Annotated in this window: 169 protein-coding genes and 2 pseudogenes (1 of these 171 cut by a window edge); 71 read left to right on the forward strand and 100 right to left on the reverse strand. The window is 59.9% G+C overall.

Annotated elements, in window-relative coordinates; translation table 11 throughout:
- Together IPK32_21485 and IPK32_21490 are read right to left on the reverse strand one after the other, a co-directional pair.
- Positions 1 to 408: transposase (locus IPK32_21485; GenBank protein MBK8094459.1), on the reverse strand; the 408-nt coding region annotated here is incomplete at its 3' end.
- Entirely contained in the window at positions 408 to 671 is a 264-nt protein-coding gene (locus IPK32_21490; GenBank protein ID MBK8094460.1) for a transposase, read from the reverse strand. The genes IPK32_21490 and IPK32_21485, both read right to left, overlap by 1 nt.
- A 94-nt stretch (positions 672 to 765) precedes the next feature.
- Between IPK32_21490 and IPK32_21495 the strand changes: the two genes are divergently transcribed.
- Positions 766 to 936 carry a transposase gene (locus IPK32_21495; protein MBK8094461.1) on the forward strand — a complete coding sequence of 57 codons (171 nt, stop codon included), beginning with the start codon at positions 766 to 768 and terminating at the stop codon, positions 934 to 936.
- A 389-nt stretch (positions 937 to 1325) separates the two neighbouring features.
- Here the strand turns inward: IPK32_21495 and IPK32_21500 are convergent, their stop codons facing one another.
- From IPK32_21500 to IPK32_21515, 4 genes are all read right to left on the reverse strand, one after another.
- Complete coding sequence (locus tag IPK32_21500) at positions 1326 to 1718, reverse strand: hypothetical protein (protein MBK8094462.1); 393 nt, start codon at positions 1716 to 1718, stop codon at positions 1326 to 1328.
- A 221-nt stretch (positions 1719 to 1939) separates the two neighbouring features.
- Complete coding sequence (locus IPK32_21505; GenBank protein MBK8094463.1) at positions 1940 to 4660, reverse strand: immunoglobulin domain-containing protein; 2721 nt, start codon at positions 4658 to 4660, stop codon at positions 1940 to 1942.
- Between the two features lie 437 nt (positions 4661 to 5097).
- The gene (locus IPK32_21510) at positions 5098 to 5418 is read right to left on the reverse strand and encodes a hypothetical protein (GenBank protein MBK8094464.1); all 321 of its coding nucleotides are present in this window, start codon (positions 5416 to 5418) and stop codon (positions 5098 to 5100) included.
- A gap of 960 nt (positions 5419 to 6378) precedes the next feature.
- Positions 6379 to 7923 carry a hypothetical protein gene (locus IPK32_21515; protein ID MBK8094465.1) on the reverse strand — a complete coding sequence of 515 codons (1545 nt, stop codon included), beginning with the start codon at positions 7921 to 7923 and terminating at the stop codon, positions 6379 to 6381.
- Between the two features lie 105 nt (positions 7924 to 8028).
- On the opposite strand from IPK32_21515, the gene IPK32_21520 reads away from it, so the two are divergent.
- On the forward strand, positions 8029 to 9435 hold the full coding sequence (locus IPK32_21520) for a sigma-54-dependent Fis family transcriptional regulator (GenBank protein ID MBK8094466.1): 1407 nt from the start codon (positions 8029 to 8031) through the stop codon (positions 9433 to 9435).
- A gap of 225 nt (positions 9436 to 9660) precedes the next feature.
- On the opposite strand, the gene IPK32_21525 is transcribed toward IPK32_21520, so the two are convergent.
- The 4 genes and pseudogenes from IPK32_21525 to IPK32_21540 all read right to left on the reverse strand — a co-directional run bounded on the left by IPK32_21525 (position 9661) and on the right by IPK32_21540 (position 13525).
- The gene (locus tag IPK32_21525; GenBank protein MBK8094467.1) at positions 9661 to 10848 is read right to left on the reverse strand and encodes a hypothetical protein; all 1188 of its coding nucleotides are present in this window, start codon (positions 10846 to 10848) and stop codon (positions 9661 to 9663) included.
- A complete protein-coding gene (locus IPK32_21530; protein MBK8094468.1) occupies positions 10748 to 11167 on the reverse strand; it encodes a hypothetical protein in 420 nt (139 codons plus the stop codon). The genes IPK32_21525 and IPK32_21530 overlap by 101 nt, the downstream gene beginning before the upstream one ends.
- A gap of 72 nt (positions 11168 to 11239) precedes the next feature.
- Positions 11240 to 11937, reverse strand: a pseudogene (locus IPK32_21535) (glycosyltransferase family 2 protein).
- Positions 11938 to 12130: 193 nt separating this feature from the next.
- Positions 12131 to 13525 (reverse strand): glycosyltransferase family 39 protein, encoded by a 1395-nt coding sequence (locus IPK32_21540; GenBank protein ID MBK8094469.1) that lies wholly within the window; start codon positions 13523 to 13525, stop codon positions 12131 to 12133.
- A gap of 29 nt (positions 13526 to 13554) precedes the next feature.
- Here IPK32_21540 and IPK32_21545 point away from each other — a divergent pair, with 29 nt between their 5' ends.
- The gene (locus tag IPK32_21545) at positions 13555 to 14295 is read left to right on the forward strand and encodes an outer membrane lipoprotein-sorting protein (protein ID MBK8094470.1); all 741 of its coding nucleotides are present in this window, start codon (positions 13555 to 13557) and stop codon (positions 14293 to 14295) included.
- Here IPK32_21545 and IPK32_21550 read toward each other — a convergent pair.
- The 4 genes from IPK32_21550 to ispG all read right to left on the reverse strand — a co-directional run bounded on the left by IPK32_21550 (position 14262) and on the right by ispG (position 18061).
- Entirely contained in the window at positions 14262 to 14855 is a 594-nt protein-coding gene (locus tag IPK32_21550) for an STAS domain-containing protein (GenBank protein MBK8094471.1), read from the reverse strand. The genes IPK32_21545 and IPK32_21550 overlap by 34 nt on opposite strands.
- Before the next feature lie 32 nt (positions 14856 to 14887).
- The gene (locus IPK32_21555; GenBank protein ID MBK8094472.1) at positions 14888 to 15241 is read right to left on the reverse strand and encodes a hypothetical protein; all 354 of its coding nucleotides are present in this window, start codon (positions 15239 to 15241) and stop codon (positions 14888 to 14890) included.
- Between the two features lie 249 nt (positions 15242 to 15490).
- The gene (locus tag IPK32_21560) at positions 15491 to 16243 is read right to left on the reverse strand and encodes a hypothetical protein (protein MBK8094473.1); all 753 of its coding nucleotides are present in this window, start codon (positions 16241 to 16243) and stop codon (positions 15491 to 15493) included.
- A 45-nt stretch (positions 16244 to 16288) separates the two neighbouring features.
- The gene (ispG, locus tag IPK32_21565) at positions 16289 to 18061 is read right to left on the reverse strand and encodes a (E)-4-hydroxy-3-methylbut-2-enyl-diphosphate synthase (GenBank protein ID MBK8094474.1); all 1773 of its coding nucleotides are present in this window, start codon (positions 18059 to 18061) and stop codon (positions 16289 to 16291) included.
- 115 nt (positions 18062 to 18176) lie between these two features.
- Between ispG and IPK32_21570 the strand changes: the two genes are divergently transcribed.
- Positions 18177 to 19427, forward strand: coding sequence for a trypsin-like peptidase domain-containing protein (locus IPK32_21570; GenBank protein MBK8094475.1), 1251 nt, complete (start codon positions 18177 to 18179; stop codon positions 19425 to 19427).
- Between the two features lie 8 nt (positions 19428 to 19435).
- On the opposite strand, the gene IPK32_21575 is transcribed toward IPK32_21570, so the two are convergent.
- Positions 19436 to 20605: an anthranilate synthase component I family protein gene (locus IPK32_21575; GenBank protein MBK8094476.1), complete on the reverse strand. Its 1170-nt coding sequence runs from the start codon at positions 20603 to 20605 to the stop codon at positions 19436 to 19438.
- Between the two features lie 405 nt (positions 20606 to 21010).
- Here IPK32_21575 and IPK32_21580 point away from each other — a divergent pair, with 405 nt between their 5' ends.
- The gene (locus tag IPK32_21580) at positions 21011 to 21973 is read left to right on the forward strand and encodes a hypothetical protein (protein ID MBK8094477.1); all 963 of its coding nucleotides are present in this window, start codon (positions 21011 to 21013) and stop codon (positions 21971 to 21973) included.
- Here IPK32_21580 and IPK32_21585 read toward each other — a convergent pair.
- Positions 21963 to 23648 carry a HAMP domain-containing protein gene (locus IPK32_21585; GenBank protein ID MBK8094478.1) on the reverse strand — a complete coding sequence of 562 codons (1686 nt, stop codon included), beginning with the start codon at positions 23646 to 23648 and terminating at the stop codon, positions 21963 to 21965. The two genes, IPK32_21580 and IPK32_21585, sit on opposite strands and share 11 nt — an antisense overlap.
- A gap of 59 nt (positions 23649 to 23707) precedes the next feature.
- Between IPK32_21585 and IPK32_21590 the strand changes: the two genes are divergently transcribed.
- The 3 genes from IPK32_21590 (at position 23708) to IPK32_21600 (ending at position 28079) form a co-directional block, all read left to right on the forward strand.
- Positions 23708 to 24349, forward strand: a complete 642-nt coding sequence (locus tag IPK32_21590) for a sigma-70 family RNA polymerase sigma factor (GenBank protein MBK8094479.1) — start codon at positions 23708 to 23710, stop codon at positions 24347 to 24349.
- 89 nt (positions 24350 to 24438) lie between these two features.
- On the forward strand, positions 24439 to 27219 hold the full coding sequence (locus tag IPK32_21595; protein ID MBK8094480.1) for a hypothetical protein: 2781 nt from the start codon (positions 24439 to 24441) through the stop codon (positions 27217 to 27219).
- A 68-nt stretch (positions 27220 to 27287) separates the two neighbouring features.
- On the forward strand, positions 27288 to 28079 hold the full coding sequence (locus IPK32_21600; protein ID MBK8094481.1) for an SDR family oxidoreductase: 792 nt from the start codon (positions 27288 to 27290) through the stop codon (positions 28077 to 28079).
- A 3-nt stretch (positions 28080 to 28082) separates the two neighbouring features.
- Here the strand turns inward: IPK32_21600 and IPK32_21605 are convergent, their stop codons facing one another.
- The 4 genes from IPK32_21605 to IPK32_21620 form a co-directional block, all read right to left on the reverse strand.
- The gene (locus IPK32_21605; GenBank protein MBK8094482.1) at positions 28083 to 29435 is read right to left on the reverse strand and encodes a Gfo/Idh/MocA family oxidoreductase; all 1353 of its coding nucleotides are present in this window, start codon (positions 29433 to 29435) and stop codon (positions 28083 to 28085) included.
- Positions 29436 to 29558: 123 nt separating this feature from the next.
- Positions 29559 to 31115, reverse strand: coding sequence for a sulfatase-like hydrolase/transferase (locus IPK32_21610; protein ID MBK8094483.1), 1557 nt, complete (start codon positions 31113 to 31115; stop codon positions 29559 to 29561).
- 128 nt (positions 31116 to 31243) lie between these two features.
- A complete protein-coding gene (locus tag IPK32_21615) occupies positions 31244 to 32659 on the reverse strand; it encodes a DUF1501 domain-containing protein (GenBank protein MBK8094484.1) in 1416 nt (471 codons plus the stop codon).
- A 1-nt stretch (position 32660) separates the two neighbouring features.
- Entirely contained in the window at positions 32661 to 34823 is a 2163-nt protein-coding gene (locus tag IPK32_21620) for a PSD1 domain-containing protein (GenBank protein MBK8094485.1), read from the reverse strand.
- A gap of 55 nt (positions 34824 to 34878) precedes the next feature.
- On the opposite strand from IPK32_21620, the gene IPK32_21625 reads away from it, so the two are divergent.
- The gene (locus tag IPK32_21625) at positions 34879 to 35712 is read left to right on the forward strand and encodes a helix-turn-helix transcriptional regulator (GenBank protein ID MBK8094486.1); all 834 of its coding nucleotides are present in this window, start codon (positions 34879 to 34881) and stop codon (positions 35710 to 35712) included.
- Positions 35713 to 35826: 114 nt separating this feature from the next.
- Here IPK32_21625 and IPK32_21630 read toward each other — a convergent pair whose 3' ends face one another.
- The 6 genes from IPK32_21630 to IPK32_21655 form a co-directional block, all read right to left on the reverse strand.
- A complete protein-coding gene (locus IPK32_21630; protein MBK8094487.1) occupies positions 35827 to 39030 on the reverse strand; it encodes an exo-alpha-sialidase in 3204 nt (1067 codons plus the stop codon).
- A gap of 354 nt (positions 39031 to 39384) precedes the next feature.
- Positions 39385 to 40677 carry an IS4 family transposase gene (locus tag IPK32_21635; GenBank protein MBK8094488.1) on the reverse strand — a complete coding sequence of 431 codons (1293 nt, stop codon included), beginning with the start codon at positions 40675 to 40677 and terminating at the stop codon, positions 39385 to 39387.
- A gap of 103 nt (positions 40678 to 40780) precedes the next feature.
- On the reverse strand, positions 40781 to 43168 hold the full coding sequence (locus IPK32_21640) for a HEAT repeat domain-containing protein (GenBank protein ID MBK8094489.1): 2388 nt from the start codon (positions 43166 to 43168) through the stop codon (positions 40781 to 40783).
- Positions 43169 to 43225: 57 nt separating this feature from the next.
- Complete coding sequence (locus tag IPK32_21645; protein ID MBK8094490.1) at positions 43226 to 44722, reverse strand: endo-polygalacturonase; 1497 nt, start codon at positions 44720 to 44722, stop codon at positions 43226 to 43228.
- 94 nt (positions 44723 to 44816) lie between these two features.
- Positions 44817 to 45797 (reverse strand): DUF1080 domain-containing protein, encoded by a 981-nt coding sequence (locus IPK32_21650; protein ID MBK8094491.1) that lies wholly within the window; start codon positions 45795 to 45797, stop codon positions 44817 to 44819.
- Positions 45798 to 45966: 169 nt separating this feature from the next.
- Positions 45967 to 46377 carry a hypothetical protein gene (locus tag IPK32_21655; GenBank protein ID MBK8094492.1) on the reverse strand — a complete coding sequence of 137 codons (411 nt, stop codon included), beginning with the start codon at positions 46375 to 46377 and terminating at the stop codon, positions 45967 to 45969.
- A 135-nt stretch (positions 46378 to 46512) separates the two neighbouring features.
- Here IPK32_21655 and IPK32_21660 point away from each other — a divergent pair, with 135 nt between their 5' ends.
- The 4 genes from IPK32_21660 (at position 46513) to IPK32_21675 (ending at position 50455) form a co-directional block, all read left to right on the forward strand.
- The gene (locus IPK32_21660) at positions 46513 to 47247 is read left to right on the forward strand and encodes a trypsin-like peptidase domain-containing protein (GenBank protein ID MBK8094493.1); all 735 of its coding nucleotides are present in this window, start codon (positions 46513 to 46515) and stop codon (positions 47245 to 47247) included.
- A 226-nt stretch (positions 47248 to 47473) separates the two neighbouring features.
- Positions 47474 to 47659, forward strand: coding sequence for a hypothetical protein (locus IPK32_21665; protein MBK8094494.1), 186 nt, complete (start codon positions 47474 to 47476; stop codon positions 47657 to 47659).
- Between the two features lie 70 nt (positions 47660 to 47729).
- Positions 47730 to 49838 carry a sensor histidine kinase gene (locus tag IPK32_21670; GenBank protein ID MBK8094495.1) on the forward strand — a complete coding sequence of 703 codons (2109 nt, stop codon included), beginning with the start codon at positions 47730 to 47732 and terminating at the stop codon, positions 49836 to 49838.
- Entirely contained in the window at positions 49835 to 50455 is a 621-nt protein-coding gene (locus tag IPK32_21675) for a response regulator transcription factor (GenBank protein MBK8094496.1), read from the forward strand. Before IPK32_21670 ends, IPK32_21675 begins: the two co-directional genes overlap by 4 nt.
- Positions 50456 to 50977: 522 nt before the next feature.
- Here the strand turns inward: IPK32_21675 and IPK32_21680 are convergent.
- Positions 50978 to 51253, reverse strand: a complete 276-nt coding sequence (locus IPK32_21680; protein MBK8094497.1) for a helix-turn-helix transcriptional regulator — start codon at positions 51251 to 51253, stop codon at positions 50978 to 50980.
- A gap of 201 nt (positions 51254 to 51454) precedes the next feature.
- On the opposite strand from IPK32_21680, the gene IPK32_21685 reads away from it, so the two are divergent.
- From IPK32_21685 to IPK32_21695, 3 genes are read left to right on the forward strand one after another with little or no spacing between them, the layout of a single operon-like run.
- Positions 51455 to 53206 (forward strand): hypothetical protein, encoded by a 1752-nt coding sequence (locus IPK32_21685; protein MBK8094498.1) that lies wholly within the window; start codon positions 51455 to 51457, stop codon positions 53204 to 53206.
- A complete protein-coding gene (locus IPK32_21690) occupies positions 53203 to 54294 on the forward strand; it encodes a hypothetical protein (protein MBK8094499.1) in 1092 nt (363 codons plus the stop codon). The genes IPK32_21685 and IPK32_21690 overlap by 4 nt, the downstream gene beginning before the upstream one ends.
- Before the next feature lie 35 nt (positions 54295 to 54329).
- The gene (locus tag IPK32_21695; GenBank protein MBK8094500.1) at positions 54330 to 54668 is read left to right on the forward strand and encodes a hypothetical protein; all 339 of its coding nucleotides are present in this window, start codon (positions 54330 to 54332) and stop codon (positions 54666 to 54668) included.
- Between the two features lie 93 nt (positions 54669 to 54761).
- Here the strand turns inward: IPK32_21695 and IPK32_21700 are convergent, their stop codons facing one another.
- Positions 54762 to 55118 carry a hypothetical protein gene (locus tag IPK32_21700; GenBank protein ID MBK8094501.1) on the reverse strand — a complete coding sequence of 119 codons (357 nt, stop codon included), beginning with the start codon at positions 55116 to 55118 and terminating at the stop codon, positions 54762 to 54764.
- Positions 55119 to 55162: 44 nt separating this feature from the next.
- Between IPK32_21700 and IPK32_21705 the strand changes: the two genes are divergently transcribed.
- The 3 genes from IPK32_21705 (at position 55163) to IPK32_21715 (ending at position 58639) form a co-directional block, all read left to right on the forward strand.
- Complete coding sequence (locus IPK32_21705; protein MBK8094502.1) at positions 55163 to 55354, forward strand: response regulator transcription factor; 192 nt, start codon at positions 55163 to 55165, stop codon at positions 55352 to 55354.
- Positions 55355 to 55514: 160 nt separating this feature from the next.
- The gene (locus IPK32_21710) at positions 55515 to 58316 is read left to right on the forward strand and encodes a cadherin-like domain-containing protein (GenBank protein ID MBK8094503.1); all 2802 of its coding nucleotides are present in this window, start codon (positions 55515 to 55517) and stop codon (positions 58314 to 58316) included.
- Positions 58317 to 58444: 128 nt separating this feature from the next.
- Positions 58445 to 58639, forward strand: a complete 195-nt coding sequence (locus IPK32_21715) for a hypothetical protein (protein MBK8094504.1) — start codon at positions 58445 to 58447, stop codon at positions 58637 to 58639.
- Positions 58640 to 58667: 28 nt separating this feature from the next.
- On the opposite strand, the gene IPK32_21720 is transcribed toward IPK32_21715, so the two are convergent.
- The 3 genes from IPK32_21720 to IPK32_21730 are packed head-to-tail and all read right to left on the reverse strand — an operon-like array spanning position 58668 to position 62774.
- Positions 58668 to 61046 (reverse strand): hypothetical protein, encoded by a 2379-nt coding sequence (locus tag IPK32_21720; GenBank protein ID MBK8094505.1) that lies wholly within the window; start codon positions 61044 to 61046, stop codon positions 58668 to 58670.
- 15 nt (positions 61047 to 61061) lie between these two features.
- Positions 61062 to 61892: a hypothetical protein gene (locus tag IPK32_21725; GenBank protein MBK8094506.1), complete on the reverse strand. Its 831-nt coding sequence runs from the start codon at positions 61890 to 61892 to the stop codon at positions 61062 to 61064.
- Positions 61893 to 61904: 12 nt separating this feature from the next.
- A complete protein-coding gene (locus tag IPK32_21730; protein ID MBK8094507.1) occupies positions 61905 to 62774 on the reverse strand; it encodes a VWA domain-containing protein in 870 nt (289 codons plus the stop codon).
- 198 nt (positions 62775 to 62972) lie between these two features.
- On the opposite strand from IPK32_21730, the gene IPK32_21735 reads away from it, so the two are divergent.
- The 4 genes from IPK32_21735 (at position 62973) to IPK32_21750 (ending at position 65681) form a co-directional block, all read left to right on the forward strand.
- Complete coding sequence (locus IPK32_21735; protein MBK8094508.1) at positions 62973 to 63149, forward strand: response regulator transcription factor; 177 nt, start codon at positions 62973 to 62975, stop codon at positions 63147 to 63149.
- Between the two features lie 62 nt (positions 63150 to 63211).
- Positions 63212 to 64156: a hypothetical protein gene (locus tag IPK32_21740; protein MBK8094509.1), complete on the forward strand. Its 945-nt coding sequence runs from the start codon at positions 63212 to 63214 to the stop codon at positions 64154 to 64156.
- Positions 64156 to 65469 carry a glycoside hydrolase family 28 protein gene (locus IPK32_21745; GenBank protein MBK8094510.1) on the forward strand — a complete coding sequence of 438 codons (1314 nt, stop codon included), beginning with the start codon at positions 64156 to 64158 and terminating at the stop codon, positions 65467 to 65469. The genes IPK32_21740 and IPK32_21745 overlap by 1 nt, the downstream gene beginning before the upstream one ends.
- Positions 65466 to 65681, forward strand: coding sequence for a hypothetical protein (locus IPK32_21750; protein ID MBK8094511.1), 216 nt, complete (start codon positions 65466 to 65468; stop codon positions 65679 to 65681). The genes IPK32_21745 and IPK32_21750 overlap by 4 nt, the downstream gene beginning before the upstream one ends.
- A 102-nt stretch (positions 65682 to 65783) precedes the next feature.
- On the opposite strand, the gene IPK32_21755 is transcribed toward IPK32_21750, so the two are convergent.
- The 4 genes from IPK32_21755 to IPK32_21770 form a co-directional block, all read right to left on the reverse strand.
- A complete protein-coding gene (locus tag IPK32_21755; GenBank protein ID MBK8094512.1) occupies positions 65784 to 66293 on the reverse strand; it encodes a hypothetical protein in 510 nt (169 codons plus the stop codon).
- Complete coding sequence (locus IPK32_21760) at positions 66290 to 67000, reverse strand: DUF3800 domain-containing protein (GenBank protein ID MBK8094513.1); 711 nt, start codon at positions 66998 to 67000, stop codon at positions 66290 to 66292. The genes IPK32_21755 and IPK32_21760 overlap by 4 nt, the downstream gene beginning before the upstream one ends.
- Positions 67001 to 67188: 188 nt before the next feature.
- Complete coding sequence (locus IPK32_21765) at positions 67189 to 68952, reverse strand: AAA family ATPase (protein MBK8094514.1); 1764 nt, start codon at positions 68950 to 68952, stop codon at positions 67189 to 67191.
- 82 nt (positions 68953 to 69034) lie between these two features.
- On the reverse strand, positions 69035 to 69625 hold the full coding sequence (locus IPK32_21770; protein ID MBK8094515.1) for a hypothetical protein: 591 nt from the start codon (positions 69623 to 69625) through the stop codon (positions 69035 to 69037).
- Between the two features lie 507 nt (positions 69626 to 70132).
- Between IPK32_21770 and IPK32_21775 the strand changes: the two genes are divergently transcribed.
- The 3 genes from IPK32_21775 (at position 70133) to IPK32_21785 (ending at position 77873) form a co-directional block, all read left to right on the forward strand.
- Complete coding sequence (locus IPK32_21775) at positions 70133 to 76189, forward strand: immunoglobulin domain-containing protein (protein MBK8094516.1); 6057 nt, start codon at positions 70133 to 70135, stop codon at positions 76187 to 76189.
- Complete coding sequence (locus IPK32_21780) at positions 76152 to 76337, forward strand: hypothetical protein (protein ID MBK8094517.1); 186 nt, start codon at positions 76152 to 76154, stop codon at positions 76335 to 76337. The genes IPK32_21775 and IPK32_21780 overlap by 38 nt, the downstream gene beginning before the upstream one ends.
- 300 nt (positions 76338 to 76637) lie before the next feature.
- Entirely contained in the window at positions 76638 to 77873 is a 1236-nt protein-coding gene (locus IPK32_21785; protein MBK8094518.1) for an IS1380 family transposase, read from the forward strand.
- A 69-nt stretch (positions 77874 to 77942) separates the two neighbouring features.
- Here the strand turns inward: IPK32_21785 and IPK32_21790 are convergent, their stop codons facing one another.
- Together IPK32_21790 and IPK32_21795 are read right to left on the reverse strand one after the other, a co-directional pair.
- A complete protein-coding gene (locus tag IPK32_21790) occupies positions 77943 to 79052 on the reverse strand; it encodes a glycoside hydrolase family 99-like domain-containing protein (protein MBK8094519.1) in 1110 nt (369 codons plus the stop codon).
- A 31-nt stretch (positions 79053 to 79083) separates the two neighbouring features.
- Positions 79084 to 80313: a hypothetical protein gene (locus tag IPK32_21795; GenBank protein ID MBK8094520.1), complete on the reverse strand. Its 1230-nt coding sequence runs from the start codon at positions 80311 to 80313 to the stop codon at positions 79084 to 79086.
- Between the two features lie 66 nt (positions 80314 to 80379).
- Between IPK32_21795 and IPK32_21800 the strand changes: the two genes are divergently transcribed.
- Together IPK32_21800 and IPK32_21805 are read left to right on the forward strand one after the other, a co-directional pair.
- A complete protein-coding gene (locus IPK32_21800) occupies positions 80380 to 80640 on the forward strand; it encodes a prevent-host-death protein (GenBank protein ID MBK8094521.1) in 261 nt (86 codons plus the stop codon).
- On the forward strand, positions 80640 to 81089 hold the full coding sequence (locus IPK32_21805) for a type II toxin-antitoxin system VapC family toxin (protein ID MBK8094522.1): 450 nt from the start codon (positions 80640 to 80642) through the stop codon (positions 81087 to 81089). Before IPK32_21800 ends, IPK32_21805 begins: the two co-directional genes overlap by 1 nt.
- Positions 81090 to 81097: 8 nt before the next feature.
- Here IPK32_21805 and IPK32_21810 read toward each other — a convergent pair whose 3' ends face one another.
- From IPK32_21810 to IPK32_21820, 3 genes are read right to left on the reverse strand one after another with little or no spacing between them, the layout of a single operon-like run.
- A complete protein-coding gene (locus IPK32_21810) occupies positions 81098 to 84361 on the reverse strand; it encodes a c-type cytochrome (GenBank protein MBK8094523.1) in 3264 nt (1087 codons plus the stop codon).
- 12 nt (positions 84362 to 84373) lie between these two features.
- Positions 84374 to 85951 carry an L-serine ammonia-lyase, iron-sulfur-dependent, subunit alpha gene (locus tag IPK32_21815; protein MBK8094524.1) on the reverse strand — a complete coding sequence of 526 codons (1578 nt, stop codon included), beginning with the start codon at positions 85949 to 85951 and terminating at the stop codon, positions 84374 to 84376.
- 26 nt (positions 85952 to 85977) lie between these two features.
- The gene (locus IPK32_21820; protein MBK8094525.1) at positions 85978 to 87240 is read right to left on the reverse strand and encodes an SEL1-like repeat protein; all 1263 of its coding nucleotides are present in this window, start codon (positions 87238 to 87240) and stop codon (positions 85978 to 85980) included.
- A 134-nt stretch (positions 87241 to 87374) separates the two neighbouring features.
- Here IPK32_21820 and IPK32_21825 point away from each other — a divergent pair, with 134 nt between their 5' ends.
- The 5 genes from IPK32_21825 (at position 87375) to IPK32_21845 (ending at position 93053) form a co-directional block, all read left to right on the forward strand.
- Positions 87375 to 88130, forward strand: coding sequence for an AraC family transcriptional regulator (locus IPK32_21825; GenBank protein ID MBK8094526.1), 756 nt, complete (start codon positions 87375 to 87377; stop codon positions 88128 to 88130).
- Between the two features lie 45 nt (positions 88131 to 88175).
- Positions 88176 to 89423 (forward strand): PKD domain-containing protein, encoded by a 1248-nt coding sequence (locus IPK32_21830; protein ID MBK8094527.1) that lies wholly within the window; start codon positions 88176 to 88178, stop codon positions 89421 to 89423.
- A gap of 84 nt (positions 89424 to 89507) precedes the next feature.
- Positions 89508 to 90761, forward strand: coding sequence for a polysaccharide pyruvyl transferase family protein (locus IPK32_21835; GenBank protein MBK8094528.1), 1254 nt, complete (start codon positions 89508 to 89510; stop codon positions 90759 to 90761).
- 4 nt (positions 90762 to 90765) lie between these two features.
- Complete coding sequence (locus tag IPK32_21840) at positions 90766 to 91632, forward strand: metallophosphoesterase (protein ID MBK8094529.1); 867 nt, start codon at positions 90766 to 90768, stop codon at positions 91630 to 91632.
- A complete protein-coding gene (locus IPK32_21845; GenBank protein ID MBK8094530.1) occupies positions 91629 to 93053 on the forward strand; it encodes a DUF1080 domain-containing protein in 1425 nt (474 codons plus the stop codon). Before IPK32_21840 ends, IPK32_21845 begins: the two co-directional genes overlap by 4 nt.
- Before the next feature lie 44 nt (positions 93054 to 93097).
- Here IPK32_21845 and IPK32_21850 read toward each other — a convergent pair whose 3' ends face one another.
- From IPK32_21850 to IPK32_21885, 8 genes are all read right to left on the reverse strand, one after another.
- A complete protein-coding gene (locus IPK32_21850) occupies positions 93098 to 94000 on the reverse strand; it encodes an esterase family protein (GenBank protein MBK8094531.1) in 903 nt (300 codons plus the stop codon).
- Between the two features lie 12 nt (positions 94001 to 94012).
- The gene (locus IPK32_21855) at positions 94013 to 95548 is read right to left on the reverse strand and encodes an exo-alpha-sialidase (protein MBK8094532.1); all 1536 of its coding nucleotides are present in this window, start codon (positions 95546 to 95548) and stop codon (positions 94013 to 94015) included.
- Positions 95549 to 95612: 64 nt separating this feature from the next.
- The gene (locus tag IPK32_21860; protein ID MBK8094533.1) at positions 95613 to 96908 is read right to left on the reverse strand and encodes an adenylosuccinate synthetase; all 1296 of its coding nucleotides are present in this window, start codon (positions 96906 to 96908) and stop codon (positions 95613 to 95615) included.
- 12 nt (positions 96909 to 96920) lie between these two features.
- Positions 96921 to 97886, reverse strand: coding sequence for a VWA domain-containing protein (locus tag IPK32_21865; protein MBK8094534.1), 966 nt, complete (start codon positions 97884 to 97886; stop codon positions 96921 to 96923).
- A gap of 36 nt (positions 97887 to 97922) precedes the next feature.
- Positions 97923 to 98798 (reverse strand): serine/threonine protein kinase, encoded by an 876-nt coding sequence (locus IPK32_21870; GenBank protein ID MBK8094535.1) that lies wholly within the window; start codon positions 98796 to 98798, stop codon positions 97923 to 97925.
- 191 nt (positions 98799 to 98989) lie between these two features.
- Complete coding sequence (locus IPK32_21875; protein MBK8094536.1) at positions 98990 to 100861, reverse strand: acetylxylan esterase; 1872 nt, start codon at positions 100859 to 100861, stop codon at positions 98990 to 98992.
- Positions 100858 to 101910, reverse strand: a complete 1053-nt coding sequence (locus IPK32_21880) for an alpha/beta fold hydrolase (protein ID MBK8094537.1) — start codon at positions 101908 to 101910, stop codon at positions 100858 to 100860. Before IPK32_21880 ends, IPK32_21875 begins: the two co-directional genes overlap by 4 nt.
- Positions 101911 to 101922: 12 nt before the next feature.
- Positions 101923 to 103206, reverse strand: a complete 1284-nt coding sequence (locus IPK32_21885) for a DUF1552 domain-containing protein (protein ID MBK8094538.1) — start codon at positions 103204 to 103206, stop codon at positions 101923 to 101925.
- 48 nt (positions 103207 to 103254) lie between these two features.
- Between IPK32_21885 and IPK32_21890 the strand changes: the two genes are divergently transcribed.
- The gene (locus IPK32_21890; protein MBK8094539.1) at positions 103255 to 103488 is read left to right on the forward strand and encodes a hypothetical protein; all 234 of its coding nucleotides are present in this window, start codon (positions 103255 to 103257) and stop codon (positions 103486 to 103488) included.
- On the forward strand, positions 103488 to 103907 hold the full coding sequence (locus IPK32_21895; protein ID MBK8094540.1) for a PIN domain-containing protein: 420 nt from the start codon (positions 103488 to 103490) through the stop codon (positions 103905 to 103907). The genes IPK32_21890 and IPK32_21895 overlap by 1 nt, the downstream gene beginning before the upstream one ends.
- A 17-nt stretch (positions 103908 to 103924) precedes the next feature.
- On the opposite strand, the gene IPK32_21900 is transcribed toward IPK32_21895, so the two are convergent.
- From IPK32_21900 to IPK32_21945, 10 genes are all read right to left on the reverse strand, one after another.
- Positions 103925 to 106435 (reverse strand): DUF1592 domain-containing protein, encoded by a 2511-nt coding sequence (locus tag IPK32_21900; GenBank protein ID MBK8094541.1) that lies wholly within the window; start codon positions 106433 to 106435, stop codon positions 103925 to 103927.
- Complete coding sequence (locus tag IPK32_21905; GenBank protein MBK8094542.1) at positions 106432 to 107391, reverse strand: alpha/beta hydrolase; 960 nt, start codon at positions 107389 to 107391, stop codon at positions 106432 to 106434. The genes IPK32_21900 and IPK32_21905 overlap by 4 nt, the downstream gene beginning before the upstream one ends.
- 87 nt (positions 107392 to 107478) lie before the next feature.
- A complete protein-coding gene (locus IPK32_21910; protein MBK8094543.1) occupies positions 107479 to 108177 on the reverse strand; it encodes an SGNH/GDSL hydrolase family protein in 699 nt (232 codons plus the stop codon).
- 29 nt (positions 108178 to 108206) lie between these two features.
- The gene (locus tag IPK32_21915) at positions 108207 to 109901 is read right to left on the reverse strand and encodes a hypothetical protein (GenBank protein MBK8094544.1); all 1695 of its coding nucleotides are present in this window, start codon (positions 109899 to 109901) and stop codon (positions 108207 to 108209) included.
- Positions 109902 to 109923: 22 nt separating this feature from the next.
- Positions 109924 to 110367 carry a hypothetical protein gene (locus IPK32_21920; protein ID MBK8094545.1) on the reverse strand — a complete coding sequence of 148 codons (444 nt, stop codon included), beginning with the start codon at positions 110365 to 110367 and terminating at the stop codon, positions 109924 to 109926.
- Between the two features lie 132 nt (positions 110368 to 110499).
- A complete protein-coding gene (locus tag IPK32_21925; protein ID MBK8094546.1) occupies positions 110500 to 110772 on the reverse strand; it encodes a hypothetical protein in 273 nt (90 codons plus the stop codon).
- Between the two features lie 265 nt (positions 110773 to 111037).
- The gene (locus IPK32_21930) at positions 111038 to 113359 is read right to left on the reverse strand and encodes an autotransporter-associated beta strand repeat-containing protein (GenBank protein ID MBK8094547.1); all 2322 of its coding nucleotides are present in this window, start codon (positions 113357 to 113359) and stop codon (positions 111038 to 111040) included.
- A 125-nt stretch (positions 113360 to 113484) separates the two neighbouring features.
- Entirely contained in the window at positions 113485 to 115203 is a 1719-nt protein-coding gene (locus IPK32_21935) for a hypothetical protein (protein ID MBK8094548.1), read from the reverse strand.
- An 8-nt stretch (positions 115204 to 115211) separates the two neighbouring features.
- A complete protein-coding gene (locus IPK32_21940; GenBank protein MBK8094549.1) occupies positions 115212 to 115682 on the reverse strand; it encodes a hypothetical protein in 471 nt (156 codons plus the stop codon).
- A complete protein-coding gene (locus tag IPK32_21945; protein ID MBK8094550.1) occupies positions 115603 to 117387 on the reverse strand; it encodes a cellulase family glycosylhydrolase in 1785 nt (594 codons plus the stop codon). Before IPK32_21945 ends, IPK32_21940 begins: the two co-directional genes overlap by 80 nt.
- 172 nt (positions 117388 to 117559) lie before the next feature.
- Here IPK32_21945 and IPK32_21950 point away from each other — a divergent pair, with 172 nt between their 5' ends.
- Both IPK32_21950 and IPK32_21955 read left to right on the forward strand, forming a co-directional pair.
- Entirely contained in the window at positions 117560 to 119605 is a 2046-nt protein-coding gene (locus IPK32_21950; GenBank protein ID MBK8094551.1) for a sensor histidine kinase, read from the forward strand.
- Positions 119602 to 120231 carry a response regulator transcription factor gene (locus IPK32_21955; GenBank protein ID MBK8094552.1) on the forward strand — a complete coding sequence of 210 codons (630 nt, stop codon included), beginning with the start codon at positions 119602 to 119604 and terminating at the stop codon, positions 120229 to 120231. Before IPK32_21950 ends, IPK32_21955 begins: the two co-directional genes overlap by 4 nt.
- A gap of 7 nt (positions 120232 to 120238) precedes the next feature.
- Here IPK32_21955 and IPK32_21960 read toward each other — a convergent pair whose 3' ends face one another.
- The 5 genes from IPK32_21960 to IPK32_21980 form a co-directional block, all read right to left on the reverse strand.
- A complete protein-coding gene (locus IPK32_21960) occupies positions 120239 to 120418 on the reverse strand; it encodes a hypothetical protein (protein MBK8094553.1) in 180 nt (59 codons plus the stop codon).
- Between the two features lie 273 nt (positions 120419 to 120691).
- Complete coding sequence (locus IPK32_21965) at positions 120692 to 122137, reverse strand: DUF1501 domain-containing protein (protein MBK8094554.1); 1446 nt, start codon at positions 122135 to 122137, stop codon at positions 120692 to 120694.
- Positions 122134 to 124908 carry a PSD1 domain-containing protein gene (locus IPK32_21970; GenBank protein MBK8094555.1) on the reverse strand — a complete coding sequence of 925 codons (2775 nt, stop codon included), beginning with the start codon at positions 124906 to 124908 and terminating at the stop codon, positions 122134 to 122136. The genes IPK32_21965 and IPK32_21970 overlap by 4 nt, the downstream gene beginning before the upstream one ends.
- Before the next feature lie 9 nt (positions 124909 to 124917).
- Positions 124918 to 126378, reverse strand: coding sequence for a FecR domain-containing protein (locus IPK32_21975; GenBank protein MBK8094556.1), 1461 nt, complete (start codon positions 126376 to 126378; stop codon positions 124918 to 124920).
- Positions 126375 to 126902 (reverse strand): sigma-70 family RNA polymerase sigma factor, encoded by a 528-nt coding sequence (locus IPK32_21980; protein MBK8094557.1) that lies wholly within the window; start codon positions 126900 to 126902, stop codon positions 126375 to 126377. Before IPK32_21980 ends, IPK32_21975 begins: the two co-directional genes overlap by 4 nt.
- 172 nt (positions 126903 to 127074) lie before the next feature.
- On the opposite strand from IPK32_21980, the gene IPK32_21985 reads away from it, so the two are divergent.
- Entirely contained in the window at positions 127075 to 129162 is a 2088-nt protein-coding gene (locus IPK32_21985; protein ID MBK8094558.1) for an agarase, read from the forward strand.
- A 27-nt stretch (positions 129163 to 129189) separates the two neighbouring features.
- Here IPK32_21985 and IPK32_21990 read toward each other — a convergent pair whose 3' ends face one another.
- The 4 genes from IPK32_21990 to IPK32_22005 form a co-directional block, all read right to left on the reverse strand.
- Positions 129190 to 131706 carry a tetratricopeptide repeat protein gene (locus IPK32_21990; protein ID MBK8094559.1) on the reverse strand — a complete coding sequence of 839 codons (2517 nt, stop codon included), beginning with the start codon at positions 131704 to 131706 and terminating at the stop codon, positions 129190 to 129192.
- A 7-nt stretch (positions 131707 to 131713) separates the two neighbouring features.
- Entirely contained in the window at positions 131714 to 132169 is a 456-nt protein-coding gene (locus IPK32_21995; protein ID MBK8094560.1) for a biopolymer transporter ExbD, read from the reverse strand.
- Between the two features lie 14 nt (positions 132170 to 132183).
- Positions 132184 to 133020, reverse strand: a complete 837-nt coding sequence (locus IPK32_22000) for a MotA/TolQ/ExbB proton channel family protein (protein ID MBK8094561.1) — start codon at positions 133018 to 133020, stop codon at positions 132184 to 132186.
- 83 nt (positions 133021 to 133103) lie between these two features.
- A complete protein-coding gene (locus tag IPK32_22005; protein MBK8094562.1) occupies positions 133104 to 134915 on the reverse strand; it encodes a CocE/NonD family hydrolase in 1812 nt (603 codons plus the stop codon).
- Between the two features lie 155 nt (positions 134916 to 135070).
- On the opposite strand from IPK32_22005, the gene trmB reads away from it, so the two are divergent.
- The 3 genes from trmB to IPK32_22020 all read left to right on the forward strand — a co-directional run bounded on the left by trmB (position 135071) and on the right by IPK32_22020 (position 143116).
- The gene (trmB, locus tag IPK32_22010; GenBank protein ID MBK8094563.1) at positions 135071 to 135667 is read left to right on the forward strand and encodes a tRNA (guanosine(46)-N7)-methyltransferase TrmB; all 597 of its coding nucleotides are present in this window, start codon (positions 135071 to 135073) and stop codon (positions 135665 to 135667) included.
- Between the two features lie 26 nt (positions 135668 to 135693).
- On the forward strand, positions 135694 to 141813 hold the full coding sequence (locus IPK32_22015; protein MBK8094564.1) for a tetratricopeptide repeat protein: 6120 nt from the start codon (positions 135694 to 135696) through the stop codon (positions 141811 to 141813).
- 136 nt (positions 141814 to 141949) lie between these two features.
- The gene (locus IPK32_22020) at positions 141950 to 143116 is read left to right on the forward strand and encodes a Fic family protein (GenBank protein ID MBK8094565.1); all 1167 of its coding nucleotides are present in this window, start codon (positions 141950 to 141952) and stop codon (positions 143114 to 143116) included.
- Positions 143117 to 143323: 207 nt separating this feature from the next.
- On the opposite strand, the gene rpsA is transcribed toward IPK32_22020, so the two are convergent.
- A complete protein-coding gene (gene rpsA / locus IPK32_22025; protein ID MBK8094566.1) occupies positions 143324 to 145003 on the reverse strand; it encodes a 30S ribosomal protein S1 in 1680 nt (559 codons plus the stop codon).
- 285 nt (positions 145004 to 145288) lie between these two features.
- Here rpsA and IPK32_22030 point away from each other — a divergent pair, with 285 nt between their 5' ends.
- The 3 genes from IPK32_22030 (at position 145289) to IPK32_22040 (ending at position 149658) form a co-directional block, all read left to right on the forward strand.
- Positions 145289 to 146722: a hypothetical protein gene (locus tag IPK32_22030; GenBank protein MBK8094567.1), complete on the forward strand. Its 1434-nt coding sequence runs from the start codon at positions 145289 to 145291 to the stop codon at positions 146720 to 146722.
- Between the two features lie 34 nt (positions 146723 to 146756).
- The gene (locus IPK32_22035) at positions 146757 to 148730 is read left to right on the forward strand and encodes an SUMF1/EgtB/PvdO family nonheme iron enzyme (GenBank protein MBK8094568.1); all 1974 of its coding nucleotides are present in this window, start codon (positions 146757 to 146759) and stop codon (positions 148728 to 148730) included.
- Positions 148731 to 148803: 73 nt separating this feature from the next.
- Positions 148804 to 149658, forward strand: coding sequence for a hypothetical protein (locus IPK32_22040; protein MBK8094569.1), 855 nt, complete (start codon positions 148804 to 148806; stop codon positions 149656 to 149658).
- Positions 149659 to 149731: 73 nt separating this feature from the next.
- Here the strand turns inward: IPK32_22040 and IPK32_22045 are convergent, their stop codons facing one another.
- Entirely contained in the window at positions 149732 to 151138 is a 1407-nt protein-coding gene (locus tag IPK32_22045; protein MBK8094570.1) for a Gfo/Idh/MocA family oxidoreductase, read from the reverse strand.
- Between the two features lie 55 nt (positions 151139 to 151193).
- Complete coding sequence (locus IPK32_22050) at positions 151194 to 152048, reverse strand: sugar phosphate isomerase/epimerase (protein ID MBK8094571.1); 855 nt, start codon at positions 152046 to 152048, stop codon at positions 151194 to 151196.
- 113 nt (positions 152049 to 152161) lie between these two features.
- On the opposite strand from IPK32_22050, the gene IPK32_22055 reads away from it, so the two are divergent.
- From IPK32_22055 to IPK32_22065, 3 genes are read left to right on the forward strand one after another with little or no spacing between them, the layout of a single operon-like run.
- The gene (locus tag IPK32_22055; GenBank protein ID MBK8094572.1) at positions 152162 to 153016 is read left to right on the forward strand and encodes a hypothetical protein; all 855 of its coding nucleotides are present in this window, start codon (positions 152162 to 152164) and stop codon (positions 153014 to 153016) included.
- A gap of 26 nt (positions 153017 to 153042) precedes the next feature.
- Positions 153043 to 153729 carry a protein kinase gene (locus IPK32_22060; protein ID MBK8094573.1) on the forward strand — a complete coding sequence of 229 codons (687 nt, stop codon included), beginning with the start codon at positions 153043 to 153045 and terminating at the stop codon, positions 153727 to 153729.
- Complete coding sequence (locus tag IPK32_22065; GenBank protein ID MBK8094574.1) at positions 153668 to 156499, forward strand: protein kinase; 2832 nt, start codon at positions 153668 to 153670, stop codon at positions 156497 to 156499. Before IPK32_22060 ends, IPK32_22065 begins: the two co-directional genes overlap by 62 nt.
- A gap of 212 nt (positions 156500 to 156711) precedes the next feature.
- On the opposite strand, the gene IPK32_22070 is transcribed toward IPK32_22065, so the two are convergent.
- Positions 156712 to 157149 carry a hypothetical protein gene (locus IPK32_22070; protein MBK8094575.1) on the reverse strand — a complete coding sequence of 146 codons (438 nt, stop codon included), beginning with the start codon at positions 157147 to 157149 and terminating at the stop codon, positions 156712 to 156714.
- A gap of 462 nt (positions 157150 to 157611) precedes the next feature.
- On the opposite strand from IPK32_22070, the gene IPK32_22075 reads away from it, so the two are divergent.
- The 3 genes from IPK32_22075 to IPK32_22085 all read left to right on the forward strand — a co-directional run bounded on the left by IPK32_22075 (position 157612) and on the right by IPK32_22085 (position 159970).
- A complete protein-coding gene (locus IPK32_22075; GenBank protein ID MBK8094576.1) occupies positions 157612 to 157923 on the forward strand; it encodes a hypothetical protein in 312 nt (103 codons plus the stop codon).
- Positions 157924 to 157932: 9 nt separating this feature from the next.
- Positions 157933 to 159276, forward strand: coding sequence for a radical SAM protein (locus IPK32_22080; protein MBK8094577.1), 1344 nt, complete (start codon positions 157933 to 157935; stop codon positions 159274 to 159276).
- A gap of 244 nt (positions 159277 to 159520) precedes the next feature.
- Positions 159521 to 159970 (forward strand): prolipoprotein diacylglyceryl transferase, encoded by a 450-nt coding sequence (locus IPK32_22085; protein MBK8094578.1) that lies wholly within the window; start codon positions 159521 to 159523, stop codon positions 159968 to 159970.
- 348 nt (positions 159971 to 160318) lie between these two features.
- Here the strand turns inward: IPK32_22085 and IPK32_22090 are convergent, their stop codons facing one another.
- On the reverse strand, positions 160319 to 162055 hold the full coding sequence (locus IPK32_22090; GenBank protein ID MBK8094579.1) for a molybdopterin-dependent oxidoreductase: 1737 nt from the start codon (positions 162053 to 162055) through the stop codon (positions 160319 to 160321).
- Positions 162056 to 162419: 364 nt separating this feature from the next.
- Here IPK32_22090 and IPK32_22095 point away from each other — a divergent pair, with 364 nt between their 5' ends.
- The 3 genes from IPK32_22095 (at position 162420) to IPK32_22105 (ending at position 168732) form a co-directional block, all read left to right on the forward strand.
- Positions 162420 to 163079: an ATP-dependent Clp protease proteolytic subunit gene (locus IPK32_22095; protein MBK8094580.1), complete on the forward strand. Its 660-nt coding sequence runs from the start codon at positions 162420 to 162422 to the stop codon at positions 163077 to 163079.
- Positions 163080 to 163349: 270 nt separating this feature from the next.
- Complete coding sequence (locus IPK32_22100) at positions 163350 to 168449, forward strand: DUF1553 domain-containing protein (GenBank protein MBK8094581.1); 5100 nt, start codon at positions 163350 to 163352, stop codon at positions 168447 to 168449.
- A gap of 13 nt (positions 168450 to 168462) precedes the next feature.
- Positions 168463 to 168732 carry a hypothetical protein gene (locus IPK32_22105; protein ID MBK8094582.1) on the forward strand — a complete coding sequence of 90 codons (270 nt, stop codon included), beginning with the start codon at positions 168463 to 168465 and terminating at the stop codon, positions 168730 to 168732.
- A 182-nt stretch (positions 168733 to 168914) separates the two neighbouring features.
- Here the strand turns inward: IPK32_22105 and IPK32_22110 are convergent, their stop codons facing one another.
- Complete coding sequence (locus tag IPK32_22110) at positions 168915 to 169625, reverse strand: hypothetical protein (GenBank protein MBK8094583.1); 711 nt, start codon at positions 169623 to 169625, stop codon at positions 168915 to 168917.
- Positions 169626 to 170029: 404 nt separating this feature from the next.
- Between IPK32_22110 and IPK32_22115 the strand changes: the two genes are divergently transcribed.
- Positions 170030 to 170722: a hypothetical protein gene (locus tag IPK32_22115; protein MBK8094584.1), complete on the forward strand. Its 693-nt coding sequence runs from the start codon at positions 170030 to 170032 to the stop codon at positions 170720 to 170722.
- Between the two features lie 375 nt (positions 170723 to 171097).
- Here IPK32_22115 and IPK32_22120 read toward each other — a convergent pair whose 3' ends face one another.
- From IPK32_22120 to IPK32_22165, 10 genes and pseudogenes are all read right to left on the reverse strand, one after another.
- Positions 171098 to 171412 (reverse strand): transposase, encoded by a 315-nt coding sequence (locus IPK32_22120; GenBank protein ID MBK8094585.1) that lies wholly within the window; start codon positions 171410 to 171412, stop codon positions 171098 to 171100.
- 133 nt (positions 171413 to 171545) lie between these two features.
- The gene (locus IPK32_22125) at positions 171546 to 171731 is read right to left on the reverse strand and encodes a winged helix-turn-helix domain-containing protein (protein ID MBK8094586.1); all 186 of its coding nucleotides are present in this window, start codon (positions 171729 to 171731) and stop codon (positions 171546 to 171548) included.
- A 64-nt stretch (positions 171732 to 171795) separates the two neighbouring features.
- Positions 171796 to 172119: a helix-turn-helix domain-containing protein gene (locus tag IPK32_22130; GenBank protein ID MBK8094587.1), complete on the reverse strand. Its 324-nt coding sequence runs from the start codon at positions 172117 to 172119 to the stop codon at positions 171796 to 171798.
- Positions 172120 to 172258: 139 nt separating this feature from the next.
- Positions 172259 to 177997: an excinuclease ABC subunit UvrA gene (gene uvrA / locus IPK32_22135; protein MBK8094588.1), complete on the reverse strand. Its 5739-nt coding sequence runs from the start codon at positions 177995 to 177997 to the stop codon at positions 172259 to 172261.
- 63 nt (positions 177998 to 178060) lie between these two features.
- The gene (locus IPK32_22140; protein MBK8094589.1) at positions 178061 to 178960 is read right to left on the reverse strand and encodes a hypothetical protein; all 900 of its coding nucleotides are present in this window, start codon (positions 178958 to 178960) and stop codon (positions 178061 to 178063) included.
- A 16-nt stretch (positions 178961 to 178976) separates the two neighbouring features.
- Complete coding sequence (locus IPK32_22145; protein MBK8094590.1) at positions 178977 to 180755, reverse strand: tetratricopeptide repeat protein; 1779 nt, start codon at positions 180753 to 180755, stop codon at positions 178977 to 178979.
- A 71-nt stretch (positions 180756 to 180826) separates the two neighbouring features.
- Positions 180827 to 180931, reverse strand: a complete 105-nt coding sequence (locus IPK32_22150) for an AURKAIP1/COX24 domain-containing protein (GenBank protein MBK8094591.1) — start codon at positions 180929 to 180931, stop codon at positions 180827 to 180829.
- Between the two features lie 39 nt (positions 180932 to 180970).
- Positions 180971 to 181855, reverse strand: a complete 885-nt coding sequence (locus IPK32_22155; protein ID MBK8094592.1) for an ATP phosphoribosyltransferase — start codon at positions 181853 to 181855, stop codon at positions 180971 to 180973.
- Positions 181856 to 182011: 156 nt separating this feature from the next.
- The gene (locus IPK32_22160) at positions 182012 to 183313 is read right to left on the reverse strand and encodes a Gfo/Idh/MocA family oxidoreductase (GenBank protein ID MBK8094593.1); all 1302 of its coding nucleotides are present in this window, start codon (positions 183311 to 183313) and stop codon (positions 182012 to 182014) included.
- Between the two features lie 170 nt (positions 183314 to 183483).
- Positions 183484 to 184645 (reverse strand): annotated as a pseudogene (locus tag IPK32_22165) (tRNA-specific 2-thiouridylase).
- Between the two features lie 55 nt (positions 184646 to 184700).
- Here IPK32_22165 and IPK32_22170 point away from each other — a divergent pair.
- From IPK32_22170 to IPK32_22185, 4 genes are all read left to right on the forward strand, one after another.
- Entirely contained in the window at positions 184701 to 185363 is a 663-nt protein-coding gene (locus IPK32_22170) for an alpha/beta hydrolase (GenBank protein MBK8094594.1), read from the forward strand.
- A gap of 397 nt (positions 185364 to 185760) precedes the next feature.
- Positions 185761 to 186843, forward strand: a complete 1083-nt coding sequence (locus IPK32_22175) for a ribonucleotide-diphosphate reductase subunit beta (GenBank protein MBK8094595.1) — start codon at positions 185761 to 185763, stop codon at positions 186841 to 186843.
- Between the two features lie 107 nt (positions 186844 to 186950).
- Positions 186951 to 190259 carry a ribonucleoside-diphosphate reductase subunit alpha gene (locus IPK32_22180; GenBank protein MBK8094596.1) on the forward strand — a complete coding sequence of 1103 codons (3309 nt, stop codon included), beginning with the start codon at positions 186951 to 186953 and terminating at the stop codon, positions 190257 to 190259.
- A gap of 603 nt (positions 190260 to 190862) precedes the next feature.
- Entirely contained in the window at positions 190863 to 191801 is a 939-nt protein-coding gene (locus IPK32_22185; protein ID MBK8094597.1) for a putative 2-dehydropantoate 2-reductase, read from the forward strand.
- A 16-nt stretch (positions 191802 to 191817) separates the two neighbouring features.
- Here the strand turns inward: IPK32_22185 and IPK32_22190 are convergent, their stop codons facing one another.
- Positions 191818 to 192510: a M23 family metallopeptidase gene (locus IPK32_22190; protein ID MBK8094598.1), complete on the reverse strand. Its 693-nt coding sequence runs from the start codon at positions 192508 to 192510 to the stop codon at positions 191818 to 191820.
- 9 nt (positions 192511 to 192519) lie between these two features.
- Between IPK32_22190 and IPK32_22195 the strand changes: the two genes are divergently transcribed.
- Genes IPK32_22195 through IPK32_22210 form a run of 4 tightly spaced genes read left to right on the forward strand, consistent with a single transcriptional unit; the run spans position 192520 to position 196180 of the window.
- The gene (locus IPK32_22195; GenBank protein ID MBK8094599.1) at positions 192520 to 192840 is read left to right on the forward strand and encodes a hypothetical protein; all 321 of its coding nucleotides are present in this window, start codon (positions 192520 to 192522) and stop codon (positions 192838 to 192840) included.
- 11 nt (positions 192841 to 192851) lie between these two features.
- Positions 192852 to 194342: a DUF1501 domain-containing protein gene (locus IPK32_22200; protein MBK8094600.1), complete on the forward strand. Its 1491-nt coding sequence runs from the start codon at positions 192852 to 192854 to the stop codon at positions 194340 to 194342.
- 1 nt (position 194343) lies between these two features.
- Entirely contained in the window at positions 194344 to 194640 is a 297-nt protein-coding gene (locus IPK32_22205; GenBank protein ID MBK8094601.1) for a hypothetical protein, read from the forward strand.
- Between the two features lie 55 nt (positions 194641 to 194695).
- The gene (locus IPK32_22210) at positions 194696 to 196180 is read left to right on the forward strand and encodes an amidase (GenBank protein ID MBK8094602.1); all 1485 of its coding nucleotides are present in this window, start codon (positions 194696 to 194698) and stop codon (positions 196178 to 196180) included.
- On the opposite strand, the gene IPK32_22215 is transcribed toward IPK32_22210, so the two are convergent.
- The 4 genes from IPK32_22215 to IPK32_22230 form a co-directional block, all read right to left on the reverse strand.
- Complete coding sequence (locus tag IPK32_22215) at positions 196140 to 199049, reverse strand: hypothetical protein (protein MBK8094603.1); 2910 nt, start codon at positions 199047 to 199049, stop codon at positions 196140 to 196142. The genes IPK32_22210 and IPK32_22215 overlap by 41 nt on opposite strands.
- A gap of 44 nt (positions 199050 to 199093) precedes the next feature.
- On the reverse strand, positions 199094 to 201490 hold the full coding sequence (locus IPK32_22220) for a DUF1592 domain-containing protein (protein MBK8094604.1): 2397 nt from the start codon (positions 201488 to 201490) through the stop codon (positions 199094 to 199096).
- A 91-nt stretch (positions 201491 to 201581) separates the two neighbouring features.
- Entirely contained in the window at positions 201582 to 202145 is a 564-nt protein-coding gene (locus IPK32_22225) for a hypothetical protein (protein ID MBK8094605.1), read from the reverse strand.
- Positions 202129 to 203469, reverse strand: coding sequence for a coproporphyrinogen III oxidase family protein (locus IPK32_22230; protein MBK8094606.1), 1341 nt, complete (start codon positions 203467 to 203469; stop codon positions 202129 to 202131). The genes IPK32_22225 and IPK32_22230 overlap by 17 nt, the downstream gene beginning before the upstream one ends.
- A gap of 279 nt (positions 203470 to 203748) precedes the next feature.
- Between IPK32_22230 and IPK32_22235 the strand changes: the two genes are divergently transcribed.
- A complete protein-coding gene (locus IPK32_22235) occupies positions 203749 to 205062 on the forward strand; it encodes an ATP-binding protein (protein MBK8094607.1) in 1314 nt (437 codons plus the stop codon).
- A 39-nt stretch (positions 205063 to 205101) separates the two neighbouring features.
- On the opposite strand, the gene IPK32_22240 is transcribed toward IPK32_22235, so the two are convergent.
- Entirely contained in the window at positions 205102 to 205575 is a 474-nt protein-coding gene (locus tag IPK32_22240; protein MBK8094608.1) for a hypothetical protein, read from the reverse strand.
- A gap of 44 nt (positions 205576 to 205619) precedes the next feature.
- Positions 205620 to 206492, reverse strand: a complete 873-nt coding sequence (locus tag IPK32_22245; protein MBK8094609.1) for a hypothetical protein — start codon at positions 206490 to 206492, stop codon at positions 205620 to 205622.
- 109 nt (positions 206493 to 206601) lie between these two features.
- Between IPK32_22245 and IPK32_22250 the strand changes: the two genes are divergently transcribed.
- Together IPK32_22250 and IPK32_22255 are read left to right on the forward strand one after the other, a co-directional pair.
- On the forward strand, positions 206602 to 207282 hold the full coding sequence (locus IPK32_22250) for a class I SAM-dependent methyltransferase (GenBank protein MBK8094610.1): 681 nt from the start codon (positions 206602 to 206604) through the stop codon (positions 207280 to 207282).
- 189 nt (positions 207283 to 207471) lie between these two features.
- A complete protein-coding gene (locus tag IPK32_22255; protein ID MBK8094611.1) occupies positions 207472 to 208509 on the forward strand; it encodes a transposase in 1038 nt (345 codons plus the stop codon).
- Positions 208510 to 208514: 5 nt separating this feature from the next.
- On the opposite strand, the gene IPK32_22260 is transcribed toward IPK32_22255, so the two are convergent.
- A complete protein-coding gene (locus tag IPK32_22260; protein ID MBK8094612.1) occupies positions 208515 to 212471 on the reverse strand; it encodes a heme-binding domain-containing protein in 3957 nt (1318 codons plus the stop codon).
- Positions 212472 to 212555: 84 nt separating this feature from the next.
- Positions 212556 to 215726, reverse strand: a complete 3171-nt coding sequence (locus IPK32_22265) for a hypothetical protein (protein MBK8094613.1) — start codon at positions 215724 to 215726, stop codon at positions 212556 to 212558.
- 148 nt (positions 215727 to 215874) lie between these two features.
- Between IPK32_22265 and IPK32_22270 the strand changes: the two genes are divergently transcribed.
- Both IPK32_22270 and IPK32_22275 read left to right on the forward strand, forming a co-directional pair.
- Positions 215875 to 216504 carry a DUF47 family protein gene (locus tag IPK32_22270; protein ID MBK8094614.1) on the forward strand — a complete coding sequence of 210 codons (630 nt, stop codon included), beginning with the start codon at positions 215875 to 215877 and terminating at the stop codon, positions 216502 to 216504.
- A 23-nt stretch (positions 216505 to 216527) separates the two neighbouring features.
- Positions 216528 to 217631 carry an inorganic phosphate transporter gene (locus IPK32_22275; GenBank protein ID MBK8094615.1) on the forward strand — a complete coding sequence of 368 codons (1104 nt, stop codon included), beginning with the start codon at positions 216528 to 216530 and terminating at the stop codon, positions 217629 to 217631.
- 1 nt (position 217632) lies between these two features.
- On the opposite strand, the gene IPK32_22280 is transcribed toward IPK32_22275, so the two are convergent.
- Positions 217633 to 218151, reverse strand: coding sequence for an N-acetyltransferase (locus IPK32_22280; protein ID MBK8094616.1), 519 nt, complete (start codon positions 218149 to 218151; stop codon positions 217633 to 217635).
- A 126-nt stretch (positions 218152 to 218277) separates the two neighbouring features.
- On the opposite strand from IPK32_22280, the gene IPK32_22285 reads away from it, so the two are divergent.
- From IPK32_22285 to IPK32_22295, 3 genes are all read left to right on the forward strand, one after another.
- Positions 218278 to 219213 carry a ThuA domain-containing protein gene (locus tag IPK32_22285; GenBank protein ID MBK8094617.1) on the forward strand — a complete coding sequence of 312 codons (936 nt, stop codon included), beginning with the start codon at positions 218278 to 218280 and terminating at the stop codon, positions 219211 to 219213.
- Between the two features lie 131 nt (positions 219214 to 219344).
- Complete coding sequence (locus IPK32_22290; protein ID MBK8094618.1) at positions 219345 to 220748, forward strand: adenosylhomocysteinase; 1404 nt, start codon at positions 219345 to 219347, stop codon at positions 220746 to 220748.
- A gap of 163 nt (positions 220749 to 220911) precedes the next feature.
- Positions 220912 to 221721, forward strand: a complete 810-nt coding sequence (locus IPK32_22295) for a Fic family protein (protein MBK8094619.1) — start codon at positions 220912 to 220914, stop codon at positions 221719 to 221721.
- Positions 221722 to 221790: 69 nt separating this feature from the next.
- On the opposite strand, the gene IPK32_22300 is transcribed toward IPK32_22295, so the two are convergent.
- Complete coding sequence (locus tag IPK32_22300) at positions 221791 to 222729, reverse strand: ROK family protein (GenBank protein ID MBK8094620.1); 939 nt, start codon at positions 222727 to 222729, stop codon at positions 221791 to 221793.
- A gap of 136 nt (positions 222730 to 222865) precedes the next feature.
- Here IPK32_22300 and IPK32_22305 point away from each other — a divergent pair, with 136 nt between their 5' ends.
- Entirely contained in the window at positions 222866 to 224170 is a 1305-nt protein-coding gene (locus IPK32_22305; GenBank protein ID MBK8094621.1) for a PQQ-binding-like beta-propeller repeat protein, read from the forward strand.
- Between the two features lie 13 nt (positions 224171 to 224183).
- Here IPK32_22305 and IPK32_22310 read toward each other — a convergent pair whose 3' ends face one another.
- The 6 genes from IPK32_22310 to IPK32_22335 all read right to left on the reverse strand — a co-directional run.
- Complete coding sequence (locus tag IPK32_22310; protein MBK8094622.1) at positions 224184 to 224879, reverse strand: response regulator transcription factor; 696 nt, start codon at positions 224877 to 224879, stop codon at positions 224184 to 224186.
- Positions 224876 to 226588: a HAMP domain-containing histidine kinase gene (locus IPK32_22315; protein ID MBK8094623.1), complete on the reverse strand. Its 1713-nt coding sequence runs from the start codon at positions 226586 to 226588 to the stop codon at positions 224876 to 224878. The genes IPK32_22310 and IPK32_22315 overlap by 4 nt, the downstream gene beginning before the upstream one ends.
- A 221-nt stretch (positions 226589 to 226809) precedes the next feature.
- The gene (locus IPK32_22320) at positions 226810 to 228255 is read right to left on the reverse strand and encodes a DUF1501 domain-containing protein (protein ID MBK8094624.1); all 1446 of its coding nucleotides are present in this window, start codon (positions 228253 to 228255) and stop codon (positions 226810 to 226812) included.
- 64 nt (positions 228256 to 228319) lie between these two features.
- A complete protein-coding gene (locus IPK32_22325) occupies positions 228320 to 229570 on the reverse strand; it encodes an NAD(P)/FAD-dependent oxidoreductase (GenBank protein ID MBK8094625.1) in 1251 nt (416 codons plus the stop codon).
- Complete coding sequence (locus tag IPK32_22330; protein MBK8094626.1) at positions 229567 to 230634, reverse strand: COX15/CtaA family protein; 1068 nt, start codon at positions 230632 to 230634, stop codon at positions 229567 to 229569. The genes IPK32_22325 and IPK32_22330 overlap by 4 nt, the downstream gene beginning before the upstream one ends.
- 29 nt (positions 230635 to 230663) lie before the next feature.
- A protein-coding gene (locus IPK32_22335) for a hypothetical protein (GenBank protein MBK8094627.1) crosses the window boundary here: on the reverse strand, positions 230664 to 230686 show its end. It continues 448 nt past the right edge of the window; only the last 23 of its 471 coding nucleotides appear in the window; the start codon falls outside the window, past its right edge; the stop codon is at positions 230664 to 230666.

Below are 230686 nucleotides of genomic sequence, written 5' to 3' on the forward strand. Positions count from 1 at the left end.
GTGGGACAGGTCAGCAAATGTAGTTCCTGCGTCTCTCTGGGTTGATCTTTGATGTTGGTTGGTCTTCCTCACGTTGTCAAACGCAGCGAAGGTCTCGTCGAGCATAGCGAGACGAGGCCGCAGCGGAGTTTGACAGCGTGCCGCCGTCTGTGCCGGGGTACCGTAGTCCAGCGAGCTGTGCGGACGGTATTCGTTGTATTCACGCCGCCATTGCTCGATGACGACCCGGGCCTCCGCCAGGCTGCCGAACACTTCGCGGTTGAGGCATTCGTCGCGCAGCTTGTCGTGGAACGATTCGATGTATGCGTTCTCCCAAGGTGATCCCGGCTTGATGTAGCTCATCTTGATTTGCCGATGCTGCATCCAGTCCTGGATCGCATACGCGATTTCACGCGTGTGCTCGTTCATCAAGGTGAGGATGCGAAAGGCGCTGCCGCCTCCACCCGGTCGCCTGCAAAGTCCCAGCTCCACACGTGATTGCGATGCGCCGCAGCCTGCCGCCCTGCTGCCCAGGCCTCACTCCGCATCCGCCGCTGGCGTTTGCGCACCTGCAGTCCTTCCTCCCTGCGCACCCTCGCCACGCACTTCACGTTGATCCGCTCGCCCTCGCGTCGCAGCAACGCCGTGATCCGGCGGTAGCCGTAGCGCGGATGCTTACGGCTCAACCGCACGATGCGAACTCTTCGATGCCTCGCCTCCGCGCTGACTTTCGCCACCCGGTAGTAGCCCGACCGTGCAAGCTCCAGGGCACGACATACCTGCGCGATCCTGCCCAGACCGTTTTACAACCGTCCTACTTTCAGGGAGCAGGCCAACAAGACCAAGAGCCTCAACTGGCATCACTTCGAGCCGGAGTATCTGCCGCCACGCTCGCCAGACCTCAACGCCATTGAGCGCTTGTGGCTGCGCATGAAGGCCGACTGGTTCAACGGCTGATCGCCAAGACTTCCGAGCAACTTCAGGACCGTATCATCGAGTCCCCTGCGCCTTGGTCGACCAGCCCTCCATCCTTCAGTCCCAGAGCGCCCAAAGACGCGTTTATGACATTCTTTTTGAGAATCGGTCTATATTACCATGAAGAAGGAATGAATTAGCCTTCAATAAGTGATAAGATACGTAGCCAGGTTTAAAGTTCAGGATATCGGCGAGCCTCCAAATGTAGAATAGAGCCTGTCCCATCGGACCAGAGGCCTTGAATTACCAGGGCTGTGCGCACCAAAACAAAGAATAAGTAACCAGGCTAAATCTCCAGGAAAGGAACCACCGATATAACTTTTAACCTGGCTACTTATTGGAGGTAAAAGCCATCCCGAACGTGGCCATCACTACTGCTCCATGATGCGGTAGAATGCGCCTGGGATTGCGTTGCTGTAGGGAAAAGAGATGCTTTGTGACGACCCACTACCGACGATGGTCTGTACGGTAATCCAAGAGCCTGGAGCTAATGTGGAGCTAGTCTGCACAAGATAGGTACTGCCGCTGGTGAGTACGGGCGTGGTGAAGGAGAAGTTTCCACCGCTGATGGTGAGCTCGGTGATGGCGAAAGAGGGGGGCACCGTACTAAAAGCGGAGACATTGACTAGGCGACTCGTCGTACTACCATAGGCGTTGGTGATGGTGAGCTGATAAACCCGGCGTCTACGGCGGTGGTAGTTCCAGTGCCCATGGAGAGAGCTGCACTGGCAGTGGTGCGGAACGGAAGGCCATTTTTCGTCCACGAGTAGGTGGCGACAGATGAGCCAGGGTCAGCTACTAACTGGATCAAGATGGCTTTACCTGGAATGAACTGCTGATCGGCCGGTTGCAGGATGATCTGCGGAGGATGTCCGTAGGCGTTTTCTAGTGTGAGGACGGCAGGATTGCTAGTGGCGCTGCCGAGCGAGTTCGTGGCTGTGGCTGTATAGCTGGCACCATCAGCGGAGGAAATGCCGGAGAAAAGCTAAGACGTTTTGAGTTTCTCCTGGTATGGGTGAACCATTCTGTTCCACTGCCATGAGATACCTTCTCCACTGGCGAGAGCGGTGAAACTGACGGGGGAGCCTGCCTCAAGGGTGCGGGATAGAGGTTGGTAAGTGATCACTGGGATCGCCGCGGCTGCTGTATCGAGTGCAAGTAGCACACTGGAGTTGGTGGCATTGGTAGCCAGGAAGGCGGCTTCACTCCCGTGAGCTTCTGCGATCACTGTGGTGGGCGAGAAGCCGTCGATCGTTTGGAGGCTGTCCACGACCGCGATAGAGAGACTATCTTTGATGTATGTGACAGACCGCCCGGTGTAGCGGAGATAGGCCTCGGTGTCGCAAGCCGTGACCGAAAATGCCCCCTGGCGTCCGCTGCGTGGTGTGCCATCGGCATTAAAAACCACCTCATATGCAACGGGTGAGCCAGCGAAAAAGCGGCCACCCTCCACATCGGCAGCTCCGATATTAGTCATAGGACTGGTGGTGCCTGGGATGAGGGTGTTAATGTCGAAGAGCTTTGAAAGCGAGCCGTTGGCAGCGCGGCGGAGCATCATGCTGTACGTACTGGCCGTCACGGGATTGCTGTCATAGACGGTCATCAGGAGTGTGCTGCCGTCGAAGTTTGCCAGTCCCACGCTACGCGCCAAGGTGCCACCGGGCAGAGTTGTGGCGGGTGTCAGGAATACACTGACGGAACCGTCTGCCGCTCGCTGAAAAACACGCACCTCAGTGGTTGTGTCCGGCAGTGTGACACTACTGCTGAAAAACAACACATCGTCGCGGCTAGCCAAAACACTGAGTGTGCCAAAAGTGCCGTCATTAGGGGCTGCCTCTCCCTGTTTAGCGATTGCTGTCAATGTCCCATTGCTCCAGCGGTACAGCACATTGGCCACGGTGGTAGAGACGCTGTGGTAGCCGACAAAGAAAAAGCTGCCGCCGGACGGCTCGGTGTAGGGACGGGCGACTCCCGTGAAGGCAAGCCCCGCGTCACCAATGATGGTGGGCGTGGCGATGGCACTGAGCGTTCCACCATTCCAGCGGAATAGATACTCCTTACCTGTCGTCGAGTTGAGTCCAGTGAAGAGTGCTGTGTCCTCTCGAAACCTCACAGAGGTGATCGTTCCGACCGCATTTGCGGGGAGGTCTGGGCGGCTACTGGTTTTGTCAGCGATTTTCACCAACTCCTTGCCGAGAAGATTGTGTGCAGGAGACGCGGCGACCGTGACGGTGATCGGCGGGCCTAATAGCGATGCACCTGTGGACGAGGTGACGAGGCAGCGGAATACGCCTGCTTGGGCTGGGTTGGTATTGAGATTGGCCGTTGTCGCACCACTGACTAGATTCGGAGCAGGCGCATTGGCAATAGGAGCGCCATCCTTCTGCCATATGTATGACAGAGTTCCCGGCCCGGTCACATTGGCCTGTAAGAATGCCGAAACACCCGGAGTCACGACTCGGTAAGCAGCACCTGCGGTATTCACCAGTCCTGTAACAGGGATGAAGTTAATTTGGGCAGGTGGATGATAGAGGACACCGCCACTCCAGGTGATGACACAGTCAAAACTGCCACTATCTGCGACTGTAGTACCTGGGAAAGTATAAAAAGCCGTCGTCGCAGCCGGAATATTCACCCCGTTCTTCCGCCATTGATAGGTGAAGGTTCCTGCGGTGCCTGTGACGGTAACGGAAAGCCCAAAGGCGTTGCCGCCATTACCTTCCATGACGTTTTGGGAAAAGGGAGACGCAGTGATAGCCGGCGGCACCACTGCTGTGAAAGTGACCGTCGCAGCGCGTGTAGTGGTGGTGCCGTAGCCGTTGGTAACTTCCAGCGTATAGGTTCCGCTGTCCGTAGTGGTCGGTGAACTCCATGTGAGGATGGGCTGGGTTTTACCCGCTAGAATCGTGGTGCCTTTTTTCCACTGATAAGTCACTGGCAGACCGCTGCCCATCGCCTCCACAACCAAGCTAGATACGGTTCCCGCAGTGTTGTTGATGTCCTTGGGCTCTTTGACAATCCACGGCAAAGCTACCTGCGGAAGTCCTTGTCCAGAGTCCGGGCCAACGGACAAAATCGTTCGTGTGGCTGTGCCGTCGAGCTGCGCGAGCACGATCCAGCGGTTACTTACATTCAGCAGATTTCCGATTACGAACATTTGTCGTCCCACAGGCACCCGAGCCACGCGATCCCAATAACTACCATTTGAACTGCGCAATAAATCAGCCGTGCGCTTCAAATTCGCGGTCGATGGATCGCCAACTGCATAAAAATGACTGCTATCAGACCTCACCAAACGAAAAGGAGAAGAGTAGAAATTTGGACTCTCAAATACCGCAGGGCCAGGACTCACCTGGGTCCAGGAGAGCCCGTCCGTAGAGGTAAAGAAGCCCGTTTGTAGCCCATTGTTCACCAACTGCCGCACCGCGCCAAAAGTACTCGGACCATAAGTCACGAGCCACGGACCACTTTCATTTTGGGCTGGTGGCACAGCAGACCACGGACCAGTGGCTGAAGTTGTCGAGTAGTAGTTCTGCCGCTGATTAATAGAAACCAACACGCGGGAAGAACTGGCCGCAAAATCCACCGGGTTCTCATCCACACCGGTAGCCAGCAGCGTACGGGTCCAGTTGATCGTATCCGTATTGACAATCGCCTCCAGTCCGACGGCGGGAAAACTTTCCCAGCAGACCAAAGTAAGTACCACCGAAATAGCCCCATTTTCGAATACTGATCCCCGCAGGCAATGCATACGGACCGGACCAGGTCAGCGCATCGGAGGAAGTGTAGAGACCATTGGAGGTCGTCAGAAAAAGCGGTCATTCACCCACTGATGGAAGCCGCACCCGCAGGTTGTGACACCAGCGGTGTGTGACTAGTCCAGGTATCCCCATCTGCGCTGCGGATGATGACCGGCGTATCTGTATTGTTTTGATGCTTAATGACTCACAAAACTGGGTCGGACTCGCTGTGAGGCTGACACCATAAAATGGATCCGCTGGAATAAAACCGCTGCCTGAACTGGACACCTGCCACTCTGGCAGCAGCCCGTAAATTTTCTGAGCGAAGACATATTGCGTTATTCCCGAACTATGACCTGAAGCAGGCGGCAAGGAAATCTGCACCGTAAAAGTGCCATTGCTATTATTGAAGGTGCCGGACACCAGACTCGTGCCTTGCAGTGAAAGTACCCACACCGCCACTGTTCACTGTGCCGTAGATGGTGCCACTGGTCGTAGTCACAGCGTTGGTGACATTGGTCACCGTGCCACCCGTTTCCACGGTGAACTCCAGCGGATTGCTTTGATAAGGCACACCCGTCGCCGTTGCGCCGTCATAGAAGGAGTATCGCCCCTTCCAAGTGCCCGCAAAAGGACTCTGTGCCAGCGACGAGACAGCGGTGAATAATACAAGGGCAGCCGTAAAAGCTCTGCCTGACCACTTTGACATTGGGTTTACATTCATAGTTTGTGAGGAACTGTTTTTGAAACCAACTGTTGCCAAGTTAAGTGGTCGAAACCACACCCTGAACCTAGTTAAAGTCTTCTCCATAGGCAAGATCAAGCAAGGCCTTTGATTGAGAAAATACCACTCGGCAAGATATAAGAAATATCATCCAAAATAATTTTTATTTATGTTATCCTGATTCCGAATAAGTAGCCAGGTATAATGTTTTAGTTTTCAGCTCCATGAGCACCGGCACTGCCATCGGCCTCCAAACGGCAAATGAGGAGCTAGGCAGGGCTGAACTCTCACCCGTGTTTCCAGAGTTCAATAAACCAACTTTGGCGGAGCTTTTTGATGTGATCGCACTGCAAACCTAGTCGAAGTGGAGCTACGAAAAAAAGGATCAACGTGCCAATTCCAGTTCGCCGAACACTGACAAGCTTGCTGCAAATCTCATCATCACATTCCAGACGAGTCCGATCATCCTAATGAAGAATCAGCCTTACTCGATCTCACTCGCCAAAGAATGGAATAGCAAGGATCGTGGACACTGGGAAATGTATGCACTGTTGGAGATCGTTGCTTCATCATTGTCAGGACTTTGTTCCCCGAACAGGAGCAGTGTTTACTGCCAGATGTTCAAGCGATGTTGGACTCGTTCAAGGTAGAGAAGCCTTGATGGCATCACGTGATGCCTCATTGAAGTAGGATACCAAGGAGGATTTCAGGAAGCGGCTCGATGCCCTCACGATGGGGGACGCCGGGATGGAATAATTTTGTGCATGCCATGGTGTCCAAAATTGGATTGTCAGTTCACGGAGGGGGCGATGATTGGGAGCAAAGAGTTCGTGAACGAGTTTTTTACTCAAAATCGAGGGTTGTTTGGACCTGCACGTCGAAGTGGGGCACGGAGAATCCGAGAGGTGGAGGGCGACATTCATGCGCTGCGGGATTTGCAGGGTGAATGAGGCGGGTGGCTTATTTGCTGAAGTATTTATCACCACGCATAACGGTGCCGTCTTTGAGGACGACGCTGAAGGTGCCGCCGTTGGAGCGGGCGAGGCGGTCCATGTCGGCAGCGGCATCGGTTTCCATCATGACGCTGGTGTGGATGATGGTTCCTGTGCCCATGCGGTGGTTTTCCTGGGTGATGATGTCGATCCAGCCCATTTCGTCGATGCGCTGGCCGTCGGTCATGAAGAAGATGATGTCGGGGCGGGGATTGGCTTTGAGGGCCATGAGGAGGCCGGAGCCCCAGTTGGTGCCGCCGTTGGTGGACATTTGGGCGATGTTTTTGCGGCTGTCGTTGATGTTGAAGACCGTGGCTTGGAGAAAGGGGAAGCTGGGGATGCGGGCGCTTTTCCAGTCTTCTGGTGCGATGGGCCAACGGTATTTTTCGAAGGCGGCACTTTTGGAGGGATCGACGATGTTGTGGGGCCAGGCGAAGTCTGAGAAGCAGAGGATTTGGTAAAAGGTGCCGGCGGGGATTTTGGCGAGGCTTTTGTCGAGCTCGCGTTTGAGTGCTTGGATGCGGCTGGTTCCGCCTTCGCCGACGGCCTCCATGGAGCCGGAGACATCGACGACAAAGACGACGCGTTTGCCGAAGGCGGTCTGACCGAGGAAGTTGAAGGCGCCGCCGCGACCGATGCCTGCTCCGAAGCCGCCGCCCGCACCGCCGAGTCCGCCGCCGCCGAGGCCTGCGGTGATGGCTCCGACGTTGCCGAGGGCGAGTTTGTCGGTCATGTCAGAGAGGTCGATGTTGTCCATCTGCATCTCTGGGAGCTGGATGTCTGAGGCGATGGATTGGACGCTGATGCGGCGGAGCGGGGGTTGTTTCCGGGTCCAGGTTTGGCGCTTTTGTTTGACGCGTTGTTCGAGGGCGTTGCTGGCGGCGGCTCCGGCGGCGTTGCCTCCGGGGAGGAAGTCCACTTGCTTGTTCATCACATGGCGGACGGTGATGAAGGCTTCGATGGCGACGAGGGGGAGGTGGATGATGATGCTGGCGGCGAGGGAGTTGGCGCCGATTTTTTCTTTCCAGGTGAGCCAGAAGACGTGTTTTTTTTGTTCTTCGCTGAGTTCGGGCTCGGGCGGTGGTTTGGGGACGTCGATTGGGTGGCTGTCTTCGTGGGGCGGTTCGTCGGCTTGGGGCTCTTCGGGAGGGGATTGGGCCTCTGGGGGCTCGATTTGAGGCTCTGAGTGGGCTGGGGCGACGACTGGCGGGATTTCGTCGATTTGGACGATTTCGGGCTCTAGGGCGGATTCTGCTGGGTTTTCGAGCGGGGTCTCTTGGGGCTCGTTTTCGGCTTCGGGCTCAAAGTAGGGCTCTGGAGCGATTTCGGGCTGGGGCTCGGGATGAGCGGTGGGCTGCTCGTGGGGGGTGGGGACGGCTGCGGTGGCTTTCTCCTGTTCTTTTTGGCGCTGGTGCTCGTGCCAGCGGTCGTCGCGGTCGATGAGGTCGTCATCGTCATGATCCGCCACTGTGGGGAGGGCGTGGAGGTCGATGTCCTGATGGTGGCGGCTCATGGGGCGGCGGATTGTCGGGGAAAAGTGCGACTGTTCAAGGCGGATGATGTGGTTGAGTGGGGAGATCGTTGCGACGTGGTGATTCGACGATAAGGGTGGGCGCTCATGACAGACCCCATCCAGACTGATAGCCATCTCCTGATTCTCGATTCCGACGCGGACTTTCTCGCGTGGGCGGCTGGGCATTTGAAGGCTCCGGGGGTGAGTATCACGACGCATGAGCGTGCGGAGGAGACTCTGGCTTCTTATCAAAAGAGGAGGCCGGACTTGGTTTTGGCGGAGATTCGCCTTTCGGGCGGGGTGAGCGGGGTGGAGCTGCTGAAGCGACTGCGGCAGACTGATCCGCATGCGATGGTGATTTTGTTTAGCAATGCGGCGGCGACGTCACAGGTGATCGAGGCGATGCGGCATGGGGCGTATGATGTGCTGCCAAAGGAGCGCTTGCCTTATGAGTTGCGTGCGGTGGTGGAGAGTGCGCTGAGTGCGATCGAGACACGGCGGGTGACGCGTGAGCAACTGCCAGGTGCGGCGACGGAGTCGATCCAGGAGACGATTATTGGCCGCTCGGCGGCGATGCAGGAGGTGTTTAAGCTGATTGGCCGTGTGTCTCGCTCGGATGCGCCGGTGATGATTACGGCGGAGAGCGGTTGTGGGAAGGAGCTGGTGGCGCGGGCGATTCATAAGTTTAGCCCGCGGGTGCAGAAGGAGTTTGTGGCGATTAATGTGACGGCGATTCCGGATAATTTGCTGGAGAGTGAGATTTTCGGTCACGAGAAGGGTAGTTTTACGGGTGCGACGAATTTACGCGTGGGCCGTTTTGAGCAGTGTGATGGGGGGACGCTTTTTCTCGATGAGATCGGTGATATGCCGCTGGCGGTGCAGAGTAAGCTGCTGCGAGTGCTGCAGGAGGGTGAGTATAGCCGTGTGGGCGGTAATCAGACGCTGAAGACGGATGTGCGGGTGCTGGCTGCGACGAATAAGAACCTGGAGGCTGAGGTGGCGAAGGGCACTTTCCGTGAGGATTTGTTTTATCGTCTGAATGTGGTGCGCATCCACATCCCGCCGCTACGGGAGCGGCGTGAGGATGTGCGTCTGATGGCGGAGTTTTTCCTGCAAAAGCTCTCTGCGCGGCGGCGTGGGCCGCAGATGCGCTTTACGGATGATGCGCTGGATATGCTGGAGGCTTATGATTGGCCGGGGAATGTGCGTGAGCTGGAGAATACGATCCAGCGTGCCTGTGCGCTGTGTAATAGTGACATTTTGCTCCCTTCGGATATTCCACTGGGTAGTAAGGGCAGCCGCCACCACGGGACAGCTAGCCATCTGACTCGTATGCGGGATGCGCTGACGACGCTGGTGCATCTGGCGGGCCAGTCTCCTGATCTGGAGCTGATGCCATGGATCGCGCATGAGGTGGAGCGAATGGCCCGCAAGCATGCTGAGGAGCCGGTGGTGGCACCGCCTGCGCCGCAGGCGGCTGCGCCGGTGAAAAAGGGCCGCAAATCAATCTAGGCGCGGGCAGCGCCAAGAGAGGGTGGTGTTTTGTTGGTTCATTTTCAACGAAATGCTGCTCACGAGTGACTGAAGGTGCCGCCAACCAAAAAGTGGCTCCTCCATCATGAAATTTTTCTTCCTCGCTCTCGCCTCCATGTTCCTTCTGCAATGCGCTCCAAGCAAGGTGGCTCCGAATGAACCGCTGACGAATAAATCCATCGGTAAGGTGCACCATTAGCGCTACTACGAGGTGAATGGTGTGCGCAAAGTGGAGCGCCATATCATCGTTACGGCAACACCGAAGCTGGAGACAAAGGTGGTCACGGAAATCCTGCCTTGAGGGCTGGATGACGCAGTTGCGTGAGTGATCATTTTTTGGCTCGGAAGCTCGGCGCTGTGATGCCGTGCACGGCTTTGGCGATGAGTGCCTCCACTCCGGAGGCAAAGCGTGTGGGGCGGGCGTAATAGATCATGGCACCGCCGCCTTCGTAGCCACCTTCTTGCCAGACACGCTGGGAGGGGATGTAGCATGGCACATCGTTCGTGTAGGCATTCACCCAGGTGCGTGCAGGGGTCGAACTCGCGTTTAAAGCGTAGGCTGTAGTCCACGACGACTTCGCCGGGCAGATTGATGACGAGTAGATCCTGGCCATAGTGCCATGTCTGGACGGTGTAGGGCAGAGCGGAGGGGATTTGATCGCCTTTGGCTAAGATGGCGAGGTGCATGCGTGCGTGGCGTGCGATCCATTTGTTTTTATCGGTGGTGAGGGTTTCCCATTCTTGCTGAGTGGGTGCTTTGTCATAGGGCAGATGGATTTCACGCGTGGCGCAGGTGAGTGGGCCGCTGACGGTCTGCATGGGCTGGTGAACGAGGGTGGCGAGCTCGCGGGCGATGCTGGTGCCGTGCTGCTCGGCACGGCCGGGCTGACTACGGGGATAGGGATTCTGGTCTGCGCCACAGCCGATGGCCATGAGGCAGACGCTGCCGGGGAAGCGTGCCTGCATTTCTACGCGGGCGCTGCCAGCCCAGTCGCCGTGGATCGTGTTTGTGCTGTAAGTGGTGCAGTGGCAGGCGTAGCTGGCATGGGTGGCGAGGAGGCGCTTTCCATCGACACTTTTCACGCGGAGCAGCGGGAGGGAGCGGTCTGTGGGGCCGTTGAAATTGGGGGCGTTTTGTAGAGTGCCTTCTTTGGAGCGCAGGCGGCGATTGAGGCCGAAGTAGGCTTTGCCTTCGCTGCGGTCGAGCCGTGCGGGCCTCGAGTTTTCCCATGCATTTGTCACGGCTTGGACGATCCAGGTCGTGAGGTCTTCGGTGTAGCGATGGACGTTCTCACTGTGCTCGGGGCTGAGATCGGTGCCAAAGAGATTGGTGAGCACGCCTTCGAGCATGGGGGCACAATGCGTGTGAGGAGTGTAGCGCGAGGCGCTCATCTGCGATGGTTTTACCCGCAGCGGCGAGTCGGCGCAGCACCTCGGCTCGGAGGGTGGCGGGGACGCCGCAGTTATCGACGGTGATGATGACGGCAGGTGGCTCATCTTTCCACTGGAGCACCAGCGCGGCAGCCTGGATGCGCTGGGTGATTTTTTCATACTCGGTGGTACGGCTGCCGTAGCCACTGAGGCGGACGGGGTAGGCTGGTGTGATGTCCACAGCGGCAGCGCCTGCTCGCCAGTGAGTGTTTTCTTGCCCAGGGAGTGTGGTGCTGATGAAGCTAAAAAGCAGCAGGAGCGGGAGGAGGTGTCTGCGCATAAGAACGCCATTTTGCCTGAAATGGAGCATTTCTGGCAAGCATGAAATACGGCTTCTGCACAAAGGCGGGCCTCAGGCCTGGATGGTGTAACGGGTGCGGCGGCTATTGAGCCAGCGCACGCCGAACATGTCCATGGTGGCCCTTAGGGCACGATTCCCGAAGCCGTATTTGCTGACGCCGCTGACGCGGGGGCGGTGGTTCACAGGCATCTCGGTGACGCGCCAGCCCATGTTGCGAATGAGGGCGGGGATGAAGCGGTGCATGCCATTGAAGAGCAGCAGCGCCTCACGGCAGTCACGGCGCATGATTTTGAGAGTGCAGCCGGTGTCACGCACGCCGTCTCCGACGAAGCGGCCACGCACGGCATTGGCGATGCGGCTTTGCAGGCGCTTGAAGGCGGTGTCCTTCCGCCGTGCGCGGTAGCCGCAGACGAGGTCCCAGCCCTGCTGGAGCATGGTGAGCATGGCGGGGATGTCTGCGGGGTCGTTTTGTAGATCGCCATCGAGCGTGGCGATGATTTCGCCGCGTGCTTGGTGGATGCCGGCGTGCATGGCGGCACTCTGGCCGCTGTTTTTTTCCAGGCGCAGCACCCGCACGCGGGGACCGCCGGGGATGTTCTTGAGCGTGGCGTCCGTGCTGCCATCATCGACGAAGACGATTTCATCTCACGCCCGGTTAGAGCTGCGTCGATCTGGCGCTGGAGCTCTGCCACATTGCCCTCCTCATTATAAAGAGGGACGACGATGGAGATGGCGGGATTTTCGGGCATGCGGGGGCGCTACAAATCGGGCGGTCGATAGTCGTGGCAAGAAAAGATTTTCAGCCATCGCACCTCATTTCCCGCATGCATCACGCGGGCCACGGATAGCAGTTCCCAGCCAGCAAAATGCCTCGCCAGAGCGGTGGGCGGGGCCGCCGCCGCTGGATCATCGGTGATGAAGATGGCATCCTGGCTGCGGAAGTCACTTTTCCCGTCCTGGCGGCATCGTAGCGAGGCAAAAGGCATACGGGTGCCCCCAGGAGCCATCTTGGAGGGCATGGACGCGTGGAGAGGCCAAAGTGGGCTGGAGCACGCCGGGACCGGCTTTTTGGTAAAACTCTAGTGCAGCGGCGAGTTGGCCATTTTCCGCGATAATGAAGCTCGGCGTGCCTTGGCGGCTCTGGGCCACTTTTTCCACCGCTGTGTCCAAAAGCCGCGCGGACTCACGCCAGCCGTACATGGCCGCATTCGGGTCTGAGCTGAAAAACCGCGCCCAATCCGTCTGCGCCGCCATGCGTGGGGCCAAATCCCAGCCCAGGCCGAGTGTGCGCGGCAGATCACTTCGGATGAGGAGCACACTTTGTAACCCGGCGAGCACGAGCGCGGTCGTGCGGAGGCTGATTTTTTGCTCCACTGGCAGCGCCCCAAAGACTGCCGCCTGATGCGCCAGCACCACTGCCGCAGGCACTAGCCACGCCGCACTACCCGTATCCGGCCAGGCCAAGCGTGGGCCATAGAGTAGATCCAGCAGCGCCATCGGCAGCAGACAGCCCAGGGGCAGAGCCCGCATACCTGCCAGCACGAGCTGGGGTGCCACCTGCCGCGTGAGCAGCACGAGCAGCATCAGGATCAGCGGTGATGCCATCACCACCCAGCGTAGGAAATTCGGCGCTACAGCCACGACTGGCCACAGGGCCGCGTTTTCCAGCACTGGCCAGCCATTGCGCCACTGTGCAAGGAACCAGAATGTCACCGCCGCACTCCAAAACGCCGTGATGATCCAAAATCCAGGGAACCGCAGGTGATGCCGCAGCCGCTTGGGCCATGCCAGTGCGCAGACGATGCCGAGCAGCAGTCCCAAGCCAGGCGGCGCTGTCAGTGCCGCGCCCGCTGCGCATGCTCCCACGGCCCACCAGCCCCAATGCAGCGGATGCGCATGCAGCAGGGCCATCCGCAGGCATAGCAGCGCCATGGCAGTGAAGAAAAACATCAATGTGCCCGGCGTCAGCGTCAGCGCGGCCAGATTAAAAGCGGGCAGCACATTCAGCGCCACGACAGCCCAGCCCGCCACCATCGGATCAAAGAGGCCACGGGCGAAACGCCACACCGCCAGGGATGCCAGCAGCGCCAGCAACGGCGCCGCACAGCGCACGCCGAACTCATTCATGCCGAAGACCGCCGCGCCAGCCCGCGCTAGCAGTGGCACGAGCACCCCACCGCCATCCGTCCACGCAGGCCAGCCGCGCCCCGCACTGAGCGCCGCAAAGGCCTCCTGCGGCGAGAGTTCCACCGTCGGCAACAGCGCCCAGCGCCAGAGCGTGAGCAGACCGAGTCCGATGAATAGAAAGCGCTGGCGCTGCATGGTGTGTATGCCCATTGAATAGAGTCTCCACGTCGCCTGTCAAAGTGCCGCTCTCATCTTGCCACTCTCATGAAACGCCCTCCTTCTCCTCACCCTGCTCGCCCGTCATCATCCCTGCTTCCATCCATGCCGAGGATGCCAAACCGAAGACCGCGCAGGAAATCCTCGAAATCGTCCAGCTCAGCTACGCCCTGCAAAATCATAGAATGACCGGCGCCCTGCGTGATGATGCCACAGGCCGACAAGAATCGATGGAACTCACCATGGAGAAGCGCGTGATGCGCTTCCGCTTTGCCAATCCAGGCCAGATCATCCACCTGGATATGAATCCCCGCCCCGCCGTGCTCTATGAAGTGAAATCTGGCGGTAGCCAAGTCGTCCCGGCCTCCAAGCATGCGGACTACATCCGTGGCATGACTCTAAACTATCTCGATCTCTCGCTGAAATTCCTCTATTGGCCGAAACCGCAGCTCCTCGGTGAAAAACGTGTCAGTTTGCAGAAATGCTGGCTCGTCCGAGTCTCCAATCCCATCGTGGAAGGCCCCTATCACACCGTGGACATCTACGTCCACCAGGGCAGTGGCGGTGCCGCCAAAATGGAAGCCTACGACCGCAATGGAAAGCTCGTGAAGCGATTTGAAGTCACCAAGGTCCAGAAAATCAAAGGCCCGGATGGCCGTGAGGCCACTGCGCTGAAGGAAATGAAGATCGAGACTTACAATCCATTCAATGGAGAGCGCAAAGGCCGCACTTACATGACCATGGATACCCCGCAGCAGAAGTGATCCTGCGGGCTGAGCTTCATCAGCTCCTGTGGGCCTGCCGCCGCCAGTTCCTTCTCCAAAAAGTCGATCACGTCGCGGAAGCGACACTCATTTTCCGTGCTCAGGCTAGAGAGCGTCTGATGCGCATCCAGGATGTGCTGTGCCTGCTCCTCTTTGCAGCCGCTGGCTTCAGCCTCTTCGCACAGTTTTAGCGCAGTGCCTGCCTGCTCGCGCTCGGCCAACCAGAGCTTCCCTTCGGTATCGAGCTCCAGGATGTGATTGAGCCCTAGACTGGTGAGCAGTTGGACATTCCGCTGGTTCGCGTTCAGCACGCTGAAGGTGCCCTCTGCGCCAGTTTGTTTCACTTTCAGGGATACCTGCGTCAGCACACCTAGAAAGGTGCTGTCCATCATCGGGCAGCGCTCCAGATCGACGACGAAGTCACGCACACCTCGTGCCAGCATGCTCAGCAGCGCACTTTTTGCCTGCACGCTGTTTTGGAAGGTGCCTTTGCCATCCACTCGCACCCAGAAGACCTTACCGATCATTCCGACGAGGATACGTGAGGCGGCAGCGGGCATAGTGGGGGTGGGGTGATCGGAGAGGACAGGGATTAATTCCAGAGAAAAGATTTTTGACTCACGAGTTCTTCTTTGCCGCGCAGAATGGAGACCTTCCACATCGTCACGCGGCCATTTTTTTGGTATTCCGCACCATTTACCGCTAACTCAGTGATGTTCGCACGGCGCACATCTTCGACGACGACTTCTTTGGAGAAGATTTTCAGCCCAGCGTCCGCCAAGCGGTAGTCAAAGCGCACTCTCACCGGGCCAGTGCGGTCTGTGAGCTTCCAGAAGATGGTGTAGTAGTGGCCGAAGCGGTTCTTGATCTGCTCCGCCGTCACCGCGCCGTAGAGGAAGTGCTCCCGCTCGAAATTCACTGCCTGCACCTGGGTCGCTGCGGGCACTCCTGCTTGGAGGTGGTAATCTTCACCTTGGTGATCTTCCCGCCAGGACCTGTGACCGAGGAGGAGCAGGCACCGAGTACGAGCATCGCCAGCAGCAGTGCTACAGAGCGGAAAAGAGCGGTAAAAGAGACGGGAGACATCGCACTCACCTATTGCGGGAGGCAACTCGCTGTCAACGGAGCCCTTCAGCAGAGAATCGAATTCGCACTACGAGTTGTCTAGGACTAGACCCGTGATTGCGTCAGCAACTCACTTTTTCTTGGCCGATTCTGCGTTCCACACCTTCAGATCGTCAAAGCTGCCTGTTTTGCCTGCCACGCCGAGTTCGATCTTCGATTTGGTGGCGTGGGCGATGCCAGAGGACTGCAAATAGGCCATGGACTTGCCGTCGATGCTCACCCGCATCGCATCACCGATGGTTTCGACGAGCAGGGTGTACCATTTACCCGTTTCCAGCTTTGCGGGGAAGGTGGCTTGGCGTCCGATGAGGAGTTTGGCCACTTCTGCTTTCTTGGCGGGGTCTTTTTTCATCTCGTAGATGTCATTGCGCATGTTGCCATCTTTTTCGTCAATGATGGTGATGCCATTGAGGCGGACCTGTGCACGGCAGATGTGGCCGTAGTGGCAGCCAGTGAATTTCCGGTCATCGAACTCCACGTCGATCATCGTCGCTCCATCGAATTTGATGCGGCATTCGACGATGCTGTCTTGGGTGGGGATTTCTAGGCCGTGGACGGCGGCATGGGCTTTGATGACTTTGCCATCCGGTGCAGTGCTGTCCACCACCCGCGTCTGGTTGCCTTTGAGCTCGCCGTTTTCAAAGGTGAAGGTGTCCACGACGCGGTGCCAGGGCTTGGCCGGTGTGGAGGCGGAAAAATCATCCTCGAAGAGCAGTTCTTTCTTCACCGCGATGGGCTTGGAGGGCACTCTGGGCAGGCGTGGTGTGTCTGCGGCAACGGCGGCAGTGGTGAGGAGCAAGAGGGTGATGATGGTGCGGCGCATGGGGTGTGTGGTGGTGAGTGGATTCAGGGTGTGGGCGGACAGGGATCAGGCGGCGGGGGCATCAAACCAGCGGCCGTGTTCTTGGATAAGGTCGATGAGGCGCTCGACGGCTTCTTCCTCAGGGATATTGAATTTCACGGCGGTCTTGCCGACGTAGAGATTGATCTTGCCGGGAGCTCCGCCGACGTAGCCGAAGTCTGCATCGGCCATTTCACCAGGGCCATTGACGATGCAGCCCATGACGGCGATGCGTACGCCTTTGAGGTGGCCCGTGGAGGCGCGGATTTTTTGCGTGGTGGTTTGCAGATTGAAAAGCGTGCGCCCACAACTGGGGCAGGCGACGTAGTCAGTCTTGAAGATGCGGACGCCGGCGGCTTGGAGGATGTTGTAGCTGATGCGGAAGCTCTGACCGGGTGCTTCCTCACCATTGACGATCACGGCATCGCCGATGCCGTCACAAAGAAGGGCTCCGATGTTGGTGGCGGCAAAAAGGAGATTCTCCGTGAAGTCGCCGCTGCCGCCGGAAAAGGTGTCTTTGAGCAAAATGGGGTGTTTTTCGTCGATTCGGGCCGCGAGGAGGCGAAAAGCGTGAATGGGGTGCAAATCGCAGTTTTCCGCCACGGTGACGAGTTTGGCCTCTGGGGCCGATTGGAGCTCTGAAATGGCTTTTTCGTCGCGGGGGTCGATTTCGAGCACGCTGGCTGTTTCGAGCACGATTTCCGGCTTGTAGTCACCGAGCTTGTCGAGCTTATGCGCGACGGCGTCCCACTTTTTCTGCGTGGTGAAGACGGGCACGGTGGCTCCCGCGCCGATGTCGATGCCATCCACGCTGATGCGCTGGCTGGCACGGCGGCTGTAACTGAAGGCATCATAGCTGGCAGCGGTTGAGCTGCCTGCGAGGCCTGTTTTTTCGATGCGGCGGGCACATTCGGTGAGCTGCTGAGCGACAGGGATCTCAAAGATGGCATCCTCCGTCAAAGAGACGCGGATGGTGTCACCGATGCCGTCTGCGAGCAGCGATCCGATGCCGATGGCGCTTTTGATGCGGCCATCTTCGCCGTCGCCGGCCTCCGTGACGCCGAGGTGGATGGGATAGTTCCAGTCGGAGCCAAGTTGGTTCAAATGAGCGACGAGCAAGCGATAGGCCTCGATCATGACCTTCGGATTGCTGGCCTTCATGGAGAAGAGAAAATTATGGTAGCCCTGCGAGCGGGCGATGCGGGCGAATTCGAGAGCGCTCTCCACCATGCCGAGCGGCGTATCGCCCCAGCGGTTCATGATGCGGTCGCTGAGGCTGCCGTGATTGGTGCCGATGCGCATGGCGCGGCCCAGGCGGAGGCACTCCTTCACCAGCGGGATGAATTGCTCCTCCATGTAGGCCACCTCGGCGGCGTATTCTTCATCCGTGTATTCTTTGACGGCGAATTTCTTTTTGTCGGCGTAATTGCCGGGGTTCACGCGGACTTTTTCGACCCACTTCACGGCCTCCATGGCCGCATCGGGCTTGAAATGGATGTCGGCGACCAGCGGAACGCCACACCCGGCAGCGCGGATGCCATCGCGGATGTGCTGTAAATTTTCTGCGATGAGGCGTGTCTGCGCGGTGACACGGACGATCTGACAGCCTGCCTCTGCGAGAGCGAGCGCTTCTTTGACACAGGCTGCAGCATCACGCGTGTCGCTGGTGAGCATGCTCTGCACCACCACCGGGGCACCGCCCCCGATCTGGACGGGGCCGACGCTGACAGGGCGCGTTTCACGGCGCTGGTAGTGGTAGAGATCGGGGCAGTAGCGGAGCTGGGAGGCGGTCGAGGACATGCAGAGGTGCGAAGAATGGCGGCGATGGGCGAATTGGCAAGCACGGCGGGCTATGCCTTGTGGCTTGAAGATGGCCGGTGGCGACGCACCATGCCCGGACTCACACACAATCTGAATGGAACTCGTCCGCCGCCTTTTCGTCGCCGCAGCCATCCTCGCCATCAGCGCGGGGCTGTATCTCATGTCACGCGGCACCGGGGAGCCCTATGGTCTGCCGCACCTCGTCGATGGGCGGCGTCCGCCGGAGTCTGGTAAACTGGCACCGAAGCTCGATGTGACCAATCTGGACCTGATGCGGCGGATGAGTGATGACTTCGCCACCCTGGCAGAAAAGATCATGCCCTGCGTGGTCAGCATCAATACGCAGACAGAGCGGCCCCGCGTGATGCTGGACCCGCTCTACGGCTTCGTCGCCGGTGCAGAGGTGATGCCTGGGCAGGGCTCGGGCGTGATCATCAGCAATGACGGGCTGATCATTACCAATTACCATGTGGTGCAAAATGTGGCCCTCCGTTCCGTCATTACCCAGGACCGGACACGGTATGACACAGTGCGGATCGTCAACTTTGATGCGGAGCGTGATGTCGCCTTGCTGAAGATCGACAGCACCAAGCATGACTTCCCCGCCCTGCGCTTTGCGAACTCGGATCAGGCCCGTGTCGGGCAGATCGTCTTCGCGGCGGGCAATCCCTTTGGTCTCGGCGGCAGCCTCACACAGGGCATCATCAACGCCCGCGACCGCCAGCTCAGTGAGAGCACGCTCGACTTCTTCCAGACAGATGCAGTCATCAATCCCGGCAACAGCGGCGGCCCCCTCGTCGATCTGAATGGTGAGGTCGTCGGCATCAATACGCTCATCTTTTACCGTGGAGATGAGAAAGTCCGTGCCTGGCAGGGCATCGGCCTCGCGATCCCCTCCAATGATGTGAAAAACTGGGTCGATGCCGTGCTAGCAAAGCAGCGCAGCCAAGCGCAAGCAGATGCCGCCGCCGGACTCGCCGTGCTGGGACGCGGCTACCTCGGCATCGAGGTGCGCAGCGAGCCCATCCCCATCAATCCCCTAGCCTGGGATGGTGCCAACATCGGTGCCTACGTGACCGACATTGATCCGAACTCGCCCGCCGCCGTCGCCGGCCTTCAGGCAGGCGATGTCATCACCCGATTCCAGGGCATGGCATTCCGCTCCCCGCGCGATCTACTCCTCGTCATACGCACGCAGCCCGTAGGCAGTCAGGTAAAGCTCGACTTCATCCGTGGACAAAAAGTCATGGAGGTGAATGCCAAGCTCCAGTCCCGGCCAGACATGCAGATGCCCGAAAGCAGCCCATCCCCTGCCCCGACGAGCCCCGCGCCTACACAGAAGTAAGCCTCCCCTCAGCCCTTAGCTGCCGCCAGTAGCCCGGCGGCCTTATGCAGCGTCTCCTCATGCTCCAAAGCAGGGACCGAATCTGCCACGATACCGCCCCCAGTGTGAAAACGAATCTCCTCGCCACACTGCACCGCCGTACGGATCGCCACACTCCACTGACTACGCCCATCAAAACCGAACCAACCGATCGCCCCCGTGTAAAGACCACGCGGATAGCGCTCTAGCTCGGCGATGATCTCACAAGCACGCTTTTTCGGAGCCCCGGTGATCGATCCACCAGGGAAGCACGCCCGGAAAGCTCCCGCATGATCGATATGCTCCCGCAACTGTCCCGTCACCGTAGAGACCAGGTGAAACACCTGCGCAAAACTCTCCACCCGCCACAACTCCGGCACCTGCACACTGCCGAACTCGCACACTTGGCCGAGATCATTGCGCTCCAAATCCGTGATCATCAAAAGCTCAGCCCGCTCCTTCTCCGAGGCTCGCAGCTCATTCTGAGACGCCACATCACGCTGCGAATCCCCCGTAAAGCGCGGCCGCGTCCCCTTGATCGGCCGCGTCTTCACATCCCGACCATCCAGATGCAAAAACGTCTCCATCGAAGCCGATAACACCGTCGTGCCCTCCAATTGCAAAAACGCCGCATGCGGCGCGGGCGAGACCTTTCGCAGCCTCAGATACAGAGCCAATGCATCAGCCCCGGACGGCCACGCCGACACCCAAGGGTAAGAAAGATTCACCTGATAAATATCCCCCGCCGCGATGTACTCCTGCGCCCGCTGGACCATGCCAATAAACTCCTCCCTCGACACAAGAGGGTGAAAATCCAGCTCACCCGCCACAACTGGCAGCTCAAAGCCCCCATCCGGCACCTTAAAATCGCCAAAAGGAGTCCACCGCCCCGAATCATGCTCATAAACCAAGCCATGTGGATAAATCCCCAACACGAACTCCCCATCGTAGCCCACCCAGCCATAGAGGCCCCCATGAGTCGCCCGAGGCACACTTAAAGCAGCACGCACACGCCGCCAGTCCCGCTCCAAATGCCCCCGCAGCACCTCCACCGGCTCCGCCGTAAGAACGCTCATCGCCCCCGGCCCCGCTAGAGCCGAATCCATCCACACCAACCCCTCACGCCCACGCAGTGCCGCCGCCATCTGCGCAGGCGACACAGAAGCGGGCAATACAACATTCCCAGGCGAATGAAATGCAACCACCCCCGCCTTTCGCACCCTCTCCCCCCCTCAGCAATCGACATTCCCACAAGCTAAGCGAGGCCGCCGACACACTTATAATGAATGGCATTATATTGTTGCAACTCATCGCTTTATCGTGATCATTCATCCCCCATGCCCTCTTCAGCTCTTCTCGACGAACGCGCTCTCAATTCCGCTTCGCGATCTATCGCGGACTTGGATTCAGGTCTTGCCACACATTATGTGCCTTCTGTAGAGGGGGAGAAATCTCTCGCTCCCATAAATGCAAAAACCTCACTCTATCCCTATGATCGCCGGTGGAAGGGGCGACGGCGCAGGATTCTTGGCGGACGTGAAGACCGCTCGCATTGCTACCATGTGATGTCTCGGACATGCGGGGGCGCAGTGCATTTCGATGCGGTGGAAAAGGAGGCGCTTCGGCGCATTCTGTGGCGTTTGGCCGAGTTTTCTGGCGTGCGCATTCTCACCTACTGCATCATGAAAAACCACTTTCATGTGCTCGCTGAGGTGCCCGAGCGAAATGCATGGCTCCAGGAGCGATTCGATGGACCAGATGGGGAGTTTCACCTCATGCGCCACCTCCGCATTCTGTATAGCAAAAGCTATGTCGAGCAGCTCCAGGCAGAGCTGGCAGAATGGCGCCGTCTGCGCTGCCACGATCTCGCGGAAAAGCAGCTCGCCGCCATCAAGCGCCGTTTCTGCGACATCTCGGCCTTCATCAAGGAAGTCAAGGAACGCTTCAGCCGATGGTACAATAAACGCCATGCTCGAAAGGGTACTCTGTGGATGGACCGCTTCAAATCGGTGCTGGTCGAGGGTAAAGGCGATCCCCTACGCGTGATGGCCGCTTATATTGACCTGAATCCTCTGCGTGCCGGCATTGTGAGCGACCCAAAGGACTACCGCTGGAGCGGCTACGCGGAGGCTCTCGCGGGCAATGCTGCGTGCCAGCGTGGCATCTGCCGAGCGATGGCCTATGCGGAGGATGGCTGGTGGCACCTCCAGGTGGCCGAGGCTTACCGACGCACTCTTTTTGACCGCGGTGTCGAGGTGCGGGATGATGAGCAGCGCATCATTCGGCGCGGTGTGAGCCGTACAGAGGAGAACCAAGTCTTGGCAAAGGGTGGAAAACTGACCCTCTCGGAGCTGATCGCTCACCGGGTGAGATACTTTAGTGATGGGGCCGCTCTGGGGAGTCGCGAGTTCGTCGAGGAGGTTTTTGCAAAGCAGCGCCATCTTTTTAGCCCACGGCGCCAGAGCGGTGCACGGCGTATCCCGCGCACGGAGACAGCTCTTTTTACCCTACGCTCGCTCAGTGATTGAGTGATGTCTCGTCTGCCAGCGGTATGCGCACTTCAAACACCGTCTCGTCCTCGCGTGAGCTGACGAGGCGTAGCGACGCTCCGTTCGCCCGTGCGAGCTCATGTGCGATGTTGAGACCGAGGCCAAAGCCGTCCGTCTCACGATTGCGGGCTTTGTCACCGCGAAAGAACCTCTCGAAGAGCCTCGACCGTGCCTCCTCGGGGATAGCGGCACCAGTATTTGTGATCCGAAAGATGGCCTCTTCATCCATGTGGCTCAGAGACATGTTCACAGAGCCACCGGGGCGGTTGTACTTGATCGCATTGCCCAGTAGATTCTGGAACACTTGGCGCAGCAGCGCTTTGTCCGCGTGAATGCGGATGCCAGAGTCTAGGTGATGTGTGAGGGTCAATTCAGCGCCATCGCACAGGATTTCGCCATCTTCGACGAGCCGTGCCAGATCGGCACCGAGATCGTAAGTGGACGGCTGCGTCGGTAGGCGGCCGGCATCCGCTTGCGAGAGTAGCAGCAGACTCTGGGTGATCGTTTTCAGCCGTGTCGCCTCTTCAAAAAGGCTCGCATAACGCTCATGCTCCACGCTGCCGGGCTCTGCCTGGCGTAGCGCATCATCGAGCGTGGCCAGCATCACGGCGAGGGGCGTTTTCAGCTCGTGTGAGGCATCTGCGGTGAAGCGCACGGCCTGCTGAAAGCTCATCTCCAGGCGCTGCATCATGCCATTGAGCACGGCGATGAGTTGGGCGAATTCTCGATCATCATCTCGGCGCAAAGGGATGCGCTCTGCCAGATCGCTCGCGGTGAGGCGCTGCGCAGTCGTGACCACGCGCTCTAGGGGGCGCATGGCACGCTTGGATGTCCACAGCGCTGCTAGGCCCGCCAGGAGCAGTCCAGCTACACCGGTGCCTGCATACCACCAGGCCATGCGATTCACCTCGGAGTAAAAATCACGCAACGAGAGGCCCACGAACATGGTGTAATGCGGGTTGCTAAAGGCTCCCCAGCGCCAATCTGCACCACCCGAGTGGACCGTGAAGCTCACGGGGTCTCGCACCATCGGCATTTGCGGACGAAAGCGCGGCCCTCGACCACCGGCACCCGCACCTGCACCATGCGGTGGACGCCGCCCTCCCAGTGGCGCGACACCCAGCAGCTCGCTGAATTCATCGTCCAACGGTCGCTCTTGGCGCGGCGGCATGGGTTCTGGGCTCGGCGGTGCATTGGCGATCTCTTCCTGCGTCGGAAAATGCGCAATGAATAGGTCATCGAGCTCTGCCGGGGCTGCCACCGTAGCAAAGATCGTGCCCCCCTGCTCATGCTCCTTCACCACCATCACCATCGGCGTCTCATCCGCCACGGGTGGAAAGACCGTATCACTCACGGTTTGGAATTCCTCCACCGTCGTGCGCGGATCGATGCGGTTCCACACTCGCTGTGCCTGGGCACTGATCCGTGAATCCACGGTGTGCTCCAGCGTGCGGCTCGCATACCACCACGCCGCCGCTCCGAATGCGGCCACCAGCGCACCTGCCACCAGCGTCGTCTGGAGTGCCAGCCGGTGCCGGAAGCTACGATTCGAGGAAGTGAGGGTGGATGGAGCGCTGCTGCCCATGTGGATGCGTGAATCATCACGCCACTGGCACCGCCACGCACCTAGATAAATGCGTTTTAATCTTTTCACGCCCCCTGCCGTCATGCGCTGCGGCTCAGATAGCTGCGTAACCACCGCACCTCCTCACCATGAACACGGACACCACCCCCGCATCGACCACCTTCACCACCTGCACCAGCGCCGTAGCCTGCGACAGCCTCTACCGCAGGCATTACGCCAGCCTCTGTGCCTTTGCTCGCTCACATGGGTGCGAATCCCATGATGCAGAAGACGCAGCGCAGGACCTATTCGCCAAGCTGCATGCTCAGGGCCAGCTAGACCGTGCTGCCGCCATCGTCGATGAGAGCGGGCAGTCCGCCTTCCTCCTCGCACGCATGCGCACACTGCTCATCAAGCGCTGGCGTCACCGCACGCGTCTGCGCCGTGGTGGTGGTGCCACCTGCCTCTCTCTCCATGATGAAGAGGGCATCCCCATCGACATCGCTGACACCAGTCATCTACCAGATCATGAGCTCGATCGTGACTGGGCCCGCGCCGTGCTAGATCGTGCCCTCCAGCGCATCAGTGATGAACTCACCACCACTGGCCGTGGCGACATGTGGCAGCAGCTCGACCGTGACCTCTCAGGAGAGTCCCAGCCCCAGCACACGCCACGCAGCGGTGCCCTCCGCATCGCCCTCCACCGTGCACGCCGCCGACTACGCAGCCTCATCCAGGAGCAGCTCACCGCTCAAGACGACACGCTCGCACTCGGAGCCGCATTGGCCTAGGCAGCGACCGGCATGAGATAAAAGCGCCAGCGGATGGACATCCTCCCCGCCGCTCTATCTTCTCTCCCTGCCCTACGCTACCTCCCTCGATGCGCATCCTCTCCATCCGCCTACAAAACCTCAACTCCCTCAGCGGAGCGGCGGAGCACATCGCACTCGATCAGCCGCCGCTCTCACAGGCCGGCGTCTTCCTCATCAGCGGCCCCACTGGCGCGGGGAAGTCCACCCTGCTCGATGCCATCACTCTCGCACTCTACGGCCGTGCCGCACGCTACGGCAATGACAAGGCCGATGAGATGCTGAGTCGCCACAGCAGCGAATGCTTTGCGGAAGTCGAGTTCGAGACGCGTGGTCGCCGCCTCCGCGCCTCCTGGAGGCTCGCCAAGACCAAAACTGGCAATCTGAAGCCCGTGCAGCGCAGCCTCGCCGATGCCACCACGGGCGAAATTCTCGCCGATAAAGGACGCGACGTCGATCCACTCATCGAGCAGCTCACCGGCCTCGATGCACCACGCTTCCTGCGCTCCGTTTTGCTCGCGCAGGGCCAGTTCGCCGCCTTTTTAAAAGCACGGCCGAATGAGCGTGCCGAGCTGCTCGAAAAAATCACCGGCACTGAAATCTACTCCGAGCTCTCCGCCCTCGCGCACAGCACTCATCGCGACAAAGACGAGCAAGCACGCCTCCTCGCCGCCAGCCTCGGCAGCCTCATCGTCCTCAGTGAGGAAGACCGAGCTGCTTTGGAAAAAAAGCTCTCCGAAGGCCAACTTCACGCCTCCCAGCTCACTCAGCAGCACCGCGCTCTCTCAGCCTCACTCAGCGAAAAACGCCAGCAGCATCATTGGCAGCGTGAGTTGGCCGAAACGCTCGAAAAAGCCGCCCAGCAGGCCGCTTTGGCCACTCAGCACGAAAAAAATCGCCAAATCGCCGCACAGTCCATCACCGAGGCTCAGGCCACCTCAGATCGCACACGGCAGCAATACACCGCACGCGAGCCGATTTGGGAAAAAGCCGCTCAGCTCGATGCACAGAGCAAATTGCTCGAACAACAGCTCCTCGATAGCCGCTCCACCTTCAAGCGCCTACTCGCCAATAAACAAGACGCAGCCACACGCCGCGAAAACGCCGAAAAAGAGCTCCAGCAGCAACAAGCCGCCGCCGGCCAGCTCGAAGCCTGGCTCCAAGAAAACGCCGCAGACGCACACCTCGCGGAAACGCTCCCCTCACGCCGCCACGCCGTCCGCCAGTGGAGAGACGCCGCCCAACAGCTCGATGAAGCGCTGGCCCTCCATCAAAAACTCCTCGCCGCAGAAGAAAGCACCGCCCAGCTCGCCACCCAGGCCAGCCAAAACCGCGAAAAAACCACCCAGCAGCGCGAGCTCGCAGATACCGCCGCCCAGCGTGCAGCCGCTCAGTCCCGCATCGTCACCGACTCTCAGCGGCTCGCCGGTTTCGATGACCATCGCCATGATTTGTGTGAGGGAGAGCCCTGCCCGCTCTGCGGCTCCTCCGTGCATCCTTGGGCAGAGACACACGCCACTTTCGAGTCCCAGCTACACACCGCACGCCAGCTCCTCATCACACTCGAAAAAGAGCACACCCAAGCACAAAAAGCCCTCACCCAGCTCGAACAACAAACCGCCCGGGCAGAAGAACGCCACCGCGCCGAGCAAACTCGGGCAGAGGACATTCGTGAGCAGTTGCAGCAGCGCGGCGGGCTCGATCACGCCCGCGCTCAGAGTGAAGCAAAGCGCCTCCCTGACGCCTCCACACCCGCAGAGGCAGAAAAACAGCTCTCCGAGGCCGAAAAACGCGCCATCACCTTTGCCAAGCGGCGCGATGAAGCCAACAGCCATCAGCGCCAGCGGCAAGATGTCGAAAACCGCCTCGCCCTCGCCACCCACGAGTTCCAGACCTTTTCGCAGCAGCTCACCCAGCTCGAAGCAGACGGCAAAAAGCTCCGCAGCGACTCCGAGGCGCTCAAAGCCAGCATGCGCCAGCTTTTAGGCGAGCGAGACTTGGCCGCAGATCGCGCCTGGCATGCCACCGCGCTCACTTCGGCCGAAAAAGCGCATCAGACCGCCCTCACACGCCTCAACGAGCTCCACACCCAAATCGCCGCCACGCAGGCCAATCTCGATCAGCTCCAACAGCGCCGCACCACACTCGAAACGCAGCTCGCAGAGGCACCCATCCTCCGCGCGGAGGACCTCTCCGCACTCGAGCAGCAGGTCGTCCAGCTCAGCGCCTCACTCAGCACCGCGCAGAAAGCGCTCGGAGCCCTCGAGCAGCAGCGCACGCATGATGACGACGCACGCCAGCGCAAAATCGCGGGCGGTGCCGCGCTCGAGACCGCTGAGGCAGAAAAACTCCGCTGGAGCAAACTCAGCGCCCTCATCGGCTCCGCAGAGGGCACCAAGTTCGCCCGCTTCGCACAGACGCTCACCCTGCGGCAGCTCATCGGCCTGGCGAACACGCATTTGAAGCTCCTCGCTCCTCGTTACCGCCTCATCGCCGCCGCAGGCGATGAGCTAGACCTACGCATCGTCGATCTCTTCCAAGCCAATGTCGATCGACCGATGGAGAGCCTCAGTGGCGGAGAGAGCTTCCTCGCCAGTCTCTCTCTCGCTCTCGGACTCAGTGAGCTCGCCAGTCGGAAGCACCCCATCGACAGCCTCTTCATTGATGAGGGCTTCGGCACGCTCGATTCCGAGACGCTGGAGACAGCCCTCGCCGCGCTGGAAAATCTCCGATCACTCGGCAAAACCATCGGCCTCATCAGCCACGTCGATCTGCTCAAAGAGCGCCTCCACGCCCAAGTCCAAGTCCGTCGGCAGCCCGGTGGCCGCAGCACGCTCCATGTCGTGTCCTGATGCTCCCTGATGCTATTTCGTCCTGTCACAGGCTGGACGCATCGCCTGGGCTCGTTAAATGAATCTGCATGGATCAAAACTGGACGGATAAAATCGTCATCGTCACCGGTGGTGGCGGCGGCATGGGACAAGCAGCGGCCAAGCGTTTCGCAGAGGCCGGAGCAAAGACGTTTGTCTTTGGACGCACGCTGGAGTCACTCCAGGAAAGTGCCGCACTCTCCAAAAACATCCTCCCCATCATCTGCGACGTCGCAGACCGCGCCAGCGTCGCCGCAGCCATGAGTGAGGTGCTGAAGCACGGCACACCGCATGCACTCATCCATACCGCAGGCATCAATACACCTGACCGCTTCATGGCCCATGCGGACCCTGCACGCATCGCCAGTGAGGAAAGCTGGCGCAGAGTCATGGAAATCAATGTCATCGGCGTGGCGAACATGATCCAGGCCGTCGCACAGCCCATGGCAGCGCATGGCGGCGGCAAGATCGTCGTCGTCTCCTCCACCGCAGGTCATGGCTACGACTCCTTTGCGGGTGTGCCCTACACTGCCAGCAAATGGGCTGTCCATGGCATGCTCTTCACTGCACGCATGCAGCTCAATGCCCATGGCATCGTGCTCTCTGAATACGCCCCCGGAGAGGCCAATACGCCCCTCGTCGCGAAGCGTCCCGTGCAGCCCTCCGCGAAGCACAAAGAGGCCATGATCACCTGCTCCGACTGCGCCGATGTCATGTTCTTCATCGCTAGCCAGCCACACAGCATGAGCATCGTACAGCTCCCCGCCTACCAGCCCTTCGGCGGCATGCCTCCGCAGATCCCCCTGCCCTGGTTGGATGCGCTGGAGATCAAGCCAGCGTGAGGATCACAGACTCCATCCCTCTCGATACTCGGGTGTGAGCAGTGCCGTGGCCTCGGCGTCGTTGGTGAATTTCATCGCGGCATTGTCCCACTCCAGGCGGGTGCCACTGCGGCGCACGGCGATCATGCCCAGCAGCCCGATCTCGCTCAAAGAGCCGCCGTATTCAAAGCTGGAGCCTGCGGGGCGGTTTTCGCGGATCGCATTGAGCCAGTCATGCTGGTGATTGCCCTTCGGCACTCGTGGGATCGTCTTCTCCGGCACTTTGAAGCCCTTCATGCTCGCTTCTGGGATCAGACGCACGCCACCAGCACCGTGCGAGCCGTGCATGATCTTGCCTTTGTCGCCGATGACCACCGCGCCGATGCCGACGACTTTGCGGTTGTCCTGCTTCAGCTCCTCGGGCGCAGGGATGCTGATCTCGCCATCATGCCAGATCAGCTTCACCGGACCACGGCTCCCCTTCGCCGGGAACTCGAATGTGATGCGTGTGCCTTTGGGGTAAAACTCCGCGTGTTTCACGGGATCATAGTCCCGCGTCTCTGCGGTGATCACCGTGGGCATGCCCAGATCCAGCGCCCAAAAGGACGGATCGACGACGTGGCAAATCCAGTCGCCGATGCAGCCGCTGCCGTAGGCCGAATAGCCACGCCAGCTAAACGGTACGTATGCAGGATGAAACGCCCGCGTCTTCAGCGGTCCCTGCCACAGGTCCCAGTCGAGCTCCTTTGGCACCTCGTGCTTCTCGGACTGCATGGCCTGCTGCTTGCCGATCTGGCAATACACGTCACGGAAGGCATCGCAGCCCGCGTGGATCTCTGACACGTTACCGATGGCCCCGGACTGCACCATCTCGACAAAAACCCGGATGCTCTCCGAGGAGTGGCCCTGATTGCCCACCTGCGTGATCACCTTCTTCTCCAGCGCCGCCTTCCGCATCGCCCGCACCTCTGCTACCGTGTGTGCCAGCGGCTTTTCACAATACACATGCTTCCCATGCCCGATGGCAGCGAGCACGGCGACCGCATGCGTGTGATCCGGCGTCGCCACCAGCACCGCGTCGATGTCATTGTTCATCACATCGAGCATGTTGCGGAAATCGGTGAAGCGCCGCGCCTTTGGGAACTTCTCAAAACTCCCCGCTGCACGCCGCTCATCGACATCACACAGCGCCACGATGTCCTCCCCAGCCATGTCGCCCAGATCGGCAGCGCCGCGTCCACCGACACCTATCGCAGCGATGCGTAGCTTGTTCGATGGTGTTTGAGCACCACTTTGAGCACGCACGACATGCGCAGGGACAAACTGGAAACCAAAGGCTGTGGCGGCGGAGGTGGAGAGAAAGGAGCGGCGTTTCATGCGGCACTAAAAGGCAGGCCAGCGAGCCATTCTTTCGCTCACCTCATGGTCAAATTTCGCCTCCCACACCATTTTGACCTCTGCGTCACCTCCATTCGGCTGAGGTGTGTGTGCGTGTCATATTTATCGAACCACGGTTTTACCATGCGTGACGCTGCGGCCTTCTGTGACCGACCTATCGAGCAAGGCCTTCAATTCAGCGGCGATCTCTGGATGCTTGGAAAAGAGATTCCGAGCCTCGCCGGGATCGGTTTCGAGATCGTAGAGCTGGGCCGGCGCATCAGGTGCGGTGTCAGGCAGTGCAAAGGGCTTCAGCTCGCCTTGATCATAGTTGTTCCCGCCAGAGCCACGGTGGTCGATGTATTTCCACCGGCCACGGCGGATGGACAGCGTGCGTTTTCCACCAAAGGCCTGTGTGAGCAGATACGGACGAATCGGAGCGGTGGCCTTGCCTTGCAGCGCTGGCATCATATCGAAGCTATCCTCAGCCGCATCGCGTGGCAGCTCGGCACCGGTGATCGCCGCGAGGGTAGCCATGACATCGGTGAGGCAGACGATTTGATCGCTCGTGCTGCCAGCTTTCACCTTTCCAGGCCAGCGGACGATGAACGGCACGCGGTGGCCACCTTCCCATGCATCACGCTTCATGCCGCGCCACGGCTTGGCGGCATCGTGGGCATGATCGGAGCGCATGTGGACGACACTGGTGGTCTCCGGGCCATTATCGCTGCTGAGGATGACGAGCGTGTTTTCGGCGATACCGAGCTCTGCGAGCTGCTGCATCAAATCTCCGACAATGTGATCGAATTCAGCGATAAAGTCGCCATGCGGCCCGGCTTGCGATTTTCCTTTGAACTCCGCCGCAGCAAAGGACGGCAAATGCACGGCCTGTGTGGCGTGGAAAAGAAAGAAGGGTTTCTCCGGTGAGCTGCGTCGATGCTCAGCGATGAATTCGCGGCTCTTTTTGAGGAAAACCATGTCCACCTCCTCCATCGGGAAATCTGGCGCGATGATGCCGAGGCGGCAATCGTTCGCGTAGGGGTGCTGCGGCAGCTTGGATCGGTCCAGCCGCGTCGTGGGCGGCACAGGGATGTGATCGCCGTCGATGAAGGCGTAGATCCAATCCGTCGTGGGACAGCACGCGGTGCCGAAAAAGCGATCAAAGCCGTGATCCAGCGGCCCACCCTCGATGCGGCTAGAAAAGTCGATGCGCTGCACCTCTTCAAACCGACCGCTGTGGATCGCCTCGCCCGCCTTTGAGCGGAAAGTGAGTCCAATATGCCACTTCCCGACTGCGGCAGTGGCGTAGCCTTGCCGCCGCAGCATCGCCGGAAGCGTGAGACGCCCCTGCGTGATCAATGACGGCCCACCCGCACCCTGAAACACCGTGCCTCCATTCGGCACTCGAAAAGCCATCTGCCCTGTCATGAGGCTGTAGCGCGATGGCGTGCACACCGTGGCCGGACTATGCGCATCGGTGAAGCGTACTCCCTCCGCCGCGAGGTGGTCGATATTCGGCGTGGCGACTTTGGACTCCGCATTGTAGCAGCGCACATCGCCATAACCGAGATCATCTGCCAGGATGAGCACGATGTTGGGCAAAGTGCTCGCGGCTTTGGCCAAAGTCGGATCAACAAAGACAACCAAGGCAAAGAGGAGAGTGAAAAACGATTTCAGCATGGCAAAGGCGCAAGTCTCGTGCGCAGCAAATGCTAACGCGAGCAACGCTGCGAAACATTCCCAGATGCGTCCAGGGCTATATCCTCTCAATCCAGCCAGCGATCATCCCACATCGCACGGCAGGACCATCACGCGAACACCGCCTTCACCACCTTCGGATTCTCCACACCCGTCAGACGCTGATCGAGGCCCTGGAACTTAAAAGTGAGCCGCTCGTGATCCAGTCCCGCCGCCGCGAGGATCGTGGCATGCAGATCATGAACGCTCACTTTGTCGATGGCCGCTTTGAAGCCGATTTCATCGGTCTCGCCGTGGTGGTAGCCGCCTTTCACGCCGCCGCCGCACATCCAGACGGTGAAGGCATGCGGATTGTGATCGCGGCCCGGCTGTGCGCCTTTTTGCGCGATGGGCAGACGGCCAAACTCTCCGCCCCAGACGATGAGCGTCTGATCCAGCAGCCCGCGCTGCTCCAGATCACTGATCAGCGCCGCCACCGGCTGGTCGCTCTCATTGGCGAAGCCTCGGTGATTGCCCAGGATGTCCTTGTGCCCATCCCAGCTCTGCTGGTTCTCCATGCCACCGCTGTAGAGCTGGATGAAGCGCACACCGCGCTCCACCATGCGCCGCGCCGTGAGGCACTGCTTCGCAAAGTGACCGCAATGCTTCTCATTCACGCCGTAGAGCTTCTGGATGTGCTCCGGCTCACCTTGGACATCAAAAGCCTCCGGTGCGGAGGTCTGCATGCGGTAAGCCAGCTCAAAGCTTTCGATGCGGGCATTCAGCTCACTTTCGATGGCCGATCCGCCGAGCGATTGACGGTTCAGCCGCGCCAGCAGATCGAGCTGCGCTCTTTGACGCTGCGGCGTGAGCGACGCAGGCACCGCGAGGTTGTCGATCGGCGCTCCAGATGGCTTCAGCCACGTTCCCTGAAACACACTCGGCAAAAAGCCCGCGCCCCAGTTCGCCGCGCTACCCTTTGGCAGGCCGCGATTCAGCGGATCACTCATCACCACAAAGCTCGGCAGCGAATCACTCTCGCTACCGAGGCCGTAATTCACCCACGAGCCCACACACGGATAGCCCATCCGCGTGGTGCCCGTGTTCATCATGAAAAGTGCGGGCGAGTGGTTGTTCGACCCCGTCCAGCAACTGTGGATGAAGCACATCTTGTCCACATGCATCGCCGTTTTCGGAAACAGATCGCTCACCCACGTCCCGCTCTGCCCGTGTTGCTTGAACTCAAACGGAGACTTCATCAACCCGCCCACCGAACCCGGAAAAAAGCCCGTCTTCGGATCAAATCCCTCCAGCGTCTGCCCATCCCGCTTCGCCAGCTCCGGCTTGTAGTCCCACGTATCCACCTGCGACGGCCCACCATTGGTAAAGATCCAAATGATCGACTTCGCCTTCCCACCGACCTGCATCGGCACCTTCGGCGCGAAAGGATTCCTCGCCGCCTCCAGCATCGAAGCAAACGCCAGCATGCCAAAACCACCGCCCGCACGAGCGAGCATTTCACGACGCGTATAAAAAGGTGTCTTCATATCAGTTCACGTAAACGAATTCATTCAAGCTCAGCACCACCTGGCAGTAATCCGCCAGCGAAGCGCCGGATTTCAAAAATTCGGCACCCGCAGCCAGTTCGTCGGCTTTTGGGGCACGGTTGAAGCAGAGGCGGTAAATCATGGCGATCTCCTTTGAGACATCACCAGCGGTGGAGACGCGTTTGGCGAGTCCATCGGCCCATTGACGAGCTTGCGGGCTGTTCATGAGAACGAGGGCCTGCGGAGCCACCGTCGTCGTGGGGCGTGCGCCTTGGCTCACCAGCGGCTCCGGCTGATCAAAGGCCACCATGCTGCCGATGAGCTGGCTGCGTTTGATGTTGAAGTAGATGCTGCGGCGCTTGCTGTTCTCATCGCGAGTGCCGGGGCCATACATCGTCTTGTCCAGCACGCCGCTCACGGCCAGCATCGAGTCGCGGATCGCCTCGGCTTCGAGTCGTTGCGGCACGAAGCGCATGAAGAGACCGTTCGACGGATCGGCAGCCTCCTTTTTCGCATCGCGTGCGCTGCTTTGCTGCCAGGCACGACTCATGAGGATCAATTTGTGCATCGGCTTCAGCTTCCAGCCGTTTTCGATGAGCTTCGCCGCCAACCAGTCGAGCAACTCCGGCTGCGTGCAGGCCGTGCCCGTTTTGCCAAAGTCATTCGGCGTCGGAACCAGACCGGTGCCGAAATGATGCTGCCATAGACGGTTCACGATCACGCGTGCCAGCAGTGCCCCCGCGCCCTGATCGACATCAGTGATCCAGTTCGACAGCGAGCGACGGCGACCACTGTATTTCGCATCCTTCGGCGGCTGCCATTGCCAGCGTTTTGCGTCGCCGGGCTTGCTCAGCACTTGCAGGAAGGCCTGCGTGGCCTCGCCGTCCTTCATGAGTGGGTTGCCGCGCTTCAGCACATGCGTTTTGTCAAAAAACGGCCCGCCCTGCGTGTGCATGACGATGGGATCGTAGCCCTCGGCGCAGATCATCATGCGCGTGGCACCCGGGACGGCTTCGGTGTTCTTTTTGGCGTTCATCGTCGTCACTGCGGAGGTCACCTTGCCATCGGGATGCACGTCCACGTTCATGCGCGTGGTTGTCGTGAAGGTGCTCAGCATCGCGTAGTAGTCGCGGGTGGGCAGTGGGTCGAATTTGTGATCGTGACAGCGGGCGCAGCTCAGCGTGAGGCCCAACATCGCACCCGCCGTGGTGCCCAGCATGTCGTCCATCGCATCGTAGCGGGAGCTTTCGACCTCGTTCGCCGTGATTTGTGAAGGAAACACACCCGCGCCGAGAAATCCCGTCGCTGCGAGAGCTAGCGGGTTCTGCGGCTCATATTCATCCCCCGCGAGCTGCCACTTCACGAACTGGTCATACGGCATATCCGAATTCAGCGCCTTGATGACGAAGTCCCGGTAATGAAACGCAAAAGGTCGGTCATAGTCCTGCTCAAAGCCCGTGCTCTCGGCGTAGCGGGCCACATCCAGCCAGTGGCGTCCCCAGCGCTCGCCATAAGCTGGCGAAGCCAGCAACTCGTCAATCAAGTCACTCAGGTCATCGTTGTCAGCCCCGTCCGCAGGCGGCAGCCCCGTGAGATCCAGATGCAGCCGTCGCACCAGCACATTGCTTTCCGCTTTGGGAGCAAAGCTCATGCCTTTCGCGTTCTTCAAAAGCAGCTCGTCGATGCTCTTCGCCTGTACCTTCTTCAGCGGCTGAAAGGCCCACCACTGCCGATCCTCATCCGTCACCACGCTGCTATCCTTCTTGGGCTTCTTGCCCGCGATCAGAGGCGCGGAATACGGCGCACCATCATCAATCCAGGCCGTGATCTTCGAAATAGCCTCGGCAGACAGTTTCGCGCTGTTGTCTGGCATGTGCGGCTCTTTGGCGTGGTTGATCTGCGCCACCAGTGCGCTGCTCTTGGAGTCAAACAGCACCACGGCGCTGCCATGTGAGCCCCCACGCAGCAAATCCTCTCGCGTGGCCATGTCGAAATCACTCTTCACCTTCTCCCCGCCGTGGCACTTCAGGCAGTTCTTTTTCAAGATCGCCGCCACTTCATGGTCGAAGAGCTTCAGGCCGCGCTCCATGCGCACCGCGTGATCAGGCGGCGGATTGGCTGCGAGTGCAGAGCTGGCGGCGAGGGTGAATAGAAGTAGTCGCATGTTCAAAACCTACGTTGATGAAGCATACCCTTTTCTGTCGTAGTTGTGTCCGATCATGGCAACTCAGCGCAAATACCTCAACTACACCACCCCATGGGGCGTGGATCTAGCCCGCGTCGCCACAGCGGGCTGGACCCCCTTTCTGATCCATGAAAGCGGCTATCAGCCCAAACTGGATGGCTGGAATCACAGCGGGGTCGATTCTCCCTTCTGGCGCTTTTACTACAATCCAAAGCCTGGATGCCATCTCCGCTTCCAGGGCCAAAAAATTCCGCTCGAGCCGAAAACCGCCATCTTGATCCCCGCAGACACCGTTTTCGACTGCGTGGGCCCCGTGCCCGCATGCCACTACTGGCTGCACTTCACCACCAGTCGTCCTGGTGTATCCTTTCCTGCTGCGCCGATGCCTTTTCCAGTCGATGACACCATGCGCTGCCTTCTTGCGCAGCTCATCGAGACTCATCAAAGCCACGCCGATGGGCACCGCCTGCTCCACCTCGCCTCCGCGCTGCTGCACGTCGTCTTTGCAAAGCTCAATGTGCCCTCTCAAACGCTCCCTGAGCGCCTTTCGGAGGTACTCGCCCTCATCGCTCGCTCACCACAAATGAAGCTCTCAAATCACTTCCTCGCCGAGCGAGCTGGAATGAGCATCGAGCGCTTCATCCGCAGCTTCCGTGAGCACACCGGGCACACCCCCGCCGCCTACATCCTCCTCACACGCATCCGTCTTGCTGGCGAGGCCTTAGCACTCACGGATAAGACCATTGATCAAATCGCCATCGAAACCGGCTTCCCGAACCGCCATTACCTCAGCCGCATGTTCGCAAGAAACGTCGGCTGCGGCCCCGCCGAATACCGCGCCCGCCAACGCGAGCGAAAGGGTCTCTAAGCCTGTTTCATGTTCCAAGCTGCTTGCCCTCTCCGCCAACAATTCAAGGAGTCGGCATCACAGGCAATGCGATGCGTCTTTGCCCTTTCTGAGCCGCGGACTGGCCCACAGACATCATTTGGAGGTGTCACGCACGCCATCGAAAGCCGGACCACCCGCGCCGACGTAGCCGCCGCTGGCTCCATTTTCATCCGAGGTGACCCAAAAGGCATACAACGAGCCCTTCGTCTGATGGAAGCGGAATCGCACCGGCTTTCCATTCAGGGCACTCAGGTCAATACCGTCAGCCCATTCGATCTTTCGCTTCGTTTCATCCCCGGCAGCTATTTTGGAGCTTTTCAGCGCCTTTCCAGCCTCATCGAGCACCTCCACACGCACCTCGCCGTTCACGTTCACGAAGAGATGCTTGCCTTGGAACTTCACCGGACGCGTCGTCAGCTCTCCAGAGCCATCCATCGAGGCAAAACCATCTCTGCGCAGAGTGGCGAGGCCGATGCTGCCGCCGGTATACATTCCGCGATGACCGCTCGGCGCGATGCCGCTGGTGCCCATGTAAGGAAAGACGAGCTGGTCATCGAGCACGACAAACACACCCGCCGCACCATGCAGATAAGCCCGATCCCATGAGCCCTCCGTGCGTGAGCCAACGATGAATCCACGGCGATCCGGTCGATCCCAGTGAAAGCCGTCGCGACTGAAGCCGAGTTCGAGATCGACCAGCTTCGGGAACTTGCCCTTCTCGCAAATGCCGTTGTTCGGGCCGCGATGAATGTAATGCATGCCGACCATGAGGCTCTCATACGCCACCGCATTCAGGCTGTAGAGCTGCGCAGCCTCGCCTCCACTGGGATAACGATCCGCGGGCTCAGGGAGGTCGAGTTTGTCCGTGCAGGTCCAAAACACGCTCTTCTTCCAGTCGGCTCCGGCGAGGAAATCATCGCTCTCATAGTAGTAGCGACTGCGACCGCGTGACGTGCCCATCTTGATGCTGAAGACCCATTTCTCGCGGAAGGGATTGTAGAAGAAGGAGCAGTAATCATCCGCTGCGATGCTCGTCGTCACAGCATCGGAGAATGTTTTGCCATCCGAGACATGCAGCGAGTGCATGAAGCCCTGCGGGCGCTGCTCCTTCGGTACATGCAGCCAGCAGGTGAGGTATTTGATCCGCTCGGCATCGTTCTTCGCATTCAAATCGAGCCACACGCAGTTATCGGAGCCACCCGTGACGAGCTTCGGTCCCGTCCAGCGCAGGCCTTCCGGCAAAAGCTGGCCTCGTCGCGTCCACGTCTTCATGTCCGGGCTCGTCGCGAGCGACAAAGGCCCGCGCCAACCGGCGACGTAGAACATCTTGAAGAGTTTCTCCGCCGGATCGTAAAACACACCGCCCTGTCCCGTGAAGGTGGTCGCTTCCTCACCCTTCTCGCCTTGCGTGGCTGGGCTGAGTTCGCGCTCCGTTTCGGCTTTGAAGACCGGATTGCCCTCAAACTTCTTCGCCTGATGGAAAGAGCGCTTCAGCGTGGTTTTCTCGATGAGGAAGTCATCCACGAAGAGCTGGCGGCCCACATCTATCGGGATCGTCTTCGGCGGATGCTGCGCATACGGCACAGGCATCGGCTCAGCAGAACCGGGCACCAAATGCTGCGGCGGCCAAACCTCTGGCAGGACGATGCCATTGTAGAGCTTCTCACCACTGTTCGTGCTCCACGGCTTCGGCGGTTCGGGAACATGTTCCTTCACTTCGGCTCCCGCGCTGATCAGCAGCACCATCTTCTTGAACTGAAGCCGCTCACCCGCCTTCACCTCTTTGCGATACAGGCTCACGCGATTGATCTCGCCGGGGAAGAGTTGGGTCTCAGGCACATCGACCTTGGTGAAACCGGCTTTTTGCAGCGCTTCCTCTTGGCTGGCAGCTTTCGGGCGAATGGTTGGCGTGAGAGCGAAAAGGGTGCCGGGCTTGGTAATGGTCACGTCGAGCTTTTCGATGCTGGTGCGGAGGAACAGCTGGCCGCGCACGGGCTCAGGCAGTTCGTCGATCACATACTCGCGATCGGTGAAGAGCTTCTCGCCTGGAATCAGCTTCGCCAGTTCCCTAGGCAATGGAGGCGGCCATGCGATGCGCTTCTGGCCTGCTTGCTGTTCGAACTGGCCCGCGTCTTCCAGCTTGCCGAACATGATGCGGTCCTTTTGCGTGCCCTGGGTGACGCTGATCCAGATCACGCCCTGATGCTCATGCAGCGTCGGATATTGGAATGAATACGGTGTCACAAAGCGGTATTTGCGCTCCCAGGTTTTGCCATCGCGCGAGATGTCGATGTTGAAGATGGTGCGGCGGTCGCCGTTGATCACCTCAGCGTCCTGCCAGCCGAGGTAATAGACATCGTCAAACTTGTCGAACGTGGGCTTCGAGTTTGATCCCTTCACGAAGGGCATCTCCGCGCCGACGGTCCATTTTTTGCCATCAGCGCTGGTGGTGAAGTGATAGTTGCCCTTGTCGTTGCGCACGATGGCCATCCAGGTGCCGTCGGGCAGCCGGTTCACGGCGGATTCACTGAGTTGCTGGGTCTGAGGCTCGTTGTAGTGGCCGATCACTTCAAAGGTAACGAGGTCATCGTGCAGCAGCGAGAGCGCATTCTGACCGACGGGAAAGTTGTTCAGCGCAACGTAGGTCTTGCCGTCGAACTGCTTGAACGAATCGAAGATGAACAGACCCGCATCCCTGGCAGGACGGCGGAAACCCTGCTTCGCCGCATCATCGTAGAAAGGCTGCGGCTGCATGTCGAAGGTGCCCGCCGCCGTTTTGAGCTTCGCACGGTAAATGCGGTTCTCGAACGCCACGCGTCCCAGATCGAAGTCGATATACCACATCTGAGCCTGTCGCTTGCCGGGATCTTGGCTGGTGAAATAGCAGCGCAGCGTCTTTGCGTCCTTCTGAAGAATGCGCGGCACGAAGCACTGCCCGAATGGCAGCACCTCGTTTTCATAGACCTGCCCACTGCGGGCGAAGTCGATGACCTTCTCCACCTCCAGCGTTTTCAGGTTCACAATCGACATCGTGACGTAGATGAATGGCCACGCGGAGCTTTCTCCGGCGCGTTCGTCATTCGCCTCCGTGACCACAAAAACACGATCGCCGACGCAGACGAACTCCGCATCATGCGTACCTTTGACCTTCGGCGCAGTGACTTTGACGAGCCGCTGCATGACGATGTCCCCCGCGAGTGCAGGGTCCCAATTGGTGGGAAGAAAGCTCTGGGCATGGATTTGGGCGCAAAAGATGGCAGAGAGCGCAAAGAGTCGGAAAAGGGTTCGGAACAGCATGATCGGTAGATAGATGGATGAAATGACGGTTTCGCGGGAAGCGGCATGTCGCGCACGCCATTCGCATCAAGGCTGCCGCCGCCGAGGTAGCCGAAGCTAGCACCATTCGGATCGGGCGTAACCCAGAAGGCATAAAGCTGGCCGTTCGTGAGATGAAAGCGAAAGCGCACGAGCTTGCCGCTGAGTTTGGCGAGTGACGTTGAGCCCAAAAACGGTTTCAAGTTTCATGTTCACAGCCATCCCATAGCCCTCGGAAACTGACGGGCAAGCGAGTGGTTTGCGAAGGGAGGGCGGCTTAAAAGCGGAGCAGGGCGAGTTGAGTTTTACGGCCTAAAGCGCGGTTATGCAGGCATATCACGCGGGTGCTGTCCCATGAGATTGCGTGCCCGCAGGCTCAAACCCTGGCAACCACGAGGTATGCGGACTGCCCAGTATTTTGAAACTGCCACCTGCTGTCCCATAGCTTTGTAAAACGCCAAGCAGATCGAGCCGTTCCCACATCGACGCGCGGGCCACAGCAAAGAGCCGCGTGAAGCTGTGGCCCCACTGGCTCATGTGTGCGGCGAAGCGCAGCAGCACATACACCAGCAGCGCCGTCCACACCTGCCAGCGGATCGCGTTGGCGTTGTGCCCCAAAAAGTCGCCGAGCTTGAGTGTTTGCTTCACCTGTTTGAAGAACACCTCAATGTCCCAGCGGGCGCGGTAGAGGTCGCAGACGCTGCGAGGACTCCAATGGGTGTTGTTGGTGATGAAGACCATCAGGCGCTTCTCGCCATCGACCTCCACCCATGCCTCGACCCGCCGCACGGTCCAACCGGAGAGCGACTTCCACTTCGTCCCGGTGAGCTTGACGATCTGATCCTTCACAATGCCGCTGCCTTTGACCACCGGCAGGTTGCGAAGGGCGCGGTAGCGGAGGTTGTCCTTGGCGCGGGTGACCCACTGCACGCCGCGCAAATCGAGATCATGCAGGTGGGCGAAGTCCACATACGCCTTGTCAAAGACGACCACTTCGCCCTCTTTCAATCCGGCGCAAAGCTCACGGGCGCGCTTGTTGTCATGCTCGCCGGCGCTGCCCACGATGGCGAAGGTGGGCAGGAAGCTGTTCAAGCTCAGGCGCAGGTGCATCTTGGCGGCGGCCTTGCGGCGGCGGTGCCTGGCCCAGCCCATGCAGTTGGCCACCAGTTCCATCACAGTGGAGTCAACCGCGTGAATCCTCACTTTGAAACGGTGAAGCGGAGCGCGTGAACTGCGGCCGGGCCGCTGAGAGCAAAAGCTCGCATCGCAATGATGCAGATGTTCGAGCGTGCGCCAGAAGACCAGCTCGGTGAAGCGAGCGTCGCGCTCCTTGTTGGCGTGGGAGAGGTTGTTGCGCGAGGGCGGGGTGAGGCCAAAGGCGGCGATGGCGCGGGTCTTGAGCCGCAGCCAGTCGCAGATGTCGTTGAGGCTCAGGGCGTGGGCGAGCTGGGCGAAGATCATCGTGCCGAGGTGGCTCATGACACTAAAGGTCCGCGCCTTGGCGTCCACGCCGGTCTCCCTGGCAGCGGTGCTGATGATGCTGCGCGGTATGAGCTTGAGAATCTGGCCGAGAACGTTGATGTGATGGCGTGCTGGCTGGGTGGCTTGGGTGTGTTTTGGTTTTGACATCGCAATCCAAATCAAACCACTTCTCGCCCTCAGTCAGCACACTTCACACCCCTCTGCCTAGCCGCCTTATGGGATGGCTGTGTTTCATGTTCAAAGTTTCACACTACTGAATGTGAACGAGCGCTGGCGTTTCAGTGCTGGATTCGATGGCTTTGATGGTGTCGCGCACGGTGGTGGCTTTCATGATCATGAGGTTCTTGGGGAAGTCTTTTTCGTCTTTCTCAAAGTACTCCGCTAGGCGGGTGAGATCGGGGATGACGGCTTTGGCATGGGTGCCGTAGCTGAGGAGGGTCTGCATCAGCTCTGGAGTGCGTTTTTGGCTGGCCCAGGGGTTCTGCTCACGAGCGTATTTCACGCAGGCGGCCATGCCTTCGGCGATGTGATGCTTCGAAAGGAGCTTCAGGCCTTCGACGCAGATGGTGTCGGCAAACATCTCGCCACTGGGGGCGCGTTCGTTGATGGCAGCGAGGATGGCGGGCAGCAGTGGCTTGATTTCATCGAGCGTGAGATTGCGATACACTGAACCGATGCTGCCACGGGCGCGGCCATCTTGGTTTTGCAATCCGGCACGCACAGCTTTGTAAAGCGCCTCGCGATCCACGCCCTGCAAGGAGCGGCTGAGTAGGCCATCGCGATTCTCAAAGAGGGCAAAGGTGAAGTAACGCTGCTGCATGCCGCGAGGGTCGTTTTGGGTGTCCACTTGCGCGAGCAGCTCGAGCATTCGCGGCACTGTCTTCATCGCCGGAGCACCGATGGTGGCGAGCGCATCAGCGGCTTTGATGCGGAGCCAGAGGTCTTTGGACTCCAACGTCTTGGCGAGTAGATCTACCGCTGGCGCAACACGTCCGCGCAGGGCGCCAAGCGCCTGACAGGCACCGTATTGGGCATGCAGATTCTTGGACTCTAAAAGCGGCAACAAAGCCGAGACGGGCGCATCTTTGCGGCGAGCAAAAGCCAGCGCTGCACGCTCACGAACGATGGGTGACCAGCTCGCCAGACGCTGGAGCAATTCGTCGTTACTGAGTGCATCGTAGAAGCTATGGCGGTCTTTATTGTCCCAGCCGCGTCCATCCAGGATGAACGCATGTGCAGCAGCGGCATCGAGTGTTGATGCAGTGATGCGCTTGCCCGTGAGCATGATTTTTTTCAAAGGCATGGCATAGGCGAGCAGATAGGCCCCGGTGCAGTCCCAGCCCGCGTAGCTATCGCGATTGTTCTCTGGCGGTCCTTGATGCGGAAAGCGGCCATCGTGCTGCCGCGCGAGATCGAAATACCACGCACCGAATTCCTGCATCCATGCGCCGGTGGTTTGTGGGCCGGAGAGAGCCACGCCGGGCATGGCCCAGAGCATGTTGAAGAAATTCCCCGTGTGGCCAGTATCACGCTCTGAGCCATGTGAGGCCACGCTCATGTGTGAGAAGAAGTCCGCGCCTGAGGGCTCATCCAGCAGATTGAAGAGCACCGCAGCCATGCCGCACTTGCCATTGTCGTCATGGTTTTCGATCCATGGATGATGATCACCATATGGGACCGCGCCTTTGCCAATGTAGAAGCGCAGCAGCCTAGCACTGCGCTCGATAGCGAGATCCACTGCCGATTCCTTCACTCCTGCCGAGCGTGCCAAAACAAGGCCGATGGTCAAAGGAAGCCCGGGCGAGTTCATCATGCCATAGCCGCGCAAGCGGCCATCTGGCCTAGCAAAACCATGTCCCCAAGAGCCCACGGCGCTCTGCCCCTGCGCCGACTCCAGCGCGAGCCGCTTCAGGCCCGGCATCACAGACGAATCGCCCGTAGCAATCACATACTCGGCTAGCAGCATCATCACATAGCCGTAGCGCCAGGTCTGCATGTCTTTGGCAGAGAAATCGGCAGCCCACTGCGCTTCCTTTTTGATCAGAGGCAAATAGCTGGCATCGCCGCTGGCCAGGAGTGCCAGGGCATTGAGCGAGCGAGTGATGGGCTCGCCGCCTGCGCGATCCATGCGGGCGACGAGTGCCTTGCAGCCTTGATCGAGGATGCGCTTTGATTTGGGGCAATCAAAGGGCGCTGTGGCACTGTAGTTACCGAGCACAGCGAGTTGCAGCGTGACCTCTTCGGTCTTGCCAGCACGCCAGCGAGTGAGTGTGAGTTTGCCGCCGCCAGCATCAGATTCAGCAAGGGTGAGTGCCTTGCCCAATTCAGTGCGAGGATCGTGTGAAAAAGCCTTCCCCGCGACACCGAGCAGCACATCACCCACCGCAAGAATGCCATCCGATGCTGAGCCATTTTCGACCTGCGTGATGGCGATCTGCCGCGCATCGGTGGTGACCATCTGAGTGCAATACATCCAACCGCGAGCACCAGTGGCCCCGAGATTCCAATCATGCTTGGCATTGGCCGGAACGGCGTCGCCCTGCGTGAGATCGGGCATCTTCGCGGGTGGATTTTTGCCTGCCGCCATGACGAAGCAGGGCACAGCGAGAAGTGTGAGGATGAGTCGATGCGATTTCATGCGAGAGGGATTACAAGGAGCTGAACGGCGACTGGTTTGGTGAGTATGATGCAATGTTTACCGCCGGAAGATCAGGTCTCCGACAAACTCGTTCGTTTTGAAGAAGCCTGGTTCTGTGATGAGCTTGCCGCCGAGCGTGAGGTTTTCAAAGGTCAGATTGCGGAGGCGTGCATCGCTCTGGCCCCAGAGGATCTGCGGCTCACCGAAGACGCTGGGCGCGGCGATGGAAATGTTTTGAAAGTGGATGCCGGAGATGTCTCCTGCGCCTGATTTTTCGCCCTTCTTGGAGTATGGAGGTGGCATCGTCATGCAGAGGAAAAACTGCTGAAGCGTGGGGCGCGAGTCTTCGATGCGGATGTTGCGGAAGATCACGCCACTGCCGCCTGGGCCGTCATTCTCACCACGGATATTGAAGACGCGGCCACCACTCCACTGATGCCACTTGGCCCGCGAATAGATCACATCGCAATCCTCCACGATGAGCTTCCGCTCACCAACACTCGACACACTGGAGAGCACGAAGGAGGAGCCATTGGCATCATTCCACAACACACAGCGGCGGATGCCGAGGCCGTTGACATAGAGCGAGTCATCCTGCGTGCGGATGAAGCAGTCTTCGATGAGTGTGTTGCCAAAGGGATTGATGCCATCGCCATTCACACGCCAAGTGAAGATCTTGGTCCACTGCACCGCGTTGGGATGCTCGGGCGCATAAGGATGCACCAGCATGAGTGAGTGCGTGGCGGAGTCGGCAATGGTGATGCCCTCCACGCGTGCGTCCATGGCTCCGACGATCTCGATGGGGCGATACTTGCCATGGTCTTTGCCAGCGACTTTGGGAATCGCATATTCGGGATGTTTTAAACGAGCACCGGACAGTGTGCCGTGACCAAAGATACGGATGTTTTTGCCCTTGGCCCACTCTCGACTCGACAGCGTGCCATACACGATGGCATCGCCTGGGATGTAATAATTGCAGCCCGTCCGCAGTGGATAAGCCAGCCCGATGTCATGCACTCCCGGCAGAAAGTAGAGTGTGGTCCATGAGCCATCGGTGGGCGGTTTCTCGCCCGGCTTCACCGTCATCACAGCGGGGTCGCTGGGCTTCGGTTTGACACTCAAGACCGGATTGGCAAAAAGCGAGATCGTGTGAATGGGCGGGCCTTTGTAGCCCTTGCCAGTGTCTTGTCCGTCCATCTGCCCGTCGATGTCCACCGCGACGAGGCATGGCTTGTCGAGCGTGACGAATGTCTTGCCGTCTTTCACCAAACACGCGGAGGCTTTGCGCTGCGGATGCACGGCAGCGCTGCGGATCGGCTGGCCATCGACGCGGGTGATCTCGACCTCCACCGCAGCATCCATTTCAAAGTTCACATAAGCATGGGACCAGCCCGCGAGGGTGTCGAAGTAAGCGTCCGTCTTCTTCTCAATCGTCTTGCACGCTGTCTCAAACGCGAAGGCACTCTGCCACTCAGCGCCATCGCCAGCAGAGCGCAGCCGCACTTGATAATGCCCTGAAGCCGCAAGCCCCGGCACAGGCGGATAGACATGCAGGCCCTCGGCTGCTTTTGTGACAAATGGATGCGCCAACAGCAAAGCGGCGAGAAATCGGTGAATGGCTTTCATGTAGGTGGTGCCGCGCTTTGTCTCACTTCCCTGGCACGATCCAAATGTTGCGGAAGACCACGGGATTGCCGTGATTTTGGAGGTAAATTGGGCCTTCGGGGCCATCGAGTGGTTTCGACAGCGGCGCTGATGTGGTGAAGTCTTTGGTCAGCTCCAAATTTTCATGCACCAGCACACCATTGAGCTTCACCGTGATACGAGGCCAAGCGATGCGTTTGCCTGCGGCATCGAATTTCGCGGCGGTGAAGTCCACATCATAGGTCTGCCACGCCAGCGGCGGCAGCGCCATGTTTAGCCGAGGCTTAGAGATGGAATAGATGCCGCCACATTCGTTGTCGCGGCCTTCGAGCCCAAAGGAATCCAGGATCTGCGTCTCCCAGCGCCCGCTGTGGTAGATGCCACTGTTCCCGCGCTGCTGACCGCGTGCCGTCGGCATGTAGGGCGTGCGGAACTCCACATGCAGCTTGTAATTGCCGAAGCGCTGCTTGCTGGTGCAACCCGTGGCTAGCAGATGGCCATTCTCCGCTTTGCCATTCTCCCACGCATCGGCGGATGTCCCATCAAACAGCACCACCGCTCCTTCCGGTGGTTTTGCACCCTGAGTCGGGCTGCTGCGTTGCGTGCGCGTGAGGCCGTGTTTCACACCATCTGCCAAGGTCAGCGAAAGCTGCCCTTTTGCGAGAATTGCCACCGTTTTACCAGATGCATCGGCACATTCGATGACATCGTTTTTCCGCTCACCTTTGAGCAGCGTGCGAGCCTTTCCAGCCTCCCAGCCCGCGCCAGGAAGCCCGCCCGTCAGCAGCCACACATCAAATTTCCCTGCTCCTAGAGCCACAAGCTGCACGCCCATGCCATCTCCAGCATACTCGCCTTGCTCCGCAAAATCCGCATCCTCGCGCAGCGCGGTTTCAGGGTCCGTCCACGCTGGATGTTGAGCCTTTGACTGCGCATGAGCAGCGGCAGCCGCCAAGAATGTGTAGATAAGAAGAAGGAGTTTCATGGAAAAGCGCGGCTCTATGCCATGCTTGGATCATTTCCTCAACGCCACCCCGTTGTCTTGACTGCAATAACCGTCAAAGCCGTCAAAAAATCCCCATGGACCTCAGAGCGACCATCTCCAGTGCCCTACCTAGCGGTGAGAAAACGTAGCGCCAGCACCTCGCCCAGCTTCAACACGCCGGCCGTATCGAGCACGAGCTTCTCCCGCTGCGGTGGTAAGTCGAAGGCCTTGATGTGAACGAAGCCAACTTGATGATGGCGATGGGTGCCTCGATGCTCTGCGATACCTTCCTCGCAAAAATCAGCTCCGACCTGAAGAAATCGCGAGTCGGCTGCATGGGAATCCAACCACTCGAGGTCTCCATGTTCTCTCGCCCGAGCTTGTAGGAGAACAAGACGTTTGCCTGCGGCTTATCGACTCCCGCAAAAGGATGGAAACGCTGGATGTCCACCACCTTCGAGTCCGTGCCCACCATGTTCGACTGCCCCGCGTAAATGAAGACGCGGAGTGTTGTAGTATCGGCACCGCGAGCAGAAAATGCAGTGAGTATCAGAGTGGTGAGCCAAAGGAGATGCTTCATGATTTGGTGTGCTTCGGATATGGATGACCAAAGCAGGCACGACAATCAATGCGAAGACCTTCGTCGATTCCAAAGACTCAAAAGCTGCTCTCGATTACCCCATCTTTTGGCGGTAGGTCTCACTTCTAACACACCATGAAACTTTCCATTTTCACCCTTCTTCTGCTCGGTTCTCCGCTCATCGCAGCAGATGAAGGCGCGGAGGCTGCGGCCGAGAAGGCGACTGAGTCCTTCCCGTATGTCGGCTCATGGCAGGGGAGGAAGGTGGATAGCAAAGACGGTGTCGGCATTGGCACCTGCGTGCTCATCTCGCCAAATTGGATTCTGACAGCGGCACACGTCGCGAGCCCCTTGTCCAAAGATCCAGCCTCACGCATCGTCACCATTGAGTTCCCCGGAGCCAAACGCCGCGCTATCGAAGCTCATCTCGCAGACGGCGCAGACATCGCTCTGGCACGACTGGACAAACCCATCACCGAAATCAAACCAGCCAGCATTTTGAGCATGGCCCTGGAGAAGGACCGCGACGGCGAAGTCACCTTCACCATCGTAGGCACCAGCGGCGGGAGACACGCCTTCCCCGCTGCCAAGGGCTATGGCGAGGGCGTGAAAGCCTTCCGGCCCAAAGACTCATCGTCTAGCGTAGCCTTCGGCAAGGCAGGCGACAGCGGCGGCGCATGGATGCTCCAAACGGCCGAGGTGCCGTTGTTGTTCGGCATCATTCACGGCGGCATCAAACAAGGCGACAAGGCCTTCGGAGTCGCCGTGCAGCCCGCCGCATTTCAGCCATGGATCATCAAGACTCTGGCCAAGACCGGAGACGTGGCGTCATGGTGCCCAATGAAAGAGCCCGCAAAGGACAAGAAGTAACTATGGCGGCGGTGTAGCGGCAGATGCGCTCGTCGTTAGATTTGCAAAAGTAAGCCGTGTCACGCTTGAGATCACGGAGTGCCTGTCGCCTTGCCAAGGATTGCCACCGCAAACGACTTGCCCATCAGTGCGAAGGTCTTCGCGCAGCCAAGGTAGTGATTGCCTGCATTCGAGGCACTAGGCAGCTCCATTCCTCACCACACGCTGGACGCGCGTTTGCCTTGCAATGTCGGACACAGATGATGGTAGCAAGGCATTGGTGGACCTGTGTGATGCGTATGATGAGCCGGTCGTCTCTTACCTTCGCAGCGTGTTTAGGGACCCTGATGCCGCGCGGGAGATGAGCCGTGCGTTCTTTGCAGAGATGCGTGGTGCGGCTCTCGTCGCGATGTGGAAGGCACTCGCCCCATGACCCAGCTTTGCCGACCGCAGCTTTTGACAAATAGTTGGAGGAAAGGCACTTCCGGCCTTTGGTGACTTTGATGATCCCCACCAGAAGTTTTGCTCTTCTCCTCTGGCTGACTCTGATGCTTCCGGTCAGCGGCCAGGAGGTGCTTACCCGTTGCGCGGACATCCGGGCGCTGTCCCGGGAACAGGCTGCGGAGGGGCGGGCGGTGCGGTTGAGCGGTGTGATCACCTCCGGGCAGAAGGCGCGGGGGGCATTTGTTTTGAGCGATGATACGGCGGGCATCTATGTGACGCCGGGGCAACGTGATCCGACCTCTCAGGTGGAGATCGAGTGGATGAATGTGTCTTCGCTGGAGCCGGGAGGAAGGGTGGAGGTGCAGGGCTTCACCGGGGCGGGCGGGTTTGCGCCCTTGGTGGTGGCTCAGCGGGTGGTGTATCTCGGTCGTGGCGAGTTGCCGCCTGCCCGTGCTGTGACGCTGACGGAGCTGCGAACCGGAGCATTTGATTGCCAGCAGGCGGAGCTGCGTGGCGTGGTGCGGCGCTGGCACCGGGATGAGGATTCTGGGCAGCTCTGGCTGCAAGTGGCGGAGCAGGGCGGGACGTTCAGTGCGATTGTTGACGATGCGGCGGAACTCGATGGCATGGCCTTCGTGGATGCAGAGGTGCGGCTCAATGGGACATGCTTTTCGTTTTTCAACACGCGTGGCGAGATCGTGGGCGCACGTCTGCGGGTGGCAAGCCCGGCGGACATTGCGGTGACCGCGCCTGCTCTGACGGACCCGTTTGCCGCGCCGGAGGTTTCAGCGCTCGCATTGCGTCCCTTTCGCAGCGGTCCGTCGATGCTGCACCGGCAGCGACTCGCGGGTGTGGTGACGCTATGCCGTCCTGGCGAGCTGGTGTATGTGCAGACCAGGCAGCGCGGCTTCCGTGTGAACACGCGTGGCAGCGAGGTTTTCACCCCCGGTGATGTGGTGGAGGCGGCTGGGTTTGTGGAAGAGACGGGGCACTTCGCCGCCATGGACGAGGCGCTGGTGCGCAAGACAGGGCGGGCTGAGATGCCGAATGCGGTGCCTGTTTCCTGCGCGGAGATCCTTCTTCCCAAAGTCAATCAGGGGCGTGATCTACGCGTGGAGGATTACGATGGCGCTCTGGTGGCGCTGCGCGGGCGGCTGGTGCGTCTGGAGGCGCTGCCGGGGCACAAACCGCGTCTGTATTTGGATTGTGAAGGCACGCTGATCCTCGCGGAGCTGGGACTGGATGCCGATGCGGCGTTGCTGGCTCATTTACCAATGGAAAGCGAGGTCGAGGTCACCGGGGTGTGCTCCGTGACGCTCGATCAGGGATGGCCTGCGGATGTGATGCCCGCGCCTGCCAGCTTTTCCCTGTTGCTCCGGGATGTGAATGATCTGCGTGTCGTGCGCGCACCGTCGTGGTGGACACGGCAGCGCGTGCTGGGGCTGCTGGCGGTCGTTGCGGCCTTGGCGGCAGTCATTGGGTCGTGGGCCATCGCGCTACGGCGGCGGGTGCAGGCCCAGACAGAGATCATTCGGAATAAGATCGAGCGAGAGAGCGTGCTGGGTGAGCGCGAGCGGATCGCCCGCGAGCTGCATGACACGGTGGAGCAGGAACTCATGGGCGTGAACATGCTGCTGGAGGAGACGAAGACGCACCTCCCCGGCAATGCGGACCGCGCGGTGGAGACGCTGGCGCTGGCGCACCGGATGCTGCGGCACTGCCGTGAGGAATCACGCTCATCCATCCGCGATCTGCGCTCGGTGGCGCTGGAGAATCTGGGACTGCCAGCCGCTCTGGAAGAACTGCTGCGGCCGGTGGCGGTGATGAACGGGGCTCAGTTCACCGTGATGACGGAGGGACAGCACGCGCGGCTTTCCACGAGCAAGGAGACGGCCCTGCTACGACTCTGTCATGAAGCCGTGGCAAATGCAGCCCGGCACTCCGGCGCGGCAAACATCTCGCTTCGGCTGTGCTATGCGCCGGGTGAAGTGAGCGCGGTCATTCAAGACGATGGGAAGGGATTTAATCCGCAGGCACCTCGTCCCACGGGTGGTCATTTCGGCCTGCTGGGCATGGAGGAGCGGGCGGATAAGATCGGTGCCCGCCTCAAAATCGAAAGCACTCCAGGGCAAGGCACCCAGATCCGCATCACGCTTCCACTCCGATGAAAAAAATCCGCGTTCTCATTGTCGATGATCATTTCATGGCCCGCATGGGCCTCTCCGTGCCGATCAATGGCGAGCACGACATGATGGTGATCGCGGAGGCGCGTAACGGGGCTCAGGCGCTGGAGCTTTACCGCCACCATCAGCCGGATGTGGTCACGATGGACTGCATGATGACGGACAAGAGCGGCATCGAGACTACCCGAGAGATACTGGCAGAGTTTCCCGAGGCGCGGATTCTGATGCTCTCGGGGCTGGAGGGCGAGGAGGACATCTTCCGCGCGGTGGATGCCGGTGCCTGCGGCTATCTCACCAAAGCCGCCGAGCGTGACGTGGTGCTCTCAGCCATCCGGCAGGTGGATGCGGGGCAGACCGCCTTTCCGGCTGCGGTGGCGGTGAAGCTAGCCGCACGCCAGCAGCGCGAGCCTCTGACGGAGCGTGAGTTGAACATCCTGGGCCTCATCGTGCAGGGTCGGAGCAACAAGGAGATCGTCACGGAGCTGCACATGAGCGGAGGTCTGGTGAAGAAGGAGATTTCCAGCCTGCTGGCAAAGCTGGGTGCCGCCGACCGCACGCGTGCTGCCACGCTGGCGATTGAGCGCGGGATCGTGCATTTGTGATTTGTGGACATCTGGCTTGGGGGGGCATGGCCCGCGTCGCTTCCAATCTGCTACGATCACCCCGTGCTTATGCCACTTCATCTCATGACCCCGGAAGAAAAAGCCGAACTCGTGCACCGCATGGAGGCCAAGGGCTACTACGACGTGGTGCCGATGCCGCGCTGGGGGCGGTCAAGTCACTGCAAGGCAGCGAGGTGCAGGTGCGGGCTTTGCAGGAGTATCACCAATAGCAGTCATCGACGCGCCGCGTTGATGAACTCATCCAGCTTGTTCAACACATCCTGCATCTGACTCTGGTTGTAATTGAAATCCGCGCTCTGGCCCAGCGTGCCCACGCCATTGGTGTTGTTGCTGGTGCCGCTGATGGCGTTGGAGATCGCGTTGTTTTCCGGGGGAAAAGCCCCGTTTCAGGCCCAAATGCGGTCCCCAGAGGCGAAAACGAGGCAGTTTGAGCAAAAATCGGCTTCATAGCAGCAGTCGTGAGGTTCGCCGACTATCTCACCACATCCCCCGGCAGAGCCGTTAGTCGGACATCTCCGACGGCCCCGCCTCCAGCCTCTCCACGAACTCCGTCAGCGTCAGCCCCATCCCGTAGACCATCCGCGCCGCCCAGAACAGCGTCGGCACCGTCTCCCCGTTTTCGATGTCCCCGATGGTATCCCGCGACACCCCGCAGCACTTCTGCAAGCCATAGCGGCTCAGATGCGCACACTCCCGGCACTCCTGCACACAACGCGGCAACCGGCCGCACACGCGTGTGGCATACTCGAAAGCTTCACGCTCCCGATTGGAGGGCATGGCGACTTCATGAGCAGGCTTCCCGCCGTTGATTCGTCCCCCGAAAGCCCCACCCGGAACTCAGGAGAAAATGCCGCAGCGATCAGGACGGATTGTGCCGGATCGGTGGCGGGTTTGGCAAGCCCCATCTGCTCGAGATCCATCGCCACAAAGGACGTTTCCCAGTTGCAGATTATGAAGCAATCGGGCACGCTAGAATCCATGAACACCACGCCTGAGACTTTGGAAGGTTACAAGTTGGCCTTGGTATCACTTGCAGCATTTGCGCCCTTCGTTCTCTCGTTTATTTCCTCGCTCAAAGGCAAGGGGCCGACGAATGTTTCGGACTTTTTCCTTTTTGAGCGGAACCTGGACACAGGGTCATACGCTACAGGCAGTGTCGGGTATTCGATGCAGGTGGCATCAATCTATCTGTTCCTCTACTGGTTCAGTCTTTATGGATGGTTGTCATTGATTGTCCCAATTGCCTGGTTCGGTGGTTACTTGATCCAAGCATACATGGTGAAGAAGGGGAAATTGGATGGCTTTTTGAGCCAAGATGCCAATGCAGGCACCATCCATGGTTACATCGTTCCAGAAAAAAGTGGTCTCGGGCGGGTTGCAGTTTGTTTGCTTGCTGTCGCTTCCCTTGTGGGATTTGCGGGGACAATGCTCGCCGAGATCGACTACGCACTAGCCTACTTCGTGTTGCCGGGGATGGAACTGAGCATAACTGACTTTTCGGCAAAGATGGTTCTCTACATGGTAGTGCTCACTACTGCAGGCGCATACATTATGTGGGGGGGCTATCGAGCAGCGATTGAAACTGATACATTTCAGGTGAAGTGGGCTTTTGCCCTATTTGCCGCAATCATCGTAGCCATAGGATGGGTCGCAGTAACCAAAGGAACTTGGGTTTCACCTGCATCCTGTGGTTTTGGGCTACTAGCCTTTTCGATTTTGGCCATTTGGCTACGAAAACGACTCAAACGCCTTGATCTAAACTACCAGACATTAAATGCAGATCGAGTGATGTTTGCCATTATCGGCATTCTCGGAGGCATTTTGTTAATTGGTGCCATTAGCCATAGAAACAGCGGTGTGCCCACCTCGTCATTCGCCGACTATTTGCATCCCACACAGAGCTTCGGGTGGCTTGGCATTTTATCACTTTTTGCGACTAACGCGCTCTGGCAGTTTATTGATGTTTCTTCGCTGCAACGCCTTCAGTCTTTAAATTTCGTTTTAAAGAAATCCGAGGCCAAAGCTGATTTAGAGGCGAATCAGCACGTTAGAGATCGTGTGTTCAGGGGAATTATATCCGCAGGGGTGGAGGGAACAGGCTCGTGGTTCATGGTGATTGCCTTGGCTTTAGTTATATCAGCGTGCAACATTGATCCCAACAAGCCGCACGAGGCTATTGGCAATGTTCTTCCAATGTGGCTGTGCATGCCCGCTTTTCTCTATGTCGTTGTAGCGTTCATGCTTTCGACACTCGACACGCTAGTCGCAGCAAGCGCTTTCGTGATCTTTCACGATATTATCCCAGAATCGAGAACCAACAGTTCTATTCCGGAAGAGCGTCGGATGTCAGCAGCGCGACGATACACGCTTGCAGGCATTATTGTCACCGGATGCGTGTATGTTGCCCTCAAGCTCATCACACAGTCAGATGAGACGAAACAGTCTCAACTTGTGTATGCTATCTATGCCATTCAGGCGGCGATTTGCGGGCCAGTCATCTTTGCAATCATCGGCAAGCCTCTTCGCCCTCTCGGATCAATTCTAGCAACTATTCTTGGTGCGTCTGTCGCACTGGTCATCGCCGCTGGATGGAATGCCCCAGAAGCGACTTGGCCTTATTGGCTTCAAGAAAGTTGGTATGTGTTACCGCCCTTTGCTTCGCTTGCTGTGTCCGGGATGACTGCACTGATTTTTAGCCTAACGGCTCGAAGTGAACGAAAAAGGACATGAACTTCCCGAATTCTCTACTCGAAGGTGTCGACTTCAATTCGCCAAAGGTTTTTCTGTTCTTTGTCGGGTTGCTTGTCCTCCTTCCATACTGGTGGTGGAATGAAGAGACTGAGGTAAATCGGGAGTTTGGTCGACTGTTGCGTGAAGTAGCGAAAGAACCTTCCCTTAAAGGACTCTACCGAGATAAGAATTCTGATTGGCGAAATCGGCTCGCGGTCCCTGTCCTTTTTAATCTCAATCGATGGGTTGTTATGGCTTTTGGTTTCTTATTAGCCCTGTTCTGTGGAATGATTTACTTCCATGGTGCGCAAGACCAGAGCGTAAATCGCGTGCTAGTTTTCGCCGCAAGTTTCCCTCCAGAAAAAGTAGAGCGTATCAAAATGAGCTTACCAGAGGGGACTATGAGTCGTGTTGTTGTCTGTGGTTCTACATCCGATGTTAGTGCGTTCTTTGCCAAAGAATCTGGGAGAGTCCCCATGCTGACTCTCCATCTTCCATTGGATGAATGCTGCACTAAACGCTTCCTCGAGGCCTCCAAATCGCTCAAGGATGCAGCAGAAGGGATCAACCCAATCTGGGGAATGGGTTACCATGAGGACCCAGCGATACCTGAGCGAGACAAACCCCACTCATTCAAACATGCTGATATGATACTTGAGTGGGGAGGCGACATTTGGAAACACGAACGAGTCGCGGTGTTGTTACCGCACGAGGTTCCAGAGGCCACAGTGAAACGTGCCGTGAACTGCTTGAAGTCGGGAGATGCCCGAAGAGAGGCTCAGCAAGCCTGTGGAACGGTGTTTCTTGGATTGCTCGTCTGCTTTGTCGTGTGGGTAAAGTCGATGAAATCCGCGATTTTCAAAACCGCTCTCAACTTCAGTTCAGAAGCCGCACGTATTGCCTCTGATAGCGAGCAAGGAAACAGTCGCACCCCGGCCAGCACCCCGGCCAGCACCCCGGCCAGCACCCCGGCCAGCACCCCGGCCAGCACCCCGGCCAGCACCCCGGCCAGCACCCCGGCCAGCACCCCGGCCAGCACCAAATCAAAGAAGCGAGGCCGGAGGCGCGGGAAGCACAAACGCGCTTGAAGGCAAGGCTTTAGTTGGCTACACTCTCACCAGTCATGCCCCCTTCTGGTTACAATTACGCTCAATCGTCGGCCATTTGCGAGTTCCTTAGATCTTGTGTCGAGGCGCTCGTGATGGAAAATCGTGGACTCCGAACTGCGCCAAAATCCGTGCAAAAGGAGATTGCTTCAATCGAACGCGACAACTTGACTGTGGAACGTCCGCTTTTCGAGAAGCATCTGCTTGGAATAACGTTGGCATTTTATCGTGCTCTTCTTGAAAACTGCCCTGAAGACTTGGACGAGATCCTCGACCATGCTGATTCGATCCTCGGCGAATTTAGTCAACGCGTGCTCGATATTCACGTTGATGATCGGGTGATTGAGCAAGCTTGAGATCGTCATTGAACTTTGAGCCAGTGACGTGCGTCGTCACCGAGAGCACTAGGAGGACAAGGCTGAGGAGTCGAGTCGTCAGAGGCATGGGATTCACTTCGCGTTATGGGCCACGGCCCAGGCGTGGGCATTGCCAGTTAGACGGGCTTCGACTTGATCGACGTAGTGTCCGGGGAACTCGGACACGGTTTGCGCCGACTGCGGGGTTTTGGAGACTACGGCGGCTTCGATCACGAGGAAGTCGGCATCCATTGGCTCCACCAGCGGCATGGAGATGCCGCGCGAGAAGTCACCACTCCAAGTCCCCGGCTGAGCCGGAATGCCGCGCGCTGGAACTTGCGAGCCTGACTCAAAGTCGGCATCCGCATCACGGAACACGCTGCGCAGATAGGCGACCACCGGCTCATGCGGCTTGCACGTCCGCAACGCATCGCCAGCATGGGGCGGCACCGATTTGACCCCATGCGCTCGCCGCACGCCAGCAGCGTGAGCCTCTGACGGAGCGTGAGTTGAACATCCTGCGCCTCATCGTGCAGGGCCGGAGCAACAAGGAAATCGTCACGGAGCTGCACATGAGCGGAGGTCTCGTGAAAAAGGAGATTTCCAGCCTGCTGGCAAAGCTGGGTGCCGCCGACCGCACGCGTGCTGCCACGCTGGCGATTGAGCGCGGGATCGTGCATCTGTGATTTGTGGACATTCGGCTACGCGACAGCCGCTGGCGAAGCGGGCAGACATGCGGGCATGTATCCCTCTTCACGCTGGCGCGTCATCGTTCGGACCGACATGGAATGGCGCTGAATGCACCGTGAAGACTGACTTGCCGGGCACAAGCCACACCATCATCCCATGAATCATCCAGTTCATCTCGCACTCATCGCCACCTTGCTCGCATGGGTTGCGACGGCTCAGGCGGAACTGAAGGTCGATATCAACCGCGACACGAAAAACTCTGCCACGGAAACGGAAGCTGGCTATACCAAGTGGAGTCAGGACGGGACGGGCGGAGCGAGCAGTGGGCTGACTCCGGTGACGAAGACCTTCACCAGCAAGAACGCGGAGACGGTGGTGGTGAGCTTTGCGCAGACGGCGCAGTCACAGGCGAATGGCGGCACGGGTTTGCTGAGCAATTGGTATCAGACCGGGGCGCAGGGCACGGCGAAATTGGTGTCCGACGGCCTCACCGTCGCGCCTGCGAATCTGGGCACGGGCGGCCAGATGCAGATGACCATCAGCGGACTCGCGGCCGGGCATCACACCTTGCTCACCTATCACAATGCGTGGGATGCGCTGACCGCAGGCTCGCTGGGGCCGATGGACATCTTCGTGAACGGGACGCAGGTCATTGACAACCTTCAGCCCACGATCCGTGCGGCGACCAACAGCGCAGCGCAGCTGGCTTACCTGGAGTTTGATGTCGCGGGCCCTTCGACGGTGACGACGATCCTGTTCGCCGCCGAGACCAGCACGGGCGGCTCGGTGACGATCAAGAACGTGATGATCAACGCCTTTGAAATCGACACGCCGAACTCCACCCGCATCGCGCAATCGCCCGTGCCTGCGGATGGCGATGAGCATGTGGATGCGGATGCTGGCGGCAGCACGCTGTCATGGTCCGCGCCCACAGCGGCGAATGCGGTGTCGTATGATGTGTATGCGGGCACGAGCAGCACGGTGGTAAAGAACGCGACGCACGCCTCGGCGGAGTATCGCGGGAATCAGACGGCGCTGAGTCATGCGATGAGCGGGCTGCTCAGCCATCTCACCTATTACTGGCGCGTCGATGCGGTGGACTCGGTGGGCAATGTGACGAAGGGCACGGTGTGGATGTTTCGTCCCAGGCACATCGCCTTCCCAGCAGCGGAGGGTTACGGGCGCTTCGCTCGCGGCGGTCGCGGTGGCGTGGTCGTGGAGGTGACATCACTGGCCGACTACATCACGGGCGAGACGCCCATTCCCGGCACTCTGCGTCATGCCATCCAGCAGCTCACCGGCCCACGCACCATCGTTTTCACCGTGTCCGGCCTCATCACCTTGCGGGAGCGCCTCACGCTTGCCTCGCCTTATGTCACGGTCGCTGGACAAACGGCACCGGGAAAAGGCATCTGCCTCGCGCAGTGGCCGCTCGGGCTGAGCGGGGCCAAGGATGCCATCGTGCGCTTCATCCGCAACCGGCCCGGCAATCTGAGTGGCGCCACCGTGGATGGCGGCGGACTCGCGGGCTGCGACCACAGCATCATGGATCATTGCTCGATCAGTTGGGGCATCGATGAAGGCTTCAGCTCGCGCTCGGGCAAGAACATCACGCTGCAACGCACTCTCATCTCCGAGGCGCTCAATGTCGCGGGCCACCAGAACTACCCACCAGGCACCGCGCATGGGTATGCGGCCAGCATCGGCGGCGACATCGGCAGCTTTCATCACAACTTGCTCGCGCATTGCGAAGGCCGGAACTGGTCGCTCGCGGGCGGGCTCGATGCGGCGGGCTTCTTCGCCGGGCGGATCGATATCCGCAACAACGTGGTCTATAACTGGAACCATCGCACGACGGATGGCGGCGCGATGGAGGTGAACTTCGTGAACAACTACTACAAGCCCGGCGCGGCCACGTCCTACTTCTTCGCGCTCAACGCGCAATACGACAACTTCCCCGGCACGCAGCGCTACTACATCGCTGGCAACGTGATGCCCGGACGCTTCACGGAATCGCAGAACACGCTCGGCGTCGCCTACACGCAGACCGCATCGAATGGCGGCAGCCTCCCGGCTTACCAGAACTTCATGAGCACGCCGTTCTTCGCCAGCAGCTATGTGACCACCGAGACAGCCCTCGCCGCCTACAAGCGCGTGCTCTCCGACACGGGCTGTAATCAACCCTGGCTGGATGACCACGACGCTCGTGTCATCAGCGAGACCCGCGATGGCACCTACACCTACAGCGGCAGCGTGTCCGGCCTCCCCGGCCTGCCCGATTCGCAAAACGATGTCGGCGGCTATGAAAACTATCCCGCCCTCACCCGCGCCGCGAACTGGGACAGCGATCACGATGGCCTGCCTGATTGGTGGGAAGCCATGCTCGGTCTCAACCTCAACTCCACCGACTTCAGCGACACCAATGCCGATCCCGATGGCGATGGCTACAACCGGCTCGAAGACTACCTGGCATGGATCGCCGCACCGCACGTCGAGTGCATCGCCAGTGGCAAGGTGGATGTGGATCTCACTCGGCTCACCACAGGCTACCCCGCAGCGCCCATCTTCACCGTCGCCGCTGCCAGCACCGGCACGATCCAACTGCTGCCCGACGGCCACACCGCCCGGTTCACGCCGCCCGCCAACTTCACCGGCCCGGCCACTTACAACTTCACCGTCACCGACAGCGCGGGCGACTCCATGACGCAGACCATCCGCATCGCCGTCCTCGCCACCAATAGCAGCGCACCGGCGCTCGCTGGCAACATCGTGTCGCCCACCAACGGAACGCTCGTCTTCACCGGCAGCGCCGGCACCATCTACCGCATCCGCTACTCCGACGACCTCGTCACCTGGAGCGACTGGCAGCCCATCACCGCGACGGGTTACGAGCAGTGGATCACCATTCCGCCAGCTTTGCTCACCGGGCCGCGTCGGTTCTTCCGCATGGAGCAGTGAAGCCGTCGCGATTGGCACCCAAGGCATCGTCCATTTGCATGAGGGGTAGCGCGGTGAGGCCGCGCATTTGTGGACATTTGGCTTGGGGGGCAGTGCCCGCGTCGCTTCCAATCTGCACCGATCATCCCATGCTCAAGCCCCTCCATCTCATGACCCCGGAAGAGAAAACCGAACTCATGCACCGCATGAAGGCCAAGGGCTACGACGACGATGATTTCGTCGGCTTCCTCGGCAACGTGAACCATCTCCTCTGGGCCATTCCAGACCGCCCCCTTCGCCGCAGGAAGCCTGTGGCACGGAAAAAGGTGAAGGTCGCGGCCTGAACCTGTTTGGGACGGTTCTGCCAATTGATCACGAGAAGATGTGTTTGATCAATCCGGCGTGGGTGATCGCAGCATAGCGCGCGACTTCATGCTTGGCGGCTTCGAGTTTTTCCCGTGTCTTGGCCGCTTGACGACTCAATTCGAGGGACTCTGCCTGCATCTTTATCCGCTCGCCTTTGATGAGGTGCCGCGCTGGGTTCACGACACTTTGCAACGACCACAGTTCTCGCGTGAGTGGTTCAGACTCGGCAGCTTCCTCTGAAGCGACTTTGGCTTTGAAGGTTCCATGTTCTGCTGAAAGTGATTCAAACATCACCTTTGCTCGCTGTTTTGCTTCGTTCTCAGCTCGCATTGCCTCGGCTACTGTTCTGTCATGCTCGGCCTTCGCGTTGAGTTTGGCATTGTCTGTTTTTGCACGAACCTGATCACGGATGGACTCAAGTCTCTGACGTTCGTTCCGAGTCTCAGCATCGATGGCTTGGTTGATGGCGTCACGTTCAGCGGCTGGAATTTTCAACCGTATCTTCTCAATCATTCTCTTCCGCAAGACTTCCATTTGCTGCGCCCGCACATACCCAATACCCCGAATTTTGTAGCTCTTGCCATCTCTGTGTTTTAGACACTCGTATCCTACGCCAATAAAATCTGCCAATGTATGAAAGCCGAACTTCGCTAACTCATACGAGCTGGCTCCTGAAACCGTGACCTTCCACATTTCTACCTTCGCCATCTCTGCCTGAATGAACGCATCAAACTTGGCCGCAAATTTAGCCTCGCGATCCTGCTCGGCCTGGCTCGACAACAAATTGGCCTGAGTTGTGAAGCGCGCTTCTGCTGAGGACCGATCCTGTTCGATTTGGCGGAGCTGCGAATCGTAGCTTGTCTTTGCGGAGGCTCTTTTCGCGCTCGCTTGCGATATCGCCTCTCGTTCAGTTTTCTCAGCACGGCTGCGTTTCTCAGATTGGTCATGTGCAAAAGACTGGAGCCGGTCTGCCATTCGCTTCTTGATGGCATCAAGGGCCTCTTCAAGCTTCTTCATTTTGGCCTCAGAATCCGCAATTTTTCGCTCGTGATCTGTGATGGTCATCAAGTGTGGTGCCTGCTTTGCCCGAAGTGCAACAGCAGCCTGACGCTCATCGGCCAACGCTTCGGATAATCTTTTCCCTGCATTGCCTCGTGAAGCGACCTCGGGACGCATTACAAACGCAACATGCAGGACTACTCCGTAAATCGAGAGAGTCGAAAATACCCACGTAAGCGCTACAGGTGTAGCGAGGGCACCTCCGAATCCGAGAAGGCCCGCAATCAAAACCACTCCCATTGATATGGCTGAGTAGAAGCTGATAATTGGGGTTCCACCTCTGAATACGACGGGTTGCGGCGGCACCGTGGTTGATGACGCGATCCATGCTGGGAGTGGTTTTGGTTCATCATGCCTTTGGGGAATGGACTGCCCGGAGACTATTACCGCAGGCTGCCACCATGGCGTGGTGTCGAGGCTTGCTACGCCTGTCACTACCTCGACCAGATGGGGCACTTGCTCAAGCCTGGTTGCTGCTGCCGCTTTGATAATCGCTTCAACAGCGGAACTCATCTTGGGGTCACGAAACGATAGCAACTCGCGAATCAGCGCCGAATCGTCGGGTCGTGTGAAATCTTCTCGACAAAAAAGCAGGCGCTCGTCGTCTCTGACCCACCGCCTCCAGAGTGTAGGATCAATCGTGAGAGCATGAAGGCTCGTCCAGATCACCAGAGTTGAAAAATGATCCATGGACGATTGCAGCGTGCCGCCATGTCGCCGCGGATGCTGGTAGTCTGGCAGGCCGTCTTCCTCTGATTTCAGTCCGGCTGTCTTTGGGACGCACATTCCGTCGTAGTCGATCAGGAGGAGCTTTCCGTCACTGATGATCAGATTAGCGTGTTGAAGGTCTCCGTGCGCGATGGAGTGCTTCCTCAGATCGGATGACATCCGATAGAATTGATCACAGACTGAATCGAGGGGTTGTTTCGCACTGACTGCATCATTGACGTGAGAAAGGAGCGTTTTCGCGTTCTCAATCCATTCCATCTTCACAATCGGGTAGGTCTTGCCCTTCACTCGAATGCCTTCTTTGATGAAATTGAAGTCAATTGTCCACGGCAGTTTTTGAGTCGCCAAATGTTCGTGGATCAACTCGTAGCGCGTCTGCTGGTCAGTCTTCTCGCGGGTGAAGCACTTGACGGCCAGTCGCCTTGTTCCGGTGCGGAAACGATACACGATGGCAAAATTTCCGCTGGCAACTGGACCTCCTGGAACGCCCATGAATAGCGGTCCATCATTGGTGGCGCTTCTTAACTCCGGGTCGATGAATGCTGATCGCGAGTTCTGAATCGCTTCATCGTATTCCGCTGATTGTGGGAGTGACACGGCGATATCCCCACTTCATTGGGATTTTGGAATGAATGTCACGCGAACCAGTGTGGTGTCGTCGTTCCGAATCTCCCCTGATTCGCGGAGAAACTCCACGAATGCCGAGAACTCATCAGGGGCAGCGATTGCGTCGAAGCTCGCCAGTTTGGTCCAAGGTGAAGCATGATTTTCATGCTGCTTCAGTATCCAGCAAGCAAGGGCATCGGTGGCAAAGTAAAAACGATCCTCACGTTCCCACTGGCTGCGGCAGGTCTTGATGTGCTTGGCGAGATCAACGTTGCAAGCAGCCTCTGAACTGACGAGGTAGGGGCTGTTATTGAACTCGATGGAGTTAGAAAGTGGCCATGCCTCAATCAGTTCATCTTGGCGCAGATGGAACACACATGAATCCCCGATAGCAGCACCAATCCATTCGCCGTTGTCGCTAAACCATACCACACAAGCTGTGGCAAACGCACCTCTGGCAACAGCCTCATCTTCCAACCATGCAGGAAGCGCGGTTAGAGGCCTGGTGCCGTTCACAGTGCGAAGCCGTTTGAATCGCTCCCAAGTCTGCACAGCTTCATTAAGCTGCGGCGTCACATCATCAACTGTGCGGATGTCCCCAACTGTTTTGCTGAGCGATTTGAGCGTAATGTTTGCCCACTCGCCCGCGAGCACGCCCTCTGTTGCGCCATCCGCAACTCCCACGAACACACGGCCCTGCTTCGATGCTACTTCGGCCCGGCCTGCACTCGGCTCATCATTTTTGGCACGAACCAGCCGAGGCCATACGGCATCCTGATTTTCGGACGCCTTGGCATCGCGTTTGGGCACTGAGAACGCAGATACCAAAAAGGGCATGAGTGGATTGAGTTACCGCAAATTTGAAGCGCGTGTTCCGATATCAAGAGCCTGCACCACGATGGTCAAATCGCCGTTCAGCGTGAATGCCTTTGCTCCTGGAGCGAGGCCAAGGCCATGTTCGTCATTCGCGACACGGTGCATGGTGTCGGTCAGTGGACTGGCTCCCGCAAAGAGCATCTTCGAATATTCGTCAGGTAGATTTGAATCATCAGACGGGAATGCGATGGGCTTCACATTTGCCTTGCTGGATACATGAACATTGAAAAGGAGCGTCGCGCCGTCTTCCGACATTATGGAAGTAAGTCCAGCCATCATGTCCCCAACCATCCGGTTCGCTTCTGCGGGGTCTGCTGAGTCAGTGGATTCTCCATCAGTGATGTGAATGACTGTGGGAGGGAAGGAAGATGGATGCAGGTTCACCCATGTTTCGATCCATTTTCGTGCCAAGCCAAGCGCCTGACACATTGGCGTTCCACCGCTCGCTTTCGGTTCAAACCACACTGGGAACTTTACCTTCTGGTCAATCAAACCACCGGCTCCATCATCAGTTTTCTTGGTTCGCTCCTCGACCTTGGCAGGCGAGTTGGCCAATGCACTCAATGGGACAAGCTCCTGTCCTGAGAGGCTGCCGCCATACGCTGAGCCGATTGTTGCTCCGTAGCCGATCACGCCCACATAAAAATAATCACGAACACCGTCGGGACGTGCGCATCTGAGACTCAAGTTCCGAAGAAGATTGTTCACACTGTCTGCCACAGCGTCACACTTCTTCTTCGGCGGATCTGAGCCAGGCATTGCGTCTGCCATCGAACCCGACTGGTCGATGACGAATATGAAAGCTGTCGGACTCGAACGATTGATCTCGGCTGTGTAGGGCATGGGATGAGTCTGTGGTTTAGAATTGGGAGAACGTGGGTTCAGGTGTCGAGGTGTCAACACCTAAGACCTGTGTTGATGCGCTGCAATTGCCTATTGGCAGCTTGCGCGTCCGCAGCGCATCGCCGGCATGGGGCGGCACCGATTTGACCCCATGCGCTGGCCGCACGCAAGCAGCGCGAGCCTCTGACGGAGCGTGAGTTGAACATCCTGGGCCTCATCGTTCAGGGTCGGAGCAATAAGGAAATCGTCACGGAGCTGCACATGAGCGGAGGTCTGGTGAAGAAGGAGATCTCCAGCCTGCTGGCAAAGCTGGGTGCCGCCGACCGCACGCGTGCTGCCACGCTGGCGATTGAGCGCGGGATCGTGCATCTGTGATTTGTGGACATTTGGCCACGCGACAAAAATGACGCGATCCTTCAAGATGGAGGGAAATCGTCATGAAGACTTCCTTCCGCCCCCTCCACTCTCTCGTCGCCGTTGCTTTGCTCTGCTGTGTCGGCCCGGCACCGGCTGCGGTGTTGATCCTTGAGTCCTTCAACTACTCGGCAGGCTCGGCGAACGGTGTTGCTACCAACGCCACAGGTCTGACGGGAAACTGGACGGCGGGTGCGCAGGGCGGGACATCCAATGCCACGGCCAACTTTGATGCCACCAGCGTGACGATGGCCGGGCACTTCGCCGCGAGTGGTGGCTCGCTCATCATCACCAACAGCGGGCCGGGTTTCGGAGAAGGAGGGGCGGCGGCGGCAGTGACCTCCACCATCACGGGCACCAGTCTCTACAGCAGCAGCCTCATGAGCTTCGGGTCCTCCAACGGGAGTTACTTCAACGACTGGTCGGTGGAGCAGCGGTTCAACACGAGTGCTTCGGGTGGTTACACGACCAGCAGTGGGCGCAACGAAGTTCGGGCTTTCGGTTCCGGTAGCAGTTCCACTGGCAAAGGCGCGGTCAGCGCGGACGCCAGCGAGGTGGCCCAGAGCACAGGCACCAGTGCCGCAAACACCAACTATCTCCTGGTCACCCGCTACATCTTGTCAGGCAGCGACATCACCTCCGCCCAGCTCTTTGCTTTCGATGCCACTTCTTATGCCAGTTATCTGGCCAACGCGACGACGGGCAATGCGGACTCCATCCTCGGCACCTATGCCAACTACTCTCTCACGGACACGGCGACACGCAGCCTGAATGACTTCGACTTTCTCCAGTTCACCACCAATGGCGGTCCGATCGGCCGCTACGACGATTTCCGCATGGGCACGTCCATTTTGGATGTGGTCAATGTTGGATCTGTGCCGGAGCCATCGCGTGCGATGCTTGGCTTGGTCGGCATGGTGGGTGTCATGATGCGGCGCAGGAGGCGCTGCGAGACTCAGAGCATCTGATGAAGCGGCTCTCTCTCCTCCTTGTCGCATTCGGCGCATTGCTGCCAGTCTGGAGCACGGTCGCGGCTCCCGTCACGGTGAGCACGCCGGTCATTCCAGGGCAGCGTTTCATCGTCACTGACTACGGAGCCGTGGGAGATGGCAGGACGATGTGCACGGCAGCCATTCGCTCGGCATTCGCAGCGTGTGCGCAGGCAGGCGGCGGACAGGTCGTGCTGCCGAAGGGCGATTTTTTGTGCGGCCCCATCGAGCTTCCCGCACGCACAGACTTTCATCTCGTGAAAGGTGCGACGTTGCGCATGAGCCACAACCGCCAGGATTTCGCACTGCCAGAGGGCCGGACGGCGAACTTGATCTACGCCCGTGAAGTCACCGATGTGCAAATCAGCGGCGAGGGCACCATCGACGGACAGGGAAAGCCCTGGTGGGATCGTGTGCGTGAGCTAGCGAAGCATCCTGATGAGGCGAAAAAAGAGCCGCAGCGCCCGCAACTCATCGTGTTCGACCGCTGCGAACGCGTGAGGCTTGCTGGCGTCACCACGCTGAATCCACCGAACACACACTGCTCCGTCCGGCGGTGTGTGGATGTCACCGTGGAGGATGTGACGATGACGGCGCCGGATGAATCAGCGAACACGGACGGCATCAATCTCAGCGGACGGAATGTCATCATCCGGCGCTGCCACATCGCCACGGGCGATGACAACATCGTTTTTCTCTCCAGCTATCCAGCGAAGGATGAAGGACCGGGCACGGCGAATGTGCTGGTGTCGGATTGCACGCTTGGGGTGGGGCACGGCATGTCCATCGGCAGCTACACGGGCGGTGGCTTGCGGGACATCACGGTGGAAAACGTCACCTTCGACGGCACCACTTCAGGCATTCGCATGAAGGCTGCCCGCGACCGTGGCGGTCTCGTCGAGAACATCACCTTTAGAAATGTAACCATGCGAAAGGTGCGCACGCCGATCTTTCTTTCCAGCTACTATCCCAAGGAGCCCAAGCGACCTGATGATGACCGAGGTGAGGGCGTAACGCCGAGAACACCCGTTTGGCGGAACATTCAGATCGAAGGCGGCACGATTCAGGATTGCGAAAACTCCATCATCATCTGGGGTCTGCCCGAAAGGCCTTTTGAAGACGTGAAACTAAAGAATCTGCAAATCACCGCCGAGCGTGGAGCACAGGTCTATCACGCCAAAGGCATACGATTTGAAGGTGTGAGCCTCAACGTCAAGAAAGGACCGCCCCTGACTGTGCATCAGGCCGAGGTGACAGGCATGGAAGGCACCCCGCTTCTACCACGGAAGTGACCTTGGTCCCTGCATTTGTGGACATGGTGCCCGAGGTGCAGCTATTCCCTGGCGAGATCAATCGCGTGAGCCTTTACCGCAAGGAGGTCAAGGTTGGCGAGCGGCTGCAATTCAAGAAGATGGTGCTCTTGATGACCGATGGAGTGGCTGAGTTGCAGGAACTCGGCGTGGAGCCCCTGCCGTTCGAAACGATTGGGGGTATGCTCAGCTAGGATAAAGATGTTTTGACATTCGGATGCCGGGTGTGTCTATTCCCAGTGTTTCATTCACCATGTGTGAAAGGAGATTTCGAGGCCGTCCCGCAAGGGGCGGCCTCAGCCATTTCCAGGCTGAAACGCCTTCCAGTCACGTTCAAGCTCCTCCTTCTTGCGTTTGTAGATGGGGTAAAAGGCGGTCTTGAGCAGGTAGTAGTCTCGGCGCTCCCAAAGGATGACCGCGTAATCATGCTCGTAGAGCCAGAGCACCCAGGACGTCTCACCCCAACGCGTGGTCTGCTGGAAAACACGGATGCCAGGATGCGTCCCTGCGTTCGCAATTACCCAGGCGATCCAATCCACCCGGCGGCAACGCTCGGGATCAATCGTCCGGTCATCTTCACTCCGGCCGCCGCTCCCCTCCTGCATCATGTGCCAGAAGGCGAAGTGCTTCCCATGCGTTTCCGGCCGAAACTGGCAGTTCACCAGCTTACCACGGAAAGTAAGCCCGCCTTTCGCAACGGACCGCAGGTAGCGCTGGTAAATGTCCTCCAGATACACCTTCCAACGGCTGCCAAAGTCAGCACCGGGAAAGTCATCCACTTCGACCAAGTCGGGCGGCTCGCTCATACGCCCGCCCCGCCCCCTTTCCAAATCAAGAGGTTCACCTTCCTCTCATTGAGCAGCGTCGTCTGCGTCAGGTGCTTGTTCGTCCGCTTCTTCAGCCGGGCGATGAGCTGCTCCTTGCCTGCATTACCCGAGAGGCCCCGGTTCGCGTAACTCACCGCCCCCACCAGCAGATCTGCCAGTTGCACCAGTTCAGATTCGTGGGAGGCCACCACCTGCACCCGCTCGATGATCTTCCGGTCAAAGTCATAGGCGTTGTTGCACAGCACTTCATGCAGCTTCTTCATCTTCCGGGCGCTGTGCGTGTCTTTCAGGTCGATGTAGATGCGGTGCTTGTTCTCCGGTTTCAGCAGCCCGGAGAGCAACACGAAATACATCTTGTGATACCAGTCATCGTGCGACTGGCCGAAGCCGTCGTGATTGAGCACACTCTTGTCCGGCACCACCACGGCACGGAAGTGCAGGTCATCGTCATCGAGAAAAAAATCCAGCCAGTCCTGGTAAAACAGCGCCTTAGCAGGCGACACCTTGCCCCACTTCACCTCAAAGGCAGGCGGTAGCCCATGCCGTGCTTTGATCTCACGCAACCGCTCGCTGATCTCCCGCCGCCGCTCCATCGGGCACCACACCGTTCCCAGCGTCATCACCTTCTGATGATCATTCAGCAGGTGGCAGCTTTCATCACAGTAAAAGTTCAGCGTCTCACTCATGGGTGTCTCGGGGTTAAAAGGGTTCAGATTCCACCAAACTCAACTCCCGCGCCGCCGACGGTTCTGCGGGCGCGAGATGCGGCCCGTGCCCTAGCTCCAGCGCCTGCGGGACCAGCTCCCCGAACCATTCGAGGGAGGTGTATTCGGCGTTGGATTCGTCAAGGGACATATTCGCTTCTTGAAGAAGGTTAGAGCGCCTCGATGGCTGCGATTAGGCGGCCAAAGTCACTGTGCGCCTTCGGCAGTTCAATGGTCGCGGCGATCTTTCGGTGAACGAAAGGCTTCTTTAACGAAGCTGAGTCATTTTTGCTGTTCGTTAAAAGCTTGCTGCCAATTGCTTTCCGCAACTGGTTAAGGTCATACCCTTTCGTGTAGTCCTTGTCATCGAGACCGCATGTAGTCATTTCTTTTGCCGCAGCATCTTTATTGTCGGCAGTAATAAGTGCGTATTCCAAATCGGACGTGAAAACGAATGTATTTAAGCCAGCGCCCTTCAACTGCTTCTCAGCTTCGCTCGCAGCATTTCTGAAGTGTTGCTCATCCTTGTCGAGCGCTGCATCGATAGCGGAGTGGAGCGTAGCCTCGCCAGCAATTGGATATCCTGCCGCTTTCGCTCCGACCAGTAGCGCCCTCTGCGTGCTGGTTGTAAGGGAGTCAAAATCAGTCACAACAAGATGAGGAATCTTTGCCTCCTTCCATGCCCTGATCATGCGCAAAAACGGGGAGAAGTTAGCGTTGCCCGATGCGGATATGACGGAGATTCGATGTGCAGCGTTCCCAAGTTTCTTCTGCAACAAAACTTTCAGGACCCTAGAATCTGATTCCCCTTCAACCAAAACAACTTTCTCTGCAAAGAACAACTGCGCGTTCACATCGTCGCTGTAAGCGTCAAACATCTCTCGCTCCCTTTGTGAACCGACCGAAGGCACAAAAAGAGATGCATGCTGCCCATCCTTTTTTACTAACCCTAGTTTCGTGAATGGAGTTTCGGAAACGATGTAGGGGCTGTGCGTTGTGACAATGACCCGGAGATTGTTGGACTGTGCAGCCAAAATGTCCTGATAGAGTTCCTTCTGCCTCTGCGGATGCAAGAATGCCTCAGGCTCTTCGACAGCGAGAATGAATTGAGTGTCTGGATTGACAGCGGCTTTTTGCTCAAGGCGATGTAGCGCAAGAAGCACGCCACTTTGAACACCTGAACCCGCCTCCGAGAGGGCAAGCGTTGCATCCTCATTATCTCCAACCTGAAACCCCAATCGAAGGTTGTCGATAATCCACTCTCCAACATTCTGCACATCAACATCAAACTTCAGTCCTAATTTGTGCTGTGTCTTGAATCCGAAGTGCTTCTCGATTTCTGGCAGTAGCGCATCGTTGATGTATGGGCTTATCTCACTTGTAATCTTGTCGCGTATGCCCTTGAGAACTCGATACTCTTTTGGAGTGCCGCCGGCTTTCTGTGGAATCATTTTGGCTAATCCATGTTCTCGAAGCATGCGTCCAAACAATTTACGAAATTCTTCGGATGATGCGTCTCGAAGGGCCGGGATCAGAATAAATTTGTTATATGCACGTATCTTTGCGAGAATCGCAAGACTTTGGGGATTCGTTTTGGCGTTGCGCTCAATTTCCTCCAACACTGTAAAAGTCAAATCTGAGCGGACTGTGATGTGCAGCGCCTTTTCCTTACCTCCTGTTTCGTAATAGACCGTGATTCGGCGCGCTTTCGCATTTACCGGAAACACCGGTAAAAGCCGCTCCGCGAGGTCTGGATGGAGTGTTCCCGCTTCAAGGGCCTCCTGCGGAAGCTGATTCAAAACAATGTCGATTGCCTTCAGGATTGATGACTTGCCATGATCGTTTTGACCAATCAGGACAGAGGTTGATTCCAGGTCAAATTTCAGCGACTTGAATGCTTTGATGTGGGCGAGTTCGAATGATTTAATCTTCATAAGCGGAGTTCTCCTTTGAGCAGCTTCGGCAGCAGCATGTCGCGCAGGGTAGTGATGCTGCGGAATTGGTGGCGGTCGGTGGTCATTTGCTTGGCATCGCGTCTGGATATGGCCCGAGGAAGCGACCTCCGTTAAAGTGGATCATGTGATCGGGGTCTTCGGCGAACCACACCTCGGATTCCCAGGCGATCTCTGAGCCGAAGGTTTGCATGGCGCGGCGGTTCTCGAAGGCGGTGACGAAGACGAGATGCGCATCGGACCCGGCAAACAAATTCTGGAGTTCCTGGCGGCGCTTTTCATCCACTGGTCCGCCTTTGATCACGGGTTCGACGAGTAGAAGTCGGTTCTTGGTCTCGTGGTGGATCATGACACCAGGAAGTTTGGCGGAGGAATCCAAGGTGACGCCGAGCGCGGCCAAGGCGTTTGAATCGAGATTGACCTCACCTTGCTCGCTATCGCAGATGCCGAGGATAGCCGCTCCTGGAGCCCATCGGGCGCAAAACACCTCAATGATAGCTTTGACCAGTAGCCCCCAACGACTCTGTGAAGTGGAGCAAGCAGCAGGCTTGCTTGGCCCAAACATGGAGGCCATGAAGTCCGCCGTCGGCTTCGCCGTGAGGAACTGTCCAAGTTCCTCTTGTCGGGATCTTCCGTTGGTTGTGCTGGCGGTCATGAATGGGTGGCGTGGGTGTAACGTGAAGCACTTCAACCGTGCTGTCACAAGTTTTCCCTAATTCACCTCCGCTCTGCCCAAAAAAGTCTTGCCGGAAGGGCGGTGGTTTTGGCACAATCCGCCCTGATCGCTGCGGCATTTTCTCCTGAGTTCCAGGTGGGGCTTTGGGGAGGCGAGTGAACGGCGGGAAGCCTGCTCATGAAGACGCCATGCCCTCCAACCGGGAGAGCGAAGCTTACGAGTATGCCACACGCGTGTGCGAATGCTCCACATGGACGGCGCTACCATAACACCCGCTTTCCTTGTGGGTAACGCGAGGACGGCCCATAGTGGGCGTTTGTCACCTTATGCCCACCTTTCTCCAGGCCTGCTCCATCGCCCTCATCATCAGGCCGAGGTGACAGGCATGGAAGGCACCCCGCTTCTGCCACGGAAGTGACCCTGGTCCCTGCATTTGTGGACATCTGGCCACGGGACAGAAAACCGCCGGTCTGACAGACTCGGCGTATGGATTGCCCCCTGCCAGCATTTATCTCTGCGTTCGTCCGTCGTCGCATCGTCCGTCCTGCTTTTGTCGGCGGTCTTTTGCTTCTCAGTCTTGCCACGAGTGCTTTCGCTCAGATCGTCACCCAGCCTCCGGCGGCGATCAGCGGGACTGCGACGGGCAGTGTGACGATCTCGGCTTCGGCGCCGGCAGCTTCGGCGTTTCAGTGGGAGAAGAGCACGGATGGCGGCTCGACCTATACGGCGATCTCGGGCAATGCGAGCGCCACCACGGCCTCGCTCACACTGACCAATCTACAGGCATCGGATGCGGGGCATTATCGGGTAGTGACGACGCCTGCGGAGACGAGCACTGCTTGTGTGCTCAAAGTTTTGCCTCGCACAGTCGTGGCGGCAAATGGCGCGATCCGTGCTGCATCACAAAGCGGTGCGCCTGCGGTGACCGGCGCGGGCGCGGTGGGCACGACGGGCAGTGTTTGGAACAATCTGATGCAGGCGGCTCCATCAACGACGGACCTTTCCCAGAATCTCATCAGCAATGCGGCGCTGATTTCGGACTCGGGCACCGTGACGGACATGAAAGTGACGATGAACTCCGCCTCGGCCACGCAGCCGGTGAGCGCCCAGCACCATGCCTGGAGCAACAACTCGAACTTCGCGCCGGTGTCGGCCATCATGGACTACTACACCTACTACTGGTGGGATGCGACGCTCACGCTGACCTTCACCGGCCTCGCTCCTGGCCGCTCGTATGATCTCTACGGCTTCGGCACGGGCGACGGTGCCGGCCAGGGTAGCAAATGGAGTTTCGCTCCGGTGAATGGCGGGGCGACGATGTCCGCGATGGCCGACTTTGGCAGCGGCTTCACGCGGGACGTGACGAATCCGGCGAACCTCGGCCATGCCTATGTGAAGATCACCGGCGCGGCGACCTCCGGCGGCACGCTCACGGTCACGGTGGACAATGCGACGGGGCAAAATGATCCTTTCCTCAATGGCTTCCAACTCGTGCCGGTGGCCTCGACGGCGATCACGGGCCAGCCTGCGAACGCGCTGGCCACGGTGGGAGGGAGCGCATCCTTCACGGTCACGGCACCGGCGGCGGTCTCGTTCCAGTGGCAGTCTAGCAACGATGGTGGCACGACGTTCGACACGATTGACCCGATTGCCACACCGAGCGCCACCACCGCCACGCTGACGCTCACGAATGTGCAGACCACTTCGCCTTCGCTGTATCGCGTGCTGGTGACGGATGGGGGCGGTGCGGTGAGCTACAGCAGCAATGCCTCGCTAGTGGTGCTGACCACCGCGAATACGACTCCAACGCCCCAAGTGAACCTGGCCTTCCGCTCGCCGACTCGCGGCGGCATCACCGTCACAGGTGCGGCGGCGATTGGCAGCAGCGGCAGTGTTTGGAACAATCTCACCGGCGCGGCGCTCTCCACCACACTCCAGTCACAGGACTTGCTCAGCAATGCGGCGCTCGTCTCCGACTCCGGCGCGGCGACAGGCGTGGCGCTGACGCTCAACGCTGCGTCTCCCACGCAGACGATCAACAACGTGGTCAAGGCATGGAACAACGGCACCAACTTCCCCACCGTGACGCCGATCATGGACTACTGGACCTACTACTGGTGGAACGGGACGGTGACGCTCACGCTCACCGGCCTGCGTCCCGGCGCGAGCTACGAGCTATATGGCTACGGTGCGGGCGACAGTCACAACACAGGCTCCTCCTGGACGATGGCCCCGGCCAATGGCGGTGCCACAGCGAACTGCCTCGGCGATTACAACAATGGCTACTCGCGGGACGTGACCAATCCGGCGAACCTCGGCCACTCCTATGTGAAGCTGACCGGCACCGCCACATCCACGGGCACGCTGACGGTGGTCGTGGACAATGCGCCGGGGCAGAACGATCCGCACTTTAATGGCTTCCAAATCCAGGAGGCCGCGCAGACGACCATCACCAGCCAACCGGCGAACACCGTCACCACCGCAGGCGCGGGCGCTACGATCTCGGTTGCCGCGCCGACTGCGCAGTCCTACCTGTGGCAGCGCAGCACGGATGGCGGCAGCACGTGGACCACGATCGATCCGGCCACGAACGCCTCGTCGGCCACTTCCTCGCTCGTGCTCACGAACAGTCAGAGCGGCGACGCGGGCCTTTACCGCGTCATCGTGCTCAATGCCCAAGGCGGCGTGATCATCAGCCAGACGGCCGCGCTCTCTGTCGTGCCGAACGGTGGCTCCACGCCCGACACGGCGTTCAATGTTGCCTTCCGTGCTTCCAATCAAAGCGGAGCGCCCGCCGTCACTGGCGCGGCTGCGGTCGGCTCAGCGGGCAGCGTTTGGAATAACATCATCGGTGCTGCCGCCGCCGGCACGCCCACGCAGGCGCTCGTGAGCAATGCCGCGCTCGTGGATGACGCTGGAGCGGCCACAGGCAAGACGATGTCCCTCTCTGTGACCGCCGGCTCCTACAGCGTGAGTGACGCGCTGAAGACCGGCAACGACAGCACCTCCTTTTCACCCAGCGCCATCATGCGCTACTACACCTACTACTGGTGGAACACGGCGCTCACGGTCACGATCAACGGCCTGACTGCGGGCCGCAGTTACGACCTCTACGGATACGGTGCAGGTAACAACAACGGCCAGGGCAGCAAGTGGATCCTCGATGCCGCGAACGGCGGAGGCTCGGCTGAAGCTCCAGCGGACTACAGCAATGGTTACACGCGTGATGTGACCGATCCCGCGAACCTCAACCACTCGTATGTGAAACTCAGCGGCACCGCGTCGCCGAGCGGCACGCTGACCTTCGTCGTGGACAATGCCACGGGGCAGAATGATCCCTTCTTCAATGGCTTCCAAGTCGTGCCGCAGGCGATGCCCACCATCACTGCGCAGCCACCGGCGAACGCGACCGCCACACTGACTGGCAGCTTCTCTGTAGGCGTCACGGCCAGCGGTCCTGGCACGCTCAGTTATCAGTGGCAAAAGAGCACCGATGGCGGAGCGACCTTTGCCAACATCAGCGCCGCAGCGAATCCCAGCGCCGCCACCGCCACACTCTCCATCGCCGTCGTTCAGGCCAGTGATGCCGGAACGTATCGCGTGCTTGTTAGCAACGCCTCCGGCACCGTGGTCAGCAGCAACTGCGCCGTCACCACCAGCGAGGGACTGGTGGCGCCGACCATCCAGACGCATCCCGTCAGCACCACAGTCCTCGCTGGAGCCACAGCCACCTTCACCGTGGGCGCCAGCGGCACCTCTCCGCTCACCTATCAATGGCAGAGGAGCGCGGATGACGGCGCGAACTACAGCAACGTCGGCACCAATAGCAGCACCCTCAACATCACCGGCACCGTCGTGGCAGACGCAGGGCTCTATCGCGTCGTCATCACCAACTCCGTCGGCACGCTCACCAGCAACGCCGCCACGCTCACGGTCAATCAGGCCCCGACCATCCTCACGCAGCCGGTGGGACAGATCGTGGCCTCGGGCTCGCCTTTCACCCTCACCGTCTCCGCCTCCGGCTCGCCCGCTCCCACACACCAATGGCAGATGAGCACTGACGGCGTGACCTTTACCAACGTCTCCGGTGCCACAGCCGCGACGCTCCCGCTCACGGTCACGGCGGCGACCTCCGGTTACTACCGGGTGATCGCGACGAACCTCGTCGGCAGCGTCACCAGCTCGGTCGTCTATCTCGGCGCGGCCACCACGCAGTCGATCACCTTCGCTCCTGGCAATAACGCGACCGGCATCAGCATCGACCAGCAACTGCGGCTGAGCTTCCCAAGCGCTCCCAAGCTGGGCATCGCAGGCACGCTCACCGTGCGTGATGCCGCGGATAACTCGGTCGTCTCGACGATCAACCTCGCCACCCTCAGCAAAATCACATTCTATGCGGCGACCATTCCCAACCTGGCCGTGCGCAACGTGCAAGGCACGAACTTCAACTACATGCCCATCGCCGTGTATGGCAATGAGGTGTGGATCACCTTGAGCCAACGGCTCGCTTACGGTCGCACCTACTACGTCACCATGGATCCGGCGGTGGTGCTGGATTCCACCAATGCGGCGTTCCCAGGCGTTTCTGATCCCAACACCTGGAGGTTCTCGACCAAAGTCTCCGGCCCCGCCACGCCAACGCCCACGACCGGCCCGACCACGATCACCGTCGGCCTCGACGGCACCGGTGACTTCGCCACGCTGCAAGGTGCCTCCGACTGGATACCGCAAAACAACACGCTGCCCCGCACCATCCGCATCAAGCCGGGCATTTACTTCGATTGCACCACCTTCGCTCAGAACCGCCATTTCGTGACGATGGTCGGCGATGGCGCGACCCGCCACGACGTGCAGCTCGTGTTTCCCTACGCCGCGTTTTCCAGCAACAACTTCCCCGCAGGCACACTGCGCGTGGAAAGCTCCGACGTGACCGTCCGCGACCTCACCGTCGATAACATCATCTACACTGCCTACACGCCCACCGGCACCTCGGCCTATGGATCGAATGCATTCACTGGACCCATCAACACCGTCGCCACCACAGGCTCACGAATCGTCTTTGACAATGTCTTGATCAAGGGTGGCCAGGACACCCTCTACACCGTCATGGGCATCACTTACTTCTACGGCTGCGAAGTCTGGGGTTCGGTGGACTTCATTTACGGCGCGGCACTCTCCGTGTTCGACAACTCCGACATCGTCGAGATCCGCAACACTGGCGGCCCCATCGGCGCACCAAACACCTCCATCGCCCAGCCGCACGGCCTCGTGTTCCTGAACTGCCGCTTCCCGCGCGCCCTCGTCGCCAACGGCTACCCTTACGACGTGAACGCCAACTCCACGACCTTCGAACGCCCGTGGGGCAACGACGGCACGACGGCCGTCATCAACTGCGCCCTCGGCACCCACATCAGCACGAAGGGCTGGGGCGAATGGAGTGGCCGCGAAAACACCTGCCGCGCCCGCGAATACGGCTCCACCCTCATCGGCGGAGGCACCGCGGCCACCGTGGCGCAGCGCCAGACTGCCGGAGCCTATTGGCTCAACACCATCGACCCCGACTACACCAGCCCGGCGATGTCGCCCACGGATGCGTTGCTGGTCCATCCCACAGGCTCCGCCAATCGCGTTCCCGTCACAGTTAACCCGGCTGACTACACGCTCGCGGCGATTTTCGGAAACGCCTACTACAACCTGAATGGCTGGCTGCCCTCAGTGCCAACGCGCATCACCACGCAGCCCATCTCGCAGACTGTCAATCGTAGCCAGAGCGTCACCTTCAGCGTCAGCGCCACCTCTCCCTTCCCACTCAGCTACCAGTGGTATCGCGACAACGAGGCGATCAGTGGTGCCACCGGCAGCAGCTTTACCCTTCCCAGCGCCGCAGTTACAGATTGGGGTAGTTACAGCGTCGTCATCGCCAGTTCTGCGGGCACCGTCACGAGTAGCAGCGCCACACTCATCATCAATGACCCCGTCGCGCTTTGGGCCGACGCCAACGGCCTCAATCCCGCCACCACCGGCCTCTCCACCGCCGATCCCGACAGCGACGGCCTCACCAACTTGCTCGAGTTTGCCTTCGGCATGAATCCCAGCTCCAGCAGCATCGGCACCTTCGCCATCAGCGGCAATACCCTCACGCAAACCGGCCTGCCCAGCGTGAACATGGGCACCACCATCACCGCCCGCTTCATCCGCCGAAAGACCCACGCCACCGACGGCCTCATCTACACCCCACAGTTCAGCGCCAACCTCACCACCTGGGAAAACAGTGCCACCACCCCCACCGTCATCGCCAGCGACACCACCCATGATGTCGTGGAATTACCCTTCCCGCCCCCATCGAAGGCCAGCCAGCACGCTTCTTCCGCATCGCCATCACCCAGACCCCGTGAACGCAAAGCCACAGGGGCCCCACAACTACGCCGAGCGCATCCGCGAGCGGTTGCCAAGACGTTTGCAGGACCTGAGGTAGAGCATGTATGCCCTGTGGTGAAAGTGCGGCGTGTCGCGAGACACCATCAGCCGCATCGAAGGCGGTGAAAACTTCCCCGGCGTGCATGAGTTGGCGAGGCTGACCTGGGGCGTGGAGACGACCATTACGGACATCTTCAGCGCCATTGAGAGGAGGTCGCAGCGCTCCACCCTGCGAGCAGCCACGCGAACCTCGCTTGGGATTCCGTTGGCCTGACTTGGGATTCATAAACCACCAGCACCTCAACGAGAGCAAACTCAGGCGTGCCCTCAACGCTGACCGGGCTTTGCTTCTTCATCGGCTGTTTGTTCGTGGCCTTCCACTACACCGTCTCCCCGGCGAAGAAAGACTCTGTTCAACCCGGATTATGCAATAGCATGCAGGTGAGAAGGCCTGATGCTCGTTGTTGAGGGGTATTGACGAGCGTGGCAGAATCACCGGGATGGTGAACTTGCCGATTGAATACTCCGACAAGCCGGTGACGCCCTTTGGCGGCATGGCATTGATGAAGCGCTTTTGGACCAGACTGGTATCCGCGAGCACCTCAGGACTTTGGATCTACCGCAAGGAGGCTCTAACCGCGCTTATGATCCGGTTCACATCATCGAGAGCTTTTGGCTTAGCATCTGGACAGGAGCCAGCCGCTACATCCACTGCGACTGGCTGCGCCAAGATCAAACACTCGCCGCCATCTTTGGCTATGAGAGCCTGCCGAGCCAAAGCACTTACAGCCGATTCTTCGGCAAGTTCTCGCAGGCACGCAACACAGCCGTGTTCCCCGCCTTGCAGAAGTGGTTCTTCGATCAGATCAACATCGGTGCAGTGACGGTAGACTTCGACAGCACCGTCATCACACGCGAAGGGAGCCAGGAAGGATCGGCCAAAGGCTACAACCCCAACCGCAAAGGACGCAACTCACACCATCCGCTCATCGCGTTCATCAGCCAAACGCGCATGGTGGCCAACGCTTGGCTGCGCCCCGGCAACACCGCAGCGTGCTCCAACTGCGTGGAGTTCATGCGCGAGACTTTCGATGAAGCACTCGCCGGAGTGAAGGTCGGCCTCGTGCGCGCCGACAGCGGCTTTTACACCAACGACATCCTCAGCGCGCTGGAGGAGCGCAGCGTGCCCTACATCATCGCCGCGAAAGCCTATGCCAACATCAAGAACGAAGTCTATGGCATGAAAGACTGGGTAGAAGTATGCCCCGGCATCGCAGTCAAAGAATGGCGACACCAGTGCGCCGATCCGAAAGTAAAAGCGCGTCGTCACATCGTCGTGCGCAAGCAGACCAGCCGCCGCCCTCAAGCGGCAGGCAAGCTACTCTTCGATGACATGCCCGACTACCGCTTCAGCCTTTACGTGACCAACCTCGACCTACCGCTCGATCAGATCTGGAACATCTACAACACCCGCGCCGACTGCGAGAACAGGATCAGGGAACTCAAGCAGGACTTTGGCCTAGACGCGTTTTGTCTCCAAGACTTCTGGGCCACCGAAGCCTCGTTCCGCTTCATCATGGTAGCCTACAACCTCATAAGTTTGTTCCGGCACTTCGCACTCAACAGCCACAACCAGGCCACCTTAGCGACCCTGAGATCCTATTGCTTTGCAATAGGCGGCTGGGTCAGCCAACACGCTCGCAAACGAGTGCTCAAGCTCTCACTGACCCGCCAAAAGCGCCCCTGGATGGACTCCATCTTCCAACACATCGAAGCTCGCCCACCCCCGTTCGCTTATCCTAATGCATAATCCGGGTTCAAGACCGGAGACGTGGCGTCATGGTGTCCGCTGAAGAAAACACCAGAGGACAAAAAATAACTATGGCGGTGGTGTGACTGCCAGTCGCAGCACCCTCCCCAGTGCCCGGATGCGCTCATCGTTAGGTTTACCATCAGCACCGAGCGTGGGCTGGAGCCAGCCGCCTTCGTCGTGCTCGTTCCAGGCATAGATGATGATGACGTTGGCGGGATTGAGGTCGCGATTGGCTTGTGTCCACGCGATGGCATCCCGCAGATGCGCGGCGAGTTCATCGGGCGTGGCGGTGGTCGCATCCATGAGTGGCTTTTGTTGTGCAGGCGGTGTGGGATCGGGCGTGGCCATGACCCATGAGCACCACGGCGGCGGGCGTTCCTGGCGAGGCCGAGTGTCCCAGCCTGTGGTGGCAAAGGTGATACATGGGGTGCGTTCGCGCTTCCACTTGGACCAGAGGTTCTCCTTCACATGATGCGAGGTAAGCTGCGCATAGGTCACGGGATCCGTCGTGTAGCCTTTGCCCGCGCAGGCATACTCGGAGATGGCGTCGAAGCCGAGTTCCTCGCGATCCTTGTCTGCATTCCAACCCATGAGCACGAGATAGGGTGCCTTCAGACCTGCGGCGACGGTTTGATGCTTCAAATCGTCCCACTCGGCTTTGCCAAGCTTGGCGGTCTTCCCAAACAAACACAGCAGTGGTCGGCCATTGAGCACGGTTTGGTAATCGGGATGTCGGAAATGCTCCACGAGTGTGCTCCAGGCTTTCGAGCCCGCTCCGTCGAGTCGCGCACCTTCTTCGATGAGGCAGTAGCGCAGGCCCTTCTTGTCCTTCGCCGCGAGGTAGCGTTTCAAGCCGATGCTCATGCCCGGCATTTGGTCCAAGTAGTCCAGAAAGGCCCAGTAGTTCAGCCCCGCCTGCGCTGCATACTCGATCTCCTGCTCCATGATGGACTGCGCATCGCCATTGATGCTCACCTTGCCCTCGCTAACCACGCGAGCGAACCACGGCAGGCGAAAATGATACTTCGGCTGCCCCAACGATGCCTCCACGGCTTTCACCACGCTGCCATCGCCATACCAGCCATCCCAGCGGATCGCGCCGACGATGGGGCGTTCGTCACCCACAGCCGCTGAAGAGAGCAGCAATGATGCGAGCGAGGCGAGTGCGTGTTTCAAAAGCATATAGGGTGGTCTGAGGTGCTTGAGATCACGGAGCAGATGTCGTCTTGCCAAGGATCGCTTCCGCGAAGACCTTGCCCATCAGGGCGAAGGTCTTCGCGCATCCAAGGTAGTGATAGCCAGCATTCGAGGCACCGCGTTTCCACAGAGCTTCGTCTGCGGGCGAGATGAGTTTGACTTCGTAGTCTTTGAGATACGCTCGTTTCTCGGGCTCGGTCATGTGACCGTCGGCGTTGGCATGGTCTTTGTGCTTGTTGTTCAAATAGAATCCCATCTGGCGGACCTGGGCGCGTTTGTCGTCGATGGCGGCGAGTTCCTCCGACCAAAACGGCGCGGTGGGCACGGCGAAGACGTTGCCTTTGAACTCGGGCATCAGCGAGGGCGCGGTCATCGCCTCGCGGAAGGCGAGCGTGTCCGGCGGTGCCTTCAAACCGCCCACACCCATCACGCCGATGACGAAGGGCATCTTTGGTGCATTCAAGTCCTTGCGCACATCGCGGATGAAGTGTGCGAGCAGATCGCTATAAACTGCGAAGCGGCCCGGCTTGCCGCGATCGGGATACGTGTGCCCGTCCACCATGTCGTTGAAGCCCTGGAGCCACACGAAGCCTGCGATCTCATAGCCACCCTTCGCATCATAGGCCGGACAGACGCGTTTCGGGTCGGCGAGCACATGCTTCACATGCTCGACCATGTAGCGGTAGAAGCGGCCTGTTTCGGTTTTCTTCTCGGCGAGCCATTGGTTCATGTCCTTGGGCACACCGTGGCCGGGCGGGCCATAGTAGAGCTTCTTTTGGTAGTCGTTGAGTTCATACGATCCTGCGCTCGGTGGGCGGAATTCCGTGTTGAGGCTCCGACCTCCCCAGGCGGTCTTGATGATCAAAACGGGCTCTTGGAGCGCGGCATCCATCGTGAGGCCGAAGGTGAACTCCGGGCCGATCTTGCCATTCGACTTCGTCGCATCGTCCCGCGCACCATACCCAGCCGTGAGCTTCCCGGTGCCCTCGCCATTCGCGCTGCCGTCGTATTTGCCTGTGAAGTAGGAGATCCATGTGTGATTGCACACACGCGGCTGACCGTCGTCGCCGCGCATCATCTTCAAAAGCGGAGCGGTGGCAGGATCATCGCCGATGTAGTCGAAGGTCTCGATCTTCGCATGACCTTCCATGTTGGATTGACCGGCGAGGATGAAGACTTTCAGCGGCTTGGCGTGAAGCTGAGCCGCCGCGAGGATTGTGGCGAAGAGGACGTGTTTCATAGTGATGGGTGGAAAGCGGGAGAGGCGGTCATTGACAAACGCAGCGCGGGGACAGAAAATGTCCACATGAAAACTGCCACCGTCCGCGACCTTCGGAACAACTTCGCCATGATCGAAGCCTGGCTCCGTGATGGGGTCGAAGTGTGCATTGAAAAACGCGGTGAGCCCGTGGCCATGCTCACTGCCATGAAGCGCAGCCGAAGCCCCGCCAAGGTCAAGAATCCAGACTTTGAAGCACGACGAAAAGCCATCTGGGGGGATCGCGTGTTTAGCGAGCAGGAAGTGAAGGAGATGCGGGAGTATGAACTGGAGGGCGAAGAGGGCTGATGGTTTTTCCTGACACCTCGTTTCTGTGCTCGGTGTATCGCACGCAGGAGCATTCGCCCAAAGCGGATACCTTCATGGCGAAGCGTAGCGGGCCAATTCCGGTCTCTAGCCTTCTGCTGCTCGAGTTTCGTCAGTCCCTGCGACTGCAAGTCCGACTGCATACGAAAGACAAAACCAAGGGCTTCACCAAGTCGGAGGCGACTCAGATGCTGCGTGATCTTCAATCCGACCTGCGCACCAAAGTGCTCGAAGTCATGCCGGTTGATTGGTCGGCCGTTCATTACACGGCGGAAGAATTGAGCGAGCGATACACTGAGACTAAAGGCCATCGACTGGCGGACATCTTGCATGTCGCCACGGCCCTGCACCTCGGCGCTGATGAGTTCCTGACCTTTGATGCCAATCAGAAGGCGCTCGCTGAAGCCGAAGGTCTGGTGGTCAAGGTCTGAGGTGCTCATCACTTCGCGAGTTGGTGAATGGTCCCGTGCAGATTGTGGTCGTTGATCTTCAGCTCGTAGCACTGCGTGGGTGCTAAGTCAGGGATCTCCAGAGTGACGGTGCGTTTGTCGTCGCTGAGCTTCACAGTCTTGATGGCGAGGTCGTGTTCGTCGTAGTGCTGGGAGCCGTAGTTCTTGGTGCGTTTGAGGCGCCACACTTTCATGGCGCAATCCTTCGGCTCGATGGGGTCGCTGAAGGTCACGGTCATGGCACCGGGAGTCGCGTGAACCGCCAGAGGCACTTGGGCGGGCTTTTCGTTGCGGCGGATGCGATGGAAGCCGCCGGGTGTTGTGGCGTTTCCGGCCCAGGCGAACATGCCGCAGGTGTAGAGTGCCCCATCGTTGCCGAAGCGTCCGCGCATGATGCCGGTGGCGAAGGCGGGCATGGGAAGCTCGCACACCGCGCCCTGCCATTGGCCGCTCACTTCTTCGTGAGGGACGATGAAGGCGCGGCCGGTGCCGTAGCTGAGATTGAGCAAGCTGCCGCCGAGATTGCCCCACGCGTTCTTGGGCACCCACACGAGTTCGGCGGGGCTGCGGTCCTTGTTGTTGGTGATCCACGCCATGGGCTGTTCCATCGCGGTGTCGGATGTATCGGTCACGTTGGTGTAGCCAAACATGTTGCCGTAGAAGCCGCCGACTTTGACGCGGTTAATGCGGTTCTTCGGTGTCCAGAAGCCTTCTTGATCGGTGACAAAGAAGGTGCCGTCGTCGTTGAGGCAGAGGCCATTGGCCGCACGGAAGCCGGTAGCGAGGATGTCTGTCTTGGCACCACCGGCGCTGACTTTGAGCAAGGTGCCGTGCTGCGGCACCACGCTGTCGAGCGCGTGGCGACCGGACTTGGCATAGTAGAAGTTGCCGGCGGCATCCGTCTGCAAGCCCATCGCGAACTCGTGGAAGTGCTCAGTCACTTGCGCGTCGTCGTTGAAGCATTCGATGAAGTCGATCTCACCATCGCCGTTCAAATCACGCAGTCGCGCGAGTTGATCGCGGCAGGTGATGAAGAGGTCATCGCCACGAAACTTCACGCCGAGCGGTTGGAACAAGCCACTGGCAATCCTGCGCCACGTCAGCTTCGCGGGAGCCTTCTCGATCACGCCATCGACGCGCCAGACATCGCCATTCCACATCGCTACGATGGCCGCCTTTCCGTCGGGTGTGAAATCAAAGCCGCCGGGGCGCAGCCAGCTTTGAAACGGATTGTCGTGAGGCAGCGTGAAGTCGTCCGCGACGAATGCGCCGTCTTCTTTGCCCGCCACGGAGGTCGTGGTTACAGTCTGCGGCCATTGAGCGTGGCCGCCTTTGGTCAGCGGCGTGAGATCGAGCGGAGCAGTAAATGATCTGGCCATCGTGTCGAGCGATGCTGCATCGACCTTGGAGATGAAAAGCTGCGTTTTGGCTCCAGAAGGCAGCTTGGCGACCCAGAAGCCGCCTTCCTTGTTCAGAGCACCTTCGCCCTTCAAAACAACGTTCACATTCTCTGGAGCTAGGCGAAGCAGCAAAGACCTCTTTGCCTCGCCGACGTTCACGGTGCGCACAAAGATCGGTGTGCTGCCGTAATCGAGCCACGCGGGCGATTCGATCACCTGCGTGCCGTAGATGCTGGCTGCGATGACGACCTTGTTTTGATAGGTGTAGAGCCCCTTGAACTTCAGCCCTGCGTGCGTGCCGTATTTCTTGCCATCCTTGGCCGGAGCACGCTTATCCTCAAAGCTATCGACGCTCCATCCTGGTCCCACGGGGTTAATAAAGTGCCTCTCACCGGTCAAACCCGTGTGCGTGCCGTGACTGCCATCGAAGGCGATGCCTTTCCAGTCCACGAAGTCGCCTGTGGTTGCGGTGGCGACGCGCATGGTGTCGTGATCGTAAACCATCCATGCGCGACCTTTGCTCACACCGCCGGGGCCGTCGTCGAGACGAATCGCGATGCCCTTTTGCGCGATGTTGTCGGGTGCGACTTCAAAGGTCCAGAACAATGCCGGGCCGAGGTCCATACGCTTGTAGGGTGGCGGCGAATTGTCCGCTTTCTCCGCCTCGGCACGCACGAGTCCGCGAGGGAGTGATGCGAGATCGGCGTCCTTGAGTTGCGAGGGATTGTGTGGGCGCAAGAAGGTCTCGCGGATGTAGTGGATGACGGCGTATTTTTGCGCGGTGGTGTATTGTGGCTGTGGGACCATTTGGCCGAAGCCTTTTGTTAGGGTCGTGAACATCGAATACGGATCGCTGCCGTTCTTGAACTGGCCTTCGGCAAAGCGCAGCGCGGTGGGCAGTGAGCCGGGCTGCTCCTTCGTGCCGTGGCAGACGACGCAGAGTGACTTGTAGATCGCCGCGCCTTCTTCGAGCGTCTTGGCGTTCCAGCCGCCTACAATCTCGGCGTGATCGCTGCGCTGCAGCGCCTGCACCCAGCCGCTGCCACCTTCAATGATGGGCTTGCCGCCCGCCTTCGGCTGATAGGTGAAATCCGGCGTGTTCGCGCCTGCGCCGTCGTTCTTGAACAGCAGCGCCATCTCCGCATCTGGCAGCGCACGTTTCCACACACGCACCGCACGGATGTTTCCCTTTGTGAGATCACCTGCGAAGTTCGGCGCGGCGTGTCCCACTTTGAAAATGAATTCCTTGGCATCCGGCTTAGTGAAGTTCGCCTTCACCGCGATCGACTTTCCATCTAACCATAACCGCGCAGTGCCGCCACTCGTGGTCAGCACCGCTGTATGCGGCTTGCCATCAGTCACCTTCGGACCGCTGGTCATCGCGCCGAGCCAGCCGATGTCATACACGAGCCGTCCGCCGCGAATGAACAGCGCCTTCGCATCCGGCGACCACTTGCCTGTCGGTGCACATTTGGAGAATAGGGTGCCTTGGCCGGTCGCTTCAAATGTCACCATCGCCGTGAAGTCATCGCCAAGGTCAATATCCGCGTCAGGGAAATCCTTCGCTCCTGTTTGTGCCAGCGTCGGCACATCCTCTGGCCCACGCACGAGCTTGTCGCCACTCCACACACGCAGCACGGGCGCACCATCGGCGGGATGCTCCACCGCGATGTCATGCGGCCCAGAGGCATCGAGTGTGATGGTCAGCTCATCGCTGAATTTGACCTTCGCAGAACCATCGAGATGCAGACGATAGTTCAGCGGCCACTCAGGCGCATCGAGCGGTAGCGAGTCACGCGGCGTGGCAGCGTGCAGGCTGGTAGCGAGTATGAAAAGAAGCAGGGATCGAATCATGAGAGTGAGTATTTAGCAGGAACAAGAACCGCAACTCTTGGTTTTCAGAGACGCGAGCTTTCTCTCGATCTCCAGAGAGGTCGGAGTGACAGCGAGGCCGCCCAGGGAGGTGCAGCGGTGCTCGCGGGGCATGCGCTCGGCGACAGCCTTGGCAGCATCGATGACTTCATCCAGCGGGATGAGTGGATCGAAGTCCGCGAGGGCCATGTTGGCAGCGGAGAGGGCATTGCTGGCAGCCATGACGTTTTTTCCCAGGCAGGGTGCTTCGACGCGATTGGCGATGGGATCGCAGATCAGGCCCAGCATGCTCTGAAAGGCCATCGAGGCTGCGGCGATGGCTTGATCGCGTGTGCCACCCGCCAGTGTGACGAGCGCGGCGGCGGCCATGCACGCGGCGGCACCGCCTTCTGCCTGGCAGCCGCCTACTTCTGCCGCAAAGGTCCAGCGTGTGGCGATGAAGACACCGATCAATCCGGCGGCGAGCATGGCTTTGGCCATTTGCTCTTCATTTTGATCCATCGACTCCGCCATAGCGATCACCGCTCCGGGTAGTGCTGCACAGGCTCCAGCCGTCGGTGCGGCGACGATGACGCCCATGCTGCTTTTCACCTCCATGAGTGCGGTGACGTAGAGAATGATGCGGTTCAGGGCACCAGCATCCAGCAGGTGGCCTGTTTGCATCCTCTCAGCAAAGCGCCCGCTCTGATGATGCAGCACGCGATCCGTGTAAGTCGTGCCCGCGATGCCGCTAGCGATGGATTTGCGCAGGATGCGCACGATGGCGACCATCTTCGCGATGACCTCGGCCTCGGTGAAGTCACCACGAGCACGTTCATACTCGATGGCGAGCTGCCAGAGCGGCGTGCTCCGATCGCCGTCGTATGCCAGCATGTCTGCGCAGCTCGTGAAGGGCACGCGAATGTCTCTGCGTGATGGGACGGGAAGCACGGGTGAGAGGTTTTTGACGAAAAGAGGCCGGAATGAGTCTGTGGAGACGAAGGATGCCGCTTTAACCTGGATGAGCTGATTTTCGCCGAGATCGTGAACGATGACTTCGTCTGCTGAGAATGTGGTTTCGGCTTTAGCCGAATCATTCTGAGTGCGACTAAAGTCGCAGCCACTTTGCCAAATCAGCGTCTCATGGTAGCCGCCGTCCATGTGCATCGGCACGCCATCAATCTCGATGACCTCGACCATGCCACCACCCGTCGAAATCGCGATGAGTGTGTGCGTCTCCCGACTGTTCTTCAAAGTGAGCCGATAGGTATTGGGATGCGGATCGCCGACATCGACCGTTTCGATGCGCAACTTGATCCCCGCCTCCGAGAGCGCTTGCGCGGAGTCTGGCAGTCGCTCGTCGTCTGCGTCCCAGCCGAGCAGCCCACCAAACAAGCCCATGTCACTGCCCTGGCTGTCGTGCGTGGTCGGCAGCGAGCCTTCACGATCAAACTCCACGAGCACCTCCGTGATCTCGCCATCCATCAAATCACGAGCGAGCCGCCCGATGCGCAGCGCCGCAGCACAGTGCGAGCTGGAGGGGCCCCGCATCACCGGGCCGATCACATCGTTGAATATGGAGACAAAACTCATGGCATGGAGATACAGAGGTCACATCCTCACCGCTGCTCCATGACAAAGGCAGGCCGCGAGAGCACACCTTTTGCCTGGGCACCGTAGTAGTTGGACCGCCAGAAGTCCTTCAGATCGGCGGCGGTGATGAGCTGGAGGCCCGGTGTGACGACTGCGGGATTGCAGAGGATGTAGAGGTCATCTTTGGCGATGTAGCCGCAGACACTGAGCGTGTGCCCGGCGAAACCTCCAGCGTATTGCGGGCCGATGTATTTGAAATCGACGACGACGGGACGTCCGGCATCGAGCTCGCTCTTCAGCATAGCGGTGGCTTGGTCAAAGCCCGCGTCATCGGGCGTGTAGGTGACGAGTTTCCACTGCTGGCCGATTTTTTTCGAGGCATCGAGCAGGTGCCACCAGTCGGTGCCCGTGCCGAGGGGTGAGGGGCAGAGTTTCTTGAAATCCCAGCCACCCAGCGTGGCACCTTGGTGACGAGCAAAGGTGGCGCAGGCGGTGCTGCCGCAGTTGTTATATCCCTGGAGGATGTGCGGCATCTGCACAAAGGCGAACTTGCCCGGCTCGCTCTTGCGCGGGCGATAGTCGATGAGCTTCAGGAGATCCGCGCCTTGCTGGGCGGAGGCATTGTCGGAAGGCTGCGCGGGATGCCCTGTGGCATTGGTGGGCATGAGTTTGGAGGCCTTGGTCCAAGTGGCTTTTGCGGCGTCGATTTCGCCTGCCTGGAACTGCAATTCACCGAGAAATACGAGCCCGCCAGCATTCCCCAGCTCCGCAGCACGCTCGGCGAGCATGCGGGCCTTTGCCGGATCTCGTGGCACGCCTTCACCTGCGTGATAAGCCATCGCCGCAGTGGCCGCAGCGCGGCCATGGCCTTTCGCGGCTGCTTTTTCCCACCATGAGAGACCGCGTGCGCAGTCCTGCGCGGTGCCTTGCGCACCGTAGTAGCACTGACCGAGATTGAAAGCAGCCTGCGCCGATTCATCTGCCGCTGCTTGGAAGTAGGCGAAAGCGAGCGCGGTGTTCCGCTTCACCACAGCGCCACGCAGATAGGCAAAGCCGATGAAGTCCTGTGCATCCGCGTCACCTGCATCGGCAGCCTTATGAGCCCACTGCATGGCCGCAGCATCGTTTTTGGCGACGCCTTTGCCATCGCGGAGACGGACGGCGAGCTGGATCTGTGCTTTGGCATCGCCACTCTCGGCGCGGTTTTGTAGAGAGCTGATCTCATCGGTAGCGTGCGCGGTCATGCTCATGATCAGGGAGGCGATGGTGGGGCAAAGGTATCGGTGCATGTGCCCGACATGATCGGGCATAGATGGCCTGGATGTCTTGACCGTTCTGAGCACTACCACTGTCAAAAAGTGCACAACGACGAAACGGGTGGCAGGTCGCTCGTGTGCAGCCACGTTATAGCCCCCTGCCCCACATGAAAAAAGCCGCGCTCGCCTTTCCAGAAGCTCTCTCCAAGCAAGGCACCTTGCTCATGGACACACGCATGGTCGAGCAGGTGGCCGATCTGATGCACGACACCGCCTTTTTCATCAAAGATGCACAGGGACGCTATCTGGTGGTGAATCAATCACTCGTCGAGCGGCACGGCTTGAAGCACAAATCACAAATGCTCGGTCGGCGTCCCTGCGATGTGTGCCCGGGTGACTATGGACGCATACCCACCGAGCAGGATGAGCATGTGCTACGCACCGGGCAGCCCATCGTGGAGCGGCTGGAGCTCTTCTGGCGTAGGCCGAATGTCCCCGTCTGGGGGCTCACCAGCAAGCTACCGATACGTGATGCACGCGGCCAGGTGACAGGCCTTATCGGCATCTCGAAGGACCTCGTAGCACCCGTGAGCCGGGATGATGTCTCGCCGGAGGTCGCACGCGTGCTGCGCTATCTCGAGTCCGCCTACGACGACCCCGTGAGCCCCTCCTCCCTCGCTCGCAAGGCCGGCATGTCAGCGGCGCGTTTCGCCCGCATCATCAAGCGCATCTACGGCATCAGCCCGATGCAGCTCATCACAAAGACACGCATCACCGTCGGCTGTCGGCTCCTGCGTGAATCAGAAGCCAGCATCTCCCAAATCGCACTGAACTGTGGCTTCGCTGATCACAGCGCCTTCACGCGGGCTTTTCGTGCCGTGACGAATCACTCACCGAGTGAGTATCGTCGGCAGATGCCATGATCGTGTCGCCTTGCGTCTCTCACTCCCCCACGCGATGACTCATCCATGATCCGCCGCACGCTCCTCGCCTCAGCAGCCCTCCTTTTCATCGCGACCACACATGTCGCAGCCGATCCAGTGCCGGTAAAGATCGTGCCTGGAGTCGGCATCACGCGAGGGGGCCAGCCCTACTTCGTCAGAGGTGCCGCAGGAGATCAGCATCTCGATGAACTCGTGGCCACGGGCGGAAACAGCATCCGCACCTGGACCACCAGGGGACTGCTTCCGATCCTGGATGATGCCCAAAAGCGCGGTCTGACCGTCTGCGCAGGCATCTGGCTAGAGCCCGAGTGCTCGTGGTTCTCATACTCCGACGCCGAGCACTGCGCCCGGCAGACTGCACGCGTGAAAAAGGAGGTGACAGAGTTTCGTGATCACCCAGCGCTGCTCTTTTGGGGCCTAGGCAATGAGGCTGAAGGCGACGGCAACAACGTGGCATATTGGAAGCAACTCGAAGTGCTCGCAAAGGCCGTGAAGCAGCTCGATCCAGCGCATCCGACCTTTACAGCCGTCGCAGGACTGCAGCCGCAGAAAATCGCCAGCCTGGATGCCCACACCCCCAGCCTCGACTTTGTCGGCATCAATACCTACGCGGCACTGAATCACCTGCGGCACTATCTGGCCGAAAACCACTGGCAGCGTCCATGGGTGGTCACTGAGTATGGACCGCGTGGCTTTTGGGAGAGCCCGCGTGCACCCTGGGGAGCCCCCATCGAGCAAACGAGCAGCGACAAGGCCAAGCTCATCCGCAAAGCCTATCAAGCCGCCATTCAGCCCGGTGGGGACTGCTGGGGTGGCTACGTCTTTCTCTGGGGCCAGAAACAGGAGGCCACCTCCACATGGTTTGGCGTCTTCACCGCGCACGGCGAGTCCACCGCCGTGCGTGATGTGATGCACGAGCTCTGGAAAGGCACGCCACCCAAGAATCGGGCCCCAGATCTCACCATGCTGACGAGCAGCGCCGCCAAAAAAGAAATCGGCGCAGGCAGTGAATTCCAAGCAGAGGCCACGGCAACCGATCCTGATGGCGATCCACTGACCTATCACTGGACTGTCACCCGCGAGAGCACTGGCCGCGATGCGAATGGCAAAGAACGCGTGACCCCGCCGCTACCGGAGTGCGTCGTGAAGACCGCAGGCTCAGGCGCCACTCTCCGCGCACCGTCAAAACCCGGCGACTATCGAGTCCACCTCCGCCTCACAGATGACCACCAGCACGCCGCGACGGCGAATTTCCCCATCCAAGTGAAGTAACCACCCAGCGTGCTTCGAGCAGCGAAGTGACGCGATATTCTGTCCAAACCGCCGTTTCAGCGACCTCCCATAGTCTCCATCACCATGCCCACACGCCGCCACTTCATCTCCGCCATCACCGCCGCGCTCGGCGGCTCCGTTTTTGCCGCTGATGGCAAGCCTAAGACCATTCTGCTGCAATCCGCGTGGGATACCGTCAATATCGGCGACATCGGCCACACGCCAGGCACGCTCCGCGTGATCGAAGAGCATCTACCAGAGGTAAAGATCATCCTGTGGGCCATGAAGCTCGATGAACGCGTCACCGCGATGCTGAAGCGTCGTTTCCCGAAGGTCACGATCCTCCAGGGCAAGCTCGATGGCAAAAGCACGAAGGATGTAACACTGCGCAGTGCAGTGATGAGCTGCGATCTCTTCATCCGGAACTCCGGCATGGGCCAGGACATCACCTTCATGCAGTTTTGCCAAAAACACGGCAAGCGATATGGCCTCTTCGGTCAATCCTACTTCCCCAGCATGGTCGAGGGCGCAGGCGCGGCAGAGCGCATCGCCCTGCTGAATGCCGCCGCCTTCATCTATACGCGGGAAACCAAGACGCTGGCCATTCTCAAAGGCGCAAGTGTGAAAGCAGAGTTCGGCCCCGATGGCTGCTTCGGTATTGACGTGCTCGATGACGAGCGAGGCCTCGCCACCATGCAAAAGCTCGGCTTGGAGGATCGGAAGTTCATCACCCTGCAACTCCGCACCAACACCGCCAAACTACCCGGCGTAGATGACACCCGCACGCCAAAGCTCAATCCGCTGCACCCTACACCGCAGCAGATCGCCGATGACGAACGCCGCGCGGCCAAATACCGCGAGCTCGTCACGCTTTGGGTCCAAAAAACCGGCCACAAAGTGCTCATCGCCCCCGAGGTGAAAAAGGAAATGGGCCACAACAAGCGCCTCATCCACGATCCCCTGCCGCCAGAGATCCAGAAGCACGTCGTGAACCTCGACGAGTTCTGGAACGCCGATGAAGCCGCCTCCATCTTTGCCCGCGCCCATACCATCGTCTGCCACGAGCCGCATTCGCCCATCATCGCCCTCGCGAACGGCACACCGATCATCCACACCTACTCCGAGTTTCACTCGCCGAAGTGCTGGATGTTCCAAGACATCGGCCTGCCCGAGTGGCTGCTCGAAATGGATGAAACACCCGCCGCGAAGATGGCAGAGACCCTTTTCGCTATCGACGCCGATTACCCCGGAGCACAGGCCAAGGTGAAAAAGGCCATGGCCTATGTGCATGAGTGCTTTTCAGGCTCAATGAAGCAGGTGAAGAGCGTATTGGGCTGATCACATGCCAACCCGCCGCGCCTTTCTTCAAAACAGCACACTCTGCCTCGCTGGTTTTAGCGGGCTCCAAGCCGCTGACCCAGAAGCCAAACCGCTCATCAAAATCGGCTTGATGACCGATCTGCACTACGCGGACAAACCACCGACCAAAACGCGCTTTTACCGCGAGGCACTCGCGAAGCTCGACGAGGCCGTGGAGGTCATGAATCGCGAAAAACCAGCCCACGTGGTCGAACTCGGCGATTTCATTGACCAGGCCGATTCGGTCGAAAAAGAGATCGAGTGGCTCAAGACGATGGAATCGCATTTCGCGCGGCTTTCGATGCCCCGTCACTATGTTTTGGGCAATCACTGCGTCGGCACGCTCACGAAAAAAGAGTTCGCCGCGAACACGCAGGCCAGCGGCGGCCACGAGAGCTTCCAGGCCGGCGGCGTGACCTTCCTCATCCTCGACGCCTGCTTTCGCAGCGACGGCACGCCTTACTCGCGCAAAAACTTCGTTTGGAAGGACTCCAACATCCCCGCCAACCAGCTCACCTGGCTCGAAAGCGAGCTCGGCAAGGCCAGCGGCCCCGTCATCGTCTTTGCGCATCAGCGTCTCGATGCCGACAAAGCCCACGCCGTGCAAAACGCCGCCGCCGTGCGCTCCCTGCTCGAAAAGTCTGGCAAGGTCCTCGCCGTCTTCCAAGGCCACTCGCACAAAAACGCCTACCAACAGATCTCCGGCATCCACTACACCACGCTCGTCGCCATGGTCGAAGGCACCGGCGCTGAAAACAACGGCTACACCCTGCTCGAAGTCATGCCCGACAGCTCGCTACGACTGCAAGGCTTCCGCAAACAGGTGGATCGAACCTTGAATCACGCATGAAATCATTCCTCTTTCTCCTCGCCACTACGGCTTGTGCTCTTGAACCCGGTTTTGAGCCGATCTTTGATGGCAAGACGCTCGATGGCTGGAAACAGGACGGCAACTGGGCCGTCGTGAATGGCGAGATCGCTCGCGTGAAGAAGGGCGGATCGCTGGTGTATGAAAAGGCGAAAGTGCCAGATGACTTTGAGCTGCGCTTTGAGTGGAAAGTCGCCAAGGGCTGCAACAGCGGCGTTTATTACCGGCCTGGGCAGTATGAGTATCAACTGCTCGACAACGCCAATAGCCCCTACGGCGAAAATCCGCGTCAGGCGGCGGCCTCGCTGTTTTTTGGTATGGCTCCGACGAAGGACGTGGTGAAGCCGCATGGCGAATGGAACGAGGGGCGTATCGTGTGCCAAGGGACGGTGATCCAGCACTGGCTGAATGGCGAAAAAGTCATCGACTTCGATTACAAGGACCCGCGCTGGTTTCACGAACTGGAGGTGCTGCGTATCCGTGGTGGTGATCTGACCAAACGCGGTGCCAATCTCTCGCTGCAAGACCACGGCGCGGATGTGTGGTTCCGAAATCTACGCTGGAGGACCATTCCCGCCTCGGAAAAGCTCACGACGGAGAATTTGACGCCGATGACGATTCCTGATGGTGCCCTGCGCAAAGAGCAGGCGCGTATCAACAAGATGCTCACGAACAAAAAGGGCGAATGGAGGCATACAGAGCTAAAACGCTTCAAAGCCGAGGAATCACATCAAGGTGTCGCAGTGGATGCGCAGCACTTTTATGCGATCACGAACGCCGCTATCGGCAAATACCGCAAAGACAGCGGTGCGCGTGTCGCAGACTGGAAAGACGCCACGGGCCACATCAAGCACCTCAACGCCGGAATCGTGCTGGATGGCAAATTGTGGTGTGCGCACTCCAACTACCCCGAGATGCCGATGAAGAGCAGCGTGGAGGTCTTCAACACGCAGACGATGCAGCACCTCGAAAGCATCGACCTGACCAGCGTGGGTGGTTCGTTGACCTGGGTGGATCGTCGCGATGGCTGGTGGTATGCCTGCTTTGCCCAATACGCGAAAACGGGCGATCCGGCACGCACCCGCATCGTGCGCTTTGATTTGAACTGGAAGCCTACGGCGGAAATCCGCTTTCCAGCCGAAGCAGTGGCGAAGTTTGGCAAAAACAGCAGCTCCGGCGGCAGTTTCGGCCCCGACCGGCATCTCTTCATCACCGGACACAATGCGCAGGAGCTGTATGTGCTCGATCTGCCGGTGGAGGGCGATGCGTGGACGTGGAAGGCCGCGATTCCGATCTCCGCGCATGGTCAGGCCTTTGCCTGGGATCGCAGCCAGCCTGGCATCCTTTACTCCATCGACCGAAAGACCAAGGAAGTGATCGTTTCGCGGCTCATCCAGAAGTGACTAGCCCCTACTTGAGGCTGCTTGTCTGGAACGAGCACGCCAGCTCAGTCAAAGGCGAGCTTCTGGACAAACCAATACAATGCCTGCTTCCACTCGGGCGGGTCGTGAGCATGGGCGGTGACGTGCCAGATGTGTGACACGTCTTTGGCCGTCATTTCAGCGTGCAGCTCCTGACTGACGTGTAGCAGGCCGTCGCTGTTGCCGCACGAGAGCCACAGGAGCTTGAGCGGTTTGGCGGCGGCAGGATTCGGCAGCAGATCGTCGATGCGTTTGGCGTTAGGCCCCGATGAAAAGGCTCCGAGCCAGGCGAAACGATCGAGGTGCGCGAAGCCGATATTCATCGTCTGTCCGCCACCCATGGAGAGTCCGGCGAGGGCGCGGTGTTCTCGATCAGTCTGCACGCTGTAGTGGGCTTCGATGGTGGGAATGATGTCATCGAGCAGATCGCGCTCGAAGACAAGGAACGCGGGGATGTGCTTGAAGATGTCGCCCACAGGACGGTCGTCTTTTTGAGCTCGACCATTCGGCATGACGATGATCATGGGCTGCGCTTTGCCTTCAGCGATGAGGTTGTCGAGCAGGATCTCTGGCTGTGCATAGCGTGCCCACTCTGTCTCATCGCCGCCGATGCCGTGCAGGAGATAGAGCACGGGATACTTCTTCTCCGAGGAGTAACCCGGCGGCGTATAGACATTCATCTTTCGCCGAGTGCCGACCGTCTTGGAGTCATAGCTGATCATTTCCAGCTTGCCGTGCGGGATGCTGGCGCGTTTGGCATCCCATCCTGCGGGCGGCTCGGGAAAGGCAGGCTTGTCATCAGCCTTCAGCTTGATGGCACCCCAAGACTCGCGCGGCTGCGGCGGGATGTTGCCCGATGGTGGTGACGTAGGTTCCTGAGCCAGAGCAGAGGCCGCCGTGAATAGGAGAAGATGGAAGACGGATTTCATGAGGCCTAAAGCTCACTTTTTGGCTGCTGGTGCCGCAGTCTCTGATACGACCACCGAAGTGTCGGGTGCCTTGCCTGAGTAAAAGGAGATGTAGTGCGTATCCCCGATCACGGTCGCATTCGCATTGCCCGCGTCATAGGTGATCTTGCTCCCAGTGGCGACCGCTTCAGAACCAGGCCACCGGAGCGGATTGTCAAACACTCGGCTCGGATTGATCACGCGACGCCGTAGGATACCGCGACCGCGCTCATAGTAGTAGTTGCTCAGGAGCCCGGTTTTGGCGTCGAGAATGAGGCTCGGCGTGGAGGCGGTGACATCGCTGATATTGGTCCGAGTGCGAGTCCAAGTGGCACCGTAGTCCGTGGAGATCATCTGGAACTGAGACGGTCCTGTCTCCGTCCGTGCGATGGCCAGGATCTTTCCATCGCCGAGGTAAACGGCAGCGGGCTCCGTTGGCCAGTCCGCTTTCAGCAAACCGGACTCGATGGGTGTTTGAGTCCATGTTTTGCCGTCGTCGCCACTGGTCATCATGCCCCACGACTGTGTGGGCTTGTCGCTGTAATCCCCGCCGAACCACAGGGCCATGAGCCCGACCTTGGGAAGTGCAAAGATGTCCGTGATCTGCATCGGGCGCACGGCGAGCGTCGGCGTCGCGACGAGTGTGAAAGTGATCCCGTCCGTGCTGCGGTAGAGATCGTGGTGCCATTCGTTTTTGCCAATGCGCCGCACCCAGAGCAGCATCGCCCCGGTGGAGTCGAGTCCTTTCCCAACAGCTACCTCGCCATAGCCCGGTGCGTGTGCGACCACGGTTTCCGCCGTCCAGGTTTTTCCACCGTCGGTCGAGGTGCGTGCATAAAGCGCACGATCATCACTGGCGATGGTGTGGCCTTTGCCGCGACCATAAACACACACCAATTTTTTGCCGATGGCCTGAAGCATCGGCCACGAGTTGTAGCCAGGCGCATCTTGAACGACGAGGGCTTTGGGGAGGGCTTCCAAAGGCGTCACCTTCACTGCGGCCAAGCCCGTGGGCCTAGTAAAGGTGTCGCCATCATCTCCAGGCTCCCGCTGGATGCGCACAGTGAGGGGAGCATCGGGCACGACTTCGTAATAGGACTCCAATACAATCGTCCGCGTCACAAACGGTGCATCGGACAAAGCCGAGCGCACAGGTTTGCCCAGCGCATACCGCTCTGTGAACGGCACGCCGTCCGCCATCTGCGACAGATGCACCCGATAAACATCCGCAAACTCTGCACTCGTCGTCTCATCCGTCGTCGTCACCACGATCTCCACCTTCACCGCCCTGCAATCCCCCGGCAACCCCGTCACCACCCCCGCCACCGACTGCCCCACCGTCCCACCCGACAACGACCACACTGGGATGTGCGTGGAACCACTCGACATGAGCACCAACGACGGCTGCCCCGTAGCGATGGACATCTGGTTGGCATTCAGACCTATAGAGGTGGCCTCTGCGCTGAAACTCGTGATGGCGGAGGCCATTGAGGCGAGGAGGACACGGTAGAGCGTGGAGTGAAATCGCATGAGAGTCCCAGTGTGGCGCAGCTAGAAGATGATCTCAACATCATCGACCAAACGCGGGTATCCATCACGCAGTCCCATGCACATGTTCGGCGGTGTTCCCAAACGAGCGCAATAGGACCGGCAGGCGGGTGATCGACGCTAATTGCTCAAGATAGTCCCTTTCTGATCGAATAGTGGCTTCGTGGTAAATCGGACGGGCTGCGAAAAGATGACGCGTGAGATGGGATTGGTGCTCGAAATCACCTAAAGTGCCTAGCGGTAGTGTTGAGACCGACTCGTAACTCTCACACCACTTGAGCGACATTCCACGGTTGAAGACATCGAGGTGGCTGACGAGCAGGCCGGAGAGATTTGGAGCACACGCGAGAGAATAACGGAGCAACACCGCATCTGGGTGACCACGCCGGAAGTAGCCCTGCCAACCTTTAGCGTGATTGTGCGGCTCTGGGAGTTGAGCATCCAAAGTGGCATCGTTAGTGGGCAGCGGACCTGCGCCGTGACGCGTTAGGTAAGTGCGTAGCACCCCGTAGTGCTCGACCGGCACGTCGATGCTCAGTGTGGCAAGCGCGGCCTCCAACGCCTCAGGCGTGGTAGAACTCCACGTCGTATGAGGATGGAAACCACGCCATTCATCGAGCAGAATGCCCTGTGCCCCCTCGAAAATGACCGCGCCAGGCTGCTGAAGAAGCTGTGTGACGGATTCACTGTCTCTAGGTGGGCACTGCCTTGCAAGAGCACGCGCTGATTGCCACCAGCGAAGAGCCAGAGATTCATCTCGAAGCACATTCACCTCGTCGCCGCCACCGCCTTCCAGTTCTGCGAGCAAGGTTTCGCGTTGAGCGTGCAGTTTATCCAAAACTGCCCCTTGGGGCATGAGTAGGTCGGCGTAGCTGAGAGTCTGCGACGGATGATGGAGCGAGTGACGCACGGTTTCACCCACGCCGACGCCGCAGGTGCCGTGTGCATTCACACCGCGCAAAATCTCGCGCAATCGACCTGCGGCTTGGTGATAGGGAGTAGTGACGCGGCAGCGTGCATCAATCGACAAACGTGACAAAGCATCTGACACTCCCGCTCTGGCGAGCACCTCCGCCTCGACTAGCAGGGCGGTCGGATGCAACACAAAGGGAGCGAGCAGGAGGGTGCACGTGCCCGGAACGAGCGTGCCCGCGCCGAACTGCGAGAAGGTGTGATGCTGCTTCCCTGAAACTACATTATGCCCAGCCTGCGCTCCTCCACTGAAGCGTGCGACTGTGTGTGCCCGCCAGCGCCGCGTCAGGGCATCGACAAAGAGTCCCTTGCCGCTGTCACCAAATCCTAAGTCGATGACAGAAGCGTATCGAGTGGTGCTCACGGACAAAAGATGGCGTGTTTAGCCGAAGAGTCGTTTCCACCACGAATCCTGCGCGGCAGGGTGCGGTGAAAAGGTGGCCACGGCCTGCGGATTGAGCAGTGCCGCGTAGTGCTGCACGGCACGGATAGTGGACCCGATGTGGGCGCGATCGATGCCGTTTGTGTTTAGAACTTTTGCCAACTCATCGAGATCAGCGATGCGCTTCTCCGTGAGTCCGACGATAGCGGCAGCGACGGAACAGGTATCTTTTGGAGACTCCATGCAGATCGCGTGATCACCGAGCAGCTTGCGCCAGCGGTCACTGACTTTCTTTGCACGCTGTTCATCAGGGATGAGGAAAAAGAGGTGATACATCTCCGCCGCTGCGGCGATGACTTCCTCGATGGGGATGTCCTCGTCGAGTTTTTCCCCGATGAGCGCCTCCACCTGATGGCGCGACACGGCTGGATAGGGAAACTCATCGCCCGTCATGAAGAAGTATCCTTTCTTCTTTCGCTTCGCCCAATTGTCCGTGTCCGTGTGCTGCGCGGCGATGTAAAAGGCCAACTCGTAGCTTTCGTGCCCGGTGCCACCACCGCCGCCTTCGAGGTAGCTCCATGTGAGCCATTGATCCATCAGCTCCGCCGTGGCCTCAAACTGGCCGACTTGCAAAGCTGCTTGGTCGGAGGTGGCGTCACCCACCGCCATGAACATCACCTGCGGATCGGCCACATGGCAGTCGGTGAGCAGCTTCATGAGGTTTGGCAGCTCCTCCTTGGCGAGGAGATGCGGGATGTTTCCCATCGAGCCGGTGACATCCAGGGCAAAGACGATACCGAGCGTGTCAGGATGGTCGGCGCTGTCGCGGCACTCGCGCACTTTGAGCCCCTTCGGGTTCATGAGTGTGTGACAATGCACCTGCTTGAAGACTTCGCTGCGCGATTGATTGGCACGACCCGCGACAAGCGCGGTGTGGGCGGAGTAGGAGTAATTGCCGTATCCCATGAGTGTGGTGGTGAGTGTGGTGGTGTAACTATCGCGTCAAAGAGTGAGTGGAACGAACACTGGCGGCCCGAAAGCATCCCGCGCCGCCGAGACTAACTGTGAATCAATGCCAGATGCGCCTTGAGCGATGCAAAAAGCCTCGTCCTTCGCGGCACGGGTGACGAGCGAGGCCAGAGTTGGTGGCACCTGCGCTGGCAGAGTGTCTGCACTGCTCGCGCCGCCAAGCAACACCTGCACCACGCGTGCGGAGCGCATCAGATCGGCTGCCTGTGCCTGCGGAGTGGCATTTTTCTGCGCCACAGCCCAGCCGACGAGCCTCACGCCATGATCCTGCGGATGAACGAGCGCGTGCTCCGGTGAAATGCTGCCGTGCGTCCAGCCCTGCGCATGAATGAAGTGCAGCACATCCAGCATGCGCCGCCAGATCCACACGGCGTGACGCGGATCGATGCCCTGGGGAAAACGTGCGCCCAGCGCCGAGAGGCTGCCCCAAAAGCCATTCGGATGCCGCAGGATGAGTGCAAGCCGGGCCGAACCATCCTCCAACATCGAGCAGGCGATCACTTCTGGCAGACGCTGAGCGGCATAGACGCCAGCGGAGCCATCCACAGCGTGCAGAGCACGCAGATTCTCCGCCTCGCGCTTCAGTGAATCCGCATCCGCAGGATGGATGGAGAGCTTCATCGTCACCAGCAGCGGCAACTGGCCAACTCGTCGCGCCAAATGGACCTCCGAGGCGGAGCCGCTGCCAAGCAGTTGCAGCAGCACATAACGTTCGCCACCGCAAAGCACCTCGCTACCCGCTGCGATACCCCCAACCAATCGAGCCCGATTCAGCGCCTGACGAAAGGTATCACGCTTCACCACTTCCTCCGTGCGTGTGATCAGCGAACCGCAGGCAGGGCATTTCACCGAGCGCCAGATAGCCAGACGCGGCAGCGGCGCGGAGCATTGTGGACAAGTGACTGCCACCCAAGCCATCAGAACTCTCCTCCTCGTGCAAGCGATGTGGGTGCGTCGGTGTTCATGCGGCGTGTTTAGATTCCAAACACGATGAAGATTGCTCGTGACAAGGCAAGCAGGGATTGCTCACCGGCCCGCTTTCACTCCCACGCCAGCTTCAAAAACTTCGGCGCGGGGCCTTTCCAGAGCGGGGCGTCGCTCGCGGAGGAGCCCTTGGCGGCGAAGTGGGCGCAGAGGCCGAGTTGATCGATTTCAGACCAGGTCGTGAGCGGACCTTCGGCGGAGGTGAAGTCCTTCAAATCGAGCGTGAGGGTCTGCGGGGCATCGGAGCCGGGGATTTCGCGGCTGCAGACGAAAGTGCGGCGTTTGCCGCGGTAGCTGCGCCATTCGTTTTCTTCGAGGATGATGTGAAAGCGGTTGGTCTGCGGCATTTTGAGCGTGAGGACGAGCTTGGAGCCCCCCGGGCCACGCCAGAGCGGATCGGTGACTTTGCGCGTCCAGAGCTGTTGATGCGTGAGATTGCCGGCGTTGAGAGAATACCAGTCGCGTTGGCCGTGGATGAAGTCTTCGATGAGTTTGGAAGGCTTCGCGGTGAGCTTGGGAGCGGCTTGTGCGACCTCCGTCGCGCTGTGCGTGTGCAGCAGCGAGCTGATGCAGACTTCGGTGACCGGTTTGGCATTGCCGGGTATCTGCGCCATCGATTCGGGCTTCGGCAGCGTGTAGTAAACGTTCGCGAAAGCGAACAGCGGCGTGTCGAGCGTGTGGAGTGGCAGATGAGCGATGTAGCCTTCGGATTCGTGATGCACCTCGGCGCTGCGCCAGAAGCGGGCGCGGGGGTCGGGATCGACGCTGTAGAAGATCTCGACACGGGCCACTGGCAGCGATTTCGCATCCGGCCGCACGCGGAGCATGGGCACGTCGTCGTTCGATTTGAGGCGGAGCTCGCTTTGCGGTGTCTCGGGCAAAGCGGGGCCGCCTTTGAGATAGTGATCGAACCACAGTGGCATCGTGATCGCCACCTCCGGCGTGAGGCGGTGATTCATGTGCGGCACCCAACTGTAGCGTGTGGGCTGCTTTTCGATGAGCGCGTTCGTGCGATACACGTCGTCCATCCAGCCGTGGAAGTCGTTCGTGGCGCTGCGATGCAAAACCGGGCAGTGAATGCGCGGCGCATAGCTTTCGAAGCTAAGCGTGCGCTTGAAGACCTCGATGTCGCCTTTGATTTGCTCCTGCTGCGCCTTGCCACTGAGGTAATCGCGCCCCTGCCAGCGCCAGCCTTGACCGCCCACGGCCGGCACGGCGGCCTTCACGCGATCATCGGTGCCCGCGACATACATCGTAAGATTGCCGCCCATCGAGTAACCATGCACACCGAGGCGCTGCGCATCGACTTCCGGCTGCTGTTCGAGAAACGTCAGTCCGCGACGGCAGCCGAGCGTGAGGAGATACCAGTTGTTGTTCTTCGGATGCTCGCGGTCTTCAAAAACATGCTTCGGACCCGGCAGCATCGACGAGTACCCCGGCACATTGAGCTGCGAGGGATCGACCGCGCCCCAATCGGTGTTCGGATCGCCGGGCTCGGCCTTCTCACAGGTGTTGAAGGGAGCTTTTCCATTGCCGCTGCCGCCCCAGTTCACCGACAGCGCCGCGTAACCTCGCGCCACGAGCAGCTTCACCTCGCTCACCGAACCTCGCTGGCCTCCGCCATGGATGTGCATCACCGCAGGCAGTTTTTCCTTCGTGCCCTCGGGAAAGCCATACACCGCCGCCATGCGTGCCGGCTTGCCTTTGAAGTTGCCGATGAAGTAGCGCACCAGCCGCAAAACCATGCCGTCCTCCTTCCAATCGCGAATCACATCGGTTTCGAGCGGATCTTTGCGCGGATCAAAATCCGCCCAAAGCTCCTGCACCGATTGCGGAATGCCTTCCGCAGCCCAAGCGGCTTGTGAGGCCCAAAACGGGGTGGTGGCGAGAAACGAAGTATTTTGGATAAATTGGCGTCGGGAGGTCATGGAGATGATTTTTGCTTCACAGCTTGTTGGCGGTCGAGAACACCTTTCAACCACGCCCGCACAGGCATGAGGTCAGCCTCGTTCAGGAGGTAGCTCCAATGATCTGCGCCCGGATAGAGGCGGAGTTCGGTGTCATTGGGGCGGGCTTGCTGGAGCGCCATGGCATTGGAGATGGGCACATTCATATCTCGATCACCATGAGCGATGAAGACCGGCCCGGAGAATCTCCCGATAGCATCAAGCGCACTCGACTTTTCCGCCTCAAAACCATGCCGGTGAGCTGCGCGAGTCACGGCGAAGCGATAGGCTGCATCCGAGAAGAATGGCCGCACGACGGGATAGAGCCACGGGAACGCCTGGGAAGCGAGGCACCGCGCGGTATCAGCGACGGAGAACAGATCTTTCGGACCAGAGAAGGCCATCACGCCCTTCACATCCGGCACGACAGGAGCCGCCTGGATGGCGGCGGTGGCACCATATGAATGGCCTGCGAGCAGGATCGGCCCGGCGATCAGATTCTTGCTGCGCATCCCATTGACCAGATGCGTCAGGTCCTTCGCATCGAGATAACCATACGAGCACGTGTCGCCACTGGAGCATCCCTGACCACGCAGATCCACGAGGAAAACACGACAGCCCTCCACCCGCAGCACCTGGGCCAGGAGAAACAAATACTCCGACTTCATCGCCGTGCCTCCCCAGCCCGGTATCAGCAACACGGTGGCCCGCGCATCACGATCCGTCTCACCACGCTCCGTGCGCAAGTGCATGGGATCAAAACGCCAGGCGTGCAAAGTGGCGGCTGGATCTGGCACCTCGAACGCATGATGGCCAGAAAACCACTTTCGATCAAAGGCCTCGGGATCGAGTACACGAGTGCCAGCCGAGAAATCATCCGCGACACTGAGGCCACCCTGGTGACGATTGGTCGGCTCCAGCACTTGCCGCTCGATTTGCCAGATCACAAATGCCTGAACGCCAGCCGCCACCAAACCAAGGAGCAGCAGGAGAAGCCAAAAACGGCCGCGCAAGAATCTGGCGATGCGCATGGTCAGTTCAGTTTAAACGGTGAGAGTTCCCGTGCTTGATCCAAACGCATCGGCCTCCACACCCAGGTGCTGGAGCATGGACACGAAGAGATTGCAGAGCGGCTTGTCATGATCGCCTTTGAAGGCGTAGTGCTGGCCGTGCTTGAGCCCGCCGCCGGCGAGGAGGATGGGGAGGTTGGTGTTGTCGTGCTTGTTCGCATCTCCCATGTTGCTGCCGAAGAGGACCATCGTGCGGTCGATCAGTCGGGCGTCGTCTTCGCGCTTCGCGGCGAGGTTTTGGATGAGTTTGCGGAAGAGCACCATCTGCTGGCGGTCGGCGTCTTCGAGCTGTTTCACCTTTGCGGGAGCCTGTCCGTGATGGCTGAGGCCGTGGTAGCCTTCGGTGGTGCTTTCGTGGTCGTCGATCTTAAAGGCGGGCGTGGCAAAGGCATCGACCATGAGCGTGATGATGCGCGTGGAGTCGGACTCGAAAGCGAGCTGCGCCATAGCGAGCATGAGGTCGAGCTTTTCAAAGATGCGCTTCTTGTCCTGAATGTCGGCTGGCTCGGGCAGCTTCGTGACGGGCTTCGGCTTCAGCTCCCACTCGCGGGCAGTGAGCAGGCGCTCCTCCACCTCGCGCACGGAGGTGAGGTATTGATCAAGGCGCGAGCGGTCATCGCTGCCGAGGTCGCGACTGAGCTTCTTCGTGTGATCGAGCAGCGTGTCGAGGATGCTGCCGCGTTCGTCGAGCGCGTTGAGTTGTCGTTTCACGGCGGCGGGATCGCCCTGGAGGAACATGCGACGAAACAAGGCCGGTGCGCTGTCCTCGGCGGGCAGCAAAACGCCGTCGCGTGTCCAGGAGAGGCTGCGGTTCGCTTTGTCGATGTTCACGCCGAGGTTCAGCGTGGGGAATCGCGTGAGCTGGCCGAGCTTTTCCACGGCGAACTGATCGAGCGAGATCTGATTGCGAAACCCGCTCTTCGTCGGCCCGCGTGCCGCGGTGAGGAAGCAGTTTTCCGCGCTGTGACCGCCATTTACATCGGGATGTGACATGCCGCTGAAGATGCTGAACTCGCTCCGCACGTCCGCCAATGGCGCGAGCGTCTGTGTCAGCTCATAATCGCGCCCGGCGGTCTTCGGAAAAAACGGCTTCGGCAGGAACCCGAGGTTGTTCGAGATGATGAGCATCCGGCGCGGTGCTTTCGGAGTCGCTCCACGAGCGATGGATTGCTCGAAGAAGGGCAAGCCGAGCAACACGCCCGCTCCACGCAGGAATTGGCGGCGGGGGAAAGGTTTCGAGATGTGGGAGAAGGTCATGTTGAGAATTGAACTTTAAAACGGCGATGAGGGGCGTATTTTCCACACATGAACTCACCCAACCCAGCTTTGTTATTGCCAGATGTAATGTCCAAGGTCGCCTCTTTGGGTCCTGCATCGTTGGCTGCTGTTCAGCATTTTCTTGTGCGTCTGGAGTTGGCGCAGCTAACGGAAGACATCCAGGACGAAGCTGAAGCATTAAAAGCTGCCGGAAAATTGGAGCCTGAACTGATCGAGGCGGCGATTCGCACGCACAGGAACCAGCATCCGTATGCCGCCTGATGCTCGTCGTCATTGACACCAATGTGATGATCTCGGCGCTTGCACGCCAGACTCCCATAGCGCCGCTGTTCCGTGCGCTTGCAAATGGCGAAATTCAATTGGCTCTGACGGCAGCTATCGTAGTGGGGGGGGGGGGAATTGGGGGGGGGGGGGGGGGGCGGGCATTTTCCGCACGCCTCTTGCACTGGCTGAGTTTGGTCGCCACCGCATGGAAAACGATCGTCCTTGTCCACCCCTCCTATCAGTTTCGCCTGATCAGCTCGGACCCTGATGACAACAAGTTCGCCGACTGCGCCATCACGGCAAACGCAGATTTTCTCATCACCAACGACACGGATTATGCACCGCTGGTTGATTCTGGGTATAAGCCGCAACTCATCAAGCCTGAAGTCTTCATCGCAAGATACTTGAAGCCATGAGCAGCAGGCAGAGCCGTTCACCGACTTATGTTCCCAACAAAAATCTCACTCCCCACCAACGCGAGCATCAAATCCCGCACGCGATAGCCATCCTTCTCGCACGCATCGAGCAGCGACTCGATCTCGCGGCGGTCGGAATACCGGACGGGGGTGCCGGTGGCATAGACGGTGAACTGGTGGAGCAGATTTCGCGCGAGCTGGCGTGGGTTGGCGGCGAGGATGGCTTTCAGAGCGTGCACATCGTTGAACCTGCGACCGTCGATGAGTTGGCCGCTCGCATCGACGTTTGCGGCAAGCGTGTAGCTGAAGTCGTGACCGGCGCGGTCGATACCGGTGATGCGTTCGCCTTCTTCGATACCGCGATAACGCGTGCGCCAGCCGCCGAGGATGTCAAAACTCTCCAAAGCGAGGCCGACAGGATCAAACTTGGCGTGGCAACTGGCGCAGGATTTTTCCTTCGTGTGCAGCGCCATGAGATCGCGGATGGTTTTGGCCCCGCGAATGTCCGGCTCCACGGCAGGCACGCTGGGCGGTGGCGGCGGCGGAGGCTGGCCGATGAGCCGTTCCATCACCCACGCTCCACGCACGACAGGCGAGGTGTTCGTGCCATTCGCGCTGACTTTAAAAACCGCGGCCTGCGTGAGCAATCCACCAAACGGACTGCCCCGCAGCACGGCGACTTTTCGCATGGCGGAGCCGCTGAGAGGCGGGAGCTGGTAGTGCTTCGCGAGACGGTCGTTCGCGAAGACGAAATCCGCTTTCACGAGCACGCTGGCGGGCAGGTTGTCGCGAATCATCGCGGTGAAAAAGGTCCGCGTCTCGCGCTCCATGCTCTCCACGAGATACTCATCAAAGCGATACTCCGGGAAGAGCCGGATGTCGGGATCATCACGGCGGATGTGGCGCAGGCTGAGCCAGTAGTCGGTGAAGTTTTTCACGAAGCGATCAAAGCCTTCGCTGGCAATGAGACGTTTGGTTTCCTCGCGCAGCGTCTTGGCATCTCGCAGACGTTTCTGAGCCGCGAGATCGCTCAAACGCGAATCAGGCCGCGAGTTCGTGAGGAAGTGCGACAAGCGTGAGGCGATGGCGAAATGATCGTCCGCCGATTCCGGCTCGCGCAGGTAGATGAAGTCGCCGGAGGCCAAAAAGGCTTTGTAACCGGCCAGCAGCGCCTCTTTGAACGACGAACCTTTCTCCAAGCGCTCAGCGATGAGCGCCTCAAACAAGCGCAAATCATCTTCTGATACTGGTTCGCGTGCCGCGAGGCTCACAAAGCGACGCAGCAGCCGTTTTGCATCCTCTTGGGCGTTCTTTGGCATCACCTCGATGCCGAGATCATCAAACAGCACACGATGCGAAGGCGGCGGCCAGCTTGGCGGCGGAATGGGGCCTTCAACTTCGAGCCATTGCACCGCGACACCCGGCTGACCGCCCTCCGGGAAAGGCGGGTAGCGATAGGTCGGCGCGGAGCCGTTGGGATTCTGCGCCAGCGGCATCGGCAGGCCGAGCAGGCTGTATTCAAAGGACTCGCCCGCACGCAGCGTGATTGTCGTCTCATAGACTTGCTGCTCAGGCTGGATGTCGATCACGCCGCCGGAGGCACGCACTTCATTGATGATGTCCACGCCAGCCGGTTTGCGCGTGCGGAAGGTCATCGGCACCGGTTGCTTCGCGGACAGCAAGGCGTAGCCCGGCTGCTGCAGCACCGCACGAGCCGAAAAACGCACCTTGTAGCGCCCCGCGTGCTTCGCGACGACATTGCGCGGCGTGCCGAGATACGGCCAGCTCGCCGAGCGAAACAGCGCCATCTCTAGCGACTCATCCTTCACAGCTTCTTTGGCCTTTTTGCCATCCAACTCGATGAACTTGCTGTCCTTGGTGAAAAACATCGCCTCGCGATTCCCAAACGTGCCGGTGCCCGGAAACAAATCCGTGCCCACCACTCGCTTTTTCACCAACGGCGGCGGCGCAGGCTCCGTGACCATCGCCGCACGCAGCGCGGCCTCCGCCGCATCCAGATAGGCCGTGAGCTGCACGCGCGACATGTCGAGCACGCTGCCCGTTTTGTTAAACCGATGCCCCTCGCGGTCCTCCGGCAAAATATCGCGAATGTCGAGATCGGGCAGTTGCAGCACATCACGCAGATTTTGCTCATACTCGTTGCGATTCAGCCTGCGCAGCGGTCCCCGGCCATTCGCCAGCACCTCCGCGCGATCCGCTTGATAGAGCGATGCATCCAGCGCCTTCACCAAAGCCGCCCGATCCACCGCCGCCATGTCCTCCACCTTCGGCGGCATCTCGCCTTTCTCCACACGGTCATGCACGCGCACCCAGCGCTCACGCATGGCATTATCACGCAGATCAAAAGTCAGCGCCGTGAGGTCGAGCCCGCCCTTTTTTGTCTCCGCATCATGACAGTCGATGCAGCTCTGCTCGATCTGCGACGGCACACTCTGGGCATGAGCCGTGGAGAGCGGCAAAAGACCACAAAACAGAAAGATCGGAAGGACGCGGTGGCAGAAAATCATCGACTGGGGGATGATGAAACGCGTTCCAAATGCTTTTTCATAAAATCAGCCGTCTTTGTCATGATTTCTTCGAGTGTCGGACTCAGCGAGCCGCCGACTTCGCGCCAGTTATGGCCGGAGTTTTGGACGATGAAGGCCTCCACGGTCGCTTTCACGGCATCCGCACGTTCCTTCATGTAATGCGCATGCTGCAAGGGGATGGTCGGATCTTTGTCGCCCTGCATCATGAGCAGCGGAGGGCTCTCGGGGCGCAGGTAGTTCACCGGACTGACCTCGCGATAGGCGGCGAGCCTCGTCTTCTCGTCCGCGCCCGCTTTGAGGATGCGCGAGCCGAAGCGATCTCGCACGTCGCTGCCGCCGGGCGGAGTGAAGAGGTCCATCTTCTCAAAATCACACGGCCCATACCACGACACACCGGCGATGAGGCGATACTTCGCATCCGCGAGCGCTGGATCGCCTGCAAACGACTCCGGCGGCGATAGTAGCAGCATCTGCGCGAGATGGCCACCCGCCGAATCGCCCCAGGTGAAGACGCGTTCGGCATCGAGCGAGAACCGCGCCGCGTTCCTCGCGAGAAAGCGGAGCGCGTCCTTCGCATCCGTCACACAATCGCGCACGGTGATGGTTCCGCCTGCCGTGCAGAGTCGGTAGTCCACCGACGCCACGCAAAAGCCCTGCGCATTCAGCGCCTTCACGCCCATGAGCCTCACGCCGCGCTCAATCGTCTTTATTCCCGCCGCCCAGCCTCCGCCATGCGTGAAAAGCACCAGCGGAACCTTCGCTCCGGCTTTCGGCGCGGCGGGATAATGCAGATCGAGCTTCAGTGGGCCTTGCTCGGTCACTTTGTAGGTCACATCGAGCTTCGTCGTGGTCGAGACGGGAGTTTCGGCCCGTGATGGGGCGAATGCTGCCAGCAACAACGTGGCGGTGAAGATGAGAGCGGCCTTCGAGTGCATGTGGAGTGAATGGGTGATGAGGGCGTAGGCAATGTGGTGCAGTCGCCTCGACTGCTCAAATGAGTCCAGAGAACTCAACCACACTCGTCACTTCGTCGGCAGGGCCTTTAGCACCTCTTCCACGCATTTATCGCCGAGAATCTGATAGGCGGGCCCATTCCAGTGGAACTTGTCTTTGCCGCCGCGGGCGAGGTCGAGCTTGTCCATGAGCAGGGCGTAGAAGTCGCTCACGGGCACGCCGCATTCGGCCATGACTTTGGCCGCCATGCGGTTGTGGTCGATGATGGTGCCGTTGATGACAGGATCGAGTTTTTTGACATCGCCTTCGAGCATCACGGGCGTGCTGCTGGCCCAGATCAATTTGGCATTGGGCAGCTTCGTCTTGATGGCATCGACGTAGCCTTTCGTCAGCGGCTCGAAGGTGCCCGGCTTGATGCGGCCCTCCTGCCAGCCATGCAGACCCATGTTGAAGTGAATCACGTCATACGGCCCCTTCGCGAGCACCTCGGGCAGGATCTTCGTGTTGAGATGCTCGGACTGGTTGTAGGGATTCACCCAGGCATCGACGTAGGCCTTGCCGTCGAGCTTCTTGATCGCATGCGCCATGTAACCGCTCAGGATCGAGTCGCCGATGAGCAGCACACGCGGTTGCTTCGGGTCTTCAATTTTCGCCTGATTGAGCTTCCAGCCTTTGCCATCGGAATGCAGCCGCGGATCAGTCTCGACCGGTGTTTCGGCGGCGAGTGCATGTAGAGTAAGGGTGACAAAAAGGGCGAAGAGCTTCATCAAAGTGAAACCGCGTGTTGGAGGACGATCTATCTCACGACTCCATCTCGCTGAAACGCCTGCCAGTCGTGGGCGTAGTCTGCGTTGAGGAGCCAGGAGGCGGTGGATTTGTCGCCGGAGAAATCGGCGAAGGGGGCGGTGGGGAGCTTTTGGAAGCCGCCGGGTTTTGTTTGCCAGTTTTGGCCGAGGTGACCGCTTTCGAGGGTGGGCGTGAGGAGCTTCACGGGGCCTTTGCGTGCATCAGCATCAGCGGGGACGCGGGCGGCGAAGCTGTGACGCAGGAAGGAGAAAACGAGCGGCCAGGTCTTCTCGCCGGGGCCGTGGCCGGTCTTCGGCTCGACGGCTATGTTCCAGAGGGCGCGATGGTTTTTGCGCAGGGCGGGCACGACGGCGAGGTTTTCTTCTTTGGAAGGTCGTGCGAGAAAAGGATCGTCCTCACCGAAGATGACGAGGCCGGGCACATGCGCCGCACCGGGCTGATAAACTTGAAACGTGGTGCCGGGACGCATCGAAACGAAGCCCCACACGCGCTGCGGCTCATACGAGGCAAAAATGGCCGAAAAGCCGGTGCCGTTCGAGTGGCCGTATAAAAAGAGCGGCGCGTGCTCCAGCTCGGGATGGCCGCTTTTTGTGCCAAAAGCCTTCAAGTGATCGAAAAGCAGGCTTCTCGGCCAAAAGCCGCGCTGCATGGGATTGCCGACAAATTTGAAAAGAGCGAGGTGAAGCTCCTTCGCGAGCTTTCGCATGTCGGCGCGGCGGAACAGATTCTCGCCGCTGCCGTGACCGGACATGACGACGATGCCTTTCACGCTTTCGATGCCCTCTGGCAACCAGAGATCAAAGGCGACTTCCTCGCGCTTGCCTTCGCCTTTTTGCTTCACGGCCTCGCGCCATTGCTCATCGCTCACTTTCCAGTCCCAGTTGCGACTGACGACCTGCTGCGGATCGGGCGTGCCCCACTTCGCTTCGTCGAGCACGCCGTTCCAGCTCTTCGTGTCCTTCGTCTGCACGTTCGCACTGACCCAGCCGAGGCTGTGGCACTCGGGGAGTTGCGCAAAATCGCTCCATTCGGTGCCGCCGTTGGCCTGACGTGGCGTGGTCCATTGTGCATCGAGCCAGGGGATGACCTTCTCCGCCCACTTCGCACCATGCTCACGCAGGCCGGGGCCGCTGAAGTGAACGCCCTTGCCATCGCGCTCGCGGAGTTTGCCTTTCAAGGCATCGCTGTCCGGGCCTTCGAGCGCGATGCCATCCTTCCAAAGCGAAGCCTGCGCCGCGCGGATGTCGTCGCTGCCTTCATCGCCGGGCACATGGTAGCTCGCCTGCGCCACGAACCACGGCGCTTCCCAGCCGATGGCACGACGCGAGTCACGGATGATCTTCTCCAAAGACTCGCGGTAAAGTTTGCCTGGCAATGTGCGAGTGGCGTCCTTTTGATTCGCATCGCTCTCACCCTGATGCCAGAGCACGGCGCGAAAGCCCTGTGGCCCCACCGACTTCATCCGCGCGATGAAAGCATCATACGCCGCGCCTTTGCTGGCCCACTGGCCGTTCGGGAGCTGCTCCACGCGACTCACCAGCGTCGGTGGATTCGGAAACGTCGCGCCTTTCGGCAACCACTCGCGCACACTCGTCGCGCCGATGCCGCAGGCGATGATGCCCACGGGCACGTTCTCCTTTGCCGCGATGGCATCCGCAAACGGCGGCACGAAACTGCCGCGCATACCACTCGCACCCGGCTGCGGATCATCCGCGATGCGCCACGCGTCGTGACTTCGTCGTCTGCTTTTCCTGGCCGTGATTCGCCGAGTTCGACTGCCCCGCGATGACAAACACCTCGCCGATGCCCACATGCGCCACGCTGCCGAGCGCGAGCTGCTTTCCACCCTGCACGACCTGCACTTCCACCTTCCACCAGCCACCTGCGGGTGCTTCGTATGAGGCGATGATCTTGCGCCCCTTCACCGAGTTGCCCTGCGACCAAGTCGTTGGCTTGTCATTGTTCACCAGCCGCACCTGAACGGCAGCATCGGCAGGGACATCCTCCGACAACTCCCCCGCAATCCGCAGCAACCCTTTCCCCGGACTGCTGCGCTGCACGACTTGGTAATCGATCGGTGAGGTCAAAGTCAGATCAGCCGCGTGCAGTGAAATGGCGGTGAGAAAGAGAAGAGCGAGGAGACGGTTCATTGAAATAAACAGGCTGTAGAATGGGGCGAGAAGACAAAATCATAGGGGGTGAAATCATGATTCTGTCAGTCATTATTTTGTCTTTGCTGAGACTGCTTCATTGAATTTACCTCTGTCGATGAGGGGTGCCGCTCACCACGCATCACTGCGGAATGGCGAGGTGACGATGACTTTCTCGCCGTCGATCATTGCGGCGGCGGGATGGAAGGTCTTGTCGGCTGCGGCGAGTTCGAAGCCTTCGATTTGGCCTGCGCGGGCTTTCAGGCCTTCCGCGTGCTCGAAGATGCAGGTGGCGCTGCCGTTTCCAAACTGCTGCGCCTTGGGCAAAGGGCCGCTCCAGGCGATGTTTTGGCCGTAAACCTTCGCCAGTGCCCGCCGACGTCGCGTTATCCCACTGCGATCCACCCGTTTCCTGCATCACCTGGGATCAGCGCCCCGTCATACGCCGCATCGTCAACTGGACCTCCAACGTCTCCCGCAGCACACCCGACTTCCAGCAAACCCTCACGCAAGCGAGGTTCATGCCTGGGGGCACAGTCGGGCCGATCAGCAGCTCATCGCGACGCTGATTCATTCACATTCAATCCTTGGCTGAATCAAAAAAACGTCCGTGCGCCCACGAGGCATGATGACGGTGTCTCGCATCCTACGCGGGGCATCCGCAGTGTTGCTAGTTATGCACGGCACTTTTGCGGCGGCGCAGCATGAGGCCAGTCAGGCCTAGCATGAGAAGGATGGCCCTGGAAGGCTCGGGCACGCCGACGATGCTGATGGTGCCGAGGGTGTAGAGATTGGAGCTGTCGATGCTGAGTCCGGGGGCGAGGGTGATGTCCGTGAAGTCCTCCGTAAAGGTGCCAGTGCGTGTTGTGAGGCCGGTCCAGTCGAAGATGCGGAAGATGTCGCCGTTCTGGAAGGTGAGCGTGTTGGGGTTGCTGAGTTTCAGCGTTGCTCCGCTGGTGATGTCGAGCGTGCCGAAGAGGCGGAGCATGTCGGCGGCGGCGAGCGATCCGCTTTGATCGGCTCCGGTGGTGGACCACAGGTCGATGTCCAGGTAGCTGACGGCACCAAAGACGGTGCTGCCGGTGCCGGAGGTGTTCAGAGTGAAGTCGCTGCCGGCGGTGGCTCCGGTGCGCCCCATTTGGAAGGTGCCGTTGATATAGACATAGTTGTTGGCGGCCGTGGTGATGGCTCCGTCACCTTGGAGTGTGGCTGCGGCGGCGATGGTGACAGTGCCTGTGCCCGTGCCGGAGCCTGTGGTGTTGTTTAGTTCCAGGGCACCTGAGTTGACGTTGGTGGCTCCGTTGTAGGTGTTGGCTCCGCTCAGGATCTGGGTGCCGGTGCCTGTTTTGGTGAGCGAGAGAGTGCTGGCGGAGTTGCTGATGGTGCCTGTGAAGGTGCCGTTAGCATTGTTGCCGCCCAGGCTGAGCGCGGCGGCGGTGGAGTTGCCGTAAGTGACGAAGCCGCTGCCGTTCAGGCCGTTGATGCTGGCGGTGCCACCGGTGACGGGGAGGCGGTAGGTGCCCTGCACATACACGTCACCGGTGCGTGCGCCGCTGGGCAGCACGCCGTTGGAAATGATGGCCGCGCCGAGGATGTGGGTGTCGCCTGTGTAAGTGCTGCTGGTGCCGGAGAGAGTGAGTAGTTCGTCGGTGCGGAGGCCGTAGAGAGCGAGGCCGCCAGTGCCGGAAATGTTTCCAGAGATGGTGGCGGCGCGGGCCATGCCGATCACGCCTTGAGCGCTGCCGAAATCCAGAGGGGCGCTGATGCTCTGGCTGGTGGAGGCAAAGAAAACCGCGCCGCTGGTGACGCTGAGCGTGCCTGCGCCGGAGAGCACGGTGCTGGCACTGCCGAGGATGAGAGAGTTGGCCGTGGTGCCGCTGCTGATGGCGCTGCTGGCGGTGAGGCGCACGTTGTCCGTGGCACTGCCGAAGGCCGCTGCAAACTCGGTGCCCGTATTCAGCGGGCGAATGCCATTGGCGGCGGTGTAGGTGACAAAAGTGGAGCCAATGTCGCTGCCGGAGGTGCCGCCGAGCGCCCAGGGGACGATGCTGATGCTGGTAGTGCCTGCCGCGCCTCCGCCACCGACAAGAGTAGGCGCGGTGCCGGTGATTTCGATGTTGCCGCTGTTGGCGGTGTTGCTGGCGATGGTGTTGGCTCCGAGATTGGTGCCGCGAAAAACAGCCACGCCCTGAGCCTGGCGGTCCACGCTGGTGAAGGTGAGCCGGGTGTTGCGCGCGGCATTCGGACTGAGCGTCACGGTGGGCACGGTGTTGCCTGCGCTTTGAGCGAGCGGGGAGGCACCATTGATGACGAGATTGCCAGAGATGCTGTCCGCTGAGTTCGCGGTCGAGTTACCACTGACGAGGAGCCTGCCGCTGGACTGGAGGGTGACGCTCTGTGCCCGCGTGGTGCCAGTGACACCGCTGGTGCTGCTGTCGAACTGCAAAATGCCGCCCTGCGTGACGGTGATGTCGGAGCTTGCCGCGTTTCCGCCGGCACCCGCGAGCTTCATCGTGCCGCCCGCCGCCGTGGGGCTGTTTCCCGTGAGGGTGAAGTCGCCGTTGGAGATGGCATTGAGGAAGGTCAGCACCTTGCTGGTGTTCACAGTGATGCTGCGGTTCACGCCACCGAGGTCGATGTTCAGCCCCTGATTGGCGGTGGTGCTGCCCAGGGTGATGGTGCGGTTGCTCACGGGATTGACGACGATGTCGCCCGCAAGCGTGATGGTGCGGTTTGCGGTGCCTGCGGAGCGCAGCGTGAGATCAAAATTTCCCGTGTAGCCAAAGTTCAGCCCGCTGGTGAGCGTGGTGTCCGCGCCAAAGGTGGCCGTCTGAGCAGCCGTGAGTGTCAGCGAGGAGTCCCAGACGCCATTGATGCCGCCGCCGACCCAGTTCGCTGAGTAGTTGAAATCATGCGGCCCCGCGCCGGCTTGATTAAAGCCCGTGGTCTGCGCCCAAACGCTGCTGGTGAAAAGGGCGGTGCTAAAAAGCAACGCGCGAACCAGGGTGCGTGGTGAAAAGGATGGGGCAAGGTGCATGAGAAGGATCAGCTGGAGGTTGGTCGCGACCTGTCCGCAGCCTGATTGCAGCCGCCATTTCTGGCAATATGGCCGGATGGCTAGGGTGCCTGCGTGACCTGTAGCCGGACAAACAAGACGGGATCACTTGCCTGGAGGCGGATGCGCACGCGAATGAGGACGCAGGAGCCATCACCATCAGGATCGGGGTGCGCGGTCTCGGTGATGAAGTTCACGCCGTCGATGGTGACGGGTGCCCAACCGCTCAAAGTGGTGCTGGTTTGCACGCTGTGGATGAGGTCGGCGGCTCGTTCGGTTTTGCGATAGGTGAAGCTGAGCCAAGGGCCGCCGGACGTGGTGGTGTCTGTTTGCGCCTGGGGCAGAAAAGTGGTGGCGCTGGTCATGCCGGGCGCGTCGAGCGCGTAGGCGAGCAGATTGGGCACGGAGTCGGCATTGGGATCGGCGGTGGCGCTGCGGTCGGCTCCGCCCCAGGGGATGGTGGCGGCCCAGGCAGCGTAGTCGTCCACCTTGGTAGCGAGCAAGGCGTCGCGCAGCACGGGGGCGATGAGCGCATTGGAGGCGGATCGCGCGTGGGTGCCGTCTGAGGTGGCGTAGTCGGCGGCCCCGGTGCTGATCCAGCAGTGGTCATCGGCGGGGTCTTGCACGGCGGTGAGGCTGTCCACCACGGTGTCGATTTTCCCCTCGGAGAGCGCGGTGGTGAAGAGGCTGTTGATCTGGTCCCGTGCGCCGCCAGCACCCCAGCCGGGATTGGGCGTCTGATCGGCGAGACTGATCCAGTTCCCGCTAGCGGAGGTGGTGCGTGGCAGCAGGCGAGTGCGGAGGATGTGCTGCACACCGGCGGTGCGGATGTTTCCCCACACGCTGACGAGGCGGTTGTAGATGTTGGTGACATTGGCGCTGCCGCCGTTGCTGCCGATGTCGTTGGTGCCGTATTCCTCCACGGCGACATTTCCAAAAGCGAGCAACTGCTGGCGCAAGCCGTGGGAGCTGACCCAGTTGGCCGCAGCCTCGCCGTGACGGGAGATATTCATCATGGCGATGGCATTGGCACCGCCAGCGTCCACGGCGGCTCGATTAAAAAAACCGTAGCCTGAGATGACGGGCACGGGATTCGCCGTGTCACCCGTACCGCTCATGATGCTGTCTCCCACACCGATGACGGAGAGATGGCCCGGCCCAGTGTAGCGACCGAGGAAGACCATGGGCAGCGCATCCGTGCGTGCATTTTGGCCGGTGATGGATGGCAGCGCTCCGGCGAAGTCCTTCGTGCCGGGATCATTGACCGGATCATAAATGGCAAACCGTGCGCCGGAGTAGGTGCTGGGCGTGCCGAGGCAGATGCTGCCCGCCGTGGCGACGCTGCCTTTGGCATAGACCCAGAAGATTTCATCCCTCGCGGGTGCCGCGCCCGTCCAGGTGCTGGAGGGGATCGCATCCGCGAGGAAGTAAGCCTGCGTGGAGTTGGCGGGCATGCTGAGCTGCCGCTGCCCGGCAAAGGTGAGCGGCACCACCTGCCCCGTGCTGGCGCGGGTGATCCAGGCAAAGTGCAGCGTCACGGCGCTGTCACTCTGCACCTCCGCCGTGGTGCTGTGGAGCCAGTTCATGAATCCGATGTCCAGCTCCGCCACCGGGCCGCCCAGCACATGCGGTGTACGCTGCCAAAAGGCAGTGGCGGTGCCGCTGGTGGTGAACCGCGTGTAGGCGATGCGCGCGCCCGTGCCGACGATGCGCAGCGGTTGGGTGGCTTGGAGAGCGGTGGTGCCCAGGGCGAGCACGATGGCGAAAATGCGGAGCGACATGGTGGTTTTCAGCGCAGCTTGTCCATGACGAACTTCTCTCCAGCGATGGCCCGCTTCACGGGATCGCCCCAGGTCTCATTCGGAGTGTAATCCCAGCTCGTGAGCATGGGCGGGCCGCCTTTGGGGTGAAAGGCAAAGGCCGTCCAGTGAAACTCATGCTTCTGGATCAGGCCGAGCATGGCTGGCACCCAGGTGGCGGCGTCCTCCTGCCACTCCGCAGGCAGCCAGCTCATCTTTTCTTTCCCTGCGCCCACCTCACCGACGAGGATGGGATGCGTCTCCGCCGCCACAAGCACTTTGCCCGCCCAGTCCTTCTTCCATGGATAAATGTGGGTGGAAAGGATGATGCCGCTGCCTCCACGATCATCGAGCATGTGCCCGTTCATCATGCCGGAGAGATCAAAGGCGTAGTCCAGGCCGCCCACGAGCGCGATGTTCTTCGCGCCACTGTTGCGAATGATGTCGAGCAGCTTTTGCATGCCCACAGCGCCTGGCGGCGGCTTGTTTCGCTTTGTCTTCGGCGCTGATAAAGGCGTCTTCCTCGCCGGGCTTTGTCTTCACCGGTATCTCGCCGCCGTTTTGCCAAATCTCCCACGAAATGCCGTGCGGCTCATTGAAGAGGTCAAAAAGCACAGCAGGATGGTTTTTGAAAAGCGGCGCCGCCGAGGCCCAAAAGTCGGCGTGCTCCTGTGTCGGCGCGCCGAACTGATGCAGGTCCAGCAGCACATACGCGCCACGATTCGCAACCAGTGTGACCACATCGCTCACGAGCTGACGGTAGGAGGCTCCCTCGTCCTTTTTGCCGCCGCTGGTGGCAAACCAAAACTTCTGCGCCACGGGCAGGCGGATGATGTTGGCCTTCCATTGCTCGATGGCGACGAGGCATGCCTTCATCACCTGCTCGCCATCAGGATTCCACTCTAGGCTGATGACATTCACCCCCTGGAGGCGCACAGGTTTGCCATCCGCGTTCAGCACATGACGGCCCTCCACATGCAGCGGCTGCGGCCAGGCCTCACGGCGCGGCTGCTCCACAGACACGATGGCGGCCAGCCGCGCTTCCTCCGCTGCCTTTGCCTCGGCGATGAGCGGCCCGGGCTCCGTTGGCGTCAAAACAAAGTCATCCAGCTCCAGCGTGCCGCTTTTCACCTGAAACAGCGCAGGCATCAGCTCCAGCGTCACCGCGCCCTCCGGCACAAGGAAGCGCGTCTGTCGGGTGACCCAGCCTTCGGTGTCCTTCCGGCTCGTGGGCGGCTTCGGCGCGCCTGCCATTTTCTTCCCGTCCATGCCTTTGAACTCCATCAGCAGGCGTGCATCGAACCACGGCTCTTTTCCGGGCTTCAAACCGGTGACACGTTGCCGCCACGTCAGCTCCAGCGCACGCGCGTCGGCAGGCAGGCTGATGACGCGGAAAAGCATCAGCGTCTTGTCAGGCGTGGTGGACTCCAACCGGATGTGGCGGCCGCTGGCTCCTGTTTCCCAGCTCATGCCCGCGCTCGTCGCAGTGCCGGACCAGTCAGCAGGCCACGACTTCTTTTTATCGGCGATCTCAAAACTCCCGTTGCTGATCAGCGTGCCTTCTTTCGCCAGCAGCTCAGCCGCCTTGGCGTGGCGCTTCGCCGCATCACGAGTTTGCTTCTCATGGAGCGCGGCGGCCTTGGCGCGTGCCTCCGCCTCGACCGGAGCCGGATCGGTGAGTTTCAAAACGAGATCATCCAGGTCCAGCGTGCCGCTTTCCACCTGAAACAGTGCCGGGATGACCTCCAGCATCACCGCGCCCTCAGGCACCAGGAATTTCACACTGCCAGTCACCCAGCCATCCGTGCTTTTGCCCAGATTCGGGTTCGGTGGCCCGGGGGAGACTTTTTTGCCCTCGACGTCTTTGAAGCTCAGCATGAAGCGGGCATCGAACCACGACTGCTTGCCGCGTTTCAGCCCGGAGCAGCGCCATCGCCAGGAAAACTCCAGCGCCCGCATTTCCGCCTTAACCGGCACCTGGCGGTAAAGCATCACCATCAGGCCCGGCGTCGTCGAGTTCAGCCGCAGAAAGTGTCCACCGCCCTCATCCGCCTCCCAGGAGCCACCGTCCTTGGGCCTTCCCCAGCCATCCGGCCAGCCTAGCTCCTTCGTGACAGCCTCAAAATCCCCATTGCCCAGCAAAGGAGCCTCCTCAGCCCCAACCATGGGCGTCAGAGAAAAAACAGCGCACAGCAGCAGGTGCGAAAAACGAAAGGCTAACATAAGGGCGATGGAAGGAGGATGTGGATCACCTCTACGACCATCACCGGAAAAGAACAATATACCCAAACGGTCAGTTCCCAGCCGCGTGCATCCTTTGCTACAGTGCGCGTCAGCCATGCCACGTCGTCTCCATCTCATGCTCTTTTTCCTGCTCGCTCCGTGTGTGCGGGCGGAGGAGGTGCTGGAGAGCATCTCCTCCATCCGCGCACTGCCGCCGGAGATGGCGGGGATGGGCCTGCGGGCCAGCATCGAGGCCACCGTCACCTTCGCCGACAAACCAGACGGCAGGAGCTGTCTCGTGCATGATGGGCTGGAGGGCATCTACGTCGAGCGTGCGGAGCCGCAGCCGCGCCAGCCGCTGGCTTTTGGCACGCGGGTGCGGCTGGAGGGCGTGACCATCGCCGGGGGCTTCCTGCCAGCGATCCGTACGGAGCAGATCACGCTGCTAAACGCGGAAGGCCCACCGCTGAAAGCACGCGCCGCCACGGGAGCCGATCTTTTTTCTCCCTCCAATGACTGCCAGTGGGTGCGGGTGCAGGCCATCATCACCGGCAGGCGCAGCGACCGCATCCGCCAGATGCTGGTGGCGGAGGTGGACGGCTGGACCTTCATGCTCCAGTTCCCGGACGGCGTGTCTCTCACACCGCTGCTTCCCAGCCTCATGCAGCAGCAGGTCACCGTCTCCGGCACGGTCGGCACGCTTTTCAATCGCCAGCGCCAGCTCACCGGGCGCTACCTTTTCGTCCCCGGCCTGGATCACCTCCAGCTCGCCCCTCACTCGACTCCCGCCACTCACCTGCCACCGCTGCGCGCGGCCCATGAGCTGCTCCGCAGTGATGCTGGCACGCGCGAACTGGTGCGCGTGCGCGGTATCGTCACCGCAGCCATGCCGGACCGCATCTATCTGCGGGATGAAAGCGAGGCGCTGATGGTGCAGGCGTCCATCACCGAGACCTTGCGGCCTGGTGACAAAGTAGAGGCGTGGGGCGTCGGCTCGCTCGCCCCCTTTCGCCCCACGCTGCGGGCCAGCCGCGTGCAAAAGATCGCCCCAGGCACCGCGCCCGAGCCGCAGCCGCTGGGACTCGATCCACGCGATCTGACCCGCCACCACGCCCAGCTCAGCAGCACCGAGGCCGAATACCTCACCACCCGTCTCGCCACGGATGGCGAAACCGTACTGCAATGCCGCGCTGGCGAGTGGATCTTTGAGGCACGCCTCAGTTTGGCGGCATCCGATCACCTGCCCGTGCTGAGCCGTGGCGATCTTTTGCACCTCACCGGCATCTGTGAGATCACCAGCACCTATCCACTCCCCGGAGATCATCGTGTGGATGGCTTTCACCTCCTGCTGCGGGAGGCTGGCGACGTGCGCGTGCTGCACCCCGCCCCGTGGTGGACGCTTCAGCGCATGCTCTGGCTCCTCGGTTTCGTAACCGCGCTCGCCGTGCTCGCCTTCATCTGGATCGCCCAGCTACGCCGCCGCGTGCGTGCCCAGACGAGCCTCATCACCCAGGAGATCGAGCGCTCCGCTGTCAAAGACGAGCGCCAGCGCATCGCCCGCGAGCTACACGACACCATCGAGCAGGATCTCGCCGGCCTCGCCATCCAGATTGGCACCGCACGCCAGCGCATCGCTCGTGAGCCAGCTCAGGCGGAGGCATCGCTGAATCTCGCGCAGAGAATGCTCTCCCGCTGTCGCGATGAGGCCCGCACCTCCATCCGCGATCTCCGCAGTGTCGCTCTCGACCAGCGCGGCCTCGCCGGAGCCATCCAGGACCTGCTCCAGCCCATCGCGGAAGAAGCAGGCATCCAGTTCACCCTCAAAGAACAAGGCAAAGGCCCGCGCCCCGCCGGCCTCCAGGCCATGCACCTCCTGCGCATCACCCAGGAGGCTGTCATCAATGCCCTGCGCCATGCCAAAGCCGGCAGCATCAGCGTCAGCCTCGATTACCACGCCACAGCCACCACGCTCGAAATCCATGACGACGGCTGCGGCTTTGACACCACCGCCCCACCGCCACGCGGCCATTTTGGCCTCCTAGGCATCCGCGAGCGCGCCAACAAGCTCGATGCCGTGCTCCACCTCGAAAGCGCGCCCGGCAGCGGCACCACCCTGCGCCTCAGCGCGCTCCATCCAGCGCCAAACACCCCGCCCGCATGAGCCGCCGCATCCGCATCCTCATCGTCGATGACCACGCCATGATGCGTTTCGCGCTCGCCGAAGCCATCTCCGCCGAGGACGACCTCACACTCGTCGCCGAGGCCACCAATGGCCCCGAAGCCGTCGCCCTTTATCGCCAGCACCTGCCAGATGCCGTCGTCATGGATTACCAGCTTCCTGGCATGACAGGATCAGAGGCCACCGCGCGAATCCTAGCCGAGCATCCAAAAGCGCGGGTGCTGCTGCTATCCATGTTTGAGGGCGCGGAGGACATCTGGAGAGCCGTGCAGGCGGGAGTAAGCGGCTATGTCACCAAATCCGCCGAAATCGCCGATGTGCTGCTCGCCCTGCGCCGGGTCGCCGCCGGTGAAAAGCATTTCCCCGCATCCATCGCTAGCAAACTCGCCGCGCGTGAGGCGCAGGACACACTGTCCCCGCGCGAACAGCAGATGCTCACCGAGATCGTGAACGGCCGCAGCAACAAAGAAATCGCGTTCCTACTCAGCCTCTCTGAATCCGCCGTGAAACTCTATATCTCCAACGCCCTGTCCAAACTCGGCGTCCAGGACCGCACCCAGGCCGCCATCGAAGCCGTCCGCCGCGGCATCGTTCACCTGGGGGATTGAGTGCAGGCTACAGGCCGATCCACAGCCACACCTCACCCGCGAGAACATCGTGGATCGTGATCGTATTTTTGCAATTCACCGTCATCATGGTGCTCTCACCGGACTTCAGTGGATCGAGCTTCACCCGCCACTCGCCCTTCTCATCGGCCTTCGCCGACTTCGTCTGCCCCGCGATAGAGACGCTCACCTCCTCCCCCAGCCCCAAACCGGCACAGCCGCATCCGCCTAGAGAATCATGTGATCCGAAAACGTCGCCGGCAGCGTGACGTCCGCCTGCACGGCGGTGATGAAGGAGAGAGTGAGGGCAAGAATCGAGCGTTTAGTAAATGAGCGAGCGAGCCAATACGCACGCAAGGAGAGGAATGATTCGGGTTGTGGAATGCTGCGCTCCTCCCTTCACACTTGCAGAAGCGCCCCGCGGATGCGCTCGGCGTCGTGGTTGTGAGTGGCCGCGGGCATTTCACGCCAGCACTTCGCGGATCACCTTCCCCTCCACATTCGTGAGGCGGCGCTGGATGCCGTTGTGCTCGAAGCTGAGTTTTTCGAAGTCGAGGCCGAGTAGATGAAGGATGGTGGCATTGAAGTGGTAAAGCGGATGCACGTCCTCGATGGCGCGTTGGCCGAGGTCATCGGTACGGCCATGGCTGACGCCGGGCTTTACGCCTGCGCCTGCCAGCCAGCAGGTGAAGCCGTCGGGATTGTGATCGCGGCCTTTCGCGCCTTTTTGGAAGAAGGGCATGCGTCCGAACTCGGTGCACCAGACGACGAGCGTGTCTTGCAGAAGGCCGCGTTGTTTCAGGTCGCGAATGAGCGCCGCGGCGGGCTGGTCGAGGATGTGGGCGTGGACGTCGTATTGCTCCTTGAGCTTGCTGTGCCCGTCCCAGTTGAGAGCGCCACCGCTGGCATAGGCACCGTTGAAGAGCTGCACGAAGCGCACGCCTTTTTCGATGAGGCGGCGGGCGAGGATGCAGTTCTTGGCGAAGGCGGCCTTGTTGGCGTCCTGCGTGTCGTCCGCGCCATACATCTTCAGGATGTGCGCGGGTTCGGTGCACAGGTCGTTGATCTCGGGCACGCTGAGCTGCATCCGCGCGGCCAGTTCATAGCTGGCTATGCGGGCAGCGAGCTTGCTGTCACCCGGATGGGCTTCGAGATGGCGGGCGTTCATCTTTTGCAAAAGCGAGCGTGCGGCACGGTCGGCATCTGCGGTGATGCCGGGAGCGCTGAGATGGCGCACTGGCTCCTTGGAACTCATCGTGGTGCCTTGGAAGGCGGCCGGGAGAAATCCTGGCCCCCAGTTGTTGGCCCCATTCTGCGGCACGCCACGTGGATCGGGGATGGCGACATAGGATGGCAGCTCCTCGCTCTCGGTGCCCAACGCATACGTCACCCACGAGCCGAGCGAGGGAAAGCCATCCAGCACTGAACCCGTGGAAAGAAAATTCTCCGCCGGGCCATGCGTGTTCGATTTGCTGGTGAGCGAGTGGATGAACGCGATGTCGTCCGTCAGCTCCGCAAGATGCGGGATCATGTCGCTCACCATCTTGCCCGTCTGTCCGCGAGGCCGAAAGGTATACTGCGGACGCGCCAGATTGCCTGCAGGGCCTTGAAACGTCACCGCTGGACCTCCAGGCAAAGGTTTGTCATCCCATCGGATGAGTTCCGGCTTGTAGTCCCATGTTTCGAGCTGGCTCACCGCCCCAGCACAGAAGATGACGACCACATTTTTTGCCTTCGGCGCGAAATGCGGCTGCCTCGGCGCAAAAGGCCGCGCTGGGTCGATGAGAAGCTGATCGTCCGCGAGCAGCTTCGACAACGCGATGCCACCGAGCGCCGTGGCGCTCTGCGTGAGGAAGCCGCGGCGGTTCAGCAGCCGCAGGCCATGGGGAGTGAGATGCTCAGCGTTCATGGAATGAAAAGGAACTCGTTGCTGTTGAAGAGCGCCCGGCAAAGCACAGAGGCTCCGTGTTGCTTCACGAGCGGCAGGGTGTCGTTGCTCTCTGCGGTGGTGGGTTTTCGGCTGAGGGCGAGTTCGTAGGCGCGGCGAATTTGGGCGGCTGCATCGCCTCCCGCCTCACGTTTGACCCGCTCCGCGAACGCATGAGCGTGTTCGAGCGTGAAGCGGCTGTTGAAGAGATTTAGCGCCTGAATCGGCGTGGTGGAGGCGCGGCGCAGGGCGGTGCTTTGGCCCGCGTCCGGGCAGTCAAAGGCTCCAAAGACGGTTTCCGGCTCACGGCGGACTTTGTGGGCATAAATCATGCGCCGCTGGTTTTCGGGCTTGAAGGTCTCCACAGGCTTGAAGCCGCTCAAACCGCCTCGTTTGTCGAAAAGATCGAATCCACGGCCATACATCGTGAAGTTGAGCTTTCCGCTGACGGCGAGCATGGAGTCGCGGAGTGTTTCCGCTTCGATGCGACGGCTGGGGAAGCGCCAGAGGTATTTGGATTCGGAGTCCAAAGTGGTTGCGGCTTTAGCCGCATCCGTTCGGCTAAAGCCGAAGCTACTTTGCCCATACGTCCCGCTCAGCACGATGAGCCGGTGCAGGTGCTTCACGCTCCATCCGCTGCGGATGAACTCGCTTGCGAGCCAGTCCAGCAGCTCGGGATGCGTGGGTTTCATGCCCATGCGGCCAAAATCACTCGGCGTGGCGACCAAACCGGTGCCGAAGTGGCCTTGCCAGATGCGGTTCACCATCACGCGGGCCGTCAGCGTATTCTGCGGACTGGCGATCCAGTCGGCCAGCGCTTGGCGGCGCTTCAGTTCGGGCGTCGCATCGGTGAGTTTCACATCACCGAGAGCGCTGAGCACGGCGGGCATGACGGATTCCTTCGGCTGCTCGGGATCGCCGCGATTGAGCAGATGAATGTCGTCCGGTTCGCGGAAGGTGCCCGCGAAGGCGAGCTGGCCCTGCTCGCCGGCTTTGATCTTGGCCAAAAGACTGCCGCGTTCATTGAGCAGACGCCGTATCTCCTTCGCTTCCGTCTCGGGCAAGCCCTCAAACACAAACTCCGGGCCGGCTCCGAGTCCCAACTGATGCGGGCGACGATCACTAGCGTCCGCCACCAAAAGCCAGCCTTTGTCATGGCCGATCTCGATGGCGTAATTGAGCGCCACGCGGTCCTCCAGCTTTTCCAGCCGATCACGGCTCCACGCGATGTGTGAAATCTCCTCCTCGCGGGCAAACTCGATCTCCACCCAGCCCTTGCCCTTCTCGTTCGACATCCAGCTTCGTTCATTGCCGTAGCGACCATCATGAATGAACGCCGGCTCATGGCGGTTGCGCGAAATCTTATCGCCCGAGGTCTTCAACTTCGCCCCGGCACTGGCGAGCGCCACATTCACGCCGGCGGTGTTGAAGACCTCCAGCTCATCAAGGCAAGGCTCCAGGCTGTTCGTCTCGCGAATGGTAAATCTCACGCGCTTCGTGCGAACCGGCGCGATGCGGTCGATGTTCATCGTCGCCCGCACCGTCGGGCGCTGCACGCCCTCCTTTTTTCCCGGACGAGCCATCGGCGAGAGCTGCGTGAGCCGCTGCGTGATCTGTGCATCGCGCTGACGGGCCGTGGCGGCTTCCTTCTTCCTCGCCAGTGCCTTGGGCGTGCGCAGCTCACGATCCGCGTATTCCACACCCGCCACCAGAGCCTGCATGGCGTAGTAGTCCTTGGCGCTGATGGGATCAAACTTGTGATCGTGGCAGCGAGCGCAGCCCACGCTCAGCCCAAGGAAGGTCTGGCCGATGTTCGTGACCATCTCATCGAGCGAATCCTGCCGCGCCAGCCGGATGGACGGCGCATCCTTGCCAATCTGGCCCGGAAGCAGCACGGAGGCCGTGACGAGGAACCCCGTGGCCTCATCCATACCCATCGAATCGCCCACGATTTGCTCCTTGATGAAGCGGTCAAACGGCGTGTCTGCATTGAATGCCCGAATCACATAGTCGCGATACGGCCAGGCATGAGGTCGCTCGGTGTTCACCTCAAAACCATGCGTGTCCGCGTAGCGCACGACATCCAGCCAGTGCTGCGCCCAGCGCTCGCCGTAGCGCGGGCTGGCCAGGAGACGGTCCACGGCTGAGGAATAGGTCATATATGGCCCATGTGACTTATAGGACCTATCAAACTCTGCCACCTCCTCTGGCGTGGGCGGGAGACCCGTCAGATCAAAGGTCACCCGTCGCAGCCAGGTGACGGGATCTGCGGGCTGCGAACGATGCAGTCCTTTCTCTGAGAGCTTGGCGTCGATGAAGGCATCAATCTCTTTGCCCTTCGCCCTTTGCTCGACGCTTTGGATCGGCTTGAACGCCCAATGATCGCGTTTGTCCTCCACCTTCGCCAAATCCACGCCATCCGGCCAGCTCGCGCCTTCATGAATCCATCTTGTGAGCGTCTCGATCTCCGCAGCGGCCAGTTTGCCCTTTGGCGGCATGACTTCGTCCTCATCGTCCGAGGTCAAAAATTGCACCAGCGGGCTTTCGGAGGCCTTTCCGGGCACGATGTCCGGCGCGTGATTGTCACCGCCTTTGAACGCGGCGGATTTCACATCAAGACGCAGGCCAGATTTCTGCTTCTTCTCGCCGTGGCATTCATAGCAGTGCTTTTCAAAGATGGGCCGCACCTCGCGGACAAAGTCCACCGGCACGGCGAAAGCGGGAAGAGTGATGAAAAGAGCCAGGAAACGCATGAACAAGCTTCAACGGTAAGGATTGCCGGATTCGAAGAGCGACTGAATCTCCGCATCGCTCATCGCACGGCCTAGGATGAGTATTTCGTCCACGCGACCGCTGAGTTTGCGATCCGTGCGGTTCCAGTTGCCGATTTGTGCGGGACCGAGGCGGGCGGGATGAGCCGTCGTTTCGCGGCTTTCGCTGTCGAAGCGGCCGTTGAGGTAAAAACGCGTCGTTCTCGCCTCGGAGTCATAAACCACGGCGAGATGCATCCATCGGCCAATTTCGGGCAAAACAGGCCTGAGCGAGTCTGGAAAGCCATCGGGGCTTGAGGAGCCTGCGTTACCTTTGAGCGCCAGTCGCATGGTGGAGTAGCGATTCACCATCCAGTGGACCTGACCGGGATTGCTCACCTCCCAACCATCTGTGTGCAGCAGGGATTGATAAGGCGCATCCAGCCGGTCTAGCCGCACCCACGATGCCAGCGTGAGCCGCGGCCAGGTGCGCTCACCACCGAGATCGAGCTTCAAATGATCGCCCACACGCACAAACTCCGGCGCACGCGATCCCGGCCAGCGGCCTTGCGTCGTGCGGCAGGTGTCCGGAGCCTCGCCTGACTCAAAATCGAGCAAGGCGATCAAGGCGGGGTCCTCGCGGAGCTTTGACAAAGCGGCCTCTGAGCGTGCCCGCTGGCCTGCGGCGAGGCCGGCGGTGAGTTCGTTCACCTCATCGCCTTGAATGAAGGCCGCCGAGCGCAAATCACGCGCCGCCTGGCCGCCGGTCGTCATCGTCACCGCATCACCGGTGCGCAGGCTGCGCTGGTCTTTCGCCGCATGGGCGATGACTTCTCCCTGAAACACATGCACCTCCGCCTCGCCCGCGAGCGGCACATCCACGCCGAACCGCGTGCCTAGATCCACCGCATCCCCCGAAGGCGTGATCACCGTGAAACCCTTCGCCGAAGGCGGCACATCCGCCGAAAGGCGACCCTGCGTGAGCCGCAGACGCTGAGCGGACTCAAATTGAAACACCGCCGGAGCCTCGATCACGACTTTTGCGCCCTTGGATGTGATCAGAGCCAGTGTCCCGGCTTGCAGCTCGTGCCTCTCGCCCTGCAAAGCGGATCCAGGCGCCAGACTCGACACCCCGACGATCTTTTCCACACGCGCGAAGTCCTGCGGACTAAGCCACCACGCCACCAGCGCCACACAGGCCGCCGCCGCGCCGATGAAGGCTGCTGCGGTTAGCGGACGCCAGGAGAACTGCCGTGGCGAACGGCTCGTATCCGGCAGCGTGGTGAGCATTTCGCGTGCCCCTGCGGCGCAAGTCGCCTTCGCCTCCAGTGCCACGTCCAGATTCATGTAGTGCAGGTAGAGCCTCCGCAGGTCCGTGTCGGCCTTCAGGCGGTTTTGCAGTGCGGCAGCTTCCTCCTCCGTGAGCAGTCCGGCCAAGTGGCGCTGGATGAGTTCGTGTGAATCTGTATTCATGCGTGTTCCTCCTTGGCGAGTGTGCGCTCCACACACTCCAGCAGGGCCTGCCGGATGCGGTGGAGCAGTTTGTAGAGTGCCATCGGCGTCTGCCCACGGCGGGTGGCCAGCTCATCCATGCGGGTGCCCTTCGTGTAGGCGGTGAGCACCAGTTCACGTTGCGCGGCGGGGAGCTTGTCCAGGCAGTGCTCCAGGGCCTCGCGATGCCCATCATGCACCGCCACCAAGGCAGCCGCATCATCGGCGAGCTGGTTCACCAGTTCGTCATCAAACACATGCCTGTCCCGCGACTGCCGACGCAGGTGACGCAGAACGACATTCTTTGCCACGCCAAAGGCCCAGCCCTGGAAATCCGCCGCCGCATCAAACTTCTCCCACAGCACGAGAATGACATCCTGCATCACCTCCGAAGCCATCTGCCGCGTGGGCACCAGCGACCTCACAAACGTGTGCAACGCCACCTCGCTCGCCGCGTAGTGGCGGAGAAACTGGGCATGGCGCTCGTGTTCGGATGGCGGGGACATAAAGGCTGACTACCAAGTCGTCGCCAGCCGTGCGCTTATTTGCCGGAAAAAGTTTCGATCTCCATTCAGCAGCAGATGAAACACCCGCAGCCGGCTCTTTGAAGCAGTCCTCGCGGCTAGCGGTTTGAGATCATTGCTTCTGAGTCGGGAAATGCGATGAAGCGTGTATCGCATGAAACCTATCATTTTAATTCTTTTCGCCACATTGACGGCCAATGCTGCTGACTTCAAGGCCACGAACTCGGGCATCGAGATCACGGCAGGCAGTCTGGGGAGCTTCACGCTGAGCTACCCGGAGTGTGAGCCAGCACATAAGATCATCGAGGTGAAGGCCGTGGCCGCGAGTACCATGCTGCGCTATGAAGGAGGGGCGCAGTGTGTGGTTTCGGCGGGGAAGGATGGGATCGGGGTCGTCTTCAAAGATGTGCCTGCGGATGTGAAGTCATGGAAGATGACGACGCTGATCGACATCGGCTTTGCGAAGGGTGGCTCGTGGCGCATCGCGGACAAAGAGGGCGTTTTTCCGGCGGAGAAGGCCTCACCGCCGCAGATCGCGAGTTTGAACTCGACGACGTTTAAGCTCAAAAATGCCCAGGGGCAGAGTTTGAGCTTTTTGACGCCGGATTACGCATTTCAGCAGCTCACGGACAATCGCGAGTGGAACTGGGCGGTGTATCACTGGCAGTTCATCGTGCCGTGGATACCAGATCGTGTGACAGGGAGGATCAAGATCACGTCCGATCTGGCGTCGGTGAAGAAATTGATCGATCCCTTCGGCCAGAGCTTGAAGGATGTGTTTCCGAACAAGCTGAAGTCGCTCGAAGAGCTGAAGGCCGATGTGGCGGCGGATAAGGCCTATTACGCGGGCATCGAGACGCCGGTGCTGGATGGCTTTGGTGGCCAGCCGGGCAGTGGTGAGGCGCTAGGGCTGAAAAAGACCGGTTTTTTCCATGTGGAGCAAAAAGGCGAAAAATCGTGGTTGGTCGATCCTGATGGGAATGCGTTCTTCCACCTGGGTGTGTGCGGTTTTGCGCCGAATGATGACTACACTTATGTGAAGGGCCGCGAGGGCATCTATGAGTGGTTGCCGAAGATCGACAGCGAATACGCCAGCGCTTTTCGTGAGGGCAATGCGGATCATTTTTCGTTCTACATCGCGAATGTGATCCAAAAATTCGGCGCGGCCTATGATTACGAATCGCACGCCACGCGGATGATGGAGCGGGTTAAAAAGTGGGGCTTCAACAGCATCGGGGCCTTTAGCCCGGTGCCGAAGGCAGCGTTTCCGTATGTGGCGCATCTGCCGATCAACGAATGGGAAGGCGTGCCGCGCATTCCAGGTGCGCATGAGGTGTGGGACCCGTTTGATGCCGCCACGGCGGCAAAGATCGCCGAAAACATCGCCCGCGAGGTGCCTACGCGGGCGCAGGACCCGATGCTGATCGGCTGGTTCATCGTGAATGAGCCGCGCTACGATGAGCTACCACGCGTGATCCCGTCGCTGGATGGCAAGCACGCGTGTAAACGCGAACTGGTGGCCGCTTTGAAGGCGAAATACGCTACGGTGGAAGCTTTCAACACCGCGTGGCACGCGAAGGCGTCGTCATTTGATGAACTCGTCGATTCTGGGCTCGCGGTGACGACGGATGCGGCGAAGGCGGATGTGAAGGCCTTTGTCGGCACCTTTCTGGAGACCTACTTCACGCAGATCGAGAAAGTGTTCCGCCAGCATGACGCGAATCATCTGCTGCTCGGCAGCCGCCTCCAGCCGATCACGATCGAGGATGAGCAGCTCTGCCGCATCATGGGAAAGCATCTCGATGTGGTGAGCTACAACTACTACACCTTCGGCGTCGATACGGCGGCGCTGAAGCGCTACCACGAGTGGACGGGTGGCAAGCCGATGATGTTGAGCGAGTTCTTCTGGGCCTCACCGAAGGACAGCGGGCTGATCGGCGGGCGGGAGGTGAGCACGCAGCGGGAGCGCGGGCTGGCGTATCGGAACTATGTCGAGCAAAGCGCGGCGCTGGGCTTCGTTGTGGGCATCGAGTGGTTCACGCTGGTCGATCAGGCGACGACGGGGCGGTGGTTCAGCCAATACAATGGTGAAAGCTACAATACGGGCCTCATCAGCGTGGCGGATCGCCCGTGGAAAGACATGCTAGCGGAGATGATGAAGACGAACCACTCGATCTATGACCTGCTGCTGGGGAGGCGAGCGCCGTTTGCGTGGGAGGATGCGCGGTTTCGCGGGAAATAAGCTCCGATGAGGCTGCGGGGGCTCTGATCAGGCTTTCGGTGCCCACTTGGGGTAGCGCTGTTTGAGCTGCTGGCGGAGTTTTTGAGCCTGATCGGTGTCGCCGAGTTTGTCGAGGGTGCGTGCGGCTTTGTGAAGGGCCTCGGGGGTGACGTTTTCGTCTTCAAAGACCTGGCTGGGCACGGCATACTTGCCGGTGGCGGCTTTCCATTTTTCACGGGCGGCTTCTTGCTGCTGCTGCTTGGCGAGATCGTCGCCATGGGCGTCTAGGATGTCGCCTTGGAGGATGAGGAGCTCGGCTTGGAGCTTGCCGTCTTTGACAAAGCTGAGGGCGTCTTCGGCGGTCTTATTGCCATCATCGAAGGCGGACTTACCCTGCTGGGCGCGGCCTTTGGTGAGGAGGGCCCGGGCTTTGGAGGAGACATCGGGATTAGACTGGAGGAAGTAGTCTGCGGCGGCGATGCTTTGGTCGTAGTTCCCGGATTCGAGCTGGGACATGGAGAGGTAGATCCAGATGACGGCTTCGGTGTTGCCAGGATTATCAGGAGTGGCGGCGAGTTCGAGGTAGCGAGCGGCTTTGGGGAATTCCTGCGCGGTGTAGAACTTGAGGCCGAGCCATTTGAGGATGTTGGGCTGGACGGAGCCGTCGGTTTTGACGGAGAGGTATGAGTCGATGGTCTTGGCGAGCTCGGTGGTGTTTTGGCGAGCGTAGTCGCAGAGGATGAGCATCTGGCTAGCACGCTCGAAGTACACTTTGCTGTCGATCTGGAGGGCGTGGCGGAGGGCGGGGATAGCTTTGTCGTAGTTTTTGAGATCGAAGTAACCGCGACCGATGCCATACCAGGCCTGAGCGGCGGCATTGGTGGCCGGGAAGAGCTTCAGGAGGCTCTCAAAGGCGGAGATGGCGGCTTTGGAGTCTTTTTGCTCCATGGCGATGATGCCGAGCTGGAGCCAGGCGAGCTCACAGGCCTCAGATTTGGGATGGTCTTTGGTGACTTGCTCGAAGTCGGCCTTGGCCTTGGGGAGGTCGCGTGCGTCTTTGTTGGCGAGACCACGGCGAGCGAGCGCTTTGGCGGTGTACTCGTGCCCTGGGTAGTCGGTGAGGAATTTGGTGAAGCTGGAGACGGCTTCCTGGTGGCGGCCGGATTCGCCCTGGGCCCAGCCCATGTTGAAAAGGGTGCCTGCACGGAGTTTTTCTGGCAGTTTTTCGACGCGGAGGTCGGTGTAGCTTTGGGCGGCGTTGTTGTAGTCGCCTTTGTTGTAGAAGTAGTCCGCGCGGATGAGGCGTGCGAGGCTGAGGTACTCGTGATCGCCTTTGGTGGGGGTGTAGCGGGTGATGAAGTCGCCGGCGAATTCCGCGAGGTCTTTGTCATTGAGGAGATAGAAGCAGTAGAGCTTCCAGTAACCGGCCTCGAAGGCCTCCTCGGTCTCTTTGTGATACTGCTCGATGATGAGGTAAACCTCGATGGCGCGGGCGTAGCTCTTGCCGCTGCGGTAGGAGTGACCGACGAGGAGGAGCATCTTGGGCCGGGTGGTGCCGGGCGGGAGGGTATCGGCGTTCTGATTGTAGTAGTTGATGACGCTGGTGTAGTCACCTTTGGCATAGAGTGCCTGGATGATGCCGACGAGGGCGATGCCGCGGCTGACCTCGGTGGTTTCTGGCAGGCTGAGGGCTTTTTTGAATAGCTCGATGGCTTCATCTGGCTTGCCGATTTCTGCGTAAAGCACGGCAGCGCGGAGGGAGGCATCTGCGAGGATGGCGGGGTCTTGGCTTTGCTGAGCGAGCTCGAGGAAGGATTTCAGCGATTGCTCTTTTTGATCCTTGGTGAGTTGGATGTTGGCGAGGGAGAGGAGAGCTGAATCGCGGTAGGGATTGTTCTCCGTGACGGCGATGAGGATGTTGAGCGCCTCGATCTGCTTTTTGGTATCACCGAGGAGCTCGTAGCAGCGGCTTTTGTTATGCAGAGCGGCGAGTTTGGCCTCTGGGGCCTTGGTGCGTGCCTCACAGAAGGCGAAATGGCCTGCAGCAGCCTCGAGGCCGGGTTTTGCAGCGGCTTTGTTGCCCGCAGCGATTTCATTCTGCGCATTGTTGAAGGCGATGGCTCCGAGGCGATAGGCGGCGGAGGGGGCTCCTTCACTGGCGGGATAGCGATTGACCACTTCCTCCCAGTAGGTGGCGGCTTGGCGGAGCATGCGCTGCTCACGGTAGCACTCGCCGATGCGGAAGAGAGCATCGGCGACGCGTTTGCCATTCGGATACTGCTGGAGGTATTGAGCGTAGTTCTGTGCGGCGATCTGCCACTCCTGCCGCTCGTAGGCGAGGGAGGCAGTATCGAAGAGATCACTGCCTGGGCTGCTGGAAAGGCCAGAGCCGCCAGCGGGCAGTGCACGCGGCACCGGCTGGGAGTCTGCGGGCAGGGCCTTGGGGATGCCCTGCGCATGGGCGAATACGCCGCTGAGGAGTAAACAAGCGGCGGCGGCGGCAGAGGCGAGGCAACGCGATGGAGTGAGCACGGAGGACATGCGTGAGAGGAAGACGGAGAGCATGCAGTGCTTATTTCGGCGGTGCGGGGGCGGCGGTGCCAGGGGCATCCGGCTTGCGTGTGGCAAAGGCGATGTTGTAGATGCCGGCTTTCTGGCAGGCATCCATGACGCGGATGACATGCTTGTAGTCGGTGATTTCATCGCCGCGGATGATGACGGCCTGCTCATGCGTGCCGGCCATTTGGATGATGTTTTGCAGCTTTAGGAGCAGCTCGTCCACGTTGTAGTTCTGGCCGTTGACGACGATCTCGCCTTCTTTTTTGATGTTGATGATGATCTCGCCGACGGTGCGGCTTTCCTTCTCTTTACCAGCCTCTGCAGCGGGGACGCTGACATCCATGGCCTGCTCCTCCTTGGCATACTGGAAGGTGACGGCGAAAAAGATGACGAGCAGGAAGAGCACATCCACCAGCGGCGCGAGCTGCATGGGGGTGGGTTCGATGCTGTGCTGTTTGCGGAAGTTCATGCGTCACAGATCCCTCAGGTTGAGGCGGCGGCTCGGGCGGCCCGTTTATACTGCACGGCGAGCAGCGCCATGAGGTGCGTGGTGGCGGCCTCCATCTCAGAGATGAGGCGGTTCACCTTTCCGCGGAAAATGGAGTAAAACATCAGCGCCGGGATGCCGATGACGAGGCCAGAGGCCGTGCACAGCAGGGCCTCGGACACGCCTTGAGCCAGCCCAAGCTGATTGGAGCCGCCAGCGGCTTTCCCAGAGATCTCGTGGAAGGTGGTGATCATGCCCAGCGTGGTGCCCAGCAGGCCCAGCATCGGGGCGATGGCTCCCACGTCACCCAGGTAGGCGATACGGGCGAGGAGCAGGCTGGATTGGCGATTTCCCTCTGCCTCGGTGACTTCCTTCACCTCCTCAAAGCTGGCGGTGGGGTTCCGTGTGGCGAAATCCAGCGTCTTCGCCGTGACGCGGGCGATGCACTCATTGCGGCGATTGCACACCGCGAGGAGGCCCAGGTAGTCCTGCTTGCGGATCAGGGCATCCGCTGAGTTCATGAAGGCATCGCTCACGACTGTGCCCTGGCGGATGGTGAGGGTAAAGAGCACGATCATGAAGAAGGCCACCATCGACAGGCCGATGAGCGGGTAGGCCATGATCCCGGTGCGCTTGATGAAGCCCTCAAAGGTCAAGGTGTCGCCAAAGGGATTGTCCGCGTTCGGACTAGTGGTCGCAGCGGCGACATCAGACGGTACAGGCGTGACCACAGACGCAGGAGTCTGCTGTGCGGCGGCGCTGCCTGGGGCGGCGGCCATCCAGGAAACCACGAGCGCCAGCACGGCCAGAGCGAGGAGGATTTTTCGATGCATGAGGCGCGGATACTAGGTGGTGATTGATAACTGGCAAGCTCCCCCTGGGTGCTATCTGGGGGCCTTTTTACCGCCACTTGGGCCTATTTCCGCACCGGCAGCACGATGTGCGAGGGGTGCTCCGCGTCGTGGTAGATGGTATTGAGGGCCGTTTTCACCTGGCGGTGCTGCTGGAGGGGCTCGCCGGTGTTCGGGTTCACATCAAAGCGCGGGAAATTGCTGCTACTGATGTCCACACGGATGCGGTGGCCTTTTTTGAAGACATTGCTGGTGGGGTAAAGGCGGATGGTCAGCGGATAGACCTTCCCTGGCTCCATCAGCCGCTCCTCGGTCAGTGAATCGCGGAATCGTGCCCGGCAGATGCCATCCGCGATATTTAAATCAAAGCCGCCGGGCCACGCCGCGCTGGCGGGATGCACATCAAGCAGCTTTGCCGTGAAATCGGTGTCCACCGCGTCGGATGAGACCCAGAGCCGCACCTCCAGCTCGCCCGTGACCTCCACATCGGCTGCGAGCGGCTCTGTCTGAAAGACCAGCACATCATTCCGCGCAGAGAGCGGGAGCGGCTGGGGCCAATTCCACACATGCGGGCCGCCACGCTGGTCCCAGGCACCTTGCAGCATGATGCCATCGCCGCTGGAGATATTCCCGCCGATGGTGGGCACGGGGTTTTTCGGGTCAAAGGTGTAGCGGGAGCTGCCGCGCTGCTTTTTCGGCTCCAGGGCTCCATCGGGACCGAAGTAGTAATTCACCGCCTCCACGCCCGCAGGTGGCCACTGGGCCGCATCATGCCATTTCCCACCATGATCGAGCTTTCCATCTGCCGTCTTTCCGCCGCTGCCCTGTCCCATCGTGAAATAGCGCACTTTGGTGGGGAATGGGCAGGCTTTGCCCTTCATCACATGGTCATACCAGGCCAGCCGCCACGCCAGCTCATCCGGGATCGCTGCCTCAGCTCCGAAATCGACCATCCCATGCGCCGACTTTGCCTGCTGACCATGAATCCACGGTCCCATGATCAGATACACGCCACTTTTGAGCGCGGGCGTCAGCGCACGGAAATTCGCCGTCGTATTCCCCGCCCACGAGTCGTACCAGCCACCCACCAGCATGACGGGGATGTCCTTATAGTCCGCCGCGTGGTCGATGATGTTGTTTTGCCGCCAAAAGGCATCATTGGCACCGTGGCGCATCGCCTGGATGAGCCAGTCCTCATATTCAGCGGCCAGCTTCAGTGGGGTGGTGCCAGGCCGCAGGGGCAGGTGTGAGAGGTAGCTCAGGCGATTATCGGCCATCTCTTTCAGCACGGCCTCGGTGCCGGGATCACCTGCGGCGCTGCTGCCCTTGCCACCATTGAGCATGATCCAGTTCCAGAAGCGCATCTCAAAAGCGCCTGCATTGCGCATGGACTGCACACCGCAGTTCGACACCGCATCCACGGGGATCACCGTGGAGAGACCAGGGGCCTTCTCCAGCGCCATCGCGTGCTGCGTGCCCCCGACGTAGCTCGTGCCGATCATGCCGATCTGACCATCGCTCCACGGCTGGGAGATGATCCACTTCGCACACTCCGCGCCATCCACACCATCATCAGTCATCCAGTGCCACACGCCCTCACTGCCGTAGCGCCCCCGCGTGTCCTGGGCCACAAAGACATAGCCATGACTGGCGAAGTACTCCGCATGCTTCTTTGCGCCAGCTTTGTTGTAAGGGGATCGCGTGAGGATCACTGGTAGCTTCTCCGTCACACCCGCAGGCCGGTAAATATCCGTCGCCAGCCGCACGCCATCCCGCATCGACACCATCACGTCGATTTCAGCGGTCACCTCCACCTGCGCATGAAGCTGTGCGATGAAAAGGAGCGAGAGGAGGATGGAAGCGAGCGTGTGGCGCATGACGCAGACAACAACGCCGTCAGAGAGCCCTTTTCTCTCCCCTTCCCTGGCGGATGCATTCGCTCGGATCGGGGGCCGCGTGCGATAATTTCGTTCACCCCTCACCAGCCTTCGCTTGGCATCGGGGGCTTCGTCATTCATTCGTCACGCCTCGCATGCTTCCCCTCTTTGTTCCCAGCGACCACTTCCGCGAACTCGCTCCCACGGCCATCTTTCCAGACACCACACGTCCGCTCGAAGTCGATCTGGGCTGCGGGGACGGCACGTTCCTGGTCGGCATGGCCGCGCAGCACCCAGAGCGGGACTTCCTCGGCGTAGAGCGCATGCTCGGCCGCGTCAGCAAGACCGCACGGAAGATCACCGCGCAAAAACTCCCCAATGCCCGCATCATGCGCCTGGAGAGTGCCTACACCGTCGCGTGGCTGCTGCCGCGTGCGAGCGTGAGCCGCCTGCACCTGCTCTGCCCCGATCCGTGGCCGAAAAAGCGCCACGCCGAGCGCCGCCTCGTCAATCAGGCCGAGTTCCTCGATGGTCTCACCCGCATCCTGCGGCCCGGCGGCGAGTTTTTGCTCAAAACCGACGACCAGCCCTATTTTGAAGACGCCTTGCTCAGCTTTGAAAGCCGCACGCATCAGTTTCAGCGGCTCGATTGGCCGGATGGCGCCTTCCCCTACACCACCACCGACTTTGAGGCCACCTGGCTCGCCGCAGGCCGCAGCATCCATCGGGCGCGGTGGCAGTTGAAGAGTTGAGAGCAGCCTCTACTCTCCAGGACTTCATGCGGCATCTTTCGGCACATGGTTTCCGGCTGTGGATCGCGACGTTCTTGCTCGCGGCGGGGAGTCATCTTCATGCACAGGATTCTTCGAAGACCTGGTCGGCGCGGGACACGCGGCTGGCGAATGAGTACCTTTCGCTGCTGGTGCAGCAGCCAGAGTATGGACGCGTGGTGGAGCTGCTGTGGACGCTGTATGAGAAGCATGAGGCCACACAGCTACTGGTGGAAAATGTATCGCAGCAGGCAGCGGCATCGAAGCACGTCTCTGTCATCCTCGTGCAGGCGCATCTGCTGCGGCGCAGTGGGGCGCTGGAGGCTGCGGCGGCACGGTATGATGAGGTGCTGAAGGCGGATGCGAAGAATGCCCACGCACTGCGTGGCCGTGCGGATGTGGCGCTGGAGCTCCGAAAGCCAGAGGAAGCCATCACGCTGCTGAAACGGCTCGCAGAGCAATCAAGTGAGCCAGCGCTGTGGATCGAGCTGGGGAATCTCGCCCTCGGCAGCGGCAAAAATGCGGATGCGGCAGCAGCGTGGGAAAAGGCGGCGGCGCTGCGCCCAGCGGATTTCACGCTGGCGCGGCAGGTGGCGCAGTTGCTCCTGCAAGGCGGTTTTCCAGATCGGGCGGCCACCTTTTTCTCGAAGCTGGTGGATCAAAAAGACCCGCAGCGGCGGCTGGATGCGCTGTATGACCTCGCACGCATTTATGAGCACGCAGATCAGTTCGCGAAGGCGGATGCGGCGCTGCGTGATGGGCTGGCGCTGCTGCATTTCCGCGATGGGCGCTACGCGGACTTTTTCCGGCGGCGGGTGCGGCTGCATGAGCGTTTTGGCACGCTGGAGGAGCTGCAAAAGTCCCTCATCACAGCAGCGCAGGCTGATCCACCATCGGAGCAGGCGCTAGCAGATGCGGTGCGGTTCTTTGAGCTGACGGTGGAGGTGGATGAGCGGGTGAAATGGCTGCGCACGCTGGTGAAGACGGTGCCGCAGGTTGAGGATTACCGCTGGGAGCTGGTGCGGGCGCTGCTGGATCACGAAGGCGCAGCAGAGGCCGCGCAGTTGCTCGATGAGCGGCTAAAAAACGACGGCAGCGATCTGCCTGCGCTGGTGTTTCTGCGCTGTGAGGCAGATTTGCGGGCGGGTGACAATGCCGCAGCGTCTGCACGGCTGAAAAAGCTGCTGGAGGGGCAAAACAATGCCGAGGTGGAGAAGCAGGTGCTGCTCTTTGCGCAGTCACGCACGCTGGATGAGGTGATTGCCACGATTCTGCTAGACCGCGTGCAGCGTGATCCGCAAAAGGCAGAGGCCGTGTTCGAGCTAGCGGCGTTTTATCGTGCGCGGCGGGATGTAGCGGCTGAGGACAAGCTGCTGCGTGATTTCACAAACGGCGCGGTGAATGAGGAGGACCGCCAGAAGCGCCTCAATGACGCGAGTGCCTTCCTAGCTGCGAGCAACAATCTGGATAGCGCGATCATGCTGGCGCGTGAGGCGGTGACAAAGCCCGGTGCGGGCCGTGCGGCATGGCTCCAGCTCGCTGACTTGCTGGCGGAGCAGGGTGACAATGAAGAGGCACGTGATTGGGTGGAAAAGGCCTGGGTGGCGAGTCAGACGGATGACGAACGCATTGATGCAGATGAGCGGCTGTTTTCGATCTTGATGGGCGACACCGACGAGAAGCCCAAAAAGGCCTCCAACGGTGAATTTAAGCTGCCAGATGCCTTTACGGGCAAGGGTTTCGGCTCGGATGACCCAGAGGCCGCTCCACATGAAAATGTGCCAGATGCCGTTCGCGACTACGCGGATGATTTGATCGCAAAATGTCGCCAAAAGGGCTCGCAGGCGGATTTTTTCCGCGCGGCGTGGTGGGCGCATAAAGCGAACTTTTTGGCCGAATGCTATGAAATGCTGCTGCGGCTGGAATTCGATGAAAAAGGCCATGTGCGGCCTGTTTCACCTGCGGCGGAAATTTTGAAGCTCGATCTGGCCGTGCTGGATGGCAATCTGGCACTGGCAGAGCGGCAGATGCGGAAGCTCGCCGCGCAGGATGTGCGCTACACGCTGCGACTGAGTGAGCAGTTGCTGGAGAGTGAGCACCGCAGCGGTGCAGAGGTGGCGGTGGCGAGGGAGTCCATCGATCCCGAGTGGCCGATGAAGATGCGCCTGATGGGCGAGCCGCCGCTGCCGGGCAAAGCAGCAGCGAAGCTGCTGGAGGCCGCTTACCGCGAGTCCCCTGACAGTGAGCAGCTGCTCTCTGCGCTGACGCAGGTGTATCTGCTCCAACGCCGCTCGGATGATGTGCTGGAGCTATGGAAAAGTGCGGTGAAGCGGGCAGAGGCCACACAGGCCATCGCGCTGACAGAGCGCTACGCGGAGCTGCTGCTACGGCTGCACCGCCTTGAAGACCATGTCGAGGCACAGGCTCAGATCTGGGAGCGTGAGACGGACATCAAACGCCGCCGCGAGGCGCTGCGGCGCTGTGTGGATAGGCTGACGTTTTCTGACTCGCAGGGCGGTGAGCTGGCAGCGAGTGTGATCAAGGACCGACTGGCCATCATCGAGAAAACGCTGCGCGGTCAGGTGCAGCGGCATCCATTCGATGGCTTTTATCACGAGGCTCTGGCGCTGGTATATGGGCGTAGCGGGGACCACGCGCGGGCCTTTGCGAGCATGAAGCAGGCTTACTACACGGCACCGGATGTGCCGTTCTCACTGGATCAGCTACGTGAGGCTGCGCTGAAGGTGGGGGATCTGAAGAGCGCGGTGTATTTTCAAAAACAAGTCGCTGCGGCGGCACCGCCAGCGGAGGTGGCGGCGGAGTCACGGCGGCTGGTGGAGCTGCTGGAGCAGACGTTTCAAATCGATGAAGCAGATCGTGTGCGGCGGCGGCTGGAGAGCCGCTTTGCGCAGGATGTGAAGGCACTGGATGAGCTGGCGAAATACTATCAATCCACGGGCCAAGATGACGCGGAGCGGCGTGTGTATGAGCAGGTGGTGAAGGTGCAGCCGTGGGATGCAGCGGCGCAGCTACGCCTCGCGCTGAAGTGCCTGCGCTTCGCCGACCCAGCGGGTGCGGAGGAGCATCTGCTGCGTGTTTTGAGCACGGAGGTGAAGAGCAAACTCTCTCGCACGGGCATCAAAGCACCGCTGCCGCTGACGGATACGCGGAAGCCAGGCTCAAAGTCCATGGTGCATGATTTACTGCCGCTGCTGGACTTTGCACCTGCGCTGGAAAAGCCGGAGATGGACCGCATCCGTGCCTTTTTGGCCACACCGCGGCCAGAATTCGCGGAGGTGCCGACTGATCCCGTGCTGGTGCGGCTGCGAGCGATCGAGGAGCTGTGCAAGCTAGGTCGGCAGACGGCATGGAAGGCTGAAAAGACGACGGAGACGGAGCAACTATGGCTGCATTACTACTCGGGACGGGGTGCGGCTTTTCGCGAGATGCTGCGGCGCATGCTCCAGAATGAGGAGCATACGCTGGAGGGACAATTTGCGTTGCTGTGGCTCACGTTGCGCAGTCATGGCATGCCAGAGGCACTGAAATGGGCTGCACCAAGTGGGCCGGTGGCGGCGGAGGTGCTGTCCCTGCGAGAGCGGCTGCTGCATGCCTGTGTTTCGATGCTGGTGGATGCAGAGGGCTTCCGCTTTGAGGTGGAGGAGCTAAAACTGCTCGCTCAGGCCGATGCGATGCGCGGCACCGCGATCAAGGACGTGGTGGATAAGATCGCGGGCAAGCAGCGCTACGCAGAGGCACTGGCGCTGGGCAGTGGACTGCCGGTGAATGCGCGGAATATGCTGTACCTCGCACGCATCGCGGAGTCCACGGAGGACTGGCGGCTGGCGCGGCATTACCTGCAAAGCGCGGTGAAGGAGTCGCTCAACAACGGCAAAAACCAAGGCGGTGTCGGTGTCTTCATGCAGAGCCTGACGGCGCTGACTCGGGTGAGTGAGTCCGCACAGGAGCGGCAGGAAATGACGAGTGAGGCCTGGCGGCAACTGCAACGTGCTCCAGCGAGTGATTTGACGACGGTCCAACGCGCCACCGTGGCTGGGATGAGCGGCGCTGAGTCGCAGGCGACGGGTGCGTTGGAGAAATTCTTCACGGGTGACTTCATCGCGAAGCAGCCGATCAGCGATGGGCGTGGCAGTCTGATGCCACAGGGCTCCTCACGCTATGAGGAGGCGCAGCACCTGCGCACGCTGTGGGAGGAGACAAAGGAACTGCAGCAGATCTTACGCATGCAGGGCCTGAGTGGTGCCGTGCGCGGGGCGAATGAGCTGCTGGAGCATAAATGGGGCGCGACGATGCTGGCTCCACGCTCGGACTCAGAGTTCGGCGAGTGGCGCATCAATGCGCTGATTTCAAAACTGCGCGGTGAGGATTACTTCACGCGACTGCGGCTCATCAATGAGCACCTCGCCAGCGTGGATATGCGCACGGAGCACTCGGTCGATACACTGGGCAATCTGGGTAGCCGACTCGAAAGCGCAGGCATGGCACGCGAGTCGGTGAGTGTCTATGCACGGCTGCCAGAGCGTGCCCCATCGAATCCCGACTACGCACAGTGGCTGCTGCGTGCGTGTGAGAACTCGATGGATGTGGAGCCGGGGTGTAGCTACTCACTCCAGATCATTCTAGCCGAGCCACCGCTGAAGCCGCCGAATCCCGGTGATGAGGTGCTGCGTGATAAACACGCGATGTTTTTGACGCGTGACTTCAATGTCGAGGAGCTACGCAGGTGGGCCTTTCGCGAAAAGATCACGCAGGTGCTGCCAGGCCGCATCCCGCATGAGGCGGCTTATCTACGTGCCTATGCGCTGCTACAGGAGCGGCTAGGCAATGATCAGGCGGCCCTGCAAGGCTGGGAACACATGAAGCATGTCTTTGCCAGCAATGAGCAGAGTGGTCATGAGCATGATCTGGAGGCTGCACTGCACCGTGGGAAGCTGCTGCAAAAGCTAGCACGGCCCCAGGAGGCGCTGACAGCGCTGCGTGAGGTCACGCTGACCGATCCCATGTCCGCTGTGATGACCGAGGCACTGGAGCTGCGCATCAAATTGACTGCCGCACTCGGCAACTGGAACGAGGTGCGTGATCTCAAAACGATGGCCGTGGATCGCCAATCTCTCCCCGGCGTGCTGGCACTGGCCCACGAGCTGGCGCAGCGTGAAAAACGCGTGGAGGCGCTCAATTACCTCACGCAGGCCGAGCGCACGCTGAAGGAGGAGCACCAGCGCTTCACCCTGCGGCTGGAGCAGCTCATGCTGCTGGCGGCGGAGGCAAAATGGTCACCACAGCGTGACCGGGCACGCATCGCAGCACTGTTTCGCGTGCAGTCACGCCAGCGGGAGGATCTGACGCAGATGACGGAGTGGCTGCAAAAAGAAGCCCAGGGCCGCAACGCGGGCGAATGGGCCAGCGTGCTACGTGCGGAGGCGGTGGCCGGTGCGGACCGTGCAGCGGCGGCACTAGCGTGGAGTGCCTTTGCGGAGAAAATGGACGCAGCGGCAGGCACCGACCTCGCGGCAGCCTGGCGCGGTGCTTTGGAAAAAGACCGGCTGTGCATGGAGCTGACGGCCGAGCGCCTGCTGGCTGCGCAGCGTCCCGAATGGGCCCTCATCGCCTGCGAGGCCGCTGCGGAGGTGCCGACACTGCGTGAGCAGGGCCGCAAGCTACCGCTGACAGTGCGTGTGGTGCATGCACTAGGCGATGAGCCGGCGGTGCGTGAGCTTTTTAATGAGACGCTGCGCATGCCCACTCCAGGTGGCGGGCAGACGGTGGCCTGGGCACTCGGTTTCGAGGAAACAGGGCATGCACAGCTCGCTCGTGAGCTTTTTGAGGCCGCCCTACGCCACCGCGAGGGCATGGAAGAGAATGAGCCCGCGCTTTTCGCTGCGTGGACGCGGTTTCTCATCCGCCAGCATGAGTTTGACGCTGCGGAGGCCTATTTGATCCGCACCGCCTGGGCGATGCCCGGCGAGGCCGCGAAGCTCACTTTTGAGCTGCACCGTGAATGGGGCACACTCGGCACTCTGGAGGTCGAATTACCGAAATACCGCCTCCCCAGCGGCGAATCGAAGGAAGCCGCCTTTTTGGCGAAACAGGAGCTGGAGAAACGGTGAGGGCAGAATGTCCGTTTTTGACATTTGGGGCGGTTAAATGAAAGAAATCGGCCAATTCCTTTCATTTGAGGCCACAAAACGATAGAAACTTTCGATCTTCCGGCCTAAATTAAAAAAATGACCATTTTCTTTATTTATGAATCGAGGACTCAGCGGCCATTTCGTTCCGGTCTCCACTTTGGGGGAGGACTGTCGGGCTTTTGTGCCCGCGCCGCTCCCGCCGGTACCGGCGCTGGTTTTGGACGATACTTTACATGATCAACTCCAGGACGCTTCGTTGGCTGTCGGGCGGCTGGATGGGCAGATCGACGTACTGCCGGACCGACAGGTGTTTCTGTATTCGTATGTCCGCAAGGAGGCCGTGCTTTCCTCACAGATCGAGGGCACGCAGTCTTCGCTCAGCGACCTACTCACGCATGAAATGGACCTCGCTCCCGGTGTGCCAGCGGAGGATGTGGAGGAAGTGTCCTGCTATGTCGCGGCATTGGAACTGGGGATGCAGCGCCTCGCGGAGGGGCTGCCCATTTCGCTGCGCCTCATCACCGAGCTACATGGTAGGCTTCTTTCCTCGGGTCGTGGCAGCACAAAGCAGCCGGGAGAGTTTCGCCGTTCGCAAAACTGGATCGGCGGCAGTCGGCCGGGGAACGCACGGCATGTGCCACCTCCGCCGGACATGGTGCTCGATTGCATGGGGGCGCTGGAGAAATTCATCCACAATGATCCGGTGAAAACGGGCACGCTCATCAAAGCGGCACTGGCTCATGTGCAGTTCGAAACGATTCACCCTTTCCTGGATGGCAATGGCCGTTTGGGACGACTGCTGATCGCTCTCATTTTGAGTGCGGAAGGCATGCTGCGTCAGCCGATGCTCTACCTGAGCTGGTATTTCAAAAAACACCGCTCGGACTACTACGCTCACCTCCAGCAAGTGCGAGAAACCGGCGACTGGGAGGCGTGGCTCTCCTACTTTTTGCGCGGCGTGAAGGAATCCGCCGAGGATGCTGCCACCACGGCGCGGCGTCTTTGGACGATCTTTCGTGCCGACCGCGAGCGGCTCCATGCTTTGCCAGGAGCCACGGGATCACTGCTGCATGCGCATGAGCAGCTCCAGTCCGTGCCACTGCTCTCCGCCAGCAAAGCAGCGACGCGGATGCATGTCTCGCTACCCACTGCCACGAAGGCGCTGCATCGTCTGCAAACCCTGGGCATCGTCCGTGAGATCACGGGGGGCAAATATGGACGGCTGTATGCTTATGACGCCTATCTCTCGCTCCTGAGCGAGGGGACGGAGCCGCTGCGGTGAGTCTGCGGAGTGCCAATTTTTGGTTATTGGAGGGATGGCGGTGCTTTTTGACCAGACGCGGGCGCAAAAAATCTGCGGGACTCGGAATGATTGACGATTGATGAACAATCGATTGCTGATTGTTGAGTTTTTTTGCGCTCACATCTGACCAAAAAGAAGGGGCACCGTGCGGTGCCCCTTCCGAGTTTCTGAGTGGTGTGTTGGCGATTATGAACCGCCTGGACGCCATTCTTCGGTGGCGAACTTGAAGGCCTGCTCCAGGCCGACGAGGTCGGTGCTGGGGCGGAGGGCTTCGAAGGCGGCGCTTTCCTTCTGGATGTCTGCGTCGCTGTAGTTCATGGCTTTGATGGAGAGGCCGATGCGGCGCTCCACTTTGTCCACCTTGATGACGCGGGCTTCGACTTCGTCGCCGACGTTGAGCTTGTCTTTCACCTTCTCGATGCGCTCCTCGCTGATCTGCGAGATGTGCACGAGGCCGTCGATGTCGTCTTCGAGCTCCACGAAGGCACCAAAGCTGGCGATCTTCGAGACGCGGCCCTTGACGACTTCGCCGACCTTGAAGCGGCCGTCGATCTCGCTCCATGGATCGGTTTCGAGCTGCTTCATGCCGAGGGAGATGCGCTGATTGGCCTTGTCGATGCCGAGAACGACGGCTTCGACTTCCTGGCCCTTCTTGAGCATTTCGGATGGGTGGTTGATCTTGCGTGTCCAGCTGAGGTCGGAGACGTGGATCATGCCGTCGATGCCCTCTTCGAGCTCGACGAAGGCGCCGTAGGCGGTGAGGTTGCGCACGGCGCGGGTCATCTTGGTGCCCACAGGGTAGCGAGCGTCGATGTCGTCCCACGGATTGGGTTCGAGCTGGCGGACGCCGAGGCTGATCTTGCGCTCGTCTTTGTTGATGCCGAGGACGACAGACTCCACGACCTGACCCACAGCCAAAACGTCGCCCGGACGAGCGATGCGCTTGGTCCAGGAGAGTTCGGAGACGTGAATGAGGCCTTCGACGCCTTCTTCCACTTCCACAAAGGCACCGTAAGCGACGAGCTTGGTGACTTTGCCGCGGACTTTGTGGCCGACGGGGTAACGGTTTTCGATGTTTTCCCAGGGGTTGTTCTGGAGCTGCTTGAGGCCGAGGGAGACGCGTTCTTTTTCGCGATTCACTTCGAGAATGATGACATTCACAGCCTGACCGATGCCGACCATCTCAGAAGGATGGTTGAGGCGGCCCCAGGACATGTCGGTGATGTGGAGAAGGCCGTCCATACCGTTGAGATCGACGAAGACGCCGAAGTCGGTGATGTTCTTGACCACGCCAGTGACCTTGTCGCCCGGATTGACGGAGTCGAGGAACTTCTGGCGCTGCTCGCTGCGCTCGGCCTCGATGACTTCGCGGCGGGAGAGGACGATGTTTTTGCGCTCGTCGTTGATTTTGACGATCTTGAATTCGTACACCTTGCCGACGTATTCGTTGAGGTCTTTCGGCGGGATGATGTCGATCTGGCTGCCGGGGAGGAAGGCCTCCACGCCGACGTTGACCATGAGGCCGCCTTTGACGACGCTCTTGACCTTGCCTTTGACGAGACCGCCGTCTTTGAAGACGTGGTAAATTTTTTCCCAATTCTGGCGGTGGGCGGCTTTCTCCTTGGAGAGAACGACCATGCCTTCGTCATTTTCGAGAAGCTCGAGCAGGACTTCGACTTCGTCGCCGACCTGGATGTCTTCGTCCTCGAATTCGTTGGAGGGGATGGCTCCTTCGGACTTGTAGCCGATGTCCACGAGGATGACCTGGGGTTTGATTTCGAGGATCCGGCCTTTGACGATGGAACCTTCGGAGAGCTCGCGGAAAGAACCTGCGATCAGGTCGGCGAGCGATGCATTAGCACTCATTGATGTGTTTTAACGGGTTGGGAGCGTTGGGTGGGTGAACCGCATGTGTGCTTCCGCTCCGGAGGCACACGGCGGGCTGTCGTCCCGCAGCACCAGAGGGTGCCCGGACAAGAGGGCCGCCATACTCGGGGTGAAGCTGTTTTTGGCAAGGAGGAAGTTCGGCCCGGAAGCGAAAGGTTTATGCTGGGGGGAGAGAAGTTTTTACAATCAGTCGCGGGCGGATGCTGTAATTGACACTTTCCGGGCGGGACCGTACGATGGCCGCCTTTCTCTATAAATAAATCCGTGACTCCGCCTTCCTCTATCCTCACGAACGATCGTGACCGTGCCGCTGCTCTCGCCTGGGGTTCTCTTTCTGTGCTCGTCGTGGCGCAGCTAGGGGTCATTTTATGGCTAGCGGCGGTGAAGGAGCCCGCGCCTGCCTCTGCAGAGGCAAAGATGGCTGTGCCGCCGCTCCCAGGGGTGCCGCAGCCGGCAGCGCCCGCAGTCGTGAATGAGCCTACGCCGCTGGCATCCGTGCCCGCTGCTCCGAGAAAGCCGGTGCCGATGCCAGGCCAGATCGAGGCTCCGCCGCCTGCTCCGGTGGAGACTCCGCAAATGGCTGCCGCACCCACTGTGTCACCGAATGCGCCGCCGCCGGTGGGCTCTTTCGGCTCCACGGCGGTCCCCACGGCGCCGAATCTGCCCGGTGGAGGGATGAAGGAGCCTGCGATCCCGAATTTCGTGGCCGCTGCGGCTGGTGCTGCCGCTGGGGGGATGTCTGGTGGGCCTACTTTACCTGGTGGGGGCATGCCGATGCCGAAGATCCCTGTGATCGATGGCTCGGGCACACAGATCGCGCCGGATTTGAATGAAAAACCAGCCCTCCCCGGCTCTGGGAAGGCTGCTCCACTGCCGATGCCGCTGGTGCCAGAGACGGGGGCGAGCATGCTGGATGCCCGGCGTGATGTGAATGGCCTACTGGCCAGTGCGAAGGAGCTGCGTGGCCTGGGCAATACGCAGGATGCCATGAATGTGCTGCGGCAGGCGGACCTAGTCTCTCCGGCGAATCCGGCGGTGATGGCTGAGATGGCAGAGATTTATGAGCAGATGGGCTTGAATCAAAAAGCCATCGACCAATGGCGGGGCATCCAGCTCCAAGGTGCCTCCAAGGCGGGTCAATACTACGATCTAGCGCAGCGGAGGCTGGGCAATGTGCCGGGGGCTGATAGCGTGGCGGTGCCGACGATCACGGGCACTCCCGTGGCCGATTCTGAAAAACGCCTGCGCCTGGGTGCCTGCCAGGTCGTGCGTGATTTTGCCATCAAAGACGGGGAGCGCTATGTGCTGCGTGTACCGATCAATCGCACGGGGAATAAGTCCATCGACCCGAACGCGATCGACCTGAAGACCTTCTTTTATCACCGCCAGGGCACAGAGGTGAAGCTGGATAACACCACCGAGCTCTCTGAGGACTGGAAGACCCAGCGAGTGGACTGGAACAGCAGCGATGTGGAGGTGGTGGACGTGATCTACACCCTGCCGCCACCCACTCCGCAGGAGGTGGCTACACGCACGCATAAGACCTACCACGGCTACATGCTGCATCTGTATTATGACAATAAGCTCCAGGATGTCGTGGCGGAGCCACGTGAGCTCCTAGAGCAGGCACAGCTCTCTCTGCCGCTGGGGACGACCAGCAGCGGCCCGAATCCACTTCTGCCTCCGAGCGGGAGATGAACTGCCCGTGCAGCCCTGCCTGCTCCCGTTTCCGATGATCCTCCTTTTTGCCGATTCCCAAGCTGAAGCACTCGAAGGCCGCGCTGCCTTCCTGCGTGATCGGCTGCCGGGATTTACGATCTCGCATGTGGCAGATCCGGTGGCTGCGGCAGCGTGGATCGCACGGGCGCAGGCTCTCGATGTGCTCGTGACGGAGGCGATTTTCGATGAGGATCACACGGGTTTCGAGCTGCGTGATGTGGCGCGGGCACGCTTCCCGCATGTGCGGGTGCTTTTCACGACGCGGTTCGATCTGAGTGAGTTCGATGAGCAAGTCGCGGGCGAATCCGTGCTGAAAGACAGCCCCTACTCGCATGAAAAACTGCTGCTGCGTGTGCAGGCACTGCTTTCTGAGCCCGTGGATGCCTCTGCACCGCAGCCCGTGATGGTGCCCGGCACCGTGCTGGGCAGCTATCAGGTGCTCGACCGGCTCTACATCGAAAATGAGGCAGAGACGTATCGTGCCATGCAGGTGAGTGTGCAGCGCCCAGTAGCGCTGGTGCTGCTGAAACCAGAGTTTCTCAATCAGCCGGAGGTGGTGGCAAAATTCCGCGAGCGTATCCGGGTGAAGGCCGGGCTGGAGTATGCGCGGATCGCGCCGTTGTTCGAGGCTGGCGAGGCGAACGGCTGGCTCTTTTACACCCGTGAGCTACCACGCGGACGCACGCTGGAGGAGCTGGAGGCAGCGGATGAGCATCTGAATGAGCGCAGGCTCGCAGAGGTGCTCCACGGCATCGCAGAGGCGATGGAGCATGCGACGACTCGCGGCTACCACCACCGTAGTCTCGCTCCGCGTGATATTTACATCGACGGGGATCACCACTCGAGCATCACCAACATCTTCCGCCAGAGCGGCACCACCCGCCGTGATGCCAAGGCGGATGTACGAGCCCTATTGCACATGCTGCGCCCCATTGCGGCGGAGGGAAAGGCGCGTGGCATGCTCACCGCGCTGGAAAACGGCCACCATGACTGGAGCGGCCTGCTGGAGACGCTGGATGACATCCGCGATGCGATGCGTGAGCACAGCATCGTGAAAAAAATCGAGGCTGAGACACTGCCCACCGTGGTGACGAGCAGTGGGGGCCGTCCGTGGTGGGTATGGCTGATTTTTGCCTCCTTGCTGGCCCTCATCGCCGGAGTCGGGGCGCTCACCAGTGGCGGCACAGGCGGGAAAAACCGCCTCATCAGCTCCAAGGCTGCCACCGTGCCCCAAGTCGAGCAATGGGCACACATCCCCGCTGGGCCCTTTGTTTACCAAGAACAGCTCCACAAGCCACTGGCCAAAGAATGCTGGATCAGCAAACATGAGGTCACTCTAGGTCAGTATGCAGAATTTCTCGCGGCACTGAAAAAGGGGCCAACAGGCCAGTACGACCACCCAGAGCAGCCGAAGACTAAAAAAGGCCACACTCCCCCGCACTGGGATGCCTACATGGCTGCGGCGGTGAATGGCACCCCCGTGCAGGGTGAGCCAGTCTCCATCCACACACCTGTGACGGAGGTGGATTGGTTCGATGCCTATGCTTACGCCAAATGGCGGGGCATGCGCCTACCGACAGAGCTGGAGTGGGAGAAGGCCGCGCGGGGCGACCAGGGCCGTGCTTACCCCTGGGGTGATGCAGATGTGCCCGGCGCGGCGAATCTGGGTGATGATTACAGCGACAAGCCTGGCGTAAAGGGCGGCACGAAGGACGGGCATAATTTTGCCGCTGCGGTGACGCGTGACACGCGTGATGTGAGCCCCTACGACGTCCGCGAAATGGCGGGCAATGTGCAGGAATGGACTGCGGGTGAGCAAAGCGAAGGCGACTGGCCGCTGCACCCAGATTACCCCGATTTACGTGTGCCCGTGGTGCGTGGTGGCCATTTTGGCATGAAAAGTAGCGATCAGGCTCCTCACCGACCGCCGCTTCCCAGACTCTGCCATGGAGGCCGTGCCAGCACGCGGATTCCGCGTCGTGCGTGACACGCCACCGTGACCTCGTGTCGAATATTCCTGATGTTGGACTGCCGTTTTCTGATTCATACTCCGCCTCAATATGCACAAGCTCCTCGCCTTTCTCCTGCTCGCTAGCTCTGCCGCCGCGCAGTACGCGACGAATCTCACGCTGCAAAAAAACAGCTTCCTGGTCAATGAGCCCGTCCTGGCCGTAGTGACGATCACAAACCGCTCTGGCGCAGATGTGATCCTCGGCGGCACTGGAGCGCGTGCGTGGATGCAGTTCACCTTCGAGGACGCTCAGGGCCGTGTGCTCGCTCCAGTGACCATCGGCTCGAAGGGGGCCATCTCGCTGAAGGCAGGCGGGACCACGCAGCACACCGTGGAGATCGAGGGGGCATCCGCCACCAGCTCGGTGGGCACTTATTATGCTCGCGGGGCCGTCTTTCATCCCCCCAGCGGCCAATATTATGAAACGAATCGTGCTCGCATCTCCGTGACAGACTCGAAGCCGATGTTTGATGAGGGATTCGGTGTGCCAAAGGGCTTCCCCTCCGCTGGCCGCGCACGCCGCTACCAGGCCATCATCTTCCGTGACATTGATAGTGTGACGCTCTACGCCCGCCTCGTGGATGATCGCACCAAAGAGAACCTGAGCACACGCCTACTCGGCCCGATCATGCACAGCATCCAGCCGCAGATGTCTGTGGATGCGAAAAACAACTTCCAGCTCCTCTTCATGGCTAGTCCTGGCATCTTCTGCCACACCACGGTGAAGCCGGATGGCAAAGTAGCCCGCCGCAGCTACTACAAAGACATCGAGGGCAGTCGCCCCACGATGGTCCTCACACGCGACGGGGCACGCATCGTCGGGGGAGAGTATTTTGACCCTGCGAAGCAGACGGATCCGAACAAAGGCATCCGTAAGTCCTCCGAGCGGCCCGACGGGCTCTGAGGCATGAAAAGAAAAAGCCGCAGCACGCTTTCGCGGGCTACGGCAGATGTTTTGGATGCTGAGGATGCCGTGATTAGACGATCTCGACGGGCTGCATGCCGAGCTTGGCGTAGTCATCAGGCTTGTAGCCGGGGATGGCGATGGGATACCAGCCGTCGGCGTTCGGTTTGACCGGGGCCTCTGTCTCTGCGGTGACGATGGCGGGCATGTGCTGCACCCTGGAGTTCAGCGCCTGATCCCAGGTGATGACCTGGCCGCTGTAGGTGGCCATACGGCCCATGATAGCGGTCATGGTGCTCTCTGCGCCGTAGTAGGCATTGTTGAGCGGCTTGTTGTTGAGAATGGCGTCCTGAAGCGTGTCATGCTCGACTTGGTAGGGGTTCGGATCGCCACCACCGGCATTGCGCTTGCCTTTACCTTTGCCCTCGCCAGCGGCGCGGTCTTCGCGTGCGGCGCGGTATTTCCAGATGGCGTTGCCTTTGTGGTCATTGGCGTAGCACTTGCCGCTGTTGTCGAGGTAGAGCTTGCCTTTGGTGCCGGTGAATTCCTCACGCACATCCGGCTTGGTGTTGCTCTGGTGACGGCACTGGCTGTTGACACGGACGCCGTTGGCATAGGTGAACTCGACGTAGTGGTGGTCATAAATCTGGCCCCATTTCTTGTCCACACGCTGCTGGCGACCGCCCATGCCGGCGGCTGTCTCTGGATGGCCACCGATGAACCAATTCGCGACGTCGATGTTATGGATGTGCTGCTCATTGATGTGATCGCCACAAAGCCAGGTGAAGTGGTACCAGTTGTTGCATTGGTACAAGAGCTCACTCATGCCGGGCTGCTTATCACGGAACCAGATGCCGCCACCGTTCCAGTAAACTTGGCCGGAGACGATGTCGCCGATGATGCCCTGGTCCTTCACCTGCTTCAGCGCATCGAGGTAGCAGTTCTGATAGCGGCGCTGGAGGCCGACGACGACTTTGAGATTCTTTTCATCGGCCACTTTGGCCATTTCGAGCACCTTGCGCACGCCGGGGCTGTCGGTAGCGACAGGCTTTTCCATGAAGACGTTTTTGCCGGCATTGATGGCGGCTTCGAAGTGGTAGGGGCGGAAACCAGGAGGCGTGGTGAGGATGACGAGGTCGCAGGTATCGAGGACTTTTTTGTAGCCTTCGACGCCGTCAAAGATGCGGTCATCGACCTGGACACGGTCTGCGTGCTTGTTGCGCAGGTTGGAGAGGGCTCCTTCCGCTTTTTCTTTGAAGGCATCGCAGATGGCGTGGAGGCGGAAGCCCTTGTTCGGAGTGGTCAGGGCCTGATCAGCGGCACCTGAGCCACGGCCGCCAGAGCCGATAAGGCCGATTTTGACTTCGTCGCTACCGGCCGCCCAGGCGGACTGAGCGACGGTGAGTGCGCTGGCAGCGCCAGCCGTGGTGGTGAGGAAATCGCGGCGTGAGGTGGCCGCAGGGGTGGATGGAGTAGTCATGGGTGGAGGGGAACGTCGTGAATGTTTGTGTTCTGTGTGCGAAAGAAGACTGATTTTAGGCTTGGAGCGCTTTCTTGATGACCTGGATGCCCTCTTCGTACACCTGCTCGGTGCTGGGGAAGAAGTCACGCCAGACGCGGGTGGCCGCGGCGAGGTCTGGCAGGGCGCTGCCGAAGGCCTCGATGGTCATCCAGCCGTCGTAGCCGATTTTTTTCAGGTGCTGGATCTGCTCGGTGATGTTGATGTGGCCACGGCCGGGGGTGCCGCGATCGTTTTCACTGATGTGGACGTGATTGAGCTTCCCAGAGGCGAAAACGGTGTCGATGGCCTTGATGGGGCATTTTTCCTCAATGTTCGCGTGGAAGGTATCATACATGGTGCCGAAGTTCGGGTGATCGACACGCTTCACGTAGCTGGCGGCCTGCTCCATGGTATTGAGCAAGTGGGACTCAAAGCGGTTCAGGGCCTCGATGGCGCATTTGACGCCAGCAGCTTGGGCGACAGGGGCGATGGCGCGATGCACCTCAGCGGCGTGATTGAGCTCCGCCTCAGTGGGGAAGGCACCAGTGAATTGGCCGAGCACTTGGTAATAAGGGCCGCAAAGGGTCTGCACGCCGGCATTGTGAGCGCATTCGAGCACGCGCTTCAGGTGGTCGATAGCGCCTTGGCGATTCGCCGCGACGGGGGAGATGGCATTGTGTGCCTCATCGGGCAGCACGGTGACAGCGGTGCATTGCAGGCCGTTGTCTTGGAGGACTTTGCCGATGCTGGAAAAGTGGGCGGGATTGCTCACATCAAAGATGGGCAGCTCGACGCCGTCGTAGCCGGCTTTCTTGAGTTTTTCGATGACGGGGTAATTAGCCTCGGTGACGTGGCCGGTATAAAGGAGGAGATTGAAGCCGATTTTCATATGTGGGGCCGGAAAGCTAGGGAGTTGAGCGCTAAATGGCAAGGAGAGAAGCGATCCCGCCGCCGCTCTGAGCTTGAAAGGGCCGTGGGCGACTCCATGATGCACCCCGCCACATGACCCTAGCCGACCTCCTCTCCCCCGACACGCTGAAACAACTCAAAGACGCCCTCCCGGTCGTGCTTTCACTCATCGTCATCGAGGGCCTACTGTCCGTGGACAATGCGCTAGCCATCGCCGCCATGGCACGGCACCTGGACGATAAAAAACGGGCTCTGGCGATGAATATCGGCTACATCGGCGCTTATGGCTTCCGCATCGTGGCGCTGCTGGTGGCCAGTTGGATCATCGCGAACCACTGGGTGATGTTCGCCGGGGCGATGTACCTCGTCTGGCTGATGTGTGCGCATTTCGTCGGTCAAAAAGGCATCGAGGAAGAAGAGGGCGAGGCTGTGAATGTGCATCACCGCACCTTCGGAGCCACGATCATGATGATCTCACTCATGGATCTGAGCCTCAGTGTGGACAATGTCGTCGCCGCCATCGCTCTGAGCCCCAAGGATCTGTGGCCCGTCTATGTCGGTGTGACCATCGGCATCATCGCCCTACGACTCATCGCAGGTGTGGCGGTGAAGATGATCGAGAAATACCCAGTCCTGGAGCACACCGCCTTCATCCTCGTCGGTTACGTGGGGCTGCTGCTGCTGGCAGAATTGCAGTTTCACCACTTTTTCGAGCACCTGACTCCCACCGAGCTGAAACTCTGGAAATTCGCCGGCATCCTCATTCTCACGGCACTCACGCTCGCCTGGTCCAAGTGGACCTGGCTGCAAAAACTGCTCCAACCGCTGCTACAGCTCATTTTGATCCCAATGAACGTCTTTGCCGCCATCGTCGGTGCGGTGCTCGTAGCGCTGACATGGCCCTTCCGCATGATTTGGAGTAAAATCCGGCCCCAAAAGGCCGCATAGCCCGTTTCTCCTACCGCTCCTCCGCCGTGAAACCCGATCCAGCCAGCCTCCCGCCCCAAGCTACGCTCGATGAGATCGGGAGCATGGCCACGATCGTGACGCAGTCGCCACCAGCCACTGCCCGCCATTTGCCTGCGGCAGGAGCGGAGACGATCGAGACCTCTCCCGATGCCCCCACCATCGCGGTGGCCAATCCCAGCCGCCAACTCCCCGCCGCGACGATGCACTCTGCCTCGTCCATGGCCTCCATGGGTGGCCAGAAGCGCCGCTCGACCAATCCAGGCGATGATGATGGCTGGATCAGTGATCGCTACCGCCTGCTCGATAAGCTGGGAGAGGGCGGCTTCGGTGTGGTTTACCGCGCAGAGCAGGTGAAGCCCATCCAGCGGCTCGTCGCGGTGAAGATTCTCAAAGCGGGCCTGGATAGCGCCATCGTGTTTGGCCGTTTCGCAGCGGAAAGGCAAACGCTGGCCCTCATGGAGCACCCGAACATCGCCCGCGTGCTCGATGCCGGTGAGACGGACAGCGGCATGCCCTACTTTGTCATGGAGCTGGTCAAAGGCCGCTCCATCACCAGCTACTGCACACAAAACGAGATCGATCTGCGCCACCGGCTGGAGCTTTTCGTGCCAGTTTGTCAGGCCGTGCATCATGCCCATCAAAAGGGGCATCATTCACCGCGATCTGAAGCCCTCCAACATCATGGTCTGTGATGAAGCGGGCAAAATCACCCCCAAAGTCATCGACTTCGGCATCGCCAAGGTGCTGGAGGGCCGCGATGCCTCCCAGGCAGACTTTACCGGCGTCGATCAACTCGTCGGCACCCCCGGCTACATCAGCCCCGAGCAGATCGAGCACGGCAGCAGCCATGTGGACACCCGCAGTGACGTCTATGCCCTCGGCGCGATCCTCTTTGAGCTCGTCTGCGGCAAAGCGCTCATCACACCTGCGGATATCGCCGCCAAGCCCATCCACGTGCTCCTGCGAGACCTCGCCGAGCGCGATGCCCCGAAGCCCAGCACCCACGCACCTGATCTGGCCGCAGACATCGACTGGATCGTGCTAAAGGCGCTGGAGCGAGACCCCGCACGCCGCTACAGCAGCGCCAATGAGCTCGCAGAGGACATCACCCGCTACCTCACCTGGGAGCCCATCACCGCCCGCCCACCGAGCAAGACCTACCTCATCAGCCGCTTCGTGCGTCGCCACCGCGTAGGCGTCTCTGCCAGTGCCGCCATCGCCTTTGCCGTGATCGCAGGCGGCATCACCAGCACCGCTCTCTACTTTCAATCCGAGCAAAATCGCAGCCGTGCCGAGCAAGCAGGGCAGGATCTGCGCAAAAGCTACAGCCGTGGCGATGAACAGATGGCACGCCAATACGCCGAGCGCGGCCAGTTCGCCCCGGCCACCGCCTACCTCACCCGCTCCCTACGCACCGACCCGCAGAACAGCCTCGCCAGCACGAATCTGCTCTCCCTGCTCTCCAACGTGCACCTCATGCGGCCCGTCACCGAGCAGCTACCCCTACCAGAGGGTGCGCAGGAGGCACATCTCACCGCCCTGAGCCGCCAGCAGGGCAAAGTGATCGCCGTGAGCACCATCATGTCCGGCATGCTCCAGGCCCCACTGCCGCCCGAGCGCCTCCCCCTGCATGAGGTCATCAGCATCTGGGACATCGCGAAGGGCGCAGCCACCCGCGCAGACCACCCGCTGCCAGAAGGCATCGAAGTCACCTGCCTCCAGATCACCGCCGATGGGAAATCCGCCATCATCGCCAAAACCGATGGCAGCGTCGAGCTCTGGTCCCTCAACAGCGACGGACAGCGCCGCGTCCTCGAACCCAAGATGCCCAGCCTCGTGCTCAGCATGGCCCTCAGTGCCGACGGCTCCACCCTCATCACCGGTAGCGAAAAAATCCCCACCAATGGAAACAAAGCCGCCTGCTTTGTGTGGGATCTCACCGCGCCAGAAAAGCCAGCGCGGCGCTTTGACCATGCACAGGCCGTCCTCTTTCTCGACATCGACTCCACCGGCACCACCGCCGTCGCAGCTAGCAATGAAGGCCTCGCTCAGGTCTGGGATCTCACCACCATGAAGCCCAGCGGGGCCCCCGTCGAGATGGACCAGAGCGACGGCGGCATCTCCGCCGTCTCCTTGCACACAGGCAGTAAAATCGTCGCCATCGGCACCAATGGCGGCACCGTCTTTGTCGGCAATTACGAGCAGGACATCCTCGCCGTCGATCCCCTGAAGCATCCCGGTGCCGTCCTCAGCACCCGACTCACCGCCGATGGCAAAACACTCTACGTCTCCGATGCCAGCGGCCACGTCCACACCTGGGATCTCGACAGCGAGCGTCCCCGTGACCCGCCGCACGGCCACGACGGCGAAATCAAAACCACCCTCATCGCCGAAGAGCGGGGCCTCGTCGCCAGCGTCTCCAAAAACGGCGACATCCAAGTCTGGGACACCCGCAGTGGCCAGCGCACCACACGCAACCTCCACCACAGCGTCTCCGCCGCCAGCATCTCCCCAGACGCATCCCTCCTCGCCTACGCACCCACTTTGCTCCCCTACGTCCAGGTCTGGAGCATCTATGAAAGCATGGCCACCCGCCGCTTCACCGATGCAGGGGAAAAGCAGCTCATCGAGCGCCCCCCCGCCCCAGAGAAAGCGCCCGACTTTGTCCGCCGCTCCGAAGCCGCCGCCTGGAACCGCCCCGCCACACACCTCATCGCCGCAGACAAAGAAGGCCACGTCGCCGTCTTCCAAGGCCAGGAATGCAAGCCCTACGGCACCCCCTTTACCCACGCACCCGCCGTCGGAGCCGCCATCCTCTCCAGTGATGCCGCACTCGCCATCACCTCCGGCCGCGACCGCATGGTCCGCGTCTGGGACGTGCAAACCGGCCGCCCCATCGCCGCCATGCAGCACGACAGCTTCGTCGAGGTGCTCGCCCTCTCCCCCGATGACCAGACCCTCGTCACCTTCACTGAAAAAGGCGACATGCTCCTCTGGCGAGTCCGCACCGGCGAAGGCCTCACCCCCGCCGTCCGCCACGCCACCGGCCCCGTGCAAGCACGCGTCTCGGACGATGGCAAAACCGTCCTCTTCCGTCTGCAAAACGCCGGGTGGTTCACCATGCCCATGCCCGCGCAAAATGCCGTCCTCCCCGAGTGGTTCCTGCAATTCGCCGAGGCCCTCGCCGGCAATCGACTCACCGAAGATGGCCGCATGGAATCGCTCGATCTCACCGCTTATCAGGCCGCAACAGCCGCCATACCCAAAACCGCCGCCCGCCCCGAAGAAACCGCCGCCACACGCCTCGCCCACTGGCTGCTCGAGTCCCCTGCCCGTCGTCCCCTAGCCCCCGAGCTCGACGAGCCCCTCCCCGACTACCTCGACTACCTCCGCGCCCACAGCGCCAGCAAAGAAGCCACCCGCGAGCTCCGCCGCCTGCAAAACCCCGGCGGCACTCCCTGAAGCAGCCCCCCCCACTCTGCCAACCCGCAGAAACCGCCCCGAGCGTCGGGCAAAAAATCTGCGCCTCGTCCTCGATCAAAGCACTCCGCCAGGTCAATCCATGGCCAATCGGTCAAGGCCATCGAAAAGGCGCCAGCGCCCCCAGCCCAGAGGACTGGAGCACTCCAGAAGGCTGCGCTCTCGAAAACCCCCGTGAATAGGCGCAGTTTAGCTCAGGGCGTGAGCTTCATTCCACCCCTGATCGTCGTCTTGCCATCAAAGTCTTTGCCCGTGTATTTGAGCGTGCTCGGATCAAACTTGAGGCTCGCTGTAGCACCCTTCGGCGAGACGATTTTCACGTCCCATCCATCGCAGGTCCACGCGAAGGCCGCGCCCTGATAATGATGAATGCCACTGCCATCTTCCTTCAGCGTGATCCAGGTGATGCCAGCCTCTCCCGCGTCCCATTCCCAGTCACAGGCCGCCAGCACCTTCTTGCGTTCCTCATCCGTCCTCGACCGCTGGGCGATTCGGACGAGCTCCGTCTTGAACCAATCATCGACCACCTTGCGCCTGACCTTCAGCTCCTTTTGCAGCTCCGCCACCGACTGGGCCTGAATGAAGCCAGGACAAACGGCCAACACGACAACGAGGAAGAGCAGAGTTTTCATGAGCAGGAGAGGTGCAGTGGAGCCGCTGAAGGTTCTAATCGAAAAGAGACTGCGGCGTCAATGAAGTAAGCAGCATGAGTCGGAGCCGACTTCGCGGCAGCGTCAAAAACACTCCTTGCCTGAGAACGTCTCTCGTATTTTCATGTCGGCATGGAAGACCCGGCCATCATGCCCCCAGCTCCGAGTAATGGCAGAACTTGGCTGTGGTGGATCGTCTCCACGGTTGTGCTTCCGAGCGTAGCTGGATCCATCTGCTCTTTGAATGAATTGACAGGATTCGCTGCTCTGATCATTGTCCTCACAGCCATCGGTATGCACCGAAATCTGAGCCGAGAGCTGCCGGGCATTCACGGATGCGCGGCTCTGTTCTTCTACTTCAGCGGCTGGGCACTGATCATGTTTTCGTTCTTCGTTGGTTGCATAGCAATCTGGGGGCCGATTAGCGTCAGATGAATATCGGCGATGACACCCAACACACACCAATCCGCTCTGCACCACTCCAAGGCCAAACTTAGTTCTGCATTGGGCTTGCTCTGGATCCTTTCGTCCATCGTTCTCCCGGCGTTGATTGGCGCCATCGAGGAAAACATGCAAAGCGAGCCTCCTGAGGCTGTTTTTTGGGGTGTGCCGATGGTTGTACTTTTGCTGCACGCGGTCGCATGCACGATGATCTGCCGTTTTAACCTCGGGTTGGGTTTGCTCGCTTTTTTCTTTGGCTGGATTCTCATGGTCTGCAGCTTTTTCGTCGGCTGCTACGCAACGTTCAGCCTCTGAAACTTCCCCATGCCCTCCACCCTACTCAAACGCACCACCTCGCGCTGTCCGCAGTGTTTGAAGCCGTGTCCAGCCACCGTCGAAAAGGAGGACGGCAAAGTGTTTCTCAAACGGCGCTGCGTGGCGCATGGGGAGCACACGGCCTGCATCGCGAGTGATGCGCGGTTTTACTGGCTAGCGACGGGGAAGGAGGAGAACCGCTGCTGTGCAGGTGGGGCGTGTTGCGATGCGGAGGGGAAAACAGCGGGCACGCTCGGGCGAAATGCAGAAGGACGCGGCACGGACCCGCTGGAGACGCTTTCCACCTGCCTGGCGCTCATCGAGATCGTGAATTCGTGCAATTTGGCCTGCCCGACGTGCTATGCGGACTCGCCGGTCGGTGTCGGCTCCAAGTTGGATGCGGTGCCGCTGGCGGACATCCAGCAGCGAGTGGAGAGCGTGATCGCGAGGAAAGGGAAGATCGAGATTTTGCAGCTTTCTGGCGGTGAACCGACGCTGCACCCGGAATTGGCCGAACTGTGCCGCTGGATCAAAAATCACGCGAAGATCGACTTTGCGCTGCTGAACACGAATGGCGTGCGTTTTGCCAAGGAACCGGAGTTTGGCCGCCAAATCGGCGAAATCTTCCGTGATGGCGGTTTGCAGGTCTATTTGCAGTTCGATGGCATGCAGGCCGAGGGCCAACATGAGCTGCGTGGAGCCGATCTGCGTGAAGTGAAGGCCAAAGCGCTGCAAAACCTCGCGGCGGCGAACATTCCCGTCACGCTGGCGATGACGGTGACGCCGCAAAACCTGCCGCAGCTCGGTGAGGTGATCCGATTCGGTCTGGCGGACGAAAACATCCACGGCATCACTTTTCAGCCCGAGTTCTGGAGCGGGCGTAGGCACAGCACGCAGCCACGCACGCGTCTGAACACGGCAGACATCCTCCTCGGCGCGGTGGAGCAATGCGGAGGGCAGTTGCGGTTCGAGGACTTCACGCCCCTACCCTGTGGTGATCCAAACTGTGCCACCATCGGCTACCTGATCCGCCGTGAGGGCAAGGTGTGGCCGGTGAGTGACTTCCTCGACTTTTCCAAGCTCCAAGGCTTCCTGCACGACAAGATGCACTACACGCTGGCAGACCTCGCTCGCTGTGGCTGTGAAAACGAACCGCTCGGTGAGCTGCTCAAAACGCTGGAGGCAACCCGCAGCATGGCCTTTCGCCTGATGGTGAAGCCCTTCATGGACGCGTGGACTTGGGACGAAGACCGCATCGACCGCTGCTGCACGCATGTGATCCGGCCGGATGGCAAGCTGGACTCCTTTTGCCGCTACTACTCCGGCTTTCCAGACACCCAGGCCGCGCTGTGAATGCTCCGCAACACACGCTGATCCCCGGCAGCCTCGCGTATGCGTTGGCGATGTCGGCAGGCATCCTCATCGGGGCCATCGCGTGGCATCGGCGACATCGTGGCAGGCCGGAGATGCTCGTCATTTACATCGGCGCACTCGTGGGTGCCTTTGCAGGAGCGAAGCTGGCCTATCTCTTCGCCGAAGGCTGGCTGGACTGGTCGCTGCGGACCGCTGGCTGCGCTTCGCGACGGGAAAGTCCGTATTGGGTGGCCTGCTCGGCGGTTACGCGGGTGTGGAGCTGGCGAAGAAGCTCGTCGGTCATAAAAGCTCCACGGGCGACGGCTTTGCACTCATCGTGCCGCTGGGGTTGGCGCTGGGGCGTGTGGGCTGCTACTTCCACGGCTGCTGCTTGGGAAAAAGCGGCTACGCAGGTGTCTTCGCTGCCCGTGGCGACCGCTGGCCAGCACCGCTCGTCGAGGGCGTGTTTCAGATCACGATGCTGGTGCTGCTATTTGAGCTGAGAAGGCGCGGCCTGCTGCGGGACAGGCTCATTTTCCTCTACTTCGCGGCCTATGGCCTGTTTCGCTACATGCATGAGTACATGCGAGAGACGCCAATGATGATCGCTGGCGTGAGTGGGTATCAAATCATCGCGCTGGTGCTAGCGGCAGTTGGTTTTCTCCAAGTGATGAGATTTCCGCGCCGCCGATGAAGACTTGGGGGGGGGGGGGGGGGCCGGCCTGGCGGCGGGGCGGGGGGGGGGGGGGGGCGGGGGGGCTGGCTGCGTTCCCTTTTTGCTTCACAATGCACGATCACGCGCGCGACGAGCCAGCTTGTCGGAGGAGGCGGGGGGTGTCTGGATGTGGCGCTTGCCATCCTGGAAGCGCCAGGCGCGGCCAGGGGGATGTTGCTGGTGGCTGCTCCCGCGCGGAATTCTGCCGCATGAGCCGGGATGGCAAGCAGTAGGATAAAAAAGAGTCTCTTCATGACTCCATCCAAGACGGACGGAGAGACGCCACGCTATCGGTGGAGGCAGAAAGACTGCTGCATGCTCGCAGCATCATCCCACGATGATGCCCTTCGCCTTCCGCTCTTTCTCGCGTTCGAGAAGGGGGATTTTTTCGGCGGTTTCGAGCACTTGGAGGCCCTGGTCGCCGATCTTGGAGAAGGTGAGGCCGCTCAGAGCGGGGACTTCGGCCGCGAGGCGACTGAAGACGTCTTCCACGCTGTGGAGGCCATTGCCGCCGCCGAGGGCGACGATGAGGTCGCGGAGGATTTCCCAGGTGTCATGGGCGTCGCCAGGGGTCTTGACGGCCTTGTTCAGGCGCTGGAGGCGACCGGTGACATTGATCATGCTGCCGCGCTTCTCGGCATACGCAGTGCCTGGTAGCACGACGTGGCTGAGCTCGGCACTCGCATTGGCCAAAAGGTGCAATGTGGCGATGAAGGGCACTTTTTCGAGATCGCGCTGCTGGAAGCCGACTTTGAGCAAATTCTCGCCAAGGGCCAAAACGCCACGAATGAGGCCACGGGACATTTTTTCCTGAATTTCGGCCAATTTGGAGCCTGGAGTGATTCCGAGGATGAGTTTCGCCCCGGTGGTGTTCGGGTTCAGATCGTCTGCGCGGAGGTAATTGTCCGCTCCGCCGCTGCGGGGGATGATGTCGAGCTGCGTGGTGCCGAGCTGGGCGGCGAGGTGCTTCACAAAGAAGAGTTCTTCATTGGTCATGCGTCCGCTGGCGATGATGGCGATCTCGTCGCCACGCAGGCCGCGCAGGGCCTCGGCGGTGGTGCTCAGAGCGGTCTTCCAGCTGGCGATTTGGTGTTTGCCGCCGGTTTTGACCATGGGGTCGGTGAGGCGGAACTCGCTATTCACGAAATGGAAGTCGAGGCGGCCACTGTCGCACATCCAGGTGGAGTTCACGTCGTTGTTCTCGCGTGGGGTCTGGCGGTAGATCGTATCGCCACGGGCACCGATTTCCATGTCGCAGCCACGTCCGCAGCCGGTGCAGATGCTGTTCGTCTCGGTGAGGAACCACACACGCTGCTGGAAGCGGAAGTCATTGCTGGTCAAAGCGCCGACGGGGCAGATATCGACGGTGTTGAGCGAGTAATTATGCTCCAGGCGCTTGCCGGGATGCACGGCGAGCGTGGTGTGGCTGCCGCGCTCGGTGAAGCCGAGCACGGGCTCATCGGCGATCTCGGCGGTGAAGCGGATGCAGCGGCTGCACATGATGCAGCGCTCGTCATCGAGCCGCACACGGGGACCGATGTCCACATTCTTCGGCTTTTTGACCTTGTCCTCGCGGAAGCGGCTTTCGCCTTTGCCGTGCTCGACGCTGAACTCCTGCAGGCGGCACTCGCCGGCCTGATCGCAGATGGGGCAATCGAGCGGGTGATTGATGAGGAGGAATTCCATCACGCCTTTGCGGCATTCCTGCGTGAGCACGCTGTCGGTGCGGATGCCCATGCCCTCAGCGACGGTGTTCGCACAGGCGATGACGGGACGCGGCATCCAGCCAATTTTGAGCATGCCGTGCTCGTCTTTCTCAGGCTCGGTGCCCGGTGCGGGGCGCGGGGGCATGCCCATTTCGACAAGGCACATGCGGCAGTTGCCGGGGGAAGAGAGCTTCGGGTGGTAGCAGTAGTGGGGGACCTCTTTTTGCACCTGCTTGCAGGCCTCGATCATGCGGGTGCCTTTGGGGAATTTGTGCCAAACGCCGTCGATTTGCACATTCACCATGTCGATAGGAGGTGGTGCGGCGGGAGTAGCGGGGGCTTCAGCAGGTGCAGGCATGAGCGAAAAGGGGAAAGGCGGGCGATTATCGGAGCGCAGGGGGGAGCGGCAACCCGATTTTGTGAAAAGTTTCACAAGGGGGGGGGGAGCCCCGGGGGGCAGCCTTGCCGGGGGGGGGGGGGGGGGGGGGGCCCCCCGGGGGGGGCGCGGGGGGGGGGGGGGGGGGGGGGGGGCCCCCCAGGCGGGGGGGGGGGCGCGGGGGGGGGGTGGGTGGGCGGCTTTTCGGGGGATACGCGGTCTGCCCTGGGCTGCTCTTTGCTCCGGGAGGGAGGACCTCCGCTCAGAAAATGCGTCCAGAGCAGAAATGCGGCATGACAGCCCGCTTCATTGACAATATGGCCGCATCACCTTGATTCCCTGCCTCATGTCCACCACCCCCACCGACTTTCCCTCCGTCATCACTCCGTCCAGCAGCTACATGGTCCCCACCGTCATCGAGTCCGAGGGACGTGGCGAGCGTGCCTACGACATCTACTCCCGCCTGCTGAAGGACCGCATCATCTTCCTCGGCGGCGAGGTGAATGACACCATGGCGAGCATCATCATCGCGCAGCTCCTCTTCCTCCAGATGCAGGATCCGAAAAAGGACATCAATATCTACGTCAACAGCCCCGGCGGCAGCGTCACCGCTGGACTCGCCATCTACGACACCATGCAGTTCCTCACCTGCGACGTCTGCACCTACAGCATCGGCCTCGTCGCCTCCATGGGTGCCGTCTTGCTCGCCGCAGGCACCAAAGGCAAGCGCTACGCCCTCCCGAACAGCGACATCATGATCCACCAGGTCTCCGGCGGCGCACGCGGCACCGCCAGCGATGTCGAGCGCACCGTGGAATACATGTTCAACCTCAAAAAGCGCCTCAACCGCATCCTCGCTCATCACACGGGCAAATCCGTCGAGCAGATCGAGCGTGACGCCGACCGTGACAACTACATGTCCGCCGCCCAAGCCGCCGAATACGGCCTCGTGGACAAAGTGCTCACCAGCAGCCGTGACCTCGCCGCTGCGGCCGAGGCGAAGTAAGGTGGGAGCCTAGCGGCCTCCATCTCGATGGGTCACCAAACCCTGACGGACAAAATCATGATTTTACCCCTCATGATTTTGTCGCAGGACCCATCTAGTTTGACGGGAATACGAATCCGTAGCGGGATCACGCGATCTCGACCCATGGGACAGCGTTTCGGCCATGAGCTTCCGCGTCCTTCCGCATGCACTATCCCGCCCTGACACTCTCCTGACGCAAGGATCTCCGCCGGAAGCCCGTTTTTTGCGGCCCCAAGTCCCCTCTTTGCCATGAAGAACCGTCTCCTCACTGCCGCGCTCGTTTTGTCTGCCGTTTCTGCCCCTGCGCAGATGCCGAAGAAGGACGAGGGCATCGACGCATCCAAGCCGGTGTCGTTTTACAAGCACATCCGCCCCATCTTCCAGGCGCAGTGCAATGGCTGCCACCAGCCAGCGAAGAAAAAGGGCGATTACATCATGACCGAGTTCGCCGCTCTGCTGAAAGGCGGCGAGGAGGCCGTCGCCGTGGTGCCGGGCAAGGCAGCGGAGTCAAATCTGCTCAAGCTCATCAAGCCCGATGCCCATGGCAAAGTGGAGATGCCGCAGAAAGCGGACCCGCTGCACGCCACGCAGATCGCACTCATCGAGCGCTGGATCAATGAGGGTGCGAAGGACGACACGCCCGCCTCTGCGAAAGCGCAATACGACATGGCGCATCCGCCCGTCTATGTCACCGCACCGGCCGTCACCTCCGTCGAATACTCACCCGATGGCACCATGATCGCCGTCGCGGGTTATCACGAGGTCTTGGTGCATAAGGCCGACGGCAGCGGCCTCGTCGCACGACTCGTGGGACTCGCCGAGCGCATCCAGAAGCTCGCTTGGTCGCCGGATGGCAAAAAAATCGCCGTCACCGGCGGCAGCCCCGCACGCATGGGCGAGATCCAGATCTGGGACGTCGCGGCGAAGAAGCTCGAGCTCTCCAAATCGCTCACCTTTGACACCATTTACGGAGCCAGCTGGTCCCCAGATGGCAAGCAACTCGCCTTCGGCTGCGCGGACAATGCCGTGCGTGCCATCGACACCGCCACTGGCAAAGAAACGCTCTTCATGGGTGGCCATAGCGATTGGGTGCTCGACACCGTGTGGGGCGTGGATGGCAAGCACGTCGTCTCCTGCGGTCGCGACATGAGCGTGAAGCTCACCGAGGTCGCCACGCAGCGCTTCGTCGATAATGTCACCTCCATCACCCCTGGAGCACTCAAAGGCGGCGTCCAGGTCCTCGCACGGCATCCGCAGCGCAATGAAGTCCTCATCGGCGGCACCGATGGCGTGCCCGCCATCTACCGCATGGAGCGCATCACGAAGCGCGTCATCGGTGACAATGCCAACCTCATCCGCAAATTCCCCGCCATGCAGGGCCGCATCTTCGGTGTGGACTTCGCACCCGATGGCAAGCGCATCGCCGCAGGTGCCTCCTTTGAGGGCACTGGCACCGTGAACATCTACACCAGCGAATACGACAGCACCTTGCCCGATGCAGTGAAGAAGATCGTCGAAACCGTGAACGGCAAAGGCAAAGAACTCGACGACTGGGTCACCCAAGGCGTGAAGCAGCTCTCCTCCACCGCCATCCCCGCTGGCATCTTCAGCGTCACCTTCTCACCCGATGGCAAAACCGTCGCCGCAGCCGGTCAGGACGGCCAGATCCGCCTGATCGAAGCCGCCACCGGCAAAATCACCCACCAATTCACCTCCGTCCCCCTAGTGAAGGAAAAAGCCCTCGCCGCCAGCGACGTCATCGCAGACGACACCGTCCGTGTAGAGGTCAAAAAAGACGACAAAGCGGAGGCCCTCACCCCAGGTCTCAAAGTCACCGCCATCGACGTCGAGCCGAAAAACGTCAAAATCGCCAAACCCACCGAGTACGCCCAGCTCATCATCACCGCCACCATGAGCGACGGCACCCGTGCCGACATCACCCGCATGGCCCAGCTCACCAGCACGAATGCCGCCGCACTCAGCGTCGATGCACGCGGCATGATCCGCCCCGGCAAAGACGGCAGCGGCCAGGTCAGCATCGCCTTCATGGGCCAGTCCACCAGCGTCCCCGTCAGCGTCAGCGGCATGAGTTTATCCCTCAAGCCCGACTACGTCCGCGACATCATGCCCATCGCCAGCAAGCTCGGCTGCAATCAGGGCACCTGCCACGGAGCCAAAGAGGGCAAAGCCGGCTTCAAGCTCTCCCTCCGTGGTTACGACCCCATCTACGACGTCCTCGCCTTCACCGATGAGCTCGGCAGCCGCCGCGCCAATGCCGCCTCCCCAGAGCACTCCCTCATGCTCCTGAAGGCCAGCGGCGCCGTCCCGCATGAGGGCGGCCAGCTCACCGTCCCCGGCGAGCTTTATTATGAAACCCTCAAAGCCTGGATCAGCCAAGGCGCACGCCTCGACCTGAAAACACCCCGCGTCGTCAGCATCGAGCTCTTCCCGAAAAATCCCGTCCTCGAGCGCATCGGCCACCGCCAGCAGATGCGTGTCATCGCACGCTACGCCGACGGCTACGTCAAAGACGTCACCGCAGAGGCCTTCATGGACAGTGGCAACGGCGACGTCATCGAAGCCGATAAAAAAGGCCTCATGACCAGCCTACGCCGTGGCGAGGCCGCCATCCTCGCCCGCTTTGAGGGAGCCTACGCCGCCACCACCATCACCGTCATGGGCGACCGCACTGGCTACACCTGGCAGCAGCCAGAGACGTGGAGCAAGATCGACGAGCTCGTCGCCCGCAAATGGCAGCGCATGAAAATCCAGCCCAGCGGCCTGTGCAGCGATGAAGACTTCCTCCGCCGCATCCACCTCGACCTCACCGGCCTCCCCCCGCAGCCCGAAGCCGTCGCCGCCTTCCTCGCCGACAATCGTGACACCCGCACCAAGCGCAACGCCATCATCGACCAGCTCATCGGCAATCCCGACTTCATCGACCACTGGTCCAACAAATGGGCCGACATGCTCCAAGTGAACTCCAAATTCCTCGGCACCGAAGGCGTCTCCATCCTACGCGGCTGGATCAAGCAGCAAGTCGCTGACAACACCCCATACGACCGCATGGCCTACCGCATCATCACCGCCACCGGCTCCAACAAAGAAAACCCCGCCGCCGCCTACTTCAAAACCGTCCGCACCCCCGAAGAACTCGTCGAAAACACCACGCATCTGTTTTTAGCCACCCGCTTCAACTGCAACAAATGCCACGATCACCCCTTTGAAAAATGGACCTGGGACCAATATTACCAGACCGCCGCCTACTTCGCCCAAGTCGATCTCAAAGGTGATCCCGCCGCCGCAGGCAAAACCATCGGTGGCACCGCCGTCGAAGGAGCGAAGCCACTCTTCGAAATCGTCGCCGACAAAAAAGACGGCGAAATGAACCACCTCCGCACCAATAAGCCCGTCGCCCCGCAGGTGCCCTTTGATGCCCAGCTCGTCAGCAAGACCGCCACCTCCCGCCGCGAGCAATTCGCCACCTGGATGACCAGCCCAGAAAACGACTACTTCGCCATGAGCTACGCCAACCGCATCTGGGGCTACCTCACCGGCACCGGCGTCATCGAGCCCCTCGATGACATCCGCGCGGGCAATCCCCCCAGCAACCCAGAGCTCCTCCAGCACCTCACCACCGAATTCATCCAGAGCGGCTTCAACGTCCGCCACCTCATGAAACTCATCGTCCAGAGCCGCACCTACCAGCTCACCCTCGCCACCAACAAATGGAACGAAGACGACAAAACCAACTACAGCCACGCCAAAGCACGCCGCCTCCCCGCCGAAGTCCTCTTTGACTCCGTCTTCGCCGCCACCGGCAGCATGCCAAACATCCCCGGCGTCCCCAAAGGCACCCGCGCCGCCCAGCTCATCGACGGCCAGACCCAGCTCCCAGACGGCTTCCTCACCAACTTCGGCAAACCCGCCCGTGAATCCGTCTGCGAATGCGAGCGCAGCAACGAAGTCAATCTCGGCCCCGTCATGGCCCTCATGAGCGGCCCCACCGTCGGTGATGCCATCAGTGATCCCGCCAACGCTATCGCCAAACTCACCGCCGAAATCGCCGACGACAAAAAACTCATCGACGCCGTCTTCATGCGCATCCTCAACCGCCACGCCACGGAGAAGGAAATCAGCGCCGCACTCCAAAGCATGGCCGGACTCGACTCCGAGCACAAAAACCTCGCCGCAGCCCACCAGACCAAAGAAGCCGAGCAAAAACCCCACATCGAAAACGCCGAAAAACAGCGCCTCACCGCCATCCAAGCCGCCGAAGCCGAACTCAAGGCCTACCAGGCCAAAATCGCCCCCGAAAACGCCAAAAAAGAAGCCGCACGCCAAGCCAGCATCAAAGCCGCCGAAGCCAAAGTAAAAACCACCTTCGACACCGCGCCCATGAATCAGCCCAAATGGGAAAACTACCTCGATCTCACCACCGAGTGGCACGTACTCGACCTCAAAGCCCAGCGAGCCGGCGGCGTCGAAAAACTCGAAAACCTCCCCGATGGCAGCCTCCTCGCCACCCCCATGCCCGAAGGCAAGCAAACCACCGGAAACTACCTCCTCCTCGGCAAAACCAGCCTCCAAAACATCACCGGCATCAAACTCGAAATGCTCCCCGATGACCGCCTCCCCGCCAACGGCCCCGGATTGGCCCCAGACGGCAATTTCGTCCTCGGCGAGCTCGTCGTCACCACCGACGCCGCAGACGCCAAACGCCGTCGCGGCTCCGGCATCGCCCAAACCCTCAAAAACCCCAAAGCCGACTTCGAGCAAGACAACTTCCCGATTGGTGAAGCCCTCAAAAAAGGCAATCGCGACCGCGGCTGGGCCGTCAGCCCCGACACCGGCTTCCGCCACGAAGCCATCTTCAGCTTTGAAAAGCCCATCAGCAACGAAGGCGGCACCTCCTTCAGCATCCAGATGACCAGCAACTTCCAAAACGGCAAATACAACCCCGGCCGCTTCCGCCTCTGGGTCACGAACAGCCCCACCGTCCGCTTCGGCGTCCCCGCCGATGTCGCCGCCGCCCTGAAGGCCGCCAAACGCACCCCCGAGCAGCTCGCCACCCTCACCGCCCACTTCCTCAACCAGTTCCGCGACTACCAATCGCAGAAAAAGGCCCTCGCCACCGCCAAAAAGCCCCTCCCCATCGATCCCCAGCTCATCGCCCTCCAAGCCAAGCACACCGACACCCAAAAGCCCATCGTCCTCGACCCCAAACTCATCCAACTCCGCCGCGACACCGACCTCAGCGCCAAACAGCTCACCAACAAGCGCCTCACCGCCGCCCAAGACCTCGCCTGGGCCCTCATCAATTCACCAGCGTTCTTGTTTAATCATTGAGTCAATTACCGATGTGAATGATCCTTCCGACAAAGAAGCCGAATTGCAGCGCAGATTAAATCCACCAGTCTGGCGTGAAGGCTTCTTCTGGGTCGGTATGCTATGGGCCGGAATCGTGTTGTTACAGGCGCTTACCAGAAGTACATCTCAGCATTCTTATCTGGCAGTCTTTACGTCCTGTATGTTTTTCATTAGTGCTCATGAGCAGTTAGCGAAAAAGCGAATGAAGGCCATGCTCGACTGGATCGAGTTCAAAAAGACCCAAGACAAGCCGCAGTGCTAATACTGTCGCGCCAGCCTCGTGGAACCAGAGCGCAGCGGAGATAGACAGCACGTATTGCTGCCCGTAAGGTGATCGAAGCGAATCAATGCGGCGGCAAGCGTCAGCGCGACACCGCTGTCGCGTCTAGGCTCACCATCCCCACAACTCCGGCTTGGCTCTCAATGTAATGAGCAGAAATTGGGTTAATCCATCACCCAAACCGCCCAGCGTTTACGATTCTTTTCAGCGAACAGGTAACTCATACCCAAAGGCCCTTTGACCGCATCCTTGTTTGCCTCCCAAAAATAAATCAGATCAGGATGCCATGGCGCAGACTTGCTAAAAATTTCTCTGGCTCGCCTAATGCCTTGGTCAGCCATCTGAATAAGCTCATCATCATTAAGCGCCCATCCCCGAGCTATGACCAAGCGGTCAAAATCCGACGGCTCACCTTCCAGCAGCCAGAGGCCCCGACGGTCTTGAAGTCCCAGTCCGTGTTGGGCGAGAACGAGGTTTGCGTTTGAAGGCAAAGGAACGCCAACGGCCTGTTCAAACCACTTTCGTTCTCCACTCGGACTCAATGCAGTCATTGATGAGCTGAGAACGTAAAAGAAGAAGATCAACGCTGGAATCTGCGAACACAACGACCTCCAACGAAGCGGCGTCTTTAGCAAACGAAGGATGAGTATGAGAAGCGCTTGAATAGGCCCAGCAAAAAAGACAAACGCCAAACCGCCAAAAACAAATGCTGAGAAGATACCAGCCTCAATCCGCTGTGCATACGAATCCGCCAGTGTGAACCGAAGAAACATGGAAATACCAGCAGCGGAGGCACACACGAGAAACGAGCAAAAAAAGCCTACCCAAATACGCTCGAACCAGCGGATTGGTGGATTTGGCTGATTGGTTGTCATGACACCATGATCCCGGATCGCTCTTGATTCAGCAATCACAAAAACCGCGCCGTGCGGCTCACTTTGCTCTTCTTCACCTCCTCAGGCGTTCCTGCCACCTTGGAGGCCGATGTCTCGCGCCAGCGTCGTGGAATCGGAGCGAAGCGGAGATAGACAGCACGAAGTGCTGCCCGAAGGGTGAGCAAAGCGAATCAATGCGGTGGCAAAGGGGCAAGGCGCAGCCTTGCCCCGCCGACACCGCTGTCGAGCGCGGGAAGAATACTCTCCGGCCTTTGCGCGCCGTGCGGCACACGACAGCGGTGTCGCGCCAAGGCTTGCCACCGCACTTCACGACGCTGGCGCGGATGGCGGTCGCACGTGAAGGCTTGAAATCATAAGCCCGATTTGTTATCAACCGCGAGCTTATGAACCTTTTCAAACCGAAGCCAAAGCCTGCGCCGTTGACGCTCAAAGAACGTGTTGCCGAATTTTGGAAGTGGTTCGCAACTACTGCAGAACGATTCTACGCCACAATTGAAGACAAAAAGTGTGCGGATCTTCAGCCCGAGACAACTGAAGCGATGAAAAAATGGATGGGAGGCATGTCCTGGGTTTATGGGCCTGGCGAAAACAAAATCGGCCACTCACTCACACTCACCGGAGAAGGCCAGCTTGAGAAACAGTTCATTGCTGAATACTGGCTTAGCCAAGCTCCCAAGCTAGAAGGCTGGACGTTCTATTCTTCGCGTCAGCCGTCAGGAAATGAGGATTGGGGGTTCACGCTGCGGCTTCGTGATATGGATGAAAAATTCAAACCCATTGAGTTCTGGGTCTTCCCTTATGTGAACAAGGGTACCGAAAAAATAGACATCGCCGTGTGGCATCCGGGCATTCATCGTCTTCCTGAGAAAACACGATTCATGGCTCTATTCCTGATTTTGGATGAATTGCTTGGCGAACACGGAACTCAGAACTGGATTGGCGAAATCAAGTTCTCCGAAGAACACCTCAAGAGGTCGATTCCCATCGCGGAGCTACCCGAACTGATGCAGGCCACGGAAAAGAGCAGGAGGGGAAGAAATATCCGGCCACTGAAATGTACTCTGGTTATAAATTGAAACCTCAAGAGTCCGAATATCTGCGCAGCGATACGATCGCGGGCATGACGCGTTACTTTGGTCTGATTGGCGACTACCTTGATGCGAACGGGCCATGCGATCATCCCTTCCCTGGAGTAGGTGTCGATTATGTCTTTGCAGCAGTGCCGACCTCGTATTTTCCAAAAGGTGGACAAGTGGAGGCTCGCGGAATAATTGAGGATGAGATCATTGAGGCTTTTGATGCCACGGGGGCCGGAATCTCACTCGGAGGAGCATCTGGGGACCAAAACTGCTACTTGGACTTCGCCATCTATGACGGAGAGCGCAGCTTGGAGATCATCAAGACGGTGCTGCGCAAACATCGTGTGCCTAGACCGACTCTCAAAAAGGATGTCATAAACGCGTCTTTGGGCGGCACTGGGACTGAAGGATGGATGGCTGGTCGAACAAAGAGCGTAGGGACTCGATGATACGGTCCTGAAGTTGCTCGGAAGTCTTGGCGATCCAGCCGTTGAACCAGTCGGCCTTCATGCGCAGCCACAAGCGTTCGATGGCGTTGAGATCGGGCGAGCGTGGTGGCAGATACTCGGGCTCAAAGTGGTGCCAGTTAAGACTCTTGGTCTTGTGCCATGAGGCGTTGTCGAGCACCAGGATGGCGCGGCGTCCTGCCACGTGCGGATTCTCCTCAGCTAGAGTGTCAAGGAACACCTGAAAGTGACGCTGTCGCACAGGTTGAAGAGCAGTGCGCCGAGCCTTCCATCTTTGGGCCGCACTGCGCCAAACACATTGTAGCGGATGTGCTCGCCGAGATAAGGTGAGTGGCGCACCTTGCCGATCTTGGTCAGGTGCGGCGCGGGCGCGGATCGCCTTCAAAGCCGCTTTCGTCGCTGAACCACAGGTCGACGCTCGGATCGGCCACCCAGCGCTGGAGCTTTTGGCAGAAGGCTTGGCGCTTGTCCTCATCCTGGTTGAGCGGCCAGGGGCGCGGAACTTTGAGGCGGTAATCGTGCTCGTGGAGATAGCGCACGGTGGTGCTGTAGCGAGCTGCGTTTGCAGGTTCTGCTTGATCCAGCCGTGCAACTTCACCGCAGTCAGTGGCTCTTCCAGCCAGCGACGGATCTTCGATGAGAGGCAGAATTTTTTCGTTCACTTGTTCCTTGGGCAGGATTCGGCGACGCCGCTGCTACGCCAGGAATGAGACCATCAAGGCCGGCGAGATTGAAGGCTTGGATAAAGCGCAAAACCTGCCGCAGGCTGAAGCCTGAGAGGTCAGCGACTTGCTCGCGGCTCTTGCCTTCATAAAGCCAGCGCAGCGCAAACCGACGAAAGCCCTTCTTCGTGGGTGAGCAATCCATCGCCACGACCTCTTCCAAGGTCGCGTTTTCGAGATTGAGTGTGATGCACGGGCGGGCCACCGCCGCCTATTAATTACCGCAATTCTAAAAAGTACAGCCTCAATATGACATTCTTTTTGAGAACCGGTCTAAAAAGACCAAAATCCACTTCTTCACCTCAGACCGAGCCAAAGAAGTGATTTCGATTTGATCGGAGTCATCACAAAAACCGCGCCGTCCGGCTCACCTTACTCCTCTTCACCTCCTCGGGCGTTCCGGCGGCGACGAGCTTTCCGCCTTCGGGGCCGGCTTCGGGGCCGATGTCGATGAGGTAGTCGGCTTCGGCATAGACGTCGGGGTGGTGCTCGATGACGACGACGGTGTGGCCTTCATCGACGAGACGGTGCAAGACGTCGATCAAACGGGCGACGTCGCGGATGTGGAGGCCGATGGTGGGCTCTTCGATGAGGTAGAGATTGCGCTTGCCGGCTTTTTGAATGCCTTTGAGCTGCTCTTTGATGGTCTTGCCGTCGCCGCTGCGGAGTTCGGTGACGAGTTTGATGCGCTGGGCCTCGCCGCCGCTGAGCGTGGGGCTGGGCTGACCGAGTTGGAGGTAGCCAAGGCCGGTATCGGCGAGGAGTTTGAGCGGTCGGGCGATCTTTTGCACGGGTGCGAAGAACTCGGCGGCCTCAGTGATGCTCATGCGAAGCACGTCGCCGATGTGTTTGCCGTTGTATTCGATTTCGAGCGTGGCGGCGTTGAAGCGCAGGCCGTGGCAGGTTTCGCAATGGACTCGCGTGGTGGGCAGGAAGGCCATCTCGACTTTGATCTCGCCATTGCCGCCGCAGGTTTCGCAGCGGCCGCCTTCGGTGTTGAAGGAGAAACGGCTCGCCGTGTAGCCGCGTGTGCGGGCGAGTGGCACCTGAGCAAACAGAGCGCGGATGTCGTCCAGGATACCGACATAGGTCGCGGGGCAGGAGCGGCTGGTTTTGCCGATGGGCGACTGATCGACCTCGTGAACGGTTTGGAGGTTTTCGAAGCCGCTGACGCTCTTCCAGGCCTTGGTAACCTTGATCTTGGCCTTGCTGATCTTCTCACGCACCGCAGGAGACAAGGCTCCGTGCATGAAGCTGCTCTTTCCACTGCCGCTGACGCCGGTGAGCACGGTCAAACGAGCGAGCGGGATGCTGACGTCGATGTTTTGGAGGTTGTTCGCGGTGGCGCCGGTGACGCGGAGCCAGCCGTCCTTCGATTTCGCGGATGGCAAAGGCCTGCGACTGCCGCGTGAGGGATGCCGGAGCGGATGTTTGAGGCTTTGGCCGGTGACGCTTTGCTTGGACTTCAAGAGATGCGCCAGCGTGCCTTGCGCGACGATTTCGCCGCCGAATTTGCCCGCGCCGGGGCCGAGGTCGAGGATGGTATCGGCCCGCTTCATCGTCTCGTCATCGTGCTCGACGACGAGGAGGCTGTTTCCTTTGTCGCGCAGGGCGACGAGGGTGTTGAGGAGCTTTTCGTTGTCGCGTGGATGCAGGCCGATGGTGGGCTCGTCGAGCACGTAAAGCACGCCACGGAGGTTGCTGCCGAGCTGGGCGCTGAGACGAATGCGCTGCGCCTCGCCGCCGCTGAGCGTGTCGGCGCTGCGATTGAGCTGCAGGTAGCCGAGACCGACCTCCTGCATGAATTTGAGGCGCTGCGTGATTTCCGTGACGATGTCGCGGGCGATGATGGCTTCGGTGCCGTCGAATTTGAGCTTGGCGATGAGCTTGGAGGCATCGCCTGCGGTGAGGTTGGCGAAGTCTTGAATGGTGCTCTTTTGGAGCTGCACGGCGCGGCCGATCTCGTTGATGCGGCTGCCGTGGCAGGAGGTGCAGAGCTGGCGTGGAGCGGCGTTTTCGTCGTCGTCGCTGTTGAAGCGGCGTTCTTCTTCCAACTCGGCTTCCAGCATGGAAACGTCGGCGTTGCGGTCGTGGAGATCGCGTTTGGCACCGACGTAGCCGAAGCCTCGGCAGTCTTTGCACCAGCCGTGCGGGCTGTTGAAGCTGAAGAGGCGCGGATCGAGCTCTTCAAAGCTCAAACCGCAGCTCGGGCAGCTCATCTCGGTGCTGAGGACGTGCATCGTTTTGTCGGCGAGACGCAGCTTGATGGTGCCTTTGCCCATCTTGAGGGCCGTTTCGATGTGTGGACGCAACACATCGGCATTTTCGGCTTTGGCGACCTTCGCGATGACGGCATCAATGCTGTGCTCTTTGAAGCGTTCGAGGCGTTTGAAGCCCATCGTCGGCTTGAACTCGCCATCGACCCAAAGCGTCTCGATGCCGTGTTTGGCGGCGTTTTCGGCCACATCGGTGTGGAAGCCTTTTCGCGCCTTGATGAGCGGGGCGAGCAAATGGCCGCCGCTGGTGCGCAGGTGGCCCTGGATGGTTTTGAGGATGGCCTCCGCGCTCTGCTTTTTGACCGGAACGGCGCATTGCGGGCAATGCTGCGTGCCGAGCTTCGCGAAGAGCAATCGCAGGAAGTGATACACCTCCGTGACGGTGGCCACGGTCGATTTGCCGCCGCCGCGTGAGATGCGCTGCTCGATGGCGACCGTGGGCGGCACGCCGGTGATGAGATCGACCTCCGGCTTCTCCATCTGCTCGACAAAGGTGCGTGCATAGACGGACATGGAGTCGAGGAAGCGCCGCTGGCCTTCCGCGAAGATGAGATCGAAGGCCAAAGAAGACTTTCCTGATCCACTCAAGCCTGTCACCACCACGAACTCATCTCTTGGAATATCGAGGGAGATGTTCTTGAGGTTATGCTCGCGTGCGCCTCGGATGGAGATGGCATTGCTCGCGGCAGCGTCTTGGAGTGCGCCAGTCCTCTGGCGCTTTCGAGCGTCGTCAGGCCCGCGAAAAGCTCCAGAGGACTGGAGCACTCCAGGACGCTCTCGCGTTGATTGGAAGAGCAGATCCCGAAGGTACTGGCCCGTGTGCGAGGCACTGCACTCCGCCACGTCCTCCGGCGTGCCGGCGATGACGAGCGTCCCGCCCGCAGCGCCGCCTTCGGGGCCGAGGTCGAGGACCCAATCGGCGCATTTGATGACTTCCAAATTGTGCTCGATGACGACGAGGCTGTTGCCTTCATCGACGAGGCGCTGGAGCAGCTTGATCAAGAGCGCGATGTCGTCGAAGTGGAGGCCTGTGGTGGGCTCGTCGAGGAGGAGGAGGCTGCTTTTGCCGGGGGTTTGAGGTTCTAGCAGATGACCGACGAGTTTGAGGCGCTGGGCTTCACCGCCGCTGAGAGTGTTGAGCGGCTGGCCGAGCTTCAAGTAGCCGAGTCCGGCGTCGATGACGAGTTGCAGGCTGCGATTGATCGCCGCGACGGCGCGATGCTCGATGGTGGCGAACCACGGCACGGCGTCGTCGATGGTCAGGCTGAGCACATCGTGGATGGATTTGCCATGGAGCAGGATTTTGAGCGCATGCGGCTTGTAGCGCTTCCCCTCGCACTCGGGGCAGGTGACGAAGAGATCGCTGAGGAACTGCATCTCGATCTTTTCGAAGCCATTGCCCATGCAGCGCTCGCAGCGGCCCTCGCCGCTGTTGAAGCTGAAGAAGCCGGGCATGATGCCCTGCGTGGCCGCATCATCGCACGCGGCGAAAAGCGTGCGGATGTGATCAAAAGCGCCGACAAACACCGCCGGCGTCGAGCGCGGCGTGCGTGCGAGCGGTGATTGATCGACCATGACCACGCTGCCGAGTTGCTCCCAGCCGCTGATGCTGCCCACGCGGCCCGGTTCTTCTTCGCAAACTTCGCCGCGCAGCTTTTGCAGGTTCCGGTAGAGCACGTCGTGCACGAGCGTCGATTTGCCAGAGCCGCTGACGCCGGTGATGCAGACGAAGGCGTTCAGCGGGATGTCGGCGTCGAGTTTGCGGAGGTTGTTTTGGCGGGCGGAGCGGATTTTTAAGTGCCCAGCGCTCAGTGCTGAGTGCTCAGTTTTGCTCTTCCGCGTGCTTTTGCTTTCACTGAGCACTGAGGACTGAGGACTGAGCACTTTCCGCCGCTCCGTCGGCACGGGGATCGACTTCCGTCCAAAAAGATAATCCCCAGTTAGCGAACCTTTCGTCTTCGAGAGCTTCTCCAGCGGGCCGTTGAAAACGAGTTCGCCGCCTTTTTCGCCACGCCCGGGGCCGATGTCGATGAGGTTGTCGGCGGCGTGCATGACGGCTTCTTCATGCTCGACGACGAGGAGGGTGTTGCCTTTGTCGCGGAGGCCGTGCATGACGCCGATGAGGCGACCGATGTCGCGGGGATGAAGGCCGATGCTGGGTTCGTCGAGAACGAAGAGGGTGTTCACCAACGAAGCGCCGAGGCAGGTGGTGAGATTGACGCGTTGCAGCTCGCCGCCGCTGAGGGTGCGGGTTTGGCGGTCGAGATTCAGGTAGCCGAGGCCGGCGCGGTCCATGTAGCTCACGCGGCTGGCGATTTCATCGCGCAGCATGGTGGCAGCGTGATCGCCTTCTTTGAGCGGCCAGCTTTGCACGAGCGGATGCAGATCACTCACCGGCATGCGCCAGAGATCGGCGATGGTGTGCGGGCCGATGCGGAAGGCGTAGGCTTCTTTTTTGAGGCGGCCGCCATCGCACGCGGCGCACTCGGTGTAGGCGCGGTAGCGGCTGAGGAAGACGCGGACGTGCATCTTGTAGCTGCGCGATTCCATCCACTTGAAGAAACCGCGCACGCCATACCACTCGCCGCGATTGTAGGCGAGCTCGGGGTCGTCGCAGGTGCCGTTGAGGAGCCAATCGCGTTCGTCGGCGGTGTAGTCGTCGAAGGGCTTGTGGATGTCGATGCCGCGCTTGCGAGCGGCGCGTTCGAGATCGAGCTGCGATTCGCCGTGGCTGCTGCTCTGGAAAGGGCGCACGAGGCCGAGATTGATGCTCAACGACTCATCCGGGATGGCTTTACCGATGTCGATGCCGAGTGTGCGGCCAAAACCGCGGCAGGTAGGACAGGCACCGAGGGGGGAGTTGAAGCTGAAGAGGCCGGGTGTGGGTGTGGGGAGGGTGATGGAGCAGTCGGCGCAGGACCAATCTGTAGAGTAGCTTTTTTGGAGTGTGTAGGTTGGGGGTGCGGCGGGGTTTAAGTGCTCAGTGCTGAGTGCTGAGTGCTTAGTTTTAGATTTCGATGTCGCTGCTGTGGGTTTGGACTGAGCACTGAGCACTGAGCACTGACTACTTGGCTCCATGACGCAGCTAACGTGCCCTTTCCCATGCCGGAGGGCCGCTTCGAGGGATTCGGAGAGGCGGGATTTGGTTTTGGCTTCGAGGGTGAGACGGTCTTGGACGACGAGGACCTGCGCGGGGAGTTTGCGGGTGCCGAGTTCTTCGAGCCGGAGGGTTTGGCCGTAGAGATGAAGGCGGAGAAAGCCTTGGGATTGCAGAAAGGCGGCGAAATCGGCGGTGACGGCGTTTTTCGGCACCGGGACGGGAAAGAGGATGAGCGCCTGCGAGCCGGTGTGATGCGTGAGGAGGTCGTGAAGGATGGTTTCGGGCGTCTCGGGCTTCACGGGGCGTTTACAGCCGGGACACGTGGCCTCGGCGAGACGCGGGAAGATCATTTTGAGGTAGTCATTGATCTCCGTGATCGTGCCGACGGTGCTGCGCGTGCTGCGCATGTTGTTGACCTGCTCGATGGCGATGGCGGGCGGGATGCCTTCGATGCTGTCCACCTTCGGCTTGTCCATGCGCTCGAAGAATTGCCGCGTGTATGGCGAAAAGGTCTCCACATAGCGCCGCTGGCCTTCCGCGTAGATCGTATCAAAGGCGAGCGAGGACTTCCCGGAGCCGCTGGGGCCGGTGATGACGCTCAACTGGCCGAGCGGCAGATCGAGGTCGATGCCCTTGAGGTTGTTCTGCCGTGCGCCGCGAATGCGGATGGTGTCGGCGATGAGTTTGCGGGCGGTTTTCTTTGCCATGGGGACCGCGAGCGTAGCGATGCACCGCGCAGGGGCAAATGAGGTACGCTTTAAAAAGACAACTCAGCCGCCGGTGGTGAGCCGCTTCATGGCGACGAGGCGGGTGGTGACTTGCTGGCGGACGGGGAGTTTTTTGCCTTCGACTTCGAGCTGGAGGACAGAGAGGATGGTGGAGTGTGAGACGGTTTGGCGATCGAGATCGAAGTGGACCTCGCCACTAACTTTCGAGTCTTTGCCGACTTTGACGGTGTGGCGGGTGTTTTGGTCGGTCTGGGTTTCTAGTGCACCCTCGAAGGTGATTTTGGCCGTGCGGTGGCCCTCACGCTGAGTGAGCTCTGTGAATTTGGCATTGAGGCGGACTTGGACGCGGCCGGCCTCGGGGAAGGAGATGCTTTCGTCGCTGATCCATTTGTCATCTGGACGGACGGGGATGTTGGGGAGGGCCATTTCGAGCGAGCGGCGGAAGAGTAGGGCAACTTGCTTGGCATCGGCGATGGAGTTGAGGTCGGGGGTTTGGCCGCCTTTGATGAGGGTGCCCATGTCGCGGGCGTCGAGGAAGCGGCCCTGGGCGTCGTAGGCGAGGGTGAAGGCTTTGCCGGTGGCGCGGCCGATGGTTTTTTGCAGGATCGGATGGGCGTCTTGGATGGCATCGGCATCAAAGGGGAGGAGGATGCCGTCGTGGATCATCTCGCCTTTGAGCGAGTCGAGTGTGACGCGTGCTTCGAGCTCCCCAGAGGTGGTTTGGCGGACTTTGACGGAGGTGGTCTGGCGCATGTGGAGCTTTTGATCGTGCTTTTGGCCCAATGCGGTGAGGGAGGTGAGGGTATCGGTATCGGTTTCGAGGAGGTAGAACTGATCCGGTTGCCATTTGGGCCGGAGCTCGAAGGTGCTTTCCTGCGCGGTGCTGGCGGTGGTGAGGAAGGTGAGCAGTGCAAAGAAGTGCAGCAGGTGGCGAGAGGTCATGATGGGTGTGTGGGCGCTACTTTTTCTCCGTGCGGGCAGCGCGGAGTTTTTCCAGTTCGCGGGTGATGCGGTCGCGGATGGCGGGGATGGGTGTCTGGAGGGCGTGGGCTCGCTCCATGTAGCTAAGGGCCTGTGGGTGGTCGCCGAGCTGCTGATGGGTGAGGGCGATGTGCTCGAGGATTTCGGCATCATCGGCTTCGATGGGCTGGAGCAGTGCTTCGGCACGGCGGAGCTCGGTGAGGGCTTTTTTAAAGTCGCCTTTTTTAAAATAGAGCCACCCGAGGCTGTCGATGTAGGCGGCATTGCCTGGAGCGAGCTCGATGGCTTTGGTGAGCAGTTTGGTCGCTTGATCGAGTTTTTTGCCCTGCTCGACCCACATGTAGGCGAGGGAGTTCATGAGATTGGCGGCGGCGTCTTTTTGATCGGGTGGGCAGAGGGTGATGGCTTTCTCCCAGGCTGCGGCGGCATCATCATGCCGGTCGAGCTGCTCCAAGACGTTGCCGTATTGGTCGTAAAAGGTGTAGCTGAGGAGTTCTGCATTCGATTCGGAAGCGAGGCGTTCTGCTTCGACGAAGCGTGGGGCAGCTTTCGCAGGCATGCGGCTGCGGTAGTAGGCGTAGGCGAGGAGGTAGTGGACGTTTGGCTGCTCGGGGAAAAGGCGCAGGGCTCGCTCACCGACGCGGATCATCTGATCGAGCTTGGCCGTCTGTCCGAGCTGGACGGCGAGCTTGAGGTAGTCGCCCAATTCACCGCCGCTCTGCTGGATGGCGGCTTCGAGCTGTGGGATGGCTTTTTCCGGCTGCTCGCGGCGTTCGTATTCCTGGGCGAGGAGTCGGCGGTGATCGGAATCGCTCGGATCTTGGGCGACGATTTTTTCCAGCATGGAGAAGGCCTTTTCGGGCTCACCAGCGGCTTCGTAGAGACGGTAGAGGAGCTTCCTGGCCTGGAGGTCGTCGTTTTCGGCAACGAGCTGCTCACAGAGGGTGCGTGAGCGACCGAGTTCGTTGGTGAGGAGGTAGTGGCGAGCGACCTCGAATTTGACCTGCGCGGCGTTTTGCTTGGTGACGTGCTTCAGCGCAGCATCAAAAAAGGTGCCCACTTTGGCGAGGTGTGCCGCGCGGTGCTCGATCTGGCCGAGGGGCCAAACACGCTCCGCAGTGACAGCCATGTCGAGCCAAAACTGTGAATCGGTGACGGTGAGCTTCGCGGCACGGTCCATGAGTGCGATGGCACGGTCACGCATGGCCCGCGTGAGGTAATGGAGCACCGCAGCATCATAGACGGCGGCGGAGCGTGGGAACTGAGTGAGCGCGGTATCGAGTGCGGACTCAGCGCGGGCATAAGGCTCCTTGCCGTCTGCTGGTGGGTAGGTGCTGGCAAAGCGTGCGAGATTGAGCAGGGGCTGCGGATTGGCAGGACTGGCCGCGACGGCATCCTCCAGCAGCTTCAGCGCGGCATCGCGGCCCTGGAAGCGGAAGGCGAGTGCGGCGGTGTGATTGGCCAGCTCGGCATTGCCCGGGTCGATGCGAAAGACGGCTAAATAGTGCTCCAGGGCATCACGGAGCTTCCCTGCGACCTCCAGCTGCTGCGCGGTGGTATAGTGCGCGAGTGCCTGGGCGTGCTGAATGGCGCGGGGGCTGAGCTCTAGGTCACTGCCAGGTGCAGCGCGGTCACCGGGTGACATGTCTGCTAGGCCGCGTGCATGCAAAAAACCGCCCGCCAGCAGCACGAGGGCCGCAGTGGCGGGCAGAAGGCGATCAAGATGTGAGCGGACCGCGAAGGGCCTCGCGGGCATGAAAAAGGCTTCAGCGAATCGAAACGCTCGAATCACTCGAAAAGGACTCTGCATGCCACCGAGGCTACCGGTCAGGACTTGTAGCGCAAACGCTTCTTATGGCGATTGGCACGCATGCGCTTCTTGCGCTTATGCTTATTGATCTTCGTCTTTCTCCGCTTTTTGAGGGATCCCATGATGTTTCCGGGGGGTTGGGTTTTGTATTGAGGTTGGGTTTAGTGAACGATTTTGTTCAAAGGGTATTCCACGATGCCTTCGGCACCGAGGGATTTGAGGCGCGGGATGATTGAGCGCACGGTGGCCTCGTCAATGACGGTTTCCACCGCGACCCAGTCACATCCAGCGAGCTGAGAGACGGTAGGACTGCGCTGGGAAGGCAGGGCGGCGACGACTTCGCCCACACGGCCTGCGGGGACATTCATTTTGAGCCCCACCTTGTCACGGGCCTCCAGGGCACCTTTGATCAGCATGACGAGCGTCTCCATTTTCTCACGCTTCCAGGGGTCTTTCGCAGCACTGCGGCTGCTGACGAACTGCGGATAGCTCTCCATGAGCGTATCGACGATGCGGAGCTTATTGGCACGGAGGGAGCTGCCGGTCTCCGTGATGTCCACGATGGCATCGACGAGCTCTGGCACCTTGACCTCGGTAGCGCCCCAACTGAATTCGACTTCTGCCTTCACACCATTGGCCTCTAGATAGCGCTGGGTGAGGCCTACGGCCTCCGTGGCGATGCGCTTTCCTTCCAGATCCTTCACACTACGCACGGGGGAGTCCTCTGGCACCACTAGGACCCAGCGGGTAGGTCTGGAGGTGGCCTTGCTATAACGCAGGTCGGTCAGGACTTCGACATCCGCACCATTTTCCGCGATCCAGTCTTTTCCGGTGATACCGCAGTCGAGGAAACCGTGATCGACATAGCGACCGATCTCCTGAGCACGCAGTAGTCGCAGCTCCAGCTCCTCATCATCGACGGAAGGGCGGTAAGAGCGGCTGGAGACGACCACATTGAATCCCGCTCGCTTAAAAAGCTCTAGCGTGGGCTCCTGGAGGCTGCCTTTTGGCAGGCCGAGTCGGAGGATGTTCTTGGTGGCGGACATGGAAAAATAGAAAACGAGCTTCACCCAAGCTTGCCCTGGGGAAAGGGGGGCGGAGATTAGCGGCATTTCCTCCGCTGGCGAGGAGTTTTTCCAGCCTCAGGCTGCGGCCATTGGCATTTTTGCCGTAAAAAGCTGCGATTTTGCAGCCTGCGGCGCTCAGGAGATCGCTGGCAGCTTCCAGTCGCCACGGAAGGGGCGGGCGGCGAGGAGTTGGTTGGCTTCGGTGTCGTTTTTGAAGGTTTCGGTGGCGGGGTCCCATTCGAGCGGGCGCTTGGCCTTCACGGCGATGGCGGCGAGCTGGCAGAGGGTGTCGCTGCGGACGGCGGTTTCGATGTCGCAGATGGCTTTGGAGCCGGCTTTGACGGAGTCGATGAAATTCCGCGTGTGCTCGATGCTGGCGGGTAGCTTGATGGGCATGGCACCCTCTTTATTAGCGGGATCACGCAGGATTGCCGTGTCGCTGGCCTCAATGGTGCCACGTTTGACATGCACCCAGCCCTTTTCGCCGATGAAGCGGATGCCGTGGCCGATGTCGTCGCGTTTTTCGTTCACAAAGATGATGGGCGCGGCGCTGGCGTAGTCGAAACGCATGCGCCAGCCGAGCACGTTGTCGCAGGTGCCGCTCGCAGGCCATTCTGCGGCCTCAAAGCTCACTTTGACCGGTCCGGTGTCGTCGGTGCCATTGCCCCACTGGGCGATGTCGAGGTGGTGGATGCCCCAGCAGGAGAGCATGCCGAGGGAGAAATTGGAGATGTTCTCGTGGAAGTGGCGCTTGGTCTTTTCGACGTTGTAGGGCGTGAACGGCGCGGGACCCACCCAGCGCTCCCAGTCGATGGTTTCTGGCACCGGTTGATCGGGGAAAAGCTGGGACGTGATGCCACCGGGCACGGCGACCTGGATTTCCTTCAGTTTGCCCAGGCGGCCATTGCGGGCGAGTTCGCATGCCCAGCGGAATTTCAGGTCACTGCGCTGCTGCGTGCCGAACTGGAACACGACACCGGTTTTACGCACGGCGGCGCGGACATGCTTCGCCTCTGCCACGGACATGCCCATGGGTTTTTCGTGGTAGATGTGCTTTTTGTTCAGCACGGCATCGGTGGATGGGATGCTGTGCCAGTGGACGGGCAGCGCCATCAGGACGGCGTCGATGGAGGCGTCGCGGTTCAGCTCACGGAAGTCAGAGAGGACCTTCACGTCATCGCTGCCGTAGGCTTCTTTGATGAAGCCCTTCGCGGTAGCGATGCGCTGCTGGCTCACATCACACAGCGTGGTGACGCGGACGCTGTCATTCGTCAAAAAGGCCCGCATGTCATGCGTGCCCTGCGCTCCGCAGCCGATGACGCCGAGGGTGATCTTGTTCGATGGTGCCGTCTCACTGCGCAGCACGCTGGCAGGCACAAAGTAAGGCGCGATGCCCGTGGCGAGCACGGATTGAAGGAAGGAGCGGCGGGTGTTCATGGCAGGAATTACCAACGCTAACCGAATAGGCATCCAACGGACAAGAATTATGTCTGATCGGCCAGTTCAAGTACTTGGTAGCTCGATTTAGCCGCAGAGGGGCAGAGGTTTTGATCTTTGCGCCTCTGCCTCTTTGCTCCTTTGCGGCTAAGCCGAACGGCTCAAAGCTCTCATCCTTCGTGCTGAATGCTCTCAAATACGGCACCACCCAGTAATCTGTCACCATCATAAAGCGCACAGATCTGCCCCGGTGTCAGTGCACGCTGGGGCTCGTGGTATTCGAGGGTGGCGCGGCCATCACCGAGCGGTTGGAAGTCAGCGAGACCGGCGGGGCAGCGGTAGCGGGGCTGGGCGTTGAGCACGCGTGCGGTATCGAGTGGCTCTCCGGTGGTGGAAATGCTGTGCAGCACGGCTTTGCGTGCCCAGAGCAGCGGCGTATCGGCATTTTCGATGGCGACGACGAGTTCGTTCGTCGCGTGGCGTTTGGCGACGACGACGTAGGCCTGTTTGTGGATCGGGCTGGCGACGCCGTGGCCTTTACGCTGGCCGAGGGTGTAAAGATGCAGGCCGCGATGCTCGCCACGCACTTTGCCTTCCAGATCGACGATGGGGCCCGGTTTGTCCGGCACGAAGGTGCGTAGAAAATCCTCCATCTTCACCTGACCGATGAAGCAGATGCCCTGGCTGTCTTTTTTCTCGGCGGTTTTGAGCCCCAGATCGCGAGCGAGATCGCGCAGCTCTGGCTTCAAGAGGTGCCCGATGGGGAAATGGGCGATTTTGACCTGCTCCGGCCGCATCATGGCGAGGAAGTAGGTTTGGTCTTTGTTGGGGTCGGCACCGCGGTGGATTTGCGGTGTGAAAGGTGTTTCGCGGAGCAAGTGCTCAGTGCTCAGTGCTGAGTGCTGAGTTTCGGAGAACTGAGCACTAAGCACTGAGCACTTGGATTGTGGCTCCACATCCACTCGCCGTGCGTAGTGGCCTGTCGCGATACCTTTAAACCCATTCTCCTGCGCCCAGTCCCAGAGGACGCCGAATTTCATCTCGCGGTTGCACATGACATCGGGATTCGGGGTGATGCCGGACTGGTAGCCTTCGAGGAGGTATTTCACGACCTTTTCGCGGTATTCGGTCATGAGATTGACGACGCGAAAGGGGATGCGGAGCCTGCTCGGCGACGGCGCGGGCGTCCTCGATGTCTTCTTCCCATGGGCAGTGACCGATGATGTTCTCCTCATTGATCCAGTTCTTCATGTACACGCCGTGTACTTCATGCCCATCACGGACGAGGACGGCAGCGGCCACGCTGCTGTCCACTCCGCCGGACATTGCCATCAATATTTTCAATGCTGTATTCTTGGGTTTCGGTTCCTGATTACCTCATAGACACATGAGTTTAAAGAACCAAACCGTCATTTTACTCCACGGACTCGCACGTACGCCTCGCAGCATGCTTGCGGCCGGATTGTGGTTCCGCAAAGCGGGCTACAGCGTGGCGTATGTGTCTTATCCGTCACGGAAGATCGGTGTGGATGAGGCCGTGCGGGAGCATGTGGCACCACAGCTCGCGAGAATCTCCGCACAACCAGGGGTGGAGCAGGTGCATTTCGTCACGCATTCCCTCGGGGGCATCGTTTTTCGTGCTTGGGCAGCAGATTATGCCGAAGGCTTCCCCCTGGGGCGGGCGGTGCTGCTGGCTCCGCCGAACAACGGCAGCGAGATCGTGGATAAACTGGGTGAATGGGTCGTGGCAAAGAAGATCATGGGCCCGGTGCTGCGGGAGCTCGGCACTGGGGCTCATTCCACCCCACGCCGACTCGGAGCTGTGCCCGCGGAGACGGGCGTGATCATGGGCGATCAGGCGAATTTACCCTTTTTCAGGCAGTGGTTGGGCACTCAGTCCGATGGGGTCGTCACCGTGGAGGGCGGCCGCGTCCCAGGGCTGAAGGATTTTTGCGTCATGCCAGCAGGGCACACCTGGATCATGTGGCGGCCATGGATTCTGAAAGCGGCGGAGCACTTCATTCGGCACGGGTATTTTCCGAAGCCGTAAAAAGGCCTGGGGGCATCAAAAATCGCGAAAAGGTCGCAAAACCGACTCGGGACTCAAATAATGGAGTTCGGAGCGGTTGCTTCGATAACGGTTTTTTTGGTCTTTTTGGTATTTTGGGCCAAAATCAGGACCGAAAAGCCTCTCAAATTTGGGATTCAGAGTTGGCCTTTTTCCGCTCAAAAAATATTTACGGCGTGGAACCCACGAAACTCCAATGGGAAACGATTTCTGACCCAACCTGTGGGTTTTTTTTCTGGTCAAAGCACAAGATATTGTGCATGATGACATTCCGGTATGCATATATGGTATTTATAATGCTCACTGTCCATTCCGCCAATTTCCTGTTTTCTTGACCTTCCGCCCCTCCTGAATCCCTTCACTCCTCCCGAATTTAGACATGCAAAAATCATACAAGATTGGCAACCGTGAGTTCCCTCTCGATCAAGAGAAAGCCGAAGCCGCCTACGCGGCCAAAAAAGTCATCAATGGCCGCAAGTCGATGACCTTCAATCTCCTGCCGCTGAAGTACCAGTGGGCCTATGATCTCTACCGCATCATGAAGGCGAACCACTGGGAGCCAGAGGACATCCAGATGCAGAAGGATGTGGAGCAGTGGCGCTCCAAGGAAGTCAGCGAAAATGAGCGCTGGATCATCATGATGGGCATCGGCTACTTTTCCGCCGCCGAGGGCATCGTGGGGGACAATATCCAGCACGTCGTGCGTGAGCTGGTGACTGCGCCGGAGCTGAAGCTCGTCCTGGGCCGCCATGCGCATGAGGAAAACATCCACGCCGACTCGCTGCTGTACATGATTTCCTCCCTGGGCATCAATCCGCATGAGTGCGAGGCCATGTTCGAGCAGATCCCCACGATCGTCGCCAAGAACGAATTCGTCACCCGCATCTCCAACAGCATGCGCCGTGATTTGGACCTCACGAAGCTGGAGAACAAGCAACTCCTCGCCCGCAACATCTTCATGTTCGGTCAGTGCATGGAGGGGACGCAGTTTTATGGCCTTTTCGGCATGATTTTGGCCCTCTATCGCCAGAATAAGTTCCCCGGCATCGGCCAGATGTTCCGCTACACCCTGCGGGATGAGAGCAACCACATCGAAGTCTTCCGCAATCTCTTCATGGACCTCGTGGAGGAAAATCCAGACCTGTGGACGCCGGAGTTCCGCGAAGAACTCGTCGCCATCATGCGCGAGGCCATCGCTCTGGAGAAAAACTTCATCCGCGACTGCCTGCCCGTGAATGCCGTGGGCCTCAGCGCAGCGGAATTCGAGCAATACATCGACTTCATCGCCGACCGCCGCCTCGCGGGCTGCGGCCTGCCCGCCCTGAATCCGGGCGTGAAAAACCCGCTCCCTTGGCTGGCCGACCTCATGGACGTGCGCAAGGAGCAGAACTTCTTCGAAGGCAAAGTCACCGATTACCAAAAGTCCTCTGCCCTCTCCCACTCCTCCGACGACGACCTCTAAATCCTTTCTGTGATGCAAAGCCCACGTCGGGAGCCTCCGACGGAGGTTTTTCATCCGATCCAATGCCCCGCATCTGTTAATCAAAATCCAACAACATCCTCCCTCCCATGATTGCCAGTCTGCTCCAAGAAGATGCGGTCCTCCGCAAGATCAACAAAGCCCCGAAAGACCAACGCACCCGCTATGAGTGGCGCTCCCTCGCCTCTGCCGCACCCGCGCGGCCAGAGCCCACTCTGCCCACGGGCATGAAAGTGGTCATCGGCGGCAGTGAGCGCGACTTCGACTCCTCCGAGATCATGGACACCGTCGGCGGAGCACTCGCAGACCTGTTCACCTCCCGCCAGCGTGAGGGTGAGATCTTTTCGGACGAAAACCGTGCCTTCGTGCAGCAGATCGCCCGCGTCGTCACGGAGGAGCTCTGCCAGCGCAGCACCCAGCTCGCAGACGGCAGCAGCAGCGCCGTCACACTGAACACGCGAGACATCCACCAGTGCATCGAGCGTGCCCTCGTGAAGCAAAACAAATATGACGTCGCCCGCTCCCTGGCCGAGCGTCGCAAGCACAACGCCGACTACGACCCCTTCGCCGGCAGCACCCCTCTCCCCCTCATCGTGAATACCAAAGTCATCCGCCGCAGCGGCCAGCTCGTCCCCTGGAACCATAACAAAATCGAGATCGCCGTCCGCAAGGCCTTCCTCTCCCTCGAGCTCGACTCCTCCCCTGCCGTCTCCATCGCCGAGTCCATCGGCCGCATCATCGCAGAAGAGAACAAGCAGTTTATGCACATCGAAGACGTGCAAAACCTGGTCGAAGAAGAGCTCATGAAGCAGGGCTACTTCAAAGTCGCCCGCGCCTACATCCAGTACCGTGCCCTGCGCAACAACATGCGCACCGAAGAAGAGCAGCAAGTCGCAGAAGCAGAGGCCACCGAAAGCGAAAACCAGCAGGCCCTCCTCCTCATCAAAACCGCCGACGGCAACTCCTTCCTCTGGGATGGCACCGACCTGAAAAAGCGCATCGACTTTGCCTCCCTCGGCCTCGACCTCTGCCTCAGCCGTGCAGACATCGAGATGGAGCTACGCCGCTCCCTGAACTCCGACATCTCCACCGAAGACCTTCGCAAAACCGTCATCCTCAATGCGAAGACCCTCATGCAGAAGGACGCTGACTTCGCGAAATTCTCCGGCCGCATCCTCCTCAGCTACATCTACGAGGAAGTCCTCGGCTGGGACATCGTCCGCGATGGCATCGAGAGCCTCCGCGACTTCCACCGCCGCACCTTCCGCCGCAATCTCGCCCGTGGCGTCGAAATCGAGCGCTACAACCCCAAGCTCCTCGAATTCGATCTCGACAAGCTCGCCGACAGCCTCGACCCCGCCGCCGATCTCGACTTCGACTTCCTCGGCATCCAGACCCTCTACGACCGCTACCTCATCGTCGATAAAAAGACCAAGCCCAACAAGCGCCTCGAGACCCCGCAGCTCTTCTGGATGCGCGTCGCCATGGGCCTGAACCTCGGCGAAAAAGACACCCCCGAAGAAAAGATCGCCGGCATCTACAAGATGTACAAAGGCCGCCGCTTCTGCTCCAGCACCCCTACCCTCTTCAACAGCGGCACCCTCCACTCCCAGCTCAGCTCCTGCTACCTCTACAAAGTGGACGACAGCATCGAGTCCATCATGATCCGCGGCATCGCGGAAAACGCCTTCCTCTCCAAGTGGGCAGGCGGCCTCGGCGGCTCCTGGACCAGTGTCCGCGGCACCGGCGGCTACATCAAAGGCACCAACGGCGAATCCCAAGGCGTCATCCCCTTCCTCAAGCTCCACAACGACCAGCTCATCGCCGTCAATCAAGGCGGCAAGCGCCGTGGCTCCGGCTGCGCCTATCTTGAGATCTGGCACAACGACATCGAAGACTTCCTCCAGCTCCGTGTGAACACCGGCGACGAGCGCCGCCGCACCCACGACCTGAATACCGCCAACTGGATCCCAGACGTCTTCATGAAGCGCATGGAAGCCCGTGAAAACTGGACCCTCTTCCGCGCCAACGAAGTCCCCGACCTCCATGAGCTCTACGGCTCCGCCTTCGAAAAACGCTACTGCGAATACGAAGTCCTCGCCCGCGAAGGCAAAATCCACAGCAAAGAAATGCCCGCCATCGACCTGTGGAAAAAGATGCTCAAAGCCATCTTTGAAACCGGTCACCCCTGGATCACCTTCAAAGACCCCTGCAACGTCCGCAGCCCTCAGGATCACGTCGGCGTCATCCACAGCTCCAATCTCTGCACCGAGATCACCCTGAACACCTCCGCAGACGAGACCGCCGTCTGCAACCTCGGCTCCGTCCTCATCGACAACCACCTCGACGACGCAGGCCACATCGACCACGCACGCCTCCGCGAGACCATCCGCACCGCCGTGCGCATGCTCGACAACGTCATCGACATCAACTTCTACCCCACCGGAGCCGCCAAGACCTCCAACGAGCGCCACCGCCCCATCGGCCTCGGCGTCATGGGCCTCCAATACGCCCTCTACCGCAAAGGCATCCCCTTCGCCTCCAAAGAAGCCGTCGAATTCAACGACGAAGCCATGGAAGCCATCGCCTACTACGCCTACGAGGCCTCCAGCGACCTCGCCGCCGAGCGTGGCACCTACTCCACCTACCAGGGCAGCAAATGGTCCCGTGGCATCCTCCCCCAAGACACCATCGACATGCTCGAAAAAGAGCGCGGCGTCGAAATCGACCTCCCACGCGGCGGCAAAATGGACTGGAGCGCCCTCCGTGCGAAAATCGCCAAGCAAGGCATGCGCAACAGCAACGTCCTCGCCATCGCCCCCACCGCCACCATCAGCAACATCATGGGCTCCAGCCCCTGCATCGAGCCATTGATGAGCAACATGCTCGTGAAGTCCAACCTCTCCGGCGACTTCATGGTCCTCAATCCCTACCTCATCCGCGACCTCAAAAAACGCGGCCTCTGGAACGAAGAAATCCAGAACAAGCTCAAATACATGGACGGCGAAATCGAAGGCATCGACGAAATCCCCGTCGATCTGAAGCGCCGCTACGCCACCGCCTTCAGCATCGACTGGAGCTGGCTCGTGGACGCCGCCGCCCGCCGTCAGAAATGGATCGACCAGAGCCAGAGCGTGAACCTCTTCTTTGGTGGTGGCGAGCTCAGCACCCTCAGCCACATGTACCGTGGAGCGTGGAAAAAAGGCCTCAAAACCACCTACTACCTCCGCACCCGCAGCGCCTCCAACATCGAAAAAAGCACCGCCGAAGTCGAAAAAGAAATGCGCGGCCTCATCGGCCAAGCCAACGCCAATAAACGCGAATACACATCCGAAGAAGCCATGGCCTGCTCCATCGAAGCCATGCGAAATGGCGGAACGTGCGAGGCTTGTCAGTAATGCCTTTCTTCATTTCACTCTGACTTTTGTCTGACGGGGCCGACCCGTCAGACAAACGATGTCACGGCTGCAAGCCTTGCCACTTGAGCATGGCCATTCGCAGCAAAACGGCGCGGCCTCTCTCGTTTTGGTCAACCACGGCGGCAGCGTCTCAACCGGCTGCCATTCTGCCAAAAGGCTCATTCCCCGCACGGTGGAACAGAGCCCCCGCACGGTGGAACGGAGCCCCCGCGTGGCGGAACGAAGCTCCCGAGCGGTGGAACGGAGCTCCCGAGCGGTGGAACGGAGCCCCCGAACGACGGAACGGAGCCCCCGAACGACGGAACGGAGCCCCCGCACGGCGGAACGAAGCCCCCGCATGGCGGAACGAAGCCCCCGAACGACGGAACGGAGCCCCCGCACGGCGGAACGAAGCCCCCGAGCGGCGGAGTGGGGACCCCAAATGGCGGGAAAAGGGCCTTTTTCGTGCAAAAACGGCCTTTTTGGCCAAAAACCGCGCCCAGGCGGCCTTTTCGCCATGCTCTTTTGAACGCGTCAGCGCCACTTTTGGGGCCATACGAACAAGATTGAAGGGGTGGGAGGAATGGGCTTTTCTCGGCGGGATTGGACACGTTACCCACATCACCCCGCATCGCAGTCGTCGGCTCTGGAGCCGTGGGGGGGTATTATGGGGCTCGATTGGCACAGCATGGGCATGAGGTGCATTTTTTGCTGCGCTCGGATTATGCGGCGGTGCAGCGCGATGGACTGCGGGTGCAGAGCCATGAGGGGGATTTCATCTTGCCGCAGGTGCATTGTCACCGGGAGACGAGCGAGATCGGCCCCTGTGATCTGGTGATCGTGGCGCTGAAGGCCACGGCCAATGATCTGCTGCTCGATCTGCTGCCACCGCTGCTCCGTGAGGACACGCTGATCCTGACGCTCCAAAATGGCCTGGGCAGTGATGACTTCCTCGCACAGCACTTTGGTAGTGAGCGTGTGCTGGGTGGGCTGTGCTTCGTGTGCATCAATCGCACGGCTCCAGGGGTGATCGTGCATCTGGCGCAGGGGCATATCGCCCTGGGGGAGCATGCAGAGGCCCCGCTGGAGCGTACGCGGGCGCTGGCCGCGCTGCTGAAAGGCGCTGGCATCTCCTGTAGCGTGGAGCAGCAGCTACGAACGGCGCGGTGGAAGAAGCTGGTCTGGAACATCCCTTTCAATGGCCTGTCCATCGCCGCAGGCGGTGTCGATACAGCCGCTATCCTGGCGGATACCGCGCTGGAGCAGCGTGTGCGTGAGCTGATGGCCGAGATCATCGAAACAGCGACGCAGCTCGGCCACGCGATGCCTGCGGGCCTGATCGAAAACATGATCGAGCGCACTCGGACCATGGCTGGCTATAAGCCGAGTAGCCTGATCGACTTCCAAGCCGGTCGCGAGGTGGAGATCGACGCGATCTGGGCGGAGCCCATCCGGCGAGCCGAGCAAGCAGGGCTGCGCATGCCGCGTGTGGCAGCGCTACTGGCCGAGATCCGTCAAAAAGTGGCCGCAGCAGCTGCGTGAGTGGCGCTGAGCGCCGTCATTCCATCCATGCTGGCGCGGGGCTCAGGCTCGTCGCACCAGCACCACGGCGCTGGGCGATGAATTTTTCTGGCGACACGCGATTGAGCGGTGTGTCGGCGTAGCCTTCGGCGGGATTGATGTAGGGGCCGGTGCGGACCTCAAAGTGCAGATGGGCCAGATAGGCACCCTCCGCCGTGCCCACGTGGCCAATGGGCTCGCCACGGCGCACGAGCTGGCCAGGTTTCACGCTCATGTCCTGCAAATGCGCATACATCGTCTGCACCACGGGGCCTAGCTCATCCCCCGCAGGCAAGCGATGCGCCACGATGATCATTTTCCCCCAACCCGAGCCCGGCATGCCGGTGTACACCACGCGGCCATCACCAGCGGCATAGACGGCGTCACCGAGGTCGGAATTCTCACCGCCGATGCCATTGAGATCATCCCCCAAATGCCGCGAGATGCGGAAGGCCCGCGCATTGTAAGTCAGCGCTCCGTGCTGGGAGCCCATGGGCATGTCAAAGCGCACGGCCAGCGGTAGCGTCACCACCTCCTGCGGCGTCAGCCGGTAAAAGGCCGGGTCTGCTGGAGCCTCCACCATCTGCATGATGCTGCTGGTGACACCATGCGAGCGCCACCACCAGAACACGGCGGCAGCGCCCACCAGCAGCAGGCTAAAAAGAATGGCGAGAACGCGGATGAAGGCCATGCTGCTAGCATGGCACGTTTCCATCCTCCAGGTCAATGCCCCGCGTGTGGCGAATGGGTCCCCAAAGGCCGCGCTGCATGCGATGATTGCGGCGCATGTGAGAAATCCGGCTGGCGTGACCCCGACGATGCACGCTCTCGCGATGGGCTGGATCTCCCCGATGAAGATGACTTCGATTACGAGGACTTCGTGGCCCGCGAGTTCGGCCAGGGCAGCAGACGTTCCGCGTCCATCAGTGGCAATCGCCACAGCCTATGGTTCTGGGCGGGGCTGATCCTCTTCCTCATCTTTCTCCTGGGCTTTTTGATGCCGCTTTTCACCGGCAAGTGAGCGCACAGAAGATGAAAAGCCCACCGATCAAGCCTTGTATTGATCCACTGCAATCTCCAACGCCTCCGCCCTTGTCCCCACATCCCTTCCATCGCCGCACTTTGCTCCAACGCTTCGGACTCGGTCTGGGCGGGATCGCCTTGAATGAAATGCTCGCTCAGGAGAGCCTCGGAGCCGCCGCAGCGGCAGTCGATCGTGGGGTGCTGGGTAGCACGCATCATTTCGCGAGGGCGAAGCGCATCATCTACCTCTTCATGTCCGGCGGGCCTTCGCATCTGGACCTCTTCGATCACAAGCCGCTGCTCAATCAGCGCCACGGCGAGCAGCTCCCCGATAGCGTGCGCGGTGGGCAGCGCCTCACGGGCATGTCGGGCAATCAATCGTCGATCCCGATGGTGGGCTCGCCTTTCAAATTCACCCAGCACGGGCAGGCAGGCGCTACCTTCAGCGAGCTGCTCCCACACACCGCAAGCATCGCGGATGAGATGTGCGTCGTGCGGTCGATGTACACGGAAAGCATCAATCACGGCCCTGGAGTGACTTTTTTCCAAACAGGCTCCCAGATCGCCGGCAGGCCCAGCATGGGCGCGTGGCTCAGCTACGGCCTAGGGGCAGAAAATGCCAATTTGCCGTCTTTTGTCGTCCTGATCACCAAAGGCAAAGGTGGGCAGCCATTGGGCGCTCATCTGTGGGGAAGCGGCTTTTTGCCCACGAAGCATCAAGGCGTGCTTTTTCGTGCTGCGAAGGACCCCGTGCTCTATCTGGGCAATCCAGACGGCGTGGACGAAAAAAGCCGCCGCATGATGCTGGATCGGCTCAAAGAGCTGCATCAGCACCAGCTCGCAGGCACGCCTGATGCCGAGATCGCAAACCGCATCGACCATTATGAAATGGCCTACCGCATGCAGAGCAGCATCCCAGAGGCCACCGGCATCCAGGATGAGCCGCAGCACATCCTCGACAGCTATGGCCCAGATGTGAAGACGCCGGGCACCTTCGCGGCGAACTGCCTGCAAGCACGGCGGCTCGCAGAGCGCGGTGTGCGCTTCATCCAGCTCTATCATCAGGACTGGGATCATCACGGTGGGCTGCCAGGAGCACTACCCCGGCTCTGCAAAGAGACCGATCAGCCCGCCGCTGCGCTGGTGAAGGATCTGAAGCAGCGCGGCCTGCTGGATGACACGCTCGTCGTCTGGGGTGGTGAATTCGGCCGCACGAATTACTGCCAGGGAAAAATCAGTGCCAACTTCGGGCGTGATCATCATCCGCGCTGTTTCAGTGCCTGGATGGCCGGTGGCGGCATCAAGGCCGGCAGCGTGTATGGCGAGACAGACGACTTCGGCTACAACGTGGCCCGCGATGGCCTGCACATCCACGATTTCCACGCCACGCTGATGCACCTGCTCGGCATCGACCACGAGCGGCTCACCTACAAGTTCCAAGGCCGCCGCTATCGCCTCACCGATGTGCACGGGCATCTCGTGAAAGGAGTATTGGCTTAAAATGCAGCCGGATGTCCCTTTAGAGTTGAAAACTCAGTGTGATTTGAGTCGTCGGCTTGCGCTGGGTTTTGTGGGTACATTCGTTGCCCCATTTGGTCCGTTTGCGGTATTCGTTGGCTGGCGAGCCATGAATCAAATCGAGAAATCAGGTTGTCGTTTGGTTGGTATTCGAATGGCCTATTGGTGTTTTTGGGTCGGCCTTTTGCAAACGCTGACACTCTTGCCGATGATCTGGCTGCTATTTCGATGGTTCTACGATGCTGACCATCCCCAACCAAGTAATTCGGAAGCGCTCTGAAAATAATGACCTCGCTGAATCAGTGTGAGCCATTATTCACGATGACTTTTAGCTTATGACCCGCCGCCACTTTGCCCATGCAGCGCTCGCAGCACTCCCGGCGTGCTCTTCACGGCCTGCGGAGATGCCGGAGTCGCTGGTGGACCTAGCAGCGGGGTTGCGTGCGGGTCACTTCAGCGCGGTGCAGGTGACAGAGCGGTATCTGGAGCGCATCCGGCAGTTGGATGGCGCGATCCATGCCGTGATCGAGCTCAATCCAGATGCACTCGATATCGCCCGGAAGCTGGATGCCACCCAGACACGCGGTGCACTGCATGGCGTGCCCATCTTGATCAAAGACAACATCGAAACGGCCGATCGCATGCTCACCACGGCGGGATCGCTGGCGCTGCTCGATTCACGCCCGCAGGCAGATGCGCCGCTGGTGAAGCGGCTGCGAGCAGCGGGTGCTGTGCTGCTAGGAAAAACCAATCTCAGCGAGTGGGCAAACATGCGCTCCACTCACTCCACCAGCGGATGGAGCGCACGCGGGGGCCAGACGCGGCATCCGCATGCGCCGGAGTACAATCCCAGTGGCTCCAGCTCGGGCTCTGCCGCTGCGGTGGCTGCGCGGATGTGCGCCGGAGCTATCGGCACGGAGACGGATGGCTCCATCGTCAGTCCTGCCAGTGCCTGTGGCGTGGTGGGGCTGAAGCCCACACTCGGTCGCATCAGCGGGCGTGGCATCGTGCCCATCACGCATTGGCAAGACACCGCAGGCCCGATGGCGGGCAGTGTCGCGGATGCCGCGCTGCTCATGCAGGTGCTGGGTGAGCATGCGCCGAGTGATTTCACCACCGATCTGGTCAAAACGGATCTACGAGGCCTGCGCCTGGGTTTTTTACGCCATCTCAATGGCGATCGTGAAGAGGTGCAAACGCTCACGCAGGCCGCTCTGGATGTGCTGCGAGCACTCGGCGCAGAAATCATCGAGACAGAGCTGCCGCACACGCGTGAGATCGCGGCACTGCGCTTCCGTGCGATGCTGGGCGAGTTCCGCGATGATCTGGATGCCTATCTCGCCACCACGAGCTCCAAAATGCGCAGCATGGAGGATGTGATCGCCTTCAATGAAACGAATCGAGAGAAGGAAATGCCGCACTTCGGCCAAGAGCTGCTGGAAATGGCCGCGAAGCTGAACACCGAAAGCGCCCGCGCTGAAACTCGTGCCGTACGCGAGGAAGCACGGCGACTCGCACGCGATGAAGGCATCGACAAAGTGCTGCGTGAGCAGCGGCTGGATGCCCTGGTGCTCTCCACCAGTGATCCAGCGGAAAAAACGGACTACACACGCCGCGCAGGTGGTCGCGGCTGCTCCACGGTGCCCGCCACGGCAGGCTATCCGCACCTCACGCTGCCGATGGGCCGTGTGGGGCCACTGCCGGTGGGTTTTTCCATTTTCAGCACGGCGCATACAGAGCCACTGCTGCTCCGCATCGGCCATGCGCTGGAGCGTGGGCTCACTTCACACGCTGGAGCATCTCCAGGGCCCGCGCGGTGATTTTCACCGAGGCCTCTCGTTCGACGCGATTGGTGCCGAGCCACGTTTCATATCCACCCAGGTCATGATGGCGTGGTGTGGGCAAGTAACCATGGCTGCCATTCGCTAGCTCGATGGTGAAGGTGTCTTTGAACGGGCTGCGAGCTTTGAGCTCCAGTCCGATCTCGGTGAAGACCTCAAACGGGATCGCGGTGATGCCGAGCTCGCCGATGCGGAAGGCCTGGATCGGTGCCTGGATCGTTTCTGGCTTCGCATCGCGTGCGGCGAGTGTTCTCTCCGCGTAGGGCTGCTCTAGGCGGTGGAGCGGCTCTGCGCCCTTCGGCTTTGCGAGCACGCTTTCAGCCCATTTCACCATCTCCGGCGTCGGTCGCCGCACCGCGAGCTCCAAATCGCTCACCGCAGCTTTCAGCGGTACCCAGTCTTGATGCTTCAGCGATCGGTGTACCCGCAGCACCTCCTGAGCGAGGTCCTGCGCGACGATTTGGATCTTCTCATACGGCTCACGCTTCACACTGGGTGTCTTGCCGCTGTAGTCGTTGTTGTTCACGTCCCCGCAAGGGCCATTGGCGAGGATGCCGACACAGGGCGCTGCTAGCGCCTGCTCGATGCGGCGGCAGAACTCGCCGAAGTAGTCTGCGGATAAATCCTCTTTGTTCACCCCACCGACGTAGTGCAGCCAATAGTTCGCCATCAGAGCGATCTGGTGCCCATCCGTAGCCTGCACGGAGAGGCAATAGACCTCTGGATTCGTCGGCCCGGCAGGACCAGCGAGGCGCGGACGCAGGAGGCTACTCGGATTCATCACCGCGCGGTCCAGCCCGCCGAAGGGGTTCGCATTGGTGGCTCCTTCCTTGAGGAGATAGCGGCGATTAAAGACGTGCTGCGGCACCTTGCCCGTGCCCCAGGCGATGCGGGCAGGCTCCAGATTATGCACCGCACGCCGCACCCCATCGACCACGCGGGAGATGATGAAACGGCGGTAATCGAGTGAGGGATCCTTGTTCGTGATCGCAGAGACGCTGGAGTGCGTGTGCGTGCCGGAGAACATCATGTTCGCGCTCGGAATGCCGGTAGCGGCCTCGATTTTGGCCTTCGCCTCGTCCCACACATCGCGTCCGAGTGAAATGGTATCCGCTACGGCAAAAGCCAGCTTGGCGCTGCCATCATCGAGCACAAGGCAGCGCACATGCAGCTCATCATGCACATGGTTGGCGATGGGACGCGGGGCGAAGTTTCCCACGATCTCCATGCCTAGCGGCGGCGTGATGTTGCTCGTCGCAGCACCGGCTTTGAAGACTTTTTCTTGGGCCTGGGTGGCGGCGATCATGCCGCAAAGGGCCAAGCTAGTGAGTAGGAGCTTCGAGAGAGTCATGCGTAGCCAAACCAACGCTTTCTGGCTCGTATTCCCTTCACCATGCTGCTGACTCGCGACGCTATTCGAGACGGATTTCTGAGCTGGATAGCGTGAGTGTGCTGCCCTTTTCCTGATGCGCATGCACGGTGATGAAGTCGAGCGTCTGCACCTCCCCCTGAATCGTCGCGGCACCGGTGTAGGTGGCGGCGGCGGTTTTTTCATCGGGATGGAGGCCCATGGATCGAACTCCATCTGGATGCTGTAGTCGGGGTGGCGGTCCACGGACCACCAGAGTGTGTTTTCCTGCGGTTCTGTGCCATCTGGGAAAATGGCCGTCACCGCGAGCTGCCGGGTGGTTTTGTCCCACTGGTGGGTGATCTTCGGCGGGGCGACCATGCGGCGTGCGCTAAAGAAGTGATGCTGGGCAAAGGCGTAGAGATTCTTATCCACCTCGGGCAAACCATTCACGGCTTTGACAAAGCCGGCCTCCTTGGCTCCGCCATGCTGACCACCCGGCACGATGTAGATAGGCAGCTCGGGGTGACGACGACCGAGCTCGACGAGTCCAGGACTCACATTGTCATTCGATCCCTGGTTATAAAAAATCTCTGTGCCGCGCTGTTTGAGGACGCTGAGGTAATTGGTCGTGCGGCAGGCCTCCCAGGCGGCGTTGCAGGCGGTCTTCATCTCCGCATCACTCCAGCCAGCGTCGCGGGCCATCTTTACCGTGATGCGCTCGTCGGAGCGGGCTTTTTGACGAATAAGCAGCTTCTCACGGCCTACAGGATCGGTCATGGCTGCGAGGAATGCCTCATTCATCTGGGTGATCGCGGCGGGCATCATGCCTTCGACATACGGGCCGCCAGGACTCTCGATCACAGGCGCTACGACGGGCATGATGGCGGTGAAGCGATCATCGGCGATGCCTGCGGCTGCGGTGGCGACTCCGCGCTTTGATCCGCCCGTGGCCATGACTTTCTGCGGCTGAAACACCGCCTTCTCTGCCACTGCTGCGGTGAGTGCCCGCATGTCGCTGATGCCCCAGATCCAGGCAGGCGTGTAGCGAGTATCCTTCGTCTGGATGAAGTGCTCCTCCATCATGAGGTGCAGCTTTCCGATGGGCTCCATCGCATCAATGGGCACCATGCCGATGAAGACGAGGCCAACACCATGCTCCTTGAGCAGGCGGAGCTTTGCGCCGGTGGCGGCGGCCACTTTCATCTGCACGCCCGTGTTCTCGATGAGCACATTCGTGCAAACACCGCTCGCTGGGGCCAGCATCGTCACGGGTAGCCGCACCTTCATGCCGGGCCACCATTCGCAGACGGTGATTTCGACGAGCTTTTGGCGGATGGATGCGTCTTTAGGATTCAGATGCCAGTCTTCGATGACCTTGGTCTCCAGCGTGGAGACATCACGGATCTGTTTCAGGTCATATCGACCCACAGCGATGTCTGCATGGACAAACGAAGCGCATAGGGAGATGGCAGCAGCGAGCAGGGCGGGGAGTTTCATGCGCAAGAAAACGATGCATCGGCCCCGCTTCTGCCGCTGGGTGCTCACTTGCTGCTGAAAACTTCACTTTGGACGATGGCGTGGATCATATCCCGCATGGTGTGGCCTTTTTTCTTGGACTGAGCCACGAGCTGATCGAGTGCGCTGCGGTCTGAGAAGCCCATGGGCCGCCCCGTGGCAAAGGTGAGGAGCTTTTCCGCGACACAGCGGGCGATGCGGTCTGGATCAGCTAGCAGGAGCTTTTTCAAATCATCGAGGTGGGCGAATTTCTCTCCACCGGGCATTTCGCCCGTGGCATCGACGGGTGGACCCAGGCGGTAGCGCACTTTGCGGCCTTCGACCTTCAAATCGACTTTTTCGCCTTGGTCGATGCTGCGGAAGCGCTCACGCCAGCCGCCGATGACGTCGTAGTTTTCCAAAGCGAAGCCGGGCGGATCAATGACGCGGTGGCAGGCATTGCAGCTCTCCAGCGTGCTGTGCTTCGCGAGCTGCTCACGCAGCGTGGTGGCTCCGCGGATGTCTGGCTCCACGCCAGGGACGCCAGGTGGCGGCGGCGGTGGCTCCAGGCCGAGGATGCGGTCCATGACCCACACACCACGCACGACGGGGGAGGTATTGGTGCCATTGGCGCTGACTTTCAAAACACTGGCCTGGGTCAAGACTCCGCCCCGGTGGCTGTCTGGTGGCAACTTGATCTTTTGCAGCTCCACGCCGGTGACATCTGGGATGCCGTAGTGCTGTGCGAGCCGCTTATTCAGCATGGCAAAGTCACTGTCGATGATGTTGGCGATGCTGAGATTCTCCTCGATGAGATGGGCGATGAAGCGGCGAGTCTCACGCAGCATGCTATCGAGCAGCAGCTCATCGTACTCGGGGTAGAGCTGCTTGTCCGGTGTGGTGAACTCAATCTCACGCAGATTCAGCCAACCATCGGTGAAGTCGATAACGAAGCGCTCCAGTGTCGCCGCTTTCAGCAGCCGCTCGGTCTGTGAGCGCAGCACCTCTGGCTGTGTGAGCTTCGCCGCGAGCAGCTCTGCATCCGGCGTGCTGCGAGTGAGGAAGTAGCTCAGTCGTGAGGCGAGCTGGAGGTCATCGAGCCTGCCTGCGGGCTCTTTGAGAAAGAGGAACTCTGGTGAGCAAAGCACCGCGATGGCAGCCGTGCGCATGGCGGCGAGGAAGTCGCTGCTGTCGGCGAATTCGGTATCGAAGAGCTTGATGTAGGGCTCTGCATCTGCGGCGGTAGCGGGGCGGCGAAAGGCAGCGGTGATAAATGCGGCGATGTTTTTGCGCGAAGCGGCGACAGGATCAGGTGATTCAGCCGCATAGATGGGCTTGTAGCCAGCTTTGCCTTTCATCCAGGGTTTTTCTGGCGGCAGCTCGCGGAGCTTTGCATCACCGAGGAGCAGTTTTTGGCCCTTCGGTGGCCATTCGGTCTCCAGCGGGCCTTCGAGCGTGATTTCCTGAAAAGCCATGCCTTCGCCGGGATACTTACTTGGGCCATCTTTGACCGGCGAATGGCCATCTGGGCCATTGAGGCCCTGCGGGCTGATCCAGATGCCTTTATTCGCATCCATGTGCAGCGTGAGCTCGACTGTGCCGGGCTTGCCGACAGGGAGCTCATGGAAGCTGCGGGTGACATTGTCCGCATTGCGAAAATTAAAGCTCCCCGTGATGACAGCGAAGGTGACAGGCTCCTCGATCTGATAGCCGTAACCGGTGACGCGTAGCCTGTAAGTGCCAGCAACTCGGGTGCGGATGTCTGGGATGATGGTGCTGGGGAAGCCGCCACTGTTGAAGACGACGATGGAGCCATCCTCACGGCGCAGCCACTGCTTGCCGATGGTGTCTTTGCGATTGCGCTCGGTATCGAGCGTGCTGCGTTGCAGGGTGCTCGTGGGCTGCGTTGGCTGATACAGGGCGGCATTGATGGCGAGCTCGGCGGACTCCATGTAGCGCTGCATCTGAATGCCGGAGATGGAGAGAGCCTCCCCGACATTGTCGAACCCGTGGGAGCGTCCGTCCTCTGGCAGCGAGTCGATGATGTCCACCTTCACGCCGAGGAGGTCATTGATGGTGTTTTGATACTCGCGCCGGTTCAGCCGACGGAGCACGGTGCCACGTTGAGCATTCGATTTGGTCACTAGATCAGCCCCCAGTGCCCCCATGAAATCCTGCACGGCCTCTGGAGTGGGCTGGTGCTTTTTTTTCGGCGGTGGCATCTCACCAGCAGCGACTCGGTCAAAAACACGGACCCATTTTTTCAATGCCGCCGCATCGGCTCCATCGGTAGAGAGTGCGGCGAGATCGAGCCCGCCTTTTTTCACCTCCGCATCATGGCAGTCCGAGCAGTGCTGCTCCAAAAATGGCTGGATGGCGGGAATGGCCGCATGTGCATGCAAAGCGGCGAGCAGGAGTAGCGCAGGAATCAGGCGAATCATCATGTGTGTGCCGTGAAACGTGGCAAAAACGGCCAAACTGACGCTTCAATCTGAAAACCTGAACGACCAAGCAGCAAGCGCGTGCCGCGTATGATCACTGTCGCGGCAGTACCTCGACGACATCGGCCAAAACCCGGCCCGAGCCGTGCCGTAGCTCATTGCAGCGGCCATAGAGCATCTGCCCACTGGTGGCTCCAAGAAGGTCTGCGAGGCGCTGATCGACCGAGATGCGAAAATAGCCCCGTGGGTGGCTGGAGTGCGGTACGGCGTATTTTTCCAGGATGGCACCGAAAGGGACATGGCCCGCGAGGACGAGTTTTTGGGCATCTTCAGGCAAAAGATCGAGATGGATGCCGATGGCACCGAACTCGACCGGTTTGCCATCGCTCTGACGATGCAGGACGCTGGCACGGACGAGGTAATTGCCGATGCGTGCCCGCGCGGCGACATCGAGATCGATTTCGCAGCCGTGGAAGCCCCGGAGGCGCGGCGTCATGTCCATATCATGGACAAGTAGCCCACGCTCGGTCTCTGGGAGTGTCTCCGGCTCGACGAAGGTGACTCTCGGCCGCGTGCTGCCGATGCCGTAGAAGAAAATCAGCGGGGCGAGGATGTCCTCATCTTGCCGTGGGGCCTCGTTTTCAAGTGTAGCGGGCATACCGGCGGTGCTGGGGCAAAAAGAAGTCATGCAGCAGCCTGTCCACCTGGAGCAGGCCGTCGCGGGTGAGGGTGATGCCACGCGGATCGAGATGGGCGTATCCATTTTTCTCCAAGTCGGCGAACTGGGCGGCAAAGCGCTGGCGTGGGTCTTCGCCGAATTTGTCGATGTAGTGCTGGAACTCGCTGCGGCCGAGTTTGAGCTTCAAAATGAACTCGCGGACAAAGCGATCATCCGCTGTCGTTTGATACGCACGGAAGATGGGGAGCTGCCCGGAATCCACCGCCTGCATGTAGGGGCCTACATCCGCCTGATTCTGGTAATGCACGCCACCCAGATGGCCGAAGGATGCCACGCCACAGCTCAATAAGTCTGCGCCGTCCCATAATTCATCACGATAGACGAATTTGATCCGCTGTGGGTCTTTGACGACGGTGTAGGCGCTGGTGACGGTGTATCCGACTTTCTGAAACTCATCGAAGGCGTAGCTGACCCAGTCACGCTTGGTCTGCCAGTCGGCCACGGGGGCGGTGACTTTGCCCTCGGCCTTCATCTGCTGGTACATGGTGGTGTTGTAGGGCACCTCCATCTGGTAGATCGTGACGGCATCTGGCTGCATCTCGATGGCTTTTTGCACGCAGACTTTCCAGTTGGCCTCGGTCTCGTTCATCATGCCGGCGATGAGGTCGATATTGATGTGCTCAAAGCCGAGGCTGCGGGCAAAGTTGTAGGCTTTTCCGATTTCGCCACTGCGGTGTGCGCGGCCATTGGTATCGAGGATGTGATCGTCAAAATTCTCGACGCCCAGGCTCAGACGCGTGACACCGACTTCGCGAATGCCGGTGAGCTTCACCTCATTGAGCGTGCCAGGCTCGGCCTCGAAGGCCACCTCTGCCGCGCCATCCCAGGAAACGAGGCTTTTCATGCGGTCGGTGAGGTCTTTGAGCTGCGGGACGGAGAGGTAACTGGGCGTGCCACCTCCAAAGTACACGAAATGCGCCTTGCGGCCTTTTAGATACGGCTGCGAGGCGAGTCGCTCCATCTCGCGCATGCCGGCGTCGATGTAGGCTTTGATTTCACCCGCGTTCTTGTCGGTGTACACTTTGAAATAGCAGAAGTGGCAGCGCTTCCGGCAGAAAGGGATGTGGAAATAAACACCGAGCGGAATATCCGCCGGAGCCGGGCGCTGGAGCACTGACTCGACGACAGGCACCTGATCCGGCTTCCAGAAGGAGAACGGCGGGTAGTTGGAGACGAAGTAGTTCCCTGCCTCGGTCTTTTCGATCTTCTTTTCCTCGGCAGGAGTGGCTTGGGGTTCGGACATGTTTTTTGGGGGGTGATGATGAAACGCAGCCCAAGTCTCCCCTCTGAGCGAAAACTTCGCAACACATGCCTTCCGACCGCCCCAGAATGGTTTTCCCAAGGCACGGAGGCAGCCCAAAAAGCACCCAAAACCCAGGGCAAGTGGTCAAAATGGAGGCTTTTGCGCTGCTTTTACATGACCTTATACCACTTAAATAGAGCACTTTATAACACATCTTGGATAATCCACTGTTGAACACTGGATTATCCGCTTTATAGTCCAGGCATATCCGAAACTGCCATGAACACCCACATCAATCGCTACCTCGCAGAACGCATCCGGGATGTCTCCCGGAGCTTTCCCGTCGTACTGCTCACGGGTGCCCGCCAGACTGGAAAAACCACCCTGCTCAAAGAGGTCTTCCCTGATGCACCCTTCTTCACGCTCGATCTACCCTCCGTAGCACACGAAGCGGAAAACAACGGCGCAGGCCTCTTGGACGCCGTCAAAGATCACCCCACCATCATCCTCGACGAGGTGCAGTATGCGCCGGGACTCTTTCGCCACATCAAAGTGGCAGTGGATGCCGATAGGCACCGCATGGGCCGTTTTGTGATGACCGGCTCACAGAAGTTCGCGCTGATGAAAAACGTCAGCGAGAGCCTTGCAGGACGCTGCGTCATTCTAGAAGTCGATACCCTCGCCAGCACCGAGTACGCGGACTCGAACCGGTTTACCTTCCCTCCACTGGCTGACTTCATCTGGCGTGGTGGCTACCCAGAGCTCTGGCGCATGCCAGAGATGCCCGTGCGCGAGTTTTATGCCAGCTACTTGGCAACTTACCTCGAGCGGGATGTGCGTCAGCTCATCAATGTGGTGAACTTGCGTGACTTCGAGCGCTTCATCCGCTTTTGCGCCACTTACAGCGGCAATTTGGTCAACTTTGCCAAGCTCGGAGGTGATGTCGGTGTCGCCGCGACGACCATCAAGCACTGGATCAGCGTGCTGGAGGCATCCAACATCATCCACCTGCTGCCTCCCTTCTTTAACAACTACGGTAAGCGCCTCATCCGCACGCCGAAGATGTACTTCAAGGACACAGGGCTCTTATGCTTCCTACTCGGCATCTCTTCTCCAGAGCAGATGGTCACATCGCCGTTCATTGGGGGCATTTGGGAAACCTTTGTGCTAGGGCAGATGCAGCGTGCCATCCAGGCGGAGCGCAGCCCGGCTGAGATATACTTTTGGCGGGATGCACAGGGCGTGGAGGTGGACTTCGTGCTGTGGCTCAATGGTCGCCTCCAGCTCATCGAAGCGAAATGGTCCGAAAACGGTGACGAAACCAAGCACCTCACCGGTATGAACGCCGTGCGCAGCGTCCTGGGTCAAAACGCTGCCGAAAGCCACCTCATTGTCTGCCGGACGCCCTTCAATCACTGGCACTCGCATGACCCCGCAGTACGCGTGGTCAATGGTCAGACGTATCGTGACTGGTTTCACCCTGCGGCACCAGTCGCAGGGGTGCTGCGAGAGGACGCCGCTGAATACATGGCAAAACCACGAAAAACCGCTCGGAAACGAGCCGCGAAGCGCAAAACCAAATCATCCGTATGAGCCTGAAAAGGCCCTGCGGATGGTTTGGCCGTGCTAGGGTCAGAAACCGCGCAATTGCAGCAGTTGGTCGAGTTCGCTCTGGAATTTCGGGATGTCTGCTGCGGGTGGTTGGTAGCCCTGGAATGGCCCGCGCATACCGAAGCGGCCCATCGTGTCCATGAACCATACGACGCTCTCACCATCGCTGAACGTCGCCTTGCCACTGATCGCCGCGCCTTGAAGCGGGAAATCATCCACCGTCACTGTGAGAGCCCCCGCTGGAGCAGTAGCAGTAGCGTCCTCGACCGCAGCCTCCGGTGCAGGAGCCGCTGCGGTTGGTTTTTCCTCTGCGGGCACTTCACGCGGCTTATCCTGGAGTTTCACATTGAGGTCCATCATCAGCAACCGCGCCTCCATGTAGGTCAGAGTCACGTCGCACTCACGGCGCAGTCGGTCTTGGATATGATTGAGCGTTGCGCCTTCAGTGGCCCAGGATTCGACGAGTTGGCGTTGTGCGGGAGAGAGATCGGCCATGAGAATTGAGTGAAATGCGTTCGATGTAGGGGAGGCTGAAAAAATCAGCCCTTCATCTTATCCGTAACAATATGGCAGAGGGCAGCCGCTTTCTCGTGGAGTTTTTTCACTTCATCATGCGTCAGCGCTTTGCCCTCCGGCGCATTCAGCAGCGGCAGCATCTCCTGCAGGCCCTTCAGCAACGCCGCGAGCGATTCGTTCTTCAGGAGCGAAGGGTGCAGCGACTCCAAGCTGGCCACATAATACTCGATCACATCCTTTCGCGTGAGCTGCCGGGACTTCTCCTCGGAATAATCCACCGCGATTGCCTGCGTGGCGATCTCAAGCGCACGCAACCATCCGCCCAGACTGATGAGATGCGCCACATCCACATCACGGAGCAGCACCATTTCTGCCTCCACATCCGCCTGCGTCTTTGCCAGCTCCGTGCGCAGATCATCCCACTCGCCACGCAGACTGTGCTCAAAGAGACTCTGCGTATGCTTATTCATTCGGCTGCCAGCACCTAGCGCCTTACCGTATTTGATCATCGCCCGGCCTACGCCCTCCATTTCATCCACCTTCTCCGTCTGCACGATCAGGAATCCATCCGCGATCAGCGTTCCGAGCCCCATGGACACGATGACACGGTCCGCAGGCGTCTTTTCTGTGAAATCACGCTTCAACTCATCGTAGCGCAGCTTCCCCACATTATTCAGCATGTCGAAAAGCTTGCGAATAGAAGGCGTGGTGAACTCATTCACCCCAAACTCCTCTCGTACATGCTCATCGCCCACAATGTCCTCCGGAATAGGAGCACGACCTGGCGCAGCAGGAGGCGGTGGCGCTGTCGGACTCTGCGCCCAAGTAGCCACCGGCATGAGCGCGGAGGCGACGAGTGCAAAAGCGAACTTGCGGGCGGGGAACACAGTTTTCATCACCGCGATGATAAAAGGCCGCACCATGATTTCCAGCAGCACCTCAGGAAAAGTCACCCCGGAGGCTCAAATCGCTATTTTGGACCACAGAACCGCGTTTCTTGTCGCCATGAAGCGTTTTCTGCTCCCGGCCCTCATTCTACTCCCCATCCCATTTTTCGCCCAGGAGCCATCGTCGCCGCCGCCAGGCCTCACGGAGTATCAAGGCCGCGTCATCGCCCAAACCATGCATTATACCGGTGCCGCATGGCTTGTGCGCAAGAAGCGTGAGATCGAAGAAGCCGCCACGCTGATGCGCCAAGAGCTCAAAGTCACCCCAGGCATGACCATCTGCGACATGGGCTGCGGCAATGGTTATCACACACTGCCTCTAGCCGCAGCAGTGGGTGAAAAAGGCAAAATCCTCGCCGTCGATGTCCAGCCCGAAATGATCGACATGCTGCGCCAACGCATCACAGCCAAAAACATCACCAACATCGAGCCCATCAACGGTGCCTACCACGACCCCAAACTGCCACCAAACACCTGCGACATGGTTTTGCTCGTCGATGTCTATCATGAGTTCTCCCATCCCGTGCAAATGCTCGCCAACATGCATGCCGCGCTCAAAAAAGATGGTCAGCTCGTCCTCGTGGAATTCCGTGAAGAAGACGCCAGCGTCCCCATCAAGCCCGAGCACAAAATGAGCAAAGCGCAGATCAAAAAAGAAATGACCGCCAACGGCTTCACCCTCCATCGCGAATTCGACGGCCTCCCCTGGCAGCACCTCATGTTTTTCCGAAAATCGTAAATGGCCAAGCCAAATCCATCTATCCCATAAAGCACATAAAGCACGCACGAATACAATAATTAGTCTGTCCCTTTATCATATATTGCTTGCGATACGCCGATTCGTTGCCAGTTTCGCCCACTCCTCCGCGCCGCCAATTCTCGTCATCCTTTACCGCTCATCTCCCTTCACCACGCTCCCCTCTCCATCATGCGCCAGGCTCGGCTTAAGGCTCCCAAACATTTCCCTTTCGCTTACTACCACTGCGTCTCTCGCGTGGTCGATCGCGGCTTTCGGCTCAAGGAGCAGGAGCGGGAGATGTTCGTCGGGCTCATGCGCATGTATGAAACTTTCTGCCAGGTGCGGGTGGTGACGTTTTGCGTGCTTTCCAATCACTTCCATGTGCTCGTGGAGGTGCCACGGAGGCCGGAGGTGTTACCGACGGAGGAGGAGGTGCTGGGGATTGTGCGCAGGGCTTTTGGGAAGGCTACGGAAGGACAGGTGCGGGCGGAGGTGGAGCATTTGCGCAAGATCGGGGCACGGGCGGAGGCGCAGAAGATCATCAACGGATTCACCGCGCGGATGTGGGATATTTCGGCGTTTATGAAGTCACTGAAGCAGCGCTTTACGCAGTGGTTTAATAAGAAGGAGAAACGCAAAGGCACGCTGTGGGAGGAGCGCTATCGCAGCACGCTGGTGGAGGGCGGTGGGGCGGCGCTGGCGATGGTGGCTGCGTATGTGGATCTGAATCCGGTGCGGGCAAAACTTGTCGCAGATCCCAAAGATTACCGGTGGTGCGGCTATGCGCAGGCGGAAGCGGGGATCAAAGTGGCGAAGAGTGGCATCGAGCTGGTGGCACGAGGGCAATTAGAGGGACGCAAACCCGAGGAGGGCCATGTGCAGCACTACCGGAAGCTCTTGTTCACCTGGGGCATGGCATCGAAGATGAATGCAGATGGGACAAAGAAGGGGGCGATCAGCGAGACATCTCGACGTGAGGTGATGAAGCGCGGTGGGAAGCTACCGGTGGCTGAGGCGCTGAGGTGCCGGGTGAGATATTTTACGGATGGAGCGGTGATTGGGGGCAAGGAGTTCGTGAACGCGATCTTCAAGAGCCAGCGGAAGCGGTTTGGGGCAAAAAGGAAGGATGGAGCACGGATGGTGCGCGGGATCGAGATGGGTGAGGGCACGGAGAAGCTATGCTCGCTACGTGATTTGCGAGTGGCTGTGTTTGAGGTGCCGAATTGAAATGACTATTCGACTTTCATCACGCCGTTCATGACCATCCAGTGGCCGGGGAAGGTGCATAGATATGGGTATTCGCCTTTTTCCTTCGGTGTGGTGATGTGGATGGTGAATTGGCCCTTCGGATTCGTCATGTCGGTGTAGGCGATGACGTCGTCGCTGTCGGGGACGTAGTGTTTTTGCATGCCTTGCGGGTCGGTGATCATGAGATTGCATTTTTCACCGAGTTTTTGCAGTGAACCGGGCTTGGCGAGCAGCCAGTTGTGCGGGACGACATCGGGGTTTTTGAAGATGAGGGTGAGTTTTTCTCCTGTTTTGGCGGAAAGCTGCTTTTGCACGAATTGCAGGCCCAATGCGGCTTCGATGATGATTTCGCGTCCGCCTTCTCCTTTGGCCCAAGGGTTGGGTTGGGTGGGTTTTGGGGCTTCGAGGCCGATTTGGGCGGCGTGATTGGTTTTGACGATTTTGGTGTAGCCGGGGAATTCGGTGAAGGGCTCTGCCAAAGCGTGCGCGGTGAGGAAAACATCATCTCCAGTGCTGAGGTGCAGGTGAATTTGGCTGGCGGTGATGATCTGCGGGATTTCGAGGAAGAGCGTCTTGCCGCCATCGAGCTGCTGCACGCTGCGCACCTCCAGCGGGTCATGCCCTGGAGTGTCGGGATATTTCACGGAATACTCGGGTGAGCCGTATTGTGGGCCGTATTTGTAGTTCCAGCATTGGGCAAAGAACTGTGCCGCGTCGGTGTTTTTCACGGGGTGGTTAAAGCGCAGCAAAACGCCGTTGTCGCGTGCTTCAAAGCCCACAGGCACGGGCTTGTCGCCACCGGTGAAGCGCACACGCTGGAAGCAGCCATCCTGCGGTGTGTAGGTGCCCCAGCCCTGCATGCCATTGACATAGAGATGGCAGTCCTTCGGATTGAAGCGAGCGCATTGAGGGCCGGAGTCGAAATTGCCGCTGATTTTGACGGCGGCGGCCTGCCAGCGGCCTCTTACTTGCTGCCGCATCATGAGCCAAGCACTGCCGCCGCCAGAGGAGAGGTGGATGAGGTTGCCGTCGCCTTTGAGTGAGGCCCATTTGTCGCTGGAGATGAAGGCCTGGCTGCTGGCGCTGTTGTCCTCACCACGCGGCATGTACATGAGCACGGGCTCGGGTGGCTTGCCGTCTTTCGGACCACCGGCACCAAAGTGTGCGCCGAGGTTTTGATCGAGTTCGATCTGGCAGATGGAGGTGGCGGGCGTCCAATCACCCTCTTGGACGCTGGTGGTGATGAATCTGCCATCTGTCGAGATGCCGAGGCCATTGGGATTGCGGAAGCCGGTGGCGAGGATCTCAACGGTGTTTGATTCCGGCATGGGTTTGCCAGTTGCAGGGTTTATCGCAGCTTGAAAGGCATGCCTCACCCCATTAACGCGGCACAGGCCTTGATTGCCGGATGCAAAGTACCAGCGTTCCTCCTTATCCATTTCAAGTCCGACGATGAAATCATGCCCGCCGGGTGAGGTCTGCATCGCGTTCGTGACGCACTCGTAGAAGTCGGCTTCGTCATCGCCATTGAGATCGTGCAGGCAGGTGATTTGATCGCGACCGAGTACATAGAGCTTGTCCTTCACGATCTTCATGCCCAGCGGCTGATGCAGGCCGGTGGCGAAGCGTTTCCAGCGCAGCTTTTCCATTTTCTCGTCGATGCCCTTAACGAGCCACACCTCGCCGGTCATTGTGGCGATGGCGGCGGTGCCGTCGCTGAAGAAATCGTGCGCCGTGATGAAGAACAGCGTGCCATACGGATTCTCGAACGGGATCGTGATGCGATCCGTGGCGAAGGGCGTCTGCGTGCCAAGTTCGCCTTTGGTTTCGATCCATTGCGGCCATTGGGCAGGGCCGCCTTTGGTGAGTGACTTTAAATCGTCTGAAGACTTGTCTCTACCTGCATCCAGAATGTCCCGGCCTTCGATCATATACGAAAAGATGACTCTTTTGCCATGCCGGTAAAAGCCGCGGTAAAGATGGTCCGACACTTTCGGTGTGTCCCATTCCCCCACTTTCTTTCCATCCATCGGAGCACCGGCCATGAAACCATGACGATTGTCGTTCAGCTTCACAGAGCCACCCGACCAGATCACTGCCCATGAGTAGAAGTCCGGATCAAACACAGCGGATTTGTCTTCGAGTCGAACACAAACAGCTTTGGGAATGGTTTCCCCTGCGCCTTTGAAAACACCGCTGAACACATTCCCCAAATCGCTCGCGGCCCAGCGGCCGTCTTTCCAGGTCACTTGGTCGTTTTGATTGCCCCAGTGGCCTTGTTGGCCGCCGTCCATGCCGGGGAAGGGCGGGATGAGCGCGGGCAGCGGTTTCTGCTTCATGAAGTGCAGCGCTTGCTTGCCGTAGAAGTCGAAGGTGCGCTCGCGGTTGACAAAGTGCTGCCAGTGCTGGTTGTCGGCTTTGTTGAGCGGTGGGAGGTCGGGGGTGAACTCGGCGGCTTTCGGGGCGGGTGGCGGGAGCAGATCGCCTAGGTGATCGAAATCCCAGAGGCCGAGGGTGTTGTCCATGCGCAGGCGCGGCGCGTTGCCTTTGCGGGGCTTCATGACACCGCGTGCGATGCGCACGTCGTCGATGAGGCCGGCACAACCGATTGAGTGATCGACGAGACTACCGAAGGCGATGCCACCAGCGGTGGGCGTGCCTTTGATGGGCTGCACGGGCTTTTCAAAGACCTGTTTGCCGTCGATCCAGAGGATGACGCTCTTGTCGTCGATGCTGGCGAGGAAGTCGTGCCACTCGCCGTCACAGACATCGACCTTCGAGTCGAAGTCGCCGCCACGTCCGGGCATGTAGAGGGCGAGCGTGCCGCGACCCGCGTGGGTGTAGAGTTCCCAATGTGTGGCGGAGGATTTCGCATCGGATGCGACGAGGATGTTGTAGCCCTTTTTGCCATCCAGCTTTGCGCGGCACTCGATGGTGAGTGGTAGCGTGCGGTAGGGTTCGTTTTCGAGCTCGAAATAGCTGCCTTTCAAGGCCTCGCCGAATTCTTTGCTCAGGGACGGTTTCCCTTGTCCTACCAAGAGGAGCTTGGCGGTCACGGTGGGAGTGGCGGCGGTGGGTTTATCACTCCAGGTGCGATACCTGGGCTTGGTGCCCGGTTTGGCGTCATCGAGCTGGGGGAGGAGCCAGTGGAGGCCGTCGAGGTTGTCGAGGAGGCGGCCTTCGGCGTCTTCGTTGGTGTGATTGAGGATGCCGATGGGGCCGCTGTAGCCGCTGGCGCGGATTTGGCGCAGCACTTTCACATCCTGCGTGCCGACGCCGAGGGGGAGGATTTTGCGGCCCTGAGTGTCGCCGGCGATGTCCATGCCGTTGAGGTTGAGGCAGAGGAGATGGGGTTTCATGGCCTCGATGGCGTTTGGCAGGCGATCGAGGTGGCTGTGGCCGTGGTGGAGGTTGTAGATGATGCCGACGTTGTCGATGTGGTGGTTCTTTTTGAGGTAATCGCACACGGCGACCATGTTCTCTGGCTCGCCGCCCCAGCCGCCGTGGTTGTAGATGCCCACTTGGCTGCCGAGGGCCTTCGCTTTGGCTAAAATGGGCAACAGACTTTCTGCGGCGGATTTGACCTGAGCCTGCTGCGAATCGCCGGTGCCCTTCATCATCACCCAGAGCTGCGGATGGAGCTTGTACTTCTGAAATAGACGAAATGCCTCGTCATGCGTGCCCCAGAAGGCGAAGAACTCGATGCCGTGCTTTTGGTAGGCGAGGATTTCGCGCTCAAACTCAGCGACGTGTTCCTGCCGCCAGTCGTAGGCGATTTTTTTGATGCCCATCTTCGCCACCATCTCGGCGCGGGCCTCTGGGCTGCGCTTTGCGGCATCAAAGGGGACGATGCACCAGGCGGCGAGGTTTTGTTTGTCGAAGACGTCTGCGGCTTGGGCGAGCGCGGTGCAGAGGAGCAGGAACAACAGACGATGAAGCATGAGTGAGCAGGTGGGTGACGGAGTTTGACGGAACGGGGCTCTGGAGAAATGAAGCAGAAAGTGCGTGGCTGGCCCTGTGGCTGACTATTCGACGACCATCTCGCCCTTCATGACGAGCCAGTGGCCGGGGAAGGTGCAGATGTAGGGGTATTTGCCCTTCGTGGTCGGCGCGGTGAAGCGGAGGGTCTCGCTGTCGCCTTGGTTGAGCATTTTGGTCTTGTGCAGGATCTTCGGGGAGTCGGGGATGAAGCCTTTGGCGAAGCCGTCGGGTGTTTTGGCCATTTCGTTGCCGGCCATGCCGACTTCGTCCGCGGCGCCGGGCTGGACGATGAGGAGATTGTGCGGGGTGACGTCGGGATTTTCGAAGACGAGCTTCACGGGGGCTCCGGGCACCACCTTGAACTCGCGCAGGTCGTAGAGCAGTCGCTCCGGGATGGTCTTGATGGTGATGGTTTGCAGGCCGGGCTGGTTGTCGAAGGGGTTCGGCGGCTCGGGCTTCTTCTTTTTCGCCATGAGGGCGGGTTTGGTGGGCTCGCTGTCTTTGAGGAACTTTTCGAGCTCGGGATGCTTCTGCATGAAGGCGGTGTTGCCCTTCCAAAGCGGCTGCAGCGTGTGGCTGTCGAGCGAGGTGCGCAGCGCGTAGGTGAGGTAAGGGTCCATCGGGTGCTTCAGCAGATCGAGCGCGGCCTCCAAGGCCTCCGGCGTGCCGATGTAACTCGCCGCGATGGCCGCTTCGAGGCGGACGAGGCCGGATTTGTCGTTGGTGGCGAGTTGGAGGGCGGAGCGCGGAGATGAATCGAATTTTGTCCTCATGTGCTGAGGTGCCCACCGGAGATGTCTGATTGCAGCCGCTCTAATTTTTGGATCTCCATCGCAAAGCAAAGAAGCGACCAAACCGAATTTCATTCCGTCATCTTCACGCAGCGGAGATGGCTCACGCCATGCGCCAAGGCTGTTGAGAAGCCAGTCCAGTTCCATTTTCTGACGGTTTTCTACGGAGTTACTCCCGATCAAAGGCGGCTTGGTGGCTTTGATTTCGGTGATCACCTCCTTGGGTTTCCTCTCCCTCAACTCCACCTTCGCGCGATACCTTGTCCGGTAGTTCTCGCTCTTCAGCAGCTCAAGTAGCTCGGGGATGCTCGCTCCGGCGATTTTCGGCGCTGGCTCCAGCGGCTGGGCTTTGGCGGTGATGCGCCAGATGCGGCCGGATTTTTTGTCGCGGCGGGTGTCGCGGAGGGAGTATTGGGCGTGGCCTTTGACGGGGTTGTACCAGTCGGCGATGTACATCGCGCCGTCGGGGCCTTGCTGGATGTCCACGGGGATGAAGCTCAAATTCGTGCTCTGGAAGACGATGCCGACTTTCTTTTCTTCGAAGTGCGTGTCGTGCTCCACCCACTCGTGCAGCTCGACTTCGTTGGTGGGCTTGTAGCGCACGCGCATGAAGTGTTTTTTGTCGCGCAGGTCTTTGGGCCAGTGGCTGCTGGTGAGGAATTCCTGGCCGCAGGTGCCGCTGTAGGCGGGGAAGTAGTTGCCGGCGGGGATGTGGATGTCGGGGTAGGGCGCATTGAGCGCATGCACGGCGCTGGCGAAGACGGGATGACTGCCGACGTGGAAGCCCCAGTCGTCGAAGGTGATTCCCCAGGGGTTGGTGCTCATGTAGCTGCCAAAGGCGAGCAGGCGGCCAGTGGCGGGGGTGTAGCGGAAGAAGCTGCTCTCGCGGGCGCGGACGGGGCCGTAGGGCGTCTCGACCTGGCTGTGATGGAAGATGCTCTCGCGGAAGATGAGATCGCCCTCGGGGCTCCAGACGAAGTCGTGCAGCGCGTGATGGCTGTCCTCGGTGCCGAAGCCGGTGAGGAGTTTTTCGCGGTGGTCGGCCTTGCCGTCGCCATCGGTGTCTTTGAGGAAGGTGAGGTGCGGCTGGTCGGAGACGAAGACGCCGCCATTGCCGAACTCAAAGCTGAGCGGGATGGCGAGCTTGTCGGCCCAGACGCTGCATTTGTCGGCTTTGTGATCGTTGTTCGTGTCTTCGAGGATGAGGATCTTGTCCTGCGGGGCCTCGCCGGGCATGATTTGCGGGTAGGTGGTGCTCGTGCTGACCCACAGGCGACCTTTGGCATCGAAACGAATCTGAATGGGCTTCACGAAGAGCTCTGGGAAGTCTTCTTCGGAGGCGAAGAGGCTGACTTCGAAACGGGGGTCGATTTTGAAGGCGGCGAGTTCGGCGGCGGGAGAGAGCCATTCGTTGATGGGGCGGTCTCCGGTGATCACGGGAAGGGGTGCGAGCGCGGAGTCCAAAGTAGCCATCTCGCTCCGCGAGATGAGCGAGAGACGTTCTTCGTCCGCTGAATCTACTTTTGGTGAGTTGTCCTCCTTTGGAAGCGCTGTGCTCCTCTCGCGGAGCGAGAGGGCTACTTTCCAGATGGCGCTGTCGCGGTTCTCCACCATCTGCAGCAGCTTCTTGAGCTCGCCGGGGAAGTTGACGACGCCGTAGGGCTCCATGCGGCCGCCTTTGATGTAGAAGTAGTTCAGCGGGCGGTAGTGCTGGAAGAACTTGTCCTCTTTTTCGACCACGGCGGCACGGACGGCTTCGTTGAGTTTGGGCGGGGTTTCTTGGGTGAGCTGGTTGTAGAGGCGCTCGGCGAAGGCGGCGTAGCCGACGGTGTTGAGATGGACGCCGTTGGTGGTTTGGGGTTCGCTGTTCTCGGTTCTCGGTTCGCTGTTGAATACATCGGCGAAGGCCACTTTTTCGGCGGCGGCGACTTTTTTCATCGCGGCGGTGTAGAGGGCGATTTGGGCATTCAGATGCTCGTGGGGCTTTTCGGCGGCGGTGGGGCTGACGAGGACGATTTTGGGCTCCGCGGTGCCGTTGTAGCGGTGGGCCTTCAGCTCGATGAGGAAGGCCTTGAGGAGGGTTTCGAATTCGGGGAGGCCTTTTTCGCCTTTGAAGCTCTCGTTGAAGCCGAAGGCGGCGAGGATGACGTCCGCTTTGTGCTCGGTGAGGTGCTGATTGAGGTCGCCAAAGCCATCCGGGCGGGGGCGGAGGGCCACTTCATCGGCGGACCAGCTCAGATTGCGCACGACGAGCTGTTCTTTCGCGTAGCGCTGGTGCAGGAGGGCCTCGAACTGGCCGTCATCGCGCATGCGGTCGAAGAGGGAATTGCCGATGAGGGCGATGCGGGTGCCGGGTTTCAGCTCCAGCGGGAGCTGGGCGGTGGCAAAAGTGACGCTGAGCAAAAGAAGTGGTAGGAAACGCATGGCGGGAAAGAAGAACGTCCAGAGGCTAGAACTGCAATGTGACAGAATCGTCACATTGGGCCAATCCTTAGCTTTGACAGTCGAATACGCCACCGCTCTACATTGCTGACCGCTTTTTCTCACCACCCACCACGACGCCCCCCAGACTATGATCTCCCTTCAAAAGTTCTTCGGTAAAACGGATGTATTTTATGACCTGCTCGAGCGCAGCGCGAAAGAGGCGCAAAACAGCGTCCACCTGCTCAAGGCACTGCTCTCGAAGCCAGCAGGCTCCCAGAGCCTGGATGATCTGAAGAACGCCCGCCGCAAGGATAAGGCGATCACCCAGGAGATCGACGAGGCACTGTGCAAGACCTTCGTGACCGATCTGGAGCGCGAGGACGTGGAGGCGCTGGCCAATGCGCTCTACAAGATCCCGAAGACCGTCGAAAAGATCGCGGAGCGCTACGAGATCTGCGCGGGGAGACTCGATGGCGTGGACTTTTCACAGCAGATGGCCTTTACCGAGGGTGCTGTGGACATCGTGGTGACGATGGTGGCTGAGCTGCGGAAGAAAATGCACCTGGAGGACATGAAGGAGCACAACGCGAGGCTGCAAAAGATCGAGGGTGATGCGGATAAGCACATCCTGGCGCTGCTGAAGGATCTGTACCAGGGCGGGCATGATCCGCTGCGGGTGCTGATGCTGCGAGACCTGTATGATCTGCTGGAAAAAGTGGTCGATCGCTGCCGCGATGCGGGGAATGTGCTCTCACACATCGTCCTGAAGTACACCTGATCCACGCCCCACGACGCGACCCCATGACGACCGCCCTATTTCTCCTGTTTGTGGTGCTGTTCGTGGTGCTGGCCTTTGAGTACATCAATGGCTTTCACGACACGGCCAACGCCATCGCCACCGTGGTCTCCACGAAGGTGCTCACTCCGCGGCAGGCGCTGCTGCTGGCCTCAACGACGAACCTGATCGGCGCCTTCTTCGGCCAAGCTGTGGCCAAGACGATCCACAGCGGCATCGTGGATGACAAAATCGTCGCCGTGACCACGCTGACGATTTTTTGCGCCATGCTGGGCGGTATCATCTGGAATCTGATCACCTGGTGGTTCGGCATGCCATCGAGCAGCACGCATGCGCTGGTGGGTGGCCTGATCGGGGCCAGCCTGGGGGCCTCCAAGGGGAACTGGGAGGTGCTGATCTGGTCGCGGGAGAAGATCGACAAAGTGAGTGGCAAGGTGAGCATGGAAGGCATTTACCACAAAGTGGTGATCCCGATGATCACGAGTCCGCTGCTAGGGCTGACGGTGGGCTTTGTCGTGATGGGGCTGCTTTTTCTGCTGATCCGAAACTGGCGTCCGCACACGGTGAATAAGACTTTCGGCCACCTCCAGATTCTCAGCGCTGGCTACATGGGCTTTGGCCACGGTATGGCGGATGCGCAGAAGACGATGGGCGTGATCATGCTGACGCTTTTCGGAGCTACGGCGGCGGGGGATCTGGATGGGCTGCCCTCCTGGCTCGGATTCCTCAAAATCCATGACAAATCTGCCAGCATCCCGATGTGGATCATTTTCACCTGCGCGATCACGATGGCCGCAGGCACCTATGCGGGTGGCTGGCGCATCATCAAGACACTGGGCCACAAGATGGTGAAGATGAAGCCCGTGCACGGATTCGCTGCGGAGACGACTGCGGCGACCATTTTGGCCACCACGGGCTACATGGGCATGCCGGTGAGCACCACACACACGATCACCACCTCCATCATGGGCGTGGGTGCCGCAAAACGCTGGAACGCCATCCAGTGGAGCCTAGTGGAGCGCATCGTGTGGGCCTGGGTGATGACGATCCCGGCCACGGCGCTGCTGAGCTGGCTCATTTATAAGCTCTGCGGCCTATTTACCGCGTGAGTCACTTTTCTGTCGGATGCGCCGGCGTGGGTAAAACGAGCTGGTACAGCGCCAGATCGAGCCAGCGGCCAAATTTGTAGCCTGCGTGCCGAATTTGGCCGCAGGGCTGGAAGCCGAGCTTTTCATGCAGGGAGATGCTGGTGGTGTTTTCCGCATCAATGACGCCAATCATCATGTGCAGGCCCTGCGCCTGCGCTTTTTCGATGAGTCGCTGCAGAATCTGCTGCCCTAGGCCACGACCACGAAAGCGCTGATCCACATACACGCTGTGCTCCACGCTGTATTGATACGCGGCATGTGGGCGGAAAGGCCCGTAGCTGCCGAATCCCATCAGGGTGCCCATTTCATCCAACACGCCGATGATGGGGAGATTTTGGGCCTGCTTCGCAGCAAACCAGGCCTCCATCACCTCCACACTGCGCGGCACGTAGTCGTAAAGCGCCGTCGTATTCACGATGGCGTCATTGAAGATGGCACGGATGCCCTCCAGATGCTCACGGCCGCAGTCAGTCCAGGTCATGCGGTGGAGGCTAGCCAACGAAGAGCGATCCGCCAAGGCCCTGTTTTGCAGAAAGCCGCGGCGAAGACGGTCATTTGTCATTCTGATGGAAGGCCGGGCCCCCATGGCGGCGTTACATCGGCCACCATGCGCCGCTTTATCCCTCTCCTCTCCCTGATCGCCCTGCCTCTCCATGCCGAGCTCACCGCCGAGCAGCAGCTCGTGCCGCTGGAGGTCGTGCCAGCGGAAAGTCCGGGGGCAAAGATCGTGCTCCTCGCCGGGGCACCCAGCAACAAGCCTGGTCAGCATGAATACTTCGCCGGATGCGCCCTGATGCTGGAGTGGCTGAAAAACGAGGCCGGGACCGCGCCTGTGATGGTCGCAGATGGATGGCCGCGAAATGAAGCCCTGCTCGATGGTGCACGCTGCGTGGTCATCTACCTCGATGGAGGTGCGAAGCTGCCCTTTCTGGAGCCCGCACGCTGGGCCCGCATGCAGAAGCTGGCGGAGGCAGGCACCGGCTTTGTCATCCTGCACCAGGCCATCGACTGCCCGCCAGAAAAGGCCGCTGAGTTCAAAGACTGGTTCGGAGCGGTCTTTCAGTCCGACATCGGCTGCCGAGGGCACTGGGATGTGCGGGTGGAGCACCTCGGCACACATCCCGTGCTCGCGGGCGTCACGGCACCCGCCGACTTCCCCAAGGACGGCTGGCTCTACAACCTGCACTTTGCCCCCCAAGGTGTGCAACCCGTGCTCACCGCCCTCATGCCAGAAACCAGCCGCAAAACGGCAGACGCCAAGGCGAAGAGCGGTCGTGAAGAGACCATCGCCTGGGCCTTCGAGCGGCCCAAAGGCGGTCGGAGCTTCGGATTCACCGGCTGTGACCTGCACTCGAGCTGGGCCATCCCGCAGCAGCGGCGGATGCTGGTCAATGCCATCCGCTGGTGTGCCGGACTGCCCGTGAACAGTGGCGGGGCAGAGATCACCACCCCAGTCGATCTGAAAAAGAACCTGGACCGCAAAATCTTCCTGCCGAAAAAGCCGGCCAAACCGGCCCAGGCCCCCGCAGACAGCCCACGCTGAGCCGGAACTCGGCACGAAATCCCCGATTGACAGCTCCCGGTGGCTTTGGAACATATCATCGCATCCTGATACGTTGATTTGATCCTTCGTTTTTCCCCAAACCTGAACCTACATCCCCACACGCCCACACTATGAGCGACTACCTCGTCAAAGACATCTCCCTCGCCGACTTCGGCCGTAAGGAACTCGACATCGCTGAGAGCGAAATGCCCGGCCTCATGGCCACGCGCGAAAAATACGGTCCGCTGAAGCCCCTCAAAGGCGTGCGCATCACCGGCTCCCTGCACATGACCATCCAGACTGGCGTGCTCATTGAGACGCTGAAGGAACTCGGCGCGGACGTGCGCTGGGCCTCCTGCAACATTTTCTCCACTCAGGACCACGCTGCCGCCGCCATCGCTGCCTCCGGCACACCCGTCTTCGCCTGGAAGGGCGAGACGCTCGAAGAATACTGGGACTGCACCTGGAAGGCCATCATGTTCCCGAAGGACAAAGGCCCACAGCTCATCGTCGATGACGGCGGTGACGTGACCCTGCTTATCCACAAGGGCTATGAGATGGAAAACGGCGACAAGTGGGTCAAAACCCCCTCCGACAACCACGAAGTGAAGGTCATCAAAGACCTGCTCAAAAAAATCGGCAAAGAGCAGCCCGGCATCTTCCACAAGATCGTCAAAGACCTCAAAGGCGTCTCCGAAGAGACCACCACAGGCGTGCATCGCCTCTATGAAATGGCCAACGCAGGCAAACTGCTCTTCCCCGCCATCAACGTGAACGACAGCGTCACGAAATCGAAGTTCGACAACCTCTACGGCTGCCGTGAGTCCCTGCTCGATGGCATCAAGCGTGCCACCGACGTCATGATCGCCGGTAAAGTCGGCGTCGTCTGCGGTTACGGCGACGTGGGTAAAGGCTGCGCTGCCGCTCTGCGTGGCATGGGTGCCCAGGTCATCGTCACGGAAATCGACCCCGTCTGCGCCCTCCAGGCTGCGATGGAAGGCTACCGCGTCATGCCTATCGAGGACACCCTCGGCACCGGCGACATCTACGTCACCACCACGGGCAACAAAGACATCATCACCACCAAGCACATGGAGAAGATGAAGGACCAGGCCATCGTCTGCAACATCGGCCACTTCGACAACGAGATCCAGGTGGACAAGCTCAACGCCATGAAGGGCGTGAAGCGCCTCAACATCAAGCCCCAGGTGGACAAGTACACCTTCCCCAAAGGCAACAGCATCTTCATGCTCGCTGAAGGCCGCCTCGTGAACCTCGGCTGCGCCACCGGCCATCCGAGCTTCGTCATGAGCAACAGCTTCACCAACCAGACCCTCGCGCAAATCGAGCTCTGGGCCACCAAGGGCAAGCGCAAGATCGGCGTCACCGTGCTTCCCAAGAAGCTCGACGAAGAAGTCGCCCGCCTCCATCTCGCCAAAATCGGTGTGAAGCTCACCAAGCTCACCCAGGAGCAGGCCGACTACATCGGCGTGCCCGTCGAAGGCCCCTACAAGACGGATCACTACCGTTATTAAAGTAGCTTTGTTCCTGCGGAACAAAGCCCCCTTGTTGCACCGCAACAAGGCAACATTCACCACCCCCAAAACCCCAAAGCGCGGACGGTCGAAAGGCCGGCCGCGTTTTGGCTTTCGGGAGAATCAATTGGCAATCGAATACACCAACCGCTAGCCTCCCTTTGTGCTGCAACGATTCATCCCAGCCCTGTCCGAGCTTGATGCTGACCTGCGCGAAGTCTTCCTGGAAAAGCTTCGCGTCCGCTGGACACACACCTCCACCGCGCTCGAAGGCAACACGCTCACTGAAGGCGACACATTCGGCGTGCTTCGCTACGGCCTTACCATCGCCGGAAAGCCTCTCGCGCATCACAATGAGGTCATGGGTCACAGTCGTGCCCTGGACCTGCTCTACCGCTGGTTGGGTGAAAGCCGCCCGCTCGTGGAAAAAGACCTCCACACTCTCCATCAAGCCATCCAGACCAGTGTGGAGGTAGATTACCTCAAGCCCGTGGGCGCGTGGAAATGCGAGCCCAACTCCACCCTGGCGAAACAAGGCGGAAAGACTGTCATCAACGACACCTATGCGCGGCCTGAAACGGTGCCCGGCTTGATGAAACTTTGGCTGGAAGGCTTCGAGCAGCGCCGCCGCGCACTCGATGTGAGCGCTTTGGATGCCTATCTTTGGAGTCACAGCACTTTTGCACGCATTCATCCCTATGCGGATGGCAATGGCCGCATGGCCCGGCTGTTGGCAAACATTCCCGTCATCGAAAAAGGCGGCCTTCCCATCCTCATCCCGAACGAACGGCGCATCGCTTACATCGAGTCCTTGGCCGTCTGGCAGCTCGCCAGCGGCCCGCCATCCGCAGAGCAGCCCCTGATCGGCTCGGAAGATGCCCTCAGCTCGTTCCAAAGCTTCATCGCTAGCTGCCAAGGCATGTCCGAGGCTATCCTAGCCGAGGCCACTCAAGCCCAAGCGGCCCGCGGATAGCTCAAAAGCGTTGGCTAGTTCCTGCGGAACTGGCTGTCTTTGTTGCACAGCAACAAAGCTACGATCGCCTCACACATCATCCGCAGCCAGAGCGGCATTGCCGATGATGCCGGCTTCATTGCTGAAGCGTGCGGGCACGATCTTCAGCCGCTCCCACACGACGGTACTGAGCATGCTCTGTACCTTACGCTTCAGCGGGTCAAAGATCAGATCACCGGCCTGGGCCACGCCACCACCGATGACGAAGGCATCTGGATTGAGCAGCCAAGCGATGCTGGCTAGCGCTGTGCCGAGCCAGTCTGCCACCTCGCCCCAGATCTGCCGCGCGATGTCATCACCGGCCTGCGCAGCCTGTGCGATGTTCTTCGGCGTGCATTCGTCGATGTCTTTGCAGATACCAGCCTCCGCGTAGCGAGCTACGGCATGCTCTGCGATCTGGTTGTTGCCGGTGTACTTCTCCAATGCACCGAGATTGCCGTAGTGGCCCGGTTTACCATCAAAATGGATGCTCATCTGGCCGATCTCGCCCGCCGCGAAGCCGCTGCCGCGATACATCCGTCCATCGAGCACCACGCCGCCGCCGATACCGGTGCCCATGGTGAGCCCCACGACGTTTCGCAGGCCCTGCGCGGCTCCATGGCGGAATTCCGCATACGTCATGGCATTGGCATCATTTTCCACCAGCACGGGAAGACCGGTTTTTTCGCCCAAAAGGGCTTTCAGCGGCACATGCTTCCATCCAGGTACATTGGTGAGCTCATGCACAAAACCGCGGTCAAAATCCACCAGCCCCGGTACACCCACGCCGATAGCGCAGACGTCTGGATGCGCCTGGCGGAGCTTTTCCACCCGAGCGGCCATCTCGGTGATCAGCGCGGCTGGACCGGCAAAATTCGCCGTAGGGATGGGTGCATCCGTGACGAGCAAATCCGCGCCTCGGCACACGCCGAGCTTCACAGACGTACCGCCGAAGTCGATGCCGATGGATGTTTTCGCTGAGTCAGACATAGCGTGGAATAAATAGGGTAGAAATGGGCCGCGAGGGTGCGCCCAATCAGCATCCGCGCAAGGGCAAAGGCGACCCGCATTCACCATGCTGGGGCGACAGTTTTGCTCTCCAGGCACGTTTTTTTCGACCCTACGCATGATGACACGCCTCGTTCTCGCCTTCTCCGCCTTCTTTGCAGCCCACCTCAGTGCCGCAGACTGGCCAGAGTGGCGCGGCCCCTCCGCCCAGGGCCAGACGACCATCAGCCAGCTGCCAGAGACCTTCAGCGAAACGAGTCACATCGCCTGGAAGGCTCCCCTGCCCGGTCGCGGCCACTCCACGCCGGTCATTAGCGGAGATCAGATCTGGCTCACCACCGCTATCGAGCATGCTGCGGACCCCGCCGTGGCCAAAGAACGGCTGAAAACCAACACTGGAGACCAACCCGTCGTGGTGCTCGATCACCTCAGCCTCCGCGCCATCTGCATCGACCGAGTGAGCGGGAAAATCCTCCACGACATCGAGCTACTGAACGTCAAAGACCCACAGTGGGCCCATCAGCTCAATAGCTACGCCTCTCCCACGCCCGTACTGGCCGCAGGGCGGCTCTACGCCCATTTCGGCTCCTTTGGCACGGCCTGCCTGGATACCAGCACGCAGAAAGTGCTCTGGAAGAACGAGGAACTGCACGTGATGCACGAGAACGGCCCCGGCTCCACCGCCGTGCTCTGGCAGGATAGGCTCATCGCGCACTTCGACGGCAGCGATGCGCAATTCATCGCCGCTCTGGACACCAACACTGGTAAGCTGGCGTGGAAAACCGCCCGCAGTGGCGAGATGGACCCGCGCCCGCAGCAAAAGAAAGCCTACGGCACACCGCTGATCGTCCCCATCGGTGGCAAACCCGTGCTGGTCAGTCCCGCCAGCAACAACATCTACGGCTACGATCCCGCCACTGGCAAAGAACTGTGGCGGGTCGCCTACGGGGAGCTGGGCTTCTCGATGTCCACACCACCGGTCTCCGATGGTCGGCGCATCTATTTCAGCACCGGCTACGGCAAGTCCCAAGTCATCGCCATCGGCTTCAATGAGCAAGGTCAGCAGCCCGAGATCGCCTGGCGGAATAACAAAAACGCTCCGAAGATGTCTGCGCCCATCCTGGCTGCGGGTCTGCTTTTTTATGCCGACGATGGCGGCATCCTCAGCTGTGTGGATACCGCAACAGGCGAGGCCGCCTACCGCGAGCGTCTGGGTGGGAAATTTAGCTCCAGTCCCATCCTATCCGGGGATAAGCTCATCTTCGCCAGTCGTGAAGGCGTGGTCAGCATCGTGAAGGCGGATCGTAGCTTCCAACTACTCTCCCAGAACACGCTGGATGGCTCCATCATGGCCAGCCCCACCAGTGACGGTGAGGCACTCTTTATCCGCACAGACAAAGCTCTGTACCGGATCATGGAATGAAAAGGCAAAAAGCTTATTCGTAGCGATAGCCGGCACCGTGGACGGTGCGGATGACGCGAGGCTGCCCAGGGTCTCTTTCGATGCGCTTGCGCAACTGGGAGATGTGCTGATCGAGAGCACGGCTCTCTGGGAAGTAATCGACGCCCCAGACTTCATCCGCGAGGGTATTGCGGTCCACCACTTTGCCACGGCGCTCAAAGAGTAGGCGCAGCACTTTCACGTCACGCGGACTGAGCTGGATTTCCACCTTGTCGCGGTAGGCGCGGAGCTCGGCGGGGACGATGCGGAGATCGTCCATGAGGAACTCCTGGTCGCCCTTGGTCGTGACTGTGGTGCCCGTGCGTGTGGCGGTGCGGCGCAGGATGGCGCGGATGCGTGCGATGATCTCTTTCACGCCGAAGGGCTTTGTCATGTAGTCATCTGCTCCGAGCTCTAGGCCCAGGACCGTGTCGATTTCTTCTGCTTTGGCGGTAAGGAAGAGGATCGGTACTTTTTCATCCTGCTTGCGGATCTGCTTGCAGACCTCGTAGCCATTGAGGCCAGGCATCATGACATCCAGGCAGACGAAGTCAGGATTCTCTGCACGGAATAGTTCGATGGCCTGGAGGCCGTCTGGGGCGGGGACGACATGATAGCCCTCCATGGTGAGAACTTCGCGAAGGGCTTCGCGTGTGTGTTCGTCGTCTTCAGCGATGAGTATTTTGGTCATGATGGTGGTGTGTGTGGTTGATGTGGAAGTGTGAGGATGAACCGGGAGCCTTCGCGATAATACGGGCAGACGCTGAGAGAGCCACCGTGCAACTGTGCCAGTTCGCGAGAAATGGTCAAACCAATGCCAGTGCCGCTAACTCCTTCATTGAGGTCGCTGCGGAGTCGCTCAAAGGGCTCGAAGATGGTTTTGCGCTTATTCGCTGGGATGCCAGGGCCGCGGTCTTCGACGGTGATCTTCACCTTCTCACCCTCCACTAATGTCCGCACGGCTACGTAGTGACCAGGGGCTCCATACTTCTCCACGTTGGAGAGCAAATTGCCGACGACCTGTACCAAAGCGTCCTCATCCGCCATCATCATCTCTTTTGGGCCATGGAGATCGGTCACTATCTCAAAGCCTTTTTTCTGAAGCTGCGGCCTCCAAAAATCCACCGTTCGAGCGATGACATCGTCGAGTATGAGCGCTTTGGGCGAGATGGTGAGTCGGTCCCGTTGCTGACGTGCGAGACTGAGCACATTCTGAATGAGTCGATCCAGGCGGGAGCTTTCATTGCTAATGACCGAGAGCTGTTTGATGAGCGGGGCATCTTCCTGCTTCTCTGCACGGCTAGAGGCCATCTCGGCATAGAGGCGGATATTCGTCAGCGGCGTCTTCAGCTCATGGGAGATCTGGTTGACGAAAGTCACACGCTGCTGCGCCACGGTGATCTCGCGGGAGCTTTCGCTAAAATATAGCCAGCCCACCACCAGCACCAGTAACACGCCAGAGCCCATGCCAAGCAAGATGGGGAAGAGATACGGCTTTGGAAACTCCTCATTCGCGGGTGTATAGGACAGCTCCCATTGGCCGAGAGGTGCCGAGCAGGCCCTATGTGCAACGGAAGGTCCCTCAGAGCCCTCCAGGCGCTTCCCCCATTGATGCAGGATGCCACCGGGATTCGATAGCAGCATGCGCCCTGGCGGCACCTCGAGTCCTGGATGCGGTAGCCGTGGGAAAAGGGACTCCATCAGCAGATGCGTATTGATCAAGGCGCATAAAACACGTCCATCCACCATGCGCTGCCAGTAGATGAAAGTCATTCGGCTCACATGCCAGCCGCTAAGCGTTGGCACCTTGGGGCCAGCCGCTTTGATGGGCTCCTCTAGGTGGTATCCCGGCAGCTTCATAAATGTCTGCCAGCTCGTATTACTCTGGACCGGGAAGAGCCCGCTGATCGCATCCCCTCCGAGTCCGAACACTGGCTGAAACGGAGGTCCGCCATTCCCACTCGCAGCGTTTTCCTCACCCGTTGCACTGCTCATCTGCACGACCTCGGCTTGTGTGGCATTGAGGATCGCTTTCGCTCTCTGGTCATGCTGGATCTTCTCCAGCGGCTCAAAGGGCAAAGGCCCAGACGCCTCCGCTGTGATGCCCTCCTCGTCTGCCTCCCAGACCTGCGCGACCCATGGATGCATAGCGACTTTTTGCGCTGCATCTGCACCGCTCCCCGCATCGCGTGACCTTTCGTCCAGAGAGTCCGTGAGCTGCCGCATATCATCCACCAACTGGTAATCGGCGATGGATAACCGCTCCGCCAGGATGCCCTGCATGGACGCCTCTGTTCGCTTCGAGGCATCACGCATCAAGTAGGTGCCCAGCCAGACCAGCAGCGCGATCGGCAAGGCAACAAGGATGATGAATAGGGTGGTGGAACGACGGCGAAACATCGCAAAGTCCTCAAATCTAAGCCTTCCGCCTTATTTAATCATCTAAAATTTATAATTTCCAGAAAAAACACGGGGTAGGCATTTCTGCCTACCCCGTCATCAATGAGTTATCCAACAGCCAGAAGGAACCACTCTTCACGAATAGGCGGATATTGCCATAGCTGCTAAAAAAAGCGTCAGGCGCTTGTGAGTGAGTTGTAAAACGATTGTAAGCCTTGTCGTTACGCCAACAATTCCTTCACCACGGAGCACTCGTTCACGCCTGTGAGTCGAAAATCCAGGCCTGCGTAACGGTAGGTGAACTTTTCGTGATCAAATCCTAGCAGTCTCAGGATGGTGGCATGGAGGTCATGCACGTGGACAGGCTTTTCGACGGCCTGGAAGCCAAACTCGTCCGTCGCACCGTGTGTGTAGCCGCCACGCACGCCACCACCCGCTAACCACATGGTGAAGCCATAGTGATTGTGATCGCGGCCGTGCTGCTTGCCCGCATTGGCACCAGGTGTGGGTAGCTCGACGGCGGGGGTGCGGCCGAATTCACCGCCCCACATCATCAGCGTCTCGTCCCAGAGCCCGCGCATCTTCAGATCGCTCATGAAGGCGGCGATGGCACCGTCTGTCTGCTGCGCTAGCTTCCGGTGCTCCAGGATTTCGTCATGATTATCCCAGGGCTGGCCTGCGCCGGTCCAGAGCTGGATGAAGCGCACGCCACGCTCCAGCAGTCGCCGTGCGATCAGGCACTGGCGGCCAAAGGCGTGATCGCCATACATTTTCCGCACCCACTCCGGCTCCTTCATGATGTCGAAGGCATCGGTGGCCTCCATCTGCATGCGGTAGGCTAGTTCGTAGCTCTGGACGCGGGCTTCGAGCTGCTGATCACGCTCCCGCTCGAGGAGGTGTTTTTGATTCAGTGCCTGCAAGAGATCGAGCTGCTTGCGCTGCTGCCGCAGATCCAGTGATCCATTTTGGATGAATTCGACCAGCTTTTCCACGCGGGTGTCTTCGGTGTTGATGTATGAGCCCTGATAGGCACTGGGCAGGAAGGCGGCCTGCCAGTTCTTGGTGCGCCGCGTGGGCATGCCGCCTGGGCACATGGAAATGTAGCCTGGCAGGTTTTTGTTCTCTGTGCCGAGGCCATATGTGAGCCACGATCCCAGCGTGGGGCGGTTCAGACGGCCTTCCCCGCTGTTCATGAGGCCGAGCGAGGGCTCATGGTTCGGCACGTCTGCGTGCATGCTGCGGATCACGCATAAGTCATCGGCGAAATCGCCCAACTTCGGGAATAACTCGCTCACCTCTAGCCCGCACTGCCCGCGCTTGGAAAAGGCGAAGGGCGATTTGAAGCCCGCGCCGGTCGGGCGCTCGGTTTTGAGCACATTGGGCAGCGCTTTGCCGTCGTATTTGTCCAGCATCGGCTTCGGGTCGAAGGTATCCACCTGCGATGGTCCGCCGTTCATGAAGAAGTGGATCATGCGCTTGGCCTTCGGCTCAAAATGCGGCTTTCGCAGCGCCAGTGGGTCCAGCGTGGCCGCAGCGGCATCCGGTCCCGAAAAGAGCGCTCCCAGCGCCATCCCACCCATGCCCATGCCGACGCGGTTGAGCAGCTCGCGACGAGTCAGGAAGGCATGCTCCAGATTCGGAGCATGATGGGAGGGGGTGTGGGACATAAGGGGGGTGAAAGAATTACGCCTTCGGAGAGGGCCAGTTATCGTGAACTGCACTCCCTAACCGTCAGGGGGAGGAGGATGAGGGGATCACTCGCGCTCCACGCTGCCAGGTGAAGTAGGACCATGTCCAGTGCAGGAAGACGGAGACGCGATTGCGCATGTTCATGAGGAAGAGCAGATGCACAAAGAGCCACATCATCCAGGCGATGAATCCTTTGACCTGGATGTCATTGAAGGTCGCTACGGCAGCACTGCGGCCGATGGTGGCCATGCTGCCTTTATCCCAGTAGCCGAAAGCGGGCCGCTCGGCGTCCACTCGCTCATTCTGGATAGTATGGGCGATGAAATTCCCCATCTGGATCGCAGCGGGGCAGACGCCAGGCACTTTGACGCCGCTCTTATCCGTCAGACTGACGATGTCGCCAGCCGCGAAGACCTCTGGGTGCCCTGGTAGGCTCAGATCCGGCTCCACCTGGATGCGGCCACCGCGATCGAGCGGGATGCCTGCGAGTGTGCGTGTGACCTCACTGGCCTCTACGCCTGCACCCCAGATGACGATATTGCTGTCGATGCGCTGCCCACCTGCCACGACGTAGCCTTCGCCGACTTCGGTGACGCGGCTGTTGAAGTGAATGGTGACGCCCATGCGCTCCAACCGCGTGCGGGTGTATTCTGGCAAGTCGCCTGGGAACATGGAGAGCAGCGAGTCCCCGGATTCGATGAGGTGCACCTTCGCCTGTGCGGGGTCGATGTGGCGAAAATCGCCCTTCAGCACCACTTTGGCCAATTCTGCGAGCGAGCCGGCCATTTCGACCCCCGTGGGACCACCGCCGACGACGACCATGTTGAGGTATTTTTCGACTTGAGACGGATCTGCGGCGGATTCCGCTTTTTCGAAGGCGAGGAGCACTTTTTTGCGGATCTCCATCGCGTCATCCAGGCTCTTCAGACCCATCGTGTGCTCCGCCCACTCGTTTTTACCGAAGTAGCTCGTTTTTGCCCCGAGAGCGATGACGAGGAAGTCGTAGTCGAGCACGCGATCCTTCATCTGCACCTGTTTGGCAGCCAGGTCGATGTGCGTGACGTCTGCCATGATGGTGGTGACGTTTTTGTAGTCTGCCAAAATGCTGCGCAGCGGCTGGGCGATCTCTGTCATGGCAAGTCCACCCGTGGCGACCTGATAGAGTAGCGGCTGAAAGAGATGATGATTCCAGCGATCGACGAGCGTGACGCGCAGATTTTCGTCACGGAGCTGTTTGGCGCACTCCAGGCCTGCGAAACCGCCACCGAGGATGAGGACGTGCTTGGTGTTCATGAAGCGGTGCTTTGAGGTGTGCGCAGGTGGCTGCCCCAGATGGTGGTGGCGAGGAGGAAGCGCATGGCGAGGAGAAACAAGCCATTGAGGACATGGAAATTGGTGAACCAGAAGGATTTGCCCGTGAGGATGACGAAGATGCCGAGCGTGACCTGCACGGCGGGCAAATACATCAGCAGGATAGGCACCCAGCGGAGCGTGGGGATGCTGGCCAGCCAGCGCTGTGCCCAGCGTGCGACGATGATGAGCAGGGCAGCCGTGAAAAAGCCCCAATACTTGTGCAGGAAGAGCAAAAACACATCCGCTGGGGCAATCGGCGGCACGATGTGGCCTGCGGTGGTGAGAATGTCATTCGCAGCGAGGTGGAGCCGCTGCGTGTGGCGCAACGTGGCTCCGATGACGAGCTGCGCAAAAACGCACAGGAAGAGAGTGAGCGACCAAATGCGTGCTTTGCGGGCCGTGGTGATGCTGAGGTGGAGTTTCCCAGTCTCCCAGGTCTGTGAGGAGGCAAAAGCGATCAAGATCAGCAGGCAATAGAAGAGCTGCCCAAGCGTGCCGTGGACGATGCCATAGGCATTGGACATTTTCAGCACCCGCAGCCCGCCGAGTGAGGCCTGGAGAATGACGAGCAGCAGGGCGAGTGTGGTCAGGCCGCGTAGCAGATGCCACTTTCGCGCCATCCAGGTCATGAAAAGCCATGCAAAGGCCAAGATGGCGATGACACCTGCCATGAGCAGTTGTCCGAGAAAAACGAGCGCGAGGTAGCCCACTCCGCAGATCAAGATAATCGCTGCCTCGATGAAATTGGGCTGATGTTTGGCGAAGACCCAAAAATACATGCCTAGGACGAGAAAACCGACCGTGGTAGCGATCCAGCGGTGCCCGTGCTCGAGCAATAAAGCAGGGACATGATACCAACCGTCCGGATTGATTTTCCCAAAGCATAACGGCCAATCTGGCACTGCAAGCCCTACGTCCTCCGTCGTGACCGCTGCACCCCACCAAATGAGCAAGACGCCAACGGCGAGGACGAAACGGGCGTAGTGGTGGAAGGCGCAGGACACGATGAAGCGGAACGGAAGCTGGTAGTTCGTTAGCCGCTCCCGAGCAATCGTG

This window comes from Verrucomicrobiaceae bacterium (genome assembly GCA_016713035.1).
Taxonomy (GTDB): Bacteria; Verrucomicrobiota; Verrucomicrobiia; order Verrucomicrobiales; family Verrucomicrobiaceae; genus Prosthecobacter.

Excerpts from the sequence above, each read along its gene's own strand:
- IPK32_21510 (MBK8094464.1), bottom strand. The coding sequence starts at position 5,418 with ATGAATGTAAACCCAATGTCAAAGTGGTCAGGCAGAGCTTTTACGGCT.
- IPK32_21515 (MBK8094465.1), bottom strand. The coding sequence starts at position 7,923 with ATGAGCCGCCACCATCAGGACATCGACCTCCACGCCCTCCCCACAGTG.
- IPK32_21520 (MBK8094466.1), top strand. The coding sequence starts at position 8,029 with ATGACAGACCCCATCCAGACTGATAGCCATCTCCTGATTCTCGATTCC.
- IPK32_21525 (MBK8094467.1), bottom strand. The coding sequence starts at position 10,848 with ATGAGCGCCTCGCGCTACACTCCTCACACGCATTGTGCCCCCATGCTC.
- IPK32_21530 (MBK8094468.1), bottom strand. The coding sequence starts at position 11,167 with ATGCGCAGACACCTCCTCCCGCTCCTGCTGCTTTTTAGCTTCATCAGC.
- IPK32_21540 (MBK8094469.1), bottom strand. The coding sequence starts at position 13,525 with ATGGGCATACACACCATGCAGCGCCAGCGCTTTCTATTCATCGGACTC.
- IPK32_21550 (MBK8094471.1), bottom strand. The coding sequence starts at position 14,855 with ATGCCCGCTGCCGCCTCACGTATCCTCGTCGGAATGATCGGTAAGGTC.
- IPK32_21560 (MBK8094473.1), bottom strand. The coding sequence starts at position 16,243 with ATGCGCCGCACCATCATCACCCTCTTGCTCCTCACCACTGCCGCCGTT.
- ispG (MBK8094474.1), bottom strand. The coding sequence starts at position 18,061 with ATGTCCTCGACCGCCTCCCAGCTCCGCTACTGCCCCGATCTCTACCAC.
- IPK32_21570 (MBK8094475.1), top strand. The coding sequence starts at position 18,177 with ATGGAACTCGTCCGCCGCCTTTTCGTCGCCGCAGCCATCCTCGCCATC.
- IPK32_21580 (MBK8094477.1), top strand. The coding sequence starts at position 21,011 with ATGTCTCGGACATGCGGGGGCGCAGTGCATTTCGATGCGGTGGAAAAG.
- IPK32_21590 (MBK8094479.1), top strand. The coding sequence starts at position 23,708 with ATGAACACGGACACCACCCCCGCATCGACCACCTTCACCACCTGCACC.
- IPK32_21595 (MBK8094480.1), top strand. The coding sequence starts at position 24,439 with ATGCGCATCCTCTCCATCCGCCTACAAAACCTCAACTCCCTCAGCGGA.
- IPK32_21600 (MBK8094481.1), top strand. The coding sequence starts at position 27,288 with ATGGATCAAAACTGGACGGATAAAATCGTCATCGTCACCGGTGGTGGC.
- IPK32_21605 (MBK8094482.1), bottom strand. The coding sequence starts at position 29,435 with ATGAAACGCCGCTCCTTTCTCTCCACCTCCGCCGCCACAGCCTTTGGT.
- IPK32_21610 (MBK8094483.1), bottom strand. The coding sequence starts at position 31,115 with ATGCTGAAATCGTTTTTCACTCTCCTCTTTGCCTTGGTTGTCTTTGTT.
- IPK32_21615 (MBK8094484.1), bottom strand. The coding sequence starts at position 32,659 with ATGAAGACACCTTTTTATACGCGTCGTGAAATGCTCGCTCGTGCGGGC.
- IPK32_21620 (MBK8094485.1), bottom strand. The coding sequence starts at position 34,823 with ATGCGACTACTTCTATTCACCCTCGCCGCCAGCTCTGCACTCGCAGCC.
- IPK32_21625 (MBK8094486.1), top strand. The coding sequence starts at position 34,879 with ATGGCAACTCAGCGCAAATACCTCAACTACACCACCCCATGGGGCGTG.
- IPK32_21630 (MBK8094487.1), bottom strand. The coding sequence starts at position 39,030 with ATGCTGTTCCGAACCCTTTTCCGACTCTTTGCGCTCTCTGCCATCTTT.
- IPK32_21635 (MBK8094488.1), bottom strand. The coding sequence starts at position 40,677 with ATGTCAAAACCAAAACACACCCAAGCCACCCAGCCAGCACGCCATCAC.
- IPK32_21640 (MBK8094489.1), bottom strand. The coding sequence starts at position 43,168 with ATGAAATCGCATCGACTCATCCTCACACTTCTCGCTGTGCCCTGCTTC.
- IPK32_21650 (MBK8094491.1), bottom strand. The coding sequence starts at position 45,797 with ATGAAACTCCTTCTTCTTATCTACACATTCTTGGCGGCTGCCGCTGCT.
- IPK32_21655 (MBK8094492.1), bottom strand. The coding sequence starts at position 46,377 with ATGAAGCATCTCCTTTGGCTCACCACTCTGATACTCACTGCATTTTCT.
- IPK32_21660 (MBK8094493.1), top strand. The coding sequence starts at position 46,513 with ATGAAACTTTCCATTTTCACCCTTCTTCTGCTCGGTTCTCCGCTCATC.
- IPK32_21665 (MBK8094494.1), top strand. The coding sequence starts at position 47,474 with ATGTCGGACACAGATGATGGTAGCAAGGCATTGGTGGACCTGTGTGAT.
- IPK32_21670 (MBK8094495.1), top strand. The coding sequence starts at position 47,730 with ATGATCCCCACCAGAAGTTTTGCTCTTCTCCTCTGGCTGACTCTGATG.
- IPK32_21675 (MBK8094496.1), top strand. The coding sequence starts at position 49,835 with ATGAAAAAAATCCGCGTTCTCATTGTCGATGATCATTTCATGGCCCGC.
- IPK32_21680 (MBK8094497.1), bottom strand. The coding sequence starts at position 51,253 with ATGCCCTCCAATCGGGAGCGTGAAGCTTTCGAGTATGCCACACGCGTG.
- IPK32_21685 (MBK8094498.1), top strand. The coding sequence starts at position 51,455 with ATGAACACCACGCCTGAGACTTTGGAAGGTTACAAGTTGGCCTTGGTA.
- IPK32_21690 (MBK8094499.1), top strand. The coding sequence starts at position 53,203 with ATGAACTTCCCGAATTCTCTACTCGAAGGTGTCGACTTCAATTCGCCA.
- IPK32_21695 (MBK8094500.1), top strand. The coding sequence starts at position 54,330 with ATGCCCCCTTCTGGTTACAATTACGCTCAATCGTCGGCCATTTGCGAG.
- IPK32_21710 (MBK8094503.1), top strand. The coding sequence starts at position 55,515 with ATGAATCATCCAGTTCATCTCGCACTCATCGCCACCTTGCTCGCATGG.
- IPK32_21715 (MBK8094504.1), top strand. The coding sequence starts at position 58,445 with ATGCTCAAGCCCCTCCATCTCATGACCCCGGAAGAGAAAACCGAACTC.
- IPK32_21725 (MBK8094506.1), bottom strand. The coding sequence starts at position 61,892 with ATGCCCTTTTTGGTATCTGCGTTCTCAGTGCCCAAACGCGATGCCAAG.
- IPK32_21730 (MBK8094507.1), bottom strand. The coding sequence starts at position 62,774 with ATGCCCTACACAGCCGAGATCAATCGTTCGAGTCCGACAGCTTTCATA.
- IPK32_21740 (MBK8094509.1), top strand. The coding sequence starts at position 63,212 with ATGAAGACTTCCTTCCGCCCCCTCCACTCTCTCGTCGCCGTTGCTTTG.
- IPK32_21745 (MBK8094510.1), top strand. The coding sequence starts at position 64,156 with ATGAAGCGGCTCTCTCTCCTCCTTGTCGCATTCGGCGCATTGCTGCCA.
- IPK32_21755 (MBK8094512.1), bottom strand. The coding sequence starts at position 66,293 with ATGAGCGAGCCGCCCGACTTGGTCGAAGTGGATGACTTTCCCGGTGCT.
- IPK32_21760 (MBK8094513.1), bottom strand. The coding sequence starts at position 67,000 with ATGAGTGAGACGCTGAACTTTTACTGTGATGAAAGCTGCCACCTGCTG.
- IPK32_21765 (MBK8094514.1), bottom strand. The coding sequence starts at position 68,952 with ATGAAGATTAAATCATTCGAACTCGCCCACATCAAAGCATTCAAGTCG.
- IPK32_21770 (MBK8094515.1), bottom strand. The coding sequence starts at position 69,625 with ATGACCGCCAGCACAACCAACGGAAGATCCCGACAAGAGGAACTTGGA.
- IPK32_21775 (MBK8094516.1), top strand. The coding sequence starts at position 70,133 with ATGGATTGCCCCCTGCCAGCATTTATCTCTGCGTTCGTCCGTCGTCGC.
- IPK32_21795 (MBK8094520.1), bottom strand. The coding sequence starts at position 80,313 with ATGAAACACGTCCTCTTCGCCACAATCCTCGCGGCGGCTCAGCTTCAC.
- IPK32_21800 (MBK8094521.1), top strand. The coding sequence starts at position 80,380 with ATGAAAACTGCCACCGTCCGCGACCTTCGGAACAACTTCGCCATGATC.
- IPK32_21805 (MBK8094522.1), top strand. The coding sequence starts at position 80,640 with ATGGTTTTTCCTGACACCTCGTTTCTGTGCTCGGTGTATCGCACGCAG.
- IPK32_21810 (MBK8094523.1), bottom strand. The coding sequence starts at position 84,361 with ATGATTCGATCCCTGCTTCTTTTCATACTCGCTACCAGCCTGCACGCT.
- IPK32_21815 (MBK8094524.1), bottom strand. The coding sequence starts at position 85,951 with ATGAGTTTTGTCTCCATATTCAACGATGTGATCGGCCCGGTGATGCGG.
- IPK32_21820 (MBK8094525.1), bottom strand. The coding sequence starts at position 87,240 with ATGCACCGATACCTTTGCCCCACCATCGCCTCCCTGATCATGAGCATG.
- IPK32_21825 (MBK8094526.1), top strand. The coding sequence starts at position 87,375 with ATGAAAAAAGCCGCGCTCGCCTTTCCAGAAGCTCTCTCCAAGCAAGGC.
- IPK32_21830 (MBK8094527.1), top strand. The coding sequence starts at position 88,176 with ATGATCCGCCGCACGCTCCTCGCCTCAGCAGCCCTCCTTTTCATCGCG.
- IPK32_21835 (MBK8094528.1), top strand. The coding sequence starts at position 89,508 with ATGCCCACACGCCGCCACTTCATCTCCGCCATCACCGCCGCGCTCGGC.
- IPK32_21840 (MBK8094529.1), top strand. The coding sequence starts at position 90,766 with ATGCCAACCCGCCGCGCCTTTCTTCAAAACAGCACACTCTGCCTCGCT.
- IPK32_21845 (MBK8094530.1), top strand. The coding sequence starts at position 91,629 with ATGAAATCATTCCTCTTTCTCCTCGCCACTACGGCTTGTGCTCTTGAA.
- IPK32_21850 (MBK8094531.1), bottom strand. The coding sequence starts at position 94,000 with ATGAAATCCGTCTTCCATCTTCTCCTATTCACGGCGGCCTCTGCTCTG.
- IPK32_21855 (MBK8094532.1), bottom strand. The coding sequence starts at position 95,548 with ATGCGATTTCACTCCACGCTCTACCGTGTCCTCCTCGCCTCAATGGCC.
- IPK32_21865 (MBK8094534.1), bottom strand. The coding sequence starts at position 97,886 with ATGGGATACGGCAATTACTCCTACTCCGCCCACACCGCGCTTGTCGCG.
- IPK32_21875 (MBK8094536.1), bottom strand. The coding sequence starts at position 100,861 with ATGACCTCCCGACGCCAATTTATCCAAAATACTTCGTTTCTCGCCACC.
- IPK32_21880 (MBK8094537.1), bottom strand. The coding sequence starts at position 101,910 with ATGCGCATCGCCAGATTCTTGCGCGGCCGTTTTTGGCTTCTCCTGCTG.
- IPK32_21885 (MBK8094538.1), bottom strand. The coding sequence starts at position 103,206 with ATGACCTTCTCCCACATCTCGAAACCTTTCCCCCGCCGCCAATTCCTG.
- IPK32_21890 (MBK8094539.1), top strand. The coding sequence starts at position 103,255 with ATGAACTCACCCAACCCAGCTTTGTTATTGCCAGATGTAATGTCCAAG.
- IPK32_21895 (MBK8094540.1), top strand. The coding sequence starts at position 103,488 with ATGCTCGTCGTCATTGACACCAATGTGATGATCTCGGCGCTTGCACGC.
- IPK32_21900 (MBK8094541.1), bottom strand. The coding sequence starts at position 106,435 with ATGATTTTCTGCCACCGCGTCCTTCCGATCTTTCTGTTTTGTGGTCTT.
- IPK32_21905 (MBK8094542.1), bottom strand. The coding sequence starts at position 107,391 with ATGCACTCGAAGGCCGCTCTCATCTTCACCGCCACGTTGTTGCTGGCA.
- IPK32_21910 (MBK8094543.1), bottom strand. The coding sequence starts at position 108,177 with ATGAAGCTCTTCGCCCTTTTTGTCACCCTTACTCTACATGCACTCGCC.
- IPK32_21915 (MBK8094544.1), bottom strand. The coding sequence starts at position 109,901 with ATGCGCGGCAGTTTCGTGCCGCCGTTTGCGGATGCCATCGCGGCAAAG.
- IPK32_21920 (MBK8094545.1), bottom strand. The coding sequence starts at position 110,367 with ATGAACCGTCTCCTCGCTCTTCTCTTTCTCACCGCCATTTCACTGCAC.
- IPK32_21935 (MBK8094548.1), bottom strand. The coding sequence starts at position 115,203 with ATGTCGCTCCGCATTTTCGCCATCGTGCTCGCCCTGGGCACCACCGCT.
- IPK32_21940 (MBK8094549.1), bottom strand. The coding sequence starts at position 115,682 with ATGCAAAAGCTGCTCGACATCATTCGCAACAGTGGCGCGAAGAACATC.
- IPK32_21945 (MBK8094550.1), bottom strand. The coding sequence starts at position 117,387 with ATGGTTGGGGCTGAGGAGGCTCCTTTGCTGGGCAATGGGGATTTTGAG.
- IPK32_21950 (MBK8094551.1), top strand. The coding sequence starts at position 117,560 with ATGCCACGTCGTCTCCATCTCATGCTCTTTTTCCTGCTCGCTCCGTGT.
- IPK32_21955 (MBK8094552.1), top strand. The coding sequence starts at position 119,602 with ATGAGCCGCCGCATCCGCATCCTCATCGTCGATGACCACGCCATGATG.
- IPK32_21965 (MBK8094554.1), bottom strand. The coding sequence starts at position 122,137 with ATGAACGCTGAGCATCTCACTCCCCATGGCCTGCGGCTGCTGAACCGC.
- IPK32_21970 (MBK8094555.1), bottom strand. The coding sequence starts at position 124,908 with ATGCGTTTCCTGGCTCTTTTCATCACTCTTCCCGCTTTCGCCGTGCCG.
- IPK32_21975 (MBK8094556.1), bottom strand. The coding sequence starts at position 126,378 with ATGAATACAGATTCACACGAACTCATCCAGCGCCACTTGGCCGGACTG.
- IPK32_21980 (MBK8094557.1), bottom strand. The coding sequence starts at position 126,902 with ATGTCCCCGCCATCCGAACACGAGCGCCATGCCCAGTTTCTCCGCCAC.
- IPK32_21985 (MBK8094558.1), top strand. The coding sequence starts at position 127,075 with ATGAAACCTATCATTTTAATTCTTTTCGCCACATTGACGGCCAATGCT.
- IPK32_21990 (MBK8094559.1), bottom strand. The coding sequence starts at position 131,706 with ATGCTCTCCGTCTTCCTCTCACGCATGTCCTCCGTGCTCACTCCATCG.
- IPK32_21995 (MBK8094560.1), bottom strand. The coding sequence starts at position 132,169 with ATGAACTTCCGCAAACAGCACAGCATCGAACCCACCCCCATGCAGCTC.
- IPK32_22000 (MBK8094561.1), bottom strand. The coding sequence starts at position 133,020 with ATGCATCGAAAAATCCTCCTCGCTCTGGCCGTGCTGGCGCTCGTGGTT.
- IPK32_22005 (MBK8094562.1), bottom strand. The coding sequence starts at position 134,915 with ATGCGCCACACGCTCGCTTCCATCCTCCTCTCGCTCCTTTTCATCGCA.
- trmB (MBK8094563.1), top strand. The coding sequence starts at position 135,071 with ATGCTTCCCCTCTTTGTTCCCAGCGACCACTTCCGCGAACTCGCTCCC.
- IPK32_22015 (MBK8094564.1), top strand. The coding sequence starts at position 135,694 with ATGCGGCATCTTTCGGCACATGGTTTCCGGCTGTGGATCGCGACGTTC.
- IPK32_22020 (MBK8094565.1), top strand. The coding sequence starts at position 141,950 with ATGAATCGAGGACTCAGCGGCCATTTCGTTCCGGTCTCCACTTTGGGG.
- rpsA (MBK8094566.1), bottom strand. The coding sequence starts at position 145,003 with ATGAGTGCTAATGCATCGCTCGCCGACCTGATCGCAGGTTCTTTCCGC.
- IPK32_22035 (MBK8094568.1), top strand. The coding sequence starts at position 146,757 with ATGATCCTCCTTTTTGCCGATTCCCAAGCTGAAGCACTCGAAGGCCGC.
- IPK32_22040 (MBK8094569.1), top strand. The coding sequence starts at position 148,804 with ATGCACAAGCTCCTCGCCTTTCTCCTGCTCGCTAGCTCTGCCGCCGCG.
- IPK32_22045 (MBK8094570.1), bottom strand. The coding sequence starts at position 151,138 with ATGACTACTCCATCCACCCCTGCGGCCACCTCACGCCGCGATTTCCTC.
- IPK32_22050 (MBK8094571.1), bottom strand. The coding sequence starts at position 152,048 with ATGAAAATCGGCTTCAATCTCCTCCTTTATACCGGCCACGTCACCGAG.
- IPK32_22055 (MBK8094572.1), top strand. The coding sequence starts at position 152,162 with ATGACCCTAGCCGACCTCCTCTCCCCCGACACGCTGAAACAACTCAAA.
- IPK32_22065 (MBK8094574.1), top strand. The coding sequence starts at position 153,668 with ATGCCCATCAAAAGGGGCATCATTCACCGCGATCTGAAGCCCTCCAAC.
- IPK32_22070 (MBK8094575.1), bottom strand. The coding sequence starts at position 157,149 with ATGAAAACTCTGCTCTTCCTCGTTGTCGTGTTGGCCGTTTGTCCTGGC.
- IPK32_22075 (MBK8094576.1), top strand. The coding sequence starts at position 157,612 with ATGACACCCAACACACACCAATCCGCTCTGCACCACTCCAAGGCCAAA.
- IPK32_22080 (MBK8094577.1), top strand. The coding sequence starts at position 157,933 with ATGCCCTCCACCCTACTCAAACGCACCACCTCGCGCTGTCCGCAGTGT.
- IPK32_22090 (MBK8094579.1), bottom strand. The coding sequence starts at position 162,055 with ATGCCTGCACCTGCTGAAGCCCCCGCTACTCCCGCCGCACCACCTCCT.
- IPK32_22095 (MBK8094580.1), top strand. The coding sequence starts at position 162,420 with ATGTCCACCACCCCCACCGACTTTCCCTCCGTCATCACTCCGTCCAGC.
- IPK32_22100 (MBK8094581.1), top strand. The coding sequence starts at position 163,350 with ATGAAGAACCGTCTCCTCACTGCCGCGCTCGTTTTGTCTGCCGTTTCT.
- IPK32_22110 (MBK8094583.1), bottom strand. The coding sequence starts at position 169,625 with ATGACAACCAATCAGCCAAATCCACCAATCCGCTGGTTCGAGCGTATT.
- IPK32_22115 (MBK8094584.1), top strand. The coding sequence starts at position 170,030 with ATGAACCTTTTCAAACCGAAGCCAAAGCCTGCGCCGTTGACGCTCAAA.
- uvrA (MBK8094588.1), bottom strand. The coding sequence starts at position 177,997 with ATGGCAAAGAAAACCGCCCGCAAACTCATCGCCGACACCATCCGCATT.
- IPK32_22140 (MBK8094589.1), bottom strand. The coding sequence starts at position 178,960 with ATGACCTCTCGCCACCTGCTGCACTTCTTTGCACTGCTCACCTTCCTC.
- IPK32_22145 (MBK8094590.1), bottom strand. The coding sequence starts at position 180,755 with ATGCCCGCGAGGCCCTTCGCGGTCCGCTCACATCTTGATCGCCTTCTG.
- IPK32_22150 (MBK8094591.1), bottom strand. The coding sequence starts at position 180,931 with ATGGGATCCCTCAAAAAGCGGAGAAAGACGAAGATCAATAAGCATAAG.
- IPK32_22155 (MBK8094592.1), bottom strand. The coding sequence starts at position 181,855 with ATGTCCGCCACCAAGAACATCCTCCGACTCGGCCTGCCAAAAGGCAGC.
- IPK32_22160 (MBK8094593.1), bottom strand. The coding sequence starts at position 183,313 with ATGAACACCCGCCGCTCCTTCCTTCAATCCGTGCTCGCCACGGGCATC.
- IPK32_22170 (MBK8094594.1), top strand. The coding sequence starts at position 184,701 with ATGAGTTTAAAGAACCAAACCGTCATTTTACTCCACGGACTCGCACGT.
- IPK32_22175 (MBK8094595.1), top strand. The coding sequence starts at position 185,761 with ATGCAAAAATCATACAAGATTGGCAACCGTGAGTTCCCTCTCGATCAA.
- IPK32_22180 (MBK8094596.1), top strand. The coding sequence starts at position 186,951 with ATGATTGCCAGTCTGCTCCAAGAAGATGCGGTCCTCCGCAAGATCAAC.
- IPK32_22190 (MBK8094598.1), bottom strand. The coding sequence starts at position 192,510 with ATGGCCTTCATCCGCGTTCTCGCCATTCTTTTTAGCCTGCTGCTGGTG.
- IPK32_22195 (MBK8094599.1), top strand. The coding sequence starts at position 192,520 with ATGGCACGTTTCCATCCTCCAGGTCAATGCCCCGCGTGTGGCGAATGG.
- IPK32_22200 (MBK8094600.1), top strand. The coding sequence starts at position 192,852 with ATGAAAAGCCCACCGATCAAGCCTTGTATTGATCCACTGCAATCTCCA.
- IPK32_22205 (MBK8094601.1), top strand. The coding sequence starts at position 194,344 with ATGCAGCCGGATGTCCCTTTAGAGTTGAAAACTCAGTGTGATTTGAGT.
- IPK32_22210 (MBK8094602.1), top strand. The coding sequence starts at position 194,696 with ATGACCCGCCGCCACTTTGCCCATGCAGCGCTCGCAGCACTCCCGGCG.
- IPK32_22215 (MBK8094603.1), bottom strand. The coding sequence starts at position 199,049 with ATGAAACTCCCCGCCCTGCTCGCTGCTGCCATCTCCCTATGCGCTTCG.
- IPK32_22220 (MBK8094604.1), bottom strand. The coding sequence starts at position 201,490 with ATGATGATTCGCCTGATTCCTGCGCTACTCCTGCTCGCCGCTTTGCAT.
- IPK32_22225 (MBK8094605.1), bottom strand. The coding sequence starts at position 202,145 with ATGCCCGCTACACTTGAAAACGAGGCCCCACGGCAAGATGAGGACATC.
- IPK32_22230 (MBK8094606.1), bottom strand. The coding sequence starts at position 203,469 with ATGTCCGAACCCCAAGCCACTCCTGCCGAGGAAAAGAAGATCGAAAAG.
- IPK32_22235 (MBK8094607.1), top strand. The coding sequence starts at position 203,749 with ATGAACACCCACATCAATCGCTACCTCGCAGAACGCATCCGGGATGTC.
- IPK32_22240 (MBK8094608.1), bottom strand. The coding sequence starts at position 205,575 with ATGGCCGATCTCTCTCCCGCACAACGCCAACTCGTCGAATCCTGGGCC.
- IPK32_22245 (MBK8094609.1), bottom strand. The coding sequence starts at position 206,492 with ATGAAAACTGTGTTCCCCGCCCGCAAGTTCGCTTTTGCACTCGTCGCC.
- IPK32_22250 (MBK8094610.1), top strand. The coding sequence starts at position 206,602 with ATGAAGCGTTTTCTGCTCCCGGCCCTCATTCTACTCCCCATCCCATTT.
- IPK32_22255 (MBK8094611.1), top strand. The coding sequence starts at position 207,472 with ATGCGCCAGGCTCGGCTTAAGGCTCCCAAACATTTCCCTTTCGCTTAC.
- IPK32_22260 (MBK8094612.1), bottom strand. The coding sequence starts at position 212,471 with ATGCTTCATCGTCTGTTGTTCCTGCTCCTCTGCACCGCGCTCGCCCAA.
- IPK32_22265 (MBK8094613.1), bottom strand. The coding sequence starts at position 215,726 with ATGCGTTTCCTACCACTTCTTTTGCTCAGCGTCACTTTTGCCACCGCC.
- IPK32_22270 (MBK8094614.1), top strand. The coding sequence starts at position 215,875 with ATGATCTCCCTTCAAAAGTTCTTCGGTAAAACGGATGTATTTTATGAC.
- IPK32_22275 (MBK8094615.1), top strand. The coding sequence starts at position 216,528 with ATGACGACCGCCCTATTTCTCCTGTTTGTGGTGCTGTTCGTGGTGCTG.
- IPK32_22280 (MBK8094616.1), bottom strand. The coding sequence starts at position 218,151 with ATGACCTGGACTGACTGCGGCCGTGAGCATCTGGAGGGCATCCGTGCC.
- IPK32_22285 (MBK8094617.1), top strand. The coding sequence starts at position 218,278 with ATGCGCCGCTTTATCCCTCTCCTCTCCCTGATCGCCCTGCCTCTCCAT.
- IPK32_22290 (MBK8094618.1), top strand. The coding sequence starts at position 219,345 with ATGAGCGACTACCTCGTCAAAGACATCTCCCTCGCCGACTTCGGCCGT.
- IPK32_22300 (MBK8094620.1), bottom strand. The coding sequence starts at position 222,729 with ATGTCTGACTCAGCGAAAACATCCATCGGCATCGACTTCGGCGGTACG.
- IPK32_22305 (MBK8094621.1), top strand. The coding sequence starts at position 222,866 with ATGATGACACGCCTCGTTCTCGCCTTCTCCGCCTTCTTTGCAGCCCAC.
- IPK32_22310 (MBK8094622.1), bottom strand. The coding sequence starts at position 224,879 with ATGACCAAAATACTCATCGCTGAAGACGACGAACACACACGCGAAGCC.
- IPK32_22315 (MBK8094623.1), bottom strand. The coding sequence starts at position 226,588 with ATGTTTCGCCGTCGTTCCACCACCCTATTCATCATCCTTGTTGCCTTG.
- IPK32_22320 (MBK8094624.1), bottom strand. The coding sequence starts at position 228,255 with ATGTCCCACACCCCCTCCCATCATGCTCCGAATCTGGAGCATGCCTTC.
- IPK32_22325 (MBK8094625.1), bottom strand. The coding sequence starts at position 229,570 with ATGAACACCAAGCACGTCCTCATCCTCGGTGGCGGTTTCGCAGGCCTG.